The following is a 197,498-nucleotide window of genomic DNA, read 5'->3' on the forward strand; positions in this document are numbered from 1 at the left end:
GTTGGGTCGTGGTGGGGTCCCCCTTTCCCGGGCCGGAAAAGCCCCCCCGTCCGGAAAACGGCGCCCCCGACAACGACGGGCGCAGTGCGACTCTGGTTACGCATCGAGTAGGGCGGGATTTCATCCCGCGTTCTTTTGGATGGCGCCGGGGATGGCGTACATGTGGGCGAAGGCGCGGGCCTGCTCGCCGGTCCACAGCGAGGAGCCGTAGCCGTAGACGACGCCCTGGCGGGTGGCCGCGTCGAGCAGGCTGTGCGGGCTGCGGCTGCCCAGCGGGATCACGTTGCCCTTGATCAGCTTGATCCGGACCTCGCCGGTGACGCGCTGCTGGCTGCTGTCCAGGAACGCGCGGAAGTCGTCGAGGATCGGGTCGTAGTAGACGGCCTCGTGCAGCAGGTCGCCGTACGTGTTGCCGAGCTGGGCCTTGGTGGCCTGCTGCCGGTTGCTGAGCACGAGGCGCTCGAGCTCGCGGTGCGCGGCGATCAGCGTGAGCATGCCGGGGGCCTCGAAGCCGACGCGGGCCAGGTTGCCGACCATCGTCGAGCCCATGTGGATGCCGCGGCCCACGCCGTGCTCGGCCGCTAGCACGTTGAGCGCGCGCAGGATCGCGTAGTTGGGGGCGTCCTTGCCGGTCCCCTCGATCGGCGTGCCGTCCACAGTGGTCGCCGAGACGACTTCGCCCTTCTCGAAGGCCAGGACAAGCTCGACACCGTCGGCGGGAGCGTCGGCGATCGACTTCGTGTACGTCCACGCGTCCTCGGGCAGGTAGTCCCAGGAGCCGTACGTCTCCTTGCCGCCGATGGACGTGCCGATGAGGCCCTCGTTGATCGAGTAGGTGGTGACCTTCTCGGGCGTCTCGAAGCCCCGCTCGCGCAGGTAGTCGCGCTCGTACTCGCGGGTCAGCCGCTCGTCGCGGATCGGCGCGATGATCTCCATCTGCGGGGCGAGCGCGCGGATCACCGAGTCGTAGCGCACGTGGTCGGCGCCGGCGCCGGTCGAGCCGTGGGCCACCGCGTCCGCGCCGTTGTCGATCGCCGCCTGCACGACCTTCTCGGCCTGCACCAGCCGCTCGGCGCCCACGCACGACGGGTAGCCGCCGTTGCGCAGGTAGTTGGCCTTGATCGCGTACGTGATGACGCGGGCGTACAGCTCCTCGCGGGCGTCGATCACGAAGTGCTGCGCCGCGCCCAGCTCCTCGGCGCGCTTGCGGACCACGTCGGCCTCGCCGCTGTGCAGGCCGCCGGTGTCGATGTTGGCGGTCAGCACCTCCCAGCCCTGCTCACGCAGGGACACCAGGGCGTACGAGGTGTCGAGGCCGCCGGAGAACGCGAGGACGATCTTGCGCTTGGACATCAGTTTCCTTCGGGCGAGTACGGGAGTTCGAGGATCGGCACGTACGACGTCCCGTCCTTCGTGAGGTGGCCGGGGGCGAGCACGTAGTACGTGGACTGCCGGGCCTCGATGGCCTTCTGCATGGCGCGCTGGCGCTCGTAGTCGAACGGGTCCAGCAGGAACGTGGGCTCGGGCTCGCGCTCGGTCACGGGCACCGTGAAGTCGTTCTCGTAGACGAACGAGCCCGGCGAGGTGTGGAACGGCACGGTCGCGACCAGGATGTGCAGCCGGCCGAAGCGGGTGTGCACGCGCAGCGCGGTGTTGTCGTACTGGGTGACGCCGTCGAGCTTGCGGGCCTGGTAGACGGAGAGCGCCAGCGCCTTGAGCGCGCGGCCCAGCCCCACGTTGGTCATCACCGACCACAGGGACCAGCCGACCCAGGTGCCGGGGGCCGCGCTGGGCGCCGCGCAGTAGCCGCCGATCGGGATCGGGCCGTTGTAGTCGCTCTGCTTGACCTTCTCGAAGACCGCGCGCAGGTGCCGCTTGGCGTCCTCGTCGAACGCGCTGGTCTCCAGCGTCTCGGTGAACTGCGCCTGCGGCAGCGCGGCGATCACCGCGGCGGACGGCATGAGGATGAGGTCGACCATCACCCACTGCGGCATCGGGATGCCGCGGTCGCCGAACGCGATGCCGTTGATGACGTTGAACAGGTTGAGGAACTCGCCGGTGTCCCAGCCCTTGTCGCCGGTGGTCTCGGTGAAGTCAAGCCAGGTGAGCTTGTGCCCGTACGGCGCCTCGTTGAGGAACGGGCGCAGCGTGTCGTTGGAGGCCAGGTAGAACTCGAGCCCGCGGGCCTGGAGCTTCTGCATGTTGTCGGCGAAGCCCGGGAAGAAGGCCTCGACGGCGGGCTGCTGCGCGATCACGGCAGGGTCCCTTCGTTGTCCGTACGGCTCCAGGCCGTCAGCTTCTCGGCGAGCCGGGCCCCCGACCCGGTGTCGGTGGCGGGCTCGCGGGCCACCACCAGGATCGTGTCGTCGCCGGCGATGGTGCCCACGACGTCGGGCAGCCCGGAACGGTCCAGCGCGCTGGCCAGGAACTGCGCCGCGCCCGGCGGCACCCGCAGCACCACGAGGTTGCCGCTGACGTCCACCGAGTTCAGCAGCTCACGCAGCAGCCGGACCAGGCGGGCCGGTGCCTGCTCCACCTGGCGCAGCGGGGGCAGGCCGTCCTCGGGGATGACGTACACGCCACCGGCTTTAACGGCGCGGAGCTCCTCGAGGTCGCGCGACAGCGTGGCCTGGGTGACCTGCACGCCGTCGAGCGCCAGGAGCTCGGCCAGCTCGGTCTGGGACCGCACGGCCTTGTCCCGGACGAGGTCGACGATGCGCGCGTGCCGCGCTGCACGCGTGCCGGGACCGGTCATGAGGAGGAGGCCTCCAGGAGCCAGGCCAGCAGCGCCTTCTGCGCGTGCAGGCGGTTCTCGGCCTGGTCGAAGACCGCGCTCTGCGGGCCGTCCATCACCTCGTCGGTGATCTCCTCACCGCGGTGGGCGGGCAGGCAGTGCAGCACGATCGCGCCGGGTGCGGCCGCGGCCAGCAGGTCCTGGTTGATCTGGTACGGCCAGAACGGCGTCCGCCGGTCGATCCCGTCGTCCTCCTGACCCATGGACGTCCACGCGTCGGTGGCCAGCACGTCGGCGCCCTTCGCGGCCTCGTACGGGTCCCGCAGCACGCTCACCGAGCCCCCGGTGCCGGCGGCGATCTCCTGGGCCCGGGCCACCACCGCGGGATCGGGGTCGAACCCGGCCGGCCCGGCGACCCGCACGTGCATGCCCGCGGTCGCCCCGGCCAGCAGATACGAGTGCGCCATGTTGTTCGCCGCGTCCCCGACGTACGTAAGGGTGCGCCCGGCCGTGCCGCCCAGCCGTTCCCGGACCGTCTGCAGGTCCGCGAGGAGCTGGCAGGGGTGGAAGCCGTCGGTGAGCGCGTTGACCACGGGTACGTGCACGTCGGAGGCCAGTTCCGCGAGGCGCTCGTCGCCGGAGGTGCGGAACACCATGGCCGCGGCGTACCGGGACACGACCCGCCCGGCGTCCGCGAGCGACTCGCCCCGGCCGAAGTGCGTCGCCTGGGTGTCCACGATGATCGCGTTGCCGCCCAGCTCGCAGATGCCGGCCTCGAACGACAGCCGGGTCCGCAGGCTCACCTTGTCGAAGAAGACCGCGACCGTCTTCGGCCCGTCCAGCGGCCGGTGGCCGAAGCGGTCGGCCTTCATCGCGGCCGCCAGCTCCAGCACCTCCGCCTGCTCGGCGGGGCTCAGGTCGTCGTCACGCAGGAAATGGCGGATCATGGGAGGACCTCCCGGAAGGCGGCGACGAAGGACTCCGCCTGCTCGCTGGTGAGGATGAGGGGTGGCGCGAGCCGGATCGCGTCCGGCTGGACGGCGTTGACGAGGAAGCCCTTGTCGCGCAGCTTGCCCGCGAGCTCCGCGGACGCGTTCTCGGTCAGCACGATGCCCAGCAGCAGCCCTGCGCCGCGGACGCCGGAGACCAGCGGGTGGTGCAGCCCCTCGATGCCGCGTCGGATCAGCTCGCCGACCCGCTTGACGTGGTCGAGCAGTCCCTCGCCCGCGATCGTCCGGATCACCGCGAGGCCCGCCGCGCAGCTGATCGGGTTGCCGCCGAACGTGGTGCCGTGCGAGCCGGGGCCGAACAGGTCGGCCGCCGCGCCGAAGGCCATGCAGGCGCCGATCGGCAGCCCGCCGCCGAGGCCCTTGGCGAGCGTCACGACGTCCGGCTCGACGCCCTCGCTCTGGTGGTGGAACCAGTGCCCGGTGCGCCCGATGCCCGTCTGCACCTCGTCGAGGACCAGCAGCGCGCCGGTACGCGTACAGATCTCCCGGGCGGCGGCGAGGTAGCCGGGCGGCGGGACGACGACACCCATCTCGCCCTGGATCGGCTCGAGGATCACCATGGCGGTCGCGTCGGTCACCGCGGACCGCAGCGCCTCGCTGTCGCCGTACGGGACATGGGTGACGTCTCCCGGCAGCGGCCGGAACGGGTCCGCCTTCGCGGGCTGGCCGGTCAGCGCGAGCGCACCCATCGTGCGGCCGTGGAAGCCGCCGTGGGTCGAGACGACGTGGGTGCGCCCGGTGAGCCGGGACAGCTTGAACGCGGCCTCGTTGGCCTCCGCGCCGGAGTTGCCGAACACGACCCGGCCGGGCCGGCCCGCGAGCGCCAGCAGCAGCTCGGCGAGGGCGACCGGTGGCTCGGCGACGTAGAAGTTGGAGACGTGCCCGAGCGTCGAGATCTGCTGGGTGACGGCCTGCACCACGGCCGGGTGGGCGTGCCCGAGCGCGTTGACCGCGATGCCGCCGAGCATGTCGACGTACTCGCTGCCGTCCTCGGCCGTCAGCACCGCTCCCGAGCCGCTGACCAGGGCCAGCGACGGGGTGCCGTAGTTGTTCATCAGGCTCTGCTGCCAGCGTTCGACGAGAGCGCTCATGAGGGGACCACCATCGTTCCGAATCCTTCCGAGGTGAAGACTTCGAGCAGCGTCGAGTGCGGGACCCGGCCGTCGACCACGTGCGCGGCGGGCACCCCGCCCTGCACGGCGCGCAGGCATGCCTCCATCTTGGGCGCCATTCCCGACTCGAGGCCAGGCAGCAGCTTCGCCAGCGCGTCCGCGTCGATCTGCGAGGTGAGCGACGACGTGTCCGGCCAGTTCGTGTAGAGGCCGGGCACGTCGGTGAGCACGACGAGCTTGCGGGCGCCGAGCGCGACGGCCAGCGCGGCCGCGGCGGTGTCGGCGTTGACGTTGTGCACCACTCCGTCGGCGTCGGGCGCGACGGTGGCGACGACGGGGATGCGACCGGCGGCGATGAGGTCGTCGACGGCCGAGGTGTCCACCTGCGCCACGTCGCCGACCTGCCCGATGTCGACCAGCTCGCCCTCGACCACGGCGTGCCGGCGTACGGCGGTGAACAGCCGGGCGTCCTCGCCGGAGAGGCCCACGGCGAACGGGCCGTGCTCGTTGATCAGCCCGACGAGCTCGCGCCCGACCTGGCCGACGAGCACCATGCGCACGACGTCCATCGCCTCCGGCGTGGTGACGCGCAGGCCGCCGCGGAACTCGCTCTCGATGCCGAGCTTGCCGAGCATGGCCGAGATCTGCGGGCCGCCGCCGTGCACCACGACGGGTTTGATGCCGGCGTACCGCAGGAAGACCATGTCGGCGGCGAACGCGCGCTGCAGCTCCGGCTTGATCATCGCGTTGCCGCCGTACTTGATGACGACGGTCGAGCCGTGGAAGCGTTCCAGCCACGGCAGCGACTCGATGAGGACGGCCGCCTTCTCCTGCGGGGTCATGTGCTGTACGCCGAGTTCTCGTGCACGTACGCGTGGCTCAGGTCCGTGGTCCAGATCGTCGCGTCCATCTCCCCCTCGTGCAGGTGCACCTGGATCGTGACGTCCCGGCCGCGCAGGTCGACCTTGGACCGGTCCTCCGCGGCGGCGCCGCCCCTGCACACCCACACGCCGTTCACGCCCACGTCGACCCGGTCCGGGGTGAACGCCGCGCCGGTCGTACCCACCGCGGCGAGGATGCGGCCCCAGTTGGGGTCGTTGCCGAACAGCGCGGTCTTGACCAGGTTGTTCCCGGCCACCGACCGGCCGACCTCGACCGCGTCGGCCTCGCTGGCGGCGCCCATCACCTGGATCGCCACGTGCTTGGTCGCGCCCTCGGCGTCGGCGATGAGCTGCTGCGCGAGGTCGTGGCAGGCGGCGGTGACCGCGGCGGTCAGCTCCTCCTGGCTGGGCTGCACATCCGAGGCGCCGCTGGCCAGCAGCAGCACGGTGTCGTTGGTGGACATGCACCCGTCGGCGTCGATGCGGTCGAAGGTCACCCGGGTGGCCTCGCGCAGCGCGGTGTCCAGCGCCTCCGAGCCGGCGACCGCGTCCGTGGTCAGCACGACGAGCATGGTGGCCAGGGCGGGGGCGAGCATTCCGGCGCCCTTGGCGATCCCGCCGACCGACCAGCCCTCCCGCACGACGTGCACGTTCTTCGCGACCGTGTCGGTCGTCATGATGGCCTCGGCGGCCCGCCCACCGCCGTCGGTGCCGAGCTGCTTCACCGCCGCGGTCACGCCGGGCAGCAGCTTGTCCATGGGAAGCAGCTCACCGATCAGTCCCGTCGAGCAGACCGCGACGTCACCGGCGCCGATCAGCAGCGGCTTCGGCCCGCCGCGCAGCACCGAGGCGACGTGCTCGGCGGTGGCGTGGGTGTCGCGGAAGCCCTGCGTGCCGGTGCACGCGTTGGCGCCGCCGGAGTTCAGCACGACGGCGCGGATGACGCCGCCCTTGAGCACCTGCTGGCTCCACAGCACGGGCGCGGCCTTGACCCGATTGCCGGTGAAGACGCCGGCCACGGTCGCGTCGGGACCGTCGTTGACCACGAGCGCGACGTCCGCTCCGCCGCTGGCCTTGAGTCCGGCGGCGACGCCGGAGGCCCGGAAACCCTTCGGGGAGGTGACGGTCACGGCGCCACCCCGAACACCGACAGGCCGGCCGTCTCGGGCAGGCCGAGCATCAGATTGGCGCACTGTACGGCCTGCGCGGCCGCACCCTTGCCGAGGTTGTCCAGCGCGCTGACCACGACGATGCGCCCGGAGTCGACGTCCAGCGTCGACTGCAGATGGCACGAGTTCGACCCGAGCGTCGCGGCCGTGTGCGGCCAGGCGCCCTCGGGCAGCAGGTGCACGAACGGCTCGTCCGCGTACGCGGCGGCCAGCACGTCACGCGGGTGCGTACGCCCGATCGGCCTCGCCGTGACGGTCGCGAGGATCCCGCGCGGCATCGGGGCGAGCACCGGCGTCATCGACAGCGAGTCGGCGCCGGTGGCCTGCTTGATCTCCGGCACGTGCTGGTGCGCACCCACCTTGTACGGCGACAGGTCCCCCATCACCTCGCTGCCGAGCAGGTTCACCTTCGCCGCCCGGCCGGCCCCGGACGTGCCGGAGGCGGCGACCACCACGACGTCGGCGGGATCGGCGACCCCGGCGGCGATCAGCGGGGCGAGCGCGAGCGTGATGGTGGCCGCATAGCAGCCGGTGTTGGCGACCCGGTCGCTCGCGGCGATCGCTTCGCGCTGCCCGGGCAGCTCGGGAAGGCCGTACGTCCACGTGCCGGCGTGCGCGCCACCGTAGTGACGCTCCCAGGCCACGGCGTCACGCAACCGGAAGTCCGCGCCCAGGTCGACGATCTTCACCCCGCCGGGCAGCTGCGCGGCCAGGGCCGCCGACTGCCCGTGCGGGAGCGCGAGGAACACGAGGTCCGCGTCGCTCAAGGTGCCGGCGTCGGTCACCCCGAGCGTCAGCTCCAACCCCGCGAGCTGCGGGTGCACGGCCGCGACGGGCGTACCCGCCTGCGTGTGCGCCGTGGCGGCGACGAGGTCGAGCTCGGGGTGCCCGGCGATCAGGCGCAACAGCTCACCGCCGGCATACCCACTGGCCCCGGCCACAGCGACCCGGATTCCCATACCCACCTCCGCATGACTATGCAGAGAACCGTATAACGGCGGGCATGCGGGAGCAAGCTCGTATCACCCGCCTCCCGCTCAGCGGGACGGGACCGAATCCTCCGCGGGAGGGACGGGCAGCATGCGCCGGGTGGGCGCGTTCCAGGACGGTGCCAGCAACGCCGACCGGGACAGCCGTACGGTCTGAGCCTGCCGGGCCACCGTGACCGGCCTGCTGGGGCGCCAGATCCGCCACCGCAGCGCGACCGCACACATGTGCAGCGCGAACACTCCGACGAGCAGCCCGGCGACGACGAGCGGGCGGTGGATCGAGTCCCGCATCACGTACGCCAGCAAGCCCATGACGCACGCGGGCACGAGATAGAAGTCACCGTGGAAGACGGTCGGCGCCCGGCGGGTCACCAGGTCGCAGATCACGCCCCCGCCGCCGCCGGTCAGGGCCGCGCACAGCACCATCCCGGTCAGGCCCAGCCCCTCCTGCCCGGCCCGGGCCGCGCCGAGATACGCGAACGTCGCCAGGCCGATGCCGTCCAGCACTAGCAGGTAGCGCTGGAACTGCTCGAAGTTGCGGTCCAGCCCGATGCTCAGCACGGCGCCGGCGGCTATGCAGAGGACGTACGCGACATCGTGGAGGAACGCCGGCCGGCCGTGCAGGATGACCTCCCGGACCGTGCCCCCGCCGACCGCCGTGAGCCCGGCACAGACGAACACTCCGAGCGCGTCGAGACCTCTGCGGTGTGCCTGGTGGGCGCCGTATGCGGCGAACGCGAAAGTGCCGATAAGGTCCAGAAAGTACAGTGACACGCGGCCATGCTAGTGGCGGCGTACCGGCCGGCCCGCCGTGCTCGACAACCATGCGCGATCGGGAATCAGGTCCGCCTGTTGACGCGCCCCCCTTAGGGTCGACGCCATGCTGAACGAGATCGAGCAGGCCACCGCGCGCCTGCTGGAGACGGCCGGGCGCCTCACCGACGCGGACGTACGGCAGCCTTCCCTGCTCCCCGGTTGGACCCGCGCGCACGTGCTCGCCCATGTCGCCCGCGGCGGGACCGCGTTGCGGAACATCCTCGTCGACGAGGCGCCGTACGCGAGCCAGGAGGCGCGCAACGCCGACATCGAGGCCGGTTCGGGCCGGACGGCGGCGGAGCTGGTCGCGGACGTGGAGGCGACGGCGCAGTCGTTCCGGGACACCGTCGCGACCGTGCCGGAGGAGCGGTGGGAGGACATGGTGTCGATCCTGGGCTTCGCTCCGTTCCCGAAGCGCCAGGTCCTGCTGCGCCGCCTGGTCGAGCTCGAGCTGCACCACGTCGACCTCGGTGCCGGGTACACCCGCGCGGACTGGCCGGCGTTCTTCGCCGAGCTCGATCTCCCCGAGCCGATGCGGACTCAGCGGGCCGATCGGGGGTAGAACTGTCGGCATGGCTGATCAGGATCTGCTGCGCATCCGGGAGACCGCCGCCGCGTACGCCGAGGCCGTCCGGGCGACCCAGCGCTTCTTCGACCGCGTCGGGGACCTTGAGGATCCCTCCGTGCAGGCCGAGTACGCGACGCTTGCCGAGGCCGAGAAGCGGGCCGCCGGGGACCGCCTCGATGCGCTGACCACGGTGGGCATCGAGGTGCCGAGCATCGACGACAGCGACGCCGGCACCTGAGCCGGGAGAGACGCGGGCGTCTGAGGCGTCCCGAAAACTCCGGTTCCCGACGGTTCCGGTACTCATTGACCAAAGATCCGACCCCCGCGGACGCCGGTACCGGTTCCGGGCTGTGCGACACTTCCGACGCTCACCGATGTGGTGCAGCTCGGAGACCGTGTGTCGCGGTCGGACCGGAGGAGTGTCGTGGCCCCTGACGACCCGTACCGTGATCCCTCGCTCAGTGTCGACCAGCGGGTCGAGGACCTGCTGGGCCGGATGACGCTGGCCGAGAAAGTCGGGCAGATGCTCCAGCTCGACGCGCGGCGGGACCTCAAGGATGCCGTCAGCACGCGCCTCGCCGGGTCGATCCTGCACGCCTCGCCGCAGCGCATGCTCGAGGCGATCGACCTGGCGGCGAACACCCGGCTCGGCATCCCGCTGATCACCGCCGAGGACTGCATCCACGGGCACGGCTTCTGGCCCGGCGCGACCGTCTTCCCGACCCAGCTCGCCATGGCCGCCACCTGGGACGCCGAGCTGGTCGAGCGGGTCGCCCGGGTCACCGCGGTCGAGGTCTCCGCGACCGGCATCCACTGGACCTTCTCCCCCGTGCTGTGCATCACCCGGGACCTGCGCTGGGGCCGCGTCGACGAGACGTTCGGCGAGGACCCGTACCTCATCGGCGAGCTGGGCTCCGCGATGGTCCGCGGCTACCAGGGCAACGGCCTCGGCGACCCGACCGCCGTGCTCGCGACGGCCAAGCACTTCGCCGGCTACTCCGAGACCCAGGGCGGGCGGGACGCCAGCGAGGCCGACCTGAGCCCGCGCAAGCTGCGCGCCTGGTTCCTGCCGCCGTTCGAGCGGGTGGCGAAGGAGGGCTGCAGCATCTTCATGCTGGGCTACCAGTCCATCGACGGCGTGCCGATCACCGCGAACAAGTGGCTGCTCAACGACGTGCTCAAGGACGAGTGGGGCTTCACCGGCACGCTCGTCACCGACTGGGACAACGTCGGGCGCATGGTGTGGGAGCAGAAGGTGTGCGCGGACGCGGTGGAGGCCGCGGCCGTCGCCGTCCGCGCCGGCAACGACCTGGTCATGACGACCCCCGCGTTCTTCGAGGGTGCGCAGACCGCGGTGGAGCGCGGCCTGCTTGCCGAGGAAGAGATCGATGCCGCCGTACGCCGGATCCTGCGGCTGAAGTTCCGGCTCGGCCTGTTCGAGAACCCGCGGGCCCCCGACGCGCAGCGGCAGGCGGCGGTCATCGGGCACCCGGACCACGCCGCGCTCAACCTCGAGGTGGCCCGCCGCTCGCTGGTGCTGCTCGCCAACGACGGCACCCTGCCGCTGCCCGCCGGCGAGCCGCGCACGGTCGCGGTCATCGGGCCCAACGCCGACGCCCCGCAGTCCCAGCTCGGCGACTGGGCCGGCGCCTCCGGCCAGGTCGACTGGATGCCCGACGGCCAGCCGCGCGAGCTGATCGAGACCGTGCTCGACGGCTTCCGGGCCGTCGCCCCCGCGGACTGGACGGTCACCACCGCCCGCGGCGCGGACATCGAGAAGCTGGTCCCCGACCCGCAGGGCGAGTTCTACCGCGACGGGCAGCCCCGGCCGCCGATCTCGCGCCCGGCGGAGGCCGACCCGGCGATGATCGCCGAGGCGGTCGCGGTGGCGCGGGCCGCCGACTACGCGGTCGTCGTGGTCGGCGACACGGTCGCGCTCACCGGCGAGAGCAAGTCCACCGCGACGCTCGAGCTGCAGGGCGGTCAGGTCGCGCTGCTCGACGCGCTCGCCGAGACGGGTACGCCCACCGTCGTCGTGCTCATGAACTCGAAGCCTGCCGCGCTGCCGCCGTCGGCCCTGCGCGCATCCGCCATCGTGCAGGCGTTCAACCCGGGCATGCGAGGCGGCCGGGCGGTGGCGGAGCTCGTGCTCGGGCACATCGAGCCGACCGGGCGGATGCCGCTGTCCGCCGCGCGACACGTCGGCCAGCAGCCGATCTACTACAACCAGATCCGCGGGCAGCACGGCAACCGGTACGCCGACCTCACCCAGGACCCGCTGTTCGCGTTCGGCGAGGGCCTGAGCTACACCACGGTCGAGTACAGCGACCTCGAGATCGCCGAGCCGGACGTGGCCGCCGGCGGCACGGTACGGGCGACCGTGAAGCTCACGAACACCGGCGGCCGCCCGGCGCTGGAGACCGTGCAGGCGTACATCAGCGACCTCGTCACCAGCGTCACGTGGGCGGCGAGGGAGTTGAAGGCGTACCGGCAGGTGTCCGTGGCGCCCGGCGAGAGCGTCACCGTTGACATCGCTGTCGCCGCCGCCGACTGCACGCTGGTGACCGCGGATGGCCGGCGGGTCGTCGAGCCCGGCGACTTCGACCTGCTCGTGGGCCCGAACTCGCGCCCGAAGAACCTGCTGCGCGCCCGGTTCCGGATCTCCTGAGGCTCGTCCCGTGCTGACGCCTCCCGCCGACCTGCCCGAGGGCGTGCTACGGGGGGCGTTCGCGCTGACCGGGCTGGAGTACGCGCCGGTCGGGTGGGGCAGCCACCACTGGACGGCCACGGACGCCGAGGGGGCGCGCTGGTTCCTCACCGTGGACGAGCTCGACGCCGAACAGCCCGATGCCTCGTTCCATCGGCTGCGGCGGGCGTTGGACGCCGCGGCGGCTTTGCGTCTGCCGTTCGTGGTGGCCCCGGTGCGGCCCGTGCAGCGTCTTGGCGAGAAATATGCGGGGACGCTGTACCCGTACATATGGGGTGAAAGCTTTTCCTGGGGCAACTGGCCGGCGGCGAGTCACCGGGCCGCCGTCCTCGACATGCTGGTCGCGGTGCACGCCGCGCCGCCGGCGGTGTGCCGCAGGGCGGCGACCGACGACTTCGTGATCCCCTACCGTGACGGGCTGGAAGCGGCCCTGACCGGTGGGGACGTCGCGGACACCGGCCCGTACGCGGCGCCCGCCGCCCGGCTGATCGCGACCCACGCGGCGCCGATCCGGGCGGAGCTGGACCGGTACGACGAGCTCGTGGCGTCGGCCGACCGGTCACGGTCGGTGCTGACCCACGGCGAGCCGCACCCGGGCAACACGATGCGTGCGGCCGACGGCTGGAAGCTGATCGACTGGGAGACCGCACTGCTCGCCCCGCCCGAGCGCGACCTGTGGCTGCTCGGCGGCGACCTCACCGGGTACACCGCCGCCACCGGAACCCGCGTCGAGCCGGCGATGCTCGAGCTGTACCGGCGCCGCTGGCTGATCAACGACCTCTGTGTCGACCTGCGCCGGTTCCGTCGCCCGCACAGCGGGAACCCGGAGGACGAGGAAAGCTGGCAGCTGTTGCGGGCGAACGTGGAGAGAGGGCTGAGATGACGCGGGTCGTGGTCACCGGGGGTAACGGCAAGCTGGGCCGGGCGGTGGTCGCCCACCTGGGCGAGCACGGCTACGAGGTGGTGAACCTGGACCGCACCGGGCGGCCGCCGCAGACCCGCATCGACCTGACCGATTACGGCCAGACGGCGGAGGCGCTGACCGGCATCGACGACCGGTACGGCTCCGTCGACGCGGTCGTGCACCTCGCGGCGATCCCGGCGCCCGGCCTGCTCCCGAACGCCGCGACGTTCCACAACAACATGCTCGCCACCTTCAACGTGTTCCAGGCGGCGAAGCTCGCGGGCATCACGAACGTCGTGTGGGCCTCCAGCGAGACGGTGCTGGGGCTGCCGTTCACCACGCCGCCGCCGTACATCCCGGTGGACGAGGAGTATCCGGCGCGGCCCGAGTCGACGTACTCGCTGGTCAAGCACCTCGAGGAGCAGATGGCCGCGCAGTTCTGCCGGTGGAACCCCGAGCTGAAGATGATCGGGCTGCGGTTCTCCAACGTCATGGACCCGGAGGACTACGCGGAGTTCCCGTCGTTCGACGCCGACCCGCGCAGCCGCAGCTGGAACCTGTGGGGCTACATCGACGCCCGCGACGGCGCGCAGGCGGTCCGCAAGGCCCTGGAATTCGAGGGTACGGGCACAGAGGTGTTCATCATCGCCAACGCCGACACGGTGATGAGCCGCACCAGCGCGTCGCTGGCCGCCGAGGTGTTCCCGGGCGTACCGGTGACCAAGGAGCTCGGCGAGCACGAGACGCTGCTCTCGATCGACAAGGCGCGCCGCGTGCTGGGCTACGAGCCGGAGCACTCCTGGCGGTACTGAAACGTCGCCGCGGCGATCCGGCGCATCGTGAAGCCCAGCTTCTCGTAGGTACGGACCGCCGCGGCGTTCCAGTGGTCCACGAACAGCGCCACCCGGTCCCGCCCGGCGAGCAGCTCGTCGGTCAGGAACGCGCACAGGTCACGCCCGAGCCCCCTCCCCCGCGCGTCCGTACGGGTGGCCACCCCGGCGATGAACCCGATCTCCGTCACGGACCACGCGTCGGCGCCCACGGCCAGCAGCTCCCCGGTCCCCGCGCGGATGCCGGCCCACCTCGTCACGCCGCTGCCGCCGGGGTACGCCCACGAGCCCGGATGATGCTCGTCGAGGAACGCCGCGACCTCGGCGTCGTCGTCCAGCCAGCGCGGCTCGGAACGTGGTGGCAGGCCCGTCGGCGCGGTGGTGTCCATCCAGCCGAACCGGCCCTCCACGACCAGGCCCGGGATCGCCTCGATGAGGCCCTCGTCGCCGACCGCGTGGTAGCCGGCGACCTCGGGGCGGATGCGGTCCACGAGCGCGGCGACGTCGGCCGGGCTGCCGCGCAGCGCCAGGCGGTCGCGGCGGGACACGTCCGGGCAGGCCACCGCCGCCGCGTCGCCCAGCGCCCAGGCGCGTACGGCGGGCCGCATGTCCTGCGAGGCCCACAGCAGCAGCGGGTCGTCACCGGCGGCGATGCGGTCCAGGGAGATGCGGTCCAGGGAGATCATCACCCCCATGATGCCCCGGTTGCGCGGGCCTGGCATTCTCGCCCCGTGCGCGCCTACCTGAGGAAGATCGTCGTTGCCGGAGCGCTGGGCGTGGCGGCGGCGGTGCTGGCCATGGCCGCCGGTGACCTGTGGGTACGCGCGGCCGCCCACGGCCACGTCACCTCGGTGGACGACGCGCCGGCCGCGCCCGTGGCCCTCGTCCTCGGCGCGGAGGTGTACGCCGACGGCAGCCCCTCGCCGTTCCTCGCCGCCCGCCTAGAGCTCGCCCGTGAACTGCTCGCCGCGGGCAAGGTGAAGGCGATCCTCGTGTCCGGCGACCACCGGGAGTGGGGCTACAACGAGCCCGGCGCGATGTTCGAGTGGCTCGTCGACCACGGTGTGCCCAGCGCCCGCGTCGTGCTGGACCACGCCGGCTTCGACACGTACGACTCGTGTGCCCGGGCCAAGCGGGTCTTCGGCGTGGACAAGGCGATCGTGGTGACGCAGACGTACCACATCGACCGCGCGGTGGCCCTGTGCCGCAGGCTCGGCGTGGCGGCCTCCGGCGTGGCCGACGACAGCGTCCGCGTGTACGAGGAGCCGTGGCGCAACAGCGTGGTCCGCGAGCGCGGCGCGGTGGTCAAGGCGCTGCTCGACGTGGTGTCGGGGCGCGACCCGGTGTTCCTCGGCCCGCACGAGGCCGGCGTCGAGGTCGCGGTCAGCTCCTGAGCCCTGGTGCGGTTAGCCGCACCTTCGCCGGCGGGCTGGCCCGGCTGTGCGCACGCGCCGCGGACGCGAGGGTCGACGCATGGAATCCGTGGTGTCCCTGACCGCCGTGTCCCGGCGTTATCCGCGCGGCGTGCTCGCCCTGCGCGACGTGTCCCTCGATGTGCCGGCCGGCCAGTTCGTCGCCGTGATGGGCGCGACCGGCTCCGGCAAGAGCACGCTGCTGCACTGCGCCGCCGGCCTCGACCGCCCCACCTCCGGCCGGGTACGCCTGGCCGGCCGCGATGTCACCCGGCTGCGCGAGGCGGCGCTCACCCGGTTGCGGCGGGACCGGGTCGGCTTCGTGTTCCAGTCGTACAACCTGCTCTCCGAGCTGACCGTACGCCAGAACGTCGCGCTGCCCGCCCGCCTCGGCGGCCCACGGGCGCGTCCGGTCGACGAGGTGCTCGAGTCGGTCGGGCTGGGCGGGCTGGGGCGCCGGCCGGTGGGTGAGCTCTCCGGCGGGCAGCGGCAGCGCGTCGCGGTGGCCCGCGCGCTCGTCACCGGCCCGGCGGTGATCTTCGCGGACGAGCCCACGGGGGCGCTCGACCCGACCACCGGCGCCCAGATCCTCGGGCTGCTGCGGACGGCCGCGGACCTGGACCGGGTGAGCGTGCTCATGGTCACGCACGATCCGGTCGCCGCGGCCTGGAGCGACCGGCTGGTGCTGCTGCGCGACGGCGCGGTCGTGGCCGACGGGCCCACGCCGCAGGCCGAGGCCATCGCCGAGCGCCTGCGCGGCGTCTCCCGGGTGCCCGCGTGATCCGGCAGGCGCTGCGGCGCAACCCCTGGTCGTTCCTCGGCCCCGCGGCCACCCAGTGCCTCGCGGCCGCCCTGGTCACCGCCGGGCTCTGCCTGATGGCCTCGCTGGACGGGGCCCCGCTGGGGCGCGAGCAGCGGCAGGCCCTGACCGACAGCGGCATCGCGGACCTCGGGCTGCTGTTCCTGATGAGCTCGATCTACCTGTCGATGCTGATCGTCGGCGTCACCATGAGCTCGGCGATCCGGCACCAGGCCCGCGACATCGCGCTGGTCCGCGCGGTCGGCGCCACCCCCGGGCGGGTCCGCCGGGCCGTGGCCGCGCAGGCCGCGCTGGTCGCCGTACCGGCCACGATCGTGGGCGTACCCCTGGGCATGCTCTGCGGCCGGGCCTGGGTGAGCGGCTTCGTCAGCCACGGCCTCGTGCCCGCCGAGGTGAGCTTCCGGGTGCACGGCGGGGCCCTGCCCATCGCGCTGGCGGTCACCATGGGGACGTCCCTGCTCGGCGCGATGATCGCCGCGATCCGCCCGTCCCGGGTACGGCCCGCCGTCGCGCTCGCCGACAGCGCGGCCCCCCGGCTGCGCATCGGCGTGGCCCGCACCACGGCCGGCCTCGTCCTCGTCACCGGCGGCACCGTGCTGTCCGTGCTGATCGCGGACCTCGACGCGGGGACCGCGGACCAGGCCGGGCTGTTCGTCATGCTCGCGATGTGCACGGGCGCCGGCCTGCTCGGCCCGGCGCTGCTGCGGGTCGCCGCGCCCGCCGCCCGGCTCCTCGGCAACACCGGACGGCTCGCGGCGGACACGCTCGCTGTGCACGCCCGGGGGCTGTCGGGCGCGCTCGTGCCGCTGACCCTCGCCATCGCGTTCGCCGCGGTCAACCTCACCCGTACAGCGACGACCACGCACGTCACCGGGGTCGCCGCGCCCGCCGCCGACCGCTGGCTGGAGTTCTCCGGCACCGGCGCGTACACCGCCTTCGCCGCCATCGCCGCGCTCAACACGCTGATCACCACGATCCTGGCGCGGCGGCGGGACCTGGCCGTCACCCGGCTCGCCGGCGGGACCCGCGGGCGTACGCTCGCCGTCGTCGTCTGCGAGGCTCTCCTGGTGACCGGCACAGCGCTCGTGGTCGCCACGGTGGTGGCGGCGGTGACCCTGTTGCCGCTGCTGCACACGGCGCTGGGCACGTGGCGGCCGTGGATGCCCGGGAGCTGGCTCGCGGCGGGCCTCGCCGGCACGGCCGTCCTGGTCTTCGCGGGCACCGTGCTGCCGGCGGCCATCACCCTGCGCCGCCCGCCCATCGAGGTGGCCGGGTGATCGTGCTGCGCGCCTGGCTCAGCTCCCGCACCTGGCGGGAGCTGGCCTTCGTGCTCACCGGGGCCGTCCTCAGCCTGCCCACGTTCGCGCTCGCCGTGCTCGGGCTGGTCGCTTCGGCGCTGTCGGTCGTCATCTTCGGCCTGGCCCTGCTGATCGGCGTGCTGGCCCTGGCCCGGCTCACCCCGCGCTATTTCCGGGCGCCGGCGCGGCGCCTGCTCGGCTGGGACTGGCCGTCGCCGGCCCCGCCCACGGGCACGACCCGGATGCGGCGGGTCGTGGGGCTGCTCGGCGACTCGACGGCCTGGCGGGCGCTGGCGTACTGCTTCCTGCGGTTCCCGCTGATCTACACGGGGGCGTACGGCGCGGTCGCCGGGCTGTTCACCGGCCTGGTCGCGGTCACGTACCCGGTCTGGTGGTTCGTCGTGCCCGACGAGTTCTGGTACGGGGCCGCCACCTGGCCGGGCACCTGGTGGCGAGCGCTCCAGGGCGCTGCCGTCCTGCTCGTGCTGCCGTGGGTGCTGCGTCTCGTCGTGCTGCTCGACGGCGTCCTGGTCCGCGCGCTGCTGCGGCCGACGCCCGCGGCCCGGCGCATCGCCCAGCTCGAGGCCGGCCGCGCGGCCCTGCAGGAGGACGCGGCGGCGCTGCTCCGGCGGGTCGAACGCGACCTGCACGACGGCACCCAGGCCCGCCTGGTCTCGCTCGGGGTGGCGCTGGCCCGCATCGAGCGCCGCAGCACGGATGAGCAGGTCCGCGCGCTCGCCGGCGACGCCCGCGGCACGGTGACCGAGGCGCTCACCGAACTGCGCGACATCGTCCGGGGCCTGCACCCGCCCGCCCTGGACGACGGCCTCGAGGTGGCGCTGTCGACCCTCGCCGCGCGCAGCGCCGTCCCGGCGACGCTCGCCGTCGACCTCCCCCACCGGCCGCCGGACGCCACGGCGTCGGCGCTGTACTTCGCGGTCGCCGAGCTGCTCACCAACATCGCGCGGCACGCCTCGGCGACGCGGGCGTCGATCACCGTCCGCGAGGAGGGGCCGTGGCTCACGCTCACGGTCACCGACGACGGGCGCGGCGGCGCCGGGCGCGGGCAGGCCTCGGGCACCGGCCTGAGCGGCCTCGCGCGCCGGGCCGCCGCGCTCGACGGCAGCCTGCACGTCGAGTCACCGGCAGGCGGCCCCACCACCATCACGATGAAGCTGCCCGGGGAGGCCGGATGAGCGCGCTGCGGGTCGTCATCGCCGAGGACAACGCGCTGCTGCGCCGCGGCGTCGCGCTGCTGCTCGGCGAGCACGGCATCGAGGTGGTCGCTGCCGTGGCCGACGCCGACGAGCTGCTGCGGGCGGTGGCCGCCGAGCGGCCCGACGCGGTCGTGGTGGACGTACGCATGCCGCCCACGCACACCGACGAGGGCCTGCGGGCCGCGCTCACGATCCGGTCGGCGTACCCGGAGATCGCGGTCCTCGTCTTCTCCCAGTGGGTCGAGACCAGCTACGCGCGGAGGCTGCTGTCGGAGAACACCGGACGGGTCGGCTACCTCCTCAAGGACCGGATCGTCAGCACGGACGAGTTCGTGGGCGCCCTGCAGCGCGTCGCCGACGGCGGTACGGCCCTCGACCCCGAGGTGGTCCGGCAGCTGCTGGCCGCGCCCGCCGTCGATCCGGGCCTGTCCCGGCTGTCGGCGCGCGAACGCGAGATCCTGGGCCTGCTCGCCGAGGGCCGGTCCAACGTGGCCATCGCGGAGACGCTGCACCTCGCCGAGCGCAGCGTGGAGAAACACGTCACCGCGATCTTCACCAAGCTGGACCTGCCCCAGGCCCGTACGGACCACCGGCGCGTGCTCGCCGTGCTGCGCTATCTGCGCTCCTGAACCCCAACGGGCGACGGCGAAACATCTGACATCGATGAGCATGGACATCGGGTCTTTGGTGGACAACCATGCACAGATATGACGGATCAGCGCGAACGATCGCTGCCTGAGTCCTCGCAGTCTCGGTCCTCGCGGCGTGCGTTCCTGTCGGCCTCCGCCGCCGTCGCCGCCACCCCGGTGCTGGGGCGCGCCGCGCACGCCGCCGGGCTGCGCGGACAGCACCCCGACCACGAGCTCAGGTCGCTGCTGCGCGAGATCGATCCGCACCGCATCGGCGCCACCGTGGCGCGCCTGGCCGCGTTCGGCACCCGGCACACGCTCTCCAGCCAGGACGACCCCGAGCGCGGGATCGGCGCGGCCCGGGACTGGATCCACGAGCAGTTCCGCCGGTACGCGGCCGAGTCCGGCGGGCGGATGACCGTCGAGCTGCAGTCGTACATCCAGCCCCCGGCGTCGCGGATCCCGGAGCCGACCCGGATCACCAACGTCGTCGCCACCCTGCACGGGGAGGGCGACCCCGGCCGGGTGTACGTGGTCACCGGCCACTACGACTCGCGAGCGTCCGACGTCATGGACGCCACCAGCGACGCGCCCGGCGCCGACGACGACGCGTCCGGGGTCGCCGCGATCATGGAGGTCGCGCGGGTCATGGCCACCCGCCGCACCGAGGCCACGATCGTGTTCGCCGCGGTCGCCGGCGAGGAGCAGGGCCTGTACGGCTCCGACTACCTCGCGAGGCAGTTCAAGGACGCGGGCACCGACGTCCAGGCCATGTTCAGCAACGACATCGTCGGCACCGGCGACGCGCACGACGGGACGGCCGCGGACCCGCGTACGGTCCGGCTCTTCGTCGAGGGCGTGCCCACCTCCGAGACCCCCGCGCAGGCCACGACCCGGCAGTCGGTCGGGGGCGAGAACGACGGCCCGTCGCGGCAGCTGGGCCGCTTCGTCCGCGACGTCGCGGAGAACCCGCAGACCGGCATGAAGGTCCGCGTCGTCTGGCGCCGGGACCGCTACCTGCGCGGCAGCGACCACATCTCGTTCCTCCTGCGCGGCTACCCGGCGGCGCGCTTCACCGAGCCTCGGGAGAACTTCGCCCACGAGCACCAGGACGTCCGGGTCGAGAACGGCGTCCAGTACGGCGACCTCGTCAGGTTCTGCGACTTCTGGTACATCGCCCGCGTGGCCCGCGTCAACGCGGCGGCGCTGTGGTCGCTGGCCCAGGCCCCGGGCACCCCGAAGGGCGTGGTCATCGACACCACCCGCCTGGCCAACGACACGACGCTGCGCTGGCAGCCGTCGACGGCCGCGGACCTCGCGGAGTACGAAGTGGTGTGGCGCGAGACGACGGCCCCGGACTGGCAGCACGTGCTCCCGGTGGGCAACGTGACCACGGTGACGATCGACCTGTCGAAGGACAACGTGTTCTTCGGCGTCCGCGCCGTGGACCGCGCCGGCCACCGCAGCCCCGTGGCCGCCCCCATCCCGGGCTAGGCCGTTTCCTGGTCCGGCGACGGCGTTCAGGTCACCGGCGTAGTCCTCGCACGCCCTGAGCAGATACGCGATGTCCGGCACCGGCTGACCCCGCCGCGCCCGGCGGGGCATTTGCGCGCCCTCGCTACATTCCCCGCTGATTTGAGGCGACCGGCCCTGGGACGGTCGCCGCATCCTCGCCCGGCGGTGTCGCCGCCTTGCCCGAGGCGGGGACGACCTCGATCGGAGGTACACGATGGACGGTCCCGACCTCGTGCGGAGGCTGGCGCCGATGACGGTGCTCGGCGCGTTCCGGCGTGACCCGCTGGCACTGTTCGCGGACGTCGCGCGAGAGCCGGGCGGCATGGCGGAAACCAGTGCGTTCGGACGCCGTGTCGTGTTCATCACTCATCCGGACCATGTCGTGCACGTGCTGCGCGACAACCACCGCAACTACACCAAGGACGCGCCGGTGTACCGGGTCGCCCGCCCGTTCCTCGGATCGGGTCTGACCGTGTCGCCGGGTGGGGAGGAATGGCTGCGGCGGCGGCGTCTGGTGCAGCCCGCTTTCGGGCGGACGACCGTCGAGAACGCCGCCCGGATCACCGAGGAGTGCCTCGCCGACGTCGCCGTCCGCTGGGCCGGGCGGGACACCGTCGACGCGTCCGCGGAGATGTCGGAGCTGTCGATGCGGTTCGCCTGCCGCATCCTGTTCGGAACGGAACTGACCGGCGAGGCCGCTACCCTCGCCGCCGACCTGCGGCTGATCTGCGACCATGTGGCCGCGTTCCTGGCCCGGCCGTTCCCACCCCTGGCCGTGCCGACGCGGGCCAACCTCCGGTTCCGCGCCGCGATGCGCCGGGTTCGTGCCACGGTTGCCGAACTGGTCGCCGATCCGCGGACCGAGCTGACAGCACGACTGGCCGCCGATGCGGGGTCCTCCCCCGAGCAGGTGGCCGACGAGGTGCTCGGGTTGTTCTTCGCCGGCCACGAGACGCTCGGCCACACGCTGGCGTGGTGCTGGCACCTCCTGGCGGGCCATCCCGAGGCCACAGACCGGCTGCGCGAGGAACTGGACACCATCCTCGGCGGACGGCCGGCGGTGCTGGCGGATCTGCCCCGGCTCGTCTACACCCAGCAGGTCGTCAACGAGGCCATGCGGCTCTACCCAGTGGTCTGGATAATGATGCGGCGGGCCGTACAGGCGGACACGATCGGTGGCCATCGGATCGACGGCGGGTCGTTGATCGCCTGGAGTCCCTACGCGGGCAATCGCCATCCGGACGTCTGGCAGCGACCGGAGGCGTTCTGGCCGGAACGCTTCGCCGACGAGGACGGTCGCGGCGCCGCGTATCACCGGCATTCCGTCGTTCCCTTCGGCCTCGGCCCACGCGCCTGTCCAGGCTCGAACCTCGCGCTGACCCAGGCCTGTCTGACCGTGGCGACTCTGGCTCGTCGCGTGCGGAGCACACCGGCGCCGGACGGCGGGGTGGCTCCGGTCCCGTCCATCACGCTGCGCCCGGCCGGCCCGGTGCCCCTGCACCTGGCCGGCCGGTGAGCCGGTACCTGACCGGCGCCTTCGCACCGGTGTCCGGGGAGCAGACCGAGCACGCGCTGCCGGTCGACGGACACCTACCATCCGATCTGGACGGCCTGTTCACGCAGATCGGCCCGGCGCCGGCCGGTCGGCCACGCCGCGCCCTCGACGGGACCTACCCCTGGTTCATGCAGGACGGCCTGGTCTGCGGGATCCGGCTGCGGCACGGACGTGCGCTCTGGTTCCGCAACCGATGGGTACGCTCGCGTCGCGCGGCCCGGACGCTGGGCGAGCGGCCCGCCCCGGGACCACGCCACTTTCCGGTCGACACGGTGAACACCAACGTCGTCGCCCATCACGGGGTGATGCTGGCGCTCATCGAGTCGGGCTGCCTTCCCGTGCAGCTCTCGGAGACATTGGACACCCTCGGCTACACCGATCTCGGCGGCCAGCTGCCGCGTGGGTTCGCCGCCCACCCCAAGGTCGACCCGGTGAGCGGCGAGTTGCACGCGCTCGCCTACTCGCCGCTGCGCTCGTGGGCCGAATACCTGGTGCTGTCCGCGGAGGGCCGGGTGACCCGGAGCGATCGGATCGACCTGGGCGGCCGGCCGCTGCTGCACGACATCGCGCTCACGCCGAACTACGTGATCTTTCTCGACCTGCCGGTCCGCTTCGCCCCGCTGCGCGGCGCAACCGGCGCGTTCCCTTACCGGTGGCGCGATCGGCACCAGTCCCGGATCGGCGTGCTGCCCCGCGCCGGCGGGCCGGTCCGCTGGATCGCCATCGAGCCGTGCTTCGCCTACCACCTGGTCGGGGCGGAGGAGGACGCCGACGGCGGGCTGACCGTCCGCGCGCTGCGGTACGACCGGCTCTTCGACGATCGCGCCGCCGATCCCTTCGCCCGGCCCGCGATGCTGTGGGAGTGGCGTGCGCCGGGATCCGCCGACCACGCCACCGCGCGTCAGCTGCACGATCGGCCGCACGAACTGCCACGGTCCGATCCGCGGAGGACGGGCCGGCCGCACCGCTACTACTACGCGGTCACCCAGGACGTCGCCGAACCCGACCGGTCCGGCCTGCTGCGCTTCGATTTGCACCGGGGAGCGGCCGAGACGCTCGAACTCCCGGCCGGCGTCGTCTCCGGCGAGGTGGTCTTCGTGCCGCGTATCGCCGACGGGGCCGAGACCGACGGGTGGCTGATGCACTTCCAGACCGACCTGACGACGGGCACGTCCGCGTTGGTCGTCCGCGCTGCCGACGGCCTGACCGAGGCTCCGTGCGCCGTCGTCCGGCTCCCGGTCCGCGTGCCGGTGGGCGCGCACAGCAGCTGGATACGGTCCGACGAATGGCAGGCGATGCCGTGAACGCCTCGCATCCCTGGGACCCGCCCCGGGGCCCGGACCCGATCCTGCGGTCCCTCGCACCGGAGGATCAGCGCGCGTACCTGGTGGGCCTGGTCCGCGCGGAGACCGCGACTCTCATCGGACGTACCGAACCGGAGGCCGTTCCGGCCGGTGTGACCTTCGACGACCTGGGCCTGACCCGTGCCGAGGCGATCGAGCTGCGGGACCGGCTGGCCGCTGTCTGCGGGACCGAGCTACCGACCGATCTCGTCGGGGACCATCCCAGCCCGGACGCGGTGGCCGCACTGATCTACGGCGAGCTGTTCGGCGAGGCGCTGGACAGGGTGCTCGTGATGATCGACTCGCTGGAGCGCGCCGCCGTGCGACTCGGCGCCGACGAGCGGGCCACGGTCGTCGCGCGCCTGCGGGGCCTCCTCGCCCGGTTCGGCACTGATCCCCACAGCACCGACGACGGGTGACGAAGATGAGTACCTTCGATACGTTCCTGCGGCTGACCCGTGGCGTGTACCGCCGCCGGCTCAGCCTGGCCGCGAACGGCTATCTGCACGCCGATCCCGACGCCCGGCTGCACCTTCCCGCTTGGCGAGAGGATCCGTACGCCCTCTACGACCAGCTACGGCACCGGGGACGACTGTCCCGCAGCCGGTCCGGCGCGTGGGTGACCGTCGACCACGAGATCTGCCGGGAGGTGCTGCGCGACCGGCGTTTCGGCGCCCGGCCCGACCGCCTCACCGTGGACGAGTCCCTGAGCGACGACTTCGAGACCTCGTTCCTCGGCATGGAGCCGCCGGACCACACCCGGCTGCGCGGGGCGATCCGCTCCGACTTCGACCCCCGGGCGGTGGGCCGGTACCGCGACCTTGTCGAACGTACGGTCGATGAGCTTCTCCGCCCCGCCGAGCGCAACCGGCGCTTCGACCTGATGGCCGGCCTGGCCCGGCCGCTGCCGCTGGCCGTGATGTCCGCCGTCTTCGGCATCCCCGACGACCAACGGGCCGGCTTCCACCGCAGCGCGGCGGTGCTGGGCGGCGCGATCGACGGCGTCCGGACGATGACCCAGGCCGCCCGCCTGCGCACCGCCACACTGACCCTGGACCGGCTCTTCGACGATCTGATCGCCCGTCGGCGGCGGGATCCCGGCGACGACCTGCTCAGCCGGCTGGTCACCGACGCCGCCGGTGAGGTCGGCGCCGACGAACTGCTGCCGTTGTGCACACTGCTGCTGGTCGCCGGATTCGAGACCACGACGAACCTGATCGGCAACACGGTGCACGCCCTGCTGCGGCACCCGGAACAGTGGGCGGCCGTCGTCGCGGCCCCGGGCGACCGGGCGGCCGCCGCCGTCGAGGAGACCCTGCGGTACGACCCTCCCGTCCAGCGGGCCGGACGGGAGGCCCGGCAGGACATCGAGATCGCGGGCCGGCCGATCCGGGCCGGCGAGTTCGTCGTCGCCCTGATCGGTGGCGCGAACCGGGACCCGGCCGCCTTCCCGGATCCGGACCGTTTCGATCTGTTCCGCAGCCCCGCGACCGCGCACCTGGCCTTCGGCGGCGGTATCCACTACTGCATCGGCCATCCGCTGGCCCGGCTGGAGGCCACCATCGCCGTCCGCACGCTCGCCGAAAGGCTTCCACGGCTCCGGATCGACGGACGGACCGCTCGCCGCTCTTCCGGGATGATCCGCGGATTCACCCGCCTGCCCCTGCGAATCGCCGCGCCACCGGCATCGTCACCCTAGTTCCCGGCGCCGATCTTCTGCGGCTGCTCCGGTGTCGCCGTCGCGGCCGCCTCGCGCCGGTTCGCCGCCACGCTCGTGGCGGTGACGGTGAGCAGCACGCCCAGGATGACCACGAGCGACAGCGGCGTCGGGACCTCGGGCGCCCACGACCAGACCGTGTGCGCCCAGTGCAGCACCAGCTTCACGCCGATGAAGCCGAGGATCACGGCGAGCCCGTGGTTGAGGTGGCGCAGCTTGCTCAGCGCGTTGCGCAGCACGAAGTACAGCGCGCGCAGGCCGAGGAGGGCGAACGCGTTGGTGGCGAACACGATGTACGGGTCGTCGGTCACGCCGTACACGGCCGGTACGGAGTCCACCGCGAACACGATGTCGGTCATGAACACGGCGACCACGACCAGCGCCATCGGGGTGAGCGCCCGCCGGCCCGCCGAGCGCACGGTCAGCTTGGCGCCGTGGTACTCGCGGGTCACCGGCATCAGCCGGCTCAGCAGCTTGACGCTGCGCATGCTGCCGATGTCGACCTGCTGCGCGTGCCCGGACACCGCGTCCCGCATCACCTTGGCGGCGGTCACCAGCAGGATGGCGCCGAACAGCAGGAACGCCCAGGTGCCCGCGCTGATCACCGCGGCGCCCAGCGCGATGAACACGGCCCGCAGGACCAGCGCGCCGACGATGCCGTAGAGCAACACCCGCTGGGCGAGAGCCGACGGTACGGCGAACGCGGTGAGCAGAAGCATGAACACGAACAGGTTGTCCACGGACAGGGATTTCTCCACCACCCAGCCGGTGAAGAACTCGACCGACACGTCGCCGCCGTACAGCGGCCACATCACCAGCCCGAACACGACGGGCAGCGCCAGGTAGAAGACCGTCCAGCCGACCGCCTCGCGCATCGGCACGTCGTGCGGCCGGCGGGTCACCGCGAAGTCGACCGCCAGCAGCACCACCAGGATCGCCACCGTGACGGTCCAGAGCAGGGGCGAGCCGATCGAATCGAGCATGGAAGTCTCCTCAGACACGTGTCATCGTCTGAGGTCTCCCTCACCCGGCCGCGGTGGCCGGGCGACCGCCCGGGGCTCCTGGCCTGCAGGACCCGTACTGACCGGGACGATCTGTCGAGGTACTCCCCTCGCCACGCACCCTATGTGACCCACCTGAACGCTCCCTGGGAGCCGGTAATGTCCACTGCCCGGACGATGCACAGGAGGCTCTGGTGGCATACGGCTATCTGGCGACGATGCGCGCCACCCCCGGCAACCGCGACGAGGTCGTGCACATCCTGCTCGGCGGGGCCGACGGCCTCCGCGACGCGGGCTGCCTGCTGTACGTGGTGAGCGTCGACGACACCGACGCCGACCTGATCCACGTCACCGAGGCGTGGCAGAGCAAGCAGCACCACGACGACTCGCTGCGCCTGCCGGAGACCAAGGCGGCGATCACCAAGGCGATGCCCCTGCTCACCGGCGAGTTCACCGGCCGCGAGGTGACCGTGGTGGGCGGGCTCGGCGTGGCATGACCGCACCGATCTACGCTTCGTGCTCCTGCACTTGATCAACGAGACGGCCCGGCACGCCGGCCACGCCGGCGCGGTCCGCGAGCTGCTCGACGGTACGACGGGAGAATGACATGACGATCACCGGGAGCGCCCTGGTCACCGGGGCGTCGCGGGGCCTGGGCGCGCACATCTCCCGCCGCCTGGCCGCCGACGGCTGGCCGGTCGCGGTGAACTACCGGTCCGACGAGGCCGGCGCGGCCCGCGTGGTCGCCGACATCGAGGCGGCCGGCGGCCGGGCTGTGGCCTTCCGCGCCGACGTGACCGACGAGGACGCGGTTCCGGCCATGGTGGCGCGGGTCGAGGCGGAACTCGGGCCGGTCCAGGCGCTCGTGGCCAACGCGACCGGACCGCAGCCGCTGGTCGCCGCCGAGGAGGTGACGTGGCAGCACCACCTCGACCAGCTGCTCTTCTTCGTCAAGAGCCCGACGCTGCTCATGCAGGCGGCACTGCCGGGCATGCGCCGCCTCGGCACCGGCCGCATCGTGCACATCGGCTCCGACTCGTTCGAGCGGGCGCTGCCGGGCGCGTCGGCGTACAACGCGGCGAAGGGCGCCCAGATCGGCCTGGCCCGTACGTGGGCGCGGGAACTCGGCCGGCACGGCATCACGGTCAACGTGGTGGCGCCGGGCTGGATCCCGGTCGAGCGCCACGGGGACGTGACGGCCGAGGACAGCGCGGGCTACCTCCGCGACGTGCCACTGGGCCGGATGGGCACGCCGCAGGAGATCGCCGACGTGGTCGCGTTCGTGGCGAGCGACGCCGCCCGCTTCATCACCGGCGAGCGCATCACCGTGAACGGCGGCCACACGATCGACTAGCTCTACGGGGTTCCGATGGCCGGTCCCGGCGGATCCAGCTCATCAGGATCCTCCGGCGGGCGAGACAGGTCGGGTGACCCCGGACGTCGCGGCGTCGCGTCTCGCCTGGTGTAGTCCTCCGGCGTGAAGCTTTCGACCGCCGCGGTACCCCTCGTCACCTCATCTGTGCGTTTGGTCAGCGGCGGCAACTCGGCATCTGGAGGTTCCTGCTGTGGTCTCGGCAGCGAGGTCCGCCGACGTAGATGCAGCTTCCGCCGGGACTGCGAGAGCCGACGCTCACGGAATCGACCGAACGTTTCCGTCAAGACCGACGCGATCATCGTGCCCACGAAGGCCTTCACCGTCTCCTTGACCAGCGAGTCGCCGACCACTGCCGCCGCGATCGGGGCGGCACCGGTCGCCGCGAGGACGAGCGCCCCCACTGTGACGGCAAGCCCGAACACTGTTCCGGGATCGGCCCATGCGGCGACCGGCTCCTGGCGGTAGTCAGTCTCGAGATGATCCAACTCCTGGTCGACGTCGGAGGATTCGACGCCCGCTGCTTGAGCGGCAGCACGCAGCACGCTGACCGCAGCCAGCCCACGCATCCTGAGCAACTGTTCGCGATGCTCCGAGTCAACGGTGTACTGCAAGGCCTCGTCGTACGCGCGCAGCCGCTTGTGCTCGTGGCGTACCTGAGCGAAGGGGTCTTCGTCGGCCATGACGCAATTGTGTGTGCCGGGTTGAACGGCGCGCCAGCCCTGCGCCAAGACCAGCTTCCGCGAGCGGGGTGCCGCCTGATTCCGTACGTTGGAGGCATGCTTCTGACCGTCGTGGCCGACTACGGCATCGGGGATCTCGCGTTCGCCGAGGTGCGGCAGCGTTTCGCCAAGCTTCTGCCCGAGGCGGACGTCGCCGCCATTCCCGTGCCGCCCTTCGACACGGTCAGCGCCGGGTTCTGCGTGGCTCAGCTGGCGTTCGGCGACGGGCCGGCGGACCGGGTGATCTACGCGAACGTGGCGCCCCGGCAGGACGAGGACGAGCCCCGTGAGGACAACGCCGGCGAGCGGCTCGTGGCCGCCCGGCTGGAGTCCGGTGTGCTCGTGGTGGGGGTGGCCGCCGGTGCGAGCCTGTCGTTCCTGGCCGCCGAGGGTGTGCCGCTGCACGCGGTGAACGTGGCGGACGCCGGGTCGCAGTTCCGGTCCAGGGACGTGTTCCCCGGCGCGGTGGCCGGCCTGGTCAAGGGTGACGACGGGCTGCTCGGCGACCCGGTCACCGTGGCGCCCGTCCCGGAGCGCGCGGTGGTCTACACCGACGGGTACGGCAACCTGAAGACCAGCTGGTACGACGCCCCCGCGGAGACCGGCACGACGGTCCGGGTACGCATCGGCGGCGCCGAGGTGGAGGCGATGGTCAGCGACGGCGTCTTCACGGTCCCGGCCGGCACGGTGTCCTTCGCGCCGGGCAGCTCGGGCTGGGGCGGACGCGCCTGCTACGAGCTGTTCGCCCGGGGCGGCAACGCGGCCGAGCTCTTCGGCTTCCCGGACTCCGGCACGCCGATCGAGGTCATCGCCTGAGCCCGGGAAGGCGGATGCCCGGCTCTGTCGGCTTCGCGCCTGAAGCGGGCCGGTGGATGCCGGTACCGTCCGATCGATGTCCATCACGACGTGGTTGCGACGGCGGCCGGCCCGCCCGCTCGAGGCCGACATCGCGCTGACGGTCGCGCTGCTCGCGGTGACGCTGTACGAGGGCCACCACGCGCCACCCGGCTGGCGGCCGTTCGACGCCGAGGCGCACCTGCTGTTGCTGGCCGCGGCGCTGCCCGTGCTGACCCGGCGGTACGCCCCGGCGTGGTCGCTGGCGGCGTCCGGGGCGTGCTGGATGGCGTACGTGATCGCCGGGTACTGGCCCGTCGCGAACGTCTACGTGTACCTGTTGATCCTGTTCACCGTGGCCGCGACCCGCCCGCCCCGGTACGCGGTCGGCGGGGTGGCCCTCGGCATCGGGCTGTGGCTCGCGGGCGGGGCGCTGACCGGCGCCCAGTACCCGCTGGGTGTGTCCGTGCTGAGCGCGCTCGTACCGGTGACGGTCTGCTGGGCCGGCTTCGAGGCGGCGCAGCTGGCGGACCGCAACCGCCGGCTCGCCGACGCGACCGCCGAGCTGACCCGGACGCAGCGGGAGCGGGCGCTGCGGGCCGCCACCCACGAGCGGATGCGCATCGCCCGGGAGCTGCACGACGTGGTCGGGCACCACCTGTCGGTGATCTCGATCCAGACCGGGCTGGCCAAGTACGTGCTGCGCTCCGACGCCGAGACGGCCGGCACGGCGCTGGAGACGATCGAGTCGCTGACCGTCGAGACGCTGCACGAGATGCGGCGGATCCTGGTGCTGTTGCGCGTCGGTGCCACCGAGGCCGGCATCCCCGTCGCGGGGCAGGAGCCGTTCCACCCCGCCCCGGGCCTGGCGGATCTGCCGCTGCTGTTCGAGCGGGTACGCGCGGCCGGCGTCGAGCTGACGGTGTCCGTGACGGGCACGCCGCGGGAGCTCCCGTCCGGCCTCGAGCTGTGCGTGTACCGCGTGGTGCAGGAGAGCCTGACCAACGTCATCAAGCACGCCGCGCCGACCCGGGCCCGGATCGTCCTCGGGTACGGTCCCACGACCTTCACCGCCCGCGTGAGCGACGAGGGGCCTGCCCGCCCCGACGCCGGGACACGCCCACCGTCCGGCGCCGGTCAGGGCGTGACCGGCATGCGGGAACGCGCGTCGATCTACGGGGGCACGCTCGAGGCGGCGGCGCGGCGGCCCCGCGGGTTCGAGGTCCGGCTGACGCTGCCGACCGTACGCCGGGAGCGGGTGTCATGACGTCCGTGCTGGTGGTCGACGACCAGATGCTCATCCGGGCCGGGCTGACCGCGCTCCTGCGGGCCGCGCCCGGGTTCGACGTGGCGGGCGAGGCCGCCGACGGTCAGGAGGCCGTGGATCGGGCCAGGGAGCTGCGCCCCGACGTGGTCCTGATGGATCTGCGGCTGCCGGAGGTCAGCGGCGTCACCGCCACCGAGCGCATCCTGGCCGAGCGGCCGGAGGCGCGGGTGCTCGCGCTCACCACGTTCGACCTGGACGAATACGTGTACGCCGCCCTGCGCGCCGGGGCCAGCGGCTTCCTGCTCAAGGAGACACCGGCCGACCAGCTGCTCGCCGCGGTCCGGGTGGTCGCCGGCGGCGAGGTCCTGTACGGCCCGACGGTCGTCCGCCGGCTCGTCGAGACGTACACCCGCGCGGGGGCGGCGTGCGAGGCCAAGGAGTTGACGCTGCTGACCGCACGGGAGACCCAGGTCCTGCGGCTCGTCGGGCGCGGCCGGGACAACGCCGGGATCGCCGGGGAGCTGGTGGTGAGCGAGGCGACCGTGAAGACGCACCTGCACCGGGTGATGACCAAGCTCGGCCTGTCGAGCCGGGCGCAGGCGGTCGTGGTGGCGTACGAGACCGGTCTGGTGATACCGCGCCGGCTCGACGGACCACGACCGCCCGACTGACGAACCGGCTCAGCAGACGCCGGAGACGCACCTGTACCAGTGCCCGGTCCAGCCGCTGCCCGGCACGAAGTCCTGGTACCAGTGCGACTTCGGGTTGGCCACGTACACCACCACCCGCCGGTAACCCGGGGCCGGCCACTGCGACGGCAGGGTGTCGTCGGCCCGGCCGCCGCCCGGCATCTGAACCCAGCCGCGGGACGTGGCCCACTCGTGCCAGATGGTCCGGTCCGGGGCGATGCCGAAGCACTCGTCGATGGTGCCGTTGCCGTCCCAGTCGACCTTCCTGACGGTGGTGCCGGGCTTGAAGTCGCCGGTCGTCCAGCACGGTCGCGCCGGGGTCGCCGAGGCCGGGGCGGTCACCGCGACCAGGGACCCGAGCAGCACCAGGGGCACGGTCAGCAGGCGGAGCAGTCGTACCTTCATCGTTGTTCCCTTCCGTGGATTGAGCTGGCCTTTCCCACGCTAGGGACGGGCCGGGAAGGGCGAATCCGGCAGCGAATTGATCCTCGCGTCAACCCTGGGCCGACGCGTCACTACACCGTCAGATGCAGAGGCCGGGCCTCATGACGAGACCCGGCCTCCGGCAGGCGTCACCCTCAGGCGCCGCGCAGCACTGCTCCCGTACGCGCCGCTGCCGAGGCGACCGCCGCGTCCCGGGCGGCCACCGCCTCCTCGACGGTCAGCGTGCGGTCCGGCGCGCGGAAGGTCAGCTTGTACGCGAGGCTCTTCAGCCCCTCGCCCAGCTGCGACGACGCGTACACGTCGAAGAGCCGCACCGACTCGAGCAGGTCTCCCGCGCCCGCGACCAGCGCCGTCTCGACGTCCGCCGCCGGGACCGCCGCGTCGACCACGAGGGCGACGTCGATCAGGGCCGGCGGGAACGTGGAGATGGCCGCGGCCATGGTGACCGGACGGGCGGGGATCGCGTCGAGGTCGAGCTCCATCGCGCAGGTGCGCTTCGGCAGGTCGAGCGCCGAGAGCACCGACGGGTGGAGTTCGCCCGCGTGGCCGACGAGGGTGCCGTCGACCGAGATCGCCGCGCAGCGGCCCGGGTGCCAGGGGGCGTGATCCGCCGCCCGGACGGTGACGCGGTCGGGGGTCATGCCCGCCGCCGCGAGCGCGACGCGGGCCGCCTCGATGGCGTCCGCCCAGGTGGCCGGCCGTCCCTCGCCCCACCAGCCGGCCGGGGTCACGTCGCCGGTCAGCGCCGCCGCGAGGTGCCACGGCTGCTCCGGCACGATCGCGTTGGCCGCCGTCCAGTCCTCGTCGGACGGGCCGTGGTCGACGCCGAGCGCCGGCGGGGCCGTGGCTGCCAGGTGCGGCTGGAACACCGTACCCGTCTCGTAGATCGCCAGGTCCCGCTCGCCGCGGCCGAGGTTGCGCTTGAGCGTCGCGAGCAGCGGCGGCAGCAGCGTGGTGCGCAGCAACGGCTCCTGTTCGGACAGCGGGTTGGCCAGCCGGACCGCGCTGCGCCGCGGGTCGTCGGCGGGCAGGCCGAGCGTGTCGGCCGCGGCCGGGGTCATGAACGGGTACGAGAGCACCTCGACGTACCCGTTCTCCGCCAGGGCGACCCCGATCGCGCGGCGCCGGACCTGTTCCGGCGTCAGGCCCCGCCCGCCGCGGGCCGGGGGCAGCACGCTGGGGATCGCGTCGTAGCCGCCGAGCCGCGCCACCTCCTCGACCAGGTCGATCGGGGCGAGCAGGTCGGGCCGCCACGACGGCGGGGTCACCTCGAGCGGCTCGACGCCCCTGACCGTGCAGCCGACCTGGCCGAGCAGCTCGGTCACCTGCTCCACCGGGTACGCCACACCGATCCGCCGGCTCGCGAGGTCGCCGGGCAGCAGCACGGGCGCGGGCGGCACGACGTGGTCGAGGTCGAGGATCCGCTCGTCGACCGTGCCACCGGCGTGCGTGGTGAGCAGCTCGACGGCCCGCTGCAGCGCGACCAGCGGCAGCCGCGGGTCGACGCCGCGCTCCCACCGCTTGGCGGCCTCGCTGAACAGCTTGTGCCGCCGGGCCGTACGCCCGACCATCACCGGGTCCCAGTGCGCGGCCTCGAGCAGCACGTCCACGGTGTCCGGCTGGACCTCGCTGGTCTCGCCGCCCATGACCGCGGCGAGCGAGATCGGGCCGGAGTCGTCGCAGATCACCATGTCCTCGGCGTCGAGCACCCGCGCGACACCGTCCAGGGTGGTCAGCTTCTCCCCCGGCCGGGCCCGGCGCACGACCAGCCCGCCGCGCAGCAGGTTGAGGTCGAACACGTGCATGGGCTGCCCGAGCTCGAGCATCAGGTAGTTGGTGATGTCGACGGCGAGCGAGATCGACCGGATGCCCGCCGCGATGAGGCGGCGCTGCATCCACTCCGGCGACGGCGCCGACGGGTCGATGCCGCGGACCACCCGCGCCGCGAAGCGGTCGCAGCCGACCGTGTCCTCGATGCGGATCTCGTACGGCACCTGGTCGGTGCCCGCCGGCGCCGGGGCGGAACCCGGGTCGGTGTACGCGGCGGCGTACGCGTACGACAGCTCGCGGGCGATGCCCCGCACGCTCATCTGGTAGCCGCGGTCCGGGGTGATCTCCACGTCGACGATGACGTCGTCGAGCCCGACCACGGGACGCGCGTCGGTGCCGGGCGTCGCGGACTCCGGCGGGAGCACGATGATGCCCGAGTGGTCGCCGCTGAGGCCCAGCTCGGCGGCGGAGCAGATCATGCCGTTGGAGTTGCGCCCGTACGTCTTGCGAGCACCGATCGTGAAGCCGCCGGGCAGCTCGCCGCCGGGCAGGATCACGACCACGAGGTCGCCCACCGCGAAGTTGCGGGCGCCGCAGACGATCTCCTGCGCCGCCGGGTTGCCGACGTCCACGCGGCAGAACCGGATGGGCTTCTTGAAGCCGGTCAGCTCCTCGATCTCGAGCACCCGGCCGACGACCAGGTCGCCCTTGATCGTGGCGGCCTGGTCGACGACGGACTCGACCTCGATGCCGAGGTCGACCAGCTTGCGCTCGAGCTCGGCGGCGTCGACGGGCGCCGGCAGCTCGACGTACTCGCGCAGCCAGGACAGGGACAGCTTCATGATCAGACCGCCATACCGAAGTTGCGGGTGAACCGGACGTCACCCTCCACCATGTCGTGCATGTCGCTCACGCCGTTGCGGAACATCAGCGTGCGCTCGACGCCCATGCCGAACGCGAAGCCGGAGTAGCGCTCGGGGTCGATGCCGCAGGCGGTGAGCACCCGCGGGTTGACCATGCCGCAGCCGCCCCACTCGACCCAGCGCGGGCCGTCGCGGTGCTGGGCGAACCAGACGTCGAACTCCGCGGACGGCTCGGTGAACGGGAAGTAGTGCGGGCGCCAGCGGGTGCGCGCGTCCGGCCCGAACATCGCCCGGGCGAAGTGGTCGAGCGTGCCCTTGAGGTGCGCCATGGTGATGCCCTCGTCGACGACGAGACCCTCGATCTGGTGGAACACCGGGCTGTGCGTGGCGTCCAGGTCGTCCGTGCGGTACGCCCGCCCCGGGCTGACCACGTAGATCGGCGGCTGCCGGGTCAGCATGGTACGCACCTGGCCGGGCGACGTGTGCGTCCGCATCACCAGGCCGGGCAGGTCCACGTAGAACGTGTCCATGAGCCCGCGCGCGGGGTGGTCCGGGCCGATGTTGAGCGCGTCGAAGTTCGCCCATTCGAGCTCGAGCTCGGGCCCCTCGACGACGTCGTAGCCCATGCCGATGAACAGGTCGGCCATGTGCTCCATGAGCGTGGTCAGCGGGTGCCGGGCGCCGCGCGGGCGGCGGTCCCACGGCAGGGTGACGTCGACGCGCTCCTCGACCAGCACCCGGGCGGCCCGCTCGAGCTCCAGCTCGGCGAGGCGGGCGTCGTACGCGCCCTGGATGGACTGCCGGGCCACGTTGACGCGCTTGCCGGCGTCGGACTTCGCGGCGGGCGGCAGCGAGCCGATCTCGCGGCGGGCCAGCGACACCGGCGAGCGGTCGCCCAGGTGGGCGGGCTTGAGCACGCCGAGCGCGTCGAGGTCGGCCGCCGCGGCGAACGCCTTCTCGGCCTCGGCGACCGCGGCCTCGAGGACCTCGGGGGCGAGCAGGGCGGCCTGCTTCGGATCGTACGGATCGTTGCGGTAGGACATGGTGGGCGAACTCCCTCACACCGGATGAGCCATCGGCTCGTCGGGACCGAGTGCACCGAGCGCAGCGAGGGCCGCGAGTGGTCCGACTCGGGTGGATCAGTGTACGGAGGCACGGCTTCGCCGCAGCCCGCCGGTCAGGGAAGTTCGCGCAGAAGAAGAGTCAGCCCACGCGCCCGCGACCAGCGGGCTGGGTAAACATCCGACTCATGACGGTCTCCTCGGGGAGCGCTGCGCTCTGGCCGAAGCATACAAGCAGACGGCCGCGGCGGCAGCCAGGTTAAGGCTCTCCGCGCCACCGTAGATGGGTACGCGCACCCGCCGGTCGGCGCTCTTCAGCAGGTCGTCGGGGAGCCCGTGCGCCTCCGACCCGAACAGCCACGCGGTGGGCCGGCTCAGCGAGCCGTCGTCGAGCAGCTCGTCGAGATCGGCGTCGCCGTACCCGGTCGTGGCCAGCACCTGCAGCCCGGCGGCGCGCAGCTCGTCGACGACGGTCAGCGGCGCCCGGACGATGTCCACGTTGAACAGGCTGCCCGCGGAAGAGCGCACGCACTTGCCGTTGTACGGGTCCACCGCGTCGCCGGCGAACACCACCGCCCCGGCCCCGGCGGCGTCGGCGGTGCGCAGGACCGTACCCGCGTTGCCCGGGTCGCGGATCTCCGCGGCGACCGCCACCAGCCGGGGTTTCTTGGCGAGGGCATCAGCGAGCGGCACGTCGATCTGCTCGCACACCGCGACGAGCCCCTGCGGCTGGACGGTTTCGGCGAGTGCCGCCAGCCCCTCGTCGGTCACCGGGGACACCACGGGCGCCTGCATGGCCAGGTCGCCGTGGCGGGTGAGTGCTGTGTCCGTACCGAAAAGCTCCAGGACGACCCCCGCGGCCAGGGCCGAGCGCACCGCCTGGGGTCCCTCGGCGAGGAAGCGGCCGGTCTGGTCGCGGTCGCGGCGGCGCTGCAGCCGCCGGGCAGCGACCACCCTCGGGGTTCGGGGGGTGAACGTCACGTCTCCTCCGCAGGACATGCATCGGGGCGCCTCCGGACGAACCGGCAGGCGCCCCGAAAGGACTTGCTCAGGCAGCCTGGGCGGCGGCGCCGCCCGTGCCCTCGGCCGCCACGGCGGCGCGGGCGATCTCGACGATCGCCGCGAACGAGGCGGCGTCGTTGACGGCCATGTCGGCCAGGATCTTGCGGTCCACCTCGACGCCGGCCAGCTTGAGGCCCTGGATGAGGCGGTTGTAGGTCAGGCCGTTGGCCCGGGCGCCCGCGTTGATGCGCGTGATCCACAGCTGGCGGAAGTCGCCCTTGCGGTCACGGCGGTCGCGGTACGCGTACTGCATCGAGTGCAGCACCTGCTCCTTGGCCTTGCGGTACAGGCGCGAGCGCTGTCCGCGGTAGCCGCTGGCAGTCTCCAGCAACGTGCGACGCTTCTTCTGGGCGTTCACTGCCCGCTTGACGCGTGCCATTTCGGTACTCCTAACAGGGGAACGGGTGTGGCTCGCGTCAGCGGCCGAGCAACTTCTTCACGCGCTTCACGTCGGCCTTGGCGACCACGACGGTGCCGGTCATCCGGCGCGTGACGTGGGAGGACTTGCCCTCCAGCAGGTGGCGCTTGCCGGCCTGCTCGCGGACGATCTTGCCCTTGCCGGTGAGCTTCACCCGCTTACCCATGCCGGTGTGGCTCTTCATCTTCGGCACTTGAACGCCTACTCTCTCTGCTCCCCGAGGCCGGAGGACCTCGGGGATTCCATCACTCTGCGGTGGTGTCGGCGGGCGCTTCGACCGGCGGTGCCTCGGCACCGTCGCCCTCACGCGGTTCCCGCGGCGGCCGGGCGTTGGCCGCGATGGTGGCCGCGGCGGCCGCCTTGGTCGCCCGGTGGGGCGCCAGCACCATGATCATGTTGCGGCCGTCCTGCTTGGGACTGGCCTCGACGAAGCCGAGCTCCGAGATCTCCTCGCTGAGCCGGCGCAGGAGCCGGAAGCCCAGCTCCGGGCGGCTCTGCTCGCGACCGCGGAACATGATCGTCACCTTGACCTTGTCGCCGGCCTTGAGGAACCGCACCACGTGACCCTTCTTGGTCTCGTAGTCGTGCGGGTCGATCTTCGGGCGCAGCTTCATTTCCTTGATGACGGTCTGTTGCTGGTTGCGCCGGGCTTCGCGCGCCTTGAGTGCACTCTCGTACTTGAACTTGCCGAAGTCCATGAGCTTGCACACCGGCGGGCGCGCCATCGGCGCCACCTCAACCAGATCCAGGTCGACGTCCGCGGCCAGCTGCAGGGCGCGCTCGAGCGGGACGATGCCCACCTGCTCACCCTCGGGGCCGACCAGCCGGACTTCCCTTGCCCGGATCTGCTCGTTCACGCGTGGTTCGACGCTGATGGGGCCTCCTCAGAACGATCTGCTCGCGTCCCGGCGGAAACCGGGTACGCAGTCTGCCAATGTCGGTCGGCCTCGCGCCGCCCTCGTGGAACGGGCGACGGGAAAGCAGAAGGCCCCGGCACATGCCAGGGCCCGCTCGACCGGTCATCGGCGTCCATGAGGACGCACACCGGCACGGGAACATTCCCGGGCCGGTTGACCGGACCCGGCCACCGTCCCGCGTGAACGCGGGAGGCGACTCGGGTGGGAACCAGCGGGCTCCTCTTTCGCGCCCGCCGCTGCTAACCCGAGGGTGAGGAGCGCAGGCGTGGTCGACTGCGGCGAAGTCTACCAGTTCAGGAGGACGCTGCCGAATGAAGGGCCCGTAGTGCGCGGACGCCCTCGACGGCGTACTCCTTGTCGGCCGCCTGCAGCGCGTGGACCGGCACGGTCTCGTCGTCGTGCAGCTCCAGCATCGCCCAGGCGGCGTTGCGGTCGAAGCGTACGGCCCGCACCGCCGACCAGGGCAGATCGAAATTCCCGACGACGTTGCGGATCCGTACGTGCTCGGCGTCCGCGCGGACCCGGGGGCGGGTGAAGGCCAGGATGCCGGCCGCGGCGAGCACGCCCAGGCCGATCATCGCGGTCTGGTCGCCCCGCTCGAACTGGCCCATGTTGTCGCCCGTCGAGCCGTGCAGGCCGAAGCTGAGCACGGTGAAGAGGATCACCACCGCGGCAGCCGAGATGCCGGCCACCCACCGGATGCGGCGCGGGCGGAACTCGACGGCCTCGCGAGTCGGAGTAGTCACAGTCATCACTCTGCCACTACAGCCGGCAGTTGGAGATGTCGGTGACGAGGATGGCGCGGGCGCCGAGCTCGTACAGCTCGTCCATGATCCGGTGCACCTCCGCGCGCCGGACCATCGCCTGCACCGCCACCCAGCCCTCGCGGTGCAGCGGGGAGACGGTCGGCGACTCGATGCCCGGGGTCAGCGCGGTCGCGTTCTCCAGCAGGTCGGCGCGGACGTCGTACGCCAGCATCACGTAGCTGCGGGCCACCAGCACGCCCTGCAGCCGCCGGATGAGCTGTGACGTCTTCGCCTCGGTGGTGTCGTTGTGCCGGCCGATCAGGATGGCCGACGAGCGCAGCAGCGGGTCCCCGATCGTGACCAGCCCCGCCTGGCGCAGCGTGGTGCCGGTCTCGACGACGTCGGCGATCAGGTCCGCGACCCCGAGGCGTACGGCGTTCTCCACCGCCCCGTCGAGCCGCACCACGTCGGCCTTCAGGTCGTGCTCGGCGAGATACCGCTCCACCACTCCCGGGTACGCGGTGGCGATGCGGCGGCCACCGATCTCGGCCGCGGACTCCAGCGTCCCGGCCGGAGCGGCCCAGCGGAACGTGGCCCCGCCGAAACCGAGGTCCAGCAGCTCCTGGGCCGGTACGGCCGAGTCCACCAGCAGGTCCCGCCCGGTGATACCGAGATCCAGATCACCCGAGGCGACGTACGTGGCGATGTCCCGGGGGCGCAGGTAGAAGAACTCGACATTGTTGTCCTCGTCACGGCAGACGAGGTCCTTCGGGTCGGTGCGCTGGCGGTAACCGGCGTCGCGCAGCATCTGGGCGGACGGTGCGGACAGGGTTCCCTTGTTGGGTACGGCGATGCGCAGCATGGACGTGCTCCTTCGACGAGTCTCGATGGGGGCGACAGGGCACGTCAGAGATGTCGGTAGACGTCCTTCAGCTCGAGACCGGTGGCGATCATCAGGACTTGCGCCTGGTAGAGCAGCTGCGAGATCTCCTCGGCGGCGCGGTCGGGGCCCTCGTGCTCGGCCGCCATCCACGACTCGGCTGCTTCCTCGACGACCTTCTTCCCGATGAAGTGCACGCCCTTGTCCAGCGCCGCGACGGTGCCCGAACCCTCGGGCCGCTGCACCGCCTTCGCCTGAAGCTCGGCGAACAACTCTTCGAACGTCTTCACGGGAGGGAATTGTTGCAGCTCATTAACCGATGGCGACGGACGGCCCCATCTCTTGGGACGTGGGTTAGCCTGCGCGTCATGGTCAGCAGAAACACCTTCGCCGCGCTCGGCGGCGCCGCTGTGCTCGCCGTCACGCTCACCGCCTGCGCGCCCGCGGACGAGGAGGGCACCCCCGCCGCGAGCGGATCCGCCTCCGCCTCCAGCGCGGCCTGCGCCCCGGGCGCCCTCGACACGATGACGCCGGGCAAGCTCACGATCGGCACCGACAACCCGGCGTACGAGCCGTGGTTCAGCGACAACAAGCCCGCCAACGGCAAGGGCTTCGAGTCCGCGGTGGCATACCAGGTGGCCGAGCGCCTCGGCTACCCCGCGCCGAACGTGGTCTGGACCCAGGTGACGTTCAACAACGCGATCGCCCCGGGCCCGAAGACGTTCGACTTCGACATCAACCAGTTCTCGGTCACGCCGGAGCGGCGCAAGGCGGTCGACTTCTCGTCGCCGTACTACCTGGTGCGCCAGACGGTGATCACGACCAAGGGCTCCAAGATCGCCGGCGCCAAGACGCTGGCCGAGCTCAAGGGCGCGAAGCTCGGCGCCCAGGTCGGCACGACCAGCTACCAGGCGATCACCGACCTGATCAAGCCGGACGCCAAGCCGCAGGTGTTCAACAACAACGACGACGCCAAGAAAGCGCTGGAGAACAAGCAGGTCGACGGCATCGTGGTGGACCTGCCGACCGCGTTCTACATGACCGCGGCGGAGCTCGACGACGGCGTCATCGTCGGTCAGCTGCCGCAGGTCGGCGTGCCGGAGCAGTTCGGTCTGGTGCTCGACCTCGGCTCCAAGCTGACCCCGTGCGTGAGCGCGGCCGTCGACCAGCTGCGCCAGGACGGCACGCTCGCGGTGCTGGAGAAGACCTGGCTCGCCGGCAGCGGCGGGGCTCCCGAGCTTTCGTGACCACCGAGCTCCACCGTCCCAGCGAGATCCAGCTCGGGCGGATCGCCTACCGGCGACGGCAGACGATCCGCTCGGTGCTGCTCGCCGCCCTGTCCACCGCGGTCGTCGGCGGCGCCCTCGCCTTCGCGGTCACCGGCGCACCCGGCTGGGACCGGGTCAAGTCGTCGTTCTTCGACCCGGAGGTCGCGCGCAAGTACCTGCCCGACGTCCTCGAAGGCCTCTGGCTGAACATCCGGCTGCTGGTCGTCTGCGCCGCGGCCGCGCTGGCGCTCGGCCTGCTGGTCGCGGTGCTGCGCACGCTGCGCGGACCGGTCTTCTTCCCGGTACGCGCGCTCGCGACCGGATACACGTACGCGTTCCGCGGCCTCCCGCTGATCATCGTGCTGTACGTGTGCACCCTCGGCGTGCCCGGGCTGCGGCTGCAGGGGATGCCGTCGGTGCTGGTGCTCGGCGGGGCGGCGCTGGTGATCACGTACGGGGCGTACCTCGCCGAGGTGTTCCGGGCCGGCATCGAGTCGGTGCACCCCAGCCAGCTGGCCGCCGCGCGCTCGCTCGGGCTCACGTACCGGCAGACGATGCGGCACGTGGTCCTGCCGCAGGCCGTACGCCGGGTCGCCCCGCCCCTGCTCAACGACACCGTGGCGCTGCAGAAGGACGTGGGGCTGGTGTCCCTCGCGGGCCCGATCGACGCCGTGCGCGCGGCTCAGATCGCCACCGCCCAGGACGCCAACTTCACGCCGTACATCGTGGCCGGGGTGCTGTTCGTCCTGCTCGCCCTGCCGCTCATCGGCGTCACCGACTGGGTGACGCTGCGCGCGGCCCGCCGCCAGTCCGCGGGGTCATGATGCTGCTGTCGTGCGAGAACGTGCGCAAGGTCTTCGGGTCCCAGGTCGTCCTGGACGACCTGTCGCTCGACGTGGGCGAGCACGAGGTGGTGGCGCTGATCGGCGCGTCCGGCTCGGGCAAGTCCACGCTGCTGCGCTGCGTCAGCCTGCTCACCGGCGTGGACGACGGCACCATCCGGCTGGACGGCGAGGACATCACCGACCCGCGGGTGAACCCCGACCTGGTCCGCCGCCGCATCGGCATGGTGTTCCAGGCGTACAACCTGTTCCCGCACATGACCGTGCTGCGCAACATCACGCTGGCGCCGGCCAAGGTGCACAAGCGCGCGGCGGCTGACGTCCGTGACCAGGCGATGGAATGGCTGAAGCGGCTCGGCCTCGCCGACAAGGCGGACAGCTACCCCGACCGGCTCTCCGGCGGCCAGCAGCAGCGCGTCGCGATCGTCCGGGCGCTGGTGAACAGCCCGCGGCTCCTGCTGCTCGACGAGGTCACGTCGGCGCTCGACCCGGAACTGGTCGGCGAGGTGCTGACGATGATCCGCGGCCTCAAGGAGGAGGGCATGACGATGGTCCTGGCCACCCACGAGATGGGCTTCGCCCGTCAGGTGGCGGACCGGGTCGTCTTCCTCGACGGCGGCCGGGTGCTCGAGTCCGGGCCGCCCGCGCAGGTGCTGGGCGACCCGGTGGAGCCCCGGACCCGCCAGTTCCTGGCCCGGATCATCGAGGCGGGAAGGCTCTAGCTTTTCTCCACGTGGCGGATGGCGAGCACGGCGTCCAGCACGGCGACCGTGCTCTGCCAGCCCTTGTCCTCGATCGAGTCCTCCAGACCGGCGCGGTCCTTGGCCTGGCCCAGGCTCTCCACGGTCAGCACGCCGTGCGCGACCGGCGTCCCGGCGTCCAGCGCCACCCGGGTCAGGCCCGCGGTGACCGAGTCGCAGACGTAGTCGAAGTGCGCGGTCTCGCCGCGGATGACCACACCCAGCGCCACCACGGCGTCGCACTTCTTCGCCAGCGCCTGCGCCACGATCGGCAGCTCGACCGAGCCCGCGACCCGGGTCACGATGACCTCGTCCACGCCGCACGCCTTCGCCGCCGCCTGCGCCCGGTCGACCATGTGGTCGACCAGGTCGGCGTGCCAGCGCGAGCCGACGATGCCGAGCTTGAGCCCGGCCGCGTCGACGGTGTTCAGGTGCGGGTCCCCGAAACCGGCCATGTTGCCCCCTTTTTGACGTATGTTCCCATGCCGGGCGAGGCCGGATCAGCCCAACGCCTCGAACAGATGACCCATGCGGTCGCGCTTGGTCCGCAGGTAGCGCACGTTCTCCGGGTGCAGCCGCACGGGCAGCGCCTCCCGCCCGGTGATCGTCAGCCCGTACCCCTCCAGGCCCGCCCGCTTGGCCGGGTTGTTGGTGAGCAGCCGCATCGAGCGCACGCCGAGGTCGTACAGGATCTGCGCGCCGGTGCCGTAGTCGCGGGCGTCGGCGGGCAGGCCCAGCTCCAGGTTGGCGTCGACGGTGTCCAGGCCGCGGTCCTGCAACTGGTACGCCTGCAGCTTGTGCAGCAGCCCGATCCCGCGCCCCTCGTGCCCGCGCATGTACAGCACCACTCCCCGCCCGGCCAGCGCCACCCGTTCCAGGGCGGCGTCGAGCTGAGGGCCGCAGTCGCAGCGTACGGACGCGAAGACGTCGCCGGTGAGGCACTCCGAGTGGACCCGGACCAGCACGTCCTCGCCGTCGCCGAGGTCGCCGTACACCAGGGCCACGTGCTCGGCGCCGTCGACGGCCGCGCGGTAGCCGACCGCCGTGAAGTCACCGTGCTCGGTGGGCAGCCGGGTCTCGACGACCCGCTCCACCTGCTGCTCGTGCCGCCGCCGGTACGCGATCAGCTGCTCGATGCTGATCACCGCCAGGTCGTGCTCGGCGCCGAACTTCTCCAGGTCGGGCAGGCGCATCATCGTGCCGTCGTCGTTGACCATCTCGCAGATCACCCCGGCCGGCCGCAGCCCCGCCAGCACGGCCAGGTCGATCGCGGCCTCGGTGTGCCCGGGCCGGCGCAGCACGCCACCCGGCTTGGCACGCAGCGGCACCACGTGCCCCGGCCGGGACAGGTCGGTCGGCTTGGTGTCCGCGCCGGCCAGCAGCCGGATCGTGTGCGCCCGGTCGGCGGCCGAGATGCCGGTGGCGATGCCCGCGGCGGCGTCCACGGTGACCGCGTACGCCGTCCCGCGCCGGTCCTGGTTGGTGTGGAACATCGGCGGCAGGTCCAGCCGGTCCGCCTCGTCCTCGGTCAGCGGCACGCAGATGTAGCCGGAGGTGTACCGCACCATGAACGCGACCAGTTCCGGCGTGGCGTGCTCGGCGGCGAAGATCAGATCGCCCTCGTTCTCGCGGTCCTCGTCGTCGACCACGATCACGGGACGGCCGGCGGCGATGTCGGCCACGGCCCGGGACACATCAGCGAGCATTGCGGTCTCCCAGCATCTTCTCGACGTACTTGGCGATGACGTCGACCTCGAGGTTCACCGGGTCGCCGGGGCCCTTGGCGCCGAGCACGGTGAGCTTGAGCGTGGTGGGGATCAGCCCGACCGCGAACGAGTCGGCGGTGACCTCCATGACGGTCAGCGAGACGCCGTCCACGGTGATCGAGCCCTTCTCCACGACGTAGCGCGACAGCTCGGCCGGCAGCGAGAAGCGCAGCACCTCCCACTGCTCGGCGGGCTCGCGGGACAGGATCGTGGCGACCCCGTCGACGTGGCCCTGCACGAGATGCCCGCCGAGGCGCGAGCCGACCGTCGCGGCCCGCTCGAGGTTGACCGGGCTGCCCTCGCGCAGCGCGCCGAGCGAGGACCGCTTGAGGGTCTCCCCCATGACGTCGGCGGTGAAGACGCCGTCGGTGGCCTCGAGAACGGTGAGACAGACCCCGTTGACGGCGATGGAGTCGCCATGCCGCGCGTCGGATGTGACAAGCGGTCCGCGTACGGCGATGAGCGCCGAGTCGCCTCCCGCGTCGGTGAGCCGGACGACCTCACCCAGTTCTTCGACGATCCCCGTGAACATCAGGCCTCCTTGGGCCGCAGCGATGCAACAAAACGCAGGTCGGGGCCGATCTGCGTGACTTCGATGAGGTCCAGGTCGATCGCCTCGGCGATCGTGGTGACGCCCGCGCCGACCAGGGCCGCGCGCCCCGCGCCGAGCAGCTTGGGCGCCACGTAGCCGATCACCCGGTCGACCAGGCCGGCCGCGAGGAACGCGCCCGCCAGCGTCGGGCCGCCCTCCAGGAGGGCCGCGCGCACGCCGCGGGCGTACAGCTCGCGCAGCAGGGCGGACAGGTCGACGTGGCCGCCGGGTCCGGCGCCGACCGCGGCCGCCGTCGCGATCCAGGTCTCGGCGGCGGCGTCCCGCACGCGCGCCTTTTCGGGGGTACGCCCGGAGGAGTCAACCACCACCCGCAGCGGCTGCTTGATCGCGAGGCTGCCGTCGCGCAGGTCCCGCACGGTGAGCTGAGGGTCGTCGGCGAGCACCGTGCCGACCCCCGCGACGATGGCGTCGACGGTGCTGCGCAGCCGGTGCACATCGCGGCGGGCCGGCTCCGAGGTGATCCACATGCTGGTGCCGTCGGCCGCCGCCGAGCGCCCGTCGAGGGTGGCCGCGTACTTCCACGTCACGTACGGGCGGCTGCGGCGTACGGCGGTCAGCCAGGCCACGTTGCCCGCCTCGGCCTCCTGCCGGCGTACCCCCGTCTCGATCTCCACCCCGGCGGCCCGCAGCGTCGCCGCGCCCCCGGCCGCGACGGGCGTCGGGTCGTCGACGGCGATGACCACCCGGGTGATGCCGGCGGCGATCAGGGCCTGGGCGCACGGCCCGGTGCGGCCGGTGTGATTGCAGGGCTCGAGCGTGACCACCGCCGTCCCGCCGCGGGCGCGCTTCCCGGCCTGCGCCAGCGCCACGATCTCGGCGTGCGGGCCGCCCGCGTACGCGTGGAAGCCCTCGCCGACCACCTCACCGTCGGCGCTGAGCAGCAGGCAGCCGACGACCGGGTTGGGGCTGGTGGTGCCGAGGCCCCGGGCGGCAAGCGCGATCGCGCGGCGCATCGCCTCGTCCTCGGTGACCATCTCTCTGCCCTTCCCTGACGCGGTACGGTCACGCGCCGGGAAGGTGAGGGAAACAAAGCCGGAAACCGGACATCAGGGTACGCTTCGCGCGCCCCGGGCGAGGGTACGGCGTCGACACGCCCACGGCACTGCGCCCGGGCGGGCCGACCCGTTGGACACCTCGGTCCTGTTCCCGCGCGCTGTCTCCCATCCGGACTGTCTGACCGATCGGCGTGTGCCGGTCGATCAACCGTCGGCCCCGGAGTCTCACCAGGTCCACCGGCCGCCGAGGTCGACGTCCGGGTCGCGGGCTTACCCTCCCGTCAGGGAAGGATCACCGCCGGTTCGGAATTTCACCGAGTCCCGCCAGCGCGTGGTGGGTCACCGGCCAGTCTTCCACGACTTCCGCGATCTGCCACCTGCCGGGCGACCCACGTCACAGGGTCGGTTCGTCGTCCAGGTCCGAGTCGCTGCGCCGGCGGTCGATGGCCACGTACGAGCCGGGCTGGCTCTTGGCCACCTTCTTCATCTCCGACGCGACCGCCACGACGGCGCGGTGGTCGTCGTACAGCCGGCCGCCCGCGATGGACTGCGCGACACCGATCGAGAGCGTGACCAGCGCGGCCCGCTGCTTGCCACCGCGCCGGTCCGGCACCTCGATGTAGCCGCGCTGGGCGTCCTCGGGGTCGTACAACTGGTCGGCGGAGGCCTCGAAATCGGTGACCATGTGCTTGGTCAGCGGCAGCACCTGGTCGGGGTGGCAGATGAACACGAAGTCGTCGCCGCCGATGTGGCCCAGGAACACCGGCGGGCGCCCGGCGGCGGCCGCGGCCCGGTGCAGGCTGCGCGCCAGCACGGTGATGAACTCGTCGCCGCGGTCGAAGCCGTACACGTCGTTGACCGGCTTGAACCGGTCGATGTCGACGTAGCCGACGGAGAAGTCGCCGCTCGCCTTCATCCGGTCCACGATCTCGCGGGTGACGCGCGCGTTGCCGGGCAGGCCGGTCAGCGGCGACACCTCGCGGAACTCCTTGTTACGCCGCAGCGTCGAGGAGACCCGGGCGATGAGCTCGGCGGTGTCGAACGGCTTGACCAGGTAGTCGTCGACGCCCGCGGTGAGGCCGACGACCTTGTCGACGGTCATGCCCTTGGCGGTCAGCATGATCACCGGGAGCGCGGAGGTGAGCGGCTCGGCGCGCAGCCGGCGGGTCAGCTCGACGCCGTCCATCTGCGGCATCATCCAGTCCACCACCGCCAGGTCGGGGCGGCGGGTCTCCATCAGCTCCAGCGCCTCCTGGCCGTTACGGGCGCGGACCACGTCGAAGCCGTGCACCTCGAGGTTGAAGGCGACGAACCCGGCGATGTCGGCGTCGTCGTCCACGACCATGATCAGGTCGCGTTTCTCCTCGGGCTCGCTGCCCGGCCCCTCGCCGGCGCGGCGGACGACGCCGGTGCTCATGAGTGCGCCAGGGATCGCTCGGCGAGGGCCCGCAGCTTGCGGACCGCCTCGGCGGGGTCGTCGGCGCCGTACACCGCGGTGCCGGCCACGAACGCGTCGGCGCCCGCCGCCGCGGCCTGCTCGATCGTGTCGGCCGCGATGCCACCGTCCACCTCCAGGCGCACCTGCAGGTCCTTGGCGGTGATCCGGCGCCGCACGTCGCGGACCTTGTCCAGCATCTCCGGCAGGAACTTCTGGCCGCCGAAACCGGCCTTGATCGTCATGATCAGCAGGGTGTCCAGGTAGGGCAGGAGCTCCAGGTACGGCTCCACCGGCGTGTCCCGGTCGATCGCCAGCCCCGCCTTCGCCCCGGCCGCCCGCAGCGTCTTCGCCAGCGCCACCGGGTTCTCACAGGCCTCGGCGTGGAACGTCACGTTGTACGCGCCGGCCTCCGCGTACCCGGGCGCCCAGCGCTCCGGGTCGGTGATCATCAGGTGCACGTCGAACGGGATGGTCGTCGCCTTGCGCAGGCTCTGCACCACGGGCAGGCCGATGGTCAGATTCGGCACGAAATGGTTGTCCATGACGTCCACGTGCACCCAGTCGGCCGCCCCCTCGATGTCGCGCACCGCGTCGGCGAGGTGCGCGAAGTCCGCGGCGAGGATGCTGGGCGCGATGATGCTGGGGGCTGTCGTACCAGGGACGGTCGTGCTAGGGGCGGTGATCGGCGATGACTCCACCGGTGAAGTGTATGGCCTCACGTGCGGGGCCCGGGATACTCATGGGGTTCTCCCGGGGAGGCTGGCATGCGGCGGTTCGCGTACCTGCTGGTGGTGTTTCTCGCCGCCGGCTGCACGACCGCGCCCCCGGACGGCACCGACGGCGACCTGACCGGCGGCTGGGCGCTGCCGCCGGCGCCCGCGCCGTTCCTCCCGCAGCCGGGCTTCTGCCACGCGAGCCTCACCCAGACCGAGGCGGCCGCCGACTATCGCCCGCTCTCCTGCGACCAGGTGCACGTCAGTGAGACGTACGCGGTCGGCACCGCCGCCGACGCCGACGTGCCACCCGCCGCGGGCACGGCCGGGGCGCGGGCGGCCTACCGCGAATGCGCCGACAAGGCGGTGACCTTCCTAGGCGGCCAGTGGCGAGCCGCCCGCCTCGCGGTCCACGTGGTGTGGCCGACCCGCCACGCCTGGTCCGGCGGCGCGCGCTGGTTCCGCTGCGACGTCACCCAGTCCGACCTCGACGGGTACGGCCAGAGCGGACGCGCCGAGACGCTCGAGGGCGAACTCACCGGCCCGTCCCCGCTGCGGCTGGGCTGCTTCGCGCCGTCGGTCAAGGGCGAGACTGTCACCGAGATGAAGCCCGTACGGTGCACCAGCGAGCACCGCGCCGAGTTCGCCGGCCTGTGGCAGGCGCCCGACACGTCGTACGCGGACCTCGAAGCCGGCACGGCTCGCAGCGCGGCGGGCTGCCGCAGCGTGATCGCCCGCTTCGCCGGCCTCCCGGACGACTCGGACATGCAGTACCGCAGCGGCTGGATCTCCTACAACCCGACCCGCACGGAATGGCTGGCGGGCGAGCGGCGGGTGCGCTGCTTCATCTACTTCGCCGAGCGCACGCTGACGCGGTCACTGAAGAGCGCGGGCCCAGACGTCCTGCCCGTCGACTGACGACCGGCCGGCGGCGTCAGGTGGCGGACGTGCTCCGGGCGCGGTAGTCGGCGACCCGGTTCCGGAACTCCGTGCTGTCGTTGGTGCGCGGGAACGGCTCGTCCGGCACCGGCACGCCGAGGAAGGCGCAGAGCGGCTCCCAGCCCTGCTTCACCTGGAACTCGAGCAGTCGCGGGGCGGGCACCTCCCGGCGTACGGCTGCGTTGTGCTCCTCGAAGACCTGGATCGCGTCCTCGCGGTCGGCGAAACGCCCCCCGAAGGTGCCCTGCCAGACCACCGCGTCGATCATGTCGACCACCGGGCGGGCCTGCACCGCCGCGCCCTGACGGGCCTGGTCCGCCGCTTGGAAGATCGTGCGCTCGGCGCTCTCGTACCAGGCGGCGGGGTCGCGCACGGTGAGGATCACTCTGGCCCGCGGGTGCGCGGCCGTCAGCTCCCGCCAGAAGTACGTCCCCGGCCAGTCCACCGTGGACCGGTGCCCGGCCAGCGCCTCCCGGAGACAGCCGGTGTCGCCCTCGGCGGCGCGCCGGAACAACTCGGCGCGCTCCGGGAGCTCGAGCAGCGACGTCATGTGCATGCACGGCCCGAGACCGAGACGCTCCAGGGCCAGCTTGAGGCTGAGGGTGCCGGTACGCCCGAATCCTGCTCCGATGACATCCATCCGTCATCAATACCAGGGTTTGCCGACCAAAGACGTGAACAATGTGGCGGGACGTCATCCGCCCGGGTCGCCGGGAACCGCTCAGCTGGTGCGGCGCAGGACCGCCAGGAACATCGCGTCGGTGCCGTGCCGGTGCGGCCACAGCTGCACCGTCGGCCCCGGTCCGATCTTCGGCATGCCGGGCGGCAACAGCGGCCGCGCGTCCACGAAGTCCACCTCGACCCCGCTGCGGCGCGACCCTTCGGAGACCGTCACCTGCGTCTCCACCATGTGCGGGGAGCACGTCACGTACGCGACCACGCCACCGGGGCGTACCGCGCGCAGGGCCGCGACGAGCAGCTCGCGCTGCAGGCGGGTCAGCGGCGGCAGGTCACCCGGCTGGCGGCGCCAGCGGGCCTCCGGGCGCCGGCGCAGCGCACCGAGACCCGTGCACGGCGCGTCGACCAGAACGCGGTCGAACGACTCCTCGGGCAGGTCCGGGTCGCGGCCCACCGTACGCCCGTCCGTCGGCAGGACGGTGACCGGCAGCCCGACCGTGGCCTGCTCGACCAGCCGGGCCCGGTGGTCGGCGACCTCGACCGCGGTGACGTCGGCGCCGCGCTGCGCGGCGATCGAACCCAGCAGGCCGGTCTTGCCGCCCGGACCCGCGCACAGGTCCAGCCAGCGGGTGTCGCGGCCCTCGAGCGGCGCCGCCACCAGGGCCGCCGCCACCAGCTGCGAACCCTCGTCCTGCACGTGGGCGCGGCCGTCGCGGATGGCCGCGAGGTCGCCGGGAGCGCCGCCGTTGAGATAGACCGCGTACGGCGAGAACGCGCCCGGAACCCCGCCCACCTCGTCCGCAAGGTCCACGGCGTCGGCGCGGCCGGGTCGGGCGCACAGATGCACGACCGGCGGCTGGTTGTCCTCGATGAGCAGGCGCGCGGTGTCCTCGAGGTCCCCGCCGAGCGACTCCGCGAACGACCGGATGATCCACTCGGGGTGGTTGTGCACGACGGCGAGGTTGCCGATCGGGTCCTGCTCGTAGTCCGGCGCCACCCGCGCCAGCCAGTCGTCGAGGCTGGTCTCGGAGATGCCGCGCATGACCGCGTTCGCGAACCCGGCCGCGCCGGGCGCGACCGACCGGACCAGGTCGACGGTCTGGTTCACCGCGGCGTGGGCGGGCACCCTCGTGAAGAGCAGCTGGTACGCCCCCAGCCGCAGCGCGTCCCGGGCGGGCGGGTCGATGCGCGACACCTCACGGCCGGCCGCCTCGGCGATGATCCGGTCCAGGGTGCCGACCGCGCGCAGCGTGCCGTACGTGAGCTCGGTGGAGAACGCCGCGTCCCGCCCGTGCAACCCCATGCCGCGCAGGATGTCGGGCAGCACAAGATTCGCGTACGCGTCATCGCGATGCACCGCCGCGATCGCCTCGTACGCCGCCTGCCGCGCCGGGTCGGACGGCGGCCGGCCACCCCGCGGCGCGCGACCGGAGCGGGCGTCGCGGCTCTGCGCCCGGTCATAGCCGGGGCCGCCGGGACGCCGCGGCCGACCGGAATTGTGCGGACGGTCCGCGCGGTGCGCCCTGCTGTCCGGCCCCCTGTCGTCACCCGGCCGGTCCGTGCGGTGCTCGCCGTCCGCCGCTCGCCTCTCGCCGTTCTCCCCGCGCGGCTCACCGTTCTCCGCGCGCGGGTCGCCGATTGCCGGGCGCCGCTCGTTGTCCGCGCGGTCGGCGCGGGGCTCGCTGTCCGCCGGGCGCCGCTCGTTGTTGTCCGGACGGTCCTCGGCAGTCACTGGAGTTGCTCTCCCGGGTTGATGCGCAGGCCACGGGCCCAGTCGCTCGCGGACATGGGCTTCTTGCCGGCGGCCCGGACCTCGCCGAGGATCACCGGGGTCGTCGCGGTGCCGGCCAGCACGCGGGTGCGTTCGACCAGCAGCTCGCCGGGCTTGAGCGGCTCGGCGTTGGCCACCGGCCGGACCGGACCCAGCTTGACCCGCTCGTCGCGCAGGGTGGTCCAGGCGCCGGGCGCGGGCGTGCAGGCGCGGATGCGCCGGTCCACCGCGAACGCCGGGTCGGACCAGCGGATCCGGGCGTCCTCCACCGTGATCTTGGGCGCCATCGAGACGCCGTCGGCCGGCTGGGGGTGGGCCCGCGCGGTGCCCGCCTCGATCGCGTCGAGAACCGCCACCAGCAGCCCGGCACCCTCGGTGGCGAGCCGGCCCAGCAGGTCACCCGCCGTGTCGTCGGGGCGGATGCGCTCGGTGAGCGTGCCGTACACCGGGCCGGTGTCCATGCCGGCCTCCAGCTCGAACACGCTCGCGCCGGTCACCTCGTCACCGTGCAGGACGGCGTGCTGCACGGGCGCCGCGCCCCGCCACGCCGGCAGCAGGGAGAAGTGCAGGTTCACCCAGCCGTGCTCGGGGATCTCCAGCGCCGACGGCGGCACGAGCGCGCCGTACGCCACCACGGGCACACAGTCCGGCGCGAGCTGACGCAGCCGCTCCTGGAACTCCGGCTCCCGCGGGCGCTGCGGCGTGAGCACCTCGATGCCACGCTCGTCGGCCCAGGCGCCGGCGGGCGACCGGACCAGCCGGCGGCCCCGTCCCGCCGGGGCGTCCGGGCGGGTCACCACGGCCACGAGCTCGTGGGAGGACGCCGCGATCGCGTCGAGGGACGGGAGGGTGACTTCCGGCGTACCGGCGAAGATCAGGCGCACCCGGTCACCGCCCCAGGCCGAAAAGGCCGCTGCCGTGCGGGCTGGTCTTGACCACCGGCGGCTTCCCGGCGTCGTACCACTCGGCGGCCCGGATCTGCTTCATCGCGTCCTTGCGGGCGGCGGCGTCGAGCCGGTCCAGGAACAGCACCCCGTCCAGGTGGTCGGTCTCGTGCTGCACACACCGAGCCATCAGGCCGGTGCCCACCAGCTTGATCGGGTCCCCGTACTCGTTGAGGCCTTCCGCGACGACGTTCTGCCGTCGCTTCGTGTCCACGTAGACGCCGGGGATCGACAGGCAGCCCTCCGGCCCGTCCTGCTCCTCGGCGTCGGGGAAGCTCAGCACCGGGTTGACGATGTGCCCCACCACGTCGTCGACGTTGAACGTGAACACCCGCAGGCCCACACCCAGCTGCGGGGCGGCCAGCCCGGCCCCTGACTCGTCGAGCATGGTGTCGGTGAGGTCCCGCACGAGGGCGCGCAGTTCCTTGTCGAAGTCGGTGACCGGGTCGGCCTGCGTACGCAGCACCGGGTCGCCGAACAGACGGATGGGCTGGACGGTCACGCGATGCCACTCCTGATCGCCGTACGGTGGGACACCCTGCAGTCTACGGAGCTGGCAGGACCGGCTGCACCGAGCCTCACCGGCACCCCGGCCGGGCCGTGGCGGACCGTGCCCGGCGGGTTCAGCCGAGCGCGACCGGGAGCGTCGCCCATCCTCGCAGGGTGAGCCGGTCCCGGCGGGTCGGCTCGTCCGCCGGCGCGATCCGCGGGAAGCGGCGCAGCAGCGCGGGCAGCGCCACCCGCGCCTCGAGCCGGGCCAGCGGCGCGCCGAGACAGTAGTGCGCGCCCGCGCCGAACGACAGCACAGCGTTGTCGGGACGGTCCGGGTCGAACCGGTCCGGGTCGGCGAAGCGCTGCGGATCCCGGTTCGCCGCACCGAGGAACAGGATCAGCTCGCTGCCCGCGGGCACCGGCACCCCGCCGACCTCGGCGTCGACCCCCGCGAACCGCTCGGTGAGCTGCACGGGCGAGTCGTACCGCAGGATCTCCTCCACGAAGGCCGGCGCCAGTTCCGGATCGTCGCGCAGCCGCGCGGCGTGCTGCGGCCGCTGCAGGAGCAGATGCAGCCCGTTGCCGAGCAGGTTGGTGGTGGTCTCGAAGCCCGCGACCAGCAGCAACGCCAGGTTGCCCATGAGCTCGTCGGCGGTCAGCTTGTCACCGCCGGCGTCGTGCGCGGCCGCCAGAGCGGTCACCAGGTCGTCCCGGGGCTCCCGCCGGCGCAGCTCGATCAGCGAGGTGAAGTAGTCCTCCAGCTCCTTGGCCGCGCTGTGCGCCGCGACCGCCTGCTCCTCGGTGAACCGCACCTCGAGGACGGCGGTCAGCGCCTCGGCGAGGCGCCGGAACTGCCCACGATCGCTCGCCGGCACGCCCAGCAGGGCGCAGATCACCCCGATGGGCAACGGGTACGCCAGATGCGTCATGTAGTCCACGACCCCGCCGTCGGCCCACCCGGCCAGCTCGTCGAGCGCCTCGTCGACCTGGGCGACGATCACGTCCCGCAGCCGCGCGACCCGGCGGGCGGTGAACACCCCGGAAGCGAGCCGCCGCATCCGCGTGTGGTTCGGCGGGTTCTGCCGCAGCATCGAATCGGCGAAGAGCGCGACACCCCGGTTCGCCCGCCAGTCCGACCACTGCGCATCCAGCAGCGTCGAGTCGTACGCGACCATCGCCGGGTCCCGCAGGATCGCATCGGCGGCGGCGTACCCGCAGACGAAGAACGCCCCGCCGTGCCCGACAACGGGCCCGTACGACCGCAGCGCCGCGTACGCCGGGTACGGGTCCCGTCCGGCACGGGCGGAGAGAAGGGTCGAGATGGCGGCGGCGGCATCCATCGCTCCATTGTGCTGACCCGTCCACCCCCATGTCGATCACCATCCCTGTCAGCTTCCGGCGCCCGCTGGAGGGGCAGCATGTTCACAGCAGCTCGGCCGGGTCCACCTGGATACGAACCGGCAGGGCCGCCTTCTTCGCGCTCCGCACCGACGCCGCCTCGTGCAGCGCCCGCGCCAGCTCCGCCGCCTTGCCCCGCGACACCCGTACGAGCATCCGTTCCTGGTCGTCCGAGGCCGGCACCGGTCCCAGCACCTCGGCGCCCGGTGGCAGGCGGGTGGCGTCGAGCAGTTCGGCGACGGCCTCCGCCTTTCCGGTGAGGCTCGCCATCCGGGCGGCCGGCGGGAAGCCCAGTTCGCGCCGCTCGGCGAGCTCGCGGGCGGCGAACCAGCCGGGATCCCAGCGCAGCAGGGCCTGCACCGGCGCGAGCGAACCGTCGGCCACGACGACGACCCGGCCGCCCGCGGGCGCCGGCCGGGCCAGCGCCGCCGCGGACAGCCAGCGGCGCATCGTCTCCTCCGCGGCGCGCAGGTCGGCGCGGGTCAAAAGGGCCCACGTGTCCAGCAGCAGGACGGCGCCGTACCCGCCCTCGGCGACCGGCTCGGCGCCGGGCGTGGCCACGACCACCGCCGCGTCGCCCGGAACGGTGTCGAGGATCTCGTCGCGGCCGGACGTGCGTACCGGCACGCCGGGGAAAGCCCGCCCCAGCTCCTCCGCCGTACGCCGCGCCCCGGTGACCGAGGCACGCAGGCGACGGCCACCGCAGGCGGGACACGCATAAGCCGCGGCGGCGCGCCCACACCAATGGCACGTCGGTACGGAACGTGCCCCGGCCAGCCCGAGCGGCCCGGCACAGTGCGGGCAACGCGCGGGCGTGCGGCATTCGGCACAGGCGACAGATGGAAGGTAACCGCGGCGCGGCACCTGAACGAGGACGGGCGCCCCGCCCTGCAGCGCTTGTCGCGCAGCCTGCCAGGCCAGGCTGGGCAACCGAGCGGTCACCGCCCCGGGGTCCCGTGCGAGCTGCGGATCGTCCCCGGTCGGCGCTATCGCGGGGCTGCGCGCCCGCAACGTGCCGCGGGTCGCCACGATCTCCTTCGCCCAGCCGGTCTCCAGGAGCAACTGCCCTTCACCCGTACGAGCGAAGCCCCCGACAAGAGCAGCACACCCGGCAAGCTGAGCCCGGGTGAGCAGCACATCCCGCGCGTGCGGATACGGCGCTCGCGGCTCGGCGTGCAGATCGTCGCCGTCGTCCCAGATCGCAACGAGCCCCACATCGGCAACGGGCGCGAACATGGCCGCCCGAGTCCCGACAACCACCGGAACCCGATGCCGGCTCGCGGCGAGAAATCGCCGGTACCGCTCGGACGGCCCGGCAGCGGCATTCAACGCGACGTGCCGCCCGTCCCCGAGCGCCTTGCTCAGAGCCCGGTCGAGCCGCTCCAGATCCCGCGCATCGGCAACGACGACAACAACGCCCTTCCCGGCCCGTACGGTGGCAGCGGCAGCCTCGGCGATCCGAGCAGGCCAGTCCTCCCCCGGCAACGCCGACCACACGGCGCGCGCGGGCCGCCCCTCGGAAAGCGCGTGCAGGAAGGCGGGCCCGGCCGGGTAGTCCGCCCACCCCGAGACAACCTCACCCCCGCGCCCATCACCGGCCGAAGCCATGGCACCGGCCTCGAACGACGCAACCGCCCCGCCGGGATCGCCGTGCGCAACCCCGCTATGGGGATCGGTGGACGCAACCACCTCACCGGATTCGCCGGGCGTCGACCCGCCACCAGGATCGGCCGACGCCACCGCCTCGCCCGAATCGCCCACCGCAACCCCGCCACCAGGACCGGCCGACGCCACCGCCTCACCGACAACCGGGGACGAGATCGCCGAAGCGGCGGCGGAACCGGCCGGCTCACCTCCGACCTGGGCATCGCCGGCCCGCTCAGCGTTCCCTGGCTTGACGCTCCCCTGCTCAGCGCTTCTCTCGTCTGCGCGGGCCGGCTCGACCTCGACCGGCTCTCCTTCCTCAGCCGCGGCGGTCGTGGCTTGCGCTTCGACGCGGGCGTGCCGGGGCGGCACCGCCAGGCGCAGGACGTCGGAAAGGTTTCCCGCATAGCGATCCGCCACGGCCCGCGCGAGCCGGGCGATCTCCGGGTCGAGAACCCGCTCGGGCGACACGACCTTGTCGAGGAAGGCCAGCTTGGCGTGGGTGCTCGACTCCACCCTCTCGAGCAGGAAGCCGTTGACCATCTGGCCCGCGAACCGGACCTTGACCCGCACCCCCGGCTGCGCGGCCGCATCGTCGGCGGCGGCGATCAGGTAGTCGAACGGGCGGTCCAGGTGCGGCAACGGCACGTCCACGCAGACGCGGGCGACCGGCAGCGTCGCCGCCGGTTCGCGTTCCTTGCTCTTCGCCGTCACCCGGACATTCTCGCGCCGGGGTACGACGTTTTCGCCGAACAACGCAGCAGCCCCACCCGCCCCCGACAAGCCCGGCGACGAGCCGGGCAGGGACGATGACAAGCCCGACGACAAGCCGCCGGACGAGGACGCAGACGGGCCAATGGCCGAGAACGGCAGCACAGGCGAGGACGGCACCACAGGCGAGGACGGCACCACAGGCGAGGACGGCACCACAGGCGAGGACGGCACCACAGGCGAGGACGGCACCACAGGCGAGGATGGCAGCACAGGCGAGGACGGCACCACGGACGGAACCGCAATGCCGGTCACCGGAACAGCAGCCTGCGACCGGCAAAGAGCAGATGCCCCGGCAAGCGCCGGGGCATCTGGTTTCGTCCTCAATGTGCTGAGGCCCGCGGCGAAGGATCGCCCGGCCGTACGGCAGCCGTCAGGCTGCCGCGTTCTTCAGGTCCTGGGCGCGGTCCGTGTTCTCCCACAGCAGCTCGGGCAGCTCGCGGCCGAAGTGGCCGTACGCGGCGGTCTGCTGGTAGATCGGGCGCAGCAGGTCGAGGTCGCGGATGATCGCGGCCGGGCGCAGGTCGAACACCTCGTGGATGGCCTTCTCGATGCGCTCCACCGGCACGTTCTCCGTGCCGAAGGTCTCCACGAACAGCGAGACCGGGTGCGCCTTACCGATCGCGTACGCGACCTGCGTCTCACACCGCTCCGCCAGCCCGGCGGCGACGACGTTCTTGGCCACCCAGCGCATCGCGTACGCCGCGGACCGGTCCACCTTCGACGGGTCCTTGCCGGAGAACGCGCCACCGCCGTGACGGGCGTAGCCGCCGTACGTGTCCACAATGATCTTGCGGCCGGTCAGGCCGGCGTCACCCATCGGGCCGCCGATCTCGAACCGGCCGGTCGGGTTCACCAGCAGCCGGTAGCCCTCGGTGTCCAGACCCAGCCCCTCCAGCTCCGGGGCGATGACGTGCTCACGCACATCCGGCGTCAGCAGCGACTCCAGAGAGATGTCGGCGGCGTGCTGCGACGACACGACGACCGTGTCGAGGCGGACCGGGCGCAGACCGTCGTACTCGATCGTGACCTGCGTCTTGCCGTCCGGGCGCAGGTACGGAATCGTGCCGTCCTTGCGGGCCGCGGACAGCCGGCGGGCGAGGCGGTGCGCCAGCGCGATCGGCAGCGGCATCAGCTCCGGCGTCTCCGAGCACGCGAACCCGAACATCATGCCCTGGTCGCCGGCGCCCTGCGAGTCGAGCACGTGCTCCGAGTCGCCTTCGCGCAGCTCGATCGCGCTGTCCACACCCTGGGCGATGTCCGGCGACTGCGAGCCGATCGACACGCTCACGCCGCACGACGCGCCGTCGAAACCCTTCTTCGACGAGTCGTAGCCGATCCCCAGGATGGTCTCGCGCACGATGCTCGGAATGTCCGCGTACGCCTGCGTCGTGACCTCACCGGCCACGTGCACCTGACCGGTCGTGATCAGCGTCTCCACCGCGACGCGGCTGCGCGGGTCCTGCGTCAGCAGGGCATCGAGAATACCGTCGCTGATCTGGTCAGCGATCTTGTCCGGGTGGCCTTCCGTGACCGACTCGGAAGTGAACAGGCGGCGTGCCACGGTGCTCCTCAGATTTCGTCGAAGGTTCGTTCCGCGGCAGTGTAGTCACCGCCGCGCGGGGGGCGCAGGCCCGGTCTCACGCCGTCCCATCCTCGCTGGCCTGCGGATCAAGACGCGAGGCGACCTGGTCCCATATCGCATCCGCCACATCGTCTTTGGGGAGTTCCCCGAGCTGCACGGTGGTTCCGTCGGCGCCGAGGATGGTCACCGTGTTGTGGTCGGCGCCGAAGACCAGGTCGGTACCCACCTCGTTAACGACGATGAGGTCGGCGCGTTTCCGGGCGAGTTTGCCGCGGGCGTTCTCGAGCGCGTCGTGCGTCTCCGCGGCGAACGCGACGAGCACCTGACCAGGGCGCTTGGCCGCGCCCAGCTCGGCGGCGATGTCCGGGTTGGTGACCAGCTCGATCGTGGGCGCCGTACCGTCGTCCGATTTCTTGATCTTCCGTCCGGCCACGGCGGCGGGCCGGAAGTCGGCGGGCGCAGCCGCCATGACCACGACGTCGGCCGCCGCCGCGGCCTCGACGGCCGCCTTGCGCAACTCCTCGGTCGTGCCGGCCCGGACAAGATCCACCCCTGCGGGTACGGGCAGAGTGACGTTCGCCGCAATGAGCGTGACCTGCGCCCCACGGGCGACAGCCGAGCGGGCGAGCGCGAAGCCCTGCTTGCCGGACGACCGGTTGCCGAGGAACCGTACGGGGTCCAGCGGCTCCCTCGTGCCTCCCGCGGTCACCACGACCCGCCGCCCCGCCAGGTCGCTACTCTCGGCGGCGCCCCGGCGCAGCACCCGCAGCGCGGTCGCGAAGATCGCCTCGGGCTCCGGCAGCCGGCCCTTGCCGGTGTCGGCGCCGGTGAGCCGGCCGACGGCGGGCTCGATGACGACGATCCCGCGGCCGCGCAGCGTCGCGACGTTGGCCTGGGTGGCGGCGTTCTCCCACATCTCGGTGTGCATCGCCGGCGCGAACACCACCGGGCAGGTCGCCGTGAGCAGCGTGTTGGTCAGCAGGTCGTCGGCGATACCGTGAGCGGCCTTGGCCAGCATGTCCGCGGTGGCGGGCGCGACCACGACAAGGTCGGCGTGCCGGCCGATCCGCACGTGCGGCACCTCGTGCGCGTCGTCCCACACCTCGGTGGCGACGGGCCGTCCGGACAGCGCCGCCCAGGTGGGGGCGCCGACGAACTGCAGGGCCGAGGCGGTGGGCACCACCCGGACAGCATGCCCGGACTCGGTGAACAGCCGGAGGAGCTCACAAGCCTTGTAGGCGGCGATCCCGCCACAGACGCCGAGCACGACCTCGGTCATGACCACCCTCCTCTGCCGGATGACAATTCTGCCCGACGATCGACGAACGGCCGGCCGACAAGAACCCCGCCGTGCGCCGAATCACGCGGCATCGATCGCCGGCCCATGTCGATTCCCCAGAGCAACACACCGCCGAGCCACGACCGGCCGACGCGCCCGGGGCCAGCGACGCGCCCCGGCCCAGCGACGCGCCCCCGGCCCAGCGACGCGCCCCCGCCCAGCGACGCGCCCCCGGCCCAGCGACGCACCCCCGCCCAGCGACGCACCCCCGCCCAGCGACGCACCCCCGCCCAGCGACGCACCCCCGCCCAGCGACGCACCCCCGCCCAGCGACGCGCCCCCGCCCAGCGACCCGACGACGCATCCCTGGGCAGCGACCCGGCGACGCACGTCTGGCGAGCCGCCGGGGAGGCCCCCCCCAGGGCGGACCACCGGGCGCTGCGGACCAGGGCAGGAAACGGAAAACCCGCGCCCGCAGGAAGCGGACGCGGGCGCGAAGCAGCGAGCTGGCACGACCCTGCGGGACAGCAGCAAGCCGGGCAGCAGCAGAGCCAGACCGCAAAGCCGGGACCGTGACGCCCGGCGCGGACCGCGGACGGAGCACCGATGGGGCTCGGCGGCGAAACGCTGCGACGAGGCCGGCCGGCGCCGCACTCCGGTGATCCCGGGGTGCGGCGCGTCGGTACGTCAGGGGTTGTCGGTGGCCTCGGCGGTCAGCAGCCCCGCGTTGATCTCACGCATCGCGATCGAGAGCGGCTTCTCCTGCGGGGTGGTCTCCACCAGGGGGCCGACGTACTCCAGGAGGCCCTCACCGAGCTGGCTGTAGTAGGCGTTGACCTGGCGGGCGCGCTTGGCCGCGAAGATCACCAGCGAGTACTTCGACGAGGTCTTGTCGAGCAGCTCGTCGATCGGCGGGTTGGTGATGCCCTCGGGGTTGGCGATGGTTCCCACGGAATTCATGTCCTAACGACGACGACTGGCGACCCGGGCGACCCGGTGCGATGTCCAGAAGTGCGGGAGCGTTCTAGGACTCCGGCACCTGCGCGGGGGTCAGAAATGACGAACCGAGCAATCCTACCAGCTCGTCCGCGGCGCGCTCGACGAAGTCGTTGACCACCGTACGGTCGAATTCCTTCTCCGCGGCGAGCTCCTCGTCGGCGTGGGCGAGGCGGCGGCGGATGGTCTCCTCGTCGTCGGTGCCGCGGCCGATCAGGCGGCGGCGCAGCTCCTCGACGCTCGGCGGGGCGAGGAACACCAGCTGGGCGTCCGGCATCGTGGCGCGCACCTGGCGCGCGCCCTGCAGGTCGATCTTCAGCAGCACCGGCCGGCCCTGCGACAGCCAGCCCTCGACCTGGGCGCGGGGCGTGCCGTAGAGGTTGCCCGCGAACTCCGCCCATTCGAGCAGCTGGTCGCCGTCGACGAGGCGCTGGAACTCCGAACGGGTGACGAAGTGGTAGTGCTCGCCGTCCGTCTCGTAGTCGCGCTTCTTGCGGGTGGTCACCGACACCGACAGCTTGATCCATGGCGAGCGCGCCCGGATCAGCTCGATCACGCTGTCCTTGCCCACCCCCGAGGGGCCGGAGAGGACGGTGAGTCGGGCCGCCGGGCGCGCGTCGTCATCCATGCTCACGGCTCATTCCTACACGAGCCCGTGAGTCAGTTCGCAGCGAACTCCCCCAGGAGGGCCTTACGCTGCTGCTCGCCGAGGCCACGAAGGCGACGGCTGTCGGCGATCTTGAGCTTCTCCATGATCTGGGTGGCCCGGATCTTGCCGATGCCCGGCAGCGCCTGGAGCACGGCCGAGACCTTCAGCTTGCCGACGACGTCGTCGCCCTCGGCCCGGTCGAGCACGGCGGCGAGGGTGGTCTTGCCGGACTTGAGCTGATCCTTCAGCTCGGCCCGGGCCTTGCGAATCTCCGCAGCCTTCTCCAGCGCGGCTGCACGCTGCTCGGGGCTCAGTGACGGGAGCGGCACCAGTTCTCCTCAGGTCCCTATCGCGCCTGTAGTCCAATACCGGCGCATCTGTGAAACGTGGTGTGCCAGGGAACCAAAGGGGCATGTGGTTCCCGGCGCCGGGAAAACTAGCGGTCAATGGCCGTTTCGGCAACGTGGGGGTACCCCCCACCCGGCTGCGGCCGAGCCTGGTAAGCAGGCCGTTTCACCCGATCACGGCCCGGCAGGCGGTCACCGCACGGTCCGCCGCGGCCTGCAACGCGACCGTTTCCGGACCCGCGGAGAGAACCTCGCGTGAGTACGACGGCAGCACGTTCCGCAGGCTCTCGCCGAAGATCGATGAGAGCCCCTCGGGGTCCCCGCCCTGCGCGCCGAGGCCCGGAGCGAGCAGCGGCCCGTTGACCCCGGAGAGGTCGTGGCCGGTGTCCCCAATGGTCGCCCCGACCACAAGTCCGAAACTTCCGAGACCCGTCGCACCCCTGTTGAGCTGGGAAATCTCGTCGATGACGGTCTGCGCGACGGTCCGCCCGCCGGCCGCTCGCGCGTGCTGAACCTCCGGTCCTTCCGGATTGGACGTCAACGCGAGCACGAAGACGCCGGCGCCGTGAGTGGTCGCCAGGTCGAATGCCGGCCGCAGCGAGCCCACCCCGAGATAGGGACTGACAGTAATCGCGTCGGCACGCAGAGGACTGTCCGGATCCAGGTAGGCGGCCGCGTACGCCGCCATCGTCGAGCCGATGTCGCCCCGTTTCACGTCGAGAAGCACGAGCGCACCGGCCTCGCGTGACTGTCGGATAGTTGACTCAAGAACGGCGATGCCACGTGACCCAAATCTCTCGAAGAACGCCGACTGCGGCTTCAGCACGGCGACCCGATCGGCCAGTGCTTCGACAACCGTAAAGCTGAAGCGTTCCAGGCCGGCGACGTCGTCCGAGAGCCCCCAGCGCGCCAGCAGAGCGGCGTGCGGATCGATGCCGACACACAGCGGCCCTCGCTTGTCCATGGCGGCGCGCAGCCGGTTTCCGAAGGTCTCCATGGGGCTGATTTCCTCTCCTGTCAGCTGGCGGACAGCGCCGCCACGATGGCCCGGGTAGTGGGTCGCGGAGCCGCTCAGGCGGCCGACACGGCCGCGGCGATCCCGCGGGTGATGAGGGCGACGTCGGCGTCGCCGGTGACGTACGGCGGCATCGTGTAGATCAGGTCGCGGAACGGGCGCAGCCACACCCCCGCGTCCACGGCGGCCGCGGTCGCCCTCGCCATGTCGACGGGCCGGTCCAGCTGGACCACGCCGATGGCGCCCAGGACCCGGACGTCGACGACCCCGGGCGCGCTCCTCAGCGGCTCCAGACCGGCGCGCAGACCCCGCTCCAGCCTTGTGACCCGCGCCCGCCAGTCCCCGCCCGTCAGAAGCCCGATGGAGGCGTTTGCGACGGCACAGGCGAGCGGGTTGCCCATGAACGTCGGACCGTGCGCGAGACCGCCCACGCTGCCGGCGCTCACCGCGTGCGCGACCCGCGGCGTGCACAGCGTCGCGGCGAGCGTCAGGTATCCCCCGGTCAGCGCCTTGCCGACGCACATGATGTCGGGCGTCACCCCGGCGTGGCCCGCGGCGAAGAGCTCGCCCGTACGCCCGAAGCCGGTCGCGATCTCGTCGAAGATCAGCAGGACCCCGTGCGCCGCGGTGGCCTCGCGCAGCACCCGCAGGTAGCGCGGGTCGTGGAACCGCATCCCGCCCGCGCCCTGCACGACGGGCTCGACGATGACCGCGGCCAGCTCGTGCGCGTGCCGCTCGATCAGCTCGGCGAGCTCCGCCGCGTACGCCTCGTCGTAGTCCGCCGGGGGTGGCCCGGCGAAGACCTGGGCCGGCAGCACGCCCGTCCAGAGCGAATGCATGCCGCCGACCGGGTCGCAGACGCTCATGGGATGGAACGTGTCGCCGTGGTAGCCGCCCCGCCAGGTGGCGAGGCGGCGCCGGCCGGGGTGGCCGCCGGCGAGCTGGGCCTGCAGCGCCATCTTGATCGCGACCTCGACGCCGACCGACCCGGAGTCGGCGAGGAACACGTGCTCCAGCCCGGCCGGGGTCAGCTCGACGAGGGTCCGGCACAGCTCGACGGCGGGGGCGTGGGTGAGCCCGCCGAACATGACGTGGCTCATCCGGCCCGCCTGCTCGGCGAGCGCCGCGTCGAGGACCGGATGGCGGTAGCCGTGGATCGCCGCCCACCACGACGACATGCCGTCGACCAGCTCGCGGCCGTCGGCCAGCCGCAGGCGTACGCCCTGCGCGCTCTCGACCAGGTAGGGCTCCGCGCGGCCGGGCATGGGCCCGTACGGATGCCAGACGTGCGCCCGGTCGAGGGCGAGCAGGTTCATGGGCGCGCCCTGGCCGCCGCTCTCACCAGCGCCGGGCCCCGGTAGATGAAGCCGGTGTAGAGCTGGATCAGCGCGGCGCCGGCGTCGAACATCCGGGCCGCGTCGTCGGCCTCGACGATCCCGCCCACGCCGATGATCGGCAGCCGGCCGCCGGTCTCCTCGTGGACGAAGTGGACGATCTTGCGGGCCCGCTCGGTCAGCGGCCGCCCGGACAGGCCGCCCGCCTCCGCGGCGCGCGCCTGGTCCGGCCCGGCGAGACCGTCCCGGCTGAGCGTGGTGTTCGTCGCGATGACGCCGGCGGCACCGGACGAGAGGCAGACCTCGAGCAGCTCGGCGATCGCCGGCTCGGTGAGGTCCGGGGCGATCTTGACGAGCACCGGGACCTTGCCCACGAGGGCGGCCAGGAGCGCCGCCAGGGCACTCTTGTCCTGCAGCGTGCGCAGGCCGGGCGTGTTCGGCGAGGAGACGTTGACCGCGATGTAGTCCGCGTACGGGTGGAGCAGCTCGTAGGAGGTCAGGTAGTCCTGGACCGCCTCCTCCAGCGGCGTGACCTTGGACTTGCCGAGGGAGATCCCGAGCGGGACACCGATCGGCCCCAGCGCCCGCAGCCGCTCGGCGAGGGCCGCGGCGCCGGCGTTGTTGAAGCCCATCCGGTTGATCACGGCCTCGCTCTCGCGCAGCCGGAACAGCCGGGGCTTGTCGTTGCCGGGCTGCGCCTTCGCGGTGACCGTGCCGACCTCGACGAAACCGAAGCCGAGGGCGGGCCAGGCCGGCAGCGCCACGCCGTTCTTGTCCATGCCGGCCGCCAGGCCCACCCGGTTGGGGAACCGGACGCCGAAGACCTCGACCGGGTCGCTCACCGCGTACCGGCGGCGCAGCAGCGCGCGGGCGCCGGAGCCGAGCCCGGCCAGGCGCCCGAGCGTGAACTCGTGCGCCCTCTCGGCGTCGCCGCCGCCCACCCGGAACAGCACCGGGCGGACGGCGGTCTCGAAGATCGTCACTCGCTCTCCCGCAGGGCGGCGTGCAGCTCCTGAAGCGGGCGTACGGACATCTCGCCGCGCATGAGCGCCTCGATGCCCATCACCGCGGCAGCCGCGCCCGGCACCGTCGTGATGCTCGGGATGTCGTGGGTGACCGCCGCGCTGCGGATCTCGTAGCCGTCCGAGCGGGCGCTCGCCCCGGAGCCCTGCGGCGTGTTGATGATCAGCGCGATCTCCCCCGCGCCGATCAGCGCCACCGCGTTGCGGCCCGGGCTCTCGAAGTGCTTCGGGACGATCTCGCACTCGATGCCGTGCCGGCGCAGCACCTCGCCGGTGCCGGCGGTGGTGACGATCGTGAAGCCCAGGTCGGCGAGGCGCTTGATCGGGAAGATCATCGAGCGCTTGTCCCGGTTGGCGACCGAGACGAAGACCTTGCCGCTGGTCGGCAGCGAACCGTACGCGGCGGCCTGCGACTTGGCGAACGCCGGGCCGAAGCCGGGGTCGATGCCCATGACCTCGCCGGTGGACTTCATCTCGGGGCCGAGCAGGCTGTCCACGCCCTTGCCGGCCGGCGTGCGGAACCGCTTGAACGGCAGCACCGCCTCCTTGATCGCGATCGGCGCGTGCTCCGGGGTCTCCCCGCCGTCGCGGCTGCGCAGCAGCATGCCCTCGTCGCGCAGCTCCTGGACGGTGGCACCGAGCATGATCCGGGCGGCCGCCTTCGCCAGCGGCACCGCCGTCGCCTTGGAGACGAACGGGACGGTCCGGGAGGCGCGCGGGTTGGCCTCGAGGACGTACAGGGCGTCGTCCTTGAGTGCGTACTGGACGTTGAGCAGGCCGCGCACCCCCACGCCGCGAGCGATCGCCTCGGTGTAGCGGCGTACCTCCGCCAGATGCGAACCGGCCAGCGTCACCGGCGGCAGCGAGCAGGAGGAGTCACCGGAGTGGATGCCGGCCTCCTCGATGTGCTCCATCACGCCACCGAGGTAGACCTCCCCGGTGGCGTCGCAGAGCGCGTCCACGTCGATCTCGATCGCGTCGTCCAGGAACCGGTCGACCAGCACCGGGTGGTCCGGCGAGATCTCCGTGGCCCGGGCGATGTAGTCGGCGAGCGTCGGCTCGTCGTAGACGATCTCCATGCCGCGGCCGCCGAGCACGTACGAGGGCCGCACCAGCACCGGGTAGCCGATCTCGTCGGCGATCGCCTTGGCCTCCTCGAAGGAGGTGGCGGTGCCGTGCTCGGGCGAGCGCAGCCCGGCCCTGGCCAGCACCGAGCCGAACGCGCCGCGGTCCTCGGCCAGGTCGATGGACTCCGGCGAGGTGCCCACGATCGGCACGCCCGCGTCCTTGAGGCGCTGGGCCAGGCCGAGCGGGGTCTGCCCGCCCAGCTGGACGATCACGCCGACGACGCCGGGGCCGCCGGCCGCCCTGCCGGAGGAGTCCTCGGAGTGGAAGACCTCGAGCACGTCCTCGAACGTGAGCGGCTCGAAGTACAGCCGGTCCGCGGTGTCGTAGTCGGTGGAGACGGTCTCCGGGTTGCAGTTGACCATGACGGTCTCGTACTCGCCCTTGAGCGCCATGACCGCGTGCACGCACGAGTAGTCGAACTCGATGCCCTGCCCGATGCGGTTCGGCCCCGAGCCCAGGATCAGCACCTTGGGCCGGTCCGACGGCGCCACCTCGGTCTCCTCGTCGTACGACGAGTAGTGGTACGGCGTGTTCGCCTCGAACTCGGCGGCACACGTGTCGACCGTCTTGTAGACCGGCCGGATGCCGAGGCGGTGCCGCAGCGTGCGGACGCCGTCCTCACCCGCGAGCTCGGGGCGCAGCGCGGCGAGCTGGCGGTCCGACAGCCCGGCACGCTTGGCGCGGCGCAGCAGCACCTCGTCGAGCACCGGCGCGGCGAGGATCTCGGCGCGCAGATCGACCAGGGCCTGGATCTCGTCGAGGAACCAGGGGTCGATGCCGCCGCTGGCCTCGTGCACCTGCTCGACGCTCGCGCCCAGCCGCAGCGCGGCCTCCACCGTGTAGAGCCGGCCGTCGTGCGGGGTGCGCAGCGCGTCGAGCGCGGCGTCGACGTCCTCGAAGGTCGGCGCGGTCCAGAAGCCGGCCGCCTTGGTCTCCATCGAGCGCATCGCCTTGTTGAGCGCCTCGCTGAAGTTGCGGCCGAGGCTCATCGCCTCGCCGACAGACTTCATCGTCGTGGTCAGCTCGCCGTCGGCCCCGGGGAACTTCTCGAACGCGAACCGCGGGATCTTGACGACCACGTAGTCCAGCGCCGGCTCGAAGGCCGCCGGGGTCTTGAGCGTGATGTCGTTCGGGATCTCGTCGAGGGTGTAGCCGATGGCTAGCTTCGCGGCGATCTTCGCGATCGGGAAGCCGGTGGCCTTCGACGCCAGCGCGGAGGAGCGCGACACCCGCGGGTTCATCTCGATGACGACCAGGCGCCCGTCGGCCGGGTTGATCGCGAACTGGATGTTGCAGCCGCCGGTGTCGACGCCGACCTCGCGCAGCACGGCGATGCCGAGGTCGCGCAGGCTCTGGTATTCCCGGTCGGTCAGGGTCATCGCCGGTGCGACGGTGACGCTGTCGCCGGTGTGCACGCCCATCGGGTCCAGGTTCTCGATCGAGCAGACGACCACGACGTTGTCGTTGCGGTCGCGCATCAGCTCGAGCTCGTACTCCTTCCAGCCGAGCACGCTCTCCTCGATCAGCACCTCGTGCACCGGGGAGGCGGCCAGGCCGGCGCCGGCGATGCGCTCGAGGTCCTCGTCGCTGTGCGCCATGCCGGAGCCGAGGCCGCCCATCGTGAACGACGGCCGGATGACCACGGGCAGGCCGAGCTCGGCGACGGTGGCGCGGACCTCGTCCATCGAGTGGCAGACCCGGCTGCGCGGGGTCTCGCCGCCGGCCTTGGCGACGATGTCCTTGAACAGCTGCCGGTCCTCGCCGCGGCGGATCGCGTCGATGTTCGCGCCGATCAGCTCGACGCCGTACTTGTCGAGCACGCCGTTCTCGTGCAGCGCGACCGCGGTGTTCAGCGCGGTCTGGCCGCCGAGCGTGGGCAGCAGCGCGTCGGGGCGTTCCCGGGCGATGACCATCTCGACGAACTCGGGCGTGATCGGCTCGACGTACGTGGCGTCGGCGAACTCCGGGTCCGTCATGATCGTCGCGGGGTTGGAGTTGACCAGGGAGACGCGCAGCCCCTCGGCGCGCAGCACCCGGCAGGCCTGGGTGCCCGAGTAGTCGAATTCGCAGGCCTGGCCGATCACGATCGGCCCGGAGCCGATCACCATCACGTGCCGCAGATCAGAACGCTTGGGCATCAGGCATCAACCTTCTCGACGAGCTCGACGAACCGGTCGAACAGGTAATCCGCGTCGTGCGGGCCCGCCGCCGCCTCGGGGTGGTACTGGACGGTGAAGGCGGGCACCTCGAGCGCCCGCAAGCCCTCGACCACGTTGTCGTTGAGGCAGACGTGTGAGACCTCGACCCCGCCGAAGTCGGTGTCGATCACGGTGTTCAGCGGCGCGTCGACCGCGAACCCGTGGTTGTGGCTGGTCACCTCGACCTTGCCGGTGGTCTTGTCGAACACCGGCTGGTTGATGCCGCGGTGGCCGTACCCGAGCTTGTAGGTGCCGAAGCCGAGCGCGCGGCCGAGGATCTGGCTGCCGAAGCAGATGCCGAACAGCGGCACGCGGCGGCTCAGCGCCGCGCGGGCGAGCGAGACCGGCCCGTCGGCGGTGGCGGGGTCGCCCGGACCGGGCGACAGGAACACCGCGTCCGGCCCGACCGCGAGCAGGTCCTCGATGGACGAGGTGGCCGGGAAGACGTGCGTGGTGACGCCGCGCGCGGCCAGCCGGCGCGACACGTTGCGCTTGATGCCGAGGTCGAGCGCCGCGACGGTGTAGCGGTGCTCGCCGACGGCCTCGACCGTGTACCGCTCCGGCGTGGTGACCTCGGCGGACAGGTCGGCGCCGACCATCTGCGGCGCCGCCTTGACCCGTTGCAGCAGCGAGGCGGGGTCGAGGTCGACCGTGGAGATGCCGACCCGCATCGCGCCGCGCGAGCGCAGGTGGCGGGTCAGCGCGCGGGTGTCGACGCCGCTGATCCCGACCACGCCCTCCGCGGCGAGGCGCTCGCCCAGGTCACCGGTGGCGCGCCAGTTGGACGGGCGGCGGGCCGGGTCACGCACGACGTAGCCGGCGACCCAGATGCGGCTGGACTCGTCGTCCTCGTCGTTGACGCCGGTGTTGCCGATCTGCGGAGCCGTCTGGATCACGACCTGCCGGTGGTACGACGGGTCGGTCAGCGTCTCCTGATAGCCGGTCATGCCGGTGGTGAACACGGCCTCGCCGAAGGTCTCACCCTCGGCGCCGTAGGACGTTCCCTTGAAAGTGCGCCCGTCTTCGAGCACAAGAATCGCTGGTTTCATTACTTGACGGCCTTCCCGTCCAGGACTGTCGGCTCTCCCCGGAGGAAGGTCGCGACGATGCGACCCGGCAGGGTGGTGCCCGCGTACGGTGTGTTGCGGCTGCGGCTCGCCAGCTCGGCCGGGTCGACGACCCGGCGGGCGGACGGGTCCACCAGCGTGAGGTTGGCCGGCGAGCCGACCGCCAGGTCGGTGCCGTGCCCGGTCAGGCCCGCGATGCGGGCGGGGGTGCGGGACATGCGCTCGGCGATCAGCTCCCACTTCTCACCGAGGACGCTGAGGACCACGGGCAGCGCGGTCTCCAGACCCACCATGCCCGGCCGGGCGTACGCCCATTCGCATTCCTTGTCCTCGACGGCGTGCGGGGCGTGGTCGGTGGCGACGATGTCGATGACCCCGTCGACCAGCGCCTGCCGCAGGGCCTGCACGTCGGCGGCGGTGCGCAGCGGCGGGTTCACCTTGTAGACGGGGTCGTAGCTGGCGGCGAGCTCGTCGGTGAGCAGCAGGTGGTGCGGCGTCACCTCGGCGGTCACCCGTACCCCCCGGGCCTTGGCCTGGCGCAGCACCTCGACGGACCCGGCCGTCGAGACGTGGCAGACGTGCAGGCGGCTGCCGACGTGCTCGGCGAGCAGCACGTCGCGGGCGATGATCGCCTCCTCGGCGACCGCCGGCCAGCCGGTCAGGCCCAGCCGGGTGGAGACCTCGCCCTCGTGCATCTGCGCGCCCTCGGTGAGCCGCGGCTCCTCGGCGTGCTGGGCGATGATCCCGTCGAACGCCTTCACGTACTCCAGCGCCCGGCGCATCAGCCGCGGGTCGGCGACGCAGTGGCCGTCGTCGGAGAAGATCCGGACGCCGGCGGCGGAGGTGGCCATCGCGCCCAGCTCGGCGAGCTGCTTGCCGGCCAGCCCCACGGTGACCGCGCCGATCGGCTGCACGTCGACCAGCCCGGCCTCGCGGCCGAGCCGCCACACCTGCTCGACCACGCCGGCGGTGTCGGCCACCGGCGAGGTGTTGGCCATCGCGAAGACCGCGGTGTAGCCGCCCAGGGCCGCCGCGCGCGAGCCGGTCTCGACCGTCTCGGCGTCCTCGCGGCCCGGCTCGCGCAGGTGCGTGTGCAGGTCGACGAGGCCCGGCAGGGCGACCAGGCCCGCGGCGTCGATCGTCTCGTCCGCCTTGCCGCCGCCGCCGGCGACGACCCCGTCCCGGATCAGCAGGTCGGCCGGCTTCCCGCCGACCACGGAGACACCTTTGATGAGGTACGACTTCATGCCTTGCCTCCGAGGAGCAGGTAGAGAACGGCCATCCGGGCGCTGACGCCGTTGGCGACCTGTTCGACGATCGTGGAGCGGGACGAGTCGGCCACCTCGGGCGCGATCTCCATGCCCCGGTTCATCGGACCGGGGTGCATGACGATCGCGTGCTCCGGCAGCTTCCTCATGCGCGGGGCGTCGAGCCCGTAGCGGCGGCTGTACTCGCGGGCGGAGGGGAAATACGAGTCCTGCATCCGCTCGGTCTGCACCCGCAGCATCATCACGACGTCCGTTGCGGGCAGGACGCTATCGAGGTCGTACGACACTTTCGTGCCGGGCGAGAGGGCGGCCGCGACGTCGATCGGGATCAGCGTCGGCGGGCCCACCAGCGTGACCTGGGCGCCCAGCGTCGTGAGCAGCAGGACGTTCGACCGGGCGACCCGGCTGTGAAGGACGTCACCCACGATCGCGACCTTCAGGCCGTCGATCCGTCCGAGCCGCGACCGCATCGTGTACGCGTCCAGCAGCGCCTGCGTGGGGTGCTCGTGGGTGCCGTCGCCGGCGTTGATCACCGAACCGTCCACCCAGGACGCGAGCCGGTGCGGCGCGCCGGAGGCCGGGTGCCTGATCACGACAGCGTCGGCGCCCATCGCCTGCAGGGTCAGCGCCGTGTCCTTGAGGCTCTCGCCCTTCGAGACGCTGGAGCCCTTCGCCGAGAAGTTGATGACGTCGGCGGAGAGCCGCTTGGCCGCGGCCTCGAACGAGATCCGGGTACGCGTCGAGTCCTCGTAGAAGAGGTTGACGACCGTACGCCCGCGCAGGGTGGGCAGCTTCTTGACCTCGCGCCCGGCCAGGGCGGCCATCTCCGCGGCGGTGTCGAGGATCAGCGTGGCGGTGTCCGCGTCCAGGTCCGCGGCGGACCTCAGGTGCTTGATCATGCGGCTCCTCCGTACAGCTTGACCTCGTCCACGCCGTCGTCGGTCTCGGCCAGCGACACCTTCACCTTCTCGGCGAGCGCGGTCGGGATGTTCTTGCCCACGTAGTCGGCGCGGATGGGCAGCTCGCGGTGGCCGCGGTCGACCAGCACGGCGAGCTGCACGGAACTGGGCCGGCCGACGTCGCTGAGCGCGTCGAGCGCGGCCCGGACCGTACGCCCGGAGAAGAGCACGTCGTCGACGAGGATGACGCGGCGCCCGTCGAGCCCGTCGCCGGGGATGTCGGTCTTGCCCAGCGCACGCGTCGCATGCAGCCGCAGGTCGTCGCGGTAGAGGGTGATGTCCAGCGCGCCCACCGGGATGTCGATGCCCTCGAAGGCGTGGATCCGGGAAGCGAGGCGGCGCGCCAGCGGGACGCCGCGGGTCGGGATGCCGAGCAGGACGGTGCCGGTGGCGCCGGACGTCTTCTCGAGGATCTGGTGCGCTATCCGGTCGACGACCCGCTGCAGGTCGGACCCGGAAAGAATGATCTTCGTGCCGGTCGCGGCGCCGGTGGCGCGGGAGCCGGTCGGAGAACCTGTGTCGGCGCGTGGATATGCCACGGCGGACCTCCTTCCCCGCCTCACGGGACGGGTCGTTAAAGGACGTCTTTTCGGTGCTCAGCGGGCACCCCGGCCAGGGGCGGCCCGATGGCTGACGCTACGTTACCAGTGAGCGAGGCGATGACCATGGTGACGTGGCCTACCCACGGACCAGACGGACGAATGCGGGCAACTCAGTCCCCGGCTCGGCGACTCATCGGTAACCGACACTTGACCAGGGCTGGCAAACTCCGTACCGTCACGCAGCGTAGCGATCCGGAGGAAGAACCCTCCGGGCCAGCACAGTACTGGAGTGTCCGAATGCCGTCTGAGTACGCCAAGTCGCTGGGCGCCCGCCTGCGTTCCATCCGCCAGCAGCAGGGCCTGTCCCTGCAGGGCGTGGAAGAGAAGTCGAACGGCCGCTGGAAGGCCGTCGTGGTGGGCTCGTACGAGCGTGGCGACCGAGCAGTCACCGTCTCGCGCCTCGCCGAACTGGCCGACTTCTACCGGGTTCCCGTCTCGGAGCTGCTGCCCGACGGCAGCGGCGTCCGGCTCGAGGCCACCAACAAGATCGTGCTGGACCTGGAGAAGCTGTACGACGCGGCCGGCGAGGACCTGGCCTACGTCGCGCGCTACGCCCGGGCCATCCAGCAGCAGCGCGGTGACTACAACGGTCGCGTGCTGTCGATCCGCGCGGACGACCTGCGCGCGCTCGCCATCGTGTACGACATCTCGCCGTCGGGCCTGATCGAGCGTCTGACGGAGGCCGGCGTGCTCGTCGCCGACCCGCGCGCCTTCTTCGCCAGCTGACCCGCACCGCACACGCGAGAGGGACCCGCTCAGCGGGTCCCTCTTTGTCTTTTCCGGGTGTGGACGACGGTCACACGCCGCAGCGTTGCGGGCACGGCCGTGGCGGTTCGTCACCGCATTGCGGTGACATATGCGCTGGTCGATGAGTCCCTGCGGACACTGCGCAGCGGATGCCGGTGCCCGCGGCCGGTCACGACGGCCGACCTAGCGGTCAGTGACCGCGTAACCGGGAACCGACCGCCAACCGCAGGACATCGCCGCGCGTACAAGCGTGACGAACGTCGCCCCGCGCCCGGCTCAACGGGTCGCGAACTCGGCGATGCGGCCGAGGATGCCGTTCAGGAAGCGCGGACTGTCGTCCGTGGACATCTGCTTCGCCAGCTCGACCGCCTCGGTGATCGCCACCGGGTCGTCGATGTCCGGCTCGTAGAGCAGCTCGTACACCGCGATGCGGGCGAGGTTGCGGTCCACCACCGGCATGCGGTCGATGGTCCAGCCCTCGGCGTAGCTGGCGATCAGCTCGTCGATCCGGTCGAGGTGCCGGGCGACGCCCTCCACCAGGCCGGTCGTGTAGTCCAGGTGCTCGGGGTGGGGCTTGGCGATCCGCTCCAGGTAGGTGGCCATCACCTGGGTCGGCGGCAGGTCGCGCAGGTCGGCCTCGTAGAGGACGTCGAGCGCACGCTTGCGCGCCTTGCGGCGCGCAGGCATCTGCGTCTTGGGGCCTTCCGCCATCAGCTGCGGCCGAGGTAACGGCCGTCGCGGGTGTCGACCTTGATCTTCTCGCCGGTGGTGATGAACAGCGGCACCTGCACGGTCGCGCCGGTCTCGACGGTGGCCGGCTTGGTGCCGCCGGTCGAGCGGTCGCCCTGCAGGCCCGGCTCGGTGTACGTCACCTCGAGGAAGACGCTGGTGGGCAGCTCGATGTAGAGCGGCACGCCCTCGTGCGTCGCGACCGTGGCCTCGGCCTCGGGCAGCAGGTAGTTGGCCGCCTCGCCGACCGTGCCGCCGGGCACGGTGATCTGGTCGAAGGTGTCCAGGTCCATGAAGACGAAGTCCTCGCCGTCCTGGTACAGGTACTGCATCGTGCGCTTGTCGACCGTCGCCGTCTCGACCTTGGTGCCGGCGTTGAAGGTCTTGTCCACGACCTTGCCGGAGAGCACGTTCTTGAGCGTGGTGCGCACGAACGCCCCACCCTTGCCCGGCTTGACGTGCTGGAACTCGACCACGGCCCACAGCTCGCCGTCGAGGTTGAGCACCAGGCCGTTCTTCAGGTCGTTGGTGGAAGCCATGTCCTGCCTTGTTGTTCGATGCGGTGTGACGCGTGGAGGTGACCGGTGGAGTTTACCGGCGTGACACGCGCCCCGGCGAATCGGGTCAGCGACGTCCCGCGACGTGCCGCAGGGCGAGCCGGTAGCCGTCCACGCCGAGCCCGGCGATGACTCCGGTGGCCACCGCGGAGACGACCGAGTGGTGCCGGAACTGCTCGCGGGCGTGGATGTTGGAGATGTGCACCTCGACCAGCGGCGCGCGCAGCATCGCGCAGGCGTCGCGGACCGCGTACGAGTAGTGCGACCACGCGCCCGGGTTGAGCACCACGGGCGCCTCCTCGTCGGCGGCGGCGTGCAGCCAGCCGAGCATCTCGTGCTCCGCGTCGGTCTGCCGGACCACCACGTCGAGCCCCAGCTCCTTGCCGGTCTCCTCGCACAGGGTCACGAGGTCGGCGTACGCGATCATGCCGTAGATGTCGATCTGACGGGTGCCGAGCCGGCCGAGGTTCGGCCCGTTCAGCACGTACACCCGGCTCATGCTGTACTCCATGGGCATGCCCTCCTGGCCCTCACCCTCACGGCCGTCAGCCGGCGCCGGCAAGCGCGGTTCGGTGCGGTCGGTCATGCCGACACCGCCGCGTACGCGCGCTCGAGCACGGACTCGTCGGAGATCGCCACAGTGCGGGGCTTCGCGAGGCCGTCGAGCAGGACGAAGCGCAGGGTGTCCGCGCGGGCCTTCTTGTCGACGCGCATGGCCGCGAGGAGCTCGGGCCAGGCGTCCGTCCGGTACGACGCCGGCAGGCCGAGCAGCGACGTCACGGCCCGGTGCCGGGCGGCTGTGGCGTCGTCCAGCGCGCCGGTCAGCCGGGCGAGCTCGGCCGCGTACACCAGGCCGACCGCGACCGCGTGGCCGTGCCGCCAGGCGTACCGCTCGTGCTTCTCGATCGCGTGGGCGAGGGTGTGGCCGTAGTTGAGGATCTCCCGCAGGCCGGACTCGCGCAGGTCGGCCCCGACCACCTCGGCCTTGACCCGGATCGCCCGCTCCACCAGCTCGCGCAGCACCGGGCTCGCCGGGTCGGCGGCCGCGGCGGGGTCGCCCTCCACCAGGTCGAGGATGGCCGGGTCGGCGATGAAGCCGCACTTGACCACCTCGGCGAGCCCGGCCACCAGGTCGTCCGCGGGCAGCGAGGCGAGCAGGTCGAGGTCGCAGAGCACCCCGGCAGGCGGGTGGAACGCGCCGACGAGGTTCTTGCCGGCGGCGGTGTTGACGCCGGTCTTGCCGCCCACCGCGGCGTCGACCATGCCGAGCAGCGACGACGAGACGGGCACCCAGCGCACCCCCCGGAGCCAGCCTGCGGCGACGAAGCCGGCCAGGTCGGTGACCGCTCCCCCGCCGACGCCGACCACGACGTCCGTCCGGGTGAAGCCGGCGGCGCCCAGCTCGTCCCAGCAGCGCGCGGCGACCTCGACGGTCTTGCCGGCCTCGGCGTCGGGCACCTCGATCGGCAGCGGGCGCAGGCCGGCCTCCTGCAGCGCCTCGGCCACGGCCTCCGCGCGGTGCTTGAGCGGCGGGGCGTGCAGGATCGCGGCGCGCACGGCGCCGTCGGTCAGCGCCGGCAGGGCGGCGAGCAGGCCACGACCGACGAGCACGTCGTACGGCCGGTCGCCGGCCACGGGGATTCGGGTCACGTCGTCCATCGCAGGGGATGCTAGTCGCGCGGATATGGGGTTATAGACAGATAACCCCATGCGGGTTACACATGGCTCATGCCGAAAATCAACGTGTACCTCCCCGACGACCTCGCCGACGCGGTCCGGGAGGCGGGCCTGCCCGTCTCCGCCATCTGCCAGCGGGCGCTGGACCAGGCCGTACGCCGGGTCACCGCGGCCCGGCAGACCGTGCTGGGCGAACTCGACGCGGACGGGCTGGCCGCGCGGTTGCCGCAGTTCACCGCCCGGGCGGTCACGGTCGTGTCCCTGGCGATCGATCGCGCCCGCGCCACCGGGTCGGCGACCGTGACCACCGGGCACCTGCTGCACGGCATGATCGCCGAAGGCGCCAACCTCGGCCTGCAGGTGCTCTCCGCGATGGAGATCGACCCGGCCGCCATCGCCGTTCCCGACGGCGCCGAGCCGGGCGGCGGGGACGGGCTGCGGTTCAGCACGGCCGCGGCGAACGCCGTGGAACTCACCGTCAGCGAGGCGGTGGGGATGGGGCACAACTACGTGGGCTGCGAGCATCTGCTGATCGGCCTCGCCGGCGAGCCCGACGGCCTCGCCGGGCGCACGCTGCGGGACGTCGGCGCGGACCCCCGCTCCACCCGGCGTGCGGTCACCGCGGCGCTCATCGGCTTCGCCCACCTGCGCGCCACCACGGCCGCCCAACCGCCCGCGGAAGGCCTGCTCACGGCCGTGCGGGCGGAACTGGCTCCGCTCGTACGCCGGATCGAGGCCCTGGAAAATCGCCTCGCCTAGCGAAATCGGCGAGCCGGGCGGCGTGCTCGGCGACGGCCGTCCTCAGCTCGGCGGGGCGCAGCACGGTGAACGGCCACCCCAGCCCCGCGAGCAGGTGGGCCATGCCGGGCAGGGCTCTCCGCACGGCAGCTCAGCAGCACGCCGCGCGGGTCCTCGGCGACCTCGGCGACGGCCGCCGGCACGCGCCGCCGCACCTCGGTGATGTCCGCCTCGAGCAGCACCTCGACCTCCCACCGCCACGGCAGGCCGGCCCACTGGCGGGTCACGTGCGCCACGGCGTCGAAGCCCGGCGGCGGCTCGAACGACTCGCCGGTCGGCTCCGCGGCGGCGATCCGGTCGAGACGGAACGAGCGGACGTCCCCGTGCCGGTGGTCGTGCGCGACGAGGTACCACCGTCCGGAGTGGAAGACCAGCCCGTACGGGTCCACGCGGCGAGGGCCGGACCGGTACGTCAGGGCGATCACCTGCCGGGCGCGGGTCGCGGCGCCGAGGGCCAGGAGCAGGTCGGTCCCCGGGTCCGCGGCGGGGTCGCGAGGCGCCCGGAGCGTGAGGCCCAGGCTGGCGCGCAGGGCGGCGAGGCGTCCGGCCAGCGCCGCGGGCAGCACCCGGGTGATCTTCGCTTCCGCGGCGGCCGCGGCGGGGCTCCCGGTCGTCAGCCCGAGCCGGCCGGCGGCGACGAGGCCGAGCACCACCGCGACCGCCTCTTCGTCGGTCAGCATCAGCGGCGGCAGCTTGAACCCCGGCAACAGGCGGTAGCCGCCGTACCGGCCACGGTCCGCGGTCACCGGGATGCCCAGGTCGTCGAGCGTGGCCGCGTACCTGCGGACGGTGCGTTCGTCGACGCCCAGCCGGGCGGCCAGATCCCGGCCGGTCATCCTGCGGTGGGCCTGGAGCAGCTCCAGCATGGCCAGCACTCGGGAGGCGGGATGCGGCATGCCGAGCATTCTCCGCCCAATGCGGGCGGGAACGGTCCGGTATTGGTCGTAGCGTCGGCCGCATGACGACATACGTACTGGTTCCGGGGATGTGGATCGGCGCCTGGGCCTGGCGCGACGTGACGGCAGCGCTGCGCGCCAGGGGTCACGAGGTGTACCCGATCACCCTGACCGGGGTGGCCGACCGCGCCCACCTGCTGGGGCCCGGCACGGATCTGGACCTGCACACCGAGGACGTGGTCCGGCTGATCGAGGCGGAGAACCTGCGCGACGTCGTGCTCGTCGGGCACAGCTACGGCGGCATGCCGGTCAGCGCGGCCGCGCTGCGGGTCCGCGACCGGATCAGGCACATCGTGTACGTGGACAGCGGCCCGCTCCCCGAGGGCACCTCCCAGCTGGCCGTCTCCGGGGGCACCGCCGAGGGTGACACCGTCCCACCGCGCGACTGGGACGCCGGCGCGGACCCCGTGCTGCTCGCGGGCCTCGACGACATCGCGCTCGACCGGCTCCGGCGGCTGAGCACCCCGCACCCGGCTGCGTCCGTACGCCAGCCGCTCGGCGCACACGCCACCTCGAAAGACCTGCCGACCACGCTGATCGCCTGCACGTTCCCGCTCGAGCAGGTACGCGAGATGGCAGCGGCCGGGCACCCGTTCTTCGCCGAGCTGACCGAGGCGGACGTGGTCGGGCTGCCGACCGGGCACTGGCCGATGCTCAGCGAGCCGGAGGCGCTAGCCGGCCACCTTGAGCAGGTCGGCTAGCTCCGCGGCGATCGCCTCCGGCGTGCGGCCGTCGGTCGGCACGGTGTGCGTGGCCACGGCCGCGTACAGCGGGCGGCGCTGATCCATCAGGTACTTCAGCGTCGCCCGCGGGTTCACGCTCAGCAGCGGCCGGCCCGCGCCCAGGCCCACCCGCTTCACCGCGTCGGACAGCTCGACCGACAGGTACACGACCGTGTGCCCGCGCAGCGCGTCGCGGGTGCCCTCGTCCAGGATCGCCCCGCCGCCGAGCGCCAGCACCCCGCCGAACGAGGCCAGCGACCCGGCGATCGCCTCCCGCTCGAGGCGGCGGAACTCCGGCTCGCCGTCGTCGATGAAGATCTCCGGGATGGGCTTGCCCGCCTTCTCCTCCACCAGGTGGTCGGTGTCGGCGAACTCGACGCCGAGCAGCGCGGCCACGGCCTGCCCGACCGTCGTCTTGCCGGCACCGGGCGGGCCGACGAACACCGCGGCGGGCGCCATCAGCGGATCAGCAGGGAGTCGAAGTACCCGGCGAGGTTGCGGCGGATCTCCGCCACCGAGTCGCCGCCGAACTTCTCCGTGGCGGCCTCGGCCAGCACCAGCGCCACCATCGCCTCGGCGACCACCGCGCCGGCCGGCACCGCGCACACGTCGGAACGCTGGTTGATGGCGGTCGCGGGCTCACCGGTGACGACGTCGACCGTCTGCAGGGCCCGGTTCAGCGAGGAGATCGGCTTCAGCGCGGCGCGTACCCGCAGCGGTTCGCCGTTGGTGATGCCACCCTCCAGGCCGCCGGCCCGGTCGGTGACCCGCCGCACCCCCTCGGGCGTCGGGATGATCTCGTCGTGCGCGACCGAGCCGCGCGAGCGGGCCTGCGTGAAGCCGTCGCCGATCTCCACGCCCTTCACCGACTGGATCGACATCAGGGCGGTGGCCAGCCGGGCGTCGAGCTTGCGGTCCCACTGCACATGCGACCCCAGACCCGGGGGTACGCCGTAGGCCAGCACCTCCACGATGCCACCGAGGGTGTCCGCGTCCTTCTTCGCCGCGTCGACCTCGGCCACCATCCGCGCGCTCGCCTCCGGGTCCAGGCAGCGCAGCGGGTCGGCGTCGATCCGCTCGGCGTCGTCCGGCGTCGGCACGAGCCCCGCCTTCGCGGCCACCGAGCCCAGCTCGATGACGTGCGAGACGATCTGGATGCCGAGCGCCTGCTCGACCAGGGCCTTCGCCACCACGCCGACGGCCACGCGCGCGGCGGTCTCCCGGGCGCTGGCGCGCTCGAGGATCGGCCGGGCGTCGGTGTGCCCGTACTTCTGCATGCCGGCCAGGTCGGCGTGGCCGGGCCGCGGACGGGTCAGCGGGGCGTTGCGCGCCTGCGCGGCCAGCTCCTCCGGATCGACCGGGTCGGCGGCCATCACGGTCTCCCACTTCGGCCACTCCGAGTTGCCGACGCGGATCGCCACCGGGCTGCCGATCGTGAGCCCGTGCCGGATCCCGCCGATCACCTCGACGACGTCCTGCTCGAACTTCATCCGGGCGCCGCGACCGTAGCCGAGCCGGCGGCGCGCCAGGTCACGGCCGATGTCCCCGGTCGTCACCCGCACCCCGGCGGGCACGCCCTCGATCATGGCGACGAGCGCCGGGCCGTGCGATTCACCTGCGGTCAGCCAACGCAACACGGGTCACAGTCTGGCACGTCAGCGTCCCGCTCCGCCGCCAGGCCACCACCGTCCCGCCAGCCGGACGCTCCGCGGACCTCGGGCCGCTCAGCGGACGCGGGTGCGCCGCTCAGCGGACGCGGGGTGCGCCGCTCAGCGGACGCCGGCGGCGGCCGCGAGGGCCTCGCGCATCGCCGCCTCCGGTGCCGGCCGGACGCCGGTGAACTGCTCGAACTGGCCGAGCGCCTGGGCCAGCAGCAGGTCGAGGCCGGACACCACCCGGACGGCGTGCGCCAGCGCCGCCTCGGCGAGCGGGGTCGGCCAGGGGTCGTAGATGGCGTCGAAGAGGACCGCGCCGGGGCGCCAGGTGACCTGGGTGGCGAGGGCGTCCGCGGCGCCCTTCGGGACCGTCGAGATGACCGCGTCGGCGTCGAAAACCGTGGCCGCCTCGGCCCAGTCCACCCCGCGGATCGTCACGCCGAGCGCCTCGGCCGCCGGGGCGAGCTCCGCCCGGGCCTCCGGGCGGCGGGTCACCACGGACACCTCGGTCGTGCCCAGGTGAGCGGCGGCTGCCAGGGCGGCGCGGGCCGTGCCACCACCGCCCAGCACCGCGACGGCGGGACCCGAGCCGGTGGGCAGCCCCGCGTCGTTCAGGACCCGGAGCATGCCCGGTACGTCTGTGTTGTCCGCGTACCAGGTGCCGTCGGAACGCCGTACCAAAGTGTTGGCCGCGCCCGTCGCGAGCGCGACCGGCGACGCCTCCGCGGCCAGCGTCAGGGCGGTTTCCTTGAGCGGCATGGTCAGCGACAGGCCCGCCCAGTCGGCGCCGAGACCGGCCACGAGCTGGGGAAGCTCGGCCTCGGCGCACTCGATGGCCGTGTAGGACCAGTCGAACAGCCCCGCCGCGGCGAAACCCGCGGCGTGGATGACCGGCGAGAGCGAATGACCGATGGGCTTGCCGCACACCGCGGCCCGCCGGGGGCCCGAACCGTGCGTCAGCAGAGCGGGACCCCGTTCCGGCACGCCCGCTGGATGTTCGCGTCGTGCTCGGCGTTGGTGACCGCGAACGCCGACTTCTTCGTCTTCGGGTCGATCGCGACGAAGAACAGCCACTCCCCGACCGCCGGCTTCACGGCGGCCTCCAGCGCGGCCTTGCCCGGGTTGTTGATCGGGCCGAGCGGCAGCCCCACCTTGAGCTCCGTGGTGTACGGGTTCTTCGGGTCCTTCAGCTCGGCGTCCGACATCTTGCCCGAGTGCTTGCGGCCCTTGTCCTGCAGCTGCAGCCAGTAGTTGGTCGTCACGTCGAACTGCAACGGCATGTTCTTCTTGTACGCCCGGTTGTAGGCGACCCGGGCCACCTTGGGCAGGTCCTCGGCGGTGCCGGACTCGGCCTGGGACAGCGACGCGACGATCAGTGCCTCGTACGGCGACACCGACAGCTTGCCCTCGGCGGTCTTCACGAAGTTGATGTCGGTGGTGGTGTCGATGAACTTGCCGACCATCACGCGCAGCATGTCCGCGGCCGTGGCCTTCGGGTCGAACTCGTACGTGTCCGGGAACAGGAAGCCCTCGATGGTGCCCGACGCCTTCTTGTCGTCGCGGCGGTTGAACCAGAAGTCGGGTACGCCGAGCGCCTGCGGGTCCTTCGCGGCGGTCTCGAAGTCCTTCACCGGCACCTTGGTCGCCTTGGAGAGCGTCGCGTAGATCTCCTGGGCGGTCAGGCCCTCCTTGATCGTCACGCCCTTGCTGACCCGCGCCTTCGGGTCGAGCAGCAGCGTCACGGCGTCCTTGGCCGACATCTGCTTGCGCAGGTTGTACGTGCCCGGCTGGATGTTCTTGCCGCGCGGGTTGTCCTCGGCCGCCTGGGTGAACGCGGCGGTGCTCTTGACCACGTCGGCGTCCACCAGCGTGTTGCCGATCTCGGTCAGCGAGCCCTTGCCGAGCGACACCTGCACCGGGTCGGTGCCGGAGCCGTCGTAGTCCGCGGCGGTGAAGAAGCCCTTGATCTTCTCGTAGCCGAGGTAACCACCGACGCCGAGAACGCCGAGCAGGATGAAGACCATGAGGAACGCGACGGCGGACTTGCCCTTGCCGCCCTTGCCGCCGCCTCGGCCCCGGCGGTGCCGGGGTTTACCCTTCTCCGCCTGCTCGTCGAACGCCAGGTCCAGCTCGTCGATCATCTCGTCTGCCTCCGCTGTGCGTCCAGCCAGCTCTGCAGGATCTCCACCGCGGCCGCCTGGTCGACGACCGCCCGTTGCCGCTTGCCCCGGACTCCTCGCTCGGCGAGCCTACGGGTCGCGACAACGGTCGACATCCTCTCGTCCGTCAGAACGACGGGAACCGGCCCGACCGCCCGCTCCAGCCGCTCAGCGTACCCACGGATGTCTATGGCGGCAGGTCCCTCGGCGCCGTTGAGACGCACCGGGAGGCCCACCACGATCTGCACCGCCTCGTGCTCCCCCACGAGACGGACGAGCTCGGCAATGTCGCCGGGGACGGCGTCGGGCGCCGCCGCCATGTCACGGGGCACCGTGACCAGGGGGGTGGCCAGGATCCCGTCGGGGTCACTGAGTGCGACCCCGACGCGCACCTTACCGACATCCACGCCCAGCCGCCTACCCCGCGGCAGTGCGCTCATCGGCCCACCCTCCCTCTCAGGCGGCGTCGCCGACCGCCTTCTCCACCGCGGCCAGCAGCGCGGGGACCTGGTCGGCGGGGACTCCGCCGCCCTGCGCGAGGTCGGCGTTGCCGCCGCCCCGCCCGGACAGCGCGCCCTTGACGAGGTCCGCCGCGGACAGGCCACGACTCTTCGCCGTCGCGTTCACCGCTACGATCAGTGACGCCTTGCCGTTCGCGCGGGCCGCGACCGCCACGACCGCCGGACGCCCGGAGTCGATCTTGCCGCGGATCTCCTGGGCAAGGGTACGCACATCGTTGGTCGCCGCGCCCTCCGGTGCCTCGGTGCCGACGTACGCCACGCCCCTCAGGTCCCGGGCCTGCGCGGCGAGCGCACCGGCACCGCCGAGCACCATCTGCGCGCGCATCTTCTCGAGCTCCTTCTCCGCGTCGCGCAGCGCCGTGACGGTCTGCTCGACCCGGTCGCCCACCTGGTCGGCCGGCACCCGGAACATCTCCGCGAGCCGGCTGACCAGCAGGTGCTCCTTGGCCAGGAAGCCGAACGCGTCGATGCCCACGAGCGCCTCGACCCGGCGTACGCCGGAGCCGATCGACGACTCGTTGAGGATCTTCACGAGCCCCAGCTGGCCCGACCGGGCGACGTGCGTGCCGCCGCAGAGTTCACGCGCGTAGTCGCCGACTTCAACCACTCGGACCTCGTCGCCGTACTTCTCCCCGAACAGGGCCATCGCGCCGAGCCGGCGCGCCTCCTCCTGCGAGGTGATGAACGCGTGCACTTCGAGGTCCCGCAGCAGCACCTCGTTGACCTGCTGCTCGACGTCGTGCAACACGCTGTGCGGCACGGCGCCCGGGGTGTTGAAGTCGAAGCGCAGCCGGCCGGGCGCGTTGAGCGATCCCGCCTGCGTCGCCGACTCCCCCAGGAACGAGCGCATCGTCTGGTGGATCAGGTGGGTCGCGGTGTGCGACCGGGAGATCGCCTTGCGCCGGGTCACGTCGATCTCGGCGAAGCCCGCCTCACCCGCGCGCACCTCACCGCGGACCACCCGCGCCTTGTGCACGATCAGGCCCGGGAGCGGCTGCTGCACGTCGACGACCTCGACCTGGCCGCCGCCCACGTTGATCAGGCCGGTGTCGGCCTGCTGGCCGCCGCCCTCGGCGTAGAACGGGGTGCTGTCGAGCACCAGCTCGACGTAGTCGCCCTCGCCGGCCGCCGCGAGGCTCGAGCCGCCGCTGCCGAGCAGCGCCCGGACCCGCGACTCCCTGGAGACCTCGGCGTAACCGGTGAACTCGACCGGGCCGCCCGCGTCGAGCACCGAACGGTACGCCGACAGGTCCGCGTGCCCCGTCTTGCGCGCCGCGGCGTCCGCCTTCGCGCGGGCCCGCTGGTCCGCCATGAGCCGGCGGAAGCCCTCCTGGTCGACGCTGAGCCCCTGCTCCTGCGCGATCTCCAGGGTCAGGTCGATCGGGAAGCCGTACGTGTCGTGCAGCTGGAACGCCTGGTCGCCGGAGAGCGCCTTGCCGCCCTTCGACTTGGTGTCCGTGATCGCGGTGTCGAGGATCGTCGTGCCCGCGCGCAGCGTGGACAGGAACGCGTCCTCCTCCGCGTACGCGTACGTGGAGATCCGCTCGAACTCCTTCTCGAGCTCCGGGTACGACGGCGCCATGCAGTCGCGCGCCACCGGCAGCAGCTCGGGCAGCGCGGGCGCCTGCCAGCCCAGCAGCCGCATCGACCGGATCGCGCGGCGCATGATGCGGCGCAGCACGTAGCCGCGGCCCTCGTTGCTCGGGGTCACGCCGTCGCCGATGAGCATCAGCGCGGTGCGGACGTGGTCGGCGATCACGCGCAGCCGCACGTCGTCCGGGTGCGACTGGTTGGCCGCGTGGCCGGAGTGCGCGCCGTACGTCTTGCCGGTCAGCTCCGCCGCGCGCGCGAGGATCGGCCGGACCTCGTCGATCTCGTACAGGTTGTCGACGCCCTGCAGGATCGACGCGATGCGCTCCAGGCCCATGCCGGTGTCGATGTTCTGCTTCGGCAGGTCACCGACGATCCGGAACTCCTCCTTGCTCTTCACGTCGGCGATCTCGTACTGCATGAAGACGAGGTTCCAGAACTCGAGGTAGCGGTCCTCGTCGACCTCCGGACCGCCCTCCTGCCCGTACGCCGGTCCGCGGTCGTAGTAGAGCTCCGAGCACGGGCCCGCGGGGCCGGGGATGCCCATCGACCAGAAGTTGTCCTTCTTGCCGCGGCGCACGATCCGCTCGGCGGGCATGCCGGTCTGCCGCCAGATGTCGATGGCCTCGTCGTCGTCCAGGTAGACGGTCGCCCAGATCTTCTCCGGGTCGAGGCCGAAGCCACCCTCCTCCACCGGCTTCGTGGACAGCTCCCACGCCAGCGGGATCGCGCCCGCCTTGAAGTAGTCGCCGAACGAGAAGTTGCCGTTCATCTGGAAGAACGTGCCGTGCCGGGAGGTCTTGCCGACCTCGTCGATGTCCGGCGTGCGGATGCACTTCTGCACGCTGACCGCGCGCTGGTACGGCGCCGCCCGCTGGCCCAGGAAGAACGGCACGAACTGGACCATGCCGGCGTTGATGAACAGCAGGTTCGGGTCGTCGATGGCGGGCAGCGGGGCACTCGGCACGACCGTGTGCCCGTTGGCCTCGAAATGCGCCAGATAGCGCCGCTTGATCTCCGCCGTCTTCATCGCTGACCCTCCTGGGCGTGGCGCCCGTGTGTGCCGTCCTCGTCGTCACGGAGGTCGGCGAACCTGTCCTCGTACAGCTCACCCGCGGCGAACGCCGCGTGGATCTCCTGCTCGCGCTCGGCCATGCCTTCGCGCACGTCCTCCACGAAGCTACGCAGGGACTCCACCAGGCCGCCAGCCGATTCCGACAGCGACGTGGCGATGCCCGAGGGGGTGAACTCGTTCGCCTTCTTCGTGACCTTGCGGACGACGATGGCACCGACGGCCAGGCCCACGCCCAGCCAGAGCAACCGCTTCATGGTCTTCTCTCCGGTTTCTGTGGCGGGCCGGACGTCAACGGGACGCGCGCGCGGCCCGGCGGCGCTGCTTCAGGGAGGCGCGGACGTCACGCTCCTCCTCGGCGTGCCGGCGGGCGGCGGCGGCCTTGCGCACGCCGTACCCGAAGGACGCGACCTTGACCAGCGGGTTGGCGGCGGCGGCCGACACCACGGTGACGAGGTTCGCCACGTTGGCGGTGACGTTCTGGGCGTGCTCGGTCATCGTGTCGATCTTCGCGAGCTGGACGTTCACACCGTCCAAAGAGACCTGCACCTGGCCCAGCGCGGTGTTCACGCTGTCCACCGTCTCGGTGACGTTGCCCAGCAGCGGGCCGGTGCGGTCGGTCAGGTCGTTGATCGCCCGGGTCGCGGCGTCCACGGTGTGCCGCATCTTCAGGATCGGCACGGCGAGCACCAGCACGAGCATCAGGAACGCGCCCGCCGCGATCAGGCCTGCGATTTCTCCGGCGTTCATTACACGCGTCTCCTCTACCGACGGCCGCTTTGCGTGACAACGTGCAGACCCTACCGTCCGTCACCGCGGACCGCGTCACGACGCCGTGGGTGTCGGCCCGCGGCCCGCTCTGGGTGTCGGCCCGCGGCCCGCTCTCAGCTCGCGGACGGGCTCGGCTCCAGCAGGGGATCGTTCGTCAGCACGGGGTCGGGCGTCACGCCGATCAGCGAGGGATCCACGGCGGGCTGAGGCTTGCCGCGCTCGTCCGTCACCGCGTTCTGCACCTTGATGCTGACGGTCGACCCGGTGCACTTCTTCGGGTCGGGCGTCTCCACCACCCCATCGGGCCCGACGGACGGCACGGTGTCCGGATCCTGCGCCGCGACGGCGTCCACCGCGCACTCGGGCAGGCGTACCCACAGGTCCAGAGTGAACTCGTCGCGCGTCCAGCAGCTGTACTTGCCCTCGGTGGTGGGCTGATCGGTGCACTCCCCGCCGCGGACCTTCCAGCCGGCGGACGTCAACGCGGCCGCGTACGCCTGGTTGGTCTCCTCGAACGGCCGCTCCGACTGGGCGATCCGCTCCCGGAACCTGCAGTCCAGGAAGCACCACCGGCTGCCGCTGCTGCGGTCCTCGGCCTGCTTGTCGGCCCACGCCGGCACGTTCAGGGCATCCAGCGAGGTGAACACCGGGTCGCGGGTCGCCGACCAGACCCCGAAGAACACCGGCAGCAGGCCCAGGACCAGCACGCTCAGCGAAACCAGGGTGAGCACCCGCAGGCGGCGCTTGGCCCGCATCTGCCGGCGCAGCTCCGTCCGCGCCCCGCGCAGACCACCGAGCGGCCCGCCGCTTTCCTGCTCATCGCCGGCCGTGGCCGACCGTACGGCGGGAGCATCGTCAGTCACCCGCCCGGCGCTGACCGCCGCGACGGCCCTGCCTGAGGGAACGTCAGTGCCGGGCGCGTGGGGGGCGGCCGGCGGCCCGACGGGTACGGCCTTGGCGACGGCTCTGCCACCGGGGACCTTCGCGGCGGCCCGGCTGCCGGAGACCTCGCCGGGTCCGCGGCCGGGGACCTCAGCGGTTCCACGGCGACCCGGCACGTCAGCTGTGCCGCGGCCTGGTACGTCGGCTGTGCCGCGGCCTGGTACGTCGGCCGTGCCGCGGCCTGGGATGTCGGCCGTGCCGCGACCTGGGATGTCGGCCGTGCCGCGGCCGGGCACCTCGGCGGTTCCGCGGCCACCTGACACTTCGGCTGTTCCGCGGCGGGCGATGGGTTCGGCGGCTGGGCGGCCGGGTGGGACGTCGACGGGTACGCCGGACACGGGGCCCGCGCTGCCTGCCATTCCGCGGCGGCCCGGGGCACCGGAGACCGGACCCGGCGCACCGGAGACCGGGCCGGGAGCACCGGAGGCCGGGCCGGGGACACCGGGAACCGGGCCGGGGGCACCGGGACCGCCTTGCCGGGCGGGAACGCCGGAAACCGGGCCGGCACTGCCTGCCCCGCCGCGCCGGCCGGGGACGCCCGAGACCGGGCCGGCACTGCCCGCACCGCCACGGCGGCCGGGAACGCCGGAAACCGGGCCGGCACTGCCCGCACCGCCACGCCGGGCGGGGGTGCCCGGCAACGGGCCGGTGCCGTCCGGGCCGGTGGGCGTCACCGGGGCGCGGCCGGGCGCACCCGGTCCCGCCAAGTCCGTGGGCCTGCCGGGACCAGCGAGTCCGGCGGGCATGCCAGGGCCCGCGACGCCGCCGGGCATGCCGGGGCCTGCTCCGCCGCCGGGCATGCCGGGGCCGGTCACGCTGCCGGGCATCCCGGGGCCTGGGGCTCCGGCGGGTTGTCCGGGGACGGCTCGGCCCGCGGCCGCTCGACCGGTCTGCGGGCCGGTCCGCTGGCCGGTCTGCGGGCCAGTCTGCTGGCCTGTCTGGTGGCCCGGCACGGGACCGCCGGGGGTGGCGCGGCCCGGGGCGGGGCGGCCACCCGGCTGGTTCTGGGGCGGCTGGCCGGGAACGGCACGGCCGGGCTGCCCACCACCGGCACGACCGGGCTGCTCAGACCCGGGGCGGCCGGGCTGCGGCGCACCGGGACGGCCGGGCTGGTCGACGCCGGGACGGCCGGGCTGGTCGACCCCGGGGCGGCCGGGCTGCAGCGGGCCGGGGCGGCCGGGCTGCTCGGCACCCGGGCGGCCTGCTTGGTCGGGTCCCGGGCGGCCGGGCTGGTCGGGGGTGGGGCGGGCGCCGGGCTGGTTCTGGGGCGGCTGGCCGGGGCGGGCGACGCGTCCCGTGCCTCGCGGGGGCGCTCCGGGCGTACGGGCGCCGGCCTGCGCGATCTGGCCGGTCGTGCCGATCACCCCGGACGTGCTGCCTGCCATGGCGCCTGCGCGGCCGGGGACCGCGGGGCTGCGTACGCCCTCACGACCGGGAACGACGGGCGGGACGACCGCCGCCGACGCGCGCGCCGGTGGCGTGATCGGGCCGGTGCCGCCGTCACCGCCGGGTCCCTGCCCACGGCGGCCCGGGGTGGGGCCGGTGCGGCCGGACGGGAGCGGGCCGGTGTGGCGGCCGAAGCCCGTACCCGGCTCCTCCTGGGCGTCGGGGCGTCCGTGCCGGCCGCTCTGATCGCCCGGGTGACCGTCGGGACGGGCCCGGCCGGCGGCGCCGGTGTTGCGGGAACCGAACGACGGCCCGTCGGCACCGGGGATGGCGGAGACGGGACGGCTGGCGCTGCTCACCGGGCGCGCGGCACCGCCACTGGTCTCATGCCGGCCCGCCGGTGCGGGGCCGCCGGGTGCTTCGCGCCGGCCTGCGGGGGCACCGGGACCCTCGTGACGACCTGCGGGTCCGCCCGGGCCGTCGTGCCGACCCACGGGACCGTCGTGGCGGCCCGTGGGGGCGCCGGGGATCTCGTGCCGGCCCGCGGGAGCGGCCGGGCTCTCGTGCCGGCCGGCCGGACCGGACGGCGCCGGGCCGGGGCCGCGGCGCCCGCCGGTGGTGAAGCCGCCGACCTGATCGGGGGCAGCATGGCCGCCCACCTGGTCCGGCGCGGAATGGCCACCGCGCGGGACCGGACCGGATCGACCGGCACGACCGGACGGGATCGGGCCGGTGCCACCGGGCGGCACCTGACCCGCACGACCCGACGGGATCGGGCCGGTGCCACCGGGCGGCACCTGACCCGCACGACCCGACGGGATCGGGCCGGTGCCACCGGGCGGCACCTGACCCGCACGACCGGACGGGATCGGGCCGGTGCCGGTGGGTGGCGGGGCGGCGTGGCCGGGCTGGCGGGGGCCGTCGTCGAGGTGGCGGGAGCCGCGGCCCGTGGGTGAGACCGGGCGGCCCGGCAGCGGGGCCTGCGGCGGCGCGCCACGACGGCCTGCGGGCGGCGTCTCGTGGCGGCCGGCGGGCGGTGCCGGTGAGGTCGGCCGGGCGGCCGGGACCTCCGGGGCGTTGCCCGAGGCGGGTACGCCGGAGGCCGGCCGGGCAGCCGGGAACCCGCCGGTGGAGTAGCCGGCGGCTGCCGGGGAGCCCGGCGGCGGGAAGGAACCGGGCGGCATGCCGCCGGCCCGCTGCGGGTCGATCTGCCGGCGGCCATGGCCGGGTGCCGGGGCATCGGCGTCGGGCGCGGCACGGCGGCCGGGGCGTGGTGCGGCGCCGCGGGGATCGGGACCGGGTGGCGTGGCAGCGCCTCGGGGGCCGCCTTGCGCGGGGGGCGGGGCAGCACCGCGAGGGCCCTGCGCCGGAGGCATGCCCGACCGGCCGGGCGACCCCGGCACGGCAGCACCCCGCGGGCCGGTGGGCGAACCCGGCGCGGCAGCACCGCGGGGACCCGTGGGCGAACCCGGCGCGGCAGCGCCACGGGAACCGGTGGGCGAACCCGGCGCGGCAGCACCGCGGGGGCCGGCAGGGGAAGGAGGCATGGCAGCGCCGCGCGGAGCGGCCGGCGAACCGGGTGCGGCTGCAGCGCGGGTGCCTCGCGGCGGTGGGGGCGCGGCGGGTGAGCGGGGTGCCGGCGTCGGCGCGCCGGAGGACGGCCGGGAGGCGGGTGGTGCCGAGGTCGGCAGGGGCGGGAACGGGTCGTTGGCGGCCGGGTCGTCCGGGCCGGGGGCGGTACGGCCGCTCTTGCTGGTGCGGCCCTCGCCGGGTGCCGTGCCGGGGCCGATGGCGCCGCCCCGCTCCTTGGCCGTGCGCAGGTCGTCGAGCCAGCCGGTCTCCTCGCCGGAGACCTCCTGGGGCTCGACCGGCTCGGGGCGACCGCGGCCGAACAGGCGGCGACCGCGGCCGGTCTGTTCGGCCCGCTGGTCGTCGTAGTCGTCAGGCTCGGCACCGCGCCTGCTCACGGCTGGTCCTCTCCGGCGGCTGTGCCGCTGTCGTCACCCTCCGGGACTTCGGAGGAAGTCCCGGCCGAACCCGCCGCCCCCGCGGCAGCGCGGGAATCACCCGACGGCCCGGCCGGCCCGGCGCCAGGCGACGCCGCAGCGCCCGAAGCCCCGGAAGCACCCGAGCCGCCCGAAGCCCCAGCGCCCGAGGCCCCAGAAGCGCCCGAAGCCCCAGCGCCCGAGGCCCCGGAAAGACCCGGGCCGCCGGAAGCGGCCGCGGCGCCCCGGACAATCTTGCGGAGCCGGGGCAAGCGCTCCGCCACCGCGCGTTCGGCGCCGTGGTCGGTCGGGGTGTAGTAGTCCGCGCCGATCAGATCATCCGGCACGTACTGCTGCCTCACAACTCCCCTGGGGTCGTCGTGTGGATAGCGGTAGCCCTTGCCGTGGCCGAGGCCGCGGGAGCCCGGGTAGTGGGCGTCGCGCAGGTGGGGCGGGACCGGACCGCCGCGGCCTGCGCGGACGTCGGCGATCGCGGCGGAGATGGCGGTCGTGACGGTGTTGGATTTGGGGGCCGTGGCCAGGTGCACGACCGCCTGTGCCAGGTTGAGCTGGGCCTCCGGCAGGCCGATCGACTGCACGGCCTGGGCCGCGGCGGTCGCCACGAGCAGCGCCTGCGGGTCCGCCATGCCGACGTCCTCGCTGGCGAAGATGACGATGCGGCGGGCGATGAAGCGGGGGTCCTCGCCGGCCACGAGCATGCGGGCCAGCCAGTGCAGGGCCGCGTCCGGGTCGGAGCCGCGCATGCTCTTGATGAACGCGCTGGTCACGTCGTAGTGGGCGTCGCCGTCGCGGTCGTAGCGCACGGCCGCGACGTCGACCGCCTTCTCCGCCGTGGCGAGGTCGATCTCGGCGGCGCCCTGGGCCGTCGCGGACGCGGCCGCCGCCTCGAGCGCCGTCAGCGCCTTGCGGACGTCGCCGCCTGCCAGGCGTACGAGATGATCTTCGGCTTCCGGGGCGAGCGTGACCGTGCCGCCCAGGCCGCGTTCGTCGGTGACCGCGCGGCGGATGAGGTGGCGTACGTCGTCCTCGTTGAGCGCCTGCAGCGTGAGCAGCACGCAGCGGGAGAGCAGCGGCGAGATGACCGAGAAGTACGGGTTCTCCGTGGTGGCCGCGAGCAGCGTGACCGTACGGTCCTCGACGGCGGCCAGCAGCGAGTCCTGCTGCGTCTTGCTGAAGCGGTGCACCTCGTCAATGAACAGCACCGTGGGCGGGCCGCCCGCGCGGCGTTCGCGGCGGGCGGTGTCGATGACGGCGCGGACGTCCTTGACCCCGGCGGTCAGCGCGGACATGGCCACGAACTTGCGGTCGGTGGCCGCGGCGACGAGGTGCGCGATCGTGGTCTTGCCGGTGCCGGGCGGGCCCCACAGGATGACCGACATCGGGGTGGTGCCGGTGACGAGCTGGCGCAGCGGGGCGCCTGGGGCGAGCACGTGGCGCTGGCCGACGAGCTCGTCGATCCCGGCCGGGCGCATGCGCACCGGCAGCGGCGAGTCGGCCGTCGGGCGGGTGAGGCCGGACTCCGCACCGCCCGGCGACGCGGTGCGGACGCCGCCCGGCCGGTCCAGGGGGAACAGTCCGTCGAAATCCATCGGCACCGACAGTACCGGCCCGCCCTCCGGTGCCGGAAATGCACCTTTTGAGGACGGGCCGGATACCGTACGCGGTTCGTCAGCCGCGGCCGGGGCGCCGGCCGTAGAAGCGGCGGCCGCTGCCCGAGCCGGAGCGCGGGCCGCTGCCGACACCGGCGAGGTAGAGGGAGAGCAGCAGCAGGCCCAGCGAGGCGAAGGTGGGGAAGTTGAACAGGTCGGTCGTCTTCACGTCGAACAGGTCGAGAAGCAGGTAGATACCGAAGACGACGGCCGCGGCGATCGCGAGCATGGGGTCCTCCATGTGGGGGGTGAGAGCACTTGGCCTGCTCATACCCGGGCGCTGGTCGCACGCAAACCCCATCACGGCGCGGGTACGACCTCCTGCGGTCCCGCCGCCACGGTTTCCGGCGTGGCGCGCCGGCCCACCAGGTAGAGCGGAGCGGCGGCCGCCAGCACCGCGGCGCCCAGCAGCAGCGCCGCCACGAGGCTCACGTGCGCGGCGACCGCCGTCAGCACGACCAGGCCGAGCGCGCCGGCGGGCTGACTGATCATCGAGTTCAGCGAGAGCAGGCTCGCCCGGTACGGGCCGTCGACCTGCCGGTGCAGCAGTCCGTTGTGGACCGGCGACGCGGCGCCGTGGACGGTGTAGCAGATCAGGAACGCCGCGACGACGCCCACCGGTCCGGCGAACACGGCCATGCCGACGACGGTCAGCCCCTGCAGGATCCGCAGGGTGAAGCCGGTCCAGGGCGCCCCGATCCGGCGGGCGAGCAACGGGACCAGCGCGGCCCCGGCGGCGGACGCGAGCCAGGCCGCCGACCCGACAGGGCCCATCAGCGCCGATGCCTCGGTGGGATCGCCGAGCACGTCGGCCAGGCGTACGGGGGTCAGGCTCTCGAAGGTGATCATGCCGAAGCCCCAGAAGACCTCCACCGCGACCAGCGCCACGATGACGCGGGAGCGGCGCAGCAGCCGGAGCGCTCCCCCGACGGCCGCCGGGACCCCGCGGACGGAGGCGGCCAGCGCGGCGAGACCCCGGCCCCGGCGCTCCTCGGTCATCAGCGTCGCCACGGCGACCATGGAGACGATCTGCAGCGTGAGGGCGACGTACACGGGCAGGCTGAGCGCGGTGACCGGGCCGATCGGGCCGAGGGCGACCAGCCCGCCGGTGAGGAGCGCGCCGGCCGCGATGGCGATGCCGAGCACCGCGCCGCTGCGGCTCAGCCCGGTCTCGATGTCCGCCTGGTCGTCCGCGGCCAGCGCGTGGTCGACGTACCAGGCTTCGAGGGGTCCGCTGTCGAGCGCGCGGTAGACGCCCTGCAGCACGTAGAAGACGACGAAGAGCGCCACCGAGTCGGCGACCGTGAGCAGCGTCAGCGCGGCGATGTCGACGGCGCCGGCCAGCAGCAGCACGGGCCGGCGGCCGAGCGCGTCGGACAGGCCACCGGTCGGCAGCTCGAGCAGCAGCACGGTGATGCCCTGCAGGGCGGCGGCCGAGCCGTACTGGGCGAGGGTCAGCCCGCGTTCCAGCGGGAGCAGGACGATCACCGGGATCATCAGGCCCACCGGCAGCCAGCGCAGGGCGATCAGCACGAGGAAGCGGCGGCGCGCCTGGGCGGCGGTCACTTGTCGACCCTCGGCAGCGCGTACATGTAGAAGAAGACCTGCCTGGCGCCCGCCGCCGGGCCGGCCTCGCGATAGCGCTCGACGACCGCGGCGAGCTCGGCCTGCAGGTCGTTCAGCTGCTCCGGCGAGAGGTTGAGCCCGTAGTCGGAGAAGTTGGCGGCCTGGCGCCACTCGGGGGACTCGTCGTCGCGGGCACGCTGCCACGCCTCGGCGTTCTCGACCATCAACTCCAGGGCACGACCCTCGAGCCAGTCGGAGGCGGCGGTCGCGTCGGGGTCGCCGGTGTAGTTGTCGCGCTGCCAGCTCGACACCTCGTGCGCGGAGCGCCACCAGCGTTCCCGGCCGCCGCCGGGCCGCTCCTCCTCGACGACGAGACCCGCGTCGGCCAGCTGCCGCAGGTGATAGCTGGTCGCCCCGGTGTTGGTGTCCAGCGCCTGCGCCAGCCGGGTAGCCGTGGCCGGCCCGTCCAGCCGCAGCCGGCCCAGCAGCCGGAACCGCAGCGGGTGGGCGAGCACGCGGATCTGCTGGGCATCGAGGTGGACCTCACGCTGTTCCATATCTAGCACAATAGTTGTGCACAGAAATTGTGCAAGACTTCTATGCAAGGATGTGGTCATGATCGGGGTGAGGCAGGCGGGACCGGCGGACGCCACCGAACTGATGCGGCTGCGCAAGGTCATGCTCGACTCGATGCGCGACACTCCCAGCCCCGGCGGCGAGTGGCAGGACGCCGGCCGCGCGCTCCTGCAACGGCAGCTCGCCGACCCGGACGGGATGGTCGCCGCGTTCGTCGTCGACCGCCCCGGCGCACCCGGGCTCGCGGCCTGCGTCGTGGGCGCGGTGGATCAGCGCCTCCCGAACCCGTCCGACCCGACCGGACTCCGGGGGTACGTCTACAGCGTCGCAACGGACCCGGCGTACCGCCGCCGCGGCTACTCACGCGCCTGCATGACCGCACTCATCGACTGGTACGCCCGCCGCGGCATCCGCGCCGTCGACCTGCGTGCCTCGCCGGACGCCGAGCCGCTCTACGCGTCGCTGGGGTTCCGGCGTACGCCCGACCCGGCCATGCGGCTGATCGTCAACCGGCCAGCTTGAACAGCAGCGTGGTCTCCCACTTGTGCATGTCGGGCTCCACGGCCGGATCGGTCCGCAGCACCTCCAGCCGGGCACCCCACACCTCACCCTCGGGCGTCGGCGTACGGTCCCACTCCAGCCCCCGCCGCTGAGCCCAGTCCAGCAGGCTCGCGGTGACCCCCATCAGCTCGTCCGGGTGCCCGACGTGCGTCACGGTCGCGTACCGCCCGGCGGGCAGCACGTCGACGAAGACCGGCTCGTCGACCTCGATCGGCGCGCTCACCGGGATGCCCGCCTCGACCACCAGTTCCGCCGACATGTCGATCACCCGGTACCGGAAGAACGGCGCCCCGGCCGGCGCCACGCCCCGCTCCCCCAGCCACCCGAACATCCCGGGCAGATGATCGGCGACCCGGGCGAACTCGGTCATGGTGATCGACTCGCGCCGACCGACGTACACCTGCTCGGAGCGCTCCACGATGGTGGGTTCAGCCAGCATGACCCTCATCATGACGGCTCGGCGGCCCGAGCGCCTCCGTCACCGTGCGCAGCGGCGTCTTCAGCAGGCCCGCGGCCCGGGTGGAGTCGAGACGGATGCAGCCCGGCCGGTTGCCCAGCCCGCCCTCGGCGGTCGTGCACACCGGAACCGAGGCGGGGTCGAGGCCGTGCGAGCGCGCCACGAGGCGGCCGAGGTCGGCGCGGGTCAGCGCCTCGGGGCCGGCCACGTTGATCGTTCCCGCGTGGTCCGAGGCCGCCAGTTCCAGGATCGCCGCGGCCAGGTCCGTGGCGTCGACCGGGCAGCGGATCTCGTCGGTGAACAGCGCGCCGGAGCGGCGGCCGGTGGCCAGGTCCAGCGCCAGGCGGACCTGTTTGCTGCGGTCGTCGCCCACGATCAGGGACGTGCGGACGATGACGGCCGCCGGGTCGATCGCCGCGACCGCGGTCTCCCCCGCCGCCTTGGCCGCGCCGTACGGGAAGATCGGGGTCGGCGGCTCGTCGTCGGCGTAAGGGAGGGGCCGCCCCGCGTGCACGGCGTCCGACGACACGTGGACGAGGCGGGCGCCCACTGTGGACGCACCGAGTGCCACGTTCGCGGCGCCGTCCGCGCAGATCGTCCAGCTGTCCGCGCGGTAGGCGGTGTTCACGATCAGGTGCGGGCGGACCGCCGCGACCAGCGCGAGGAACGCGGCGCGGCCGGTGACGTCCACGGCCGTCCAGCCGGTCACCGTGGTCGTGGCCGTGCCCACCACCTCGTGGCCGGCCGCCGACGCGAGCCGCGCCACCTCTCCGCCGAGGTGGCCGCCCGCGCCGACGACCAGCGCGCGCATCAGTTGGAGCGTTCGACCGGTACGGCCTGGCCGTCCGTGCCCGGCGTGCCGGCGCCCGCCTTCGCCTTCGCGTCGATGCCGGCCTCCTTGCGCTGGTCGGCCGTGATCGGGGTGGGCGCGCCGGTCAGCGGGTCGAAGCCGCCGCGGGTCTTCGGGAAGGCGATGACCTCGCGGATGGACTCGTTGCCCGACAGCAGCATGCAGGTGCGGTCCCAGCCGATCGCGATGCCGGCGTGCGGGGGCGGGCCGTACTTGAACGCCTCGAGGAGGAAGCCGAACTTGTCCTGGGCCTCCTCCGGGGAGATGCCGAGCAGGTCGAAGACCCGGCTCTGCACGTCGCCGCGGTGGATACGGACGCTGCCGCCGCCGATCTCGTTGCCGTTGCAGACGATGTCGTACGCGTACGCGAGGGCCTCGTCCGGCACGGACTCGAAATTGTCCATCCATTCCGCGTTGGGCGAGGTGAACGGGTGGTGCACGGCCGTCCAGCCGCCCTCGTCGGTCTTCTCGAACATCGGCGCGTCGACGACCCAGCAGAACGCCCACGCGGACTCGTCGATCAGGCCCGCGCGCTTGGCGATCTCGATGCGGGCCGCGCCGAGCAGCTCCTGGGCCTCGCGGCGCTCGGTCGCAGCCGCGAAGAAGACGGCGTCACCCGGCTTGGCCCCGACCGCGTCGGCGAGGCCGCCGAGGTGCGAAGCCGACAGGTTCTTCGCGACCGGGCCGCGAGGCTCCCCCGTCTCGGAGTCGAGGACCACGTACGCCAGGCCGCGGGCGCCGCGGGCCTTGGCCCAGTCCTGCCAGCCGTCGAGCTCCTTGCGGGTCTGCGAGGCGCCGCCCGGCATGACGACCGCGCCGACGTAGCCGCCCGCGTCGATCGCGCCGGCGAACACGCGGAACTCGGTGCCGCGCAGGTAGTCGGTGAGCTCGGTCAGCTCGACGCCGTAGCGCAGGTCGGGCTTGTCGGAGCCGTACCGGTTCATCGCGTCGTGCCAGGTGATCCGCGGGATCGGGGTGGGCACGGTGTAGCCGGCGAGCTCGCCCCACAGCTTGCTCACGAGCTCCTCGCCGAGCTCGATGATGTCGTCCTGGGTGACGAACGACATCTCGATGTCGAGCTGGGTGAACTCGGGCTGCCGGTCCGCGCGGAAGTCCTCGTCGCGGTAGCAGCGGGCGATCTGGTAGTACCGCTCCATGCCCGCGACCATCAGGAGCTGCTTGAACAGCTGCGGGGACTGCGGGAGCGCGTACCAGGTGCCGGGCTGCAGGCGTACGGGAACCAGGAAGTCGCGGGCGCCCTCCGGCGTCGACCGCGTCAGCGTCGGCGTCTCGATCTCGTTGAAGTCGCGGGCGTGCAGCACCTCGCGGGCGATCTGGTTGGCGCGGCTGCGCAGCTTGAGCGCCTTCGCCGGGCCGGAGCGCCGCAGGTCGAGGTAGCGGTACTTGAGGCGCAGGTCGTCGCCGGCCTCGATGTTGTCGTCGACGGGCAGCGGCAGCGGCGCGGCCTCGGAGAGCACGACCAGCTCGCTGGCGACGACCTCGATCGCGCCGGTGGCCAGCTCGGGGTTCTCGTTGCCGGCGGGCCGGGCGGTCACCTCGCCGGTGACCTTGACGCAGAACTCGTTGCGCAGCGCGTGCGCGTCCTCCTCGCGGAAGACGACCTGCACGACGCCGGACGCGTCCCGGAGGTCGACGAAGATCACGCCGCCGTGGTCGCGCCGGCGGGCCACCCACCCGGCGAGCGTCACCGTCTGGCCGGCGTGGTCGGCCCGCAGGCTGCCGGCGTCATGGGTACGGATCACGGAAACGTCTCCTCACACAGGTTCACAGGGCGCACCCGTCATTGTGTCAGGAGCGGCCGGGCGCCATCGCCACCGGCCCGGATCAGGGCCCGGTGGAGCCGGCCGCCCCCGGTGGCGGCGATCGCGGCCGGTCGCCCGGCGGCTCAGCTCGCGGGCCATGAGGTGGCGCGCAGCGTCGCCGTGCCGTCGCCGGTCACCTCCGCGACCTCGACGCGGACCAGGCTGCCGCTGGTCAGCACGCACAGGACCACGCCCTTCGCCACGGAGACGAGCTGCCCGGCGCCGAGCGGGCTGGTCCGGATCGTCTTCGCGCAGCCCGCGGCGTCCGTACGGGGATCGACCCCGTCGCCGGCCGCGACCGCGCCGGGTGCCAGCGCCAGCCGGGGCCGCTCCCCGCCGCAGCTGCTGTCGTAGCGCAGGTCGCTGACCGGGCCGGGCGCGTTGACCCGCGGCTCGTCGAGGTCGAGGAACGTGATGCCGGTGCAGCCCGCCCGGATCCTGAGCCGCTCCTCGGCGTACGAGGCCACGCCGGCCGGCGACGACGCGTCCGGCGCGGGGATCGCCGCGGGAGCCCGGTCCCACGCCCGCCACGCCAGGACCGTGGCCGCACCGGCGACGGTGAGCGCGAGTCCGGCCAGCACGACCGCGGTCACGGCGAGCCGGCGGTGCGGTGCGGGCGGTTCGGCCTGCGGCGCGGGTGGGCCGAGCCGCTCGGTGGGCCCGTCCGGGTAGCCGTCCGGATCCTGCGGCCCGGCGTCGGGCGAGGTGGGTGCGCGGAAAACGGGCATGGACGACTCCGCTCGACGGGTCGGGTCGCACCCCGGCGAACGCGGGCGGCCGGGCCGCACGCCCGGCGAACGCGGGCCTGCATCGACCCTAGGGGCCCGGCCCGGCGCCGCCCATCCCCCGAAAGGGACATGGCCTCCCACGGTGGACAAGGCGTCTAGAATCCTGCGGATGAGCCCCCGTACCGGGTCGGAAACCGTCGCTATTGACAAGCTGGACCGTCAGATCCTCCACGGGCTGCAATTGTCGCCGCGGGTGCCGTTCGCCCGGCTGGCCGCGGTGCTGGGCGTCTCGGAGCAGACCGTGGCCCGGCGATACCAGCGGATGCGGACCCAGGGGGTGGTCCGGGTCTTCGGCACGGCGGACCCGTCCCGGGCGCCGGGGGTCACGACGTGGCTGGTCCGCATCGGCTGCCGGCCCGGCACGGCGGCGGGGCTGGCGGACGCGCTGGCCCGGCGTACGGACGCCGGCTGGGTCACGATCGACGCGGGTGGCGCCCAGCTGACCTGCTCGGTGCGCACCTCCGACGACCGGCGCGGCGTACGCGAGGACCTCCTGCACCACCTGCCGCGCGCGGCCAACGTGCTGTCGGTGAGCGCGCACCAGGTGCTGCACCGGTTCGTCGGGCGCGGCGAGGCCGACTGGGTGGCGGCGGACGATCAGCTCGACCTGGACCAGCGCCGGGACCTGCTGTCCCGCCAGGACGACGACGCGGACCACGGCGACGCCCGGATCGAGGCGGCCGACCGGCAGTTGCTGGTCGCGCTCGCGCACGACGGCCGGGCCAGCTACGCGGCTCTGGCCGACGCCACCGGCTGGACCCAGCGCAAGGTGGCGCTGCGCCTGGCCGCCCTGACCGCTTCCGGCGCGCTCTACTTCGACCTGGACGCCGCCGTGACGCTGCTCGGCTTCCGCACGATGGCCCACCTGTGGTTCACGGTCGCCCCGTCGGACCTGGCGGCGGTCGGCGCGCAACTGGCCGACCACCGCCGGCTGGCGTGGGCCGCGGCGGTCACCGGCCCGGCGGCGATCGTGGCGAACGCGCTGTGCCGCGACGCCGCCGAGCTGTACCGCTACCTGACGACCGAGGTGGCGGCGATCCCGCAGGTGCGCTCGTGCGAGACCGTACCGATCCACGACCGCGTCAAGCAGGCCGTGTCACTGGTGGACGGCGGCGTGCTCCGCGGGCCGGTCGTCTGAGGCGACCGGCGCGGGCGTGGCCCGTACGAGCGCGAGCACCGCGACGCCCCCGGCGAGCCCGGCCGCCGCCGCGACGAGGAAGGCCGCGTCGAGCCCGGCCGCGGCGGCGCCGTGCAGCACGCCGTCCACCGTGGACCGTACGGCCGCGGGCACGCCGGCCAGGATCCGCCCGGCCTGGCCCGCGGCGAGCCCGTGCGCGGCGGCGGCCGGGTCGGGCACCCCATGGCCGCTCAGGTGGCTCTCGGCGCGGGCGGCGAAGACCGTACCCAGCACGGCGATGCCGATCGCGAAGCCGAGCTGGCGGGCCGTGGTGACCGCACCCGCGGCCATGCCGGCCCGCTCCCGGGACACCGCGGCGGTCGCCGACTGCGCCAGGGCCGGCATGACCAGGCCCACGCCGGCGCCGGTCACCGCGTACCCGGCGATCAGCGCCGGCCAGCTCGCGTCCGCGTCGACCATGAGCGCGCACAGGGCCGCGCCGGCGCCGATCAGCAGCATGCCGACGCCGATGACGAGCCGGGGCGACCGGCCGTGCAGCTTCGCGCCCACGATGCCGGAGACCACCACGGACAGGATCGACATCGGCAGGCCGGTCAGCCCGGCCCGCAGCGGCGACAGACCGATCAGCGACTGCAGCCAGATCGACGTGTACGTGAAGGCCGCGAACGCCGCGAAGTTCACCAGCAGCGCCGCCACGATGACCCCGGCGAAGGACCGGTTACGCAGCAACGACAGGTCGAGCATCGGGTCGGGGCTGCGGCGCTCCACGAGGCTGAACGCGGCGAACCCGGCCCCGCTGAGCACCAGCAGACCCCATGTCTGCGCCGACGACCAGCCCTCGGTGGTGGCGCGGATGACCGCGAGCGTGAGCGCCCCGGCGGCGACCGTGAAGGTGAGTGTCCCCGCGACGTCGAAGCGGCCCCGGCGGACCGTCTCGCCGGGCCGGAGGACGGTCCCGCACAGCACCAGGGCGGCGATGCTGACCGGCAGGTTGACGAGGAAGATCCAGCGCCAGCTCAGCGCCTCGGTGAGCAGGCCGCCGAGGATCGGGCCGACCGCGGCGGCGGCGCCGGAGACACCACCCCAGACGCCGTACGCGACCCCCCGCGCCCGCCCCTGGTACGCGGCGTTGATCAGTGCGAACGTCGTGGTGAACATGGCGGCCGCGCCGACGCCCTGCACGACCCGCGCGGCGATCAGCACCCCGGTGCCGGATGCGACGCCGCACGCCAGCGAGGCGAGGGCGAACAGGGCCAGCCCGGCGGCGTAGAGGCGGCGGTGGCCGTGCCGGTCGCCGAGCGCGCCCGCGCCGAGCAGCAGTACGCCCAGCGAGAGGGCGTACCCGTCCACGACCCACTGCAGGCCGGTGAAGGACGTGTGCAGGTCGGCTGCCATCTGCGGCAGGGCGACGTTCACGATGGTGACGTCCACGAGCAGCATGAAGGTGCCGAGGCAGATGGTGACCAGCGGCCACCACGAGTTCTTCTGTTCCATGCCTCTCAAGGTCCGGCACCACCTGCGGCATCCGCCAGCCATCAGCGGCTTGACGTAGGAATCTTGCTAGCTTCGACATGAAGAGGAGTTAATCCGCCACGTACCAGCCGTCCCGGAGGACCGGAACCGCCACGCTCGCACCGAACTCCGCCGCCGTGGCCACGTCCTCCGGAAACCCGTTCTCGTGCAGCTCCCGGCCGCTGACACAGTCGTGCAGGGCGGCGCTCAGGCTGTCGGCCACCATCCGGTACGCCGCCAGCGCCGCCCCCGCCTCCGGGGTCGGATCGGCGGCTGTACCGCGTACGAGATGGTGGAGGAACGACCCCGCGCCCCACAGATCCTCGACCGCGGGGCGCAACGACCCGTCCGGCCAGCGCTCCCCCGCCGCCACCACAGCGACGGTCCCGCCGTCGCCGAGCCGGTCCCGCACCCACGACGCGACCGCCGGCGCGTTGCGCAGCGACACCCCCACGACGGTCGCGCCGCCGGCCGCCAGCCGCGCGGAGATGGTCGCACCGTTCGGCGACGGCAGCACGAGCCGCCGCACCCCGGAGCTCCGCGCGACCGTCGCCGGCGACAGGCTGATCTGGCCCGGGCCGGCGGCGCGGCGGCCCACCGCGAGGACCGCGTCGTGCCGGCGGGCGAAGGGTTCCGCGGTCTCGTCACGCCACGGGTACGGCCGCACGGCGATCCCCCGGTCCGCGGCCACGCTCAGCGTCGTGGTGAACGACAGCACGTCGACGACGGCGACCACCGACGCGCCGGCACCGACCGCATCCGCGCCCTCAGGCCCCCACTCGAACAGAACTCTCATTCCGCCAACTGTTCCAGTGCGGCCCGCACCGCGTGGTACCGCTCCGCCTGCCGGCCGCCCTCCGGCGGATCGCCCAGCGCCAGCACGCCGTGGGTGATGCCGTACGTGAGCCGGTACAGCAGCACCTGCGTCGCCACATCCCGCCACTGCCCGCCGCGGGCCGCGCTCGGCCGGTGCCCCAGCTCGGTGATCGTGAACCAGGCCGGGAACAGCGCGTGCGTCTCGACCGCGGCGTCGACCCGGCCCCGCAGGTGCGCGGCCAGCTCCAGCAGCGCGCTGGCCCCACGATGGGCGCTGTACTGCTCCTGAAGCCGCGCGTCCAGGTCGAGCGCCGTCCAGGCCGCAGCCGCCTCGGCTCCACGGGCGGTCAGCTCGGCGTCGCGCGCCCGCCACCGTCCACGATGGATCCGGTACGCGGCGGCCGCCCGCCGGAAGGACCGCCGGCCCACCCGCGCGCGAGCCAGGGCACGGCTGGCACCGAGGGCGCGGCCGCGGCTCTCCGCGATGAGACGTTCCAGCTCCGTGTACGCGTCCAGCGCCGCGCGATGAGCCGCCCGGGCGTCCTCGTCGAGCATGCCCGCCCGGATCTCCTCCGCCTCCCGCACCTCGGCGACGAGACCCTCCAGATCGGAGGGAAGGGTGTCGAGGTCCACCGGCCGCACCCCGTGCTCCATCCGCAGCCGGCCCTCGATGAGCTGCACCTCCCCGGTGAGCCGGGCGATGGCCTGCCGCGCCGACCGCAACCCGCCGTCGGTCTCCCGCCGCAGGTCGTCGTGGGCCTCCCCGGCCCGGCTCAGCCGCGCGTCGGTTTCGTCGAGGCGCACCCGCAGCTCCTCGGCGCGCTCCTCCGCGGCTCGGGCCACCCGCTCGACGTCGTCGGCCAGCTGGGACCGCAGCATCGCCAGTTTGCGCACGAAGTCGGCCCGCAGCGCCTCGGCGACCCGGGTCAGATCGGTCTGCACCCCCACGCCGCCACTCACGCGAGCGCCGCGCCCTCGAACGCCCGCGCCCGCGCCACGGCCGGGGCAGGCGGGGTGGGCGCGCGCCGGGCGGTCAGCCACAGCACGCCGGCGACGGCCCCGGTCACGGCCGCGGCGACCAGCCACAGGCTCGGCACGACCTCCGCGGCGACCAGCAACACCGGGACGACCGCGGCGACGGCCAGCACGTACGCGACGACCCGCCGCCGCGAAGCCGCCCGGGCGCGGGCCCGGTCGAGCTCCCGCATCAGATCGTCGGCGGCGTCGAAGACCCGCAACTCCAGATCCTCGTACCGCTCGGAACCGGGGTCCTCCCGCTCGAGAATCTCGTGCCGGGACACCAGCTCCCGCTGTCGGACGACAAGCACATGACGACGGTCAGCAGCACCCACGCGAACTCCCCAAAGCCCCGCAGAGCGGTGGAAACCCCACCACGGGTCAGCGTACGGGCTGGGGGCGACGGGTCAATCCCACGCAGGAGGCATCAGCGGGCCTACGATTCGACCGCCTCGATGGCCTCGAAGATGTCTGCATCAACGTCGGCGCTGCCAGGTCGGCAGCGCCTCCCACGGCGCTACGTAGGACGGCTTGGGATCCTGAATACGCAACAAGATCTGAGCGGTCCAGCCGGACGCCACGAATTGACTCTTCTGCGCCCGGGTCAGACCCACGGAGCATCCCGAGCTGCCCGCCGACATGCCTGCGCGCATCCTGGATGAGACCTTGGCGTTCCTGGAAACGTGCGCGACGGCACCTCAGTCCATCGGACCGGGCGAACTGGTCGACATCGGCTGGCACACTTTCATCCGCCACACCCGCGAGTACGCCGACTTCTGCGACCGGATCGCTGGGCGGTTCATCCACCATGTCCCTGATGACGGCCCGACCGGCGAGGAGTGGCCGACCGTACCGAAGGCCGAGCCGGCGATGGTGGCGACCACGGTCGCCGCGATGCGTCGGGCGGGTCATCGCGTCGATCTTCCCCTCTGGTCCGTGACCGGCACGGCTGACTGCACCCAGCCGCAACCGTCAGGAGGCGCACCTTTGCCACGCTGCGGATGGGATGAGTTGCCGTTCGCCGTCCGAGCTGCGGTGGAGGCCCACACCGGCCCCATCCTGCGCGCTACATCGGTGGTGGACGGGTCGGTCTCCGACTTCGCGGCGGTGCTGGAAGCTCGGAGGGGCCGGCTGTTCTGCAAGGGAGCGGTCGCCCGCAACCCCTTGGGGTGGATGCATCGGAACGAGGCGCGCGTCAATCCGTACCTGCCGGTCCAGGTGCCGCGACTGCGCTGGCATATCGAAGCCGACGGATGGACGGTGGTGGGGTTCGAGTGCGTCGAGGGCAGGTATCCCGATGTGAGCCCGGGCTCACCCGATCTCCCTGCGGTGGCTGCCACTCTGAGCGCGATGGCCGCGGCGTTGACTCCCTGCCCGGTGCCCTTTGTGCAGGCCGCCGTCGCGCGATGGGCAGGCTGGGTCGCGCCCGATGTCGTCGACGGACAAACGCTCGTACACACCGATGTCACGCCGCGCAACTTCCTGGCCCACGGTCGCGGCGTGACGGTTGTCGACTGGTCGATGCCGTGCCGGGGAGCGGCTTGGATCGACACCGCTCTCATGGTTGTCCGGTTGATCCGCGCCGGGCATACCCCCGGAGAGGCGCAGGCGTGGGCCGATCAGATCCCGGTGTGGTCGTCCGCCGAACCCGCGGCGATCGATCTGTTCGCCGGGGGCGTTGCCGCGCTGAGCCTCAGGAGGCAGCAGCAGCGACCGTCCGCTGATCACCTGGCCCCTCTCGTCGCCGACGCAGCCGCATTCTGGGCTCGTCACCGCGACAACGGGAAGTCCCGCCGCAGCCGCTAGCGTCAGCGCTCGGGCTCGTCCAGGCCGGTCAATCCCACGGAAGGGTCCAGGGCGTCGAGCAGCCCGGCCAGCCGCTTCTCCTCGCCGATGAAGTGGGTCTCGAGCACCGCGGCGAGCCCGTCGAGCTCGATCCGCAGCTCGGCGCGGTCGGCCTCCGTCGGCGCCGCGCCGAGCCGGCCGGACAGGGCGGTGAGCCGGGTCAGCAGGCCGGCGATGATCTGGTGGTCGCGGTCCAGCTCTGCCAGGAAGGAGCGCAGCTCCGGGTGTCGCGCGGCCAGCACGGGGAAGACGGTCTCGTCCTCGCCGGTGTGGTGCCGGGTCACGGCGGAGCACAGGGTCCGGCAGTGGACCGCCAGCTCCCGGTCCGGGACGGACCCGTCGCGCAGGTCGTCGAGGTGGTCGAGCAGGCGGTGGTGCACGGCGATGAGCTGATGACCGTACGCGGTGAAGCGCGCGTACTCGTCGGAAGGGTGAGCCACAGGAATCCCGGGGTCCGGCGCCTCCATGCCCTCGGCGGCCTCCGGGCCGGGTGCACTGCGACGCTGCCGACGACCTTACCGCCTCAGAAGTACGTGTGGAGCACGTCCACCACCACGTCGTTGTCGTCGGCGACGGGGATGAAGCGCCACTTGTCGAACGCCGTGCACGGGTGGGACAGGCCGAACCGTACGAGGTCGCCGACCGCGAGCCCGCTGCCGTGCACGTACGTGTGGTGGTCGTTCATCTTCACCACCTCGCCGACGTCGGTGATCGGCAGGCCCTCGTCGAACGGGGCGTCGCGCTTGCCCATGCCGACGATCGCGAGGCCCGGCTCCGGCACGGACAGCACCTGGGCGTACATCTCCAGCGCCGCCGCCAGCGACCCCTCGCCCGGCTCGCGGTTGAACGGCGTGCGCTCGCGGTAGAAGCCGTCGTCGTGGGTGACGGAGGCGCCGCTGCGCAGGACCGCGTGCACGGTGTGGCCGTCGAGCCATTGACCCTCGAGCGCTTTGACGACCCGGTCGAACCACGCGCTGCCGCCGGCCGAGACGATCACCTCGGCGGGCAGCAGGTCCGCGATCGCGTGGACCGCCTCGACCTGCGCCGCGAGGAACGCGTCGACGTCGTCGGCCGTGGTCAGGCCGCCCTCGTACGCGGTGAGCCCGGCGAGCGTCACCCCGGGCGCGTCGGCGGCGGCCCGGGCCACGGCCACGACCTCGTCGACGGTACGGCAGCCCGTGCGCCCGCCCGCGTGACCGAGCTCGACAAGCAGGGGCAGCCCTCCGGCGGCCGCCGCGGCCTCGACGCCGGCGACCGAGTCGGTCTGCGCGTACACCTGCCAGCCCTGCGCGGCCTGGGCGGCGAGCCAGCCCAGCGCCGTCGGGTCGAGCACCTCGTTGGCGATCAGCACCCGCGGCACGCCCAGCCGCCGCAGCACGAGCGCCTGGTCGGCGGTCGCCACGGTCATCGCCCATGCGCCGGCCGCGAGCTGCGCCTGGAGCAGCGTGGGCGCCATGGACGTCTTGGCGTGCGGGGCGAACGAGAAGCCGTGCCGCAGCGCGTACGCGGCCATCGTCGCGATGTTCGCGCGTACCGCCGATTCCCGGACCACCAGCAGCGGCCAGGTGAAGGATCCGTCGAAGAGCGAGTGCCGGGCGGCGGCGAAGGCGCGGGCCGGCACCGAGCCCTCGGGCAGCCAGAAGCCCTTGGCCCGCCAGTCCAGCAGCTCGTCGGGGATGTCGAGGGTCACCGGGGGTCCTCCCTTGACCTCGGGAACGCGGTCACGCATGGTGTGGAAGCTACTACGGATGGGCGGCCGCGCATGATCAATGACCTGGTCCTCAGCGGCGGCGAGGTGCACGGGAGGGGCCGCGCTGACGTCGCAGTGCACCAGGGCCGGATCGCGGCCGTCGGGCCCGGGCTCACCGGGGCCGTGGTGCACGACGTGTCCGGTTGCCTGGTCACCCCCGGCCTGATCGACCTGCACACCCATGTCGGGCCCGGTTACTGGGGCATCGAGCCGGATCCGGTGGCGTGGCGCACCGGCGTCACCACCTGGGTCGACGCCGGGTCGGCCGGCGCGTACACGCTCGCCGGGCTGCGCCGCGTGGTGTCCGATGTGGACGTCCGCGTGCCCGCTCTGCTCAACATCTCGGCCGTGGGGCTCACCGGGCGCACCGGCGAGAGCCGGGATCTGGCGAACTGCGACGGGGAGCTGGCCGTCGAGACGATCCGGACACACCGCGACCTCATCCGGGGCGTGAAGGTCCGTGTCGACCACGAGACGGTCGGCGCCAACGGCGTGGAACCCCTGCGGCGCGGCCTGGCTGCCGCGGAAGCCTGCGGCGTGCCGGTCATGGTCCACATAGGTACGGCGCCACCCGTCCTCGAGGAGATCCTCGCCATCATGCGTCAGGGCGACATCGTGACGCACTGTGCCAGCGGCTTCGCCGAGCCGCTCGGGGCGGCGGCGCGGCGGGCGTACGACCGGGGCGTGCTGTTCGACGTCGGGCACGGCTCGGGCGGGTTCGCGTTCGACGTGGCCGAGGCGCAGATCGGTGCGGGGCTGCGGCCGTACACGATCTCCACGGATCTGCACGCCCGCTCGGTGCACGGCCCGGTCTTCGATCTGCCCACGACGATGGCGAAGCTCGTCGCCGCCGGGCTGACCCTCGACGAGGTGATCGCGGCGACGACCGTGCACCCGGCGCGCGCCCTCGGCCTGACCGGCGGCACCCTCGACGTGGGCGCACCGGCGGACATCGCGGTGTGGAAGGTCGACGAGGGCAGCTTCGAGGTGGTCGACGCCCACCGGCAGGTACGCCGCTCACCGCTACGGCTGACGAACCGGGCCACGTACGTCGGCGGCCGGCTGCTGCCACCCCGCTTCCCGGCCGCACCGGCGCCGTGGGTGCCGCTCACCGATGCGCAGCGGGCGGCCCTCGCGCGCCGTGACGAGGATCTCCGGAACCTGCTGGCGGTGCCGCTGGTGGGCGCGGAAGGCTTGGCCGAGCAGTTCCCGAGACCACGACGGTAGGAGTTGGCCATGCCCAAGCGCGCGATCACGACCGACAAGGCGGCCCCGGCCGGTGGCCCGTATTCCCAGGCGGTCGTCGCCGGGGACACCGTCTACCTGGCCGGCGCGGTCCCCGCGCTGCCCGACGGCACGTGGGTGACCGGCAGCTTCGCCGAGCAGGCCCACGCCGCGTTCCGCAACCTCGCGGCGGTGGCGGAGGCGGCCGGCGCGAGCCTCGACCAGGCCGTACGCATCGGCGTCTACCTGCGCGACTTCGACGACTTCGACGAGCTCAACGAGATCTACGCCCAGTACGTCAAGGGCGCCACCCTGCCGGTACGCACGACGCTCCCGGTGCCGCTCGTCGGCTTCGACATCGAGCTCGACGCCATCCTCTACACCGGCGCGTAGGCACCGACCGGGTCCAGGGCGGCCCGGACGGCGCGGATGTCCCGGCCCACCGCGGTGGCCAGCATCCCCGGACCGGCCAGCGGCATCAGCACCGCGTCGCCGCCGAGCGTGGCGGGCGACGGCAGCGACGGCCCCGCCAGCACGAGCGTGCCGACCGCGCCGCCGCCGCCCAGCACCGCCGCACCCGACCAGGCGGGCGCGCCGGGGCCCACCGCCAGCTCGTGGCGGTGGAGGGTGCTCCCGGCGTAGCGGATGGTCACGTCCGCGCGCACGTCGCCGGGCTCCTCGGCGTGCCGGCCGCAGACCAGGTCGTCGCGCCACAGCAGGCTGCCGCCCTCCTCGACCGTCACGTCCGTGACCGCGAGATGGTGGCAGCCCGCGGCGGCGATGAGCGGCTCGGGCGACCACCGAAGCGCTCCCCCGGCCGCCACCGAGGCCGTGACCACGAGCCGGGACGCCGGCGACCCGGGCCGGCCGGGCAGGGCGAGCTGGGCGGCGACGCTGTGCACCGACAGGCGCGCGCCCGGGCCGACCTCGACCGACAGCCGCAGGTCGTCGCCGCGCAGCGGTCCGGCCGCACCGCCGACGAGGTGCACGGCGTGCGGGCCGGTACGCCGAACCAGCAGCGGCGACTCCCCGCGCAGCACCGCCAGCCGGGTGCCGCCCCGACCGTCCGCCTCGGCGACGATCGCCGCCGCGGCGCGCATCAGCACACCCGCGTCACGCCGGGATCCGGGCCGCGACGAGCCCCCGGATCCAGTCCGCGACGGGCGTCGCCGCTCGGTCCTCGGTCAGCGACAGGAAGACCGTGGGCAGGTCGCCGCGGCGGGCCCGGGCGTCCCGGTCCATCACCGACAGGTCCGCGCCGACCAGCGGTGCCAGGTCGGTCTTGTTGATGACCAGCAGGTCCGCCGCGGTGACGCCCGGGCCGCCCTTGCGGGGCACCTTGTCGCCGCCGGCCACGTCGACCACGAAGATCTGCCGGTCGATGAGGCCCTTGCTGAACGTCGCGGTGAGGTTGTCGCCGCCGCTCTCCACCAGGACGAGGTCGAGCGGGCCGAGCGCCACCTCCAGGTCCTCGACCGCGTCGAGGTTGGCGGAGATGTCGTCGCGGATCGCGGTGTGCGGGCAGCAACCCGTCTCGACGGCCCGGATCCGCTCGGCCGGCAGGACCCCGTTGCGCAGCAGGAAGTCGGCGTCCTCGGTGGTGTAGATGTCGTTGGTCACCACGGCCAGCCGCAGCTGCCCGCCGAGCGCCCGGCACAACGCCGCGACCAGCGCCGTCTTGCCCGAGCCGACCGGGCCTCCGATGCCGATGCGCAGCGCCCTCGGCACCTCCGCCAGCGGCGGGTGCGGGTCGATCCCGGGCTCCGGGTGGGTGTGCGGGACCTCGTCGGGACCATGTGTGTGATCGTCAGGATGCCTGTCGTCAGGATGCCTGTCGTCAGGATGCCTGTCGTCAGGATGCTTGTCGTCAGAACGCTTGTCGTCAGGATGCAAAGAGACGCACCTCCCAGGTGGCGTGCAGTTCGGCGCCGATGTCGAGCAGCGGGGCCCCCGCGGCCGGCAGGGCGTCGACCGGGTCGTCGATCCGAGCCGCCGCATCGGCCGCGATCCGGTCGCAGTCGGGCGCGAGACCGGCGAGCAGGGCATGCACCGCGTACGGATCCAGCCCCAGCAACCGCACGGCAGCGCTCGCCGGGCCGGTCACGCTGCCGTGCGCTGCGGCCACCGCGGCGGCGGCGGGGTCGAGCCGGGCGGCCGCGGCCACGACGCCGAGCGCGACCGGGTGGTGCGGCTCGCGGCCCGCCGCCGGCAGCGGCCACATCGCGCGGGCCGCTCTCAGCAGCGCGCGGCCCTGCGCGCGGGATGCCTTGCGCAGCGCGGGTGAGGGCGTCCGGGCGTCCAGGCCGTCGTCGAGCTCGGCCCACCGGTCGGGCCGCGCGCACGCCGCCGCGGCGAAGGCGGCGGCGACGAGACCGGCGGTGAACAGCCGCCCGCACAGGAACCGGCCGACGTCCGCCACGGTGCGTACCCGGCCGGACGAGACGGCCGTCTCCAGGCCGCCCGAGTGGGCGTGGCCGCCCGCGGGCAGCCGCCCGTCGGCGAGCACGAGCAGCGTCGCGAGGCTCATCAGAACAGGTGGTAGCGCTGGGCCATGGGCAGCTCGGACACCGGTTCGGGCTCGACGACCTCGCCGTCGATGCGCACGGTGAACGTGTCCGGCTCGACCTCGATGCGCGGCAGGGCGTCGTTGAGCGGCAGGTCCGCCTTGCCCACCGAGCGGGTGTCCGCCACCGGCACCAGCGCCCGCTTGACGCCGATCCGGTCGCCCAGCAGCGCGTCGATCGCCGCCGGGGCCACGAAGGCCAGCGACGTGACCGCGGGGACCACGCCGTACGCGCCGAACATCGGGCGGGGCAGCACCGGCTGCGGGGTCGGGATCGAGGCGTTGGCGTCGCCCATCTGCGCCGACGCGATCATGCCGCCCTTGAGCACCAGCGCCGGCCGTACGCCGAAGAAGGCGGGGTCCCAGAGCACGAGGTCGGCGAGCTTGCCGGGTTCCACCGAGCCGACCTGCTCAGCCATGCCGTGCGCGACCGCCGGGTTGATCGTGTACTTGGCGACGTACCGCCGGGCCCGCAGGTTGTCGGCGGCGCCGTCGCCGGGCAGCGCACCCCGGCGGGCCTTCATCACGTGAGCGGTCTGCCAGGTACGCATGACGACCTCGCCGACGCGTCCCATGGCCTGCGAGTCCGACCCGATCATCGAGATCGCGCCGAGGTCGTGCAGCAGGTCCTCGGCGGCCATCGTGGACGGCCGGATGCGGCTCTCGGCGAACGCGAGATCCTCCGGCACCGCCGAGTTCAGGTGGTGGCAGACCATCAGCATGTCCAGGTGCTCGCTGAGGGTGTTGCGGGTGTACGGCCGGGTCGGGTTCGTGGACGACGGCAGCACGTTCGGGTGCGAGGCGACCGTGATGATGTCCGGCGCGTGCCCGCCCCCGGCGCCCTCGGTGTGGTACGCGTGGATCGACCGGCCCGCGATGGCCCGTACGGTCTCCTCGACGAACCCCGCCTCGTTCAGCGTGTCGGTGTGGATGGCCACCTGCACGCCGGACGCGTCGGCGACCTTGAGCGCCGCGTCGATGACGGCCGGCGTGGTGCCCCAGTCCTCGTGCAGCTTGAAGCCGCCCGCGCCGCCGCGCAGCTGCTCCCAGAGCGACTCCTCGGACATCGTGTTGCCCTTGCCGAGCAGCAGCACGTTGATCGGCCACCGGTCCAGCGCCTCCAGCATCCGCGCGAGATGCCAGGAGTTCGGCGTGACGGTGGTCGCCTTGGTGCCCTCGGCCGGCCCGGTGCCGCCGCCGATGATCGTGGTGATGCCGCTCGCGAGCGCGGTGTCCAGGATGGTCGGGCTGATCAGGTGGACGTGGCTGTCGATCGCGCCGGCGGTGAGGATCTTGCCGTTGCCCGCGATCACCTCGGTGCCGGGCCCGATCACCAGCTCGGGGTGGACGCCGTCCATCGTGTCCGGGTTGCCGGCCTTGCCGAGCGCGACGATGCGGCCGTCCCGGATGCCGACGTCGGCCTTGACGATCCCCCAGTGGTCGAGCACGACCGCGCCGGTGATGACGGTGTCGGGCGTGCCCTCGGCGCGGGTGGCCCGGGACTGTCCCATCGACTCGCGGATCACCTTGCCGCCGCCGAAGACCACCTCGTCGCCGGGGACCGGCCCGGCACTGCGGTCCTCCTCGACCTCGATGAGCAGGTTCGTGTCGGCCAGCCGGATCCGGTCGCCGGCGGTGGGGCCGTAGAGGGCGGCGTACCGGCCGCGGTCCAGCGCGGTCACCGGCCGCTCCCGTTCTCGGGCACGTCCTCGTCGAGGGCGCTCCTGCCGTTGCTCTCCGGCCGGGCGCTCCCGTTCTCGGGCAGGTCCTCGTCGAGGGCGCCCGCGGGCTCGATGTCCTCGCGGGGCGACGGGTCGAGCGGCCCGCCGGCGAGCCCGCGCAGGCCCGGCACGACCCGGGCGCCACTCAGCCGGACGAGCTCGACGTCGCGCGGCATGCCGGGCTCGAAGCGCACCGACGTCCCGGCCGGCACGGCCAGCCGGTGCCCCCACGCCGCGTCCCGGTCGAAGTCGAGCGCCGCGTTGGACTCGGCGAAGTGGTAGTGCGAGCCGACCTGCACGGGCCGGTCGCCGGTGTTGCGGACGGTCAGCGTCACCACCGGCCGGCCCGGGTTGATCTCGATGTCACCGTCGCCCGGGAGGATCTCACCCGGGATCAGGCCACTCACGAGATCGGCCCGTGGACGGTGACAAGCTTCGTACCGTCGGGAAAGGTGGCTTCGACCTGCACTTCGGGGATCATCTCAGGTACGCCCTCCATGACGTCGTCGCGGGTCAGCACCCGCCGCCCGGCGTCCATGAGCTCGGCGACCGTACGCCCGTCCCGCGCACCCTCCAGCAGGAACGCGGTGATGATCGCCGTCGCCTCGGGGTGGTTCAGGCGCAGCCCGCGCTCCCGCCGGCGCCGGGCGACGTCCGCCGCGACGTGGATGAGCAGCCGTTCCTGCTCGTGCTGGCTGAGAAACACCCGGACCTCCCTGACTTCGCGAAGCGATGCTCGCAGCTCCACATTGCGGGCGTGTTACCCATTGTCGAGGGATGTCAGGCCGAGGGGCCGGTGGCCACGCCGGGTGCGCCTTAAGCTGCGGGCATGCTCGAAGCCGGTACGCGCAGGCGCAAGCAGCCACCGCCCCCCGCGGTGGTGTTCGCGGCCCTGACCGACCCGGCCGCGGACCCGGTCCGGCCGTGGCTGCACCTGCTCGACGACGAACACCCGCCGCAGATCCTCCACGCGGCGCCGGACGTCGTGGTGTGGTCGTCGCTGTGGCCGAAGCGGCCCGACGCCCGGATCCGGTTCGACCTGGCCTCCGACGGCGCGGGCGGCACGGACCTGCGCTGGACCCTGCACGTGGAGGAGCCGCTCCCGGATCCGTCCCTGCTGGGGCATCTCCGGAAGCGGCTCAATCACCTCGTCAACGCGGACCTGCGCGCGACCTTCGACCAGTGAGGCCCGGCCCGGGACGACCGGGTGCCGCGACCGTCGCCGGCCAGCGGTCCGGCGGCCCCGTCAGGCCGCGAAGGCGATGGGTACGCCGTGACTGTCGGTCAGCGCCAGCCGGGTGTGCAGGTTCCCCTGCTCGGCGACCCGCGCGAAGTACTCGCTGCGCCGGCGCTGCAGGCAACCCTTGCGCGTCCGCGGTCCTCCCGCCGCCACGGTCAGCAGCTCCGGGGCGAGCGAGCTGTTCAGCCCCTCGCGCAGCAGGCGCAAGGCCTCCGTGCGCAGCTGCGAGATCCGCGACTCGGTGACGCCCAGCTCGGCGGCGACCTCGCTGAGCGGCTGCTCCTGCAGGAACGACTGGGTGACCACCATCCGCAGCCGCTCCGGCAGCGCCTGGATCGCCTGGTGCAGGTAACCCAGCCGCTCCCGCTTCAGCAGCAAATCCTCGGGCCCCTCGGACAGCTCCGGCACCATCTCCTCGGCCGCGCCGGTCGGGAACCCCTGGAGGCTGAGCAGGGCCGCCTTCTGCACGTCGTCCTCGACGGCTGCCAGCTCCGCCACCCCGATGCCCAGCATCTCGGCGACCTCGGCCTCGGAGGGCGTACGCCCCAGCGCGGCCGTCAGCTCCTGGCGCGCCTGCGCAGTGCGGCGCGCCCGGGCCCGTACGGAGCGGCTCGCCCAGTCCTGCCCGCGCAGCTCGTCGAGGAGCGCGCCGCGGATCCGCACGGCGGCGAACCGATGGAACGGGATGCCCCGGGTCACGTCGAACGCGCGGGCGGCACCGAGGAGCGCGGCGAACCCGGCGGACGACAGGTCGTCGGCGTGGACATGGCCGGGCACACGGTTCAGCAGCTCCCGGACCAGATGGCCCACCATCGGCATGTGCTCGCGGACCAGGTCCTCGATGTCCCGCGCGGAGGGCGCGTCGTGGGTCGTGCCGATGGTGGCGGGGAGTTCGGTCGTGTCGGTCACGTAGTCCTCCTCGCTCGTACGGGGCCGGTGCGTGAACCGGCCCGATGAGGAGAACGTTGGTCGCCGACGGGTGCAGGGGCGGCCGAACTTGGTTGCTTTTATGGAGTTTTTTCGGAAAAAGGCTCAGGTCCGGCGCGGGCCGCCCGCGGAGGGCACGGCGCGAGGGCGGACGAGAGCCCGGCACCACAGCGTAGAGCGGCGACACGCAACGCCGTGGGCGATTGGCTGGAGCAGCGGGCGGGCGAAGGCCGGCGCGCCGGCAAAGCGGCTACGGCACGCAGCCGGTCGGCACACGAAGAAAGGGAGGCGCGCAAAGCGGGGAAGCGCGCACAAGCGCAGACCGCGGCAAAGGCAGGCGGCTCACCCGCCGGCCGGCTCCCCCGGCCCGGGAGCCAAGCCCGGGAGCCAAGCCCGGGATCAGCCTGTAGGACGGTTCAGCTGGCGAAGTGCGGGCTGCGCTGGGCGGCCATGGCCGCGCCCAGTTCGCGGCGGACCCAGCTCATCCGGCGGACCGCCGCTTCCGGGTGGTCGCCGAATTCCTCGGCCACCACGGCCGCGCATCCGTCGCTGCCGTGCCGCAGGATCATGGCTGTGACGGCCTGGGCGACCGTTTCGCGGCTCGGCTGCTCGGACGGCTGGAGATGTGAGACGAACAGCGCCTCAGCCGCCAGGTCCCCCACGGTGCTCATCATGTCGGACTCCCCGATGTGCGACGACTTGCTCGAGCTCCAGCTAACGCTCGCGACGGTGCTGACCGGATCCGCTCAGGTTGCGAACCGGTATCAACCATCTTCCTCGCGGGCGTCCCGCCGGCCCGCAGGCACGCCGAGGGCTTCGTACCGTTTTCGGCTTCCGTGGCCCGGTCCCGCCGGCCCCTACCCCACGGGGCGGGCGTTCGTCGGAGGAACGGATGTGCCTGCCGGGATCAATTGCGACTCTAACGCGCAGCTGGGGCGGCGTACCGGCATTTTTCCGGTCCACCGCCCCAGCGTTGTGCGTCTGTTACCCGAACTCACCCGGCGACTCGGGCTCGGTGTCGCCGCCGTTGTCGAACGACGGCGGCGGGGACGGGGTCCTGGTCTCCGTAGCCGTCGTCTCCGGGCTGCTCGGCGACGCGGACGACGTTTCCGGCGGGCCGGGCGGGACCTCGTTTCCGCCGGGAACGGTGGAGGTCTCGGCCGGGGTCGGTGTGGTTGACGTCGCCGGGGTGGTCTGGCCGCCGACCGTGCCGGGCGGCCGGTCGTCCGGGGCGTCGCTGTCGATCGGCACCGGCACGATGACGCCGCTCGGGTCGACGGAGGTGCCGGGCAGCGGGTTCTGCCGGTTCGGGACCGGGCCGAGGCGGACCTGGCCGTTGGTGAGGTGCTCGACCGGCTGCGAGGGCGCGCCCGGCTTGGGTGACACGAACGTCTCGCAGGTCTGGCCGTCGAGCTGGAACACCATCGGCGCGGAGTTGCTGGCCTCGTAGCGGCCGGTGAACTGCATCGTCTGGGTGGCCTGCGGGTCGAGGGCTGTCTTCGCCTGGACGGTCACCGCGCGGTTCTGCTGGTCGAGGGCGAGCTTGCCGTTGCCGGAGACGACCTGGTCACCCGGCATCAGGAACCAGAGCTTCCAGTTCTTGATCGCCTTGACGTCGCGGTTGGCGATGGTGACGGCGGCCTTGAACCGGCTGCCGTCGTCCGACCAGACGGCGTAGCTGACTACGCACTTGTTGGCGCCGACCAGCTGGGTGGGCTGCGGGCCGACCCCGCTGACCACGACGTCGTCGGGCGCGTCGCCGGCGGCGAGGCTCAGCGCCCACGCGCCGACGCCCACCATGAGCGCGCCCGCGCCGGCCATGAGCACGATGCGCCGGCGGCGGGTGGTGCCGCCGCGGCCGGGACCGGGTGCTCCCCCGGCCGGGGCCGCTCCGGGGCGCTGGGGCGGCGGGGTGCCGCCGCCGGCCCGCGCCGGCGCGGACGGATCCGTGCGCGACGGGGGCCGCAGGGAGGGCGGCGCGCCGAAGGCCGGGCGCAGCGCCGGGCCGCTCGACGCCGGCGGAGGTTCGAACGAGTCGTCGGCGGCGGGACCGGACGGCGAGAACGCGGCCGGACCGGCGGGCGCGGGCGGGACCGGGCCGAAGCGGCTGTTGCGGCCACCGCGCTGCGGTGGGGCCATCGGTGCGGCGGGAGCGCTGTTGGCCGCCGGCTGACCGGGGGTGCCCACGGCGGCCTCGACCTCGGCGACGGAGACGGGCTGCGCCGGCGCGCCGGGCGCGGGCGAGACCGGCGCGTCGCCGGCGAGGTCGGTGTCGGCGGCCGCGCCGGCCGCCGCCGCGGCGGGCGGCGGGACGGCCGCCGCACCCCGGCCCCCCCGGGCCGGCGCGGCGGCGGCGATCCGGGCGTGGCCGGGCCGGATCCGGCCGAGGCCGTCGGTGTCCCGGGCGGACGGCAGGATCGTGGTGTCCTCGCCGTTGTCGGCCCAGTCCGGCACGAAGGCGCGCGCGGCGGGCACGCCGGCGGACACGGTGCCGAGGACGTGCGCGAGCTCGGCGCTGGACGGCCGGTCGGACGGCCGCTTCTCCAGGCATCGGGCGATCAGAGCGGACACCGCGCCGGGCATGCCCTCGACCGGCGGCATCGGCTCGGGCTCGGTGTACTGGTGGGCGCGCAGCAGGGCGGTCGTGGTGCCGACGTCCCAGGGCAGCTGCCCGATGAGCGTGCGGTAGATCAGCAGGCCGACCGCGTACACGTCGGTGGCCGGGCTGACCTGGCCGCCCTCGAGCCGCTCGGGCGCGAGGTAGGCCGGGGTGCCGAGCAGGCTGCCGTCCGGGTCGATGTCGTTCTCGCCGATGAGCGCCGAGATGCCGAAGTCCACGACCTTGGCGCCGGAGGGCGTGAGCATGACGTTGGCCGGGGTCACGTCGCGGTGCACGATGCCGCGGGCGTGTGCGGCGGCGAGCGCCGCGGAGACCTCCGAGCAGATGCGTACGGCCGCCGGCCAGGGCAGCCGGTGCACGCGGGCCAGCACGGCGGCGAGCGACTCGCCGTCGACCAGTTCCATCACGACGTACGGCACGGGCTCACCGTCGACGGTGGTCGCCTCGCCGTAGTCGTACACGTTGGTGATGTGCGGGTGGCTGAGCCGCGCCGCGGCCTGGGCCTCGGCCCGCAGCCGGCGCCGGAACGACGGGTCCGCGCTCGTCGACGGGGGCAGCACCTTGACCGCCACCTGCCGTCCGAGGACCTCGTCGAAGCCTCGCCACACCACTGACATCCCGCCGGCACCGAGCCGCTCCACCAACCGGTATCGGTTGGCGAGCAAACTCGAACCGGGCAGGTCCGTCGTGCTCATGTGCCCCCACATGCGCGATCGGATGAAACACCGGAGCACACCGCCATGTGTCCTGGTGCCGGGGGCGGCATCGGCCCGCCGTCGGACCGAGCATCCCCCATCGACGGCGAGGATGTTAGCCCACGAGCGGCCTCAGTCTCGACTGTTCGACGGCCGGGATGACCTGCGGCTCGTCACCGTCCGTTTCGTACCGTGCGCCAGCCGTGCGCGGTGGCTTGTTTCGATGAAAAGCCTGGTCACGGGCGCACGGCAGGGCCTGCGAGGCATGGCTCGCGGCTATTGCCCCATTCGTCGAAACTTGCGGGTATCTCCCCGGATACAGCGCATCTACAAGGGATTCTGTACGGCGGGTCGCTCGGCGATCACGCTGCGATCACATCGGACAGCATTGCGAGATCGACTCACGTACGCAGCGTGAACTCCTTGTCGCAAGGCAATGACCTGCGTCACCCCGCCCGATCGGATGAAAGTTCGACGACGATCATGCTTTGTTGGTCGCACTCACCGGAACGTGGGACAAAACGGCCTTGTTCTGCCACGCGGGGAGAAGCGCCGGGGCCGGCGCGGGCCCCGCCGGCACCGCCCCGAGTTCCTCCAGGTGGGCCAGCATCGGGGCGAGGCTCTCGTACATGACGAGGACGACGTCGCCCGGTGTGGCCAGCCGCAGCGCCTCCCCCACCGCGGCGCGGTAACCGTCCGCCCGCACCGCGCGCAGGTTCGGGCGCCGTCCCCTCATCTCCCGTTCCACGAGGGCGGACACCTCGCCCGGCTCGCGGCCCCGCGGGTCCTCGTCGTCGTAGAGGACGGCGCGCGTGACGCCGTCGGCGATCACCTGGGCGCAGGCGGCCAGCAGGTCGTCGCGGCGGTCGCCGGGCAGGGTCACCGCGGCGACGCAGCGGTCGCGGCCGTACAGGCGCTCGAGCGTACGCAGCACCTCGGCGAGAGCCGCCGGGTTGTGGGCGTAGTCGACGAACAGCGTCACCTCACCCAGGCGCAGGGCCGTGCCGCGGCCGGGGTTGTGCACGCGCGGCTCGAAGTCGGCGAGCCGTTCGGTGACGGTGTCCGTCGAGGCGCCGAGGGCACGGGCGGCGGCGATCGCGGCGAGGGCGTTGACGGCCGCGTACGGCGCCGCGCCCCCGAACGTCCCGGGCACCTCGGACGCCCGCAGCAACGGCGTCCGCCGCGCCCCCGTGGCCTGCACCAGCCAGCTGTCCTGCAGCAGGTAGGCCGTACCCCCCTGACCGAGGTGGGTGGCGACCACCGGTTGCCGCGCGTCCGTGCCGAACCACACGATCCGCTTGCGGTCCGCGCGTACCCGGGGACGGTCGGGCAGGCTGCGCACCCACGGGTCGTCGGCGTTGAGCACCAGCGTGCCGCCGTCCTTGACGCGTTCGGCGATGAGGGCCTTGACGTGCGCGATGTCCTCGATCGAGCCGAGGCCGTCCTGGCCGAGGTGGTCGGCGGTGATGTTGGTGACCACGCCGACGTCGGTCCAGTCGTAGCCGAGGCCGCGGCGCAGGATGCCCCCGCGCGCGGTCTCCAGCACGGCGGCCTGCACGCCGGGGTCGCCGAGCACCATCTGCGCCGAGCGGGGGCCGGTCGCGTCGCCGCGGTGCACCGTACGGCCGTCGATGCTGACGCCGTCGGTCGTGGTGAGCCCGACCCGCAGCCCCTTGCCCGCCAGGATGTGCGCGGCCATCCGCGCCACCGACGTCTTGCCGTTCGTCCCGGTCACCGCGACGGTCGGGATGCGCCCGTCGGAGCCGCCGGGGAACATCGCACGGACGATCGCGTCGCCCACGTCGCGGGAGCGCCCGTGCACCGGCGAGAGGTGCATGCGCAGGCCCGGTACGGCGTTCACCTCGATCACGCCGCCGGTGACCTCGTCGGGGTCGCCGACCGGCGGTACGGGCGCCGCGATATCGCTCAGGCGCAGGTCGATGCCGGCGATGTCCAGCCCGACGACCGCGGCGACGCGCAGGCACATCCGGGCGACGTCCGGGTGGATGCGGTCGGTGACGTCATGGCCCGTGCCCCCCGTGGAGAGGTTGGCGTTGTCGCGCAGCCACACCTGCCGGCCCGCCTCCGGGACGCTGTCCGCGGTGCAGCGCTGCCGCTCCAGCACCGTGGCGGCGTTGTCGTCCAGGGCGATGCGGGTCAGGACCCGCGAGTGGCCCGTGCCGCGGCGCGGGTCGGCGTTGGTGCGCTCGACGAGCTGGGCGACCGTGCTCTCGCCGTCCCCGACGACGTGGGCGGCGATCCGCTCGGCCGCCGCGACGACCTCGCCGGCGACGATGAGCACCCGGTAGTCGCGCCCGGGCAGGTACCGCTCCACGACCACGTCCTCGCCCGCTGCCACGCAGGCGGCCTCCACCTCTTCGGCGGTCCGCAGGTTCAGCGCCACGTGCTCGCCCTGCCGGCCGTGGCGGGGCTTGACCACGACCGGGCCGCCGAGCTCGTCGAACAGCCGGACGGCCTCCTCCGCGCCGCGGGCCGCGCCGCCGGGCGCCACCGGTACGCCGGCGTCGGCGAGCAACCGCCGGGTGACCTGCTTGTCGCCGGCGATGTCGATGCCCACGCCGCTGGTCCGGTCGGTCATGGCGGCCCAGGCGAGCCGGCGCCGGGTGCCCCAGCCGAGCCGGAGCAGGCTGAGGTCGCCGTACCGTTCGACCGGGATGCCGCGCCGGCGGGCCGCGGCGATGATCGACCGGGTGCTGGGGCCGGTGGCCTCCCGCTCCGCGAGGTCGCCGAGCTCGGTGAGGCGCGCGCGCAGGTCCCCCGCGGACACCCGGGCGCCGGCCGCGACGGAGTTGACCAGATCCACGGCGGCGTCGAAGAGCCGGCCGGGCAGCCGCGAGCCGGGAGACTCGTCGACCGGGCACTCCACGATCAGGTCGTAGACCCCGGGCTCGGCGGTGGAGACCGTACGCCCGAAGCTGACGTCCCGCCCGATGCACTGCGACAGCTCCAGCATCACGTGTTCGGTGACGTGGCCGAAGTACGTACCCCCGCGCATGCGGCTGACGAAGCCGCCCCGCGACCCGGCGGCGCAGTGGTGCTCGGCGAGCCCCGGCAGCGCCCGCAGGAGCCGCTCGGTGAACCCCGCGACGTCGCTCGTCTCGCGCCCCGCCAGCTCGTCCAGGCGGAGCCGGGCCACGACGGCGGGCCGGGACAGGTGGACGTTGGGTCCGCGCAGGTGGCGCAGGCTGAGGATCTTCATCGGACGTGTCCCCGTTCCCCGGCGCCCGCCTCGACCGGGCGGCGTCCGGACAGTTCGAACCTGCTCCCGGCAGGCAGCACGTGCAGGCGCGCCCCGCTGAGCGCGATGGGCCCGTCGGCCGGTACCCGGATGTCGGTGGCGCAGCCGGCGTCGACGACGGTGACCGTCCCGGAGCCCAGCACCTCGAAGCGGTCGCCCTCGGCGAGGATCGCGGTGTCCTCGTCGATGCCGAGGCCGAGCTCGTGCGGGTACATCGCGACGGCGCTGAGCAGCCGGTTGAGCCGCCCGCGCTCGGCGAAGTGCATGTCGATGACCACGCCCGGCAGGAATTCCAGGCCCGGCCCGGTCCGCACGCTGGTCCGGGTGACGCCGGGGGCCGCGCCGCCGAGGATCATCGTGCCGGACATCATCGCCGCGCCCGCGCTGGTGCCGCCGAGCACGATGGTGCCGGCCTGCACGAGCGTCTGCAGAGCGGAGTCGGCGAGGGTGCCGCCGAGGACCGTGGTGATGCGCAGCTGGTCGCCGCCGGTGAAGAACACGCCGGTGGCCGCGGCGAGGGCGTGGATCACGGTGGGCTCGTTGGCCTGGGCACGCGTGGTGATGCGCAGCCCCCGGACCTGGCGGGCGCCGAGCCGGGTGAACAGGGCGGCGTACTCGGCCTCCAGGACGGCGGGCTCGCCGCTGGCGGTGGCGATGACGATGATCTCGGCGGACGGTCCGCCGGCCAGCTCGACGAAGCGCCGCAGGATCTCGAGGCCGCAGGCGCCGTGCCGCTCCGCGCCGCCGATGATCAGTAGCCGGGCCGCCACACCGCACCTCCTCCCCGCGCCGCTGCTGCGAGCACGTGGTTATGAGGTTAAACGGAACATAACCGAAACATCGGCCTAATCAGCCTTCAGTCCGTTCGTGGGTGGCGGTGGGGTGGTGGGACGGGGGAGTGAGCGGGCAGCAGATGCGTGACCGTCGCGGGCCCCTCGGCGAGCGCCACGGCGTGCTCCTCCTCGCGCTCATCGCTGGTGGTCAGCCGGCCCTCGTGCTGACGCAGGTGCTCCTCCCACGTCGGTACGAGGTAGACCTCGACGAAGTCGCCGGCGTGCTCGCCGTTGCGGAACAGGCCCCAGCGGGTCGCGCCGGTGCGCTGGCGGGAGCGGCGTACGGCCTGCATGGCGGCGACGAACGCGGCCCGGTTCTCCGGCTTCACCCGCCACGTGGCGGTCACCAGCACCGGGCCCTCGTCCAGGTGCGGTTCGAGCATCAGGTGCGGCTCGGGCCAGTACGCGGCCGGGCTGCGGTCACCCGTCTGCTCGCGCAGCGGCAGCCACCGGACCGTGGCCGTGCCCAGCACCATGAAGGCCGCCGCGGCCAGGTACGCCGCCCGCAGCCCCCACGCCTGCGTCACCTGGCCCCAGGCGAACGCCCCGAAGGCCTGCCCACCGGCGAAGACGACCTGGTAGACGGCGAAGCCGCGGGCGCGTACCCAGTTGGGCAGGAAGAGCTGCATGCTCGCGTTCATCCGGGACACCTGCGCCATCCACGCCAGCCCCGCCACGACCAGGGCCGGGACCACGGCCATCGCGTACGGCACCAGCGCCACGATCAGCAGCGCGGCGGCGTACACCGTGCCGGAGAGGATCAGGAGCCGGTTGGGCGGTACGCGCTCGCGGATGCGGGGCATGAGCAGGGCGCCGAGGATCGCTCCGACGCCGAGGGCCGCCAGCAGGACGCCGTACCCGCTGGGGCCCATGCCGAGCTCCCGGTCGGCGACCAGCGGCAACAGCCCCCACACGACGCTGCCGGGCAGCACGAACAGCAGCACTCGCAGCAGGGTCCGGCGGACGACCGGCGAGTAGCGCACGTACCGGCCGCCCGCCCGCAGCGCCGGCCCGAACCGCTCGGCGTGGGTCGTGCCGCCCTGCGGCGGCCGGCGCCAGCGGATCAGCGCCGCCGCGAACACCGCGAACGACACGGCGTTGAGGCCGAAGACGACCGGGACGCCGGCGTGCGCGACGATCAGCCCGGCGACCGCGGGGCCGGCCGAGCGGGCGAGGTTGGTGTTGACCGCGCCGAGCGCCGACGCGGCGGCCAGCTCGTCGCGCGGCACGACCTCCGGGATGACCGCCTGCCAGGTCGGCAGCGTCAGCGCCTGGCCGACGCCGAGCAGGAAGGTGAAGACCAGGAGCAGCGCGGGCGGCATCCGGTCGGCCGCCGTCAGCGCGGTCAGGGCCGCGGCCACGGCGAACAATCCCAGCTGTACGCCCAGCAGCAGCCGTCGCCGGTCGAACGTGTCGGCGAGCGTGCCGGACGGCAGCGCCAGCAGCAGCACGGGCAGCATGGTGGCGGTCTGCACGAGGCTGACGTACGTCGCCGCGTCCGGCTCGTGCACCAGCCGCCACGACGCGCCGACGGTCTGCATCCAGGTGCCGGCGTTGCTGGCGAGCACCCCGATCCAGAGGCCGCGGAAGACCTTGTCCTGCAACGGGGCCCAGGCGCTGGTCTCCACGGCGTGCCAGCTTATAGCCGGCGCTGCGCTCCCGGGCCCGGCCGGGGCACCACGTCCCGGTACGCGCCCACCGCGTGCCCCTCGGCGCAGTGCAGCTCGGTGTGCACCTCCGCCCCGCAGTCGCGGTGGGCCAGGGTCAGCGGCGGCCCGCCCGGGTCGGCCAGGTAGCGGTCGCCCCACTCCTTCACGGCGAGCAGGACGGGGTAGAGGTCGAACCCCTTGTCGGTGAGGCGGTACTCGTGGCGGATCCGCGAGCCCGGCTCCCGGTACGGCACCCGGCGCAGCACCCCGTGCTCGACGAGGGAGGCGAGCCGGTCGGCGAGCACCTGCCGTGGCATCTTGGTGTGCTCGCGCATGTCCGCGAAGCGCCGTACGCCGTTGAAGACCTCCCGGAGCACGACGATCGTCCCCTTCTCGCCGAGCACGCCGATGGCGCGGCCGATCGTGCAGGTCTCCATGGACCAGCCGAGCGCCTCGGGACGGGCCGTGGTCTGGGTCATAGCAGGAAGGCTAGGTCTCGTTGACAGACACAGCAAGCCCGTGGCAGCCTGCGTCCATGACGCAGACTCAGAGCGGCGCGCGCAGCCGGACGTTCGAGTGGACCGATCCCGCCGTGCACACGGACCTGGCCGGCGGTCGCTCCGGGCTGGAACTGCTGCAGGCCATGTCCCGCGGCGAGCTGCCCGCTCCCCCGGTCATGCGCCTGCTCGACATGGGCGGCATGGAGGTGAGCGAAGGCAGCGTCACCGTGCACCTCGACCCGCAGGAGTTCCACTACAACCCGCTGGGCACGGTCCACGGCGGCGTGCTCTCCACGATGCTCGACACCGCGGCCGCCTGCTCGGTGCACTCGACGCTGCCGGCCGGCGTCGGCTACACCAGCCTCGACCTCACCGTGAAGTTCCTGCGCCCGGCCACCCTCGCCTCCGGACGGCTGAGCACCACCGGCACCGTCCTGCAGCGAGGGCGGCGCACCGCCCTCGCCGAGGCGCGGATGACCGACGCGCAGGGGCGCCTCGTCGCGCACGCCACCTCCACGTGCATGATCCTCGAACCGCCTACCCGGCGCTGATCAGCGGGTTCCGGTCGGCGTCCGGCGGGGCCCAGCTCGCGGCGTCGGCCTCGACCTGCTCGCCGGAGCGGATGTCCTTGATCGTGTCCGGCTCGCCGTCGGCGCCGGGGAACCACACGAACGGCACGCCGCGCCGCTCGGCGAACCGGATCTGCTTGCCGAACTTCGCCGCCGTCGGCGCCACCTCGGTGCTGATCCCGCGCGAGCGCAGGGACTGGGCGATCCGGTCGCAACGCCCGCGCAAGTCCTCATTGGGCAGTGCCACGACGACGCAGGTCGGCACGCTGCGCGAGATCGTCAGCGCGTCGTGGCCGAAGAGCAGGCCGAGCATGCGCGACACCCCGATCGAGATGCCCACGCCGGGGAAACGCTCGTTGCCGGACGACGCCAGGTTCTCGTACCGGCCGCCGGAGCAGATGGAGCCGAAGCGCTCGTACCCCTCGAGCTGGGTCTCGTAGACGGTGCCGGTGTAGTAGTCCAGGCCACGGGCGATCTTCAGCTCGGCGCGGATCAGGCCGGGCGCGTGCTCCGCGGCGGCCTCCACCACCCGCAGCAGCTCCTCCAGGCCCTCGTCGAGCAGCGGGTTGTCCACGCCGAGCGCGCGGACCGCGTCCACGAAGGACCCGTCGGTCGCGGAGATCTCCGCCAGCCGCAGGCAGGCCGCGGCCTGAGCGTCGGTCGCGCCGGCGGTCTCCACCAGCAGCGCGGCGACCTTCTCCGGGCCGATCTTGTCGAGCTTGTCGACCATCCGCAGGACCTGCTCGGGGTCCTCGAGGCCGAGGCCGCGGTAGAAGCCTTCGCACACCTTGCGGTTGTTGACCAGGATCGTGGCCCGCGGGATCGGCAGCGAGCGGAAGGCGTCACCGATGACCAGGGGCATCTCGGTGTCGTAGTGGAACGGCAGCGAGTCGCGGTCCACCACGTCGATGTCGGCCTGCAGGAACTCGCGGTAGCGGCCCTCCTGCGGGCGTTCGCCGCGCCACACCTTCTGGATCTGGTAGCGCCGGAACGGGAACTGCAGCTTGCCGGAATTCTCCAGCACGAACCGCGCGAACGGCACGGTCAGGTCGAAGTGCAGGCCGAGCTGGTCGTCACCGCCGCCGGCGGCCGGGTCCTCCTGCAGGCGGCGCAGCAGGTAGACCTCCTTGGACGTCTCGCCCTTGCTGAGCAGGGTCTCCAGCGGCTCGACGGCCCGGGTCTCGAGCGGGGCGAAGCCGTACAGCTCGAAGGTGGACCGGATCTTGTCCAGGACGTACTGCTCGATCATGCGCTGCCGCGGCAGCCACTCGGGGAAGCCGGAAATGGGCACTGTCTCTCGTCTCTTCCTACAGTCCGCGGCCGGGCGCGGCGGTCAGCCCCCGCAGGTACGGGTTCGTCGCGCGCTCACGGCCGATCGTCGTCTCGGGCCCGTGGCCGGGCAGCACGACCGTGTCGTCGGCCAGCGGCAGGACCTTGTCCCGCAGGCTGGCCATCATCACGTCGGTGTTGCCGCCCGGCAGGTCGGTGCGCCCGATGGAGCCGGCGAACAGCACGTCACCGGAGAGGCAGAGCTGCTCGGCCTCCCACGGCGTGCCGGCAGCCGGCAGCCGGAACAGCACCGACCCGCCGGTATGGCCGGGCGCGTGGTCGACGGTGATCTCGAGACCGGCGAGGCTCAGGGTGGCGCCGTCGGTCAGCTCCGCGACGTCCTCGGGCTCGGCGTACGAGAACCGGCCGCCGAACAGCTCGGTGAGGTCCATGCTCAGGCCCTTGGCCGGATCGGCGAGCATCTCCCGGTCCGCCGGGTGCACGTACGCGGTGATGCCCTTCGCGCCGCAGACGGGCGTGACGGAGAACGTGTGGTCCAGGTGCCCGTGGGTCAGCAGGACCGCGGCCGGGTGCAGCCGGTGCTGGGCGAGCACCTCGTCGAGGCGGTCGAGCACGCCGATGCCCGGATCCACCACCAGGCACTGCTCACCGGGCCCCGCGGCCACCACGTAGCAGTTGGTGCCGAAGGCCTCGGCCGGAAAGCCGGTGACGAGCACTCCGCACCCCTCTCGAGCTGTCACGTTCCCCGTCAGAGCCTAGCGGGACGCACCGTACACACCGGCACGGAACCTCGCACACCACATTCCCAGGCGTTACCCGTACACTCTTGCGGGCGTGTGGCGTGGCGCACGGGCGCCGAGCGTGAGAAGGGAATTCCCAGGTGGTCTCCAGCAAGGACCGGCAGCGGAAACTGGCTCGGGAGAAGCTCGATCGCCAGCTGGCACGCCGGGCCGCCAGGCAGCGCCGGCGGCGGCAGATCCAGGCCGGGCTCGGCGCCGCGGCCGCCCTCATCCTCATCGTGGCCGGCATCGCCTGGCTCGGCGGCGCGTTCGACAGCGACGACACTACGACGGACGCGGCGGACTCCGACGTCTGCGCGTGGACGCCGCAGAACGCCGAGACCAACAAGAACCTCAAGGACGTCGGTGAGCCGCCCACCAAGGGAATCCCGACGGCGGGCAGCCGGCCGATGACGATCACCACGGACAAGGGCGCGCCGATCGTCGTGAGCCTGGACCTGGAGAACGCCCCGTGCAGCGCCGCCGACCTCGCGTACCTGGCGGGCAAGCAGTTCTACGACAACACCACCTGCCACGAGCTCACCACCGAGGGCGCGATCCGCTGCGGTGACCCGAGCGGCACCGGGCAGGGCGGGCCCACGTACAGCGTCTACAACGAGAACGTGCCGCTGGCCCCGACCCCGGAGCCCAGCGCCTCGGCGGCGCCCTCGAAGACGCCGGCCGCCCCGCTGTACCCGAAGGGCACGGTCGCGCTGATCGGCGACCCGCCGGGCAGCAACGGCAGCCAGTTCCTGATCTTCTCCAAGGACTTCACCCCCAAGGGCGAGCCGCAGTACCCGATCGTCGGCCGGGTCACCGGCGGCATGGACACGGTGGCCGCGATCGCCAAGATCCCGACCGTGGCCAACGCCGCCGGCGACAAGGTCAAGCCGAAGGACAAGATCACGGTCCAGAGCGTGACCGTCGGCGAACCCAGCGCCACCGGCGCGGAGGCCACCCCGTCGGCGCCCGCTCCGTCCGCGTCCAGCCAGTCCTGAGTTTTCTTCGAGCACACTCCCCACCGACCGCAGCCAACGCACGCAGGCATACAGGAGGAACACCGTGTCGTCGATCAAGGACAGGCAGCGCGCGGCGGCGCGGGCCCGCCTCGAGAAGGAGATGGCCGAGCGGGCCGCGGCCGCGAAGAAGCGGCGCCAGCGGCAGGCCATCATCGGCTCGGCCATCGCGGTCATCGTGATCGCCGGCGCTGCGGTCTGGATCGTCAGCGCGCTCGGCAACGACGACGACAAGGCCCCCAGCGCGTCCGCGCCGCCGCCCGGCACCGTGGCCTGCCAGTGGATCCCGGAGGACGGCAGCAGCGGCGGCCAGATCAAGGACACCGGCGGCACGCCCCCGGCCAACGCGCCCAACACCGGCAAGAGCACGCTCACCATGGACACCAACCTCGGCCCGATCACGGCCACGGTCGACCTGTCCAAGGCCCCCTGCACCGGCGCGGCGTTCACGTACCTGGCGAGCAAGAAGTTCTGGGACGGCACCAAGTGCCACCGGCTCACCACCGCCGGCATCAAGGTCCTGCAGTGCGGCGACCCCAACGCCAAGGGCAAGGGCTACCGCCAGACCGACGGCCAAGGCGGCCCCAACTTCAAGTACCCCGAGGAGAACCTGCCGACCAACGCCAAGCCGACGTACCCCAAGGGCACGATCGCCATGGCCAAGACGCAGGCCCCCAGCACGACGGGCAGCCAGTTCTTCATCGTGTACGCCGACACCGACCTGCCCGCCGACTACACCGTCCTCGGCACCATCACCAAGGGCCTGGACATCGTGGAGAACGTGGGGAAGAAGGGCAGCGACGACGCCAACGCCAAGGGCGACGGCCACCCCAAGCAGGAAGTGGACATCAAGACGCTCACGATGACCGCGGCCTGACAGCCGGACAGCGGAAAGGGCGGGCCCCCTCGGGGGTCCGCCCTTTCCCGTGCCGCTCTCTTTTCCGTGCCGCGCTATGCGCCGGACGTCACCCGGTAGGCATCGAAGACACCGTCCACCTTGCGGACGGCGGCGACCAGGTGACCCAGGTGCTTCGGGTCGGCCATCTCGAACGTGAAGCGGCTGACCGCCACCCGGTCGCGGGTCGTGGTGACCGTCGCGGACAGGATGTTGACCCGCTCCTCCGACAGCACCCGCGTCACGTCGGCGAGCAGCTTGTGCCGGTCCAGCGCCTCCACCTGGATGGCGACCAGGAACGTCGACGCGGACGTCGGCTTCCAGCTGACCTCCACCACCCGCTCCTGCTGCGCACGCAGGTCCTCGGCGTTGGCGCAGTCCTCGCGGTGCACGCTGACGCCGCCGGAGCGGGTCACGAAGCCGAACACGGCGTCGCCGGGCACCGGGGTGCAGCAGCGGGCCAGCTTCACCCACACGTCGCTGACGTCCTTGACGACCACGCCCGGGTCGTTGGCGGTGCTGCGGTTGCGCGGCGGGCGGGTCGCGACGGCGGTCTCGGCGATGTCCTCGACCGCGCCCTCCTCGCCGCCGAAGCCGGCGACGAGCTTGCCGACCACCGACTGGGCGGAGACAGTGCTCTCGCCGACCGCGGCGTACAGCGACGACACGTCGGCCAGGTGCAGGTCGCGAGCGATCGTGGTGAGGTTCTCGCTGGTCAGCATGCGCTGCAGGGGCAGGCCCTGCTTGCGCATCGCCTTGACGATCGCCTCCTTGCCGATCTCGATCGCTTCCTCGCGGCGCTCCTTGTTGAAGTACTGCCGGATCTTCGTGCGCGCCCGCGGGCTCTTGACGAAGCCCAGCCAGTCCTGCGTCGGACCGGCCGTCGCCGACTTCGAGGTGAAGATCTCGATGACGTCGCCGTTGGACAGCGTCGACTCCAGCGGCACCAGCTTGCCGTTGACCCGCGCGCCGATCGTCTTGTGGCCGACCTCGGTGTGCACCGCGTACGCGAAGTCCACCGGCGTGGAACCCGTCGGCAGCGGGATGACGTCGCCCTTCGGCGTGAAGACGTACACCTCCTGGCTGGACAGGTCGAAGCGCAACGCGTCCAGGAACTCGCTGGGGTCGCTCGCCTCCCGCTGCCAGTCCAGCAGCTGCCGCAGCCACGTCATCTCGTCGATGTGCGCCGGCGGCCCGACGATCGTGGCGCCCTTCTGCTCCTTGTACTTCCAGTGCGCGGCGATGCCGAACTCCGCCGTACGGTGCATCGCGAAGGTCCGGATCTGCATCTCGACCGGCTTGCCGGTCGGCCCGATGACCGTCGTGTGCAACGACTGGTACATGTTGAACTTGGGCATCGCGATGTAGTCCTTGAACCGGCCCGGCACCGGCTGCCAGTTCGCGTGGATGACGCCCAGCGCGGCATAGCAGTCCCGGACCGTGTCGACCAGGATGCGCACCCCGACCAGGTCGTAGATGTCGTTGAAGTCGCGGCCCCGCACGATCATCTTCTGGTAGATCGAGTACAGGTGCTTCGGCCGGCCGGTGGTCTCCGCCTTGATCTTGGCCGACTTGAGGTCGAGGCTCACCCGGTTGGTGACCTGCCGCAACAACGCCTCGCGCTGCGGCTGGTGCTCGCCGATCAGCCGGTTGATCTCCTCGAACCGCTTCGGGAACAGCGTGCCGAACGCGAGGTCCTCGAGCTCCCACTTGATCGTGTTCATACCGAGGCGGTGCGCCAGCGGAGCCAGGATCTCCAGCGTCTCCTTGGCCTTCTGCTCCTGCTTCGGGCGGGGCAGGAAGGTCAGCGTCCGCATGTTGTGCAGTCGGTCGGCCAGCTTGATGACCAGCACGCGCGGGTCCTTGGCCATGGCGACGACCATCTTGCGGATCGTCTCGGCCTTGGCCGCATCCCCCAGCTTGACCCGGTCCAGCTTCGTGACGCCGTCGACCAGCAGCGCGACCTCGCCACCGAAGTCGGCCCGCATCTGCTCGAGGCTGTAGTCGGTGTCCTCGATCGTGTCGTGCAGCAGCGCGGCCACCAGCGTCGTGGTGTCCATGCCCAGGTTCGCCAGGATCGTCGCCACGGCCAGCGGATGTGTGATGTACGGGTCGCCGGACTTGCGATACTGCCCGGAATGCCAGCGCGCGGCGACGTCGAAGGCACGCTGCAGCGCCCGCCCGTCGGCCTTCGGATGGCTGGCCCGGTGCGTGGCGATCAGCGGCTCGAGCACCTCGCTCACCTGCGTGCTCTGCCAGGGAGCATTGAACCGCGCCAGCCGGGCCCGCACCCGGCGGCCGGTGGGCGCGCTGGCGAGCCCACCGAAGGTACTGGGCGGCTCCTCGCCGGGCGCCAGCGGCTGGGTCGCCTCCGGATCGGCGAGCGGAGCACCCGCGGCGCGGACTCCCGCGGCCGCGGCCGCGGCTCCGGCGGCCACGGCACCGGTGGCCGCGGCACCGGTGGCCGCGGGGCGCGCGGCTGTGGCGGGGCGCGCGGGTGCGGCGGGGCGCCCGGGTGCGGCGGGGCGCGCGGGTGCATTGGGGCGGACGGGTGCGGCGGCGCCGGCATCCGGGGTGCGGGCCGGCGCGGGACCGGCCGTTCCGGATCCGGCAGTCGCTGCTTCGGCGCCCGTTCCGCGCGCGGCCGCAGGTCCGGCGGCCGGGTTGCGCGGGGCCGCAGCTTCGGTGGCCGCGGGGCGCGGGGCCGCAGCTTCGGTGGCCGCGGGGCGCGGGGCTGCGGCTTCGGGGGCCGCGGGGCGCGTGGCTGCGGCTTCGGTGACGGTTGCGCGCGGGGCCGTGGTTTCGCTGGCCGGGGGGCGCGTCGGAGTGGCGGCCGGGACCGGGGCGTTCGCCGAACCGCCGGCGGACGTCACCTCCGGCGTCGCAGGGCTAGCCGGTGGGGTGGAAGTCGTCGGCTTGGTCGGGGTAGCTCCGTCAGGCTTCGCCGGCGTCGCCGAGTCGTTCGGCGGCGTGGAAGCCTTGGTCGCGTCGGTCGGCTGCACCGTGCCCTCCGTCGGAGGGGCGACGTCGCTGGACACCGGCCTCCTCACGTCGCTACTGCTCACCTGGTTGGAAACGCCATCCTACCCGCCCGGACTTCCCCGGCGGCCCGGCCTGGCGGCCGGAAACAGTGCCACCATCCGGCCACAACAGGATCAAACGGTCAAGAGCGCATGCACCGTACGGGGAGCCAGCCGTTCCCGCCCGCCCAGGAAGCCCAGCTCCATGAGCACGGTCAGGCCGGCGACCGTCCCACCGGCCTGCTCGACCAGCTCCACCGCCGCCCCGGCCGTACCCCCGGTAGCGAGCACGTCGTCCAGCACGAGCACCCGATGACCGGCGATGAAGGCGTCCTGGTGCACCTCGAGGGTCGCCTCGCCGTACTCGAGGGCGTACGAGGCGGCGAACACGTCCCGCGGCAGCTTCCCGGCCTTACGGATCGGCACGACACCCTTACCGGTCGCGTACGCGACAGCCGCCGCCAGCACGAACCCGCGCGCCTCGACCCCGGCCACTACATCGAACGAATCGGCACCGTGGTGCGCGATGATCCGGTCGATCACCGCGTGGAACACCTCGCCGTCGGCGAACAGCGGCATCAGGTCCTTGAAGAGGATCCCCGGCTTCGGGAAGTCGGGAACATCGACGACCCGGCTCGCGACCAGCGCGGCAACCTCGGGGCCGCTGTCCCCCCGTACCTCTGCAGTAGTTTCCGTCACGCGGCACAGCCTAGGGCGTCCCCCCACGGCGCGCGGCCCCGCCCGCCGACCCACCCCGCCACGCCGCCACGACCAAGCCGGGCGCACCAAACCGGCCCAAGCCGGGCCGGGCCGGGCCAAGCCGAGCCGAGCCGAGCCGGGCCAAGCCGAGCCGGGCCGGGCCGGGCCAAGCCAAGCCGGGCCAAGCCAAGCCGGGCCAAGCCGGGCCGGGCCGCACAAAGCCGGCCGCGTCACGAACTTGCCCGCAAACGCCGCGGCGGCCCGCCACCGCGAGGGTGACGGGCCGCCGTTCGAACGACAGGGATCAGCGGCGCTTCTGGCCGCCGCTCGGCCGGTTGCCGGCGCCGCCCCCGCGGTTCCGCTTGCCCGCGGGCCGGGCGCCCGGACGCGGCGTCGCCGACGGGGTGGAGCCGGCCAGCGCCGGGACCTCGTCCGTGCCGGTCTTGGACGCACCCGCACCCGTACCAGCACCCGCGCGGGCCCGGTCGCCGCGGGCCACGTCGCCGGAGCGAGCCGATGAGCGGCGGGCCAGGACGCGGGCGTTGTGGGACTTGATCCGCGGTTCCTGGTCCTTGAGCGCCGACAGCATCGGCGCCGCCAACATGATCGAGGAGAGCACGCCGAGGCCCATGCCGACGAAGAGCACGAGGCCGAGGTCCTTCAGGGTGCCCGCGCCGAGCAGGCCGGCGCCGATGAAGAGCAGGCCGCCGACCGGCAGCAGCGCCACCAGGCCCGTGTTGATCGAGCGCATCAGGGTCTGGTTGACCGCCAGGTTGGTGGCCTCGCTGTACGTCTGCGAGCTGCCCGCGGTGATGCCCCGGGTGTTCTCCTGCACCTTGTCGAACACGACGACGACGTCGTACAGGGAGAAGCCGAGGATCGTCAGGAAGCCGATCACCGTCGACGGGGTGACCTCGAAGCCGACCAGCGAGTACACGCCCGCCGTGAGGACGAGGTCGAGCAGCAGCGACGTGACCGCCGCGACCGCCATCCGCCATTCGAAGCGGACGACCAGGTAGCCGAGCACCAGCACCAGGAAGATGCCGAGGCCGAGCAGCGCCTGCTGGGTGACCTGGCCACCCCACGCCGCCGAGACCCGGTTGTCGTTGATCTTCTCGGACGGCACGCCGAGGTCCTTGGCGATGGCCTCCTTGACCGCGGTGGCCTCCTGCTGCGACAGCGCCGCGGTGCGTACCGAATATGTCCGGCTGTCCCCGCTGCCGACCTGCTGGGCCGCGGTGACGTTGGCTTCCTCGCCGACGCCGGCGCTGTTCACGGCCTTGACGACGGCGTTGCGCGCCGCGGTGGTGCTGCCGACCTGCGCCGGCATCTCGAACTGGGTGCCGCCGGAGAACTCGATGCCGAGGTGGAAGCCGCGGACGAGGAAGCTGCCGAGCGCGAGCAGGACCAGCGCCGCAGCGACCGCGAACCACGTCTTGCGGCGGCCGACGATGTTGAGGTTGGCCTCGCCCCGGTAGAGGCGTTCGCCCAGGCCCATGGCCATGTCAGGCCTCCTTCTCGGTCGGGGTGCGCTGCAGGACGCGGCCGAGACCGCTGACGCGCGGCGACAGGAACGCCTTCGTGCTCGCGAACAACGTCATGATCGGGTGACGGAACAGGAACACCACGACGAGGTCCAGGACCGTGGAGAGGCCCAGCGCGAACGCGAAGCCCCGCACCGCGCCGATCGACACGATGTAGAGCACCACGGCCGCCATGATGGTGATGGTGTTGGCGGAGATGATGGTACGCCGCGCCCGCGCCCACGCCCGTGGTACGGCGCTACGCGCGCTGCGGCCCTCGTGGATCTCGTCCTTGAGGCGCTCGAAGTAGATGACGAACGAGTCCGCCGCGACACCGAGCGAGACGATGAAACCGGCGATGCCGGCGAGCGTCAGCGTGAACCCGGTCGTCCGGCCGAGCACCACCAGCGCGCCGAAGGTCAGCAGACCCGACAGCACCAGGCTCAGGAAGATGACCGAGCCGAGCAGCCGGTAGTAGAAGAAGGCGTAGATCGCGACCAGGCCCATGCCGATCGCGGCGGCGATCAGGCCCGCCTTCAGCTGCGCGAGGCCCAGCGTCGCGGTGACCGTCTGGGTGGTGCCGGCCTCGAAGGTCACCGGCAGCGCGCCGTACTTGATCTGGTCGGCGAGCTGCTTGGCCGAGGACGAGCTGAACTGCCCGGTGATCTGGGACTGGCCGCTGAGCACGCCCTGGATCTCCGGCGCCGAGATGACTTCCTTGTCGAGCACGACGGCGACCAGGCAGTGCGTGGCACCCGTGGACAGCGCCTGCGCGGCGGTGAGGCAGGTGTCGTTCGCGCCCGGCTGGAAGGCCTCGCGGGTCAGCGCCGTCCACTTGGACTGGCCGGGGCCGGTGAAGTCCAGCGAGACGACCCACTGGCCGCTCTGCTGGTCGAGCTGCGGCGACGCGGTGTCGATGTCCGTACCGACGACCTTGGCGACGTCCAGCAGCATCTTCGCGCCGCTCTGGCAGGCCACCACCTTCGACTTGACCTCGTCGATGGCGCCGGCGGGACGCTTGTTGAGCTGGTCGCAGCTGATCGTCGGGACGTTGAACTGCATCTCCGGCGTCAGCGCGTTGACCTCGTCGCCGCTCAGCGTGCTGAACGCCTTGAACTTCTGGCCCGCGGCCGGGTCCGACGAGAGGTCGACCGGGTCGGTCAGCTTCTCCGCGGCGGCCCAGGCCTCCGCGCCGACCTTCTTCTGGATCGCGGCCCGCTGCTCCTGGACGCCGGCGCTGACCGGAGGAGGCGAGACCGGGGCGGCCGACGGGGTGGCCGCGGGCGCCGACGGGGTGGCGCTCGGCGACGGCGCCCGCTCCCAGCCGCCCTGGCCGCCGGCGGAGGCGGACGGCGCGGGGCTGCCGGTCACGGCCGGAGCCTTGGCGCCGGCGGAGGCGCTCGGCTTGGGCGCGGCGCTGGCGCTCGGCGCGGCCGACGGCGGGTTCAGGGCCACCGCGGCGTTGTCGCCGGTCGCCTTGAGCACCTTGCGGAACCGCATCTGCGCGGCCTGGCCGACGTTCTTCAGCTGGTCGTTCGCCTCACCGGCGACGGAGACCACGATGTTGCGGTTGCCCTCGACGACGACCTCGGCCTCGGCGACGCCCAGGGCGTTTACCCGCTGATCGATGATCTTGCGGGATTCCTCCATGCTCTCCGGGCTCGGCGCCTTGCCGCCCGCCAGCGAGGCGACGTACGTCGCCTGCGTGCCGCCGACCAGGTCGAGGCCGAGCTTCGGGTGCAGCCGCTCCTGATAGCCCAGGCCCTTGGTGCCCGGACCCCAGAACACCAGCACGTACAGGATCACGAAGAGGAAACCGAGCACGGCGAGTTGCCGCCCGGGATGCGGTTGTCCCTGTGGTGGTCGTGCCACGACTGTCGATCTCCTCGTGCTGAGAGCCGCCGCGGGAGCGCACGGCCGCGGGTGGGGATTGGGTGGAGCATGCGGCGCCGGGCGTCGGACGCGAGAAACGGTCGAACCGCCCGGCGACGATTATTCACAACAAACGGGCCGCTCGGGTGCCCCGACCCGTGGCCCGTGCGCGATCCGCGCCGGTGTGGCCGCCCGGCCGGCGGCCACAGGACGCGGAATCAGTCGTTGTTCTTGCGCGTCTCGACGATGGGGCTTTGGATCGGCTCCTCGGCGATCGGGGCCTCGACGGGCTCCTCCGCGATCGGCTCCTGCTTGAGCACGCGGGCGATCGCCGGACGGGCGTACCGGGCGGTGACACCCGGGGAGAGCTCCACCGTGACGACGTCGTCGTCGATGGCGACCACCGTGGCGTGCAGGCCGCCGATGGTCACGATCTCGTCGCCGGGACCGAGCGCCGACTGCATCGCCTGCGCCTCGCGGCGCCGCTTCTGCTGCGGGCGGATCATCATGACGTACATGACGCCGAAGAGCAGGACGATCAGGAGGAGCGGCATGAAGCTGCTCCCGCCCTGCGCTTGAGCTGCTGAGAACACGAGGAAACCTTCCGTGGGGCCACCATCGCGACCCAGGGCACGCGGTGTGGCGACATATACATCCCGGTGGACGGCGGCGAGTCTAATCCCTGTACCTGGGAAGTCACCGCGCGGCACACGTCACGTTCACATTACGGAGAGGAATCCGCATCCCGGGCGAACAGGTCCGGCTGGTGCGGCATCCCCGCCCGGCCCTCCGGCGGCGTCCTGCCCAGGTGCCGCCACCCGGCGTCGGTCGCCACCCGCCCCCGCGGCGTGCGGGCCAGCAGCCCGGCGCGCACGAGGAACGGCTCGCACATCTCCTCGACGGTGTCGGACTGCTCCCCCACCGCCACGGCCAGCGTGGACAGGCCGACCGGTCCGCCCCGGAACGACTCGATCAGCGCCCGCAGCACCGCCCGGTCCAACCGGTCGAGGCCCAGCTGATCGACGTCGTACACGGCCAGGGCCGCCTTCGCCGTCTCCTCGTCCACGATGCCGTTGCCCCGGACCTCGGCGTAGTCCCGTACGCGCCGCAGCAGCCGGTTGGCGATCCGCGGCGTCCCCCGCGACCGCCCGGCGATCTCCGCGGCCCCCTCGGGCGTGATCGGCACCCCGAGGATGCGCGCCGACCGGTGCAGCAGAGCGTCCAGGTCGGCCGGCGAGTAGAAGTCCAGATGGGCGACGAACCCGAACCGGTCGCGCATCGGCCCGGACAGCAGCCCGGCCCGCGTGGTGGCTCCGACCAGCGTGAACGGTTCGACGTCGAGCGGGATCGCGGTGGCGCCCGGCCCCTTGCCGACGATCACGTCCACCCGGAAGTCCTCCATGGCGCTGTAGAGCAGCTCCTCGGCGGGCTTCGCGATCCGGTGGATCTCGTCGATGAACAGCACGTCGCCGGGGCCCAGGCTGGTGAGGATCGCGGCGAGGTCACCGGACCGCTCGATCACCGGCCCGCTGGTGGTCCGGATCCCCGTCCCCAGCTCCGCCGACACGATGTTCGCCAGCGTCGTCTTCCCCAGGCCAGGCGGCCCTGAGAGAAGAATGTGGTCCGGGGGTGTCCCGCGGCCCATCGCTCCTTTGAGGAGCAACTCGAGCTGGTCGCGGACGCGGTGCTGGGCGATGAAGTCGGCGAGGCGGCGGGGCCGGACGCTGGCTTCCGCGTCCAGGTCCTCGTCCTCGGCGTACGGCGACACCAGGTCGTCGGTCATCGGGTGCGGCCCAGCAGGCGGATGGCCTGGCGGAGCAGGACGGGGACCGGGGGTGTCTCGCCGTCGACGGACTCGGCGACCGCCGCGACCGCCTGGTCGGCCTGCTGCGCCGACCAGCCGAGCGCGAGGATGCCCTGGCGGACCTGGTCCTGCCAGCCGCCGGTGAGCGCACCGGCCACACCGTCGGCGCCGGTGGAGACGGCGCCGATGCGGTCGCGGAGTTCGAGGACGAGGCGTTCGGCGCCTTTCTTGCCGATGCCGGGCACGCGGGTCAGCGCGGCGATGTCGCCGGCGGAGATGGCGCGGCGGACGGCTTCGGGCTGGTGGACGGCGAGCACCGCCTGCGCGAGGCGGGGGCCGACGCCGCTGGCCGTCTGGAGGAGTTCGAACAGGTGCTTCTCGTCGTCGTCGGCGAAGCCGTACAGGGTGAGCGAGTCCTCGCGGACGACGAGGCTGGTGGCGAGCCGCGCCTCGGCGCCGGTGCGCAGGCCGGCAAGGGTGCCGGGGGCGCATTGCACGGCGAGGCCGACGCCGCCGACCTCGATGACGGCGCTGTCGGCGGCGATGGCGGCGACGGTGCCGCGCACGCTGGCGATCATCGAGGACCTCCTGGGGTACGGCGGGGAGCGGGGCGCGGCGCCACGCGGCGGCCGGCGGTGGCGGCCCGGACGGCGGCGGCCTGCAGGCGTGCGCGGGTGCCGCCGCGCCAGATGTGGCAGATCGCGATGGCGAGGGCGTCGGCGGCGTCGGCGGGGCGGGGTGGCCCGTCGAGGTTGAGCAGGCGGGTGACCATGCTGGTGACCTGGGCCTTGCCGGCGGTGCCGGAGCCGGTGACGGCGGCTTTGACCTCGCTGGGCGTGTAGGTCTCGACGGGCAGTCCGGCGCGGGCGCCGGCGAGGATGCCGATGCCGCTGGCCTGGGCGGTGCCCGTGATCGTCTGGGTGTTGTGCTGGCTGAAGACGCGTTCGACGGCGACGCTGTCGGGCCGGTGCTCGGCGACGAGGTCGGTGAGGGATCTGTCGAGGTGCAGCAGCCGCATGGGCAGCTCGTCGTCGGGTTCGGTGTAGACGACGTAGTAGCCGATGAGCTTGCAGGGCCGGCCGGGTACGCCCTCGACGACGCCGACTCCGCAGCGGGTGAGTCCCGGGTCGATGCCGAGCACGCGCACCACGGACCTCCCCTGTCTCACGTACGTGTGTTCGACACCCTAGTACGCCGCGACCTGCCCGCTTCGAGCGACACACGTGGGGTACCCGGATCGACCGGTTGTGTTGTGACCGCCGCCACTCGACTATGGGGTGGGAGGATCGCTGTGGCTCATCTGGTCCCGCCGATGGACGACGAGCCGCCACCGGAGTTCATCGCGTTCGTGGCGGATCGTCTCGCCGGTCTGCGCGCGGAGGCGGCGCGCCTGTCCGGCGGTGACCGGCAGTCGGACGCGCTGGCGATCGATGTGCTCACGGACCTGGCGGTGCATTGGCGCCGGTTGCGCTGGGAGGGCTGGCTGCGTGGGCAGGATGTGACGGGCCCGTATCTGGCGCACCGGCTGGAGGTGCGGACGAAGCAGTGGCGCGAGGAGCAGATCTATCCGGTCGAGGTGACGGTCGGCCCGTCCGCGGAGGCTCTGGACTGGTACCGGCCGCCGGCCGCGGCTGCCGCCGAGGCGGAGGAGGCCCCGTCGCGCGCGGTGGCGGTGACGGTCGCGCAGCGTCTGGCGGATCTGCTGCCGACGACCGTACGCGACGAAGCCGGCGTGGTGGCCGAGGCGGAGATCGCGTGGGTGCACGCGTACCGGCGGTACGTGTGGTGGCGCTACACCCGGGTGGGCATCGGGGTCGTGCTGCTCTTCGGCTATTTGATCCATTTCATGTCGGCGGCCTCGAACGTGGCGTGAACGACGAAGGCCGCCCGGATCAGGACCCGGGCGGCCGCGACAAGCTTCGTTCAGGCGTCGAGCGCCGCCATGATCTCGTCGCTGACGTCGAAGTTGGCGTAGATGTTCTGCACGTCGTCGCAGTCCTCGAGCACGTCGATCAGCTTGAAGACCTTGCGCGCGGCCTCCTCGTCGACCGGGACGGTCATCGTGGGGACCAGGGAGGACTCGGCCGAGTCGTACTCGATGCCGGCGTCCTGCAGCGACTTGCGGACGGCCACCAGGTCGCCGGGCTCGCTGACGACCTCGAACGAGTCGCCGAGGTCGTTGATCTCCTCGGCGCCGGCGTCGAGGACCGCGAGCATGAGGTCGTCCTCGGACAGCCCGCCCTTGGGGACGATGATGACGCCCTTGCGGTTGAAAAGGTACGACACCGAGCCGGCGTCGGCGAACGTGCCGCCGTTGCGGGTCAGCGCGGTGCGCACCTCGGTCGCCGCGCGGTTGCGGTTGTCGGTGAGGCACTCGATGAGCATGGCGACGCCGCTGGGGCCGTACCCCTCGTACATGATGGTCTGCCAGTCGGCGCCGCCGGCCTCCAGGCCGGAGCCGCGCTTGACCGCGCGGTCGATGTTGTCGTTGGGCACCGAGCTCTTCTTGGCCTTCTGGATGGCGTCGTAGAGCGTGGGGTTACCGGCCGGGTCGCCACCGCCGACGCGGGCCGCCACCTCGACGTTCTTGATCAGCTTGGCGAACATCTTGCCGCGCTTGGCGTCGATGACGGCCTTTTTGTGCTTGGTGGTCGCCCACTTTGAGTGGCCGGACATACGTAACCTCCGTGTGTGCCTACCGTGCGTCTGCGGCCTGGCGGACCATCTCGACGAAGTACCGGTGAACGCGGAGGTCCCCGGTCAGCTCCGGGTGGAAAGCCGTGGCGAGCAGGTTCCCCTGCCGGACGGCGACAATCCTACCGGCGGCGGGTCCGTCGCTGACGCGGCCCAGCACCCGCACGTCGGCGCCGACCTGTTCGACCCAGGGCGCCCGGATGAAGACGGCGTGGAAATCGCCGCCGGGCACGTCGTCGATGTGCACGCCGGCCTCGAACGAGTCGACCTGCCGGCCGAACGCGTTGCGCCGGACGGTCATCTCGATGCCGGCGAAGGTCTCCTGGTCGGGGCGGCCGTCGAGGACGGTCGTGGCCAGCATGATCATGCCGGCGCAGGAGCCGTAGACGGGCATGCCGTCGGCGATGCGCTTGCGGATCGGGTCGAGCAGGCCGAACGTGACGGCGAGCTTGCTCATGGTGGTGGATTCGCCGCCGGGGATCACCAGCGCGTCGACGTCGTCGAGTTCCTCGGGGCGGCGTACCGGGCGGGCGAGGGCGTCGCTCTCGGCGAGCGCGCCCAGGTGCTCGCGGACGTCGCCCTGCAGGGCGAGCACACCGATGTTCATCGTTCCTCCGGACATGGCGCCGCGCCCGGGGCCCCGGGCGCCGCGGCGCCCCCGCGCGGGACGGGGCACCCCCCCCGCGGGTCCGGGTCCCCCCGGCCCGGCCGCCGCCCCGCCCCCCGGGCCCGGCGCGGCTACTCGGATCTGCTCTACCAGCCGCGCTCGGCGAGGCGGTGCGGCTGCGGGACGTCCTCGACGTTGATGCCGACCATGGCCTCGCCGAGGCCGCGGGAGACCTTGGCGATCACGTCGGGGTCGTCGTGGAAGGTGGTGGCCTTGACGATGGCGGCGGCGCGCTGGGCCGGGTTGCCGGACTTGAAGATGCCGGAGCCCACGAAGACGCCCTCGGCGCCGAGCTGCATCATCATGGCCGCGTCGGCGGGGGTGGCGATGCCGCCGGCGGTGAACATGACGACCGGCAGCTTGCCGAGCGCGGCGACCTCCTTGACGAGGTCGTACGGCGCCTGCAGCTCCTTGGCGGCGACGAACAGCTCGTCCTCGGGCAACGACGTGAGCCGGCGGATCTCGGCGCGGATCGTGCGCATGTGGGTGGTGGCGTTGGAGACGTCGCCGGTGCCGGCCTCGCCCTTGGAGCGGATCATCGCCGCGCCCTCGGTGATGCGGCGCAGCGCCTCCCCGAGGTTGGTGGCGCCACAGACGAAGGGGGCGGTGAAGGCCCACTTGTCGATGTGGTTGGCGTAGTCGGCCGGGGTGAGCACCTCGGACTCGTCGATGTAGTCCACGCCGAGGGCCTGCAGCACCTGCGCCTCGACGAAGTGGCCGATGCGGGCCTTGGCCATCACCGGGATCGAGACGGCGGCGATGATGCCGTCGATCATGTCGGGGTCGCTCATGCGGGAGACGCCGCCCTGGGCGCGGATGTCGGCGGGCACCCGCTCGAGGGCCATGACGGCGACGGCGCCGGCGTCCTCGGCGATCTTGGCCTGCTCCGGGGTGACCACGTCCATGATCACACCGCCCTTGAGCATCTCGGCCATGCCGCGCTTCACGCGGGCCGTACCGGTGGTGGGCTGGCTGTCGGTCGCGCTCTCGGACACGATGGGTCGGCTCCTCACAGAGATCGGGTTCGCGAGGAATTTTATGCGCCGGGGCAGGCCACTCCGATGGCCAATCGACCCCCAAGTGGCCTTCTCCAGAGTGTTCCCAAGAGCACTCAGACTGCTGGGATGCGGGCGGGCGCGGTCTCCACCGGGTCGGCCGGGCGCGGCGCCACGGGCACCGGGTCGGGCAGGGTCGGGTCGACGATGTCGAAGTAGCGGGGGCGTTCGTACTGCCGGGCGAGGCCCAGCAGGCGTACGACCGGGCGGCCGCGGGCGGTGAGGGCGTCGCGGACGTGGTCGGTGTGCACCTGGCGGGCCAGCGCCACCCGGCGGCTGGTGCCCACCAGGGCGGTCGCGGCCGGGTCGGACGCGGTGAGCGAGGCGTCCTGCAGCTGGCGGGTCAGGTCGTTCTCCGCCGCCTCGCGCTCGTCGGGCAGGGCGTCCAGGGCGAGGCGGGCGGCCGCGTACAGCTCGACGAAGTCGGTGCGTTCGGCGACCACGGCAGCCGCGGCGGCGCGCCGCAGCAGGTGCGCGTCGAGGGCCCGGGCCGCCGACTGGGCGCGCACGTGGACCCGTTCGACGCGGTGCGCGGTCCAGGCCAGGTACGCCGCGAGCACAGAGACCACCGCGAGCGTCGCCACAAGCCACCACATGCCGGGCATCGTAGTGCCTGATCGTGTCGGAGAGTCACGTCCCGGGACGTGGTTCGGCCCACTCGTCGTCGAAGACCCGCCCGTCGGTGGCCTCGATCGCGGTCGTGTACACCTCGAGAACCCGTTTCGCCACCACGGGCCAGTCGAACGCCGTGACTACGGTGCGTGAGCATTGCGCCAGCTCGGAGCGACGGTCCGGATCGTCGAGGAGCTCTGCGAGCAGGGTGGTCAGCGCGGCGGCGTCACCGGTCGGGAACAGCGCACCGGCCCGGCCGCCGTCGAGCACGCGGCGGAAGGCGTCGAGGTCGCTGGCCGCGATCGCCGCGCCGGCCGCCATCGCCTCGGTCAGGATCATGCCGAACGACTCGCCGCCGGTGTTCGGGGCCACGTACACGTCGACGCTGCGCAGCATCCGGGCCTTGTCGGCCTCGCTGACCAGGCCCAGGAACTCCACCCGGGGCCGCAGGTCGGCGGGGATGCCGTCGTACAGCTCGTCGCGGTCGCCCGGGCCGGCCACCAGCAGGCGCAGGCCGGGACGCTCGCGGGCCAGCGTGACGAAGGCCGTACGCAGCAGCTCGAAGCCCTTGCGCGGCTCGGTGAAGCGGCCGAGGAAACCCAGCGCGCCGCCCTCGCCCGGCCAGCCCGGCAACGGCTCCGCCGTGGCGAACTTCGCCACCGCCACCCCGTTCGGGATCTCCACGGCGCCGCCGCCCAGGTGCTCGACCTGCACCTTGCGGGCCAGCTCGCTGACCGCGATCCGGGCGGTGATCTTCTCCACGACCAGCTGCAGCAGCCCCTGCGCGGCGGAGAGCGCCCGGGACCGGATCATCGCGGTGTGGAACGTGGCCACCACCGGCCCGCGCGCCGACAGCACGGCCAGCATGGACAGGCTCAACGTCATCGGCTCGTGCACGTGCAGCACGTCGAAGCGGCCCCGGGCCAGCCAGCGCCGGACCCGCGCGGTGGAGACCGGGCCGAACGCGATGCGGGCCACCGAGCCGTTGTACGGCAGCGGCAGCGCGCGCCCCGCGGGCACCACGTACGGCGGCAGCGCGGCGTCCTCGTCGGCCGGGGCCAGCACGCTCACCTCGTGGCCGAGCCCGATCAGCGCCTCGGCGAGGTCGACGATGTGGTTCTGCACGCCGCCGGGCACGTCGAAGGAGTACGGCGAGACGATCCCGATCCGCACGCTGGACCGCCCCCTCAGACCCGGGCGGCCGAGGTGAGCCACATCTTCTGCAGCATGTGCCAGTCCTGCGGGTGCCGGGCGATGCCCTCCGCGAAGGCGTCCGCGAGCCGCTGGGTGGTCACCTTGACCCGTACGTCGAGCGCGCCCTCGGTGGCCGGCTCGATGCGGCGGATGCTGCCCACCGTCTGCTTCTCGGTGAACCACAGGTCGACGGCGTAGAGCGGGGCGCCGGTGCGCAGCGCGAGCAGGGCCGGCCCGGGCGGCATCCGGGTGCGGCCGCCGAAGAACTCGACCTCGACGCCGCGGGCGGACAGGTCACGGTCGGCCAGCAGCGCCACCGCCCAGCCCTCGGCCAGCCGCTCCGCGAGCACGTCGAGCGGCGCGCGCTGGCCCCCGGTCAGCGGTACGACCTCCATGCCGAGCTTCTCCCGGTACGCCACGAAGCGCTCGAACAGCCCCTCGGGCCTGAGCCGCTCGGCGACGGTGATCAGCCGGTGCCCCTTCGAGACGAGCCAGGCGGCGGCCGCGTCCCAGTTGCCGGTGTGCGGCAGGGCCAGGACCGCGCCGTTGCCCTGGGCCAGAACCTCGTCGATCTCGGCCTCGTCGAGCAGGTCGAAGTCGCGCAGGAAGTCCTTCTTCGACTGCGACGGAAGCCGGAAGGCCTCCATCCAGTAGCGCGCGTACGAGCGCAGCCCGGCCCGGACCAGCTCGTCCAGCTCGGCCTCGGGCAGCTCCGGGCCGACCACCTGGCGCAGGTTACGGCGCAGCCGCTGGGTGCCGGGACCGTTGCCGCGGGCGGCCCGGTCGGCGCCGGCGTTGAAGAGCGCGCGCGCCGCCGGCAGCGGGAGCGTGCGGGCGAGCCGCCACCCCGCGGCGTAGCCCAGCTCGGTGAGCCGGTCCTTCACGGCAGATCACCCGCGGGCCGCACGGGCGCGGGCGGCGCGGCGTCGGGCCGGTCGGAGCGCGACGCGTGGATCAGCCGCTGGAGGACCGTGACGACGGAGAGCACGGCGAGCACCCAGAGCGCCGCGGGCAGGCCCCAGTCCAGCCCCGCGGCGCCGAGCAGGCCGCCGACGCCCACGATCAACAGGCGTTCCAGGCGCTCGGCGAGGCCCACGTCGGCGTTGAGGCCGAGGCTCTGCGCGCGGGCCTTCACGTACGAGACGACCTGCCCGCCGACCAGGCAGATGAGCGCCGCCCACACCCCGTTGTACGGGTTGTGCTCGGTGGCGAGGTAGTAGACGACCGCACCGAACACGGCGCCGTCGGCGATGCGGTCCATCGACGAGTCGAGCAGGGCCCCGAAGTGCCCGGTGCCGCCGCGCATGCGGGCCATCGTGCCGTCGAGGGCGTCGGTGAGCGCGAAGGCGGTCACCACGACGGTGCCCCAGAACAGTTCGCCGCGCGCGCCGAACGAGGCGCCGAAGAGCACGCCGACAGTGCCCGCGACGGTGACGGCGTTCGGCGTGACACCGATGCGCAGCAGGAAGCGGGCGACGGGGTTGATCCCGTACGAGAAGACAGCACGGGCGGTCACGTTGACGATCTTTGCCATGGGGGTCCCACCCTATCGGCGACCGCGACGCCTGGGTACGGCCCCGGTCACGCGTCGCCGAATCGTCACCCGGGACTTCGGTCCCGCGACGGCATGACTACTGGGGGTTGCGTCCCCTGCTGCGGCGGGTGTCAGATCCAATGACAGCGCGGAAACACCCGTGTGACAGCAGGCCGCCATCGCCGCACCTGACGGGTCGGCGGAGAATGGCCGCCTACCGGGCTGAAAGGGAGGTGCGTCCCGCAATGGCGCAGAAGACGCAGGACAACGCGGCAGGCCCGGTGGTGACCGAGCCCGGCAGAGTACGCAACGTGGTGCTGGTGGGCCACTCCGGGTCGGGGAAGACGACGCTCGTCGAGGCGCTGCTCGCCGCGACCGGCACGATCCCCCGGACGGGCACGGTGGCCGAGGGCACCACGGTCTGCGATCACGATCCGGCCGCCGTACGCCAGCAGCGGTCCGTGGCCCTGGCGTGCGCGCCCGTCACGCACCAGGGCGTGAAGATCAACCTGCTGGACACCCCCGGGTACGCCGACTTCGTCGGTGAGCTGCGCGCCGGGCTGCGCGCCGCCGACTTCGCGCTGTTCGTGGTCTCCGCGGTGGACGGTGTCGACGAGGCCACCACCGCGCTCTGGGAGGAGTGCGCCGCCGTCGGCATGCCCCGCGCGGTCGCGATCACCCGGCTCGACCACCCCCGGGCCGACTACGAGCAGACGCTGCAGGACTGCCAGGACGCGTTCGGCGAGAACGTCATGCCGATCTACCAGCCGATGCTGGGCGACGACGGCACCTCGGTCGCCGGGCTCATCGGCCTGGTCACCCTCCGGGTGCTGGACTACTCCGAGGGCTACCCGCCGCGCAGCACCGAGGCCGAGCCCGAGCACCTGAACCCCATCCAGGAGGACCGCAACCAGCTCATCGAGGGCATCATCGCCGAGAGCGAGGACGAGACCCTCATGGACCGCTACCTCGGCGGCGAGCTGATCAGCACCGACACGCTCGTGCCCGACCTGGAGAAGGCGGTCGCCCGCGGCAACTTCTACCCCGTCCTCCCGGTCTGCGCCGGCACCGGCGTCGGGCTCGACGCCCTGCTCGACGGCCTGGTCAACGGCGCGCCCTCGCCGCTGGAGCACGACCTGCCCGTGGTCACCGGCGTGGACGGCAGCCCGCGCCCGCCGCTGACCTGCGACCCGCAGGGCCCGCTGGTCGCCGAGGTGGTCAAGACGACGATCGACCGGCACGTCGGCCGGGTCTCCCTGGTCCGGGTCTTCTCCGGCACGCTGCGCCCGGAGACCGCCGTGCACGTCTCCGGCCACGGCCTGACCGAGCGCGGCCATCCCGACCACGACGCCGACGAGCGCATCGCGCACATCTACTCGCCGCTCGGCGTGCAGCTGCGCGAGGTCTCCGCCTGCATCGCCGGCGACGTCTGCGCGATCACCAAGTCGGGCAGCGCGGAGACCGGCGACACGATCTCCGGCAAGGACCAGCCGCTGCTGATGGAGCCGTGGTCGATGCCCGAGCCGCTGCTGCCGATCGCGGTGGTCGCCAAGTCCCGCTCCGACGAGGACGCGCTCGCCAAGAACCTGGCCCGGCTCGTGGCCGGCGACCCGACGATGCGGCTGGAGCGCAACCCCGAGACCCACCAGCTGGTGCTGTGGTGCATGGGCGAGTCGCACGCCGACGTCGTGCTGGACCGGCTCCGCTCCGGCGGCGTCGACCTGGACACCGAGCCGGTGAAGGTGTCGCTGCGCGAGACGTTCGGCACCGCGGCCAAGGGCCACGGCCGGCACGTCAAGCAGTCCGGCGGGCACGGCCAGTACGCCGTCTGCGACATCGAGGTGGAACCGCTGCCGCGCGGCGCCGGCTTCGAGTTCGTCGACAAGGTGGTCGGTGGCGCGGTGCCGCACAACTACATCCCGTCGGTGGAGAAGGGCGTACGGGCCCAGCTCGAACGCGGCATCGTCGCCGGCTACCCGGTCGTGGACCTGCGGGTGACGCTGGTGGACGGCAAGGCGCACAGCGTCGACTCCTCCGACGCCGCGTTCCAGACCGCCGGGGCGCTGGCCCTGCGCGAGGCGGCCGAGCAGGGCCAGATCACGCTGCTGGAGCCGGTCGACGAGGTCGTCGTCCGGGTGCCGGAGGCGTACGTCGGCGCGGTGATGAGCGACCTGTCCGGCCGCCGCGGCCGCCCGATGGGCACCGAGGGCGACGGCGGGCACAGTTTCGTCCGCGCCGAGGTGCCCGCGACCGAGCTGGTCCGCTACGCCGTGGAGCTGCGCGCGCTCACCTCGGGCGCGGGCACGTTCACCCGCACGTACGCCCGGCACGAACCGATGCCGGTCCACCTGGCCGAGGCGATCCGCAAGGAGCACGCCGCAGCGAAGTGACCTCTCAGACGGCCGCCGCCATCGGGTACGAAGGCAGCTCGATGGCGTTGGCCGCCAGGTGCAGCGGGCGGGTGACCTGCTCGATGATCTGCCGCTTCCACGGGTTGAACCGCAGGGTGCGCATCGCGTGGTGCAGCAGCGCGACCTTGACCCGCCCGCCGGGCACCATGTCGCCGGCCATCTTGCGGCCCAGCTCCTGGTTGCGGGCCACGTACGGGCGCATGACCGCCTCGTAGCGGTCGAACGCCGCCGCGTGCCCGTCCCCCTTCGCCAGCTCGCCGGCCAGCACGTACGCCCCCACCAGCGCGAGGCTCGTGCCCTGCCCCGACGACGGCGCCGGGCAGTGCGCGGCGTCGCCGAGCAGCACGACCCGCCCGGCCGACCAGCGCGGCAGCTCGACCTGGCTCAGCGAGTCGAAGTAGAGGTCGTCGACCGTGTCGAGGGTCTCCAGGAACGACGGCACCCGCCAGCCCGCACCGGCGAAACGCTCCCGCAGCACCCGCCGGCCGTCCACGTCCCTCGGCAGCACCGGCGACGCGAACACCAGCCCGGCCTTGGCCGGCTCCCCGGCGCCGGTGCTGTAGGCGAAGACCATCCGTCCCGGCTCGACGTGGAAGACCTCCTCGTGGTCCAGGCCGAGGTCGCCGTCGAGGTCGAAGATCGAGATGTACGCGCCCAGGTGCCGCAGCGGCACCTCCCCCATCGCCTTGCGCCGGGTCGCCGAGTGCAGCCCGTCCGCCGCCACGACCAGGTCGAAGCGCCGGGTGGCGCCGCCGGCGAAGGTCACCGCCACGCCGTCGGGCCGCTCGTCGAGGGACGCGATCGAGTCGCCGAAGACGTACTCCACGGTGCCGGCGGTGGCCGCGTACAGGATCCGGGTGAGGTCCGTCCGCATGACCTCGAGGTCGTCGCCGCGGCGGCCCATCAGCAGGTTCGCGTCGAGGGTGGCGACGGGCCGGCTGTCGCCGCGGACGTAGGTGACGGTACGCATCGCGGTGTCGGCGGCCCGCGCGGCCTCGAACACGCCGAGGCGCTTGAGCACCTCGACGGCCGCGCCGCGGATGTCGACCTTGTAGCCGCCGTCGCGCAGGGCCGGGGCCCGCTCGACGACCGTGACCCGGAATCCGTGCCGGTGCAGGGCCATGGCCAGGGCGGGACCGGCCACGCCGGCACCCGAGATCAGAACCTCACGCTCGCTCATGCGGCAACTATACAAACGTATTATACGTTTGTATAGAGCGAGCCTTCAGTCCGCTTGTGGGTGGCGGCGGGGTGGTTGGACCGGGCTTAGGATGGCGGGCATGGGACATCGCGAGGACCTGCTCGAAGGCGCGAAGCGCTGCCTCTACGAGAAGGGCTACGCGCGCACGACCGCCCGCGACATCGTGGCCGCCTCGGGCACCAACCTCGGCTCGATCGGCTACCACTACGGCTCCACGCAGGCGCTGATGAACGCCGCCATGCTGAGCGCCATCGAGGAGTGGGGCGAGACGATCGGCGCCGCGCTGGCCACCGAGCAGCCGGGCGAGACCGGCGACCAGCTGACCCGCTACTGGCGGCGGGTGATCGGCACCCTCGGCACCCACCGGGCGCTGTGGCTCGCCAGCGTCGAGGCGATGCTCGTGAGCCAGCACTCCCCCGACCTGCTCGAGCAGATCGCCGACGGCATGGAGCAGGGGCGCCGGGGCCTGGCCGCGCTCATCACCGGCCGCCCCGAGGACGACCTCGACGCCGAGACCGTCCGCACGCTCGGCTCGGTGGCGATGGCGCTGATGTCCGGCGTGATGACCCAGTGGCTGGCCGATCCCGGCCGGGCGCCGTCGGCGGAACAGATCGCGGCCGGCGTACGCGCCCTCGGAGCCGTAAGGGTGTAGGTAATTTCCTAAAGGTGTTAGGCTCTGGGCATGACACGCGCAGGGCTGTCCCGGGACCGGCTGATCCGGGCGGGCGCCGACCTCGCCGACGAGATCGGCTTCGACCGGGTCACCCCCTCGGAGCTGGCGCGCCGGTTCGACGTGAAGGTCGCCAGCCTCTACTCGCACGTCCGCAACGCCGACGACCTGCGGACGGGCATCGCGCTGCTCGCCCTCGAGGAGCTGGCCGGCCGGGCCGCGGAGGCGCTCGCCGGGCGGGCCGGCCGCGACGCGCTGATCGCCTTCGCCAACGTGTACCGCGACTACGCCCGCGCGCATCCCGGCCGGTACGCCGCCACCCGGCTCCGGCTCGACGCCGAGACCGCCGCGGGCAGCGCCGGCGTCCGGCACGCGCAGATGATGCGGGCGATCCTGCGCGGCTACGAGCTCACCGGACCCGACCAGACCCACGCCGTACGCCTGCTGGGCAGCGTCTTCCACGGGTACGCCGACCTGGAGGCGGCCGGCGGTTTCGACCACAGCGCCCCGGACAGCCAGACGAGCTGGGAGCGGATTCTCGACGCCCTCGACGGGCTCCTGCGGATGAGGATGATGCCGTGATCACCACCCCGGTCACCCCGGACCTGCTGCGCGGCGCGCTGGAGGCCGAGACCACGGAGCGCGGGCTCCTGCCGCACCGGCTTCCCGCTCAGGCCCGGGCGCGAGGCGCCGACGGTCAGCTCCTGATGGCGGAGTCCCAGCCTTCCGGCGTACGCGTGGTCTTCCGCAGCAGGGCGACCGTCGTCGAGCTGGACACCGTGCCGACCAAGCGGGTGTACGCGGGCATGCCGGCCCGCCCGGAGGGCGTCTACGACCTCATGGTCGACGGCCGGCTCGCCGGCAGCGGCAGCGTGCCGGGCGGCGTCACCGTGACCGTCGACATGGCCGCCGGCACGGCCGAGACGCGGCCCGGACCGGCCGGCACGCTGCGCTTCACAGGGCTGGGGGACCACGACAAGACCGTGGAGATCTGGCTGCCGCACAACGAGACCACCGAGCTCGTGGCCCTGCGCACCGACGCACCGGTCGAGCCGGCACCCGGCACGGGCCGCCCGGTGTGGCTGCACCACGGCAGCTCGATCAGCCAGGGCTCCAACGCGGCGACCCCGAGCACGACCTGGCCGGCGATCGCCGCCGCCCGGGCCGGCGTGGAGCTGATCAACCTCGGCTTCGGCGGCAGCGCCCTGCTCGACCCCTTCACCGCCCGGGCGATGCGCGACACCCCGGCCGACCTGATCAGCGTCAAGATCGGCATCAACCTGGTCAACGCCGACCTCATGCGGCTGCGCGCGTTCGTCCCCGCGGTCCACGGGTTCCTCGACACGATCCGCGACGGGCACCCGGCCACGCCGCTGCTGGTGATCTCGCCGCTGCTGTGCCCCATCCACGAGGACACCCCCGGGCCCGGCGCCTTCGACCTCGACGCGCTGCGGGCCGGGGAGATCCGCTTCCGGGCCACGGGCGACCCGGCGGAGCGTACGGCCGGCAAGCTCACCCTGCGCGTCATCCGCGACGAGCTGGCCCGCATCGTGGCGCAGCGGGCCGCCGGGGACCCCCACCTGCACCACCTCGACGGCCGGGAGCTGTACGGCGAGGCCGACGCCGAGGAGCTGCCGCTGCCGGACCGGCTGCACCCCGACGCGGCCACCCACCGCCGCATCGGCGAACGCTTCGCGCGGCTGCCATTCCTCAGCTCCCACGCCGAGGTGACGATCACAGAAGCGTGTCCCGCCGACGCCCCACCGAACCGCGCGCCCTGACGTCGTGGTGGGTGCTGCTCGCCGTCGTCGCCGCGGTGATCGCCACGGTCGCGGGCGGCGTCTACGCGCTGCAGCAGCAGGTACGCACCCGCACGCTGGACAGCGCGCTGCAGGGCGTCGTGGTGATCAGCTCGCTGGTCATCGACCGCAGCCTCACGTTGCAGGACCTCACCGACGAGCTGCACCCGGCGAACCGCGCGCAGCTGGACACCGACGTCGTGCTGCTGCAGCAGAAGGGGCAGCTGCGCGGGCTGATGATCTGGTCGCTCGGCGACGGCCGGCTGGTCTACGCCGACCCCGACCACCAGTTCGCCGGGCGGCTGGGCGAGGCGAAACGCGCCGCCGTACGCCTCGACGAGCCGAGCGTCGGCTACGCCGAGGACCACCACACCGGGGAACACCTGCTCGAGGTCAACTACCCGTACGACGCCAACGGTGACGGCGTCGTCGACGGGCTCGCCGTCGTGCTGCTGCCCCGCCGCGACATCGACTCGTCGATCGCCCGGTCCACCCGGCTGCTCTACGGCGGCGGCCTGATCGTGCTGCTCGTGGCGCTCGGCGGGGTGCTGCAGGTACGTCGCCGGCAGAAGGCCCAGGAACACGCCGCGGTGCACGACCCGCTCACCGGGCTCGGCAACCGGGAGAAGCTGCGCCGGCTCGCGCACCACGCGCTGCCCGCCGCGTCCGCCCAGCGCCCCGCCGCCCTGCTGGTCCTCGACCTCGACGGCTTCAAGGGCGTCAACGACACGTACGGCCACCACACCGGCGACGTCCTCCTCGCCGCCGTGGCCCAGGAGATCGAACAGGCCTGCCACGGCTGCGGCACCGCGATCCGGCTGGGCGGCGACGAGTTCGCCGTCCTGCTGCCGCGGGCCGGTGCCGAGCAGGCCGCGGCCGTCGCGGCCACCCTGCACGAGGCGGTCCGCCGGCCCGTGCTCATCGACGACCGGCCGATCGTGGTCGGCACCAGCATCGGCGTGGCGGTCGCACCCGCCCACGGCAGGGACCTCAGCACGCTGCTCCAGCACGCCGACGCCGCCATGTACCGCGCGAAGAAGGGCGAGGTGGTTCCGCAATGAACCGAGTACGCAGGTTCGTGGCAGCGCTCACCGGCGCAGCACTGCTGGCCGGGGCCGCCGCGTGCGGTTCCGCGGGCGCCTCCGGCGACGGCCGCATCACGCTGACCGTCGACGACTTCGGCAACTTCGGCTACAAGACGCTGCTGCGCGAGTACGAGGCCGCCCATCCCGGCATCCGCGTGGTCGAGCGGGTCAGCGACTTCGTCGCGCACCACGAGCAGCTGGCGCAGCGCCTGGACGCGGGCACGGGCGCGGGTGACGTCGTGGCCGTCGAGGAGGGGTACGTCGTCCAGTTCCGCAACCGCTCCGCCGACTTCGTGAACCTGCTGGACCTGGGCGCCGGGCAGCGCAAGGACGCGTGGCTGGCGTGGAAGTGGGAGACCATGCTGACCGACGGGGGCCGTACCCAGATCGGGCTCGGCACCGATGTCGGCGGCCTGGCCATGTGCTACCGCCCGGACCTGTTCAAGGCGGCCGGGCTGCCCGCCGACCGCGGATCCGTGGCGAAGCTGTGGCCGGACTGGCCGGCGTACATCGCGGCGGGGCGGCGGTTCCAGAAGGCCGACCTGCCCGCGCAGTGGACCGACTCGGCAATCAACGTCTACAACCAGATCCTCGCGCAGCAGACGACCGGCTACTTCGACCGCGACGACAACCTGACCATCACCACCGAGCCGGGCGTCCGGACGGCCTGGGACCAGACGGTCGACATGATCAAGGCGGGCGAGTCCGCCAAGTACGTGCCGTTCAACCCGCAGTGGCTCGCCGCGCTGCAGAGCGGCCGCTTCGCCACGCTGACCTGCCCGGCCTGGGTGCTGGGCTGGATCAAGCAGAACGCACCCGCCAGCCGCGGGCTGTGGGACGTCACGGCCGTGCCCGGCGGCGCCGGCAACTGGGGCGGCTCCTGGCTGGCCGTGCCGAAGCAGAGCGCGCATCCGCGGGAGGCGTACGAGCTGGCCGCCTGGCTGACCGCACCCGAGCAGCAGCGCCGGGTCTTCATCGAGACGGGGAACCTGCCGTCCGTGCCGAAGCTCTACGCCGACCCGGCCGTCACGTCGTTCCGCAACCCGTTCTTCTCCGACGCCCCGGTGGGCCGGATCTTCACCAGCGCGGTGGCCAGCAAGCCCGTGCAGTACCTCGGCCGGCACAACGCCGCGGTCCGCGGGATCATCGAGCGCAAGCTCAGCGAGGTCGAGATCGGCAAGCTGGTCCCCGAACAGGCGTGGCAGGAAGCCGTCACGGAGGCGCGGCAGGTGCGCTGATCAGCCCGCCGCCGCCCACGCCTTCGCCAGCAGCTCGCGGGTGTCGCCCAGCAGCTGGGGCAGCACCTTCGTCCGCCCGATCACCGGCATGAAGTTGCCGTCGCCGCCCCACCGCGGCACCACGTGCTGGTGCAGGTGGGCGGCGATGCCGGCGCCGGCCACCGCGCCCTGGTTCATCCCCAGGTTGAAGCCGTGCGGACTGCTCGCCCGGCGCACCGCGCGCATCGCCCGCTGGGTGAACTCGGCGACCTCCACCGTCTCCGCGGCGCTGAGATCGGTGTAGTCGGCGACGTGCCGGTACGGGCACACCAGCAGGTGGCCGGGGTTGTACGGGTACAGGTTGAGCACCGCGTACACCAGCTCGCCCCGGGCCACGACCAGGCTGTCCGCCTCGTCCAGGCCCGGGGCGACGCAGAACGGGCAGCCCTCTGGTCTCTCGCCGCCGGCCGACACGTACGCCAGCCGGTGCGGCGTCCAGAGCCGATCGAAGCCGTCCGGTTCCCCCACGTCGCTCACCCGTCCACCCTAAGGCGGGCAGGGCTGGTCGTCAGGCCGCGGACGGCCCGGTGTTCACCCGCGAGCGCACGACCTCGACCACGTGCGCCACCGCCTCGTCCAGCGCCACGCCGTTGCGCTGCGAGCCGTCGCGGTAGCGGAACGACACCGTGCCGCCGTTGACGTCGTCGTCGCCGGCGATCGCCATGAACGGGATCTTCTGCTGCTGGGCGGTGCGGATCTTCTTCTGCATGCGGTCGGTGGAGTGGTCGACCTCCGCCCGGATGCCCTCCTTGCGCAGCCGCGCGGCGAACTCCTCCAGGTAGTCCGCGTGGTCGTCGCGGATCGGGATGCCCACCACCTGCACCGGCGCCAGCCAGGCCGGGAACGCACCGGCGTAGTGCTCGACCAGCACGCCGAAGAACCGCTCGATCGAGCCGAACTTCGCCGAGTGGATCATCACCGGCTCCTGCCGCGAGCCGTCGGCGGCCTGGTACTCCAGCCCGAAGCGGGCCGGCATGTTGAAGTCGTACTGGATCGTCGACATCTGCCAGGTTCGGCCGATGGCGTCGCGCGCCTGCACACTGATCTTCGGGCCGTAGAAGGCGGCGCCACCCGGGTCGGCCACCAGCTCCAGACCGGTCTCGGTGGCCACCCGTTCGAGCACCGCGGTGGCGGTCTGCCACTGCTCGTCCGTACCGATGAACTTGTCGCTCTTGGGGTCGCGGGTGGACAGCTCCAGGTAGAAGTCGTCCAGGCCGAAGTCGCGCAGCAGCGAGAGCACGAAGTTCAGCAGGTGCTTGATCTCGGCCGGGGCGTCCTCGGCGGCGACGTACGAGTGCGAGTCGTCCTGGGTCAGGCCGCGCACCCGGGTCAGGCCGTGCACCACACCGGACTTCTCGTAGCGGTACACCGAGCCGAACTCGAACAGCCGCATCGGCAGCTCACGGTACGACCGCCCGCGCGACCTGAAGATCAGGTTGTGCATCGGGCAGTTCATCGCCTTGAGGTAGTAGTCGGCGCCCTCCATGTGCATCGGAGGGAACATCGTGTCCGCGTAGTACGGCAGGTGGCCCGAGGTGTGGAACAGGCCCTCCTTGGTGATGTGCGGCGTGCCGACGTACTGGAAGCCCTCCTCGATGTGGCGGGCCCGGACGTAGTCCTCCATCTCCCGCTTGATCACACCGCCCTTGGGGTGGAAGACCACCAGGCCGCTGCCGATCTCGTCGGGGAACGAGAACAGGTCCAGCTCGGTGCCGAGCTTGCGGTGGTCGCGGCGCTCGGCCTCGGCGAGCCGGTTCAGGTACGCCTTCAGCTCGTCGCGGCTCGGCCACGCGGTGCCGTAGATGCGCTGCAGCTGCGGGTTCTTCTCGCTGCCCCGCCAGTACGCGGCGGCCGAGCGCATCAGCTTGACCGCCGGGATGAGCCGGGTGCTGGGCAGGTGCGGGCCGCGGCACAGGTCGCCCCAGACCCGGTTGCCGTCCCGGTCGAGGTTGTCGTAGTGGGTCAGCTCGCCGGCACCGACCGCCTTGGCCTCCTCGTCGACGTCGCCCTTGATGTCGACCAGCTCGAGCTTGTACGGCTCGTTCTTCAGCTCGGCCTTGGCCTCGTCGAGCGACGCGTACTCGCGGCGGCGGAAGGTCTGGCCCGCCTTGACGATCTCCTGCATCCGCTTCTCGAGCTTGCCGAGGTCCTCGGGCTGGAACGGCTTCTCGACGTCGAAGTCGTAGTAGAACCCGTTCTCGATCGGCGGCCCGATGCCGAGCTTCGCCTCCGGGAAGACGTCCTGCACGGCCTGGGCGAGCACGTGCGCGGCCGAGTGGCGCAGCACGTCGAGCCCGTCGGGCGAGTCCATCGCGACCGCCTCGACGTCGGCGTCCTGCCCGGGCGCCCAGTCGAGGTCGCGCAGGCGCCCGTCGGCGTCGCGGACCACGACGATCGCCTTGGGGCCGGACTGCGGCAGGCCTGCGGCGGCCACCGCGTCGGCCGCCGTCGTCCCCGCCGGCACGACCAGAGCTGCGGACACGGTGGTTCTCCTTCAGTCGACGAGCGGATTCCTCAGGCGATGCTAGTAGGTCGCCGCGGTCAGGCTTCGCGCGACGCGGTCACCCACTCGGGCAGCGGTTCCCGCGCGGCGATCCACTCGGCCGGTACGCCCCCGGCCCCGGTGCGGGCGGCGACCACACCGCCGGCCATCGCGGCAGTGGTGTCCATGTCGCCACCCGCGGCCACGCACGCCTCGACGGCGCCGCGGAAGTCTTCGAGGTGGTGCGCCGCCACCCACAGGGCGAACGGCACCGTGTCCTGCGCCATGGCACGGGTGCCGGTGCCCAGCTCGTACGCCGCCTCCTGCGCCGACCGGATCCGGGTGGCGGCGACCAGGCCGTCGCGTACCCGGCTGTGCGGGGTGTGCGCGAGCACCGCGCCGAGCAGGTCCACCGGGCCGCCCTCCAGCCGCGCCGCGGCCGCCACCGACGCGGCGACGGTGACCGCGACCCCACCGGCGATCCCTTCCGGGTGCGCGTGCGTCACCTCGGCGGCCAGTGCGCCCTGCGCGGCGGCCCGGGCAGGCGAGTCGGCGTGCCAGGCGCCCAGCGGGGCGGCCCGCATCGCCGCGCCGTTGCCGGCCGAGCCCTGCCCGTCGAAGGCGGCCGCCGCGGCGATCGGCCACGGCGTGCCCTCCCGGATCTGGCGGAGCATGACGACGGCGCCCGGGCCGTAACCGCGGTAGGGGTCGAAGTGCCGCCCGAGCAGCGCGGCGAACCGGTCCCGGTCGAGGTCGGCGTCGTCACCGCCGGTCAGCGCCGCGAGCAGGCAGCAGGCTTCCTCGGTGTCGTCGGTCCACGGCCACGGTGGCGGCGGGACGGTTCCCGGCCGTACGCCGGGAACGAAGTACTGGGCGCCGAAAGCGTCGCCCACGGAGAGTCCGGTGAGGCTGTCGGCGGCGAGCGCCGCCCGGGTGTCGGGAAAGAGAGTGAATGACATCGGTACCGGAATCCTAACGCACCGGTCGTGACACTCCGTGACCGAGAGACGCCGTTGAATGACGGATTCGGTCTATCTTGCCAAGGGCAGTACCTTCTTCGCATGGCCACGGTGTTGCTCGTCGAGGACGACCACGTCGTGCGCGGTGCGATGCTGCGGTCGCTGGCCGACCGCGGGCACGCCGTGCACGCCGTCGGAACGGCTCTCGACGCTCTCCGCCGGGTCGCCGCGGAAACCCCCGACCTGGTGGTGCTCGACCTGGGGCTGCCCGATCTGGACGGCTCCGACGCGCTGCGGATGCTGCGCGGCATCACCGACGTGCCGATCATCATCGCGACGGCGCGCGACGACGAGCAGACCGTCGTGCGGCTGCTGCGGGCCGGCGCCGACGACTACATGGTGAAGCCGTTCACCGGCGCCCACCTCGACGCGCGGATCACCACGGTGCTGCGCCGCGTCGGGCGGGCGAGCCGCACGGCTCAGCCCGCCGTGCACGAGGTGGGCGAGCTGCGCGTCGACATCGGCGAGCGCAGCGCCAGCCTCGGGGACCAGCCGCTGGCCCTGACCCGCAAGGAATTCGATCTGCTCGCCTACCTGGCCGCACGCCCGGGCCGGGTGGTGTCCCGTCGTGAGCTGTTGGAGGAGGTATGGCGACAGCCGTCAGTCGGCGAGGACCAGACGATCGACGTGCATCTGTACTGGCTCCGTCGGAAACTGGGCGAATCCGCGGCGAAGCCTCGCTACCTGCGCACCGTGCGGGGAGTCGGATTCCGGTTGGTGGCCCCGGACTGAGGGCGCGGCTGGCGTATGTCAGCGCAGCCACCACCGCCATCGCCGCCCTCGCGTTCCTCATCCCGCTCGGATGGGAGCTGCGGGCGGACCACCGTGACACCGCCATGGCCGCGGCCGGGCAGCGCAGCGCGATCGTCGCCGGCGCGCTCGAGGCCGGCGCGGGCAAGAAGGGGCTGGAGGCCGCGCTCAAGGCGGCCGGCGGCGACCCGGTCGTGCACGCCCCCGGCACCACCCAGGACAGCCGGGTGCCGGTCGAGAAGCTGGTGTCGGTGGCCCGCGCCACCCAACCGGTCGAGGTGGACGTCGCCGGTGGCATCGTCCGGTTGCAGCCCGTGACGGTGGGCCAGAAGACATCGGTGGTCGAGGTCTTCGTGCCCGACTCCGAGCTGGGCGAGGGCACGGCCCGCGACTGGTGGATCCTGTTCGGCATCATGCTGGGCCTGGTCATCGGCTCGGTGATCGTCGTCGACCGGCTCGCGCGCGGCGCCGTGGACTCGGTGCGCAACCTCGTGCACGCCGCGATGGCCGTGGGCGGCGGCGACCTCGGCGTCCGCATCCAGCCCTCCGGCCCGCGCGAGCTCGCCGAGGCCGGCTACGCGTTCAACCGCATGGCCGACCGCCTCGTCACGTCCCGGACGAGCGAACGCGAGCTGGTCGCCGACCTGTCGCACCGCCTGCGGACGCCGCTGACCGTGCTGCGCCTGGACGCCGAGGCGCTGGACCCCGACGACACGCAGATCATCGACCTGACCGCCCAGGAGGTCGACCGCCGGCGCGGCATCCGGCGGATCCGGCAGGCCATCGTCACGCTCGAGGGCGAGGTCGACCAGCTCATCAACACCACCCGGGCGGCGGTCGCGGCGCAGGTCGCGGAGGCCCCCGAGGAGGGCCTGTGCGACGCCGCCGAGGTGGTCCGCGACCGCATGGTCTTCTGGTCCGCGCTGGCCGGCGACCAGAACAGGCAGTACCGCGTCGTCGGCGCGCAGCTGCGCATCCCCGTGCCGGTGGCCCGTACGGAGCTGGCCGCCGCGCTCGACGCCATCCTCGGCAACGTCTTCCGCTACACCCCGCAGGGCACCGCCTTCGAGGTCGGCATCTCGCGGCGCGACGGCTGGGTCGCGCTGCGGGTCGACGACGCGGGTCCGGGCATCGACGACCCGGAGAAGGCACTGCAGCGCGGGCAGAGCGAGCAGGGCTCCACCGGCCTCGGGCTGGACATCGCCCGCCGCGCGGCACAGGCGGCCGGCGGCTCGGTGAGCCTGGCCCGAGCCGCGATGGGCGGCGCGAGCGTCGTCATGCTGCTCGCCGACGCCGAGGCGCCACCCAAGCAGGCGAGCCGCTTCGGGTTGGTCGGCCGGATGGCCCGCGAACGCGACCCGGCCAAACGCAAGTGGCCGCACCAACGCACGGACGAGGAGTGAAAATCCCGCCCTGAGCCGGAATTACGCCGGACGGTACAACGATTGCTTAGATCTGCATTAAGGGCGTTCCCCTGGCGAACCCGGGCTGGCACGCTCTACCCCGATCCCATCCGGCTTCCCGGCCCGAAGCCCGCAGCACGTCCCCACACCCCGGGCCGGCGAAGCCCCCGCGCGGTGGGAGGTGGTCACCCCATAACCCCCTCCCACCGCGTCCCCGCAGCACAAGGAGATCATTTGTCCGCGCACCGACGGCCTGCGCTTCGTGGGGAGGCGCCGCAGCGGCGGCGCCCGGCGCCCGACCGCGGCCGGCGCCACCCGGGCGTGCGCCCGTACCGGCTGCTGCCCGTGCTGCTGGGCATCGGCGTGCTCGGCATCGGCGGGCTGGTGGGACCCAGCCTCGTCTGCGGCGGCTCCGGGCAGGACTGCGGCGGCCAGGACCGTGAGCGGATCACGTACGCCGGCCTGCCCGCCGACGACCCCGGGCAGGGGCTGGTCTACGACGGGCTGGCCGCGGCCGGCGAGAAGTCGCTGTGCACGGGCTCGTACGAGCTGGACGACGAGACCTGCACGCACGGGCCCGACCCGGCCCCCGCCGGCCTCAGGGTGAGCCGCGACGTCTCCCCGGTCACCGCGAAGGTGCCCGAACCACGCGAGCCGCGGCACGAGGCGGGCACCGTGCCGCCGGACGCCGAGATCGTTCGCGACCAGGGCGGCAGCTCGCTCTCCCCCGGCGCCCCGGCGCTGATCCCGGACGCGGCGCCGGGCGACGCCGACTTCGTGCTGGGCGCGCACGACGTGGCCTGCGAGGGCGACGGGCGTACGGGCAACCGCATCCAGGTGCTCTACCTGCACGAGTTCGGCACGCCGAGCCGCTACACCGACTACGTCGGTTCGATCCGTACGTGGGCCGCCGGGGTCGACCGGATCTTCGACGAGAGCGCGGCCGAGACCGGCGGCTCCCGGCACGTCCGGTACGTGACGACCCCGGAGTGCCGGGTGGACGTCGCCGAGGTGCAGATGCCGGAGGGCGCCCTCGCCTCCTTCCGGCAGACCATCGGGGCGTTGCAGACGCTGGGCTACAACCGTGCCGACCGCAAGTACCTGATCTTCTCCGACGCCAACGTGTACTGCGGGATCGGCACGTACATCGCCGACGACCGGCCGGGGCAGGGCAACCGCAACAACGGCGGGCCGTCGTACGGGCGGGTCGACGCGGGCTGCTGGGGCTCGGTGGTGGCCGCGCAGGAGACCACGCACATGCTCGGCGCCCTGCTCCAGGACTCCCCCAACGCCACCGGCGGCGGCAGCTGCACCGACGACCACGACCTGCTGTGCCGCCCGGACCGCTCCGGCATCGCCATCCGTACGGTGTGCCCCAAGCAGCACGAGAACCGCCTCGACTGCGGGCACGACGACTACTTCAACACCAATCCGAAGCCGGGCAGCTACCTCGCCGAGAACTGGAACGTGGCCCGCAGCGACTTCCTGCTGCACAGCGACGGCGGGGACGACGTACCGGACGCTCCGGAGGACCTTCCCGCCGAGCCGTCGACCGCGCCGCGCGCCTCCGCGACGAGCGCGCCCACGCAGGCGCCGGCACCGAGCGCGACCGCCACGACAGCCGCGACCAGCGGGGGTGACGCCTCCGACGGCGGCGGCGACGCCCCGGCCGGTCCCGCCGAGCCCACCGCGACGCCGCCGGTCGCGGCGACGACCGGCGCCCCCGCCCCGGAGACGCCGGCCGCCACGGGCGTAGCGGTCGCGCCGGTGGCCACCACGGCCCCCGCCCCGCAGGCGGTCCTGGAGATCCGGGAGCCGACCAGCACGTCGGTACGCCTCAGCTGGAGCGCCGCGGCCGACGACGCCACGTACGAGGTGGACGTCGACGGCGTCACCGTGGCGACCACCGTGGCGACCCGCGCACGGCTGATCGGGCTGCGCCCGGACACCAAGTACCGGGTGACCATCCGCAGCGCCAAGCACCGCTACACCGCGAAGGGCACCGCCCAGTCGGCGCCCGCGGCCCGGCCCGCCGCGAACTCCTGGTTCGTGCTCACGAACTCGCTGACCGGCGGCGCTGCCGACCTGTACGCGGCGCGCACGGCCAACGGCACGCCGCTCACCCTGGGCGGCGCGGACGGCGGCGCCCAGCAGCAGTGGAAGCTCGTGCCCGCCGGGGGCGACACCTTCTCGCTGCAGTCCCGGGCGACCGGCAAGTGTGTGGTCCCGCTGGACGGCAACCCGGTGGCCGGCGCGCCGCTGGTCCAGGGCGACTGCACGACGAACGACAGTGGCCGGTGGCAGTTGTTCGCCACCGACCACGGCTTCAGCCTGCGGACCGACGTCGGTGGCCTGGCCGCCGGCGTGGGCGCCCAGCGTTTCGGCGCGGCCCGGATGCTCGTGCTGCAGCAGCCGGTCGGGGCCAGGCACCAGAGTTGGACGGCGGTGCCCGGCTAGGTCCGGGCGAGGGAGAGAGACGATGCTGGACACGGACGTACGCACCGAACCGCAGGTCGACGAGGACGATCGTCGCGGCCGCTTCTTCAACCGCCGCCGCGTCGTGCGCGTGGTGGCGATCCTGACGATCGGCATCCTCGCCGTGCTCGCGATCTGGCAGGACCCGCTGTACGCGGACCGCTTCTAGGGTCTGCCCGCCGCGGCGGCGTAGTCGTCGATCTCGGCGATGAGCCGGTCCTTGCCGGCGACCGGCAGGAAGGACGCGTCCACGGCCGCGCGGGCCAGCCCGGCGACCCCGGCGGCGTCCAGGCCGAGCAGGTGCGCCGCCACGGCGTACTCCTCCTCGAGCGTGGTGCCGAACATCGGCGGGTCGTCGGAGTTGATCGTGACGGGTACACCCGCGGCCACCAGCGCCGGCAGCGGGTGCTCGTCGATCACGGGCACCGCCCGGGTGCGCACGTTCGAGGTCGGGCACACCTCCAAGGGGATCCTGTTCTCGGCCAGGTACGCCATGAGCTGCGGGTCCTGCGCGGCGGCGATGCCGTGCCCGATGCGCTCGGCGCCGAGGTCGCGCAGCGCGTCCCAGATCGTCTGCGGCCCGGTGGTCTCGCCGGCGTGCGGGACGCTGTGCAGCCCGGCCGCCCGGGCCTTGTCGAAGTACGGCTTGAACTGCGGCCGCGGCACGCCCACCTCGGGTCCGCCGAGACCGAAGCTGACCAGCCCGTCCGGCCGTTCCTCCAGCGCGATCCGGAGGGTCTCCTCGGCGGCGGGCAGCCCCGCCTCGCCCGGGATGTCGAAGCACCAGTTCAGCTCGATGCCGAAGTCGCGGGCCGCGCCCGCCCGGGCGTCCTCGATGGCCGCGCAGAACGCCGGCGCCGGGATGCCCCGCCGCACGTGCGAGTACGGCGTGATGGTGAGCTCGGCGTAGCGCACCTGCTGCCGGGCCAGCTCCCGGGCGATCTCGTAGGTCAGCATGCGCACGTCCTCGTCGTCGCGGATGAGGTCCACGACGGTGAGGTACACCTCGATGAAGTGCGCGAAGTCGCTGAACGCGAAGTAGTCGGCGAGCGCCGCGGGGTCGGTCGGCACCGGCGACTGCCCCTCGTGCCGGGCGGCCAGCTCCGCGACGATGCGCGGCGACGCGGAGCCGACGTGGTGCACGTGCAGCTCCGCCTTCGGCAGTCCGGCGATGAACGAGGCCAGCTCGGTCACTTGCTCCCCCTAGAGTTGCGCCACCACGAAGATCCGGCGGAACGGGAACGCCACGTGTCCGCTCCGGGCAGGGTAGACCGCGGCGAGCTCCGCGTTCAGCGTGACCCGGAAGGTCCCCCAGGCCGTGTCGTCGAGGGCCGCCTTGACCGGGCGCAGGGCGGTGCCCTCCATCCAGCGCAGCACCGGGTGCTCGTCGCCGGTGGCGGGCAGCAGGTGCACGTACGTCGTCTCCCAGGCGTCCACCCGGGCACCGGCCGCCAGCAGCCGGGCCGAGTAGCCCACGGCGTCGTCCACGGGCGCCTCCCGCACCACGTCGCCGACGGCGGCCGCGTACGGCTCGCTGCGCGCCACCTTCCGCAGCAACCGGTGGGACGGCGCGTCGAAGTTGCCCGGCACCTGCATCGCGAACCACGCGCCGGCGGGCAGCTCGCGGACCCACGTACTGATCAGCTCCTGGTGTCCCGGAACCCATTGCAGGGCCGCGTTGGTGACCACGACGCCGGTCTCCGGTCCCGGGTGCCATCCGGCGAGGTCGGCGACCCGGAACTCGGCCGGCGCGCCCAGTGCCGTGGCCTTCGCGATCATCTCGGGCGACGAGTCGACCCCGGCGATCCGCGCTCCCGGCCAGCGCTGCGCCAGCGTCGCGGTCAGCTCGCCGGAGCCGCAGCCCAGGTCGGTGACCTCGCGCGGGGCGTCGGCGCCGATGCGGGCGACGAGGTCGAAGAAGGGGCGCGAACGCTCGGTGCCGTAGCGGTGGTAGACGGCGGGGTCCCACATGACCGCTCCTCCAAACCGTACGTACGTCTTTTTTGGCAGCGTACCATCGGGCGGTAGGCTCGGCCTCGTGGAAAAGCGCAGGTTCGGCCGCCTCGGGCGGGAAGTCGGAGTGATCGGTCTCGGTGCGTGGCAGCTCGGCGCCGACTGGGGAGAGGTCACCGAGGAGGACGCCCACGCGACGCTCGCGGCGGCCGTCGACTCGGGCGTGACCTTCATCGACACCGCCGACGTGTACGGCGACGGCCGCAGCGAACAGGTCATCGGCAGCTTCCGCAAGGACCACCCCGGCCTCACCATCGCGACCAAGATGGGCCGCCGCGTCGCGCAGGAGCCGGGCAACTACACGCTCGACAACTTCCGCGCCTGGACCGACCGCTCCCGCGCCAACCTCGGCGTGGACACCCTCGACCTGGTCCAGCTGCACTGCCCGCCCACCCCGGTCTTCTCCACCGGCGAGGTGTACGACGCGCTCGACACCCTCGTGCAGGAGAAGCGCATCGCGGCGTACGGCGTCAGCGTCGAGAAGGTCGATGAGGCCCTCGCGGCCATCGCCCGCCCCGGCACCGCCAGCGTCCAGATCATCTTCAACGCCCTGCGCCTCAAGCCGCTCGAGCGCGTCCTGCCCGCGGCGGCGGAGGCGGGCGTGGGCATCATCGCCCGCGTGCCCCTCGCCTCGGGCCTGCTGTCCGGACGCTACGACGAGAACACCACGTTCAGCGCGGACGACCACCGTAACTACAACCGCCACGGCGAGGCGTTCGACGTCGGCGAGACGTTCTCGGGCGTCGACTACGCCACCGGCCTCGAGGCGGTACGCCGGCTCCGCCCGTACGTGCCGCAGGGCGCCACGATGGCCCAGTTCGCGCTGCGCTGGATCCTCGACCAGCCCGCGGTGACCGTGGTGATCCCGGGCGCCCGCAACAGCGACCAGGCCCGCGGCAACGCGGCGGCCGCCGGCCTCCCCGCCCTGCCCGCCGAGGCGCACGAGGCGGTCCAGGCCGTGTACGACGAGCTCATCCGCCCCCAGGTCCATGACCGCTGGTGACGGCGCCGCCCCGCCGTGGGGCCCGGGTCCCGGTCCGGCCGGGGGTGCGGAGGTGTCCGGAGCGATGCCGGCCGGGGATGCGGACGGTCCGGGTCATGCGGACGGCCCCGGTGCGGGCAGGCCGCTGCCGGGCTGGCTCTGGATGACGGCGGGCATGCTCGGCCTGGTGCTGGGCGTGCTGTGGACCGCGCAGGGGCTCGACCTGGTGCACGACAGCATCATGAGCGACGTGACGGCGTTCGCGGTCGCGGGGCCGGTGCTGGCGGTCGCGGGTCTGGCCCTCATCGTCATGGGCGTGCGAATCCGCGCACGCAGCAAGGAGCAGGCCGCCGCACAGGACGGCAGCGCAGCGCCTCAGATCTGACCGGCTGCGGCCGCGGGCCGGCCCACGAGGGCCACCCGCGGCCGCTGTCGTCCGGCCGCTGCCGTCCGGTGCTGCCTTCTTCCGGTGCTGCTGTCGTCCGGTGCCGGAACGTGAACGGCCCCGCACCCCATCAGGGATGCGAGGCCGACATTCGCGCCGATCTCCGCCAGAAAATCGGCAGCCGACGTCACCGCCGGCCGGTTGGTCTCAGAGGGGGCGAACCTGCTCCGCCTGCGGGCCCTTCTGGCCCTGGGCGATCTCGAACTCGACCCGCTGGTTCTCTTCCAGAGTGCGGTAGCCGCTCGTCTGGATGGCCGAGAAGTGGACGAACACGTCAGCACCCCCGCCGTCGACGGTGATGAAGCCGAAGCCCTTGTCTGCGTTGAACCACTTCACGGTTCCTTGCGCCATGCTGAACTCTCCTTCTGAAAATGCCGGCCCGGTGATGCGGGGCCGATGGTCGTTTTCGAGCAGCGGCGCCGACGTGCGGCATTTCAGAGAGGAGCGGCCTCCTGCAGAAGGCCTGAGATTCGCCAGAAGGTGAACCCCACCTACCTGAACCACTTACACAAAAACTGGCCACACTGTACCCGAAGAAGCACCCGAAAAGCTTCCCCTCGGACGAATCGAGTCGGCGCGAAAAGGCCCTCGGCAGCGCCGAGGGCCTTGACGGTGGTCTATACAGCTATCTGACGAATCAGTCCGGCCACTTGCCGGTCATCTTGCGGACACCGACCGCGCCGCCGCGGTCGACGAGGGCCCGCACCGTCGCGAAGATGGCGCCCTGCAGGGCCGCCGCCGCGAGGATCTCGCCCCAGCCGCGGTCCTCGTCCGTCGGGGTCGGAGCGTCGTCGTCGCCGGCGGCCAGCTTCCAGATCTCCTTGAAGACGAACCCGGCGATCGCGCCGGCGCCGAGGCCGAGGACCAGGCCGACAGGTCGGTAGGCGACCTTCTGGAGCTTGCCGCTCACCGGCGCCTCCCCCGGACGATCAGGATGATGCCGACCAGCGCCACGCCGGCCGCCAGCACGACCGCCACCGGCACCGGGTTCCGGCGTACCTGCTCGCGGGCGTCCTGCGCCTTGTCGAGGGCACCGGTCTCCCGCACCTTGTCCGTCGCCAGGGAAACCTTGTCCCCGGCCTGCGACGTCGCCGCACGGACCTTGTCGGACGCGACGGCCGCGGCGTTCGCCGCCACCCCGCGCACCCGCTCGGTCGCCTCGTGCACCTGCGCCTTGGCCTTGGCCTTGGTCAGCTCGACCTGCTCCTTCGCCCGGGCCTTGACGTCCGCCTTGGCCGCGAGGGCCTGGACGGTCTCACCCAGCTCGGCGCGGGTCTGCTTGATCTCCTCGCGCAGTGCCTCCACGTCGGGCTTGCCGCCCGCGGACCCGTTCTTCCCGGATCCGTTCTTGTCACTCATGCCCGGCTCCTACCGCTCCTGATCGCGTGCTTGACCTCGTCGACATCCGCCTTCGCGCTCTCGATGGCGGAACTCGGTTCCGGCGGGACAGCCTGGGTGACCTGCTTCTTGCCGAGCAGCGCGAGAATACCGGCCGCGGCGAAGAGCACCACGGTCACGATCAGCGCGGCGAGCCACAACGGCAGGAAGATGTTCAGCACGATGATGAGCGTCGCGATGAGCGCGCCGACGCCGTACAGGGCGAGCACGCCGCCCCCGCCGAACAGGCCCACACCGATGCCGGCGTGCTTCCCCTTTTCCGTGAGCTCCGCCTTCGCGAGCGCGATCTCGTCCCGGACGAGGCGGGTGAGCTGCTCGCTCGCCTTCTGAACCAACTCCGAGGTGGACTGGTCGGTCGCCGGACGGGCCGGGCTACCGTTCAGGACATCGGCCATGGTGTCCTCCTTTCCCTGTCCGCTCTATGCCCTGATGGCGGGCCTGTCAATCCTCGGTTACGGTGGCCTGCTTCACGGCCTTTTCCCGGGCATCGCCACTGGATCGGGTGGCGTGGCGCCGTCCGGTCCCGCGAAGGCCGCGGCCCGCTCGTCGCCGTCACCGGCGCCGCTGAAGACCCGCGCGCCCTCGGACGCCTCGGCTTCCGGGGAAGAACGGGTGTCGCGTACGCCAGGAGCACCGTCGGCACCCGCGAGATCGGCGCGCACCCGCGGCAGGGCGTCGCGGCGGTGTTCGAAGACCCAGGTCACCAGGCGCTCGCGGACGAGGCACCGCAGGTCCCAGAGGGCGCCGGCGTCGTGGGCGCTGACCAGGGCGCGGAGCCGGATCATACCGCCGGTCGCCTCGGTGACCTGCAGCACGCACACCCGCCCGTCCCACAGCTCGGTGCCCTCGCACACCGCGCGCAACTCGGTCCGCAGGTCCTCGACGGGCGCCGACCAGTCCACGTCGATCTCCGCGGTGCCCAGCACGGCGGAGCCCGTACGCGTCCAGTTCTGGAACGGCTTGGTGGTGAAGTACGAGGTCGGCAGGATCAGCCGCCGGTCGTCCCAGATCTGCACGGCGGCGTACGTGAGGGTGAGGTCCTCGATGCGTCCCCACTCCCCCTCGACCACCACCACGTCGTCGATCCGGACGGCGTCGCTGAACGCGAGCTGCAGACCGGCGAAGACGTTGCCGAGCGTGCTCTGCGCGGCGAGCGCGGCGATCACGGAGATGACGCCGGCGGAGGCGAGGACGCTGGCGCCGAGGGCGCGTACGGCGGGGAACGTCATCAGCATGACGCCGATGGTGAGCACCACGATCGCGGCGACCGTGACCCGGCGCAGCATCTGCACCTGGGTCTTGAGCCGGCGCGCCTTGAGGTTGTCCGGGACGTCGACCCGCCACTTCGACAGGGCGACGTCCTCGAGCACCAGCAGCAGCGCCCCGACCAGCCAGGCCACCGAGGCGATCACGAGGATCACCAGCAGGTGCAGCACCCAGGCGCGGCCCGGGAAGGGTCCGGCGAAGCCGCGGACGGCGACCTGGACGGCGAAGACCGTCGCGGCCGCCAGGAACGGCCGGTGGGCGGTGGCGCCGAGATCGCGCAGCAGCTCCGACCGGCGGCCGAGGCGTTGCACGATCCGGTGCACCACCTCGACCAGCACGATCGCGGCGGCCGCGGCGATGACTATCGCGAGCAGGGCGGTCAGCAGGCTGGTCACGGTTCCCTCTCCTCACCAGGGGTACGTCGCCAGCATGCCCGGCCCGGTCACACCTTGCGGTAGCGGGCCTGGAAGAAGCAGTAGACGCCGAACGCCGCGATGCCCAGAGCGATGAGTCCGAGCAGCCAGGGCCCGTACGACTGACCGGCCAGGGTCTTCAGGGCGGCGTCGAGCCCGCGCGCCTTCTCCGGGTCGTACGTGACCGCGGCGGCGACGATCAGGCCGCCGGCGATGCCGAACGCGACGCCCTTGGCGGTGTACCCGGCCATGCCGAGCCGGCGGGTCGTCGTGTGCACGGTCGCGCTCATCTGCTGGGTGTTGAGGCGCTTCTCGAACTTCTTCTTCAGGCCGTACACGATCAGCCCGATGCCGACGCCGATCACCACCAGGCCGATGAAACCGACCAGGAAGCGGCCGCCACCGTTGTCCATCAGGGACGAGGCGCCCTTCTCCTGGCTGTCGCCGGTGGAGGAGCCGCCCTGCAGCACCTTGATGCCGGTCCAGGCGAAGGAGAGGTAGATGACCGCCCGGATGCCGGAGATCACGCGGTTGGCGACGGCCTCCCGGCCCTGCTCGCCGCTCTCGCCGATGGCGGCCTCGAACGCCTGCCACAGGGCGAGGCCGATCATGCCGATGACCGTGATGATCACCAGCGTCTTGCCCATCGGCTGGCTGGCGAGGTTCTGGAACGCCCCGGTCTGGTCGCTCTCGCCCGACGAGCTGCCGAAGGCGACCTGCAGGGCGATCCACGCGAGGAGGAGGTGGATGACGCCGTACGCGATGAACCCACCGCGGGCGAGGTATTCCAGGGGTTTGCTGTCGGCGGCGCGCGACGCCGTGCTCCGAACGTGTGAGGAGGCTGTCATGGCTGCTAAGTGACCGATGGAAAGTTTTCCCAAACCTTCGCCACGTGCCGCCGCGCCGTGCTAACGCGAGACCTGGATCCCGACGGTGTCGGACGTGATGCTGTCGAGGCTGACCTGCAGGCCGCCGACGTCCACCGCCTGCTGCCCCTTCGTGAGCTGCACCTGCTCCCCGGCTACCTCGAGGGTCACCGTGTTCTGGTCGGCGCTGATGAACTTCGCCTCGACGCCGAGCACGCTCGCGCTGGCGTTGACGCTGCGGTCGATCGTGACCGTGCACTGGTCCAGTCCGCAGGAGACGTCGTCGTTGCTGCAGCCGGCGAGCAGGCCGAGGCCGAGCGCGGCAGCGGTGAACAGGGCGGCGATACGGCGGGTTGCGGTGTTCATCACCTGCTCAAGGATACGGGGACCGCGCGAGCCTAGGCTTGCGCTCATGGACGTCACCGTGCAGGACAACCCCGGCCGCAACCGCTTCGAGCTCCTGCTGGACGGGGAGGTCGGCGGGTTCGCCGACTACCGGCGCCGCGACGGGGCCGTGGTGGTCGTGCACAGCGAGGTGGACCCCGCGCATCGGGGCAAGGGCCTCGGCGGCGAGCTCGCTCGCGGAACGCTGGACGCGTTCCGCGAGCGCGGCGAGAAGGTGGTGCCGGCCTGCGCCTTCTTCGCCCGGTACGTCGCGGACCACCCGGAGTACGGCGACATCGTCGCCGGCTGAGCGGCGCCTCAGGCGGCGAGCGCCTGCTCGACCCGGTCCGGCACGGCCGCCCCGGCGATGATCTCGGCCGCGGCCCGGCCGCAGGCGCGGGTGGCGCCGTGCGTCGCCAGGTGCAGCCCGCCGGCCACGGAGATCGGTACGCCCATCTCGACCACGATCGTGTCGGGGCGTACGGCGAGGGTGCGGGCCAGCGCCTCGGCGACCCACGGGTGCCGGTGCGCGTCGCGGACCACCAGCACGAGCGGCCGGGCGCCGGCCCCGGTGAGCACCGGCGCCGCCGGGTCGGTCGCGCCGGCGAGGTCGTCGGCGGAGAGCCGTACGGACGTGGTCCCGGGCAGCAGCTCGGTCAGCGGCGCGGCCACGCCCCACGGGGTCTCGGCGCCGATGGCGATGTTGCGGGGCGGCGCGAACTCGACGACGTGCGGGGCGTGCGTCAGCGGCAGGTCGGGGGCCTCGGCCGTGGTGGTTACCTTGACGGCGCGGCGGGCGGCGGCCTGGCCCACGACCGAGCCCGCGACGACGATCGCACCCCCGGCGGTGACAGCCGCCGCCCCGGCCGCGTCGGCGATGGCACGGGCGCCGACCGTGGTCTGCGTCTCGAGCGTCCAGGTGGCGAGGCGGCGTACCCGGGCCGCGGCGTCGCGCAGCCGCTCCTCGGACAGCTCGCCGTTGCGGACGGCGGCCACGATGGCGGCGCGGAGCCGCAGCGCGGTGCGCTCGTCGGCGTGGTCGCCGCCCACGCAGATCGCGTCGGCGCCGGCGGCGAGGGCCCGGACGGTGGCGCCCTCGAGCCCGTACTTGCGCCGGACGCCCTGCATCTCGATGCCGTCGGTCACGATGAGCCCGTCGAAGCCGAGTTCCTCGCGGAGCAGCCCGGTGAGGATGCGGCGGCTCAGGGTGGCCGGCAGCTCCGGGTCGTACGCCGGCACGAGCAGGTGCCCGGTCATGATCGACTGGACACCGGCCGCGATGGCGGCTCGGAACGGCACGAGCTCGCACTCCGCGAGGCGGGTGAGGTCGTGGTCGATGACCGGCACGTCGTGGTGGGAGTCGACGGCGGTGTCACCGTGCCCCGGGAAGTGCTTGGCGCAGGCGGCCACGCCGGCCTCCTGCAGCCCGCGGATCCAGGCCGCGCCATGGCGGGCCACGAGATCGGCCTCGGCGCCGAACGCCCGTACCCCGATGATCGGGTTGTCGGGGTTGCAGTTGACGTCGGTGTCCGGGGCGTAGTCGAGGGTGATGCCGGCCCGGGCGAGGTCCAGGCCCAGGTCGCGGGCGACGGCGCCGGTCACCTCAGGGTCGTCGATGGCACCGAGCGCCAGGTTGCCGGGGCGGGAACTGCCGTGCCGCGACTCGAAGCGGGTGACGTCGCCGGCTTCCTCGTCGATGGCCACGATGACGTCGGGCCGCTCGGCGCGCAGCTGGGCGGTCAGGGCCGCGACCTGCGCCGGGGATTCGACGTTGCGCGCGAACAGCGCCACGCCTCCGAGCCCTTCCGCCAGGCTGCGCCGCACCCAGTCGGGCACGGTGGTGCCGACGAATCCGGGCTGCAGTACCGTCGCGGCGAGTTCGGGCAGTTCGCCAGAATTCGGCATGAGTCCGCGTACCTCCGGTGACGATCAATACGCGCTCCGCGAGCGCGTCCCCCTGGTGAACCTTTTTCAACCTGACATCGAGCCCGACAGCGCCGGGCCGTTGCCCAGCGGCGGCCAGGCCGGCCCCGCCACGTTGAAAAAAGTTCAGCGATCAACCGACAACCGTCGTGGGTGCGGCGACGACCTATGGTCACCCACATCCCGGTTTCAGTCAACAAACCTTTCTATTAAGTGTACTTAAAGTCATGGGAGCGCGCCCGTGCCGGTAGGCTCCGGGGCGTGCTGCAGCCCCTGGGCGCCTCCGGCGTCGACTGGTCCGAGGTCCACGCCGTCCGGCTCCTGGGCGTCGCGCTCGGCGCGCTGATCCTCTTCTGGGCCATCAAGAGGATGTTCGGCGGCAAGTAGCGGGGGTATCCGACCGCCATGCGAATCGGATATTTCCTGTCCAGCGAGGAGTACAGCCCCGCCGAGCTGATCGAGCAGGCGAAGGGCGCGGAACGGGCCGGTTTCTCGGCCCTGTGGATCTCCGACCACTACCACCCGTGGGTCGACGCGCAGGGCCAGAGCGCGTTCGTCTGGTCGTCCATCGGCGCCCTCAGCCAGGCCTGCAGCCTGCCCATCACCACGGCGGTCACCTGCCCGACCGTCCGCATCCACCCGGCCGTCATCGCCCAGGCCGCCGCCACCAGCGCGGTGTTCACCGGCGGGAAGTTCCGGCTCGGGGTCGGCACCGGCGAGGCCCTCAACGAGCACATCTTCGGCGACGCGTGGCCCGAGGCCGACGTCCGCCTGGAGATGCTCGAGGAGGCCGTCGAGATCATGCGGGAGCTGTGGAAGGGCGGCAATGTCTCCTACCGCGGCAAGCACTACACGGTCGAGAACGCGCGGATCTACACGCTGCCCGAGAAGCCCGTCGAGATCCTGGTGTCCGGCTTCGGCCCCAAGGCCATCGAGGTCGCCGCGCGCATCGGCGAGGGGTACATCCACGTCAGCCCCGACGGCGACGCGGTGAAGCAGTTCCGCTCCGCCGGCGGCGGCGACCGGGTCTGCCAGGCCGGCTTCAAGGCGGCGTACGCGGCCAGCGAGGAGGAGGGCGCGCGGATCGCGTACGAGAAGTGGCCCAACGCCGGCGTGCCCGGGGAGCTGTCCCAGGTGCTGCCTTCGCCGAAGCACTTCGAGCAGGCGTCCCAGCTCGTCACCCAGGACATGATCAAGGAGTCGTTCGTCTGCGGCAACGACCCGCAGGCGCACCTCGACATGATCGACCAGTACGCGAAGGCCGGCTTCGACGAGGTCTACGTGGCCAACACCGGCCCCCACTACCAGGGCCTGTTCGACCTCTACGCCGAGCACATCCTGCCCAAGCATGCTTAGCGTTTCACCCGGGCGGCCGCGGGGCACAATGGCCGCTCGATGAAGATCCCCGTCTACGGGCCACGGCTGCGCAGGGTCGCCCGCAAGCACTTCGGATGGCCGTCCCTGCGCCCCGGCCAGTTCAAACCGATGCGCGCCGTGCTCCGGCGCAAGGACGCCCTGGTCGTGCTGCCCACCGGCGCCGGCAAGTCGGCGATCTACCAGATCCCGGCGGTCCTGCTGCCCGGGCCGACAGTGGTGATCTCACCGCTGCTGGCCCTGCAGCAGGACCAGATCGCCGCGCTCAACGCGTCCGGCGACCCGAAGACGCGGGCCGTGCGGGTCAGCTCCGCCGAGACCCCGGCGCAGCAGCGCGAGGCCATCCGCGAGATCGAGGAGGGCCGGGCGGAGTTCCTGTTCATCACGCCCGAGCAGCTCAGCGACCCGGAGCGGCTGGCCGAGGTGCGCGCGCTGCGGCCCGGGCTGGTCGCCATCGACGAGGCGCACTGCATCTCGGCGTGGGGCCACGACTTCCGCCCGGACTACCTGCAGATCGGCCATCTGATCAAGGGCATCGGCCGGCCGCCGGTGCTGGCGCTGACCGCGACGGCGTCTCCCCCGGTCCGCGACGACATCATCGAGCGGCTCAACCTGCACAAGCCCGAGATCCACGTCTCCGGGCTGGACCGCAGGAACCTGTTCCTCGAGGTGGCGTACTGCCCGGACGAGGACTACCGCTGGCGGCGGCTGACCGCGCTGCTCGACGAGGCGCCGCGGCCCGGCATCATCTACGTGGCGACCCGCCGGGCCGCCGAGGAGCTGGCCGAGCGGCTGAACCAGGCCGGGTATTCCGCGGACTTCTACCACGGCGGCATGGCGGCCGGCGCGCGCGAGCAGCGGCACGAGGACTTCACCGCCGACAAGGTCGACATCATGGTGGCGACCTCCGCGTTCGGCATGGGCATCGACAAGGCCAACATCCGCTGGGTCGCCCACGTCGCGCTGCCCGACTCCCCGGACAGCTACTTCCAGGAGATCGGCCGGATGGGCCGCGACGGCGAACCGGCCCGCGCGCTGCTGCTGTGGCGCGCCGAGGACGAGGGCATCCAGCGGTTCTTCTCCGGTGGCAGCCCGGACGTCACCGAGCTGCGCGAGCTCGCCGCCGCCCTGCGCGCCGGCCCGGCCACCAAGACCGCCCTCAAGGACAAGACCGGCCTCGGCCCGCGCAAACTCGGCCAGTTCCTGGGCTTGCTCGAACAGGTCGGCGCCGCGAAGGCCGGTGACGGCAACAACTGGACCGTGCCGCGTTACGCCCCGCTGCCCGCGAAGGCGGCCGAACGGGCGCTCGCCGAGTACGAGCGCCAGCAGACCGTGCAGCGCTCGCGCACCGACATGATGCGCGCCTTCGCCCAGGCCCGCGCCTGCCGCACGATGACGCTGCTGGCGTACTTCGGCGAGGAGACGAAGAAGCCCTGCGGCCACTGCGACAACTGCGTCGACGGCGTGGCCGAGGAGGTCGAGGAGGCGACGGGCGATGTGCCGTTCGCCGTGCACAGCACCGTACGGCACGCCGAGTGGGGTCCCGGCATGGTGATGGGCTACGAGGAGGACCGGGTGACGGTTCTGTTCGAGGAGGTGGGTTACAAGACCCTCTCCGTACCCGTCGTCGAGGAGAATGCTCTGCTGGTCCCCGAGAACCCGAAGTGAAGTGAGGAATTCCGTGACGGACGAACCGTTGTACGCCCAGTTCGGCTTCACCGACGCCGAGTGGGGCCTGCTCGTCGGCCTGCCCCAGTCGGTGCTGACCGCCGCGAGCGCGGCCACCCCCGACAGCGCCCGGAAGACGCGGCAGGAGACCGCGGCCGGGCTCGACCAGATCTCCGACGCCCGGGGCTCGGCGAGCCCGCTGGTGACCGCGGTCGCCGGCGCGGTGCTGGACGCCACCGGCGACCCGGACCTCGGCGAGGAGATGCCGGCGATCGAGCCCGCCGACCCGGCCGGCTACGTGCGCGACGTCATCGCCCGGGCGGCAGAGGCGTCGGCGCTGCTGGCCGCCAAGGCTCAGCCGTCCGACGCCGAGACGTACAAGCACTGGCTCGTGGAAATCGCCGAGAGCGTGGTCGGCGCCGCCTCCACCGGCGGCGTGCTGGGCATCGGCGGCGACCAGGTGACCGAGAGCGAGCGCGCCTTCCGCGACGACCTCGCGAAGGCTCTCGCGAGCTGACCTCGCGCGGCGGGGCGTGCCGGTGCCAAGCTGGGGCATGGTCGACGAGTACGTCCACGCCCGGCCGTCGGCGCCGCTGCGCCCCCACGTGGGCCGGTATTCCGGCTATCGGCAGGCCGGCGTCGCCGCGGGCACGCATCGCGGCCTGCCCTCGCCGTACCTGACGCTGATCTTCACGATCGACGACCCGCTGGTGGTCGCCGGCCATCCCGACCCGCGCCAGCCACCCGGCCGCTACGACGCGCTGGTCGGCGGGCTGCACGTGACGCCCGCGACGATCACCCACGACGGCTTCCAGTCGGGCGTACAGGTGGCGCTGCATCCGCTGGCCTGCCGCGACCTGCTCGGCATGCCGGCCGGCGAACTGGCCGGCGTCGACGTCGACGCGGCTGCCGTGCTCGGCGACGAGACGGTGGACCGGGTCCGGGAAGGGTTGCGGGCGGCGCGCGGCTGGGCGCAGCGGTTCGCCGTGGTCGACGCCGAGCTGCGGCGCCGGCTCCGGCGCGGAACCGCGCACCCGGATGTCGCGTACGCCTTCGACCGCCTGCTGGACACCGGCGGCCGGGTGAGCGTCGCCACCCTGGCCGCGGAGACCGGGTGGGGCGCGCGCCATCTCACCCACCTGTTCCGGGCGGAGACCGGGCTCGGCCTCAAGGCGGCCGCCCGGGTGGTGCGCTTCGACCGGGCACGGCGCCGGCTGCGTCCCGGTGTGCGGCTGGCGAGCGTGGCCGCCGAGGCCGGCTACTACGACCAGGCGCACCTCGCGCGGGAGTTCCACGCCTTCGCCGGCTGCCCGCCGTCGCAGTGGATGGCCGAGGAGATCGGTTTCGTCCAAGCCGCGGAGCCGGCCGGCGACCACCATGGCACCCATGACTGATCCGACGACGCCACCCCCGCAGGTGTGGCCCACGCTGCGGGCGCGCGACGCCCGCGCCCTCATCCGCTTCCTCGTCGACGCGTTCGGGTTCGAGGAGACCGTCGTGCACGGCGACGGCGGCCGGGTCGAGCACGCCCAGCTGAGCTGGCCCGAGGGCGGCGGCATCATGCTCGGCTCGCAGCGCGACGAGGCCGGCGACAAGTGGCCGCTGCGACCGGGCACCTTCGGCTGCTATGTCGTCAGCGACCACGTCGACGCCGTGCACGAGCGCGCGGTCAAGGCGGGCGCGGAGATCCTGCGGGAGCCGTACGACACCGATTACGGGTCGCACGACTTCGCCGCCCGCGATCCCGAGGGCAACCTCTGGCAGTTCGGCACCTACCGCGGTGAGCCGCGGAAGACCTGACCGTTTCCCAGCAGGCCCAGTTCGAAGGCGGCGGCCACTGCCGCCGCGCGGTCGCGGACCCCGAGCTTCGCGTACGCGTGCAGCAGGTGCGTCTTCACCGTGGCCTCGCTGATGAACAGCCGCGACGCGGCCTCCTTGTTGGAGCACCCCTGCGCGATGAGCCCCAGCACCTCCAGCTCGCGCTGGCTGAGCGGCTCGCGGGCGGGTGAGCGCAGCTCGCCCATGAGCCGGCCGGCCACCGCCGGGGAGAGCACCGACTCGCCCCGGTGCGCCGCCGCGACCGCCCGGAACAGCTCCTCGCGCGGTGTGTCCTTCAGCAGGTAGCCGGTCGCCCCCGCCTTGATCGCCGGCAGCACGTCGCTGTCCGTGTCGTACGTCGTCAGCACCAGCACCCGCGCGGCGAAGCCCTGCTCCCGCAGCGCCCGGATCGTGGTGACGCCGTCCATGCCGGGCATCCGCAGGTCCATGAGCACCACGTCCGGCTCGATCGCGCGGGCCACGGCCAGCGCCTCGGTGCCGTCGGCCGCCTCGCCGCACACCTCGAAGCGGTCGTCGCCGGCGAACATGCCGCGCAGGCCGTCGCGGACCACCGGGTGGTCGTCGACGACCAGCAGCCGGATCACGCGGCGGCGCCCAGGTGGATCGCCGGGACGCAGGCCGAGATCGCCGTGCCCGCGCCGGGCTCCGACTCGATCTCCAGGGTGCCGGCGATGCGGTGGACGCGTTCCCGCATGGCCCGCAGGCCGTAGCCGCCCTCGTACGCCACCTCGCGCGGCACCTGCGGGTCGAAGCCGGTGCCGTCGTCGCGCACGTCGAGCGTCACGAGATCCTCCATGTAGGACAGGGTGAGCGCCACCCGGCCGGCCTCGGCGTGCCGGGCCACGTTGGCGAGCGCCTCCTGCGCGGTCCGCAGCAGCGTCGCCTCGATCTCCGGGAGCAGCGGGTGGGCCGTACCGGTGGTGATGATCTGGGCCGGGACGCCGTGCCGCGCCGACCAGCCGTCCACCACCTCGGCGAGCGCGTCCGGCAGCGTGGCCGCGTCCAGCGGCCGGGGCCGCAGCGCCTGCACCGACCGGCGCGCCTCGGCGAGGCTGTCCCGGGCGAGCTGCTTCGCCGTGTCCAGGTGCCGCCGCCGGTCGACCGGGCGCTGTTCGGCCTGGCCGGCGGCCTCGAGCTGGGTGACGATGCCGGTCAGCCCCTGGGCCAGCACGTCGTGGATCTCCCCGGCGAGGCGCTGGCGTTCGTCGAGGACGCCGGCCTCGCGGGCCTGGACGAGCAGTTGGGCGTGCAGGCCGGCGTTCTCGGCGAGCGCGGTGGCGAGCTTGTCGTTCGCCTCCTCGAGCTGCGCGACGACCTCGGCGCGGCGGGCGTGGTGGTCGTTGGTCACGATGGACAGATAGGTCATCGCGGTGCCGATCGTGATGTTGATGGCGATGAAGACCGCGAGCGTCGCCCACTGATCCGGATCGGTGAACGCGGTGAAGCCGCCCACCTGGGAGACCGCCGTCCAGATGCCGACGGACGCCGCGCCGGCCAGCCGCCACCGGCCGTGCAGGTAGAGGACGTTCAGGTAGCCCGTCCAGGCGAAGAAGCCGTACAGCGGGTTGGTCCAGACGAGCGCGGCGGTCAGCACGATGAAGCCGATGAAGTACCCCGCCATCGTGCGCCGGCGGTTCTCCCACTGTGGATGCAGCGTGGTGAACCAGAGCAGCCACGCGGCGGTCACCACGGCGGCCGCGAACGACACCGCGAGCGGCTGCCGCGTCAGGTCGGGCTCGTTGCGCCCGAGCACCACGAGCAGCGTCGAGGTCGCGAGGGCCACGTACGGCAGCAGCCGCAGCCGCTGGTCGAGGCGCGTACGCCAGCCCCGCGAGACCCGCCTCAGGACGTTCCGGTCCACCAGCATCGTCGTCCTACTCCCAGCGGAAGAGCCTGGCGGCGGCGAAGCCGAACACCACCATGTACGCCACCAGTACGGTAAGCGATCCCCACGACGGCCACGACCCGCTCATCGCCGCGGCCACCGCCTTCTCCCCCGCACCCAGCGGGGTGAGATCGCTGATCCGCCGCAGCACCTCGGGAAACGCCTCGCGCGGCGTCCAGAGGCCGGCGAAGAACATCGTCGGGAAGAACAGCACCGAGCCGATCGCGTTGGCGGCCTTGCCCGACGGCGCCACCGCCGCGACGAGCAGCCCGATGGCCAGCGCGGCCCCGGCCGTGAGCAGGAAGGCCAGCAGGAAGCCCGCCGGTCTGCGAGGCAACGGCACGTCGAAGCCCAGCCGCCCGACGAGCAGGACCAGCCCGATCGACACGACGGCCGTCAGCATGCTCACCACCAGCTGCGCCCCGAGCAGGGCGACCGGCGGCGCGGGTGTCGTGGCCAGCCGCCGCAGAATCCCCCGTTCCCGGTACGTGGCGAGCACCGCCGGCGCGACCTGCAGCGCCAGCATCGCGACGGTGAGGATGACGGCGATGCCCACGTACAGGTCGATGACGCGCCGGCCGCCGATGTCCGGGTTGGACTCACGGAACGCCGGCACGCAGCCGAGGATCACCACCAGCACCGACGGGAAGATCAGGCCCCAGAACACCAGCATCGGCTCGCGCAGGTAGAGCCGCAGCTCGGAGCGGGTCAGCTTGGCGAAGACGGTCATGGCTCAGGCCTCCTCGGCGGCGCGGCCGGTCAGCCGGACGAACGCGTCGTCCAGGCTGGCCTGCTCGACGCGCAGGTCGTTGGCGATGATCTCGTGCGCGGCGAGGGCGGCGGTGACCACCTGCAGGACATTGCCGTGGCCCACCACCTCGACCTGCGGGCCGTGCCGCACGACCTCCCGGACCCCGTCCAGCCCGGTCAGCAGCTCGTCGGCGACGGGTACGGACGGCCGGAAGCGGATGCGCTGCTCGGCCGACACCCGCGCGACGAGCCCGGCCGGGGTGTCCAGCGCGACGACCGCGCCGGAGTCGATCACGGCGAGCCGGTCGCAGAGCCGCTCCGCCTCCTCCATGAAGTGCGTGACCAGCACGATGGTGACGCCGCGGTCCCGGACCCCGGCGATGAGCTCCCAGGTGTCGCGGCGCGCCTGCGGGTCGAGCCCGGTGGTGAGCTCGTCGAGGATCGCGATCCGCGGATTGCCGACGAGCGCCAGCGCGATGGACAGCCGCTGCTTCTGGCCGCCGGACAGCTTGGCGTACCGCTCCCCCAGCTTGCCGGAAAGCCCGAGGTCGGCGGCGAGTTGCCGCCAGTCGGCAGGCTGCGGGTAGAACGCGGACCAGAGCTCGAGGGCCTCCCGTACGGTCAGCTTGTCGGGTAGCGAGCTCTCCTGCAGTTGCACCCCGACCGACTGACGCAGCTGCGGGTCGCGGGGCTCGCAACCGAGCACGCTGACCGTGCCGCCGTCGGGCGTACGCAGGCCCGCGAGGCACTCGACCGTGGTGGTCTTGCCGGCGCCGTTCGGGCCGAGGATGCCGAAGATCTCCCCGGCCTCGACGGTGAACGAGACGTCCGCGACCGCGACCGTGCCGCCGTACCGTTTGCTGAGGTGCTTGACGTCGATGACTGGCATGCATCGAGCGTCACAGCCGCCCCCCGGTCACCGGATCGACCGGCGGGCGACTGCTGCGATCCACCAGTTGGTGGATGCGGCTTACGCCACTGCCTCCGCCTCCGCCTCGCTGCTGCGGCGCCCGGAGACGGCCGAGTAGACCGAGCCGAGCTGCGAGGCGACGCGCTTCCACGAATACGCCTGGCGGGCACGGTCCAGTGCCGCCGTCGCGTACGCGAATCGCCGGACCTTGTCGTTGACCAGGCGGCGCAGCGCGCCGCCGAGCGCGCGCGGGTCGCGGGCCGGCACCAGGTCGCCGGTCAGGCCGTCGACGACCGTCTCGTTGAGGCCGCCGATGGCCGTGCCCACGACCGGCACGCCGCAGGCCATCGCCTCCAGCGGCGCGAGCTCGAACTGCTCCCGCCAGGGCGCCGCCACGAGCAGGTCGGCCGAGCGGTACCAGCGCGGCATGTCCTCGGCCGGCACGGCCCCGACGAGCTTCACCCGGTCGGCGACCTTGAACTGCTCGGCCATCGCCCGCAGCTTCTTGGCGTGCGGGTCGGAGGCCAGCTGCTGGGCCGTCGGGCCACCCACGACGACACACTCGGCGCCGGGCACGTACCGCATGGCCTGGATGACGTCGCCGAAGCCCTTGTGCTCGACGAGGCGCCCCACCGACAGGATCCGCGGCCGCTCGGGATCACGCTCGGCGACCGGGCCGTCCGGGGTGAACCGGTCGCTGTCGACGCCGGCCGGGACCACGGTCAGCAGGGCCCGCGGCACGCCGAGGCGGACAAGCCCGAGCGCCTCGTCCTGGGTCTGCGCCACGACCTTGTCGACCGCGCGGCCGAGGGCACGCTCGTAGCCGGTCCGCGAGGCGCCGCCGGCCGCCTCACCCTGGCCGAGCTCGTGGAACGACTGCACGACCGGGATGCCGACCTGCCGCGCGGCGGTCACGGCCGCGAGACCGCTGGTCCAGAAGTGGGCGTGCGCGACGTCGGGCAGCCAGTCGGCGTCGCGCCACTCGGTACGCAGCCACTGGGCGAAGTCGCCCATGTGCGGCAGCAGCGTCTCGATGGGCAGCGACCTGGCCGGGCCGGCCGGCACGTGCACGACGCGGACGCCGTCACTGAGCGCCACGATGGCGGGCAGGTCCGGGTTGTCGCGGCGGGTGTAGACACGGACGTCATGCCCGAGCGAGGCGAGCGCGGCGGACAGCTCGGCGACGTGTCTCTGCTGGGCGCCGGCGGCGGCGTCGCCCGTGGGCAACGGGCTCGCATGCTCGGAGATCATGGCGATGCGCACGTGGTCCTCCTCCGACAGCTGGGTTCCGGGAGAAGACCGGAGTTGAGGCTGGCGATACGCCGAGCGTCTTGCCCACGGGCCGAAAGCGTAAACATGACGTGGGCGGGTATGTGCCGCTCGTGGCTATCGTGAAGCGTATCGTTCCCGCCCCGCCCGATCGCGTGTTCGCGGTTCTCGCGGACGGCTGGACCTACAGCGACTGGGTCGTGGGCACCGTGCACATCCGCGACGTCGACCCCGAGTGGCCGCAGCCCGGCGCGAAGCTGCACCACAAGGCGGGCCCGTGGCCGTTGTCGCTCAAGGAGAGCTCGCAGGTCGTGTCCTGCGTCCCCGACCGCGAGCTGACCATCATCGCGGGGCTGTGGCCGCTGGGCGAGGCGACGGTCAAGATCGAACTGGAGCCGGTGGACGGCGGCCGTACCCGGGTGACGATGTTCGAGACGTTCCGGGCCGGCCCGCTGCAGTGGATCCACACCAAGCTCAACGACCTCGTCCTGCACCGGCGCAACATCGAGTCGCTGCGACGTTTGTCCGACATCGCCACGCGGGAAAAGAGCCGTCCGTGACTCAGAACATCGTCATCACCGGAGCCAGCGCGGGGGTCGGCCGCGCCGTCGCCATCGCGTACGCCCGCCGCGGCGACCGGGTGGCCCTGCTCGCCCGGGGCCGCGCCGGACTGGAGGGCGCCTCGCTGGAGGCGCGTGCCGCCGGGGCCGCGGACGTGCGCACGTACCAGGTCGACGTGTCCGATGCCGACGCCGTGCAGGAGGCCGCCGACGACGTCGCCGCGGCCTGGGGCGGCATCGACGTCTGGATCAACGACGCGATGACCTCGGTGTTCGCGCCGGTCTGGGAGATCAGCCCGGCCGAGTTCCGCCGCGTCACCGAGGTCAACTACCTCGGTACGGTGCACGGCACGCTGGCCGCCCTGCGCCACATGCGCCCCGCCGGGCACGGCCGGATCGTGCAGATCGGGTCGGCGCTGGCGTACCGGGGCATCCCGCTGCAGGCGCCGTACTGCGCGTCGAAACACGCCATCCAGGGCTTCAACGACTCGGTCCGCGCGGAGCTGCTGCACGACGGCAACAAGGTCCAGCTGTCGATGGTCCAGATGCCGGCCATCAACACCCCCCAGTTCTCCTGGGTACGCACCCGCCTGCCCAACCACCCTCAGCCGGTGCCGCCCATCTACCAGCCCGAGGTGGTCGCCACGGCCGTGCTCTGGGCCGCGGACAAGGGCAAGCGCGAGGTCAACGTGGGTGGTCCCACCCTCAAGACCCGCCTCGGCAACATCGTCGCGCCCGGCTTCCTGGACCGGTACCTGTCCAACGACAAGCGCGGCTACCAGGGCCAGCAGACCGGCGAGAAGATCGACCTGTCGACCTGGCAGGACAACGTCGACAAGCCGCTCGACGAGGACCGCGACTTCGGCGCCCACGGCGTCTTCGACGACCAGAGCCGGACCAGCTCGTTCGCGCTCTGGCTGACCATGCACAAGCCGCTGGTCACCGGGGTGCTCTCCGCGGGCCTCGGGATGGCCGCCGCCGGCTTCCTGCGCCGCCGCTGACCTGCTCCGTGCCGCCGGGCCCCTCGCGGGGCCCGGCGGTTTCTGCGTTCAGCGATAGATCGTGCGGTGCGCCGCGTCGATGACCGCCTGGTACGCCGCGCCGGTCAGGAACCGGTCGCGGGCCAGCGCCGCTCGGGCCGCGTTCGAGCCCGGCGCCCCGTGCACGCCGCCTCCCGGGTGCGCCGAGGAACTCGCCATGTAGAGCCGGTCGACCGGGGTGTCCGGCCGGCCCAGGCCCGGCACCGGGCGCAGGAAGAGCTGCTGGTACGCCGCCGCGGTGCCGCCACCGAGCGCGCCGCCCACCAGCGACGGGTTCTCCCGCTGCATGTCCGCCGGGGAGAACACGTTGCGCCCCTCGACCATGCGCGAGAAGCCCGGGGCATGGTCCTCCAGGACGGCCTCCATCCGGGCGACGTGCGCGTCGATCTCCTCGGCGTCCCAGTGGTCCCGGTGCGGCAGGTGCGTGTACGCCCACACCGACTCGGTTCCCTCCGGCGAGTGCGACGGGTCCGCCGTGGTCATCTGCCCCAGCAGCAGGAACGGGTTCGGCGGCACGGTGTCCGTGGCCAGATGCGCCGAGTAGCGGGTCAGGCCGTTGAGGTCGGCGCCCAGGTGGACAGTGCCGGAGCCCGCGGCGGCCGGGTTCTTCCACGGCATCTTGCCGTTGACCGCCCAGTCGACCTTCACCGTGGCGCCGTCCCAGCGGAAGAACTCGAGGTCCTCGGCGAAGCGCGGGGGCAGCCAGCGGGTGCCGACCAGATCCAGGAACAGCGTGGGCGCCGGCACGTCGGCGATCACCGCTCGCTTCGCCCGCCAGTTACGGCCGTCGGCGCTGCGTACGCCCATCGCCTTGCCCCGGGCCACCAGGATCCGCGACACGGGGGTGTCGTATTCGATCCGGCCGCCGCGGTCGTGCAGCCGGTCCACCAGCGCGGACGTGATGCGCTGCGCGCCGCCGACCGGTACGGGCCAGCCGAACTGCTGGCCGAGCATCGCCAGGAGCCAGCCGTACACGCCGCCGCCCGCCTCCTCCGGGGACAGGTCGGTGTGCAGCGCGCAGCCGGCGAGGGCCAGTTGCGCGCCCTCGCCCTGGAAGAGCTCGGCGCCGAGCTCGCGTACGGACAGCAGCAGGCGCCGGGCCAGGCGCAGCGAGCCACCGACGCGCAGGCGCCGTGCCAGTTGCAGGCCGGACCGTACGGGTGGGAAGGGTGTGAACAGCACCTTCAGCATGTCGTCCGAGACCTGGCACCAGTCCTCGAACGCCTGCCGCCACCGGTCGCCGTCACCGGGGGCGAAGGCGTCCATGGAGGCCATCGTGGTCTCCAGGTCGCGGTTCACCGTCGCGGCGCGGCCGTCCGGCAGCAGGTGGGTGAGGACGTCCGGGGCGTGCGTCCACTCGAGACCGTGCTCGTCCAGATCGAGGCCCTGCATCACCGGGGACGCGTAGCCCAGGGGATAGAAGGAGCTGAACAGGTCGCTGAGATAGCCGGGGGCGGTCACGTACCCCGAGCGCACCGCGCCGCCGGGGTGGGGTGTCGCCTCGAGGACCAGGACGGTCCAGCCCGCGTCGGCGAGCAGGTTGGCGGCTACCAGGCCGTTGTGCCCGGCGCCGATGACGATGGCGTCCGCTCGTTCCACTCCGGCGACCGTACCCCTCGCCGTTTGCCACAAACCCCCTGCGGGTAGTGCCTTGTGCGCAAGGGGTGACGGATGGGAGCGCGACACATGACAGCCGCCACGACCCGATCGCAGGTCACGTCGCCTCTGCCCAGCAAGATGCGGCAGCTGCACTGGTCCACCTGGCGCGGGGTGCTCTGGCGCAGCGCCAAGGGGTTCGTCGACGACGAGTGCTCCGACCTCGCCGCGGCGCTCACGTACAACGCCGTGCTGGCGATCTTCCCCAGCGCGATCGTGGTGGTGGCGCTGGTGAACCTCGTGACCGACGGCCGTACGGCGGTCGACACGATCCTGGGGGTCTTCAGCGACCTGGGCGCGGGCTCGGTCGTCGGCGAGAAGTCGTTCCGGGCCGCCCTCGACGCGATCATCGTGCAGCAGAGCTCGGCCAAGGCGCTGCTCAGCTTCGGTCTGCTCGGCGCGCTCTGGTCGGCCTCCAACTTCGTCGGCGTCTTCACCCGCGCCTCCAACCGCATCTACGGCGTCAAGGAAGGCCGGCCGTTCTGGAAGCTGCGGCCGCTGCAGATCGGGCTGAGCGCGGTCGCGCTGGTGCTGATGGCGCTGGTCGCCACCGGCCTGGTCATCAGCGGCCCGCTCGTGGACGCGGTCGGCGACCTCCTGCACGCCGGCGACACGGCGCGCACCGCCTGGTCGATCGGACGCTGGCCGGTGCTCGTCCTCATCCTGATGCTGCTGCTCTCCCTGCTGTTCTGGATCGCACCGAACGTCAAGCAGCCCCGCTTCCGGTGGCTCACCCTGGGCGGCGCGGTGGCGCTGCTGGTGTGGGTGCTCGCCTCGTTCGGCTTCGGCATCTACGTCGCCAACTTCGGCTCGTACGACAAGACGTACGGCAGCCTCGGCGCGATCATCGCGTTCCTGGTCTGGCTGTACCTGGCCAATTCCGCCCTCATGCTGGGCGTGGAGATCAACGCCGAGGTGCAGCGTGGCCGCCACCTCCAGGCCGGCACCGGAGACCCGGACCCGCCGCTGCCGCCCCGCGAACCGGCCGACGACGAGGATCGAGCGGTTTAGGCCACCACCGCCCGGGCACCACTTGGTCATGGAACGCGGTAGCGACAAGCACAGCCCACCTACCGCACCGTGAGCGAGGCCTGGGACGCGATCAACGCGTAACCGGCCTACCCACGCCCAGCGCGGTCTCCCCGCGCCTGGCGTGGGGGCAACCCTGTACGGCGGGGAAACACACAAGGAGGGCAACACCGTGAGTACCGTGACCGAGTCCGTTGACGTCAGCGTGCCGGTACGCACCGCGTACAACCAGTGGACCCAGTTCGAGGAGTTCCCCCGATTCATGAGTGGCGTGACGGAGATCCGTCAGCTGGACGACACCATGACCCACTGGAAGACCGACATCGACGGCGTCAAGCGCGAGTTCGATGCCAAGATCACCGAGCAGCTGCCGGACGAGCGCGTGGCCTGGACCAGCGTCGGAGGCAGCAAGCAGGCCGGCGTCGTGACCTTCCACCGCCTCGACGAGACCCACACCCGGGTCACCTGCCAGATGGACTTCGAGCCGGAGGGCATCGTCGAACAGGCCGGCGACAAGCTCGGCTTCCTCGACCGCCAGGTCAAGGGCGACATGAAGCGCTTCAAGGAGTTCATCGAGAGCCGCGGCGGCGTCGAGACCGGCGAATGGCGCGGCGAGGTGGACCGGCCGCAGCCGTAAGTCCACCACGATCGGAGAAGGCCGCCGGGATTCCGGCGGCCTTTTCGTGGGTACGCCACTGACATGACTGATCGCGAAGACGACGGCGTGTGGCGCGACGAGGACAAACTCTCCGTGGCCGACCTCAGCGACGCCATGGCCACCTGGGACACCGACGGGCAGGGCGACCCGACCGGCAACGACGCGGGCGAGGAGCAGGCCTTCGGGCACGGCTCCCGGGTCGCCGACGAGCCGGGCGCCGACCAGACGGACCCGGACCGGGAGTACCGCCCGAGCACGACGGGCCGTACCGGTCCCCACTGACGGACGCCACTGCCCGATCCGCGAGGACCGCGGCCGCCGACCCCGGCAGCCGCGGTCCTGCCGTCTCCCGCTTCAGCCCCAGACCGTCACCGAGCCGGCGTCGGATTCCACGTCGAGCGCGTACCGGCTGACCGCCGTACCCCATCCCGGTGACGCGACCACCGTGCCCGGCGCGGCACGGGCCCGGCCCGCCCACGGCACCGCGACCATCCCGGCGCCCGCCCGCAACCGCATCCGCAGCGCGGTCCCGGCCGGCACGGCCACAGCCAGATCACCCACGGCGCCCGCCACGGTGATCGGCACCGACCCCGACGGCGCCGGCAACCGTACGCTGACCAGCCCGGCACCCGAATCCACCGCCAGCCGCCGCACCCGCCCGGCGGCCAGGTCGAGATGCTGCTCCCCCGCGCCGGCGGGCAGCCGGATGTCCCAGCGGACCCGTCGGTTCAGCAGGATCTCGACGGTGTCCGGCCCGTCGCCCCCGGTCGGCCGCAGCGCCAGCCGTACCCGCCCCGACGCGCCGCTGACCTGCGGCTTCAGCCCGGAGTCCGCCGGGGTGGTGACCCGGTAGAGCAACCCCGGCAGGTCGGCGAGGCGAACCTCGACCCGGGACGCGGCGTCCCGGACGATGAGAAATCCGACCGTACGCCCGTCCAGCGGCCCGGCCTGCACGTGCGGCTGCGGGGCATCGTCGGGCGGCATCTGCCGCGCACCCAGACTGGTCGCCGGGGAGCAGGCGCTCACCGCGGTGATCGCCAAACCGGCCGTCAGCGTTCTAAACCTCCGCCGGAGCCGCGCACTAGTCGCGAGCCTAGGGATTGGTAGCGCTTCCAGGACATTTTTCAGCGCCCCCACCAGGGAAAACAGGACATTTTCACCGGTGGTGGAGCAGTGGCAACGCTGCGCAGTGGGCACTATCGGACAACCCGAGATCGGCCGAAAGGGTGACGGCGAAGGCCACGAATCGGGCCACACTAGCCGGATGCGATCCGCCGGTTTCCTCTCCGAGCGTCAGCGCCGCCTCGCCTGGGTGGGTTTTCTGCTCGCCGCCGTCCAGGCCCCGCTCGCCGCTTCGCTCATCGCCGACGCCTCCTGGCTCTTCGCGGTCGTCGTGGCCCTCGTGGTCGCCACCGTGATCCTCGCCGACGACACCCAGCGCCGCCGCGGCACAGCCACGGCAGAAGCCGAGTAACCGGCGCGCCGGCGCATCACCACGGGGTTCGGCGGCTCACCGGAGGGTGGGCCGGGCTCGCGCACTCAGCCCGGGGGGCCTCATCAGGGCCGCGCCTCGTGTCCGGGGCGGCCCCGGGTGCGGCGGCGTTCCTTCAGCTCGGCCTCGTACAGGTGCCGTTTGCCTTGGGCCAGCTCGTCGCGGGCATCCTTCTCGATGGTCTTGAACTCGGCGTAGTAGCCGTCGTCGTATTCCTCGACCACCTGGAAGGTCCACCGCCCCGCGAGCACGTTGCGGCCGATGAGCTCCTGCTCGATCCGCTCGGCGACCTTGGTCTCGCCGGCCTGCATGAACAGCGACACGGCCTCGTCGAGCTTGAAGTCGGCCTCGCCGGTGAGCTGGTGCAGGCTGTACAGGTGGCCGCGGATGCGCTCCACGACCTCGAGGGCCTCGCTCAGCTTGCCGAGCGCCTCCACGGTGATGTCGCTGAGACCTTCGGGCCGCTGGTGCGCGGCGTCGGGACCGTCTGTCATGCGGACATGGTTCCCAGCGGCGCGGACTTCAACCGAGCTGCACCGTAGAGGCGAACCGTTGGCTACCCGCGGCTCCCTAACGTTTCTTCTCATGAATGGCCTGTTCAGCGGCGCTGCCGCCCGTGCTGCCCTGCGTTCCGCCCACGCCTGCCTCAGCGAGCTGATGACCTGCGTCGGAGTCACCGGCCTCGCGGCCGCGGCCGACACCCCCGGCCTGCTGGCCGCGGTCGACCAGCACGTGGCGGGCATCCGCGACAGCCTCTCCACCGACGAGCGCCCGCTCACGCCGGTGGTCCTCGCGGCCTACGCCGAGGGCGTCCGCGACGCCGCATTCAAGCACGGCTGGCGCGCGCCGGAGGGCCCCATCGACTGGTCGGCCAACGACTGGGTCCTGAACCGCCTCCTGGCGGTCTGCTCCCTCTCCCGCACGCTGCCCCCGTCCGTCTGACCCCACCCGACAGGCCACACCGACCGTTCAGGGCCGGCACCTCCCCGGAGGCGCCGGCCCTCTGGCATCTCCAGCGCACCCGGCCCCAGACGACCCCCGGCCCCGGCCGCGCCCGGCCATCCCCAGGCGCGAGACGCGGCGCGGAACAGAACAGCCGGGGCCGCGGAGGCGCCCCCGAACGGGGCTACTTGGCCGGGCCGTCCGTCGGCGGCTTGACGGGCTTGATGACCTGCGTCTTCTCCTCGTCGTCCGCCGGGTGCGGCACCTGACGCGGCAGCACCTGAGTCCGTTCCTCCGGATCCTCGCCGCCCCCGTGCGCGCCGGTGGGCGACGGGGCCGGGCCGGGCACGTCGCCCGTCGTCTCGGTGTCGTCATCGTCCTCGTCGTCGAAGCCGGGCACCGGGTTGGAGTACTCCCTGGACCGGCGCTGAACCGGGATGACCTGGGTCTGCTCACCGGCAGCGGCCTCGAGCAGGCGTTGCCGGGCCGCCTCGGCACGCTGCTCCTGCTCGCTCAACGCCGGCGGTTCGCCCTCGGTCGGGCTGTCCTGTCCCCGCGGCACGTCGTCGGTCGCCCCCGAGCCCCCAGCGGCCACGGCCCCGTGCCCGTCAGCACCGGACGCGACCGCCCCGGCCCGACGAGCCTCCGCAGCGTCGTCAGCCTCCTTGGTCCGCCGCGCTTCCTCAGCCTTGCGAGCCTCCTCAGCCTTGCGGGCCTCCTCAGCCTTGCGGGCCTCCTCAGCCTTGCGAGCCTCCTCAGCCTTGCGAGCCTCCTCAGCCTTGCGAGCCTCCTCAGCCTTGCGAGCCTCCTCAGCCTTGCGAGCCTCCTCAGCCTTGCGAGCCTCCTCAGCCTTGCGAGCCTCCTCAGCCTTCCGGGCCTCCTCAGCCTTCCGAGCCTCCTCAGCCAGACGCTCTTCCTCGGCACGCTTCTCGGCGGCGATCCTGGCCTTTTCGTCGGCGTACGAGCGGGCGTGCTCGCGGATGACCGCGGACTCCGCGCTCGCCCGTTCCAGCCAGACCTCCCAGCGGCGCTGCATCGGCCGGATCAGGCCGCCGCCCACGCCGACGATCACGACGCCCGCGACCGTGGCGAGGACGGCGATGAGGATGGGCTGGGTGACGGCCGTGGCGATCTGCACCTGTTCGAGGGCCGCGATGACGCCCAGGCCGACGATCAGCCAGTACGCCACCCGGGCCAGCAGCCGCCCGTACGCGAGCCCGCCCAGCGCACTGTCGATGAGCTCGCGGACCGCGCTGCCGATGGCGGCGGCGACCACGATGATGACGACCGCGACGAACGCCCGGGGCAGCCAGGCCACCAGGGCCGTGAGGAGGTCGCTGACCGGGTTGGGCCCCCAGATGCCGAACGCGAGCTGGAGCGCGAACAGCAGCACCGCGTAGAAGGCGATCTTGGCGCACAGGTCGCTGGGCTCGACCCGGCCGTCCAGGGCCCGGCCGATGGCACCACGCTCGACGGCGCGGTCGAAGCCGACCCGGTGCAGGGTCTTGGCGACGACCGTCCGCACGAGGCGGGCCAGCACGTAGCCGATGACGAGGACGGCCACGAAGGCCAGGGCCGCCGGCACGAACAGCAGCACCGACCGCCACATGTCGCTCAGGGCGTCGTCCAGGCCGGAGCCGGTCATCGCTTCTCCTCACTCGCGCTGCGCGCGAACCTCACTCGCGCTGCGCGCGAACCTCACCCGCGTTACGCGCGAGCTTCACCCACGCTGGACGCGAACCTCACCCGCGCTGGGCGCGAGCTTCACCCACGCTGCACGCGAGACGTCCCGTGGTGGCCGGCGGGGGGCCGGTCTGAGACGAGGTTAGATCGACGGGCGTCGGCTCGCACCGGACGTGGGCGTACCGTCAGGGAACCGCAAGAATGTCCCGGACAAAAGGACCGAAGCGGTCAGGAGCAGGCGGTGCCGTCGATGCGGCATCCGCCCGGCAGCTCGGTCAGCGTCCCGTCCACCGTGAAGGCGAAGCTGAGCGAGTCGCCCGCCGCGATGGGGTCGCCCGTGAACGTCACGGTCTCCCCCTCCTGGCCGGCCGACGCTCCCGAGGCATCGACCCGGTTGCCGCCCGGCACGGTCAGCGTGACCCTCCAGCCGGTGTTCACCGAGCTGCCGGGATTCTGTACGCGAATCTGTCCGCTGTATCCGGTCCAGCCCGACTCGCCTTCCTCGGCCGTGTACGTGAAGGTGGCCACCGCCGGGACGGGACGCTGAGGAAGGGGCGGCGCGGCGGGCAGGGTGGGTGCCGGATCCGCCGGAGGCGAGGGTGTCACCGTGCCGGATGGCAGATCGGGTACGCCCGGGGCCGCCGGCCGGGTCGTGCGGCGGGGAACCCGCGCCGCCGGGGTCGTGGTGCGAGCGGTCGCCGGAGTGGCTGTCGGCGCCGGGCTGAGCGTGGCGCCGGTGACCGGGTCCACGCCGGGCAGGGCGGGTTCGAGGTTGAGCACGCCGTCGGCGGGGACGGTTGTCGCCGTGACACCAGGGGCCGCGACAGCGTCCGGGCCGGAGCCGCCGAGTGCCGCATATCCGACACCCAGCCCGGCCAGGATCGCCAGCACCCCTCCGGAGATCACCGCCATCCGCATCCGCCGCCCGGGTACGCCCGGCCGGACGTGGGAGACGATCGGGGTCGGATCGTCCGAGAACAGTGAGGTCTGAGCGAACGGATCGGATTCGGGCCATGGCGAGGCGGCCGGTACGGGCCGCACGGACTCGGCGGGCGCCCAGGGAGCAGCCGGCGCCGGCGCCGCGCCGGGATCGAGTTGTTGCAGCTCAGCGACGTATCCCATGACGCCGCGGCTGGGCCGGGGCCGCCACGTTTCACTCACGCGCGGACTATAGGGCAGCCAAGATCGAACGGCCGAGCCCTGTTTCGTCGCCGCCTCGTCGCGGACGGTGAGGCCACGCGGGGCGACGAAGCCGCACCACCCGCACGTACCTGGCAGAATCGGACGTCCGGATGGTGCCCGGATCGTCCGAACGGCGGAGGCGGGCTACGCTCAGTCCATGGTCGGCATGGGGATACCCTCCGCGATGACGACAACGGTGACGGCGGTGACGACAGCGAGGACGACGGCGATGACGGCGCTGCCCGATCCGCCCGGCGTGGTGACGCGCCGTCCCCCCGGCTGCGCTGAGCTGGTTGCCGCGCACGCGTGGGAGGCCACGTCGCTGGGTCCGATGGCGAGCTGGGACCCGATGGTGAACGCGACGGTCGAGGTGGTGCTCGCCTCGCCCGTGCCGATGGCGCTGGCCTACGGCGACGACCACGTGCTCATCTACAACGACGCGTATGCCGAGGTCATCGGCGCGAAGCATCCCGCGGCGCTGGGCCGGCCGGCGGCCGAGGTGTTCGGCGACCTGTGGCAGACGCCCGGGGTCGGCGGGGTCATCGACGACGTCTACCGCAGCGGTCAGTCCTTCCTCGAGGCGGAGACCCAGGTGGCGGTCCCGCGCGGCGGTCAGGTCGAGCAGGCGTCGTTCACCAGGGGCCATTCCGTCGTACGCGACCAGCACGGTTCCGTGGTCGGCGTCCTCACGGTCGCGGCCGAGACGACGCAGGTGACCCGGCGTTTGCAGAGCCTCGGCGAGCTGACCGCCCGGCTGGCCTCGGCGCTCACCATCGACGACGTGGCCCGGGTCGTGCTGTCGTACGCGATGTCGTCCTTCGACGTGGACCACTGCGTGTTCGCGGTCGACGACGGCGCCGGCTTCCGGTACGTGCGGCGCATCCGCGGCGAGATGATGGACGAGGCCGACGAGCGCCTGCCGCCGCTGTGGAAGCGGATCGGCGACGACCCCGGGTTCCCGCTGGTGGTGGCGGCGCTCAGCGGCCGCCCCTCGTTCCAGCCGGACGGCGCGCCGCTGGGCAAGGTCGCGACCGACCGCCACGAACGCCGGATCCGCGCACTGGCCGCGATGCCGCTGCGGACGCCGTCGCTGCACGGCGCGCTGACGATGGGATACCGCACGCCGCACACCTGGCTGCCCGCCGAGCGCGCCCTGTTGTACGCGGCCGCCGAGCTGGTGGCGCAGGCGGCGGAGCGGGCCCGGCGGTTCGAGGCGCAGCACGGCACCGCGCAGTTGCTGCAGCGCAGCATGCTGCCGGAGCATCTGCCCGAGCTCGACCGGTTCCGCATCGCCGCGCGCTACGACGTGGGCGTGGACGGCAACGCGGCGGGCGGCGACTTCTACGACGCGTTCGAGCTGGGCGACGGGCGCCTCGCCATGGTGCTCGGCGACGTGGCCGGTCACGACGTCCGCGCGGCCGCGGTGATGGGGCAGGTGCGGGCCGCCCTGCGCGCGCTGGCCCTCACCGACCCCGCGCCGGGAACCGTCCTGGCCGGGCTGGACCGGCTGGTCGGCTCGCTCGGCGCGGAGTCGCGCAACGAGGAGATCTTCGTGACCGTCGTGTACGGCGTCCTGGACCAGGCGGACGGCACGATCACGCTGGCCAGCGCGGGCCACCCGCCTCCGGTGCTACGCCGCGGCGGCCGCGACCGGGCCACCGCCGAGCTGGTGTCGTTGCCGCCCGGAGCGCCGCTTGGTCTGGGCGGTTCGTGGCGGACCACCACGGTGCGCCTGGACCCGGGCGACACCATCCTGATGTTCAGCGACGGCGTGGTGGAGCGCCGCGACCGTACGCTCAGCGCCGGCCTGGAAGCCCTGGTGGCGGCCACCGCGGAGGCGGCCAGCGGCGACCCGCGCAACCTGTGCTCGCTGGCGACGGCCGCCGTCTCCGGGCGTACGGATGACGACGTGGCCGTCCTGGCAGTGGAGCGGGCCGTCGCGCTGAGCCGGTCCGCGACGATGCTCGTGCCCGCGGAGCCGACCGGCCCGAGCCGGGTCCGGCAGTGGATGACCAACCGCCTGCGCGACTGGGCGGTCCCCGAGCCGGTGATCGGCGCGGCGATCCTGTGCACCAGCGAGCTGACCACCAACGCCCTGCTGCACGCCGGCACGCCGGCTCAGGTGCACATCGACCTGAGCGCGGAGCGGCTGCTCGTGTCGGTGGCCGACGAGGGCACCCGGGGCAGCGTCACCCGGGCCCGCACGGACACGCTCAGCAGCAGGGGCCGCGGCCTGGGCCTGATCGAGGAGCTCAGCGACACCTGGGGCACCGACCCGGCGGTACGCGGCTCCACGGTCTGGTTCGAGATGTTGATACCGGCCGCCGAAACGGGGTAATCGCCCTGGCATGACAGCCAAGCGCGGAGTGCTCTTCGACGTCGACGGGACCCTGGTCGACACCACCTACCTGCACGCGGTCGCCTGGTGGGAGGTGCTGCGCCAGCACGACCGGGACGTCCCGATGGCGGAGATCCACCGCGGCATCGGCATGGGCTCGGACCGCCTCCTCGACCATCTGCTCGGCGAGGACCGGGACAAGAGCGACGACGAGACGATGTCGTCCGCGCACGACGTGCTGTACGGAGCCTGGTGGGAGCGGCTGCGCCCGCTGCCGGGCGCCGCCGACCTGCTGCGCGAGTGCGCGGACCGGGGGCTGGCCGTGGTGCTGGCGTCCTCGGCGAAGGCGCCCGAGCTGAAGCAGCTGCGCCGGGTGGTCGGCGCCGACGACGTGATCACCGCCGCCACCTCGTCCGCGGACGCGGAGGAGAGCAAGCCGGCGCCGGACATCCTGGAGGCCGCGCTGGAGCAGTCGGGCGTCGACCCGGAGCACGCGGTGTTCGTGGGCGACGCGGTGTGGGACGTCAAGGCCGCCGGCAAGCTCGGCATCCCGTGCATCGGGCTGACCTGCGGCGGCACCAGCGCCGCCGAGCTGCTCGACGCCGGCGCGGTCGAGACGTACGAGAACCCGGCGGCCCTGCTGGCGGCGCTGGACAGCTCCGCGATCAAGAAGCTGTTGGACTGATCAGGGCCGGCGCCAGTCATCGGTGGTGAGGTGGCTGCCGGCCTGCGGTCCCATGGTGAGCATGCCGCCGTCGACGGGCCAGGACGCACCGGTCACATAGGACGCCTGCGGGCTCGCGAGGAACGCCACGACCGCCGCGATCTCGCGGGCGTCGCCCGGTCGTCCGAGCGGTACGCCGGGCCGCCGCTGCGTGTGCGGGTCGACGTCCTCCTGACCGGTCATGGCCGTGGCGATCTCGCCGGGCGCGACGGCGTTCACGGTGATGCCGTGCTCCCCCAGCTCCTGCGCCATGACCTTGGTCAGCAGCCGAGGCCGCCCTTCGCGGCGCAGTACGCGCCGGCGCCGACCCGGGGCGCGGTCTCGTGCACGCTGGTGATGTTGATGATCCGGCCGCCGCGTCCCGCCGCGATCATGCGACGGGCGGCGCGCTGGGCGCACAGGAACGGCCCGTCGAGGTCGACCGACAACACCTGGCGCCACTGCTCCCAGCCCGTGTCGACGACGGGCGTGGCGGTGCCCGTACCGGCGCAGTTGACCAGCACCCCGATCCCGCCGAGCGCCTCGGCCAGGTCGTCGACCACGTCGGCCGCGCCCGGCAGCCGGGTCAGGTCCAGGGAGCGGATCTCGGCACGGCGGCCGGCCTTGCGGACCTCGTCGGCGGTGCGCTGCGCGTGTTCGGTGTCGCGGTGCCGGGTGATGCCGACGTCGTACCCGTCCTCGGCGAGCGCGACCGCGATCGCCCGCCCGATTCCCGACTCGGAGCCGGTGACGACGGCGACCCGTGGGTGGTTGGTGCCTCGGGAACTCATGGCTGCCGGTTACCCGGCTGCCCCGCAGGCAACCACGCATGTTTCCGCCCGTACGCGGGCAGTGTGAGCCGGTGCAGCTGTCCGACCTCCTCTTCGCCCTGCTCGGCGTCGGGGCCCTGCTGGCGGGCATCCTGCCGCGGGTTCTCGAGCGCCGTCCGTTGTCCATGCCGATCGTGTTCCTGGCGCTGGGCATGGTGCTCTTCGCCGTACCCCTGGGGTTGCCGGACGCCGATCCGATCGCCCACCCGAAGCTGACCGAGCACCTCACCGAGGTCTGCGTGATCGTCGCCCTGATGGGCGCGGGCCTGAAGATCGACCGGCCGCTGGGCCGGCGGCGATGGGCCTCGACCTGGCGCCTGCTGCTGATCGCCATGCCGGTCACGATCGCCGCCGTCGCGCTGCTCGGCTGGTGGTGGGCGGGCCTGGTGCCGGCCGCGGCTCTGCTGCTGGGCGCGGCCCTCGCGCCGACCGATCCGGTGCTGGCCGCCGACGTCCAGGTCGGCGAGCCGACCGACGAGGAGGATTCCGAGGACGAGGTGCGGTTCGCGCTCACGTCGGAAGCGGGCCTCAACGACGGGCTGGCCTTTCCCTTCGTGTACGCGGCGATCGCCATGGCCACCGCGGCCGTGACCCACGAGAGCTGGCTCGGCGACTGGGTGCTGAGCGACGTGCTCTACAAGATCGGCGTCGGGGTCGCCGGCGGCCTGCTCGTCGGCAAGTCGCTGGGCCGGCTGTTCTTCCGCGCCCGCAACAAGACGCTGCGCCTCGCCCACCATTCCGAGGGCTTCCTCGCCGTCGCTGCCACGTTCCTGGCGTACGGGCTGGTCGAGGTGGCCGGCGGTTACGGCTTCCTCGCGGTGTTCGTCGCGGCCCGCGGTATCCGGGCGGCGCAGCGTTCGCACGAGTACCACCAGGTGCTGCACGACTTCGCGGAGCAGATCGAACGGCTGCTGACCGTCCTGTTGCTGCTGTTGCTCGGCGGCGCGGTGGTCAGCGGGCTGCTGGCACCGCTCACCTGGCCGGCCGCGCTCGTCGGTCTGGCGCTCGTGTTCGTGGTGCGTCCCGTGTCAGGATTCCTGTCGCTGCGCGGCGCACCGGGTCATCGCGCGGAACACTGGGTGATCGCGTCGTTCGGAATTCGTGGCATCGGAACGTTCTATTACCTGGCGTACGCCACGAGCCACGCACAGTTTCCGCAGGCGGATGTCGTATGGGCGACAGCGGCCTTTGTCGTCTTGGTGAGCGTGGGGTTGCACGGTGTTGCGGCGACGCCCGTGATGCGGCTTCTGGACCGATACAACGAACGGTCCCGTACCCCGGAAGAGAAATACTCTCAGTAATTGGCATTGCTGTGAGTAATCTAGCCTCCGCGAAACCGTAGTTTATTTAGGACATTGAACCCGGGCGTAGTGGCAGAGCGTATTCATGGCTGTAAGGTGATCGGCATCTCTGTTGGGCCGGTACTCCCACTTGGAACGACGAAAGGTGCCGCCATGCGTATACGGGGCTTTGCGCCGGGCACACCCTGCTGGGTCGAGCTGGCCAGTGCCGATCCCGCACGGGCGGCGGAGTTCTACGCCCGCCTGTTCGGCTGGGAACCCGCCGGTGACCGGTTCAAGCTGGGCGGGCGCGCCGTCGCAGGGCTGACCCGGGCCCGTCCCGACCGTCCCGCCGGCTGGCTGACGTACCTGACCGAGCACAACCTCGAGTCGTCCATCATGCGGGTGCGGGAGGCCGGCGGCCGGGTCGTCGCCGAGCCCGCCGAGGGCCACGGCGGCCGCTCCGCCGTCATCGCCGACCCGGCCGGCGCCGTGCTGGGCATCTGGGAGCCGCGCGGCTTCACCGGCGCCCAGGTCGGCGGCGAGCCCGGCACGATGACCTTTCCCGAGCTGCTCACCGACGACTCGGTGGCGGCGGCCAACTTCTACGGCCAGGCGTTCGGCTGGCTGCTGCGCGACGAGTACGGCAGCGACGGCACCCGCGGCGAGTGGATCACCACGGCACACGACGCGATGGCGGGGCTCGCGCCCAGCCGCGGCGGCAGCTGGTGGCGGGCGGCGTTCCAGGTCGCCGACTGCGTGGAGACGCTCGAGGACTGCCGGGCGTACGGCGGCACGGTGGTCTCCGGAGCGCAGGACATGGGCTTCGGCACGTACGCGGAGCTCCTCGATCCCTGGGGTGTGCCCTTCTCGATCGCCGCGCCGGCGGCGATCCCGATCGAGCTCACCATGTCTTACACCCCGAATTCAGGCATGGAGCTGACCTTCGGCGGGTAGTGGTACGTCTGTTCGAATGATCGTCATCGAGGAGGCGCGCCATGGCGGCGAGCGACAACACCGGGTCGAACACGATCAAGGACCCGGCCGACTGGACCACCGGCGACGAGCCGGCCACCGGGGCGCAGAAGTCGTACCTGAACACGCTGGCCTCGGAGGCTCACGAGGGCGTGCCGGAGGAGCTGACCAAGGCCGAGGCGTCCGAGCGCATCGACGACCTGCAGGAGAAGACCGGCCGCGGCCGGTGAGCATCGCCTGAAAGAGGGCCGGCCCACGCGGGTCGGCCCTCTTTTTGCGCCGGCGCTGTCAACCAAGGTTGAAAGCGCCCACCAGTCCACCGTACTTGCACACCAGACCCAAACAAACCC

The 197,498-nt window shown here is 72.8% G+C and carries 201 protein-coding genes, 2 pseudogenes and 1 riboswitch; of the genes and pseudogenes, 71 read left to right on the forward strand and 132 right to left on the reverse strand.

Translation table 11 applies throughout. The features are described 5' to 3' along the window. Positions 1–120: 120 nt before the first annotated feature. From argG to IT780_RS21695, 9 genes are all read right to left on the reverse strand, one after another. On the reverse strand, positions 121–1,353 hold the full coding sequence (gene argG / locus IT780_RS21655) for an argininosuccinate synthase (protein WP_199513457.1): 1,233 nt from the start codon (positions 1,351–1,353) through the stop codon (positions 121–123). Beyond that, complete coding sequence (locus IT780_RS21660) at positions 1,353–2,255, reverse strand: hypothetical protein (RefSeq protein ID WP_307831303.1); 903 nt, start codon at positions 2,253–2,255, stop codon at positions 1,353–1,355. Before IT780_RS21660 ends, argG begins: the two co-directional genes overlap by 1 nt. Then, positions 2,252–2,755 (reverse strand): arginine repressor, encoded by a 504-nt coding sequence (locus tag IT780_RS21665; protein ID WP_199513458.1) that lies wholly within the window; start codon positions 2,753–2,755, stop codon positions 2,252–2,254. Before IT780_RS21665 ends, IT780_RS21660 begins: the two co-directional genes overlap by 4 nt. Continuing rightward, complete coding sequence (gene argF / locus IT780_RS21670) at positions 2,752–3,681, reverse strand: ornithine carbamoyltransferase (protein ID WP_199513459.1); 930 nt, start codon at positions 3,679–3,681, stop codon at positions 2,752–2,754. The genes IT780_RS21665 and argF overlap by 4 nt, the downstream gene beginning before the upstream one ends. Then, on the reverse strand, positions 3,678–4,835 hold the full coding sequence (locus tag IT780_RS21675) for an acetylornithine transaminase (protein WP_199513460.1): 1,158 nt from the start codon (positions 4,833–4,835) through the stop codon (positions 3,678–3,680). The genes argF and IT780_RS21675 overlap by 4 nt, the downstream gene beginning before the upstream one ends. After that, on the reverse strand, positions 4,832–5,698 hold the full coding sequence (argB, locus tag IT780_RS21680) for an acetylglutamate kinase (RefSeq protein ID WP_199513461.1): 867 nt from the start codon (positions 5,696–5,698) through the stop codon (positions 4,832–4,834). Before argB ends, IT780_RS21675 begins: the two co-directional genes overlap by 4 nt. After that, a complete protein-coding gene (gene argJ / locus IT780_RS21685; RefSeq protein WP_199513462.1) occupies positions 5,695–6,867 on the reverse strand; it encodes a bifunctional glutamate N-acetyltransferase/amino-acid acetyltransferase ArgJ in 1,173 nt (390 codons plus the stop codon). The genes argB and argJ overlap by 4 nt, the downstream gene beginning before the upstream one ends. Continuing rightward, positions 6,864–7,865 (reverse strand): N-acetyl-gamma-glutamyl-phosphate reductase, encoded by a 1,002-nt coding sequence (gene argC / locus IT780_RS21690; RefSeq protein ID WP_199513463.1) that lies wholly within the window; start codon positions 7,863–7,865, stop codon positions 6,864–6,866. The genes argJ and argC overlap by 4 nt, the downstream gene beginning before the upstream one ends. 78 nt (positions 7,866–7,943) lie before the next feature. Further along, positions 7,944–8,669 carry a trimeric intracellular cation channel family protein gene (locus tag IT780_RS21695; protein WP_199513464.1) on the reverse strand — a complete coding sequence of 242 codons (726 nt, stop codon included), beginning with the start codon at positions 8,667–8,669 and terminating at the stop codon, positions 7,944–7,946. A gap of 106 nt (positions 8,670–8,775) precedes the next feature. On the opposite strand from IT780_RS21695, the gene IT780_RS21700 reads away from it, so the two are divergent. The 5 genes from IT780_RS21700 (at position 8,776) to IT780_RS21720 (ending at position 13,702) form a co-directional block, all read left to right on the forward strand. Then, positions 8,776–9,273, forward strand: coding sequence for a maleylpyruvate isomerase family mycothiol-dependent enzyme (locus IT780_RS21700; protein WP_199513465.1), 498 nt, complete (start codon positions 8,776–8,778; stop codon positions 9,271–9,273). A 10-nt stretch (positions 9,274–9,283) separates the two neighbouring features. After that, positions 9,284–9,517: a hypothetical protein gene (locus tag IT780_RS21705; RefSeq protein ID WP_199513466.1), complete on the forward strand. Its 234-nt coding sequence runs from the start codon at positions 9,284–9,286 to the stop codon at positions 9,515–9,517. A 186-nt stretch (positions 9,518–9,703) separates the two neighbouring features. Next, positions 9,704–11,947 (forward strand): exo-beta-d-1,3/1,6-glucosidase, encoded by a 2,244-nt coding sequence (locus IT780_RS21710; RefSeq protein ID WP_199513467.1) that lies wholly within the window; start codon positions 9,704–9,706, stop codon positions 11,945–11,947. 10 nt (positions 11,948–11,957) lie between these two features. After that, positions 11,958–12,869, forward strand: a complete 912-nt coding sequence (locus IT780_RS21715; RefSeq protein ID WP_199513468.1) for a phosphotransferase — start codon at positions 11,958–11,960, stop codon at positions 12,867–12,869. Further along, positions 12,866–13,702: an NAD-dependent epimerase/dehydratase family protein gene (locus IT780_RS21720; RefSeq protein ID WP_199513469.1), complete on the forward strand. Its 837-nt coding sequence runs from the start codon at positions 12,866–12,868 to the stop codon at positions 13,700–13,702. The genes IT780_RS21715 and IT780_RS21720 overlap by 4 nt, the downstream gene beginning before the upstream one ends. On the opposite strand, the gene IT780_RS21725 is transcribed toward IT780_RS21720, so the two are convergent. Then, positions 13,672–14,406, reverse strand: coding sequence for a GNAT family N-acetyltransferase (locus IT780_RS21725; RefSeq protein WP_233413294.1), 735 nt, complete (start codon positions 14,404–14,406; stop codon positions 13,672–13,674). The genes IT780_RS21720 and IT780_RS21725 overlap by 31 nt on opposite strands. 45 nt (positions 14,407–14,451) lie before the next feature. Between IT780_RS21725 and IT780_RS21730 the strand changes: the two genes are divergently transcribed. The 10 genes from IT780_RS21730 to IT780_RS21775 all read left to right on the forward strand — a co-directional run bounded on the left by IT780_RS21730 (position 14,452) and on the right by IT780_RS21775 (position 25,208). Then, the gene (locus tag IT780_RS21730) at positions 14,452–15,114 is read left to right on the forward strand and encodes a SanA/YdcF family protein (RefSeq protein WP_307831304.1); all 663 of its coding nucleotides are present in this window, start codon (positions 14,452–14,454) and stop codon (positions 15,112–15,114) included. Between the two features lie 79 nt (positions 15,115–15,193). After that, complete coding sequence (locus tag IT780_RS21735; protein WP_199513470.1) at positions 15,194–15,913, forward strand: ABC transporter ATP-binding protein; 720 nt, start codon at positions 15,194–15,196, stop codon at positions 15,911–15,913. Beyond that, positions 15,910–17,229 carry an FtsX-like permease family protein gene (locus IT780_RS21740; protein ID WP_199513471.1) on the forward strand — a complete coding sequence of 440 codons (1,320 nt, stop codon included), beginning with the start codon at positions 15,910–15,912 and terminating at the stop codon, positions 17,227–17,229. The genes IT780_RS21735 and IT780_RS21740 overlap by 4 nt, the downstream gene beginning before the upstream one ends. Next, on the forward strand, positions 17,226–18,446 hold the full coding sequence (locus IT780_RS21745) for a sensor histidine kinase (RefSeq protein WP_199513472.1): 1,221 nt from the start codon (positions 17,226–17,228) through the stop codon (positions 18,444–18,446). The genes IT780_RS21740 and IT780_RS21745 overlap by 4 nt, the downstream gene beginning before the upstream one ends. Positions 18,447–18,451: 5 nt before the next feature. Then, positions 18,452–19,096 carry a response regulator transcription factor gene (locus IT780_RS21750; RefSeq protein ID WP_199513740.1) on the forward strand — a complete coding sequence of 215 codons (645 nt, stop codon included), beginning with the start codon at positions 18,452–18,454 and terminating at the stop codon, positions 19,094–19,096. 78 nt (positions 19,097–19,174) lie between these two features. After that, complete coding sequence (locus IT780_RS21755) at positions 19,175–20,590, forward strand: M20/M25/M40 family metallo-hydrolase (RefSeq protein WP_199513473.1); 1,416 nt, start codon at positions 19,175–19,177, stop codon at positions 20,588–20,590. Between the two features lie 235 nt (positions 20,591–20,825). Further along, positions 20,826–22,127: a cytochrome P450 gene (locus IT780_RS21760; protein WP_199513474.1), complete on the forward strand. Its 1,302-nt coding sequence runs from the start codon at positions 20,826–20,828 to the stop codon at positions 22,125–22,127. Continuing rightward, positions 22,124–23,470, forward strand: a complete 1,347-nt coding sequence (locus tag IT780_RS21765) for a carotenoid oxygenase family protein (protein WP_199513475.1) — start codon at positions 22,124–22,126, stop codon at positions 23,468–23,470. The genes IT780_RS21760 and IT780_RS21765 overlap by 4 nt, the downstream gene beginning before the upstream one ends. After that, positions 23,452–23,928, forward strand: a complete 477-nt coding sequence (locus IT780_RS21770; RefSeq protein WP_199513476.1) for an acyl carrier protein — start codon at positions 23,452–23,454, stop codon at positions 23,926–23,928. Before IT780_RS21765 ends, IT780_RS21770 begins: the two co-directional genes overlap by 19 nt. A gap of 5 nt (positions 23,929–23,933) precedes the next feature. Beyond that, positions 23,934–25,208: a cytochrome P450 gene (locus IT780_RS21775; protein ID WP_199513477.1), complete on the forward strand. Its 1,275-nt coding sequence runs from the start codon at positions 23,934–23,936 to the stop codon at positions 25,206–25,208. On the opposite strand, the gene IT780_RS21780 is transcribed toward IT780_RS21775, so the two are convergent. Beyond that, positions 25,205–26,209, reverse strand: coding sequence for a TerC/Alx family metal homeostasis membrane protein (locus IT780_RS21780; protein WP_199513478.1), 1,005 nt, complete (start codon positions 26,207–26,209; stop codon positions 25,205–25,207). The two genes, IT780_RS21775 and IT780_RS21780, sit on opposite strands and share 4 nt — an antisense overlap. 212 nt (positions 26,210–26,421) lie before the next feature. On the opposite strand from IT780_RS21780, the gene IT780_RS21785 reads away from it, so the two are divergent. From IT780_RS21785 to IT780_RS21795, 3 genes and pseudogenes are all read left to right on the forward strand, one after another. Then, positions 26,422–26,724 carry a putative quinol monooxygenase gene (locus IT780_RS21785; protein ID WP_199513479.1) on the forward strand — a complete coding sequence of 101 codons (303 nt, stop codon included), beginning with the start codon at positions 26,422–26,424 and terminating at the stop codon, positions 26,722–26,724. 10 nt (positions 26,725–26,734) lie between these two features. Then, positions 26,735–26,833: pseudogene (locus IT780_RS21790) on the forward strand (mycothiol transferase); the annotation flags it as partial. Between the two features lies 1 nt (position 26,834). Next, complete coding sequence (locus tag IT780_RS21795) at positions 26,835–27,581, forward strand: SDR family NAD(P)-dependent oxidoreductase (RefSeq protein ID WP_199513481.1); 747 nt, start codon at positions 26,835–26,837, stop codon at positions 27,579–27,581. A gap of 2 nt (positions 27,582–27,583) precedes the next feature. Here the strand turns inward: IT780_RS21795 and IT780_RS21800 are convergent, their stop codons facing one another. Then, positions 27,584–28,282 carry a hypothetical protein gene (locus IT780_RS21800; protein ID WP_199513482.1) on the reverse strand — a complete coding sequence of 233 codons (699 nt, stop codon included), beginning with the start codon at positions 28,280–28,282 and terminating at the stop codon, positions 27,584–27,586. Positions 28,283–28,378: 96 nt separating this feature from the next. Here IT780_RS21800 and IT780_RS21805 point away from each other — a divergent pair, with 96 nt between their 5' ends. The 3 genes from IT780_RS21805 (at position 28,379) to IT780_RS21815 (ending at position 31,093) form a co-directional block, all read left to right on the forward strand. Continuing rightward, positions 28,379–29,137: an SAM hydrolase/SAM-dependent halogenase family protein gene (locus IT780_RS21805; protein WP_199513483.1), complete on the forward strand. Its 759-nt coding sequence runs from the start codon at positions 28,379–28,381 to the stop codon at positions 29,135–29,137. 76 nt (positions 29,138–29,213) lie between these two features. Next, on the forward strand, positions 29,214–30,422 hold the full coding sequence (locus IT780_RS21810) for a sensor histidine kinase (RefSeq protein ID WP_199513484.1): 1,209 nt from the start codon (positions 29,214–29,216) through the stop codon (positions 30,420–30,422). Then, positions 30,419–31,093, forward strand: coding sequence for a response regulator transcription factor (locus IT780_RS21815; protein ID WP_199513485.1), 675 nt, complete (start codon positions 30,419–30,421; stop codon positions 31,091–31,093). The genes IT780_RS21810 and IT780_RS21815 overlap by 4 nt, the downstream gene beginning before the upstream one ends. 9 nt (positions 31,094–31,102) lie before the next feature. On the opposite strand, the gene IT780_RS21820 is transcribed toward IT780_RS21815, so the two are convergent. From IT780_RS21820 to IT780_RS21865, 10 genes are all read right to left on the reverse strand, one after another. Beyond that, positions 31,103–31,516, reverse strand: a complete 414-nt coding sequence (locus IT780_RS21820; RefSeq protein WP_199513486.1) for a hypothetical protein — start codon at positions 31,514–31,516, stop codon at positions 31,103–31,105. A 173-nt stretch (positions 31,517–31,689) separates the two neighbouring features. Then, entirely contained in the window at positions 31,690–34,167 is a 2,478-nt protein-coding gene (gene pheT / locus IT780_RS21825; protein WP_199513487.1) for a phenylalanine--tRNA ligase subunit beta, read from the reverse strand. 2 nt (positions 34,168–34,169) lie between these two features. Further along, complete coding sequence (pheS, locus tag IT780_RS21830) at positions 34,170–35,231, reverse strand: phenylalanine--tRNA ligase subunit alpha (RefSeq protein ID WP_199513488.1); 1,062 nt, start codon at positions 35,229–35,231, stop codon at positions 34,170–34,172. 204 nt (positions 35,232–35,435) lie between these two features. Further along, entirely contained in the window at positions 35,436–36,230 is a 795-nt protein-coding gene (locus tag IT780_RS21835; RefSeq protein ID WP_307831306.1) for a TrmH family RNA methyltransferase, read from the reverse strand. Positions 36,231–36,297: 67 nt separating this feature from the next. After that, positions 36,298–36,690: a 50S ribosomal protein L20 gene (gene rplT, locus IT780_RS21840; RefSeq protein WP_184991627.1), complete on the reverse strand. Its 393-nt coding sequence runs from the start codon at positions 36,688–36,690 to the stop codon at positions 36,298–36,300. A 37-nt stretch (positions 36,691–36,727) separates the two neighbouring features. Beyond that, complete coding sequence (gene rpmI, locus IT780_RS21845; protein WP_199513490.1) at positions 36,728–36,922, reverse strand: 50S ribosomal protein L35; 195 nt, start codon at positions 36,920–36,922, stop codon at positions 36,728–36,730. 52 nt (positions 36,923–36,974) lie between these two features. Beyond that, positions 36,975–37,586: a translation initiation factor IF-3 gene (infC, locus tag IT780_RS21850; protein WP_199513491.1), complete on the reverse strand. Its 612-nt coding sequence runs from the start codon at positions 37,584–37,586 to the stop codon at positions 36,975–36,977. A 353-nt stretch (positions 37,587–37,939) separates the two neighbouring features. Beyond that, complete coding sequence (locus tag IT780_RS21855) at positions 37,940–38,392, reverse strand: PH domain-containing protein (protein ID WP_372443762.1); 453 nt, start codon at positions 38,390–38,392, stop codon at positions 37,940–37,942. A gap of 16 nt (positions 38,393–38,408) precedes the next feature. Beyond that, positions 38,409–39,254 carry an ATP phosphoribosyltransferase gene (gene hisG / locus IT780_RS21860; RefSeq protein WP_199513493.1) on the reverse strand — a complete coding sequence of 282 codons (846 nt, stop codon included), beginning with the start codon at positions 39,252–39,254 and terminating at the stop codon, positions 38,409–38,411. 44 nt (positions 39,255–39,298) lie between these two features. Then, a complete protein-coding gene (locus tag IT780_RS21865; protein ID WP_199513494.1) occupies positions 39,299–39,562 on the reverse strand; it encodes a phosphoribosyl-ATP diphosphatase in 264 nt (87 codons plus the stop codon). Positions 39,563–39,640: 78 nt separating this feature from the next. On the opposite strand from IT780_RS21865, the gene IT780_RS21870 reads away from it, so the two are divergent. Genes IT780_RS21870 through IT780_RS21880 form a run of 3 tightly spaced genes read left to right on the forward strand, consistent with a single transcriptional unit; the run spans position 39,641 to position 42,104 of the window. Continuing rightward, on the forward strand, positions 39,641–40,519 hold the full coding sequence (locus tag IT780_RS21870) for an ABC transporter substrate-binding protein (protein ID WP_199513495.1): 879 nt from the start codon (positions 39,641–39,643) through the stop codon (positions 40,517–40,519). Further along, entirely contained in the window at positions 40,516–41,364 is an 849-nt protein-coding gene (locus IT780_RS21875; RefSeq protein ID WP_199513496.1) for an amino acid ABC transporter permease, read from the forward strand. Before IT780_RS21870 ends, IT780_RS21875 begins: the two co-directional genes overlap by 4 nt. Continuing rightward, positions 41,364–42,104 carry an amino acid ABC transporter ATP-binding protein gene (locus IT780_RS21880; protein ID WP_199513741.1) on the forward strand — a complete coding sequence of 247 codons (741 nt, stop codon included), beginning with the start codon at positions 41,364–41,366 and terminating at the stop codon, positions 42,102–42,104. Before IT780_RS21875 ends, IT780_RS21880 begins: the two co-directional genes overlap by 1 nt. Here IT780_RS21880 and ribH read toward each other — a convergent pair. The 6 genes from ribH to rpe all read right to left on the reverse strand — a co-directional run bounded on the left by ribH (position 42,101) and on the right by rpe (position 47,632). Continuing rightward, complete coding sequence (gene ribH / locus IT780_RS21885) at positions 42,101–42,577, reverse strand: 6,7-dimethyl-8-ribityllumazine synthase (protein ID WP_199513497.1); 477 nt, start codon at positions 42,575–42,577, stop codon at positions 42,101–42,103. The two genes, IT780_RS21880 and ribH, sit on opposite strands and share 4 nt — an antisense overlap. Before the next feature lie 45 nt (positions 42,578–42,622). Further along, positions 42,623–43,828 carry a bifunctional 3,4-dihydroxy-2-butanone-4-phosphate synthase/GTP cyclohydrolase II gene (locus IT780_RS21890; protein WP_199513498.1) on the reverse strand — a complete coding sequence of 402 codons (1,206 nt, stop codon included), beginning with the start codon at positions 43,826–43,828 and terminating at the stop codon, positions 42,623–42,625. Then, positions 43,818–44,420 (reverse strand): riboflavin synthase, encoded by a 603-nt coding sequence (locus tag IT780_RS21895; protein WP_199513499.1) that lies wholly within the window; start codon positions 44,418–44,420, stop codon positions 43,818–43,820. The genes IT780_RS21890 and IT780_RS21895 overlap by 11 nt, the downstream gene beginning before the upstream one ends. Further along, on the reverse strand, positions 44,420–45,475 hold the full coding sequence (ribD, locus tag IT780_RS21900; protein WP_199513500.1) for a bifunctional diaminohydroxyphosphoribosylaminopyrimidine deaminase/5-amino-6-(5-phosphoribosylamino)uracil reductase RibD: 1,056 nt from the start codon (positions 45,473–45,475) through the stop codon (positions 44,420–44,422). Before ribD ends, IT780_RS21895 begins: the two co-directional genes overlap by 1 nt. Positions 45,476–45,649: 174 nt before the next feature. Then, a riboswitch (FMN riboswitch) is annotated at positions 45,650–45,829 on the reverse strand. Positions 45,830–45,890: 61 nt separating this feature from the next. Further along, positions 45,891–46,913 carry a GGDEF domain-containing response regulator gene (locus IT780_RS21905; protein WP_199513501.1) on the reverse strand — a complete coding sequence of 341 codons (1,023 nt, stop codon included), beginning with the start codon at positions 46,911–46,913 and terminating at the stop codon, positions 45,891–45,893. Beyond that, positions 46,910–47,632 (reverse strand): ribulose-phosphate 3-epimerase, encoded by a 723-nt coding sequence (gene rpe, locus IT780_RS21910; RefSeq protein WP_372443764.1) that lies wholly within the window; start codon positions 47,630–47,632, stop codon positions 46,910–46,912. Before rpe ends, IT780_RS21905 begins: the two co-directional genes overlap by 4 nt. A 66-nt stretch (positions 47,633–47,698) precedes the next feature. Between rpe and IT780_RS21915 the strand changes: the two genes are divergently transcribed. After that, a complete protein-coding gene (locus IT780_RS21915) occupies positions 47,699–48,565 on the forward strand; it encodes a septum formation family protein (RefSeq protein ID WP_199513502.1) in 867 nt (288 codons plus the stop codon). A gap of 16 nt (positions 48,566–48,581) precedes the next feature. Here the strand turns inward: IT780_RS21915 and IT780_RS21920 are convergent, their stop codons facing one another. The 19 genes from IT780_RS21920 to pyrR all read right to left on the reverse strand — a co-directional run bounded on the left by IT780_RS21920 (position 48,582) and on the right by pyrR (position 71,598). After that, on the reverse strand, positions 48,582–49,226 hold the full coding sequence (locus IT780_RS21920) for a sulfotransferase family protein (RefSeq protein WP_199513503.1): 645 nt from the start codon (positions 49,224–49,226) through the stop codon (positions 48,582–48,584). Between the two features lie 81 nt (positions 49,227–49,307). Beyond that, on the reverse strand, positions 49,308–50,996 hold the full coding sequence (locus IT780_RS21925) for an RsmB/NOP family class I SAM-dependent RNA methyltransferase (protein WP_307831307.1): 1,689 nt from the start codon (positions 50,994–50,996) through the stop codon (positions 49,308–49,310). Then, positions 50,993–51,919 carry a methionyl-tRNA formyltransferase gene (gene fmt / locus IT780_RS21930; RefSeq protein ID WP_199513504.1) on the reverse strand — a complete coding sequence of 309 codons (927 nt, stop codon included), beginning with the start codon at positions 51,917–51,919 and terminating at the stop codon, positions 50,993–50,995. Before fmt ends, IT780_RS21925 begins: the two co-directional genes overlap by 4 nt. 4 nt (positions 51,920–51,923) lie before the next feature. Further along, a complete protein-coding gene (gene def / locus IT780_RS21935; RefSeq protein WP_199513505.1) occupies positions 51,924–52,481 on the reverse strand; it encodes a peptide deformylase in 558 nt (185 codons plus the stop codon). A 121-nt stretch (positions 52,482–52,602) separates the two neighbouring features. Beyond that, on the reverse strand, positions 52,603–53,811 hold the full coding sequence (locus tag IT780_RS21940) for a cytochrome P450 (RefSeq protein WP_199513506.1): 1,209 nt from the start codon (positions 53,809–53,811) through the stop codon (positions 52,603–52,605). Between the two features lie 82 nt (positions 53,812–53,893). Then, positions 53,894–56,167: a primosomal protein N' gene (locus IT780_RS21945; protein ID WP_443678587.1), complete on the reverse strand. Its 2,274-nt coding sequence runs from the start codon at positions 56,165–56,167 to the stop codon at positions 53,894–53,896. Positions 56,168–56,657: 490 nt separating this feature from the next. Further along, positions 56,658–57,848, reverse strand: coding sequence for a methionine adenosyltransferase (gene metK, locus IT780_RS21955; RefSeq protein ID WP_199513507.1), 1,191 nt, complete (start codon positions 57,846–57,848; stop codon positions 56,658–56,660). A 76-nt stretch (positions 57,849–57,924) separates the two neighbouring features. Continuing rightward, positions 57,925–59,148 carry a bifunctional phosphopantothenoylcysteine decarboxylase/phosphopantothenate--cysteine ligase CoaBC gene (gene coaBC, locus IT780_RS21960; RefSeq protein WP_199513508.1) on the reverse strand — a complete coding sequence of 408 codons (1,224 nt, stop codon included), beginning with the start codon at positions 59,146–59,148 and terminating at the stop codon, positions 57,925–57,927. Between the two features lie 687 nt (positions 59,149–59,835). Continuing rightward, complete coding sequence (rpoZ, locus tag IT780_RS21965) at positions 59,836–60,099, reverse strand: DNA-directed RNA polymerase subunit omega (protein WP_015623990.1); 264 nt, start codon at positions 60,097–60,099, stop codon at positions 59,836–59,838. Between the two features lie 73 nt (positions 60,100–60,172). Continuing rightward, positions 60,173–60,772 carry a guanylate kinase gene (gmk, locus tag IT780_RS21970; protein WP_199513509.1) on the reverse strand — a complete coding sequence of 200 codons (600 nt, stop codon included), beginning with the start codon at positions 60,770–60,772 and terminating at the stop codon, positions 60,173–60,175. A gap of 32 nt (positions 60,773–60,804) precedes the next feature. Beyond that, positions 60,805–61,122: an integration host factor, actinobacterial type gene (gene mihF, locus IT780_RS21975; RefSeq protein WP_071807771.1), complete on the reverse strand. Its 318-nt coding sequence runs from the start codon at positions 61,120–61,122 to the stop codon at positions 60,805–60,807. A gap of 184 nt (positions 61,123–61,306) precedes the next feature. Continuing rightward, positions 61,307–62,137 (reverse strand): orotidine-5'-phosphate decarboxylase, encoded by an 831-nt coding sequence (gene pyrF, locus IT780_RS21980; RefSeq protein WP_199513510.1) that lies wholly within the window; start codon positions 62,135–62,137, stop codon positions 61,307–61,309. A gap of 74 nt (positions 62,138–62,211) precedes the next feature. After that, positions 62,212–63,471, reverse strand: a complete 1,260-nt coding sequence (locus IT780_RS21985) for an adenosylmethionine--8-amino-7-oxononanoate transaminase (protein ID WP_199513511.1) — start codon at positions 63,469–63,471, stop codon at positions 62,212–62,214. Next, positions 63,468–64,472 (reverse strand): quinone-dependent dihydroorotate dehydrogenase, encoded by a 1,005-nt coding sequence (locus IT780_RS21990; RefSeq protein ID WP_199513512.1) that lies wholly within the window; start codon positions 64,470–64,472, stop codon positions 63,468–63,470. The genes IT780_RS21985 and IT780_RS21990 overlap by 4 nt, the downstream gene beginning before the upstream one ends. Continuing rightward, the gene (gene carB / locus IT780_RS21995; RefSeq protein ID WP_199513513.1) at positions 64,469–67,777 is read right to left on the reverse strand and encodes a carbamoyl-phosphate synthase large subunit; all 3,309 of its coding nucleotides are present in this window, start codon (positions 67,775–67,777) and stop codon (positions 64,469–64,471) included. The genes IT780_RS21990 and carB overlap by 4 nt, the downstream gene beginning before the upstream one ends. Further along, positions 67,777–68,886: a glutamine-hydrolyzing carbamoyl-phosphate synthase small subunit gene (gene carA / locus IT780_RS22000; protein WP_199513514.1), complete on the reverse strand. Its 1,110-nt coding sequence runs from the start codon at positions 68,884–68,886 to the stop codon at positions 67,777–67,779. The genes carB and carA overlap by 1 nt, the downstream gene beginning before the upstream one ends. Next, complete coding sequence (locus tag IT780_RS22005; RefSeq protein ID WP_199513515.1) at positions 68,886–70,151, reverse strand: dihydroorotase; 1,266 nt, start codon at positions 70,149–70,151, stop codon at positions 68,886–68,888. The genes carA and IT780_RS22005 overlap by 1 nt, the downstream gene beginning before the upstream one ends. Then, positions 70,148–71,071, reverse strand: a complete 924-nt coding sequence (locus IT780_RS22010) for an aspartate carbamoyltransferase catalytic subunit (protein ID WP_199513516.1) — start codon at positions 71,069–71,071, stop codon at positions 70,148–70,150. Before IT780_RS22010 ends, IT780_RS22005 begins: the two co-directional genes overlap by 4 nt. Then, the gene (gene pyrR / locus IT780_RS22015; protein ID WP_372443775.1) at positions 71,068–71,598 is read right to left on the reverse strand and encodes a bifunctional pyr operon transcriptional regulator/uracil phosphoribosyltransferase PyrR; all 531 of its coding nucleotides are present in this window, start codon (positions 71,596–71,598) and stop codon (positions 71,068–71,070) included. The genes IT780_RS22010 and pyrR overlap by 4 nt, the downstream gene beginning before the upstream one ends. Before the next feature lie 372 nt (positions 71,599–71,970). On the opposite strand from pyrR, the gene bldD reads away from it, so the two are divergent. Further along, positions 71,971–72,459: a transcriptional regulator BldD gene (gene bldD / locus IT780_RS22020; protein WP_071807762.1), complete on the forward strand. Its 489-nt coding sequence runs from the start codon at positions 71,971–71,973 to the stop codon at positions 72,457–72,459. A gap of 297 nt (positions 72,460–72,756) precedes the next feature. Here bldD and nusB read toward each other — a convergent pair whose 3' ends face one another. The 4 genes from nusB to aroB all read right to left on the reverse strand — a co-directional run bounded on the left by nusB (position 72,757) and on the right by aroB (position 75,425). Continuing rightward, the gene (gene nusB / locus IT780_RS22025) at positions 72,757–73,167 is read right to left on the reverse strand and encodes a transcription antitermination factor NusB (RefSeq protein WP_199513518.1); all 411 of its coding nucleotides are present in this window, start codon (positions 73,165–73,167) and stop codon (positions 72,757–72,759) included. Between the two features lie 23 nt (positions 73,168–73,190). Beyond that, complete coding sequence (gene efp, locus IT780_RS22030; RefSeq protein WP_071807759.1) at positions 73,191–73,748, reverse strand: elongation factor P; 558 nt, start codon at positions 73,746–73,748, stop codon at positions 73,191–73,193. Between the two features lie 85 nt (positions 73,749–73,833). Then, positions 73,834–74,265, reverse strand: a complete 432-nt coding sequence (gene aroQ / locus IT780_RS22035) for a type II 3-dehydroquinate dehydratase (protein ID WP_199513744.1) — start codon at positions 74,263–74,265, stop codon at positions 73,834–73,836. An 83-nt stretch (positions 74,266–74,348) separates the two neighbouring features. Continuing rightward, positions 74,349–75,425, reverse strand: a complete 1,077-nt coding sequence (aroB, locus tag IT780_RS22040; protein ID WP_199513519.1) for a 3-dehydroquinate synthase — start codon at positions 75,423–75,425, stop codon at positions 74,349–74,351. A 69-nt stretch (positions 75,426–75,494) separates the two neighbouring features. On the opposite strand from aroB, the gene IT780_RS22045 reads away from it, so the two are divergent. Further along, entirely contained in the window at positions 75,495–76,202 is a 708-nt protein-coding gene (locus tag IT780_RS22045; protein WP_199513520.1) for a Clp protease N-terminal domain-containing protein, read from the forward strand. Here the strand turns inward: IT780_RS22045 and IT780_RS43605 are convergent. Then, positions 76,132–76,305: a WCX domain-containing protein gene (locus tag IT780_RS43605; RefSeq protein ID WP_443678586.1), complete on the reverse strand. Its 174-nt coding sequence runs from the start codon at positions 76,303–76,305 to the stop codon at positions 76,132–76,134. The genes IT780_RS22045 and IT780_RS43605 overlap by 71 nt on opposite strands. Before the next feature lie 274 nt (positions 76,306–76,579). Next, positions 76,580–77,209 (reverse strand): annotated as a pseudogene (locus IT780_RS43610) (helix-turn-helix transcriptional regulator); the annotation flags it as partial. Here IT780_RS43610 and IT780_RS22055 point away from each other — a divergent pair. After that, the gene (locus IT780_RS22055; protein WP_199513521.1) at positions 77,200–77,898 is read left to right on the forward strand and encodes an alpha/beta fold hydrolase; all 699 of its coding nucleotides are present in this window, start codon (positions 77,200–77,202) and stop codon (positions 77,896–77,898) included. The pseudogene IT780_RS43610 and the gene IT780_RS22055 sit on opposite strands and share 10 nt — an antisense overlap. Here IT780_RS22055 and IT780_RS22060 read toward each other — a convergent pair. From IT780_RS22060 to IT780_RS22100, 9 genes are all read right to left on the reverse strand, one after another. Next, complete coding sequence (locus tag IT780_RS22060; RefSeq protein ID WP_199513522.1) at positions 77,869–78,378, reverse strand: shikimate kinase; 510 nt, start codon at positions 78,376–78,378, stop codon at positions 77,869–77,871. The two genes, IT780_RS22055 and IT780_RS22060, sit on opposite strands and share 30 nt — an antisense overlap. Continuing rightward, complete coding sequence (aroC, locus tag IT780_RS22065; protein WP_199513523.1) at positions 78,378–79,556, reverse strand: chorismate synthase; 1,179 nt, start codon at positions 79,554–79,556, stop codon at positions 78,378–78,380. Before aroC ends, IT780_RS22060 begins: the two co-directional genes overlap by 1 nt. 132 nt (positions 79,557–79,688) lie before the next feature. Continuing rightward, a complete protein-coding gene (locus tag IT780_RS22070) occupies positions 79,689–80,558 on the reverse strand; it encodes a shikimate dehydrogenase (protein WP_307831311.1) in 870 nt (289 codons plus the stop codon). Continuing rightward, complete coding sequence (gene mltG / locus IT780_RS22075) at positions 80,531–81,715, reverse strand: endolytic transglycosylase MltG (protein ID WP_199513524.1); 1,185 nt, start codon at positions 81,713–81,715, stop codon at positions 80,531–80,533. The genes IT780_RS22070 and mltG overlap by 28 nt, the downstream gene beginning before the upstream one ends. Further along, positions 81,712–82,173, reverse strand: coding sequence for a Holliday junction resolvase RuvX (gene ruvX / locus IT780_RS22080; RefSeq protein WP_199513525.1), 462 nt, complete (start codon positions 82,171–82,173; stop codon positions 81,712–81,714). The genes mltG and ruvX overlap by 4 nt, the downstream gene beginning before the upstream one ends. 16 nt (positions 82,174–82,189) lie before the next feature. Next, positions 82,190–84,874 (reverse strand): alanine--tRNA ligase, encoded by a 2,685-nt coding sequence (alaS, locus tag IT780_RS22085; protein WP_199513526.1) that lies wholly within the window; start codon positions 84,872–84,874, stop codon positions 82,190–82,192. Beyond that, positions 84,871–85,173: a hypothetical protein gene (locus IT780_RS22090; RefSeq protein ID WP_199513527.1), complete on the reverse strand. Its 303-nt coding sequence runs from the start codon at positions 85,171–85,173 to the stop codon at positions 84,871–84,873. Before IT780_RS22090 ends, alaS begins: the two co-directional genes overlap by 4 nt. Positions 85,174–85,207: 34 nt before the next feature. Next, positions 85,208–85,666 (reverse strand): DUF948 domain-containing protein, encoded by a 459-nt coding sequence (locus tag IT780_RS22095; protein WP_199513528.1) that lies wholly within the window; start codon positions 85,664–85,666, stop codon positions 85,208–85,210. A 134-nt stretch (positions 85,667–85,800) separates the two neighbouring features. Continuing rightward, on the reverse strand, positions 85,801–86,550 hold the full coding sequence (locus tag IT780_RS22100; protein WP_307831312.1) for a hypothetical protein: 750 nt from the start codon (positions 86,548–86,550) through the stop codon (positions 85,801–85,803). Between the two features lie 57 nt (positions 86,551–86,607). On the opposite strand from IT780_RS22100, the gene IT780_RS22105 reads away from it, so the two are divergent. Beyond that, positions 86,608–86,889, forward strand: a complete 282-nt coding sequence (locus IT780_RS22105) for a hypothetical protein (RefSeq protein ID WP_199513529.1) — start codon at positions 86,608–86,610, stop codon at positions 86,887–86,889. Between the two features lie 591 nt (positions 86,890–87,480). Beyond that, on the forward strand, positions 87,481–88,971 hold the full coding sequence (locus tag IT780_RS43205; protein ID WP_199513530.1) for a hypothetical protein: 1,491 nt from the start codon (positions 87,481–87,483) through the stop codon (positions 88,969–88,971). A gap of 1,007 nt (positions 88,972–89,978) precedes the next feature. On the opposite strand, the gene IT780_RS22115 is transcribed toward IT780_RS43205, so the two are convergent. The 4 genes from IT780_RS22115 to IT780_RS22130 form a co-directional block, all read right to left on the reverse strand. Beyond that, positions 89,979–91,610: a replication-associated recombination protein A gene (locus IT780_RS22115; RefSeq protein WP_199513531.1), complete on the reverse strand. Its 1,632-nt coding sequence runs from the start codon at positions 91,608–91,610 to the stop codon at positions 89,979–89,981. Between the two features lie 79 nt (positions 91,611–91,689). Next, a complete protein-coding gene (locus IT780_RS22120; RefSeq protein WP_199513532.1) occupies positions 91,690–91,899 on the reverse strand; it encodes a hypothetical protein in 210 nt (69 codons plus the stop codon). 71 nt (positions 91,900–91,970) lie between these two features. Further along, complete coding sequence (locus IT780_RS22125; protein WP_199513533.1) at positions 91,971–93,236, reverse strand: MFS transporter; 1,266 nt, start codon at positions 93,234–93,236, stop codon at positions 91,971–91,973. Then, a complete protein-coding gene (locus tag IT780_RS22130) occupies positions 93,233–93,793 on the reverse strand; it encodes a helix-turn-helix domain-containing protein (RefSeq protein WP_199513534.1) in 561 nt (186 codons plus the stop codon). Before IT780_RS22130 ends, IT780_RS22125 begins: the two co-directional genes overlap by 4 nt. Positions 93,794–93,851: 58 nt before the next feature. Here IT780_RS22130 and IT780_RS22135 point away from each other — a divergent pair, with 58 nt between their 5' ends. Beyond that, positions 93,852–94,334: a GNAT family N-acetyltransferase gene (locus IT780_RS22135; protein ID WP_199513535.1), complete on the forward strand. Its 483-nt coding sequence runs from the start codon at positions 93,852–93,854 to the stop codon at positions 94,332–94,334. Here the strand turns inward: IT780_RS22135 and IT780_RS22140 are convergent. The 4 genes from IT780_RS22140 to IT780_RS22155 all read right to left on the reverse strand — a co-directional run bounded on the left by IT780_RS22140 (position 94,318) and on the right by IT780_RS22155 (position 98,231). Beyond that, positions 94,318–94,812 carry a GyrI-like domain-containing protein gene (locus tag IT780_RS22140; RefSeq protein ID WP_199513536.1) on the reverse strand — a complete coding sequence of 165 codons (495 nt, stop codon included), beginning with the start codon at positions 94,810–94,812 and terminating at the stop codon, positions 94,318–94,320. The two genes, IT780_RS22135 and IT780_RS22140, sit on opposite strands and share 17 nt — an antisense overlap. Further along, positions 94,802–95,641: an SDR family oxidoreductase gene (locus tag IT780_RS22145; RefSeq protein ID WP_199513537.1), complete on the reverse strand. Its 840-nt coding sequence runs from the start codon at positions 95,639–95,641 to the stop codon at positions 94,802–94,804. The genes IT780_RS22140 and IT780_RS22145 overlap by 11 nt, the downstream gene beginning before the upstream one ends. Then, entirely contained in the window at positions 95,641–97,443 is a 1,803-nt protein-coding gene (gene aspS, locus IT780_RS22150) for an aspartate--tRNA ligase (RefSeq protein WP_199513538.1), read from the reverse strand. Before aspS ends, IT780_RS22145 begins: the two co-directional genes overlap by 1 nt. A 143-nt stretch (positions 97,444–97,586) precedes the next feature. Next, complete coding sequence (locus IT780_RS22155) at positions 97,587–98,231, reverse strand: hypothetical protein (RefSeq protein ID WP_199513539.1); 645 nt, start codon at positions 98,229–98,231, stop codon at positions 97,587–97,589. Between the two features lie 169 nt (positions 98,232–98,400). Between IT780_RS22155 and IT780_RS22160 the strand changes: the two genes are divergently transcribed. Then, positions 98,401–99,429 (forward strand): Lrp/AsnC family transcriptional regulator, encoded by a 1,029-nt coding sequence (locus tag IT780_RS22160; RefSeq protein ID WP_199513540.1) that lies wholly within the window; start codon positions 98,401–98,403, stop codon positions 99,427–99,429. Here the strand turns inward: IT780_RS22160 and IT780_RS22165 are convergent. From IT780_RS22165 to IT780_RS22180, 4 genes are all read right to left on the reverse strand, one after another. Continuing rightward, positions 99,388–100,923 (reverse strand): MFS transporter, encoded by a 1,536-nt coding sequence (locus IT780_RS22165; protein WP_199513541.1) that lies wholly within the window; start codon positions 100,921–100,923, stop codon positions 99,388–99,390. The genes IT780_RS22160 and IT780_RS22165 overlap by 42 nt on opposite strands. Before the next feature lie 88 nt (positions 100,924–101,011). After that, positions 101,012–101,737, reverse strand: a complete 726-nt coding sequence (locus tag IT780_RS22170; RefSeq protein WP_199513542.1) for a 2-phosphosulfolactate phosphatase — start codon at positions 101,735–101,737, stop codon at positions 101,012–101,014. Further along, a complete protein-coding gene (locus IT780_RS22175; protein ID WP_199513543.1) occupies positions 101,734–102,705 on the reverse strand; it encodes a hypothetical protein in 972 nt (323 codons plus the stop codon). The genes IT780_RS22170 and IT780_RS22175 overlap by 4 nt, the downstream gene beginning before the upstream one ends. A gap of 8 nt (positions 102,706–102,713) precedes the next feature. Beyond that, entirely contained in the window at positions 102,714–103,085 is a 372-nt protein-coding gene (locus IT780_RS22180; protein ID WP_199513544.1) for a hypothetical protein, read from the reverse strand. Between the two features lie 316 nt (positions 103,086–103,401). Between IT780_RS22180 and IT780_RS22185 the strand changes: the two genes are divergently transcribed. Then, complete coding sequence (locus tag IT780_RS22185) at positions 103,402–104,580, forward strand: UCP032817 domain-containing protein (RefSeq protein ID WP_504739623.1); 1,179 nt, start codon at positions 103,402–103,404, stop codon at positions 104,578–104,580. A gap of 2 nt (positions 104,581–104,582) precedes the next feature. On the opposite strand, the gene IT780_RS22190 is transcribed toward IT780_RS22185, so the two are convergent. Beyond that, a complete protein-coding gene (locus tag IT780_RS22190; protein ID WP_199513545.1) occupies positions 104,583–105,059 on the reverse strand; it encodes a hemerythrin domain-containing protein in 477 nt (158 codons plus the stop codon). An 83-nt stretch (positions 105,060–105,142) separates the two neighbouring features. Beyond that, positions 105,143–106,348, reverse strand: a complete 1,206-nt coding sequence (locus tag IT780_RS22195; protein ID WP_199513546.1) for an alanine racemase — start codon at positions 106,346–106,348, stop codon at positions 105,143–105,145. 33 nt (positions 106,349–106,381) lie between these two features. Between IT780_RS22195 and IT780_RS22200 the strand changes: the two genes are divergently transcribed. Then, positions 106,382–107,596 (forward strand): amidohydrolase/deacetylase family metallohydrolase, encoded by a 1,215-nt coding sequence (locus tag IT780_RS22200; protein WP_199513547.1) that lies wholly within the window; start codon positions 106,382–106,384, stop codon positions 107,594–107,596. Positions 107,597–107,605: 9 nt separating this feature from the next. Continuing rightward, the gene (locus tag IT780_RS22205) at positions 107,606–107,986 is read left to right on the forward strand and encodes a RidA family protein (RefSeq protein WP_199513548.1); all 381 of its coding nucleotides are present in this window, start codon (positions 107,606–107,608) and stop codon (positions 107,984–107,986) included. Here the strand turns inward: IT780_RS22205 and IT780_RS22210 are convergent. From IT780_RS22210 to IT780_RS22235, 6 genes are all read right to left on the reverse strand, one after another. Next, complete coding sequence (locus tag IT780_RS22210; RefSeq protein WP_199513549.1) at positions 107,971–108,693, reverse strand: urease accessory protein UreD; 723 nt, start codon at positions 108,691–108,693, stop codon at positions 107,971–107,973. The genes IT780_RS22205 and IT780_RS22210 overlap by 16 nt on opposite strands. A 13-nt stretch (positions 108,694–108,706) precedes the next feature. Next, positions 108,707–109,321, reverse strand: coding sequence for an urease accessory protein UreG (gene ureG, locus IT780_RS22215; protein WP_504739622.1), 615 nt, complete (start codon positions 109,319–109,321; stop codon positions 108,707–108,709). A 154-nt stretch (positions 109,322–109,475) separates the two neighbouring features. Further along, positions 109,476–110,120 (reverse strand): urease accessory protein UreF, encoded by a 645-nt coding sequence (locus tag IT780_RS22220; RefSeq protein WP_199513550.1) that lies wholly within the window; start codon positions 110,118–110,120, stop codon positions 109,476–109,478. Further along, a complete protein-coding gene (locus IT780_RS22225; protein ID WP_199513551.1) occupies positions 110,120–111,838 on the reverse strand; it encodes an urease subunit alpha in 1,719 nt (572 codons plus the stop codon). The genes IT780_RS22220 and IT780_RS22225 overlap by 1 nt, the downstream gene beginning before the upstream one ends. Continuing rightward, complete coding sequence (locus IT780_RS22230) at positions 111,835–112,284, reverse strand: urease subunit beta (protein ID WP_307831313.1); 450 nt, start codon at positions 112,282–112,284, stop codon at positions 111,835–111,837. Before IT780_RS22230 ends, IT780_RS22225 begins: the two co-directional genes overlap by 4 nt. After that, complete coding sequence (locus IT780_RS22235) at positions 112,281–112,583, reverse strand: urease subunit gamma (protein WP_199513552.1); 303 nt, start codon at positions 112,581–112,583, stop codon at positions 112,281–112,283. The genes IT780_RS22230 and IT780_RS22235 overlap by 4 nt, the downstream gene beginning before the upstream one ends. Positions 112,584–112,706: 123 nt before the next feature. Here IT780_RS22235 and IT780_RS22240 point away from each other — a divergent pair, with 123 nt between their 5' ends. After that, positions 112,707–113,063, forward strand: coding sequence for a hypothetical protein (locus IT780_RS22240; RefSeq protein ID WP_199513553.1), 357 nt, complete (start codon positions 112,707–112,709; stop codon positions 113,061–113,063). A gap of 60 nt (positions 113,064–113,123) precedes the next feature. Here the strand turns inward: IT780_RS22240 and IT780_RS22245 are convergent, their stop codons facing one another. The 7 genes from IT780_RS22245 to IT780_RS22275 all read right to left on the reverse strand — a co-directional run bounded on the left by IT780_RS22245 (position 113,124) and on the right by IT780_RS22275 (position 123,579). Beyond that, positions 113,124–114,026: a sigma-70 family RNA polymerase sigma factor gene (locus IT780_RS22245; RefSeq protein ID WP_199513554.1), complete on the reverse strand. Its 903-nt coding sequence runs from the start codon at positions 114,024–114,026 to the stop codon at positions 113,124–113,126. A 434-nt stretch (positions 114,027–114,460) separates the two neighbouring features. Then, on the reverse strand, positions 114,461–114,718 hold the full coding sequence (locus IT780_RS22250; RefSeq protein WP_199513555.1) for a hypothetical protein: 258 nt from the start codon (positions 114,716–114,718) through the stop codon (positions 114,461–114,463). Between the two features lie 310 nt (positions 114,719–115,028). Beyond that, positions 115,029–117,359: a protein kinase domain-containing protein gene (locus tag IT780_RS43495; protein WP_372443766.1), complete on the reverse strand. Its 2,331-nt coding sequence runs from the start codon at positions 117,357–117,359 to the stop codon at positions 115,029–115,031. 481 nt (positions 117,360–117,840) lie between these two features. Next, the gene (cphA, locus tag IT780_RS22260) at positions 117,841–120,579 is read right to left on the reverse strand and encodes a cyanophycin synthetase (RefSeq protein ID WP_199513556.1); all 2,739 of its coding nucleotides are present in this window, start codon (positions 120,577–120,579) and stop codon (positions 117,841–117,843) included. Then, entirely contained in the window at positions 120,576–121,388 is an 813-nt protein-coding gene (locus tag IT780_RS22265) for a cyanophycinase (protein WP_199513557.1), read from the reverse strand. The genes cphA and IT780_RS22265 overlap by 4 nt, the downstream gene beginning before the upstream one ends. A gap of 86 nt (positions 121,389–121,474) precedes the next feature. Further along, positions 121,475–123,079 carry an MFS transporter gene (locus IT780_RS22270; protein WP_199513558.1) on the reverse strand — a complete coding sequence of 535 codons (1,605 nt, stop codon included), beginning with the start codon at positions 123,077–123,079 and terminating at the stop codon, positions 121,475–121,477. 11 nt (positions 123,080–123,090) lie between these two features. Next, entirely contained in the window at positions 123,091–123,579 is a 489-nt protein-coding gene (locus tag IT780_RS22275) for a winged helix-turn-helix transcriptional regulator (protein ID WP_199513559.1), read from the reverse strand. Positions 123,580–123,635: 56 nt separating this feature from the next. Between IT780_RS22275 and IT780_RS22280 the strand changes: the two genes are divergently transcribed. Continuing rightward, the gene (locus IT780_RS22280; RefSeq protein WP_199513560.1) at positions 123,636–124,151 is read left to right on the forward strand and encodes a PaaI family thioesterase; all 516 of its coding nucleotides are present in this window, start codon (positions 123,636–123,638) and stop codon (positions 124,149–124,151) included. Here IT780_RS22280 and hisS read toward each other — a convergent pair. Both hisS and IT780_RS22290 read right to left on the reverse strand, forming a co-directional pair. Then, a complete protein-coding gene (gene hisS, locus IT780_RS22285) occupies positions 124,138–125,460 on the reverse strand; it encodes a histidine--tRNA ligase (protein ID WP_199513561.1) in 1,323 nt (440 codons plus the stop codon). The two genes, IT780_RS22280 and hisS, sit on opposite strands and share 14 nt — an antisense overlap. Positions 125,461–125,476: 16 nt before the next feature. After that, positions 125,477–126,175 carry an MBL fold metallo-hydrolase gene (locus tag IT780_RS22290; protein WP_199513750.1) on the reverse strand — a complete coding sequence of 233 codons (699 nt, stop codon included), beginning with the start codon at positions 126,173–126,175 and terminating at the stop codon, positions 125,477–125,479. A gap of 164 nt (positions 126,176–126,339) precedes the next feature. Between IT780_RS22290 and IT780_RS22295 the strand changes: the two genes are divergently transcribed. Both IT780_RS22295 and IT780_RS22300 read left to right on the forward strand, forming a co-directional pair. Continuing rightward, positions 126,340–127,236 carry a peptidylprolyl isomerase gene (locus IT780_RS22295; protein WP_199513562.1) on the forward strand — a complete coding sequence of 299 codons (897 nt, stop codon included), beginning with the start codon at positions 126,340–126,342 and terminating at the stop codon, positions 127,234–127,236. Positions 127,237–127,300: 64 nt separating this feature from the next. After that, positions 127,301–128,131 carry a peptidylprolyl isomerase gene (locus IT780_RS22300; RefSeq protein WP_199513563.1) on the forward strand — a complete coding sequence of 277 codons (831 nt, stop codon included), beginning with the start codon at positions 127,301–127,303 and terminating at the stop codon, positions 128,129–128,131. A gap of 74 nt (positions 128,132–128,205) precedes the next feature. Here the strand turns inward: IT780_RS22300 and IT780_RS22305 are convergent, their stop codons facing one another. The 8 genes from IT780_RS22305 to ruvC all read right to left on the reverse strand — a co-directional run bounded on the left by IT780_RS22305 (position 128,206) and on the right by ruvC (position 138,214). Next, entirely contained in the window at positions 128,206–130,587 is a 2,382-nt protein-coding gene (locus tag IT780_RS22305) for a RelA/SpoT family protein (RefSeq protein WP_307831314.1), read from the reverse strand. A gap of 717 nt (positions 130,588–131,304) precedes the next feature. Further along, positions 131,305–131,868 carry an adenine phosphoribosyltransferase gene (locus IT780_RS22310; RefSeq protein WP_199513564.1) on the reverse strand — a complete coding sequence of 188 codons (564 nt, stop codon included), beginning with the start codon at positions 131,866–131,868 and terminating at the stop codon, positions 131,305–131,307. 304 nt (positions 131,869–132,172) lie between these two features. Continuing rightward, entirely contained in the window at positions 132,173–133,372 is a 1,200-nt protein-coding gene (gene secF / locus IT780_RS22315) for a protein translocase subunit SecF (RefSeq protein ID WP_199513565.1), read from the reverse strand. A gap of 1 nt (position 133,373) precedes the next feature. Further along, on the reverse strand, positions 133,374–135,263 hold the full coding sequence (gene secD / locus IT780_RS22320) for a protein translocase subunit SecD (protein ID WP_199513566.1): 1,890 nt from the start codon (positions 135,261–135,263) through the stop codon (positions 133,374–133,376). A gap of 218 nt (positions 135,264–135,481) precedes the next feature. After that, positions 135,482–135,856, reverse strand: a complete 375-nt coding sequence (gene yajC, locus IT780_RS22325) for a preprotein translocase subunit YajC (RefSeq protein WP_372443767.1) — start codon at positions 135,854–135,856, stop codon at positions 135,482–135,484. 131 nt (positions 135,857–135,987) lie between these two features. Next, complete coding sequence (gene ruvB, locus IT780_RS22330; protein ID WP_199513568.1) at positions 135,988–137,046, reverse strand: Holliday junction branch migration DNA helicase RuvB; 1,059 nt, start codon at positions 137,044–137,046, stop codon at positions 135,988–135,990. Then, positions 137,043–137,645, reverse strand: a complete 603-nt coding sequence (ruvA, locus tag IT780_RS22335; protein ID WP_199513569.1) for a Holliday junction branch migration protein RuvA — start codon at positions 137,643–137,645, stop codon at positions 137,043–137,045. The genes ruvB and ruvA overlap by 4 nt, the downstream gene beginning before the upstream one ends. Then, complete coding sequence (gene ruvC, locus IT780_RS22340; RefSeq protein WP_307831331.1) at positions 137,642–138,214, reverse strand: crossover junction endodeoxyribonuclease RuvC; 573 nt, start codon at positions 138,212–138,214, stop codon at positions 137,642–137,644. The genes ruvA and ruvC overlap by 4 nt, the downstream gene beginning before the upstream one ends. Positions 138,215–138,358: 144 nt before the next feature. On the opposite strand from ruvC, the gene IT780_RS22345 reads away from it, so the two are divergent. Beyond that, positions 138,359–138,940, forward strand: a complete 582-nt coding sequence (locus tag IT780_RS22345; RefSeq protein ID WP_199513570.1) for a hypothetical protein — start codon at positions 138,359–138,361, stop codon at positions 138,938–138,940. 50 nt (positions 138,941–138,990) lie between these two features. Here the strand turns inward: IT780_RS22345 and IT780_RS22350 are convergent, their stop codons facing one another. The 7 genes from IT780_RS22350 to pgsA form a co-directional block, all read right to left on the reverse strand. Further along, on the reverse strand, positions 138,991–139,743 hold the full coding sequence (locus IT780_RS22350; RefSeq protein ID WP_199513571.1) for a YebC/PmpR family DNA-binding transcriptional regulator: 753 nt from the start codon (positions 139,741–139,743) through the stop codon (positions 138,991–138,993). A gap of 19 nt (positions 139,744–139,762) precedes the next feature. Beyond that, positions 139,763–140,368, reverse strand: a complete 606-nt coding sequence (gene pdxT, locus IT780_RS22355) for a pyridoxal 5'-phosphate synthase glutaminase subunit PdxT (protein ID WP_199513572.1) — start codon at positions 140,366–140,368, stop codon at positions 139,763–139,765. 146 nt (positions 140,369–140,514) lie between these two features. Next, positions 140,515–141,426, reverse strand: coding sequence for a pyridoxal 5'-phosphate synthase lyase subunit PdxS (gene pdxS, locus IT780_RS22360; RefSeq protein WP_199513751.1), 912 nt, complete (start codon positions 141,424–141,426; stop codon positions 140,515–140,517). 113 nt (positions 141,427–141,539) lie between these two features. Beyond that, complete coding sequence (locus IT780_RS22365) at positions 141,540–142,088, reverse strand: hypothetical protein (protein WP_199513573.1); 549 nt, start codon at positions 142,086–142,088, stop codon at positions 141,540–141,542. 25 nt (positions 142,089–142,113) lie between these two features. Next, positions 142,114–143,268, reverse strand: coding sequence for a glycosyltransferase family 4 protein (locus tag IT780_RS22370; protein WP_199513574.1), 1,155 nt, complete (start codon positions 143,266–143,268; stop codon positions 142,114–142,116). A gap of 14 nt (positions 143,269–143,282) precedes the next feature. After that, the gene (locus IT780_RS22375; RefSeq protein ID WP_199513575.1) at positions 143,283–144,173 is read right to left on the reverse strand and encodes a phosphatidylinositol mannoside acyltransferase; all 891 of its coding nucleotides are present in this window, start codon (positions 144,171–144,173) and stop codon (positions 143,283–143,285) included. Beyond that, complete coding sequence (gene pgsA, locus IT780_RS22380) at positions 144,170–144,823, reverse strand: phosphatidylinositol phosphate synthase (RefSeq protein WP_199513576.1); 654 nt, start codon at positions 144,821–144,823, stop codon at positions 144,170–144,172. Before pgsA ends, IT780_RS22375 begins: the two co-directional genes overlap by 4 nt. Positions 144,824–145,068: 245 nt before the next feature. On the opposite strand from pgsA, the gene IT780_RS22385 reads away from it, so the two are divergent. After that, positions 145,069–147,213, forward strand: coding sequence for an elongation factor G-like protein EF-G2 (locus tag IT780_RS22385; protein ID WP_199513577.1), 2,145 nt, complete (start codon positions 145,069–145,071; stop codon positions 147,211–147,213). A gap of 4 nt (positions 147,214–147,217) precedes the next feature. Here IT780_RS22385 and IT780_RS22390 read toward each other — a convergent pair whose 3' ends face one another. After that, on the reverse strand, positions 147,218–148,414 hold the full coding sequence (locus tag IT780_RS22390; RefSeq protein WP_199513578.1) for an FAD-dependent monooxygenase: 1,197 nt from the start codon (positions 148,412–148,414) through the stop codon (positions 147,218–147,220). A 100-nt stretch (positions 148,415–148,514) separates the two neighbouring features. Here IT780_RS22390 and IT780_RS22395 point away from each other — a divergent pair, with 100 nt between their 5' ends. Genes IT780_RS22395 through IT780_RS22415 form a run of 5 tightly spaced genes read left to right on the forward strand, consistent with a single transcriptional unit; the run spans position 148,515 to position 153,227 of the window. After that, the gene (locus IT780_RS22395) at positions 148,515–149,087 is read left to right on the forward strand and encodes a TetR/AcrR family transcriptional regulator (RefSeq protein ID WP_199513579.1); all 573 of its coding nucleotides are present in this window, start codon (positions 148,515–148,517) and stop codon (positions 149,085–149,087) included. Between the two features lie 30 nt (positions 149,088–149,117). After that, on the forward strand, positions 149,118–149,687 hold the full coding sequence (locus IT780_RS22400) for a TetR/AcrR family transcriptional regulator (protein WP_199513580.1): 570 nt from the start codon (positions 149,118–149,120) through the stop codon (positions 149,685–149,687). Then, on the forward strand, positions 149,684–150,886 hold the full coding sequence (locus tag IT780_RS22405) for an SGNH/GDSL hydrolase family protein (protein WP_199513581.1): 1,203 nt from the start codon (positions 149,684–149,686) through the stop codon (positions 150,884–150,886). The genes IT780_RS22400 and IT780_RS22405 overlap by 4 nt, the downstream gene beginning before the upstream one ends. Next, a complete protein-coding gene (locus tag IT780_RS22410) occupies positions 150,850–151,965 on the forward strand; it encodes a GGDEF domain-containing protein (protein ID WP_199513582.1) in 1,116 nt (371 codons plus the stop codon). The genes IT780_RS22405 and IT780_RS22410 overlap by 37 nt, the downstream gene beginning before the upstream one ends. Beyond that, positions 151,962–153,227 carry an ABC transporter substrate-binding protein gene (locus IT780_RS22415; RefSeq protein ID WP_199513583.1) on the forward strand — a complete coding sequence of 422 codons (1,266 nt, stop codon included), beginning with the start codon at positions 151,962–151,964 and terminating at the stop codon, positions 153,225–153,227. The genes IT780_RS22410 and IT780_RS22415 overlap by 4 nt, the downstream gene beginning before the upstream one ends. Here the strand turns inward: IT780_RS22415 and IT780_RS22420 are convergent, their stop codons facing one another. Genes IT780_RS22420 through IT780_RS22430 form a run of 3 tightly spaced genes read right to left on the reverse strand, consistent with a single transcriptional unit; the run spans position 153,228 to position 156,707 of the window. Next, on the reverse strand, positions 153,228–153,743 hold the full coding sequence (locus tag IT780_RS22420; protein ID WP_199513584.1) for an HIT family protein: 516 nt from the start codon (positions 153,741–153,743) through the stop codon (positions 153,228–153,230). It lies immediately after the preceding gene. A gap of 31 nt (positions 153,744–153,774) precedes the next feature. Further along, positions 153,775–155,748, reverse strand: a complete 1,974-nt coding sequence (gene thrS, locus IT780_RS22425; RefSeq protein ID WP_199513585.1) for a threonine--tRNA ligase — start codon at positions 155,746–155,748, stop codon at positions 153,775–153,777. A gap of 59 nt (positions 155,749–155,807) precedes the next feature. Further along, positions 155,808–156,707, reverse strand: a complete 900-nt coding sequence (locus IT780_RS22430; protein ID WP_199513586.1) for an ADP-ribosylglycohydrolase family protein — start codon at positions 156,705–156,707, stop codon at positions 155,808–155,810. A gap of 102 nt (positions 156,708–156,809) precedes the next feature. Here IT780_RS22430 and IT780_RS22435 point away from each other — a divergent pair, with 102 nt between their 5' ends. From IT780_RS22435 to IT780_RS22450, 4 genes are all read left to right on the forward strand, one after another. Continuing rightward, on the forward strand, positions 156,810–157,499 hold the full coding sequence (locus IT780_RS22435) for a response regulator transcription factor (protein ID WP_199513587.1): 690 nt from the start codon (positions 156,810–156,812) through the stop codon (positions 157,497–157,499). Positions 157,500–157,603: 104 nt separating this feature from the next. Next, the gene (locus IT780_RS22440; protein WP_233413300.1) at positions 157,604–158,920 is read left to right on the forward strand and encodes a HAMP domain-containing sensor histidine kinase; all 1,317 of its coding nucleotides are present in this window, start codon (positions 157,604–157,606) and stop codon (positions 158,918–158,920) included. Positions 158,921–159,154: 234 nt separating this feature from the next. Further along, entirely contained in the window at positions 159,155–161,377 is a 2,223-nt protein-coding gene (locus tag IT780_RS22445) for an RICIN domain-containing protein (protein ID WP_199513588.1), read from the forward strand. Between the two features lie 22 nt (positions 161,378–161,399). Next, on the forward strand, positions 161,400–161,564 hold the full coding sequence (locus IT780_RS22450; protein ID WP_199513772.1) for a hypothetical protein: 165 nt from the start codon (positions 161,400–161,402) through the stop codon (positions 161,562–161,564). Here the strand turns inward: IT780_RS22450 and IT780_RS22455 are convergent. Together IT780_RS22455 and IT780_RS22460 are read right to left on the reverse strand one after the other, a co-directional pair. After that, a complete protein-coding gene (locus IT780_RS22455) occupies positions 161,561–162,589 on the reverse strand; it encodes an adenosine deaminase (RefSeq protein WP_199513589.1) in 1,029 nt (342 codons plus the stop codon). The two genes, IT780_RS22450 and IT780_RS22455, sit on opposite strands and share 4 nt — an antisense overlap. Before the next feature lie 9 nt (positions 162,590–162,598). Then, positions 162,599–163,366: a trans-aconitate 2-methyltransferase gene (locus IT780_RS22460; RefSeq protein ID WP_199513590.1), complete on the reverse strand. Its 768-nt coding sequence runs from the start codon at positions 163,364–163,366 to the stop codon at positions 162,599–162,601. Between the two features lie 67 nt (positions 163,367–163,433). On the opposite strand from IT780_RS22460, the gene IT780_RS22465 reads away from it, so the two are divergent. Both IT780_RS22465 and IT780_RS22470 read left to right on the forward strand, forming a co-directional pair. After that, the gene (locus tag IT780_RS22465; protein ID WP_199513591.1) at positions 163,434–164,411 is read left to right on the forward strand and encodes an aldo/keto reductase; all 978 of its coding nucleotides are present in this window, start codon (positions 163,434–163,436) and stop codon (positions 164,409–164,411) included. A gap of 52 nt (positions 164,412–164,463) precedes the next feature. Beyond that, complete coding sequence (locus IT780_RS22470) at positions 164,464–164,775, forward strand: hypothetical protein (protein WP_372443770.1); 312 nt, start codon at positions 164,464–164,466, stop codon at positions 164,773–164,775. A gap of 207 nt (positions 164,776–164,982) precedes the next feature. On the opposite strand, the gene IT780_RS22475 is transcribed toward IT780_RS22470, so the two are convergent. The 7 genes from IT780_RS22475 to IT780_RS22505 all read right to left on the reverse strand — a co-directional run bounded on the left by IT780_RS22475 (position 164,983) and on the right by IT780_RS22505 (position 169,144). Next, entirely contained in the window at positions 164,983–165,186 is a 204-nt protein-coding gene (locus IT780_RS22475) for a cold-shock protein (RefSeq protein ID WP_011905669.1), read from the reverse strand. A 286-nt stretch (positions 165,187–165,472) separates the two neighbouring features. Further along, entirely contained in the window at positions 165,473–165,745 is a 273-nt protein-coding gene (locus IT780_RS22480; RefSeq protein ID WP_199513592.1) for a DUF4235 domain-containing protein, read from the reverse strand. Continuing rightward, the gene (locus IT780_RS43500) at positions 165,742–166,194 is read right to left on the reverse strand and encodes a DUF3618 domain-containing protein (protein WP_199513593.1); all 453 of its coding nucleotides are present in this window, start codon (positions 166,192–166,194) and stop codon (positions 165,742–165,744) included. Before IT780_RS43500 ends, IT780_RS22480 begins: the two co-directional genes overlap by 4 nt. Then, a complete protein-coding gene (locus IT780_RS22490) occupies positions 166,191–166,628 on the reverse strand; it encodes a phage holin family protein (protein ID WP_199513594.1) in 438 nt (145 codons plus the stop codon). The genes IT780_RS43500 and IT780_RS22490 overlap by 4 nt, the downstream gene beginning before the upstream one ends. A 72-nt stretch (positions 166,629–166,700) precedes the next feature. Further along, positions 166,701–167,894 carry a mechanosensitive ion channel domain-containing protein gene (locus tag IT780_RS22495; RefSeq protein WP_199513595.1) on the reverse strand — a complete coding sequence of 398 codons (1,194 nt, stop codon included), beginning with the start codon at positions 167,892–167,894 and terminating at the stop codon, positions 166,701–166,703. A 47-nt stretch (positions 167,895–167,941) separates the two neighbouring features. Continuing rightward, on the reverse strand, positions 167,942–168,760 hold the full coding sequence (locus tag IT780_RS22500) for a DUF1206 domain-containing protein (RefSeq protein ID WP_199513596.1): 819 nt from the start codon (positions 168,758–168,760) through the stop codon (positions 167,942–167,944). Positions 168,761–168,820: 60 nt separating this feature from the next. Then, positions 168,821–169,144, reverse strand: a complete 324-nt coding sequence (locus IT780_RS22505) for a hypothetical protein (RefSeq protein WP_199513754.1) — start codon at positions 169,142–169,144, stop codon at positions 168,821–168,823. Between the two features lie 46 nt (positions 169,145–169,190). Here IT780_RS22505 and IT780_RS22510 point away from each other — a divergent pair, with 46 nt between their 5' ends. After that, entirely contained in the window at positions 169,191–169,472 is a 282-nt protein-coding gene (locus IT780_RS22510; protein ID WP_199513597.1) for a GNAT family N-acetyltransferase, read from the forward strand. Between the two features lie 8 nt (positions 169,473–169,480). Here the strand turns inward: IT780_RS22510 and IT780_RS22515 are convergent, their stop codons facing one another. Then, the gene (locus IT780_RS22515; RefSeq protein ID WP_199513598.1) at positions 169,481–171,067 is read right to left on the reverse strand and encodes a glycoside hydrolase family 3 protein; all 1,587 of its coding nucleotides are present in this window, start codon (positions 171,065–171,067) and stop codon (positions 169,481–169,483) included. A 279-nt stretch (positions 171,068–171,346) separates the two neighbouring features. Between IT780_RS22515 and IT780_RS42755 the strand changes: the two genes are divergently transcribed. Genes IT780_RS42755 through IT780_RS22540 form a run of 6 tightly spaced genes read left to right on the forward strand, consistent with a single transcriptional unit; the run spans position 171,347 to position 175,927 of the window. Then, positions 171,347–171,472, forward strand: a complete 126-nt coding sequence (locus IT780_RS42755; protein ID WP_267910127.1) for a hypothetical protein — start codon at positions 171,347–171,349, stop codon at positions 171,470–171,472. An 18-nt stretch (positions 171,473–171,490) separates the two neighbouring features. Further along, complete coding sequence (locus IT780_RS22520; protein ID WP_199513599.1) at positions 171,491–172,441, forward strand: TIGR03557 family F420-dependent LLM class oxidoreductase; 951 nt, start codon at positions 171,491–171,493, stop codon at positions 172,439–172,441. Positions 172,442–172,480: 39 nt separating this feature from the next. Continuing rightward, entirely contained in the window at positions 172,481–174,127 is a 1,647-nt protein-coding gene (locus IT780_RS22525) for a RecQ family ATP-dependent DNA helicase (RefSeq protein WP_199513600.1), read from the forward strand. 13 nt (positions 174,128–174,140) lie between these two features. Further along, on the forward strand, positions 174,141–174,644 hold the full coding sequence (locus IT780_RS22530; protein WP_199513601.1) for a hypothetical protein: 504 nt from the start codon (positions 174,141–174,143) through the stop codon (positions 174,642–174,644). A 37-nt stretch (positions 174,645–174,681) separates the two neighbouring features. Beyond that, entirely contained in the window at positions 174,682–175,521 is an 840-nt protein-coding gene (locus tag IT780_RS22535; RefSeq protein WP_199513602.1) for a helix-turn-helix domain-containing protein, read from the forward strand. Further along, on the forward strand, positions 175,514–175,927 hold the full coding sequence (locus tag IT780_RS22540) for a VOC family protein (RefSeq protein ID WP_199513603.1): 414 nt from the start codon (positions 175,514–175,516) through the stop codon (positions 175,925–175,927). Before IT780_RS22535 ends, IT780_RS22540 begins: the two co-directional genes overlap by 8 nt. Here the strand turns inward: IT780_RS22540 and IT780_RS22545 are convergent. The 5 genes from IT780_RS22545 to IT780_RS22565 all read right to left on the reverse strand — a co-directional run bounded on the left by IT780_RS22545 (position 175,900) and on the right by IT780_RS22565 (position 180,774). Continuing rightward, a complete protein-coding gene (locus IT780_RS22545) occupies positions 175,900–176,550 on the reverse strand; it encodes a response regulator (RefSeq protein ID WP_199513604.1) in 651 nt (216 codons plus the stop codon). The two genes, IT780_RS22540 and IT780_RS22545, sit on opposite strands and share 28 nt — an antisense overlap. Then, the gene (locus tag IT780_RS22550; RefSeq protein WP_199513605.1) at positions 176,547–177,833 is read right to left on the reverse strand and encodes a sensor histidine kinase; all 1,287 of its coding nucleotides are present in this window, start codon (positions 177,831–177,833) and stop codon (positions 176,547–176,549) included. The genes IT780_RS22545 and IT780_RS22550 overlap by 4 nt, the downstream gene beginning before the upstream one ends. 7 nt (positions 177,834–177,840) lie before the next feature. Next, positions 177,841–178,581 carry an ABC transporter permease gene (locus IT780_RS22555; RefSeq protein WP_199513606.1) on the reverse strand — a complete coding sequence of 247 codons (741 nt, stop codon included), beginning with the start codon at positions 178,579–178,581 and terminating at the stop codon, positions 177,841–177,843. A gap of 3 nt (positions 178,582–178,584) precedes the next feature. Next, on the reverse strand, positions 178,585–179,490 hold the full coding sequence (locus IT780_RS22560; RefSeq protein WP_199513607.1) for an ABC transporter ATP-binding protein: 906 nt from the start codon (positions 179,488–179,490) through the stop codon (positions 178,585–178,587). An 81-nt stretch (positions 179,491–179,571) separates the two neighbouring features. Then, complete coding sequence (locus tag IT780_RS22565; protein WP_199513608.1) at positions 179,572–180,774, reverse strand: glycosyltransferase; 1,203 nt, start codon at positions 180,772–180,774, stop codon at positions 179,572–179,574. 128 nt (positions 180,775–180,902) lie between these two features. Here IT780_RS22565 and IT780_RS22570 point away from each other — a divergent pair, with 128 nt between their 5' ends. Next, entirely contained in the window at positions 180,903–181,340 is a 438-nt protein-coding gene (locus IT780_RS22570; protein WP_307831316.1) for an SRPBCC family protein, read from the forward strand. Next, positions 181,337–182,341, forward strand: coding sequence for an SDR family oxidoreductase (locus IT780_RS22575; RefSeq protein ID WP_199513610.1), 1,005 nt, complete (start codon positions 181,337–181,339; stop codon positions 182,339–182,341). Before IT780_RS22570 ends, IT780_RS22575 begins: the two co-directional genes overlap by 4 nt. Before the next feature lie 48 nt (positions 182,342–182,389). On the opposite strand, the gene IT780_RS22580 is transcribed toward IT780_RS22575, so the two are convergent. Continuing rightward, positions 182,390–183,979 carry a phytoene desaturase family protein gene (locus IT780_RS22580; protein WP_199513611.1) on the reverse strand — a complete coding sequence of 530 codons (1,590 nt, stop codon included), beginning with the start codon at positions 183,977–183,979 and terminating at the stop codon, positions 182,390–182,392. A gap of 87 nt (positions 183,980–184,066) precedes the next feature. On the opposite strand from IT780_RS22580, the gene IT780_RS22585 reads away from it, so the two are divergent. From IT780_RS22585 to IT780_RS22595, 3 genes are all read left to right on the forward strand, one after another. Next, positions 184,067–185,047: a YihY/virulence factor BrkB family protein gene (locus IT780_RS22585; RefSeq protein ID WP_199513612.1), complete on the forward strand. Its 981-nt coding sequence runs from the start codon at positions 184,067–184,069 to the stop codon at positions 185,045–185,047. 190 nt (positions 185,048–185,237) lie between these two features. Beyond that, positions 185,238–185,702: an SRPBCC family protein gene (locus IT780_RS22590; RefSeq protein ID WP_199513613.1), complete on the forward strand. Its 465-nt coding sequence runs from the start codon at positions 185,238–185,240 to the stop codon at positions 185,700–185,702. 63 nt (positions 185,703–185,765) lie between these two features. Further along, positions 185,766–186,005, forward strand: a complete 240-nt coding sequence (locus IT780_RS22595) for a hypothetical protein (protein ID WP_199513614.1) — start codon at positions 185,766–185,768, stop codon at positions 186,003–186,005. A gap of 72 nt (positions 186,006–186,077) precedes the next feature. Here IT780_RS22595 and IT780_RS22600 read toward each other — a convergent pair whose 3' ends face one another. Beyond that, positions 186,078–186,707: a toast rack family protein gene (locus IT780_RS22600; protein ID WP_199513615.1), complete on the reverse strand. Its 630-nt coding sequence runs from the start codon at positions 186,705–186,707 to the stop codon at positions 186,078–186,080. Between the two features lie 280 nt (positions 186,708–186,987). Here IT780_RS22600 and IT780_RS22605 point away from each other — a divergent pair, with 280 nt between their 5' ends. Beyond that, a complete protein-coding gene (locus IT780_RS22605) occupies positions 186,988–187,197 on the forward strand; it encodes a hypothetical protein (protein ID WP_199513616.1) in 210 nt (69 codons plus the stop codon). Positions 187,198–187,280: 83 nt separating this feature from the next. Here the strand turns inward: IT780_RS22605 and IT780_RS22610 are convergent, their stop codons facing one another. Continuing rightward, positions 187,281–187,709 carry a hypothetical protein gene (locus IT780_RS22610; protein WP_199513617.1) on the reverse strand — a complete coding sequence of 143 codons (429 nt, stop codon included), beginning with the start codon at positions 187,707–187,709 and terminating at the stop codon, positions 187,281–187,283. Positions 187,710–187,800: 91 nt separating this feature from the next. Between IT780_RS22610 and IT780_RS22615 the strand changes: the two genes are divergently transcribed. After that, on the forward strand, positions 187,801–188,157 hold the full coding sequence (locus IT780_RS22615) for a DUF6401 family natural product biosynthesis protein (RefSeq protein ID WP_199513618.1): 357 nt from the start codon (positions 187,801–187,803) through the stop codon (positions 188,155–188,157). 184 nt (positions 188,158–188,341) lie between these two features. Here the strand turns inward: IT780_RS22615 and IT780_RS43505 are convergent, their stop codons facing one another. Both IT780_RS43505 and IT780_RS22625 read right to left on the reverse strand, forming a co-directional pair. After that, on the reverse strand, positions 188,342–189,802 hold the full coding sequence (locus IT780_RS43505; RefSeq protein WP_199513619.1) for a mechanosensitive ion channel family protein: 1,461 nt from the start codon (positions 189,800–189,802) through the stop codon (positions 188,342–188,344). 266 nt (positions 189,803–190,068) lie between these two features. Then, the gene (locus IT780_RS22625; RefSeq protein WP_199513620.1) at positions 190,069–191,001 is read right to left on the reverse strand and encodes a cellulose binding domain-containing protein; all 933 of its coding nucleotides are present in this window, start codon (positions 190,999–191,001) and stop codon (positions 190,069–190,071) included. A gap of 250 nt (positions 191,002–191,251) precedes the next feature. On the opposite strand from IT780_RS22625, the gene IT780_RS22630 reads away from it, so the two are divergent. Together IT780_RS22630 and IT780_RS22635 are read left to right on the forward strand one after the other, a co-directional pair. Continuing rightward, positions 191,252–193,360, forward strand: coding sequence for an ATP-binding SpoIIE family protein phosphatase (locus tag IT780_RS22630; RefSeq protein WP_372443776.1), 2,109 nt, complete (start codon positions 191,252–191,254; stop codon positions 193,358–193,360). 10 nt (positions 193,361–193,370) lie between these two features. Then, positions 193,371–194,045: an HAD family hydrolase gene (locus tag IT780_RS22635; protein WP_199513622.1), complete on the forward strand. Its 675-nt coding sequence runs from the start codon at positions 193,371–193,373 to the stop codon at positions 194,043–194,045. Here the strand turns inward: IT780_RS22635 and IT780_RS42760 are convergent, their stop codons facing one another. Further along, positions 194,046–194,336, reverse strand: coding sequence for an SDR family oxidoreductase (locus tag IT780_RS42760; protein WP_267910116.1), 291 nt, complete (start codon positions 194,334–194,336; stop codon positions 194,046–194,048). Between the two features lie 8 nt (positions 194,337–194,344). Beyond that, positions 194,345–194,854, reverse strand: coding sequence for an SDR family NAD(P)-dependent oxidoreductase (locus IT780_RS42765; protein WP_267910117.1), 510 nt, complete (start codon positions 194,852–194,854; stop codon positions 194,345–194,347). A gap of 38 nt (positions 194,855–194,892) precedes the next feature. Here IT780_RS42765 and IT780_RS22645 point away from each other — a divergent pair, with 38 nt between their 5' ends. The 3 genes from IT780_RS22645 (at position 194,893) to IT780_RS22655 (ending at position 197,378) form a co-directional block, all read left to right on the forward strand. Continuing rightward, on the forward strand, positions 194,893–196,194 hold the full coding sequence (locus IT780_RS22645) for a cation:proton antiporter (RefSeq protein ID WP_199513623.1): 1,302 nt from the start codon (positions 194,893–194,895) through the stop codon (positions 196,192–196,194). A gap of 153 nt (positions 196,195–196,347) precedes the next feature. Beyond that, positions 196,348–197,130: a VOC family protein gene (locus IT780_RS22650; protein ID WP_199513624.1), complete on the forward strand. Its 783-nt coding sequence runs from the start codon at positions 196,348–196,350 to the stop codon at positions 197,128–197,130. Positions 197,131–197,171: 41 nt separating this feature from the next. Further along, entirely contained in the window at positions 197,172–197,378 is a 207-nt protein-coding gene (locus tag IT780_RS22655; protein ID WP_199513625.1) for a DUF3072 domain-containing protein, read from the forward strand. Positions 197,379–197,498 lie beyond the last annotated feature (120 nt).

This window comes from Nucisporomicrobium flavum (assembly GCF_016464385.1).
Lineage (GTDB): Bacteria > Actinomycetota > Actinomycetes > Mycobacteriales > Micromonosporaceae > Actinoplanes > Actinoplanes flavus_A.

Bases quoted from the DNA above. Each gene is read 5' to 3' on its own strand.
- argG (WP_199513457.1), bottom strand. From the start codon at position 1,353: ATGTCCAAGCGCAAGATCGTCCTCGCGTTCTCCGGCGGCCTCGACACC.
- IT780_RS21665 (WP_199513458.1), bottom strand. From the start codon at position 2,755: ATGACCGGTCCCGGCACGCGTGCAGCGCGGCACGCGCGCATCGTCGAC.
- argF (WP_199513459.1), bottom strand. From the start codon at position 3,681: ATGATCCGCCATTTCCTGCGTGACGACGACCTGAGCCCCGCCGAGCAG.
- IT780_RS21675 (WP_199513460.1), bottom strand. From the start codon at position 4,835: ATGAGCGCTCTCGTCGAACGCTGGCAGCAGAGCCTGATGAACAACTAC.
- argB (WP_199513461.1), bottom strand. From the start codon at position 5,698: ATGACCCCGCAGGAGAAGGCGGCCGTCCTCATCGAGTCGCTGCCGTGG.
- argC (WP_199513463.1), bottom strand. From the start codon at position 7,865: ATGGGAATCCGGGTCGCTGTGGCCGGGGCCAGTGGGTATGCCGGCGGT.
- IT780_RS21700 (WP_199513465.1), top strand. From the start codon at position 8,776: ATGCTGAACGAGATCGAGCAGGCCACCGCGCGCCTGCTGGAGACGGCC.
- IT780_RS21705 (WP_199513466.1), top strand. From the start codon at position 9,284: ATGGCTGATCAGGATCTGCTGCGCATCCGGGAGACCGCCGCCGCGTAC.
- IT780_RS21720 (WP_199513469.1), top strand. From the start codon at position 12,866: ATGACGCGGGTCGTGGTCACCGGGGGTAACGGCAAGCTGGGCCGGGCG.
- IT780_RS21725 (WP_233413294.1), bottom strand. From the start codon at position 14,406: ATGATCTCCCTGGACCGCATCTCCCTGGACCGCATCGCCGCCGGTGAC.
- IT780_RS21735 (WP_199513470.1), top strand. From the start codon at position 15,194: ATGGAATCCGTGGTGTCCCTGACCGCCGTGTCCCGGCGTTATCCGCGC.
- IT780_RS21755 (WP_199513473.1), top strand. From the start codon at position 19,175: ATGACGGATCAGCGCGAACGATCGCTGCCTGAGTCCTCGCAGTCTCGG.
- IT780_RS21760 (WP_199513474.1), top strand. From the start codon at position 20,826: ATGGACGGTCCCGACCTCGTGCGGAGGCTGGCGCCGATGACGGTGCTC.
- IT780_RS21770 (WP_199513476.1), top strand. From the start codon at position 23,452: ATGGCAGGCGATGCCGTGAACGCCTCGCATCCCTGGGACCCGCCCCGG.
- IT780_RS21775 (WP_199513477.1), top strand. From the start codon at position 23,934: ATGAGTACCTTCGATACGTTCCTGCGGCTGACCCGTGGCGTGTACCGC.
- IT780_RS21780 (WP_199513478.1), bottom strand. From the start codon at position 26,209: ATGCTCGATTCGATCGGCTCGCCCCTGCTCTGGACCGTCACGGTGGCG.
- IT780_RS21795 (WP_199513481.1), top strand. From the start codon at position 26,835: ATGACGATCACCGGGAGCGCCCTGGTCACCGGGGCGTCGCGGGGCCTG.
- IT780_RS21800 (WP_199513482.1), bottom strand. From the start codon at position 28,282: ATGGCCGACGAAGACCCCTTCGCTCAGGTACGCCACGAGCACAAGCGG.
- IT780_RS21805 (WP_199513483.1), top strand. From the start codon at position 28,379: ATGCTTCTGACCGTCGTGGCCGACTACGGCATCGGGGATCTCGCGTTC.
- IT780_RS21810 (WP_199513484.1), top strand. From the start codon at position 29,214: ATGTCCATCACGACGTGGTTGCGACGGCGGCCGGCCCGCCCGCTCGAG.
- IT780_RS21815 (WP_199513485.1), top strand. From the start codon at position 30,419: ATGACGTCCGTGCTGGTGGTCGACGACCAGATGCTCATCCGGGCCGGG.
- IT780_RS21820 (WP_199513486.1), bottom strand. From the start codon at position 31,516: ATGAAGGTACGACTGCTCCGCCTGCTGACCGTGCCCCTGGTGCTGCTC.
- pheT (WP_199513487.1), bottom strand. From the start codon at position 34,167: ATGAAGCTGTCCCTGTCCTGGCTGCGCGAGTACGTCGAGCTGCCGGCG.
- pheS (WP_199513488.1), bottom strand. From the start codon at position 35,231: ATGTCCTACCGCAACGATCCGTACGATCCGAAGCAGGCCGCCCTGCTC.
- rplT (WP_184991627.1), bottom strand. From the start codon at position 36,690: ATGGCACGCGTCAAGCGGGCAGTGAACGCCCAGAAGAAGCGTCGCACG.
- hisG (WP_199513493.1), bottom strand. From the start codon at position 39,254: ATGCTGCGCATCGCCGTACCCAACAAGGGAACCCTGTCCGCACCGTCC.
- IT780_RS21870 (WP_199513495.1), top strand. From the start codon at position 39,641: ATGGTCAGCAGAAACACCTTCGCCGCGCTCGGCGGCGCCGCTGTGCTC.
- IT780_RS21880 (WP_199513741.1), top strand. From the start codon at position 41,364: ATGCTGCTGTCGTGCGAGAACGTGCGCAAGGTCTTCGGGTCCCAGGTC.
- ribH (WP_199513497.1), bottom strand. From the start codon at position 42,577: ATGGCCGGTTTCGGGGACCCGCACCTGAACACCGTCGACGCGGCCGGG.
- IT780_RS21890 (WP_199513498.1), bottom strand. From the start codon at position 43,828: ATGCTCGCTGATGTGTCCCGGGCCGTGGCCGACATCGCCGCCGGCCGT.
- IT780_RS21895 (WP_199513499.1), bottom strand. From the start codon at position 44,420: ATGTTCACGGGGATCGTCGAAGAACTGGGTGAGGTCGTCCGGCTCACC.
- ribD (WP_199513500.1), bottom strand. From the start codon at position 45,475: ATGGTCACCGAGGACGAGGCGATGCGCCGCGCGATCGCGCTTGCCGCC.
- IT780_RS21905 (WP_199513501.1), bottom strand. From the start codon at position 46,913: ATGAGCACCGGCGTCGTCCGCCGCGCCGGCGAGGGGCCGGGCAGCGAG.
- IT780_RS21915 (WP_199513502.1), top strand. From the start codon at position 47,699: ATGCGGCGGTTCGCGTACCTGCTGGTGGTGTTTCTCGCCGCCGGCTGC.
- IT780_RS21920 (WP_199513503.1), bottom strand. From the start codon at position 49,226: ATGGATGTCATCGGAGCAGGATTCGGGCGTACCGGCACCCTCAGCCTC.
- IT780_RS21940 (WP_199513506.1), bottom strand. From the start codon at position 53,811: ATGGATGCCGCCGCCGCCATCTCGACCCTTCTCTCCGCCCGTGCCGGA.
- coaBC (WP_199513508.1), bottom strand. From the start codon at position 59,148: ATGACCGAGGTCGTGCTCGGCGTCTGTGGCGGGATCGCCGCCTACAAG.
- gmk (WP_199513509.1), bottom strand. From the start codon at position 60,772: ATGGATGACGACGCGCGCCCGGCGGCCCGACTCACCGTCCTCTCCGGC.
- pyrF (WP_199513510.1), bottom strand. From the start codon at position 62,137: ATGGAGACCTTCGGAAACCGGCTGCGCGCCGCCATGGACAAGCGAGGG.
- IT780_RS21985 (WP_199513511.1), bottom strand. From the start codon at position 63,471: ATGAACCTGCTCGCCCTCGACCGGGCGCACGTCTGGCATCCGTACGGG.
- carB (WP_199513513.1), bottom strand. From the start codon at position 67,777: ATGCCCAAGCGTTCTGATCTGCGGCACGTGATGGTGATCGGCTCCGGG.
- carA (WP_199513514.1), bottom strand. From the start codon at position 68,886: ATGAAACCAGCGATTCTTGTGCTCGAAGACGGGCGCACTTTCAAGGGA.
- IT780_RS22005 (WP_199513515.1), bottom strand. From the start codon at position 70,151: ATGAAGTCGTACCTCATCAAAGGTGTCTCCGTGGTCGGCGGGAAGCCG.
- IT780_RS22010 (WP_199513516.1), bottom strand. From the start codon at position 71,071: ATGATCAAGCACCTGAGGTCCGCCGCGGACCTGGACGCGGACACCGCC.
- bldD (WP_071807762.1), top strand. From the start codon at position 71,971: ATGCCGTCTGAGTACGCCAAGTCGCTGGGCGCCCGCCTGCGTTCCATC.
- nusB (WP_199513518.1), bottom strand. From the start codon at position 73,167: ATGCCTGCGCGCCGCAAGGCGCGCAAGCGTGCGCTCGACGTCCTCTAC.
- efp (WP_071807759.1), bottom strand. From the start codon at position 73,748: ATGGCTTCCACCAACGACCTGAAGAACGGCCTGGTGCTCAACCTCGAC.
- aroQ (WP_199513744.1), bottom strand. From the start codon at position 74,265: ATGAGCCGGGTGTACGTGCTGAACGGGCCGAACCTCGGCCGGCTCGGC.
- aroB (WP_199513519.1), bottom strand. From the start codon at position 75,425: ATGGACGACGTGACCCGAATCCCCGTGGCCGGCGACCGGCCGTACGAC.
- IT780_RS22045 (WP_199513520.1), top strand. From the start codon at position 75,495: ATGCCGAAAATCAACGTGTACCTCCCCGACGACCTCGCCGACGCGGTC.
- IT780_RS43605 (WP_443678586.1), bottom strand. From the start codon at position 76,305: ATGGCCCACCTGCTCGCGGGGCTGGGGTGGCCGTTCACCGTGCTGCGC.
- IT780_RS22055 (WP_199513521.1), top strand. From the start codon at position 77,200: ATGACGACATACGTACTGGTTCCGGGGATGTGGATCGGCGCCTGGGCC.
- IT780_RS22060 (WP_199513522.1), bottom strand. From the start codon at position 78,378: ATGGCGCCCGCCGCGGTGTTCGTCGGCCCGCCCGGTGCCGGCAAGACG.
- mltG (WP_199513524.1), bottom strand. From the start codon at position 81,715: ATGATCGACGAGCTGGACCTGGCGTTCGACGAGCAGGCGGAGAAGGGT.
- ruvX (WP_199513525.1), bottom strand. From the start codon at position 82,173: ATGAGCGCACTGCCGCGGGGTAGGCGGCTGGGCGTGGATGTCGGTAAG.
- alaS (WP_199513526.1), bottom strand. From the start codon at position 84,874: ATGAAGACGGCGGAGATCAAGCGGCGCTATCTGGCGCATTTCGAGGCC.
- IT780_RS22090 (WP_199513527.1), bottom strand. From the start codon at position 85,173: ATGAAGCGGTTGCTCTGGCTGGGCGTGGGCCTGGCCGTCGGTGCCATC.
- IT780_RS22095 (WP_199513528.1), bottom strand. From the start codon at position 85,666: ATGAACGCCGGAGAAATCGCAGGCCTGATCGCGGCGGGCGCGTTCCTG.
- IT780_RS22115 (WP_199513531.1), bottom strand. From the start codon at position 91,610: ATGGATTTCGACGGACTGTTCCCCCTGGACCGGCCGGGCGGCGTCCGC.
- IT780_RS22120 (WP_199513532.1), bottom strand. From the start codon at position 91,899: ATGCTCGCGATCGCCGCGGCCGTCGTCTTCGGTATCTACCTGCTTCTC.
- IT780_RS22130 (WP_199513534.1), bottom strand. From the start codon at position 93,793: ATGGAACAGCGTGAGGTCCACCTCGATGCCCAGCAGATCCGCGTGCTC.
- IT780_RS22135 (WP_199513535.1), top strand. From the start codon at position 93,852: ATGATCGGGGTGAGGCAGGCGGGACCGGCGGACGCCACCGAACTGATG.
- IT780_RS22140 (WP_199513536.1), bottom strand. From the start codon at position 94,812: ATGCTGGCTGAACCCACCATCGTGGAGCGCTCCGAGCAGGTGTACGTC.
- IT780_RS22145 (WP_199513537.1), bottom strand. From the start codon at position 95,641: ATGCGCGCGCTGGTCGTCGGCGCGGGCGGCCACCTCGGCGGAGAGGTG.
- IT780_RS22155 (WP_199513539.1), bottom strand. From the start codon at position 98,231: ATGCCCGTTTTCCGCGCACCCACCTCGCCCGACGCCGGGCCGCAGGAT.
- IT780_RS22160 (WP_199513540.1), top strand. From the start codon at position 98,401: ATGAGCCCCCGTACCGGGTCGGAAACCGTCGCTATTGACAAGCTGGAC.
- IT780_RS22165 (WP_199513541.1), bottom strand. From the start codon at position 100,923: ATGGAACAGAAGAACTCGTGGTGGCCGCTGGTCACCATCTGCCTCGGC.
- IT780_RS22170 (WP_199513542.1), bottom strand. From the start codon at position 101,737: ATGAGAGTTCTGTTCGAGTGGGGGCCTGAGGGCGCGGATGCGGTCGGT.
- IT780_RS22195 (WP_199513546.1), bottom strand. From the start codon at position 106,348: ATGCGTGACCGCGTTCCCGAGGTCAAGGGAGGACCCCCGGTGACCCTC.
- IT780_RS22200 (WP_199513547.1), top strand. From the start codon at position 106,382: ATGATCAATGACCTGGTCCTCAGCGGCGGCGAGGTGCACGGGAGGGGC.
- IT780_RS22205 (WP_199513548.1), top strand. From the start codon at position 107,606: ATGCCCAAGCGCGCGATCACGACCGACAAGGCGGCCCCGGCCGGTGGC.
- IT780_RS22210 (WP_199513549.1), bottom strand. From the start codon at position 108,693: ATGCGCGCCGCGGCGGCGATCGTCGCCGAGGCGGACGGTCGGGGCGGC.
- IT780_RS22220 (WP_199513550.1), bottom strand. From the start codon at position 110,120: ATGAGCCTCGCGACGCTGCTCGTGCTCGCCGACGGGCGGCTGCCCGCG.
- IT780_RS22240 (WP_199513553.1), top strand. From the start codon at position 112,707: ATGCTCGAAGCCGGTACGCGCAGGCGCAAGCAGCCACCGCCCCCCGCG.
- IT780_RS22250 (WP_199513555.1), bottom strand. From the start codon at position 114,718: ATGATGAGCACCGTGGGGGACCTGGCGGCTGAGGCGCTGTTCGTCTCA.
- IT780_RS43495 (WP_372443766.1), bottom strand. From the start codon at position 117,359: ATGAGCACGACGGACCTGCCCGGTTCGAGTTTGCTCGCCAACCGATAC.
- cphA (WP_199513556.1), bottom strand. From the start codon at position 120,579: ATGAAGATCCTCAGCCTGCGCCACCTGCGCGGACCCAACGTCCACCTG.
- IT780_RS22275 (WP_199513559.1), bottom strand. From the start codon at position 123,579: ATGACCCAGACCACGGCCCGTCCCGAGGCGCTCGGCTGGTCCATGGAG.
- IT780_RS22280 (WP_199513560.1), top strand. From the start codon at position 123,636: ATGACGCAGACTCAGAGCGGCGCGCGCAGCCGGACGTTCGAGTGGACC.
- secF (WP_199513565.1), bottom strand. From the start codon at position 133,372: ATGGCCATGGGCCTGGGCGAACGCCTCTACCGGGGCGAGGCCAACCTC.
- ruvB (WP_199513568.1), bottom strand. From the start codon at position 137,046: ATGACCGACGACCTGGTGTCGCCGTACGCCGAGGACGAGGACCTGGAC.
- ruvA (WP_199513569.1), bottom strand. From the start codon at position 137,645: ATGATCGCCAGCGTGCGCGGCACCGTCGCCGCCATCGCCGCCGACAGC.
- IT780_RS22350 (WP_199513571.1), bottom strand. From the start codon at position 139,743: ATGTCCGGCCACTCAAAGTGGGCGACCACCAAGCACAAAAAGGCCGTC.
- pdxT (WP_199513572.1), bottom strand. From the start codon at position 140,368: ATGAACATCGGTGTGCTCGCCCTGCAGGGCGACGTCCGCGAGCACCTG.
- IT780_RS22365 (WP_199513573.1), bottom strand. From the start codon at position 142,088: ATGCCCGGCATGTGGTGGCTTGTGGCGACGCTCGCGGTGGTCTCTGTG.
- pgsA (WP_199513576.1), bottom strand. From the start codon at position 144,823: ATGGCAAAGATCGTCAACGTGACCGCCCGTGCTGTCTTCTCGTACGGG.
- IT780_RS22385 (WP_199513577.1), top strand. From the start codon at position 145,069: ATGGCGCAGAAGACGCAGGACAACGCGGCAGGCCCGGTGGTGACCGAG.
- IT780_RS22390 (WP_199513578.1), bottom strand. From the start codon at position 148,414: ATGAGCGAGCGTGAGGTTCTGATCTCGGGTGCCGGCGTGGCCGGTCCC.
- IT780_RS22395 (WP_199513579.1), top strand. From the start codon at position 148,515: ATGGGACATCGCGAGGACCTGCTCGAAGGCGCGAAGCGCTGCCTCTAC.
- IT780_RS22400 (WP_199513580.1), top strand. From the start codon at position 149,118: ATGACACGCGCAGGGCTGTCCCGGGACCGGCTGATCCGGGCGGGCGCC.
- IT780_RS22415 (WP_199513583.1), top strand. From the start codon at position 151,962: ATGAACCGAGTACGCAGGTTCGTGGCAGCGCTCACCGGCGCAGCACTG.
- IT780_RS22430 (WP_199513586.1), bottom strand. From the start codon at position 156,707: ATGTCATTCACTCTCTTTCCCGACACCCGGGCGGCGCTCGCCGCCGAC.
- IT780_RS22435 (WP_199513587.1), top strand. From the start codon at position 156,810: ATGGCCACGGTGTTGCTCGTCGAGGACGACCACGTCGTGCGCGGTGCG.
- IT780_RS22440 (WP_233413300.1), top strand. From the start codon at position 157,604: ATGGCCGCGGCCGGGCAGCGCAGCGCGATCGTCGCCGGCGCGCTCGAG.
- IT780_RS22450 (WP_199513772.1), top strand. From the start codon at position 161,400: ATGCTGGACACGGACGTACGCACCGAACCGCAGGTCGACGAGGACGAT.
- IT780_RS22460 (WP_199513590.1), bottom strand. From the start codon at position 163,366: ATGTGGGACCCCGCCGTCTACCACCGCTACGGCACCGAGCGTTCGCGC.
- IT780_RS22475 (WP_011905669.1), bottom strand. From the start codon at position 165,186: ATGGCGCAAGGAACCGTGAAGTGGTTCAACGCAGACAAGGGCTTCGGC.
- IT780_RS43500 (WP_199513593.1), bottom strand. From the start codon at position 166,194: ATGAGTGACAAGAACGGATCCGGGAAGAACGGGTCCGCGGGCGGCAAG.
- IT780_RS22490 (WP_199513594.1), bottom strand. From the start codon at position 166,628: ATGGCCGATGTCCTGAACGGTAGCCCGGCCCGTCCGGCGACCGACCAG.
- IT780_RS22500 (WP_199513596.1), bottom strand. From the start codon at position 168,760: ATGACAGCCTCCTCACACGTTCGGAGCACGGCGTCGCGCGCCGCCGAC.
- IT780_RS22505 (WP_199513754.1), bottom strand. From the start codon at position 169,144: ATGAACACCGCAACCCGCCGTATCGCCGCCCTGTTCACCGCTGCCGCG.
- IT780_RS22510 (WP_199513597.1), top strand. From the start codon at position 169,191: ATGGACGTCACCGTGCAGGACAACCCCGGCCGCAACCGCTTCGAGCTC.
- IT780_RS22515 (WP_199513598.1), bottom strand. From the start codon at position 171,067: ATGCCGAATTCTGGCGAACTGCCCGAACTCGCCGCGACGGTACTGCAG.
- IT780_RS22520 (WP_199513599.1), top strand. From the start codon at position 171,491: ATGCGAATCGGATATTTCCTGTCCAGCGAGGAGTACAGCCCCGCCGAG.
- IT780_RS22525 (WP_199513600.1), top strand. From the start codon at position 172,481: ATGAAGATCCCCGTCTACGGGCCACGGCTGCGCAGGGTCGCCCGCAAG.
- IT780_RS22535 (WP_199513602.1), top strand. From the start codon at position 174,682: ATGGTCGACGAGTACGTCCACGCCCGGCCGTCGGCGCCGCTGCGCCCC.
- IT780_RS22540 (WP_199513603.1), top strand. From the start codon at position 175,514: ATGACTGATCCGACGACGCCACCCCCGCAGGTGTGGCCCACGCTGCGG.
- IT780_RS22550 (WP_199513605.1), bottom strand. From the start codon at position 177,833: ATGCTGGTGGACCGGAACGTCCTGAGGCGGGTCTCGCGGGGCTGGCGT.
- IT780_RS22555 (WP_199513606.1), bottom strand. From the start codon at position 178,581: ATGACCGTCTTCGCCAAGCTGACCCGCTCCGAGCTGCGGCTCTACCTG.
- IT780_RS22560 (WP_199513607.1), bottom strand. From the start codon at position 179,490: ATGCCAGTCATCGACGTCAAGCACCTCAGCAAACGGTACGGCGGCACG.
- IT780_RS22585 (WP_199513612.1), top strand. From the start codon at position 184,067: ATGACAGCCGCCACGACCCGATCGCAGGTCACGTCGCCTCTGCCCAGC.
- IT780_RS22595 (WP_199513614.1), top strand. From the start codon at position 185,766: ATGACTGATCGCGAAGACGACGGCGTGTGGCGCGACGAGGACAAACTC.
- IT780_RS22600 (WP_199513615.1), bottom strand. From the start codon at position 186,707: ATGCCGCCCGACGATGCCCCGCAGCCGCACGTGCAGGCCGGGCCGCTG.
- IT780_RS22605 (WP_199513616.1), top strand. From the start codon at position 186,988: ATGCGATCCGCCGGTTTCCTCTCCGAGCGTCAGCGCCGCCTCGCCTGG.
- IT780_RS22610 (WP_199513617.1), bottom strand. From the start codon at position 187,709: ATGACAGACGGTCCCGACGCCGCGCACCAGCGGCCCGAAGGTCTCAGC.
- IT780_RS22615 (WP_199513618.1), top strand. From the start codon at position 187,801: ATGAATGGCCTGTTCAGCGGCGCTGCCGCCCGTGCTGCCCTGCGTTCC.
- IT780_RS43505 (WP_199513619.1), bottom strand. From the start codon at position 189,802: ATGACCGGCTCCGGCCTGGACGACGCCCTGAGCGACATGTGGCGGTCG.
- IT780_RS22630 (WP_372443776.1), top strand. From the start codon at position 191,252: ATGACGGCGCTGCCCGATCCGCCCGGCGTGGTGACGCGCCGTCCCCCC.
- IT780_RS22635 (WP_199513622.1), top strand. From the start codon at position 193,371: ATGACAGCCAAGCGCGGAGTGCTCTTCGACGTCGACGGGACCCTGGTC.
- IT780_RS42760 (WP_267910116.1), bottom strand. From the start codon at position 194,336: ATGGCGCAGGAGCTGGGGGAGCACGGCATCACCGTGAACGCCGTCGCG.
- IT780_RS42765 (WP_267910117.1), bottom strand. From the start codon at position 194,854: ATGAGTTCCCGAGGCACCAACCACCCACGGGTCGCCGTCGTCACCGGC.
- IT780_RS22645 (WP_199513623.1), top strand. From the start codon at position 194,893: ATGTTTCCGCCCGTACGCGGGCAGTGTGAGCCGGTGCAGCTGTCCGAC.
- IT780_RS22650 (WP_199513624.1), top strand. From the start codon at position 196,348: ATGCGTATACGGGGCTTTGCGCCGGGCACACCCTGCTGGGTCGAGCTG.
- IT780_RS22655 (WP_199513625.1), top strand. From the start codon at position 197,172: ATGGCGGCGAGCGACAACACCGGGTCGAACACGATCAAGGACCCGGCC.